Consider the following 184,558-nt stretch of genomic DNA (forward strand, 5'->3'; position numbering starts at 1 on the left):
TCGGTGCACTGAGCCGGACGTCGAGCGGGCCGGGTCGGGCCGGAGACGGTACGGCCGGGGACGGTTACCCGCCGGCGACCGAGCCGCGAGGTTCCCGGCTCGACCGTCCGGTGTCCGCGGTGCGGCTCGGATCGTTCGCACGGCCCGCGTCGTTCGAGCGGCGCACGCTCGACCACGGGCGCGGCCGCGTGCCGCCGCGGTAGGTGACCAACCGGCGGATGACCACGTCCGCCGGGATCCCCTCCAACCGCGGCTCCAGCAGCCCGCGGCGGTAGGTCTCGTCGACCACGCCGAGTTCCGCGAGGATCGTCGGGTCCAGCTGGTTGAGGCTCGCCTGGGTGATCATGACGTTGCCGTCGCCGCCGCACTCCATCGCCCGGGCCGCGACGGTCACATCGACGCCGAGCCAGTCCGAGCCGATCGGCAGCGGGGCGCCGGTGTGGATGCCCACGCGCATCCGCGGTCGGTGTCCGGCCACCTCGACCTCGGCCATCGCCGCGCGCGCCCGGTAGACGGCGCGAACCGCGGACTCCGGGTTCGGGAAGATCGCCATGACCCCGTCGCCGAGACGTTTGATCACCCGACCGGACTCGGCCAGGAAGGGCGGTTCGACCGCGACGGCCACCTGGCGCAGCAGTTCGAGGGTCGCCTCGTCCCCGACCTGAACCGACCAGGACGAGAAGCCGACCAGGTCGGTGAACACGATGGTGACCTCGTCACCCGCGGTGGGATTGTCGCCCCACGACACGGTGCGGCGGGCCGCCTCCCAGACCTGTACGGCGCCGAGGCCGATCTCGCGGGTGACCGTATGGCCTCGGATCTGCGACAGGTCGGCGAATCGGCCCACGACGGCCGCGGCGGGCGAGCCGCTGAGCGAGAGCGGATCGCCGATCGCATGATCGCCGGGCGCCACCGTACGCAGCCGGCGCACGAAGGCCACCAGCGACTCCGACCGATCGATCCGGCCGAACCAGTTCGATACCGCCGGAATCCCAGCAATCACAAATTGAGTGTAACGGCCGGTATCCGCTACGTCTTCCGGCCGTGCGGTCCGTGTGACCGGGTCGGCGGAACCGTCACTGGGTTGCGCGCGCCTCCACACGGGCGTCGCCCACGGGAACACCGTTGGGACCCTCGACGGAATGGGCAAACGCGCCCACCGAGAAGGCGGCGGCGCGGCTGTGTCGGAGGAGGGCGTCGCGGTCGATGTTCTCGAGCGTGTCCTGCGCCGTGTGGTAATTCGGATCGAACGGCTCATTTGCCTCGCCACCCCACAGTTCCGCCTGTACGTCGGTCTTTCGATCGTCCGCACCCGAGAAGACACCGCCCGCCGGGATTCCGGCCGACACGAACGGTGCGTAGTCGGAACGTCCGTCGAAATCCGTTCCGTTCGGGGAGACTCCGGCCTCCAACAGGCCGATCTCGGAGATGCGCTCGACGGCGGCGGACCCCTCCGGACCGGCCGGCGCGCCGACGCGATCGGAATCGTCGCCGTCGTAGGTGAGGTAGCCGGCGTTCGGGGAGCCGACCATGTCATAGTTGAGATAGAGCGCGATCTGCAGCAATTCGTCCTCGGAGAGGCTCTCGACGTACTTCTCCGAGCCGAACAGACCCAGCTCCTCCGCCCCCCAGAAGGCGAAGCGCACCGCATTGGTGACGTCGGGGTCCCCGCCGAGGCGGCGCGCGGTCTCGAGGACCGCCGCCACGCCCGAGCCGTTGTCGTTGATGCCCGCGCCCTCCGGCACCCCGTCGAGGTGGGCGCCGACAACCACGACGTTGTCGGTCGAACCGGTGGAGGTCTGGGCGATCACATTGCGCGACTGCGAGGTCGTGGTCTGCGTATCCAGGGTCAGGTCGACGCTACCGGGCACCTGCGCGCGCAGCTCGTTGCCGGACTCCCGGCTGATGCCGCCGACCGGGATCGGGCTGTTGTCCTTGCCGCCGAGGGTGCCGTCGACGATGCCGTCGTCGTTGTTGGCGATCAGCAGCGCCACCGCGCCGCGCTCGGCGGCGACCCGCGCCTTCTGACTGAACTCGCAGGTGCCGCGGGTGACCAGGGCGACCGCCCCGGTCAGGTCGGCGTCGCCCCACTCCTCGGCGGTGCAGCCGAGCGCATCGGGCGCGCCGACCACCAGCGGCGCGAGAAGGCCGCCGTCCGGGGTGGCGGGCGAGAATTGGAGGGCCTCGACCGGGATGTCGGTGCCGTCGGCGGACAGGGTCTGGTTACCCCAGATGAACTGGTCGAATTCGAACTCCGGCGTCTGGACGTCGAACCCGGCATCGGTCAGCATCCGCACCACGTAGTCGACGCTCGCGTCGTAGCCGGAGGTCCCCGAGGCGCGGTTGCCGTCGTTGTCGGCGGCGATCGCCTCCAGCTGCTCGAGATGCCCGATGAGCTGCTGCTGGTCGATCTGCGCGGCCAGCGCCGATCCCGCGGCCAGGGCCGAATCCGCCGACGATCCGGAATCGGAGGACGAGCAGCCGGCAACGGCGACCGTCAGCACCGATACCGCGCCGATGGCGGCCCACCCGATTCGTGTCATGACGGGCACACTATCGACAGTTCGGACCAATCGGGAGACCCGATGCGACTTACCGGACGTTTCCCGCTCAGGCGTCGCGACGCTCGACCAAGGCCGCCGCGGCCGCCCCGATCACCAGCACGACGGCGGCGAAGTAGAGCAGGCTGCCCCAGGGTCCCCAGTGGAACTCGATGGTCGAGGTCATGCCGAGGAAGTGATTGGCGTTGACGAACGGCAGGAACGGGGTGATCTCCCGGCCGACCGAGCCGAACAGCGGAACCAGCGACTCGACCAGCAGCGACCACAGCAACAGTACGGCGATCGCGGCGGCCGACTGGCGAAGCAGCGCACCGACTCCCACCGCGAGCACCACCGCCAGGAAGGCGACGATCGGCACCCCGTAGAGCTCGCGCCAGGCGCCCGGGGCATCGAAGCTCAGATCGGGGGCGAATTCCGATCCGGCGACCATCCGCGCGACCAGGATGGCCCCGCCCGCGGCGACGGCGCTGACGACCGCGCCGAAGAGCCCGTAAACCACCGCCTTGCCTATCAATACGGTCGTGCGGCGCGGAAGGGCCTGAAAGGTCGTGCGGATCAATCCGAACCGATATTCGCTGGTGATAGCCAGCGCGCCGAGGACCATAAGCACCATCGTGCCGAGCCCGCTGACGCCGCTGAGCGCATCCCCGATCCCGAAGGGGATCGTCTGGCCGCCGAATTGGTCGGCGTTGGCGCGGCTCGTCCGCGCGACCCAGCCGATCAGGCCGGCCATCGCGACACCGATCACCACCACCAGGATCGCGCACCAGATCGGCGATTTCACCGAGGTGAGCTTGATCCACTCCGCCCGCAGCACCTTCATCGGTCGGCTCCGTTCGCCGGATCGTCGCCGGTGTGGACGGTGTCGGGGATGCGGTGTGATGCGCCGGACGGCGGCGCGGCGGGTGGTGGTGCGGCGGGCGCCTCGGTGCGGTACTGCACCGAGCCCTCGGTCATGCGCATGAACGCGTCCTCCAGAGACGCCTGCAGCGGCGCCAATTCGAACAGGGGTATGCCGTACTCGGCGGCGACCGTGCCGATCGTGTCCGAGGGAACGTCGGTGACGATCAGCGCCCCGCGCTCCGGTTCGTCGCGCACCTGCATTCCGTGGGCGACCAATCGCTCACGCAGGGCGTCGAGGTGCGGGCTGCGCACCCGGACGGTCATCTCCGAGAAGCGGGCGACGAAGTCGGCGGTCGAACTGTCGGCGATCAGCCGGCCCTGTCCGATCACCACGAGGTGCTCTGCGGTTTGGGCCATCTCGGCCAGCAGGTGGCTCGAGACGAAGACCGTGCGGCCCTGCTTCGCCAGGGACTGCATGAACGTGCGGATCCAGTGGATGCCTTCGGGATCGAGCCCGTTGACCGGCTCGTCGAACAGCAGCACCGGCGGATCGCCGAGCATCGCCGCGGCCAGGCCCAACCGCTGGGACATCCCGAGCGAGAACTTGCCGGCCGGGCGACCGGCGACATCGGCCAAGCCGACCAGCTCGAGCACCTCGTCCACCCGACCGGCGGCGATGCCATTCGAGGCCGCCATCCAGCGCAGGTGCGCACGGGCGGATCGGTTGGGGTGCAGCCACTTCGCGTCGAGCAGCGCGCCGACGGTGCGCAGCGGGTCGGTCAGCTTCCCGTACGCGGAACCGTCGATGGTCGCGGTACCGGACGTCGGTCGGTCGAGTCCCAGGATCATGCGCATGGTGCTCGACTTGCCGGCTCCGTTGGGTCCGAGGAAGCCGGTGACCCGGCCCGGTTGGACCGTGAAGGTCAGGTCGTCGACGGCACGGGTGGAACCGAAATTCTTGGTCAGCGATCGCACCTCGATCATGCCCACACCCTGCCGGCCGACCGCTCCCCTGTCACATGCGCACCCCCCTCGCGGCGGACGCGCGCGGTCGCGGAGGGGTCAGCCGCCCTGAACGGCGGTGAGGATGTCCAGCTGCGCGCCGGCGGCGATCGGGGAATCCCAACGATCCTGTGCGGCAACGGCGTTGTCGACCGCGACGGCGACGCCGCAGTCCGGCAGATTCAACTGTTCGAGCACCTGACGGATCGTGGTACCGACGGCCAGCAGGCGATCCTCGCCGTTGATCGTCACACCGATCGACGCCTCGCCGATCGACGCCTCGCCGATCGAGTCCGTACCGATCGACTCCCGGCCGATCGACGTCGTGTCGACAGCTGCCGTCCGCTCGCTCATTTCACCCTCTCCGGCAGCGCTGCCGCCGCCTCCGTCAGCACGTGCCCGTCGAGCGCCGCGAGGACCGCATCCGCGGTCAGCGGCGCGAGCAGCACGCCATTGCGACCGTGCCCGCAGGCGACGATCGTGCCGGTATATCCGTCCTCGTCGAGGGTACCGATCAGCGGCAGATCATCGCGGGACATCGGTCGCAGACCGGCGGCCGACTCGAACAGCTCGTAGTCGCCGATCGCCGGGAACACCAGTTCCGCGTCCTGCAGCAGATCGCGCACCCCGGCGACGGTGACGGCGCGGTCGTCGCCGTGTTCGTACTGGGTGGCGCCGACGACGTAGCCGTCCGCGCGCGGCACCAGGTAGGCGGGCCGGCCGTGTACCGCGGCGCGGATGACGTGGCGGGGGCCGACCGCCGATCCGGGGCGCGTCCGTACCCGCAGGATTTCCCCCTTCGCCGGGTAGAGCATCGCGGCGAGCCGTTCGGGCAGCAGCGCGGCGGAGCGCCACCCGGCGGCGATCACCACTCGATCGTGCGGCAGGGTCGCCGTCTCGGTCACGGCGGTGCGGGTGTGCACCACCCCGGCCGCTGCTGCGGCAGCGCGCAGCGCGGCGAGCAGCTGCCGATTGTCGACGGACCCCTCGGTCGGGGCGAGCACGCCGCCGCGGATCGACGGTCCGAGCGTCGGCTCGAGGTCGCGCACCTCGCGGCGGGTCAGCGGGCGGATGTCGTGGCCCCGCTCGGCGACCCAGGCCGCCGCCTTGTGCCGGTCGGTGAGGTCGGCGCCGTCGAGGGCGACCGTCAGGGCTCCACGGGCGCTGGTCGGGTCGGTGCCCAGGTCGGCGATGAAGCCGGGCCACCGCTCCAGGGAGGCGGCCCCGAAGTCGAGGGCGGCCTCCTCGCCGGGCCGCGCCTCCGACAGCGGAGCGAGCATGCCGCCGGCGACCTGCGCCGCGGCCGAGCCGTCCGCCGGATCGAACAGTTCCACCCGGTGGCCGGCCGCGGCCGCCCGCCAGGCGATCGACAGTCCGATCACTCCGCCACCGATCACCGCGACCCGCGCGCCCGTCACCGCTGCTCCTCACCGAGACCCGACATCTCCGACCGGCCGCGAGGCTACTCCGGTACGGCCGGATAGGGTCGCCGGAGTGACCCTTGCCGACGCCGTCCTGCTGCTGGCCGCGGGATTCGGTTCCGGCCTGATCGGCTATCTGACCGGGCTCGCGTCGCTGGTCTCCTATCCCGCGCTGTTGGCGGTGGGTCTGCCGCCGGTGGCGGCCAATGTCACCAATACCGTCGCCCTGGTCGGTGTCGGGGTCGGCGCGACCACCAACTCGATCCGGGAGATCACCGGCGAGGGCCGACGGATCATTCCGCTGACGGTTGCCGCGGTGGTCGGCGGGCTGATCGGCGCGGTGCTGCTGCTGGCGGGCCCCGCGGAGACCTTCGAGGCGGTCGTCCCGTGGTTCGTGGCGCTGGCGGCGCTGGCGTTGTTGCTGCAGCCGTGGCTGCGGACGCTCGGTGGCGATATCGACCGGCCCCGCACGTACATCGCCGCGATGGTGGTGGTCGCGGTCTACGGCGGCTACTTCGGGGCCGGTGCGGGAGTGGCCTTCCTGGCGCTGACCCTGCTGTGCACGTCGGAGACGATCTGGCGGGCCCAACTGTTCAAGAGCTACTTCCTCGGGGTGGCGAATCTGGTCGCCGCGCTGTGGTTCATCGCGGTCGGCACCGTCGACTGGTGGGCGGCGGCGATCATGGCCGTCGGCATGTTCGTCGGCGGGTGGTGCGGTCCGCCGGTCTCGCGGCGGATACCGGCGTCGGTGCTGCGGATCGCGGTGGCCGCCGCGGGCTTCGGCCTTGCCGCCTTCCTCTGGGCCAACTGATCGCGCGGACGATGTCTGTCGGGGGTGGCGCCTAGCCTGGGGGCATGCTCCTGGAGAGGCTGGTCGAGGCGTCGACGGCGGTCGCGGGCACCCGGTCGCGGCTGGCCAAGACGGCGGCGATCGCCGAGGTGCTCACCGCCGCCGGGCCCGCCGAGGCGGGGCTCGCCGCCGCCTACCTGTCCGGCATCCTGCCGCAGCGCCGCGTCGGGGTGTCCTGGCGCGGCCTGCACGACCTTCCCGCCCCCGCCGACACCGCGACGGCGTCCCTCGGGGAGGTCGACGAACGGTTGACCGCGCTGGCGGACACCGTCGGCGCCGGCTCGCAGCGCGCCCGCGCGGCGATCATCGCGGACCTCTTCGGCCGGCTGACCCCCTCCGAGCAGGCATTTCTGCGGGATCTGATCACCGGCAACATGCGCCAGGGCGCCCAGGACGGCGTGATGCTCGCGGCGATCGCCTCGGCCGCGGGGGTGCCGGAAGCCGCGGTGCGCCGGGCGGTGATGCTGGCGGGATTCGCCGCTCCGGTCGCCGAGGCGGCGCTGGCCGGCGGCGAGGAGGCGCTGGCGGCGATCCGGCTCGAGGTCGGCCGTCCGCTGCGGCCGATGTTGGCGGGCAGCGGCAGCGACGCCGCCGAAGGGTTCGCGGCGATCGACGCGTCCGGCGGGGTCTTCGCCGACGGCAAGCTCGACGGCATCCGCATTCAGGCGCATCGCCGCGGCGACGAGATCCGACTGTTCACCCGCAGCCTCGACGACATCACCGCCCGGTTGCCGGAGGTTGTCGAGGCGGTCGCCGCCCTGCCGGTCGAGTCGGTGATCCTCGACGGGGAGGCGATCGCCCTCGACCCGGCCGGGCGGCCGCTGCCCTTCCAGGTGACCGCCTCGCGCACGATGAGCAGCGCCGATGTCGACCACCAACGGCGCACCGTCCCGGTGCACTCCTTCTTCTTCGACCTGTTGCACCTCGACGGCGAGGACCTGATCGACCTACCGGCGACCGACCGCTTCGCCCGGCTCTCCGCCCTGGTACCGGCCGACGATCTGGTGCCGCGGCGCGAGGTCGCCGACGTGGCGACCACCGAGCGGTACCTATCGGAGTTGTTGGCCGGCGGGCACGAGGGGATCGTGCTCAAGAGCGCGGCGGCGCCCTACGCCGCCGGTCGGCGCGGCGCGGGATGGGTGAAGGTCAAACCGCGGCTGACCCTCGACCTGGTGGTGCTCGCCGTCGAATGGGGCAGCGGCCGCCGCAGGGGCAAGCTGTCGAATATCCACCTCGGAGCCCGCGACGCCGACGGCGGCTTCGTGATGCTCGGCAAGACGTTCAAGGGCATGACCGACGCGATGCTCGCCTGGCAGACCGAACGCTTCGGGGAACTGGAGACCTCCCGGGACGAGTACACGGTGTACCTCAAGCCCGAGCAGGTCGTCGAGATCGCCTTCGACGGGTTGCAGCGTTCGACCCGCTACCCCGGCGGGCTCGCGCTGCGCTTCGCCCGGGTGCTGCGCTATCGGGACGACAAGACCGCCGAGGAAGCCGACACGATCGACACCGTGCGCGCCCTGGCGGGCGGGGTGTCCGACTGACCGGATCCGCCGGTCAGAGCGCGGTCGCGGGTCCCGGTCCGTCGGTCGGGGTCAGCAAGAACAGCGGGATGGTCCGCCCGGAGCGCTCCCGGTAGCCGTCGAACGCCGGCCAGACGGCGATCAGGCGCGCCCACATCCGCTCGCGTTCCTCGCCGTGCAGTTCGCGGGCGGTGACCGGTCGACGTCGCCCGCGTATCTGCACCGCGGGCCGCGGGTCGACGCGCAGATTGAGCACCCACGCCGGGTCGTCGGGCAGGCCCCAGTTGCTGCCGCAGACCACCCAGCCGCCATCGACCGCCCGGGCCTGCAGCGCAACCTCGCGCAGCCGGCCGGACCGTCGGCCGTGCACCAGCAGGACCAGGCCGGGCACCCGCCCGAGCCGCGCGAAGTCCACCCGCCCCCGGCTGAGCCGACGCAGCGACGCGTCCACCTGCGGTAGCAGCGTGGCGAACCGCGCCGGGTCCGCCTTTTCCCCGATCATCCGCGCAAGCGCGAACCGTACCCCCATACCGTTCGAGGGTAGGCCCGGCGGCCCCGTCCCACCTCCCGTGGTGTGTTCAACCATTCGCAGCACAGCGCCGCCGCGACAATTATTGTCGCGGCGGCGCTGTGCGGAAGATGGTTGAACAGCATCAGCGATGCATGTCGACGTCCTTGGTCTCCCGGCCCACCGCGAGGGCGGTCAGGGTGATCGCACCCATGACGGCGAGGTAGACACCCACCCAGAACGGGCTGCCCTCGCCGTAGGTCCACAGCGCAACCGCGATGAACGGCGCCACCGCCGCACCGAGGATCGACGAAACGTTGTACGAGATACCCGAACCGGTGTAGCGCACCGCCGTCGGGAACAGCTCCGGCAGCAGCGCTCCCATCGGACCGAAGGTCAGACCCATCAGGGTGAAGCCGATGATCAGCCACAGCTGCACCGACACCTGGCCACCGGACAGGAAGGGCACCCAGATCAGACCGAAGATGATGATCGCCGCGGTGACCACCAGCAGGAAGTAGCGGCGGCCGAAGCGGTCCGCCAGCGGGCCGGACACCATGGTGAAGATGCCGAAGAAGACCACGCCGACGATCATCATCATCACGAAGTGGGTGTACGAGTAGCCCAGTCCGGGCACCGCGGCGTCGGTCCGCGCGCGCCCGAAGCTCAGCGAGAACGTCGTCATCAGATAGAACAGCACGTAGGTCGCGAGCATGTAGAACGTGCCGAGGATCAGCTCGCGCCAGTTCTCGCGCACGACGGTCGCCAGCGGCAGCCGCTGGACGGTGCCCTTGGCCTGCGCCTGCTGGAACGGGGTCGACTCGACCAGGCGCAGCCGCACCCAGAGGCCGACGATCACCATGACGATCGAGAACAGGAACGGGATCCGCCAGCCCCAGGTGAGGAAGGCGTCCGACGGCCGCGACGGGTCGTCCGATGGCAGGATCGCCGCGATGATCAGGAACAGCCCGTTGGCCAGGATGAAGCCGAGCGGCGCACCCAACTGCGGGAACGTGCCGTACCAGGCGCGCTTGCCCTCGGGCGCGTTCTCCGTCGCCACCAGCGCCGCACCGCTCCACTCACCACCGAGCGCGAAGCCCTGGGCGAGGCGCAGGATCACCAGCAGGAGCGGCGCCACCCAGCCGACGGCCTGATAGGTCGGCAGCACACCGATGAGGATCGTCGCGATGCCCATGGTGAGCAGGGCACCGACCAGTGTCGCCTTGCGGCCGTAGCGGTCGCCGAGATGGCCGAAGACGATCGAGCCGACCGGGCGCGCGACCATCGCCGCGCCGAAGACGGCGAAGGAGGCCAGCAGCGCGGTTTGCTCATTGCCCTGCGGGAAGAACAGGTGGGGGAAGACCAATACGGCCGCCGTGGCGTAGACGTAGAAGTCGTAGAACTCGATGGTGGTACCGACCAGGCTGGCCGCCAGCACCCGCGAGGGCGGGTTGGCGATCTGCTTGTCGGTGGGTGTGGCTTCAGTGGACATGGGTCGCGGTCGCTTCCGGGGACATGACGGGGTGTTCCAACAATCTGGTGTGCGGACGGGCGCCCTGCTTCACCGGAGCGGGTGGTCGCGGCACGAGGTAGGACGAGGGGTGCGGGGCGGTAGCCCCAAGCGGGGAACTTTACGCCTGCGTAACACGTTCTTGGGAGCCGACCCCGAGGTGGGGTATGACACTGCACAGACGGCGGCCCCTGCCCGACGGCTGTTGGCTCAGCCCAACGGGCGTCGGCTCACCCCCGCCGGTGTCGGCTCAGCCCCGCGAGAGTTCCCAGCGGGCCAGTGCCACCGCGGCGGCGTTGGCGCCGCCCATGCCGTGGACCCCACCGCCCGGCGGGGTGGCCGAGGAACAGAGGTAGACGCCGGGTACGCCGGTGTCGTACGGGGTGCGCCCGCCGATCGGGAGGGTCGCACCGCCGGGGCGAAAGAGCAACCGCAGCCCGGCGTTCGACCCGACCGCGATGTCGCCGCCGACGTAGTTGGGGTTGTCCCGCTCGAGCGCCGCCGGGCCGCGGGTGCGGATATCGACGATGCGGTCCCGGAAGCCGGGCGCGAAGCGTTCGATCTGCCGCAACACCGGTTCGGGGTCCTCCCCCGGATATCCGTGCGGCACATGGGCATACGCCCAGATCGGGTGCACCCCGTCGACGGACCTGGAGCGATCGGCCAGATACTGCTGCCCGACGAGCACGAACGGTGCGGCGGCGAGGTGCCCGCGGACGGTGGCCGCCTCCGCGTCGGCGAGGTCGTCGAAGGTGCCGCCCAGGTGGACGGTGCCGGCGCGGGCGCAGAGCGGGTTGGCCCACGGGATCGGTCCGCGCACGGCGAGGTCGACCTTCAGCGCGCCGGGCCCGTAGCGGTACCGCCGGTAGGCCCGATTAGCGCGCGGTGGCTGCCGATCGCCGAGGATGGTCGCGGCGGCGCCGGGCGCGGTGTCGAGCAGCACGATGTCGGCGCCGTCCACCTGCGCGATCGAGGTGACCGGGGTGTCGGTCTCGACGGTGCCGCCGAGCGATTCGAGCATGCGGATCATCGCGGTCGCGATCGCCCGCGAGCCGCCCTCGGCGACCGGCCAGCCGTGGCGGTGTGCGGCGGCGATCAGGGTCAGCCCGACCGCGCTGCTCAGCGGGGCGCCCAGCGAGGTCACCGCGTGGGCGGCGGCCCCGCCGAAGAGCGCGCGGGTCCGCGGTTGGCGCCATTGCCGCACCAGCACCGATGCCGGCAGCAGCGCCGCCGGGCCGAAGCGGGCCAGCCGCATCGGATGGCGCGGCAGATGTGGCAGCGGGCGCAGGATGTCCTGCGCGAGGTCGTCGAATCCGGCGGACAGGGCGCCGAAGGTGTATCGCCAGGCGGGTCCGTCGCCACCCAGCTCGTCGACGGTGCGGTCGATATCGCGCCACACCGCCGCCGCGGTTCCGTCATCGAGCGGGTGCGCCATCTCGATGTCCTGGTGCCGCCACCGCAACCCGTACCGCTCGAGGCCGAGTTCCCGGAACAGCGGCGATGCCTGCGCCATCGGGTGGAACGCCGAGCAGTGGTCGTGGATCAGTCCGGGCAGGGTCAGCTGTGAGCTGCGGGTACCGCCGCCGGGTTCGGCGGCGGCCTCGAGGACCCGCACCCGCAGTCCGGCCCGGGCGAGCAGGATCGCTCCGGCCAGGCCATTGGGTCCGCTGCCCACCACGATCGCGCGTCCGTCACGGGTCACCGCGTCAGCATGCCCGCTGACGGACGCCGTCGGGTGTCACCAGTGGTTGATGTGCACGATCGCGTCGAAATCGGCCCGCGGACCCGGCTTGAAGTCGGTACCGATCGTGTAGGCGACCGGCAGCAGCACGCCCTGGCGCACATTGGCGGGTAGGCCCAGGATCTGCGCGACCTCCTTCTCGTACTTCAGATGCAGGGTCGTCCAGGTGGTGCCGAGTCCGCGGGCGCGCAGCGCCAGGGCGAAATTCCACGCCGCCGGGAGCAGCGACCCCCACAGGCCGGCCTGATTGCTCGCGGGCAGCTCGCCGCCCTCGTCGACGGTGATCGCGCCGATCACGAGCACCGGAACGTCGCCCATCACCCGAGCCAGATAGGAGGAGCTGTCCCGAATCCGCTCCCCGACGCTTGCCGGTTCGCCCCCGACGGCGGGTTCGGCCGGCGCGTCCGCGGCCACGCCGCTGTACGCCTCCCAGGAGCGGCGGTAGTAGGCGGCGATCTGCTGTTTGATGTCCGGATCGGTCACCACGATCCACTGCCAACCCTGCCGATTGCTGCCCGACGGCGCCTGCACGGCGATCTCGAGCGCCTCGTGGATCACCTCGAGGGGCACATCCCGTTCGAGGTCGAGGCGCTTGCGGACCGCGCGGGTGGTGGTGAGCAGTTCGTCGGGGGTCAGTGCGAGCAGTTCGGTCATGGCGCCATCGTGATCCCCGATCCGGCGCTCTGTCCACGGTTCCAACCGGCGAACTTTCCGGCCGCGAACCGACCCGGTTCCCGCCTGCGGAGATCACCACCACCCAGAAGTGAGAGCACCGCTCTTGCGAGATGTCGATCAACGCCGCATACTGGAACCACATCGAGAGCACTGCTCTCATACCGGCCGGATGCACAGGAGAGACCATGTCGACAACGCAGCACTATCGGGCACCGAAGGGCGCCGACGCCGTCTTCAACCGGGTGGTCCGCTGGCTGGCCGACCGCGGTGTCAATCTCGCCGGCGCCCACAACCTGACGGTGATCGGCCGGGTCAGCGGGCAACCGCAGACCGTTCCGGTCAATCCGGTCCGGATCGACGGGGCCGACTACCTGGTCGCGGTGCGCGGCGAGACCCAGTGGGTGCGCAATGCGCGGGCGGCCGGGCGGGCCGAACTGCGGGTGGGCCGTCGGGTGCGGCAGGTCGACCTGACCGAGGTGGAACTGGGGTTGCGGGGCCCGATCCTGCGGGAATACCTGCGCCGGTGGGGCTGGGAGGTCGGCCGCTTCCTGCCCGAGGGCATGTCGACCTCGCCGACCGATGCCGACCTCGAGAGATTCGCCCCGCTGCTGCCGGTCTTCGCGGTCACCCCGTAGCCGCAACCACACCGGCCCGCGGGTGCACACCATCCGCACTCGGGATCGGCGCAGGACCCGTCAGCGAAGCCGTGCGCGCAGCGTATCGACCCCCGCGCCGGTCAGCGCGTCGAGAGCGGCGGTGCGGCCGGCGACCGCGACCAGCAGCGCCGCCCCGGGGCCGGATACCTCGGGGCCGTCGCCGATCGCGATCCCGGAATCGTTGGCCCGCAACGCCAGTCCGGCCACCCGCTGTTTGCTGCCGCCCACCGATACCGACGTCTTCACCTGATACGCCAACGCCCGCTCGACCGCCTCGGCCGGATAGTCGCGGACGCATTCGAGGGGTCGGCGGATGTCCTCGCCGTGCACGATCTCCTCGACCAGGCGACTATCGAGCGGCGCGGGTGGGCCGGTGCGCCGATCCGCCACCGCCCGTAGCCGATCGAGCGTCTGCGCCGGCGTCGCTCCGCGCTCCCGGTCGACCCCCTGCTGGTTCTGCCGGTCGAAGTCGAAGCGGGCGCGGGCCATCGCCACGACGATCCCGAAACGGGTGACCTTGGCGTTGTCGACCAGGTGGGCGGCGACGTCGTGCACCGTCCACCCCGGGCACAGCGACGGAAGGTCCCACCGCTCGGCGTCGAGGGCGGCTAGGTCGTCGACCAGGGCGAGCCGCTCGGCGCGCACCAACTCCCAGACGTCGGTCACGACGCAGCTGCAAAGGTGAATCGTGTGCAGTCGGTGGGGAACTGGAACCAGGCGAGGACGCGGCGCGGGGTGATCACCCGCAGACCGCCACCGTCCGCGCCCGACCAGGAATCCGGGCCGGGCGCGTAACCGTCGTCGGCGTACTTGGCGAACGCGGCCGACAGCCGCACGCCGAGGTCGCCGTCGGCCCGGGTGGCCACCGAGGTGCCCTCGAGGATGACGGCTTGAGTCCCGGACTCCAGGGTGAGCGTCACCGCCGGGTTCTTCTCCGCATTGCGCGCGTGCCGGGTAGTGGGTGCGCCGTCGTACCAGAAGCGGCCGTCGAGCCAGACTCCCCAGCGCGGCACGGAATGCGGCGTGCCGTCCGGGCGCACCGAGGACAGCCAATAGTGCTTGGCCGCCACCAATCTGGGCTCGACCTGCGACCAGCTCAACTGTCCGTCGGCGGCCTCGGGAATCCCGTAGCCCTCCGGAAAGATCGGCCGATCGGTGGACGGTTCACCCGGCGCCGCGTCACTCATGCCCGTCACCCTAGAGCGGCCGTCCGACAGGATCGGTCATACCGGGTCAGCCGCCCAGATCTCGCCGGCCGACCAGCACCGCTCCGAACGTCGTCATCGCAACGGCGATCCCCACCAGCACGGCGATCGCCCCGAGGCCAGCATCCTCGATCGGTACCTGTCCGACCACCGCGAAGACCGACAGATCGCGCACCGGGTCCGGCAGCCGGAGCGCCTCGGCGAGGAAGGCGACCACCGCACCCCACGCGATCAGCAGCCACGGCGCCGCCGCCCACCCCGGCGCGCCCCCGCGCAGCCCGGCCGCGATCAGTACGACGACCACGACGGGGATCGCCAGGATCGCCAGCGCTTCGGCGATCGCGACCGCGCCGGTGGTTCGACCGGTCGACAGGGTCGAGGCGATTCCGAACAGCGCCACCTGCAACGCGGCCGTCACCAGCACCGATGCCACCACCAGTGCGGTCCAGGTCGCCCACATCCGGCGCCCGGTTACCGCCCCGGACAGGATCAGTCCCAGTCGTCCGGCGTCCTCCTCGGCGGCGAGCCGGCCGATCGCCTGCACCCCCATCGCGGCCAGGCCCAGGCAGGTCAGGGAGGCGGTCATCGCGACCACCGCGTCCTCGGGGCTGTCGAGTCCGAACAGCTCCACCAGCTGCGGATTTCCGCGCATGACCTCGGTCATCTCCCCCACCAGCAGGCCGATACCGATGCTCCACGCGCTCAGGCCGATCACCCAGCCGAGCACCGATCCGCGCGTCAGGCGCCACGCCCATCCGCCGGGGGTTCCGGCGCCGCGGCCGCCGCGCTCGGGGCCGGGGCGCGGGGCGATCAGACCGCCGTCGAGGTCGCGACGCGCGGCCACCACCGCGGCCGCGATGAACAGTCCCACCGCTGCCACGACGACCGCGAGATACGGCTCCCACCGCCATGATCCGAAGGGCGCCGCGGCCGGCAGCCAGCCCAGCGGGGAGAGCCATTCGGCGTCGGCACCGAGACCGTCGACGATCATGCGGACCAGGAAGCCGATCAACAGCGCCGCCAGGGCGATAGACGTGGCCGTCCGCACATCACGGGCGATCTGCGCTGCCAACAGGCCGACTCCGGTCCACAGGATCATCGACAACGACAGCAGCACCGCGTACCGGGCGGCGCCGGCGGGCGGCAGGTCCGCGGCCCACAGTCCGAGCGCCATGATCGCGGCCATCAGCACGGCGACCGCAACCGCCACCACACCGGCGGCGACCAGTGGGGCCAGTCGCCCGAGCCGACCGGCCGAGAGCAGATCGATCCTTCCGGTGTCCTCCTCCCGACGGGTCAGGCGTATCGCGAGCAGGATGCCGGCCAGGGGGAAGACCAACAGGCCGAGCAGTCCGACCTCGTTGGTGACGATGCCGCCGACGGTGTCGAGGTCGCGCCAGCGCCCGTTGATCGCGATGCTGCCGGGCGCGGCCGCCATGGTGCCGGCGTAGCCGAGACGGGTCAGCGCATCGGCGTAGAGCGCGGCGATCGAGTGGCCGGTCGCGACGACCACTCCCGCCGGAATCAGCAGCCAGGCGAGCAGCCACCAGCGGGCGGTGCGCAGATGCAGGCGGGTGAGCCGGGCCCATCCGGTGACTGCGGTGGCACTATCGCCGCCGAGTCGGGCGGCATCCGCGCGGCCGGCCTCGTCGGGGCGCGGCGGCGTGGCCACGCTCATCGGACCGGCTCCGGCTGCGGCTGCGACGTGGGCTGGGTGCGGTACTGCTCGAGGAACATCTCGTCCAGCGACGGCGGTCGGACGGTCAAGGCCCGGGGACGGTGTGCCCCGATCGCGGCGATCACGTCCGCGAGGGCGGTCGCCGCGCACCGCAGCCGGGTGTGCACGGCGCCGTCCGCGTCATCGGCGATCCGCTCGGTCAGGTCGGTGACCCCGGCGATCGCCGCGAGCCCCGCGATCGAACGGTCGGTGGTGACGGTGATGACCGTCTGGGTGTGGGCTCGCAGGTCGTCCAGAGTGCCGGTCGACACCGTTCGACCGCCGCGGATGATCGTCACCCGATCGCACAGCGCCTCGACCTCGTCGAGGATATGGCTGCTGAGCAGCACGGTTCGGCCCCGTTCGCGCAGCTGCCCGACCGTCTCCTGGAAGACCGCCTCCATCAGCGGATCGAGCCCGGAGGTCGGTTCGTCGAGTAGATACAGGTCGACGTCGGCGCTCAGGGCGGCGATCAGCGCGACCTTCTGCCGGTTGCCCTTGGAGTAGGTGCGCGCCCGCCGGGTCGGATCGAGCTCGAAGCGATCGATCAACTCGCCGCGGCGGCGTTGAAAGGCCGGGGTGTGGACGTCGCCGCGGAACCCGGCGATGACGTCGATGCATTCGCCGCCGGTCAGATGCGGCCACAGCGCGGTATCGCCGGCGACATAGGCCAGCCGGCGGTGGATCGTCGGGGCGTCGGCGCGCGGGTGCCCGCCGAGGACCGTCAGCTCGCCGGCGGTGAGTGCGAGTTGCCCCAGGATCGCTCGGATGACCGTCGACTTGCCGGCGCCGTTGGGCCCGAGGAAGCCGTGGACCTCCCCCGCCGAGACGGTCAGATCGAGACCGTCCAGGGCCCGGACCGGGCCGTAGTGCTTGTGCAATCCCCGTGCGCGAATCACAGATTCTGACAGTGACTGTCTCATGACAGTTACTTTACTCAATTCTGACAGTCACTATCAATAGTCTGCACCGACTTCGCAAAGGCGCAGTAGGCTGCGCTGGTGCCTCCCACGGAACCTCGGGCGGACGCCGTCGGACTGCCCCCGCAAACGCTGCGTCAACGCAAGAAGGCCGCCACCATGCGGCGCATCCAGCGCTGCGCGGTCGAACTGTTCGAGGCCGACGGCTTCGAGAAGGTGACGATCGAGCAGGTCGCCGAGGCGGCGGAGGTCTCCCCGAGCACGGTCTACCGGTACTTCGGCACCAAGGAACGGCTCGTTCTGCACGACGACCACGACGAGGTGCTGCTGCAATTGCTGCCCGGCCTGCTGACCAGCGGCGACCTGATGACCGCGGTCGAACGGGCGATCGATCTGATGACACCCGAACACACCATCGACCCGGACGGTATGACGACACGTCGGGTGCGGTTGTGGTTCGAGGTTCCGGAAATTCAGGCGGCGACGACCCTGATGGTCGACGACCTGGTCGACGCCGCGGCGGCCGCCGTCGCCGCGGACCCGTCGATGCACCTCACCGAACCCCAGGCCCGGGTGGTGATGGCGGGCATCGCGGGAGTGATCGTCGCGGCGATCCGCAATTGGCATGCCGCCGGCGCCGCCGAAGCCGACCTGCTGCCGCAGATTCGGGCCGGCCTCGAGGTGGCCCGGATAGCCTTCGGGGCCTGACCCACGCCGGATCCGGACAGGTTTTGGGATATGTCCCACATCACGCACATTCCGGCGCCGCCCGCCGGCTACCGTGACGTATGTGACTTCGACCTCCGCCGCCCTGCGTAAACGCCTCGCCGATGCGCGCGTCTACCTGTGCACCGATGCCCGGCGGGAAACCGACGACCTCGCCCGCTTCGCCGATGCGGCGTTGTCCGGTGGGGTCGACATCATCCAGTTGCGCGACAAGGATTCCGAGGGCGAGCGGACGTTCGGGCGCATCGAGCCGCGCGAGGAGTTGGCGGCGCTCGCGGTGCTGCGGACGGTCTGCGATCGGCACGGCGCGCTGCTGGCGGTCAACGATCGTGCGGATATCGCGCTCGCCGCGCAGTCCGACATCCTGCACCTGGGTCAGAACGATCTGCCCGTGGCAGTCGCCCGCCGGATCGTCGGCGACGGGATGCTGATCGGCCGCTCGACGCACAGCCGCGCGCAGGCGGGGTTGGCCGCGATCGAACCGGGCGTCGACTACTTCGCCTCCGGCCCGGTCTACCGCACCCCCACCAAGCCGAAGCGCCAACCGGCGGGGTTGGAGACGATCCGCGAGGTCGCCGCGGCCGACCCGAAGCTGCCGTGGTTCGCGATCGGTGGGATCGAGGACAACACCCTCGATGCGGTGCTCGACGCGGGCGCGCGTCGCGTCGTCGTCGTCCGGGCGATCACCCGCGCCGACGATCCGCGTCGCGCCGCCGCCGCCCTGGCCCGCCGCGTGCGCGAACGGGATTGAGAGAACCCGGAAAAATGTAAAGCCCGCAGCGGTTTCCCTCACCGTAGTGGGTACGCCGAACTCTGCGGGCCTGAGTATTTATGGTACATAGTCTCATCGATTTCGAACAGCCGGGTTTCGAACAGTCGGGAGGCAGCCGTGTCGATGTACTCCCCCATTCGGGACACGATGATCAGACTGTTGTCGACACCGCGCCTCCGGACGTACAGCAACGCGTGCAATAGCAGCATTCCGGACGGTCTCGAACTGTACCGATGGAACCTCGACGTTTCGATGGCCTTCTTCGAGAGCATCCACTATTTCGAGGTCGGCTTCCGCAACACGGTCGACACCGCCATGACCAAGTGGTTCGACGCCACGCACCCCACTCCGAACGGGGCGCTTCAGCCGCACTGGTTCGATCCCGACACAGTGCATGTCGCGGGTCGCACCCCGGGCCAACTGTCGGGCCTCAACAACAACTCACTGCAGAAGGTGCGTGACGCGACGCGCAACGCGGGCCGCCGGCACAGTTCCGTGAAGCCCGGCCACGTCGTCGCCGAATTGTCCTTGGGGTTCTGGCACTACCTGTTGAAACCGTCCGGCACGAACGCCATGTGGACCGATGCTTTGCGCCATGCATTCGTGCGTACCGCCCGCCAGCAACGCCTCGAAGCAAGCGTCGGACAGATCGTCGAGTTGCGGAATCGCATCGCGCATCACGAACCGATATTCGCGATCGATCTGCATCGGGAATACGAAAATCTGATTCGCAGCGCGGAGATCATCGAACCGGGTCTGGGCTGGTGGATCGACAGCACCAGCCGCGTGGACTCGGTCCTGCGACGCCGTCCCGCGGACTAGGCCGGCGGCACACCGGGCACCCAGCCGTAGCATTCCGCCAGGCGCACCAACCGCTGTCCCGCGTCGATGTCCACCGACTCGACCGCCACCTCCCGCACGCGCAGGGCGGGCCAGCTCGCGGCGAAACCCGGGTGCAGCGCGTAGGTCTCCACCTCGCGCTCGGGCACCCAACGCAGTTCGGCGCTCTCCCCGCTCGGCACGGTCGGCAGCGGCGCGGCCGTCTCGGCGAGCACGCTGGTGTAGGTCCACCGCCCGGAGTCGAGGTCGGCGGTCACCCGGGTATCGCGCACCACGAGGGCGGCCGGATCGATGCCGGCCTCCTCCCCGGCCTCACGGATCGCGGCGTCGGCGGCGCTCTCGTGGGAGTCGCGCGCGCCGCCGGGCACCCCCCAGGTGCCGCCGTGGTGGCTCCACCAGACCCGATGTTGCAGCAGCACCACCGGCGTCCCGTCGGCGGCGGGCGCCCGAACGACCAACCCCGCGGCGCCGAAACGCCCCCATCGTCGCGAACCGTCGGTACCGACGACCCATCCGTCCCCGTCGCCGCGCATGACCGCCACCCTAGTGCCGCCTGAAACGGACACCCGAATTTGTATGGTGATGATGCGATATATCCGTTGGGCGGCGACGATGGCTGTGACACCATTCAGTCGCTCGGGGCCGTTCCCCACCGGGGTCGCCGCCGATGTGGGCTACCGGGGAGGGGGCGAGACGATGACCGTTCGCACCTTCACCCTGCCCGAACCGCTGCCGCAGCCGAATCCGGCGCGCCGGCTGGGCTCGTCCACCCCGCTGCGACTGCTGGCGATCGCGGTCGGCTTGATCGCTGCGATCCTGCTGGCCGGCACGGTCACCGCCTTCACCGTCGGTGAGCGCCGGCAGGTGCTGTCCGATCTGTTGGCGCGCGCCGAGCCGTTGTCGGACTCGGTGCAGGAGCTGTACAGCGAGCTGTCGGTCGCGGACGCCGCCGCGTCGACGGGTTTCATCTACGGCGGCGTCGAGCCGGTCGAGGTGCGGGAACGGTATACGACCGCCCTGTCCGAGGCGTCCGCCGCCGCCGCCCTGGCCTCCAACGGGATGGAGGACGACGCCGGCCGCGAATCGCTGCTGCTGATCAGCCGCCAGCTTCCGGTGTACGCGGGGCTGATCGAGACCGCGCGGGCCAACAACCGTCTGGGCAACCCGGTCGGTTCGGCGTACCTGGCCGAGGCGTCCGCCCTGATGCAGAACACCCTGCTGCCCGCTGCGAACAGCCTCTACGAGGCGACCACCGAACGGGTCGGCAATGAGCAGCGCATGCACAGCGGCCGCCCCTGGCCGGCGATCATCGCGGTCCTGTTCGCGGTGGTGGTCTGTCTGGCGGCGGTGCCCTATCTGGCGCGGCTGACCGGCCGCAAGATCAACCTCGGGGTCGCGATCGCCGGCGGCACGATGGGTGTGGCGCTGTGCTGGCTGTTGGTGGCCGGGTTGATGTCCTCGATCGCCGCGACCCGGGCGGTCGAACGCGGCATCGACCCGCTCGACGCCCTGACCGACAGCCGCATTCTGGCCCAGACCGCCCGATCGAACGAGACGCTCGGCATGGTGCGCCGCTCCCCCGAGGAGGACGTACAGTTCGGCCCGCTGATCGACCAACTGCGCGAGCACCTGGACGGGATCGACCGCTCCGTCGTCCCCAACGAACAGTTGGACCAGGTCACCGCGGTGATCGACGAGTGGGTCGAATCGCACGAGCGGATCACCGAAGCCCTCCTGCACGGCGACTTCTCGGCGGCCTCCGGGATCGCGGTCGATCCGGGGATCGGCGGCTCGGCGGCCCTGTTCGATCGGTTGGACGGCGAACTTGTCGCGCTGATCGAGGACTCGCGCACCAACCTGCGGGACAACGTCGACCAGGCCACCCGGATCCTGCGCGGTATCACCCAGGGCGTGGTCCTGTTGTCGGCGATCGCGGTCCTGGCGGTGGCCTTCGGCATGCGCAACCGGTTGCGGGAGTACCAGTGAGCCGAACGGTCGGCGCGGCCGGAGCAGCGACGCGCACGGGACGGCGTCGGGTTCTCCCCGTGGTCGCGCTGCTCGCGGTGCTGATGATGCTCGCGGGTTGTGGCACGACGCCCGCCGAGCAAACCCCGGCCGCGGCGGCCAATACGGTCCCGCCGTTCCCGACGCCGTCCGAGGCCACCGAGCTGCCGCAGACATCGGCTACCGCGACCGCTCCACCGCCGGCGACCTGCGCCGATCCGACGGCGAGCCTGCGCCCGGTCACCACCGCCGCGGACGGCAGCCCGCTCCCGCAGCCGAACGTCGACGCGATTCGGGCGCGCGGGCGACTGATCGTCGGCCTCGATACCGGCAGCAACCCGTTCAGCTTCCGCGATCCCCGATCGAGCGAGCTGGTCGGTTTCGACGTCGACATCGCCTCCGAGATCGCCCGCCAACTCTTCGGCGACCCACGCCAACTGGAGTTCCGGATCGTCTCGTCGGCCGAACGGGAGCGGGCCCTGGTCGACGGGCTGGTAGATGTCGTGGTCAAGACGATGTCGATCACCTGCGAACGGCGCGACCAGGTCGACTTCTCCACCGTCTACTACCAAGCCCACCAGCGGGTTCTGGTCCGCAACGATTCGGGGGTGCGCGGCGGCGCCGACATCAACGGGATCGCCGACCTGCACGATCGCACCGTCTGCGTCGCGGGCGGGACCACCTCGTTGACCCGCATCCAACAGATCGTGCCCACCGCGCGGATCATGCGCGTCACCGAATGGGCCGACTGCCTGGTGATGATGCAGCAGAACCAGATCGACGCGGTCTCCACCGACGACACCCTGCTCGCCGGAATGGCCGCGCAGGACCCCTATCTGGCGATCGTCGGGGAGTCGCTGAGTGAGGAACCCTACGGCGTCGGCATACCGCCCGGTCACGACGACGTGGTGCGCCTGGTGAATGCGGCGCTCGAGCGCATACGCGAGGACGGAACCTGGAATCGGATCTACGATCGGTGGTTGACGGTACTGGGACCATCCCCGGGCCCGCCGACCCCGCGATACGTGGACTGACATGAATGGAGAATCGGCCGAACGGCCGGCGGGGTACCCGCGGCGGCCGGACAGGGTGACGGCCACGACAGGGACCGAAAACTATGGCCTACGACGACGCGACATCGTTCGAGAACGCGACAGCCGATGAGGCTGCCTCCGCGCCCGACGCCGTCGGTGGGCACCCGGTCGACGATCCGATGACCACGACCGACGACCTCGACGCCACCGGATCCCCGACGGTCGCGACCGCCGCCGCACGCCCCGAGTTCGATTCCCCGACGCACCCCTCGATGCCGACGGCGGCCCATCCCGCGCCGATGGACACCGAACCGCAGCATCGCTTCACCCCACCGCTCGAGCCGGACGAACCCGATAACGACGTCGCCCATCCGACCCGGTCGGTCACCCGCAAGGGCGCGCGGCGGCGGGCCGGGCGCAGTACGTCGGCGCGCCGCTACCGCCTCGGCGGCGGGCTGGTCGAGGTCCAACGCATCGAGGTCGGCAACCCGATCGACGCCGTCATGGCCGATCCGCGGGTGCCCGACCGCAAGCGGAACTGCCTGACCTGCGGCAAACCGGTGGGCCGCGGTCCGAACGGCGCCGACCGTGGCAGCTGCCCGAACTGCGGAACGTCCTACGACTTCACCTCCCTCGACCGCGGCACCCTGGTCGCCGGCCAATACGAGGTGCAGGGCTGCCTCGCGCACGGCGGGCTCGGCTGGATCTACCTCGCGATCGACAAGAACGTCAACGACCGCTGGGTGGTGCTCAAGGGGTTGCTGCACCCGGAGAACCAGGAGGCCCACGAGGTGGCTCTCGCCGAGCGGCAATTCCTCGCCGAGGTCAGCCATCCCAATATCGTCAAGATCTACAACTTCGTCGAGCATCCGCGGTGGGACGGCAAGCTGTCCGGGTACATCGTGATGGAGTACGTCGGCGGTCGCTCGCTGCGCCAGGTGAAGGTGGCGCAGGCCAAGACCCGGTCCGCGGCGGCCGCCTCCGGCACCCCGTCGACGGCGACCACCGTCGGCATCGCGCCGACCGCCCCCGCGACCACGCCCCCGAAGCGGCGGGCGAGCACCGCGATGCCGGTCGAGCAGGCGATCGCCTACGTCCTCGAGATCATGCCCGCGCTGTCCTATCTGCACTCGGTGGGTTTGGTCTACAACGACCTCAAACCCGAGAACATCATGGTCAACGACGTCCAGCTCAAGCTGATCGACCTCGGCGCGGTCTCCGCGATCGACGACTACGGCTACCTCTACGGCACCCCGGGGTTTCAGGCGCCGGAGATCATCGAGACCGGCCCCTCGGTCGCCTCTGATCTCTACACCGTCGGACGCACCCTGGCGGTGCTGACGCTCGACATGCCGACCAACGCCGGCCGCTATGTCGACGGGTTGCCACACGACGCCCCGGTCCTGACCGCCTACGACGACTACCGCCGGCTGCTCGAGCGGGCCACCGATCCCGATCCGAGTCACCGCTTCGCCTCCGCGGACGAGATGGCCTCCCAGATGAGCGGCGTACTGCGGCAGATCCTCGCGCAGAAGTCGTCGATCGACCTGCCGTGGACGTCGATCATGTTCGGCCCCCAGCCGATGACCTTCGGTACCGAGCAACTGGTCCGGTCGACCGACTTCTACACCGACGGTCTCGCCCACCCGATCGGGCTGCGCACCGACGAGGTCGCCGCCGCCCTTCCGCTGCCGACCTCCGACGCCGGCGATCCGCAGTCGGCGCTGGTCGCGACGCTGTCGGTGATCCCGGAACCGGCGCGCATCCTCGAACAGTTGCGGCGCGCCTCCGAACGCGACGGGCTGGTGCCGAGCGTCGAGATGATCCTGCTCGAGGCGCGCACCCATATCGACCTCGGCGACGGCGCCTCCGCCCGCCGCGCCCTCGACAAGCTGCACCCGGCCACCCCGGGGGTCGGCGCACCGGAGAACAACTGGCGGGTCGCCTGGTATCGCGGGGTGGCGTTGCTGCTGCTCGACGAGCTGATCGACGCGCACCGCAACTTCCAGACGGTGCTCTCGGCGATGCCGGGCGAGACCGCACCCAAGATCGCGGTCGCCGCCCTGTCGGAGTTGATCCTCGAACAGCACGACCCCGACGACACCTGGGATTGGGCCTCGCGCGCGGAGACGATGTACGCCTCGGTCTGGCGGACGGACCGCACCGCGATCAGCGCCGCCTTCGGCCTGGCACGGATGTTGTGGGTGCGCGGCGAACTGCTCGCCGCGATCGATGCCCTCGATGCGGTGCCCCCGTCGTCGCGGCACTTCGCGATGGCCCAGATGACCTCGATCCTGACCCTGGTGTCCGGGCCGATCGTGGAGATCGACGAGGCCGCTATCGAGGAGGCGGGCCGGCGGGTGGAGGCGCTGCCGCATCAGGAGCCGCGCGCGCCGCAGCTGCGGGTGGTGGTGCTCGGCAAGGCGCTCGAGTGGCTGGAGGCCGGGAAGGCCCCGAATCGGGTGCCCTTCCTGCTCGGCGCTCCGTTCACCGACAAGGGCCTGCGCGGCGAACTGGAGAACACCCTGCGCCGGCTGGCCCGCACGGTGCAGCGCCGCTCGCAGCGCTATGCCCTGGTCGACCTGGCCAATACGGTCCGTCCGCGCTCGTTGTTCTGAGCCCTACCGTAGTTATCGTAGGGTTCCCTACCCCTGCCCTCGGTGGACCGGATATTCTCGAACAACTATGTCCCGCAAGCTGAAGAAGAAATGCTGCGTCAAAAAGCCGCGGTGTAAGCGCTGTCCCATCCGAGCCCTGGCCGAGGGCACCCTCCCCGAGGGATACACCGTCAAGAGGCGCCGCCTGGTCAAGATCGAGGGAGGTAAGGCCGCCTGATTCGCCCGGTCAGGCCCCCGTCGCGACGGCCTTTCGCGGCGCCGGGTCCCCGGTCCGGACGTATCCGCGCTTGTCGAACCACCAGGTGACCAGCAGCCCGATCACCACCGCGATGATGGTCGCCCCGAACGACATCACCAGAGCCCTCCCCAGCCCGGAGGCGAAGGTGGCATCGAAGTAGAGGATCGACCGGGTCCCCAGGAAGACCTGACGCAGCGGGATGATCTCGGCGAACCATGTATAGATCGGCGGGCTCGCCTCCAGCGGGATCGTCGCGCCCGCCGAGGGCAGCCCGAGCGCGACGAACAGGATCAGGTTCACCAGCAGACCGGCGTTGCCGACGATCGCCAGGATCGACATCGAGGTCACGCCGACGGCGAAGATCGCTATCGAACCGAAGACCCACAGCTTGATCGCGTTCGGGGTGTTCATGCCCATCAGGTCCGCGATCAGCACGAACAGCCCCGACATCACCACCCCGTAGACCGCGACGATCGTCCACTTGATCAGCAGGGTCACCACCCGCGACGCCGGCTCGACGTGCTTGCGTATCTGGATCGGGCCGTACTCGATCGGGATGACACCGAGCCGCCCGTCGACCAGGGTGTGGATGACCATCGACCCGGTGAACCCGGCCAGCAGAAGCAGCAGCGCGACGTAGAACGCCGAGAGCCCGGCGCCGGACCCCTCGGGCAGCGTGAACCGCTCCGCGAAGACGATGTTGACCGGCTCCTGGAAGGCGATCATCGTGGCCCCGGTCAGCTGCTGACCGGGCTGCAGGGCGGCGTTGACGGTCTCGAGCAGCTGCTCGGAGATGCTCGCCTGCAGTCGTTCGTCGATGCGACCCGCGACCGTGGTGACAAATTGGGCGCTCGACGCCCCCATGCGCGGATTGGTGTAGACGGTGATGACCGGCTTCTCCAGGTCGCCGGGGACGATGCCGCCGGCACCGAAGTTGCGCAGGGTCTTGGTGAAGTCGCCGGAGATGACGATCATCCCGTAGATCTGCGCGGTGTCCATCAGGTGCTCGGCCTCGTCGATACCGACACGGCGCAGGTCGATCTGGTTCGGGTCGATACCCGCAGCGACCTGGTCGGCGATCTGATCGCCGATGTTCTGCACCGTGGTGACACCGTCGGTGGTCACCGGGTCACCGACGTCGTTGTTGACCAGCGCGATCGGGAAGTCGTGCAGTTCGCGCTGCGGGTTGGCTACGCCGCCGAAGTAGGACACCGCGAGCAGCGACAGCAGCGCGACGGCGGCGGCAAGCGGGGCCGCCCAGAACCGCGGGCTGCGCAGCAGATCCTGCAGGCTGCCCGCCACCGTCGGCCCGTGCGGATGCTCGGGCGGGACGCTGCCCGCCGGGTCACCGGACGAGGCGACCGAGTCGTCCGCGGGGGAATCCCCGCCATTCGGCGACGTCACAGCCCCGCCACCTCGGCGGCGATCAACTCCAGGTGGTCGAGATCGGCGAGGTCCAGGACCTGCAGGTATACCCGCTCCACCCCGGCCTCGGCCAGCACCGCGAGCTGTTCGCGGGCCTCGGCGACGGTGCCGGCGATGCCGTTGGTGCGCAGTTCGGCGGGTTCGCGACCGATCGCGGCGGCCCGTTTGTCGACCTCGGCCTCGTCGCTGCCGACGCAGACGACGCGGGCGGCGGAGTAGATCAGGTCGTCGGCGGGCCGGCCGATCCGTTCGCAGGCCTCACGGGTGCGCTGATGCGCGGCGATCGTGTCGGCGAGCGGGGCGAAGGGCACATTGTGTTCGGTGGCGAAGCGCGCCGCGAGATCCGGGGTGCGGGTGCGACCGACGCCGCCGATCACCAGCGGTATCCGCGCCTGCGCCGGTTTGGGCAGCGCCGGGGAGTCGGTCAGTGTGTAGTGCGTGCCCGCGTACGAGAACGTCGCGCCGACCGGGGTGGACCACAGGCCGGTGATCACCTCGAGCTGCTCTTCGAGGATCCCGAAGCGCCGCTCCGGGAAGGGGATGCCGTAGGCGGTGTGCTCCTCGGCGAACCACCCGGTGCCCAAACCGAACTCGATGCGCCCACCGGACATCTGGTCGGCCTGCGCGACCTGGATGGCCAGCAGGCCGGGCTGCCGGAAGGTCGCCGAGGTGACCAGGGTGCCGAGGCGGATGCGGTCGGTTTCGCGGCCCAGGGCGGCCAATGTCAGCCAGGCGTCGGTCGGCCCGGGCAGACCGTCCCCGCTCATCGCCAGCAAATGATCGGATCGGAAGAAGGCGTCGAACCCGAGCCGTTCGGCCGCCCTGGCGACCGCGAGCTGGTCGTCGTAGGAAGCGCCCTGCTGCGGCTCGACAAAGACACGGAAATCCATGGGTCAACCTTGGCACACTCGCTGCCGCCGGATCGAGGGCAACGCCCACCCGAATCGGACGACCCAGGCGAACGCCCCTCCCGATCGATCGACCGGCAGGCCCCACCGGTCGACCGGCAGGCCCTACTGAGTGACCGAGAGCGCCGCGCGGGCGATCAGCAACTCCTCGTCCGTCGGCACCACCAGGACCGTCACCCGCGAGGAGTCGGTCGAGATGATCCGGGGTTGCTTGGAGCGCAACGCATTGCGCTCCGGGTCGATCTCGATACCGAACCATTCCAGACCGGACAACGCATCGGCGCGCATCTTCGGCGCGTTCTCGCCGACACCGGCGGTGAAGGTGATCGTATCGGCGCCGCCGAGCAGCATCAGGTAGCCGCCGATATACATCCGCAGCCGGTGCAGATAGACCTCGTAGGCGAGGACCGCGTCGGGGTCGCCCGCCTCGACCAGATCGGTCAACTCGCGGAAGTCGTTGTGCCCGCACAGACCTCGCAGACCGGACTTGCGGTTGAGCAGATGGTCGAGGTCGGTCGCGTCCATCTCCGCGGCCCGCGAGAGGTAGGTCATCACACCGGGGTCGATGTCACCGCTGCGGGTGCCCATCACCAATCCCTGCATCGGGGTCATGCCCATGCTCGTGTCGACGGCCCGCCCCTCGGCGATCGCCGAGGCGGAGGCGCCGTTGCCCAGGTGGAGCACGATCTGCCGCAGGCTCTCGTAGGGGCGATCGAGGAACTCGGCGACCCGGTGCGAGACATAGTCGTGCGAGGTGCCGTGGAAACCGTAGCGGCGCACCCCGTATCGGGTGGCGACCTCACGATCGATCGCGTAGGTGCGGGACGGCTCCGGCAGATCCGCGAAGAAGGCGGTATCGAAGACCGCGACCTGCGGGATATCCGGGAGGGCGATGCGCACCGCGGCGATACCGTCCGCATTGGCCGGATTGTGCAGCGGCGCCAGGTAGGACAGCTCGCGGATCGCGTCGAGGACCTTGTCGGTCACCACGACCGGCTTGGTGAACAGGTCGCCGCCCATCACCACGCGGTGGCCGACGGTCACGATATTCGAGTGTCGCGGATCGTGTCCGGATTCCGACAGCAAGGCGAAGGCCGCGATGACGCCGGCCTTGTGGTCGGGGATGTCGGTGACGTGCTCGATCTCCTCGTCGTCGAAGAAGACCCGGATGCGCGAACCGCTCTCGCCGATGCGCTCGATGATCCCGTTGACCAGATAGGCAGGATCCTCGGGATCGAGCAGCCGGAACTTGACCGAGGACGACCCGGAGTTGAGAACCAGAACCCTCATCGCGCCGCCTCGCTCTCGTTCGCCGGGGTTTGCGCCTGAATCGCCGTGATGGCAACGGTATTGACGATGTCCTCCACCAGGGCGCCGCGTGAGAGGTCGTTGACCGGCTTGCGCAGTCCCTGCAGGACCGGTCCGATCGCGATCGCGCCGGCGCTGCGCTGGACCGCCTTGTAGGTGTTGTTGCCGGTGTTGAGGTCCGGGAAGATGAAGACGGTCGCGCGCCCGGCGACGTCCGAGTCGGGCAGCTTGGAGGCGGCCACCGACGGTTCGATCGCGGCGTCGTATTGAATCGGCCCCTCGATCGCCAGCTTCGGATCGCGTTCGCGCGCCAAAGCCGTTGCCTTGCGCACCTTGTCGACATCGGCACCCGATCCGGAGTCACCGGTGGAGTAGGACAGCATCGCCACCCGTGGCTCGATCCCGAAGCGGGCCGCCGTCGCCGCCGACGACAGCGCGATATCGGCGAGTTGGTCGGCGGTGGGGTCCGGCACGACCGCGCAGTCGCCGTAGGCGAGAACGCGGTCGACCAGACACATCAGGAAGATCGACGAGACGGTCGACACCCCCGGCACCGTCTTGATGATCTCGAACGACGGCCGGATCGTATGCGCGGTGGTATGCGCTGCGCCGGAGACCATTCCGTCGGCGAGACCGAGGTGGACCATCATCGTCGCGTAGTACGAGATATTGGTCATCGTCTCGCGGGCCCGCTCGAGGGTCATCCCCTTGTGCTTGCGCAGTTCGACGTAGACCTCGGCGAACCAGTCGAGATCGTCGCTCTCCTTCGGCGAGATGATCCGGGCGTCCCGAATGTCGACACCGAGTTCCGCGGCACGATTGCGGACCGCGGATTCGTCGCCCAGGATCGTCAGGTCGGCGATCTGTCGTTGGAGCACCCGACCCGCCGCACGCAGGATGCGATCGTCGCTGCCCTCGGGCAGCACGATCCGCTTGCGGTCGCTGCGCGCCTGGTGGATCAGTTGGTACTCGAACATCTGCGGGGTGACCACCTCGGTCACCGGCACCTCGAGCCGGCTGAGCAATTCCTCGGCGGGGATATACCGCTCGGTCAACGCCAACGCGGTGTGCACCTTGCGCTGGGAGCCGGCGAGCATCCTGCCGCGGGTGCTGGCGGCGGCGTGCGCGGTATCGAACGTCCCCATCGACGTCGCCAGGATCGGCAGCCGCGGCTGTAGGCCGCGGATCAGCCGCCCGATCGCAGCGTGCGGCTCGATACCGCCGTTCATGATGATGCCCGCGAGCGACGGAAAGCCTTCGGCCTCATGCGCATTGACCAGGGCGAGGAGGACGTCCGACCGGTCGCCGGGGACGATCACCACCATCGCCTCGCGCAGCCGCTCGAGGATGTGCTCGGCGGTCATGCCGCCGACCATCACGCTGAGCGCCTCGCGCTGCAGCAGATCCGGGTCGCCGCTGTACAGTTCGCCGCCGACCGCGTCGAGCAGCTCCGCCATGGTCGGGGCGGTCAGGACCGGCTCGTCCGGCAGACTCCACGCCGGTACGTCGAGGACCTGCAGCGCCTTGTCGATCTCTTCGAGGCGACCCGGCGCGCTGCGGTTGACCACCACCGCCGCCAAATGTGCGTGCTGTTCCTGGATTTGGCCCGCGCACATCTTGGCGAGCTGAACGATGTCGGCGTCGCTGCGCTCGTAGCCGGACAGCGCGAGCACCACTCGCGCGCCGAGGTTGACCGCGATCCGTCCGTTGAAGGCCAGTTCGCTGGGGTTGTGGATGTCGGTGTAGTCGCTGCCGACCACCACGATCGAGTCGCACCGGTCGATCACCTCGTGGAAGCGCGAGACGATCTCCGCCAGTGCGGCATCGGGATCGGCGTGTACCTGTTCATAGGTGACGCCGATCGCCTCGTGGTAGTCGATATCCGCGGTCGCGTGTTCGAGCAACAGCTCGAGGACATAGTCCGGTTCGCGGGTCGATCGTGCGATCGGGCGGAAGACGCCGACGCGCGCGCTGCGGGCGGCGAGCAACTGCAACAACCCGAGCGCGATGATCGATTTTCCGGTGGACCCCTCGGGAGACGCAACGTAGGCGATCGTTGGTTGTCCCGGCGTTTTACTCCCCTGTGCGGGCGCGTCGGCCATATTTCGGAGCCTACCGCGTCGGCAGGGACCCGACAGTAGTCGCGGTCACTGCCGACGCGGCGATGGCATCACGCCACGGTGGGGCCGAGGCGACGCAGTCGCGGCGCGAGGTCCGAGGCGAACAGGTCGAGGAATCGGCGCTGATCGTGGCCGGGTGCGTGGAAGACCAACTGGTTGAATCCGATGTTGACGTATTCGGCGATCTTCTCGACCGCCTCGTCCGGATCGGAGGCGACGATCCACCGCTTGGCGATCTGCTCGATCGGCAAGGCGTCGGCGGCCTTCTCCATCTCGATCGGGTCATCGATCGAGTGCTTCTGCTCGGCGGTCAACGACAGCGGCGCCCAGAAGCGGGTGTTCTCCAGGGCGGCGGTCGGGTCCGGGTCGTAGGACAGCTTGATCTCGATCATGCGGTCGATGGTCGCGGGGTCGCGCTCGGCCTTCTCGGCCCCCTCGACCACGGCGGGGACCAGCTTCTCGGTGTAGAGGTCCCAGCCCTTGCCGGAGGTGCAGATGAACCCGTCGCCGACCCGGCCGGCGTAGCGGGCGACCACCGGGCCGCCGGCGGCGACGTAGACCGGAATCCCGTCGGCCGGAACGTCGTAGATCGATGCGCCGACGGTGTGGTAATAATCGCCGTCGAAGTCGGTGCGCTCACCGGTCCACAGCTGCCGCATCAGGGCGACCGTCTCGCGCAGCCGCGCGAAACGTTCCTTGAAGTCCGGCCATTCGCCGCGATATCCGGTGGCGATCTCGTTGAGCGCCTCGCCGGTGCCGACGCCGAGGAAAATGCGGCCCGGGTAGAGGCAGCCCATCGTCGCGAAGGCCTGCGCGATCACGGCGGGGTTGTAGCGGAAGGTGGGGGTCAGCACCGAGGTGCCGAGGGTGATGCGGGTGGTGCGTTCACCGACGGCGGTCAGCCAGGACAGGGCGAAGGGGGCGTGCCCACCCTCGTGCCGCCAGGGCTGGAAGTGGTCACTGACCGTGGCGATGTCCATCCCGGCCGCCTCGGCCAGGACGCCGAGTTCCACAAGCTCACGGGGGCCGAACTGCTCCGCGGACGCCTTGTAACCGAGCTCGAGCGATCGTGCCACGTCGGATCTCCTGCCGTTGAGAGGCCGGCCCGGACCCGTGCCGGGCTGCGTTTCCTGTCTATCACTCGACCGGATGGCGGGGAAGGCTGCGCCGGCCTGTGCGCCTTCCGCGAACGGGCCGGGCGAGCTCTTCGGGCTCCCGACCGGCGCGAATGGCGGTTCGGGCGGCATACTGAATCGATGTCGGATATCAGCCTGCCAGGTAGCGCCGTGGTCGGATTCGATGCGGACGACACCCTCTGGCGCAGCGAGGACTTCTTCGAAGAAGCCCAGGACCGGTACGAGGACATCGTCGGGCGCTATATCGACCTGTCCGACTCGACCGCGCGGGAACAGTTGTACGGCATCGAAACCGCAAATCTGAAGGTCTTCGGATACGGCGTCAAGAGCATGACGCTCTCGATGATCGAGGCGGCGGTGCTGTTGACCGAGGGCCGGATCGACGGCGCCGATGTGCACCGCATCGTCCAGATCGGCAAGGACATGCTCGTGCACCCGGTGGAGCTGCTCGACGGGGTGACCGAGGCGGTCGAGGAGGTCGCCCGACGCTTCCCGGTTGTGCTGATCACCAAGGGCGACCTGATCCACCAGGAGTCGAAGGTCCGCGCCTCCGGCCTGTCGTCGACGTTCTCCCGGATCGAGATCGTCAGCGAGAAGGACCCGCAGACCTATACCCGGGTGCTGCGCGAGCTCGAGGTCGAGCCGGGCCAGTTCGTCATGGTCGGCAACTCGGTGCGCTCCGACATCACCCCGGTCCTGACGCTCGGCGGCTGGGGCGTGCACATTCCGTACCACCTGACCTGGCAACACGAGGTGCAGGCCGAGCCGCCGTCCGACGGCGACCTGCCCCGCATGCGCACGCTGGCCTCGATGCGCGAGCTGCCGGAGACCCTCACGGCGCTGACCGACAGCTCCCCCGCCTGACCGCCCGGTTCCCCCGCCCGACCGACCCGGCCGACCCGCCCACCGCTCAGGGCAGCCGGGCCGCGATGGCCTCGATCTCCCAGGCGCCGTCGGTCTCGATGGTCGCGACGTCGTGCCAGCCGGCCAACTCGGAGATCGCGCCGCCCTGGACGGCAAAGACCTTGCCGGTGATCGGGCACTTCTCGGTCGCCAGGTAGGCGACCAGCGGGGAGATATTCGCCGGGCTGAACGCGTCGAATTCCCCCTCCTCGACCTCGGCGGCGAAGAGCGCGCCCATGCCGGGGGTGGCGAGGGTCAGCCGGGTGCGGGCGATCGGCGCGATCGCGTTGACCCGGACGCCGTAGCGGTCCAGTTCCTCCGCGGCGACGAGGGTCAGCGCGGCGATACCCGCCTTGGCGGCACCGTAATTGCCCTGTCCGGCGTTGGGCAGGGTGGTGCCCGAGGCGGACGCGGTGTTGATCACCGCGGCGTTGGGTTGATCGCCGGACTTGCTGCGCGACTTCCAGTACGCCGCCGCGTGGTGCAGTACCGCCGCGTGCCCCTTGAGGTGCACCGCGATCACGGCATCCCACTGATCCTCGGTCATCCCGGCCACGAAGGCGTCCCGCAGAATTCCCGCATTGTTCACCACCACATCGAGGGTGCCGAACTCCGAAACCGCCTGTTCCACCAGCGACGCCGCGCCGGACCAGGTCGCGACATTGTCGGTATTGGCGATGGCTCGGCCGCCCGCGGCGACGATTTGCGCGGCCACCTCGGCGGCGGGGCCGGCGTCGGCGCCCTCGCCTGCGTTGTCGCCGCCGAGGTCGTTGACCACGACGGTCGCGCCCTCCCGGGCGAACAGCAGCGCGTGTTCACGGCCGATCCCGCGACCGGCGCCGGTGATCACCGCTACCCGTCCGTCCAATGCACCCATCGTGGGTCCTTTCGTCGAAGTGGCGCTGCCGGTGATGTCGGCGGCGGCGCCGATGATGCGGCCGGTCGGGCGGCCGGTGCGGCCGGTCAGGCGGGAGCGATGACGGCGAGACCGTCGGTGATCACCGGGGTTTCGGCGCGCACCGCGTCGAAGGCGTATCGGCGGGCGCCGTCGTCCTCGACCCCGGTCTCCCAGACGCGGGTGGTGATGTCGTCGTTCGGGAACGTCATCGCCGCGAACCGCACGGCGAAGCGGCGCAGCCGCCGGGTATCCGAGTCGCCGACGGTGGTCAGCACCGCCCAGGAGGTGAACGCCATCGTGCACAGGCCGTGCGCGATGATGCCCGGCAGCCCGGCGTCGCGGGCGACCTGTTCGTCGAGGTGGATCGGCATCGGATCCCCGGAGGCGGGCGCGTAGCGGTAGGTCTGGTCGGCATCGATATGGGCCGGCACGCTCGCCGTCGGCGGCTGATCGCGCAGCGCGGTGTCGAGGCGGTGTTCCGGAACTCGTTGCCCCACCGCATCACCCGCGTCGATACCGCGGAAGAAGGCGATCAGGTACTGGTCGTTGACCGGCTCGCCCACCCGGTCGACGGTCTCCAGGTGGATGCTCAGTCGGGCGCCGGACGCCACGGTGTCGTAGCCGATCGCCCGGGCCCGGGTGGACAGCACATCCCCCGGCACGATCGGCCGGTGGAAGTGGAAATCCTGCTCCCCGTGGACGACCTTGCCGAAGAACTGTGCGGGTACGACGTCGACCACCGGGACCAACAGCGAGTCGAAGGCCGGCACGATCGCGAAGACCGGCGGTGCGATGTCCCCGTTGCGGTGCGCCGGGACCGGGTCGTTGGTCGCTTCGGCGTAGGCGGCGATCCGCTCCCGGGTGACGGTGAAGGTCTCCGGGTCCGACCAGGTGTTCAGCTCGGCGTCATCGAACTGTGTTGCCGTTCGGGTCATCTCAGGACTTCGCGTTCGCCAGTTCGTCGAGCGCGTTGAGCGAGCTGTCCAGCTGTTTGACGCCGTCCTTCTCGATCGCCTTGGCCAGCGCGCCCTTGACCAGCGTGCCGGTGAAGTCACCGACCACCGTCAATTCGCTGCCCTCGGCGACCGGGGTGATCGTGAAGACGAAGGCGACCTTGACGTTGGCCATTCCCGTACCGTTGAGCGCGAGGCGGTTCGGCGGATCGAGTTCGGCGACGGTCCATTCCATCTTGTTGGCCATGCCGAGCATCACGATCTTGGCGACCAGCTTCGAGCCGACCTCCAACTGCGCCGGGGGCTGCTCCATCCACCGCTCGTGGATGCCGAACCATTTGTCCCAGTTCTCCAGATCGGCGACGACGCCCCATAGCGCCTCCGGACTCGCGGACAGCGTGCGGCGTGCTTCGATGTGACCCATGGCGGTCTCCCTCGGGTGTCGATGAGTGGTCGGCGGGTGGTGTCGCGAGATCAGCGGTCGGCGCGCTGGTAGGCGGTGACCACGGCGGCTCCGCCGAGGCCGATATTGTGCTGCAGGGCCGCGGTGACCCCGTCGACCTGGCGCGCGTCGGCGGTTCCCCGTAATTGCCAGGTCAATTCGGCACATTGGGCCAGGCCGGTCGCCCCGAGCGGATGGCCCTTGGAGATCAGCCCGCCGGAGGGGTTGACCACCCATCGGCCGCCGTAGGTGGTGTCGTCGGCGTCGATCAGGGCACCGCCGTCGCCCTCCGCGCAGAGGCCGAGCGCCTCGTAGAGCAGCAGTTCGTTGGCCGAGAAGCAGTCGTGAAGTTCGATGACCTGGAAGTCCTCCGGGCCGAGCCCGGCCTGGTCGTAGACCCGGCGCGACGCCTGCACGTTCATGTCGTAGCCGATGATGCCCTTGCAGGTGCCGTCGAAGGTCGACGCGAAGTCGGTGGTCATCGCCTGGCCGACGATTTCGACCGCCCGATCGGCGAGGCCGTGCCGGTCGACGAAATCCTCGGAGGCGAGGATCGCGGCGCCGGACCCGTCGGAGGTCGGCGAGCATTGCAGCTTGGTGAGCGGGTCGTAGATCATCCGCGACGCCCGGATGTCGTCGAGGGTGTATTCGTCCCGAAACTGGCTGTTGGGATTGTTGACCGAGTGTCGGTGGTTCTTCAGGCCGATCTTCGCGAAGTGTTCCGCGGTCGTCCCGAACTTCTGCATATGCTCGCGGGCGGCGGCGCCGAACATCCACGGCGCGGGCGGGAAGAGCACCTCGCTGATCTCCGCGAGCGCCAGAATGTGCTTGCCGAGCGGCTGCTCGCGGTCGTCCCACAGCGACGGCAGCGAGCCCGGCTGCATCTTCTCGAAGCCCAGGGCGATCGTACAGTCCGCCAGTCCGCCCCGAATCGCTTGTGCGGCAAGGTATAACGCCGCAGAACCGGTCGAGCAGTTGTTGTTGACGTTCACGACCGGAATGCCGGTCATGCCCAGTTCGTAGAGGGCACGCTGGCCGGAGGTCGACCCGCCGTAGACGTAGCCGACGTACCCCTGCTCGACCTGCTCGTAGCCGATGCCGGCGTCCGCGAGCGCCTTGGTGCCGGACTCGCGGGCCATATCCGGGTAGTCCCAGGCGCTGCCGTCGTCGTTGGTCCGGCTGCCGGGCTTCTCGAATTTGGTCATCCCGACACCGATCACGAACACCCTGTTCGCCATGGCGGCCTCCTCGCGGTGCGTTCCATCGCCGGTTACGAACATACATGCCTGTATGTAAGTGCACCAGGGGTTGCCTGGTCGAAATGACCTCGGGGGTCAGCGGTCGGCGCGCAGGTCGACGTCCGCGACGCGGCGCAGGTTCGCCACCGCCCGGTCCCAGCGGCGGCGGGCCCGCTCGTGATCGGCGTCGATGAAACTGGAGATCAGGATTCCGCGCAGGGCGTCCATCGCGGTGTAGAGGAAGTCGACCATCGAGCGCTGCGCCTCGGGCGGCACCGCATGTCCGACCGCGGCGACCAGCGCCCCGACCACCGTCGACTCGACGGCGGCCATCTCCCCCGCCAGGGCGCGATCGGTGCGGCCGGCCACCCACAGTTCGACGGTGGCGATGAACATCGGGCCTTCATGCAGGTCCCAGAGCAGATCGAGGACCGCTCCGACCGGATCGTCGGCGGCGGTGACCAGCCGCGCGCGGTCGAGACCCTGCTCGATGCGCCGCGCCGCGAGATGCCTGATCGCCGCGAGGACCAGGTCGTTCTTGGAGCCGAAGTGATGCACCTGGGCGCCGCGGGTGACGCCGGCCATCTCCGCGACGCGCGGGGTGGTCGTCCCGGCGTAGCCGTACTCGACCAGGCAGTCGATAGTCGCGTCGAGCAGGCGGGTGCGCATCTGCGCGCTCCGCTGTTCCTGCGTACGCCTGCCCGTTCCGGCTGCGGCCATCCCTGCATCCTAATGCGCACCGGCGGTCGTCAATACATTCCCGTCTGTATGTATATGGATCAGGAACGGACGGGCAGCCAATCGATCGACTCACCGTGCGGATCGGTGCGGGCCAGCGGGACCCCGTCGAGGCTCAGGACGAATCGTGCGCCGGCCGACCCGCCCGCGGGAGGAATCGGTAGCCCCAGCACCCCGGGTCCTTCGTTGGCGATCCATCGGCACGGCAGTTCGCGGATGACCCGGACGAATTCCGACCTCGCCGCCGCCGGCAGGTAGCTCAGCACGGCACTGTGAAAGACCACCACGGTTTCGGTGGTCTCGACCGCACCGCGGACCACCCGTTCGATCCGCTCGAGGAGGTCACCCGCGTGTATCACCGCCGGGGCGCGGCGGGCGATTCTCAGCGCGGCGCGCAACCGGTCCCGGCGTTCCGGCTGTCCGGGCCAGACGAGGGACTCGAGCCACCGCACGTCGTCATCGTCGGCGACATTCAAGGGATTCAGGTCGATGCCCGCTCGGACAGCGACGGCGGGTACGGCACTCGGGATCGGAACGTCGCCGGTGGTCCGGCAGGTGAGGAGGACCTCGGACGGGCCGTCGTCCGGGTCGATGCGTGGCCGGTCTTCGTAGCGGTAGCTGTACCGGTCCGGATACAGGCACAGTCCCGCCGAGGCGCCGACCTCGATCAACGCGAGGGGCTGCGGAAGCCCGGCAAGGATCGGCAGCAGCGTTGCCGTGCGCGCGGGTTCGTTGGTTTGAGTGCGGCGGGACCGGGCGAGCGCCTCGATCCGTGGCCACTGTCGGTGCAATTCGGCCACGAAGGCATCGGGATCGGCGGTGGACACGCCGAGGTAGCGGACCGCCGCGAGCACCAGGTTGGGTTGTCGACGTTCCTCGGGCAGGTGATCGATCAGGGCGAGCAATGCCGGATCGTCCGCGATGCGATGGCAGACGGTGTCGTACAGGTCGCACTTTCCCCGCGCCTCGACAGCTGCGAACGTGCGATAACGCGCGGCGGTGTCCACCCCGCCAGTATGTGGCAGGGGTGAACACCGGCCGCGACGCTCGACGCGGGGATGGTCAGACGCGGGCCGGGCGCACCACGACGTCGAGGATCCATCCGACGATCGAGATGACGATCGCTCCGAAGATGGCCGTCCAGAAGAAGCTGTCGACCGCGAGGCCCCAGCCGGTGGTGGTGCGGGTGATCCACGCGGTGATCTCCAGCATGAATGCGTTGATCACCACGTGAATCAGACCGAGGGTCAGGATGTACAGCGGAATCGAGAGCAGCTGCACGATCGGCTTGATGATCGCGTTCACGACACCGAAGATCAGCGCGACGACCAGAATGACGCCGATCTGCTCGGTCGGGGTGGAGCCGCCGACAAAATCGAGACCGGGGACGATGAGGGTGGCCACCCAGAGGGTGAAACCGGTAATGACGGTGTGAAACAGGAACGCCAACATGCCCGTAGTCTCCCGGGTCGAGCACCGGATGGGTAGGAATGGGGAAACGTTTCGCGCGGCGGACCCCAGTTGGTTCACTCGTAGGATGAACCGGGTGACCACGACTGCGATTTCCTACGCGGCCCACGCCGCCAAGGCTCCGCTGGAGCGGACCGAGATCAGCCGCCGCGACCCCGGCCCCACCGATGTGGCGATCGACATCGACTACAGCGGGATCTGTCATTCCGATATCCACACCGTGCGCGACGAATGGGGCGCCGCGACGTACCCGGTGGTGCCGGGCCACGAGATCATCGGCACGGTCACGGCGGTCGGCGGTGACGTCACCCGCTTCGCACCGGGCGACCGGGTCGGCGTCGGCGTGATCGTCGAATCCTGCCGAGCCTGCGAGTCCTGTCTGGCCGGCGAGGAAAACTATTGTGCCCGTGGACCGGTCGGCACCTACGGCGGCCTGCTCGCGAGCGGAGAGTTCACGCAGGGCGGCTACGCCACCAGCATCGTCACCGACGATCACTTCGTCTACCGCATCCCCGGTGCGCTCGACCCGGCCGCCGCGGCCCCGCTGCTCTGCGCCGGAATCACCACCTACTCGCCGCTCAGGCATTGGGAGGCCGGCCCCGGCACGCGGGTTGCCATCATCGGCTTGGGCGGTCTGGGCCACCTGGGCGTGAAGTTCGCCGCGGCCCTGGGCGCCGAGGTGACCGTGCTGAGCCAGAGCCTGTCGAAGCGGGATGCCGGGCTGGCGATGGGCGCCTCCGACTACTTCGCGACATCGGACCGCGAGACCTTCCGGAAGAACCGGCGGCGCTTCGATCTGGTGATCAACACCGTGTCGGCCAATCTCGATCTGAACGACTATCTGCGCATGGTCGCCAAGGACGGCACCTTCGTCGAGGTTGGGCTGCCGGAGCATCCGCTCTCGGTCACCGGGCAGTCTTTGGTCAACGGCCGCGTCTCGCTGAGCGGGTCGATGATCGGCGGGGTGCCGGAAACCCAGCAGATGCTCGACTTCGCCGGGGAGCACGGGATCACCGCCGATATCGAACTGATCCCCGCGTCCGAGATCAACACCGCCTTCGACCGTGTGGTAGCCAGCGATGTGCGCTTCCGCTTTGTCATCGACATGGCGTCGCTGCGATGAGCGACGACGCGGCGGCCGGTTCGGTGACCGACCGGGTGCGGGCCGGGGCGCAGGCGACGCTCGGCGCGACGTTGGTCGGCGCGGGCATCGGTCATCTGACGTTCGCGCGCGAGGAGTTTCGCAATCAGGTGCCGACGTGGGTGCCGCTCGACGAGGACCTGGTGGTGCTCGCCTCGGGGGTCGTCGAGATCGGCGTGGGCGCGTTCCTGTTGGCGTCCTGGCGACAGCCGCGGCGGGCGCTTGCCGGCGCGATCGCGGCGCTGCTGTTCATCGCGGTCTTCCCGGGCAATATCGCGCAGCTGACCGAGCGGCGGGATGCGTTCGGGCTCAACAGCGATGCGGCTCGGACCGTGCGGTTGGCCTTCCAGCCGTTGTTGGTGCTGTGGGCGCTGTGGTCGACCGACGCCTGGCGGTGGTGGCGCCGTCGGGGATAGCACCCGTCTCGGTCAGGCGTTCGGCGTGAGCGGGTCGGCTACCCAGTCGAGCGCGGTGTCGAGCCGTGCGAGCAGGTCGTCGGCCGTCGCCGACGGGGTTTGCATGCCGTAGAGGCTGATCCCGTCGAGGAGTTCGGCGAGCAGCTCCGCCCGGTTCTCCAGATCCGGATCGGCCAAGGGCTGCATATAGTTCCATTCGTGGTCGAGCCCGGCCATATCGGTGACGGCGAAGCGGGTCATCGACCGCATGCCGGTCACCAGCAGCGCGAGGTCCTCGCCGTACTCCGGCAGATCCCCGGCGCTGATGATGAACCGGTAGGCCACCTGCACCTCGAGCCGCCGACGCCGGTCGAGCGGCAACAGTTCCGCCAGCGACGCCCGGATCCGCGCGCGCCCGTATCGACCACGCCCCTCTACCCCTGCCCCGTCTTCCCCGGCCGACTGCGCCCCGGAATCCCGCCCCTCGGGATTCCCGTCCCGGGGCTCCCCGTCTCCGGGCCACTCGAGGATCGCGGCGATGCGGTCGCGGGCGTCCATCGCCGTCCGGATGGTCAGTGCGCGCTCCAGATCGACCTGCGTCGGGTAGTAGTGCCGCAGATATCCCGGCGTCACCCCCGCTTCCCTGGCCACCTGGCGGACCGATATCGCGGGCAGCCCTTCCTGCTCGAGCAGGCGCATCGCCGCGTCGGCCAATCCGGTCCGCACGGCGTCGTGATCAACGATCTTCGGCACGCCCTTTATCTTCGCACACTGTGCGGTATACACTCGACTCGTCTTTTATCGCACACTGTACGGAGAAACCCGATGGACCTGTCGCTCGCTGCTCAATTGGGAGTGCTCGCACTGGTGGACGCGACCAGCGCCGGCACACTGGCGATTCCGATCGCGCTGTTGCTCGCACCGCTGGTGCGACCGCGCACGCTGGTGATCTATCTGGCGACCGTCGCCGGGTTCTACTTCGTGTTGGGTCTCGCCCTGCTGGCGGGCGGGTCGGCGCTGCTGCCGTGGCTGTCCGGGCTCGCCGAGCAGCGCACCTTCGTGATGGTGCAGTTGGCGGTCGGCGTGGGCCTGTTCGCGGTGAGCTTCCTGTTCACCAAGGAACGCTCGGCGGCGCGGCGGAGGCGGCGCGAGGCGGATCCGGATTTCCGGCCCGGGCCGGTGGAGCGGATGCGCAGCGCCGTGACCGCGGAGCGGGCGCCGGCCGTCGCGGTGGCGGGGCTCGGTGTGACCGCGGCTCTGATCGAGGCGGCATCGATGGTGCCGTATCTGGCGGCGATCGGCCTGTTGACCAGCGCCGGCATCGCCACCACCGAACGGGTGACCATTCTGGCCGGCTATGTGCTGATCATGTGTCTGCCGGCGATCGTCCTCGGCTTCCTGCGGTTCACCGCCCGGGGTCTCATCGACCCGGTCCTGCAGCGGATCTCGAAGTGGTTCGAGCGCAATGGCAGCGAGATGCTCGGCTGGACGTTGGGCATCGTCGGGTTCCTGATCGCGCGTTCCGCGGCGGCGGAGTTGGGCTGGTTCGGTCAGGTCGTCGGCTGACCGGCCGGGCGTGTATGTGCGCCCGGCCGGTATTGCCGCAGGGGAACGGTCAGGCGGCGTTGATGATCGCGGTCAGCCCGGGGACCGGATCCTTGGCGCCGAGCAGCTGGATGGCGACGTGGTTGGCGCCCTCGGTGAGGTGGCGGTCCACGGCGGGGCGCACCTCCTGCGGTGTGCCGCGGTCGACAAGGGCGTCGATCAGCGCGTCGCTACCGCCGTCGGCGATATCCGCGTCGGTGAAGCCGAGGCGCTTGAGGTTGGAGACGTAGTTCTTCAGGTGCAGGTAGGGCTGGTCGACCTTGGGGCGGCCGACCGCGCGGGCTGCTTCCGGGTCGGTGTCGAGCACGACCTTCTGTTCCGGGGCGAGCAGCGGCGCGGGTCCGAGGACGTCGCGGGCGATGCGGGTGTGCTCCGGGGTGGTCAGGTAGGGGTGCGCGCCGAGGGACCGGTCGGCGGACAGGCGCAGCATCTTGGGGCCGAGCGCGGCGAGCAGGCGGCGGCGGACCGGGACGCCCTTGGTGTCGAGCACGTCGAGGTAGTGCGAGACCGCGTCGTAGGGGCGCTGATACTCGGCGGTGGCCTCCGGATGCCCGGCGCCGATGCCGAGGTAGAAGCGGCCGGGGAAATCGTTTTCGAGAGCGGCATATTCGTCGGCGATCGCGGCAGGGTCGGTATTCCAGATGTTCACGATGCCGGTGGCCACGGTGATCGCCTCGGTGGCCGCGAGGACCGCGCGTACCGAGTCGAGGGTCGCCGGGGATCCGCCGAGCCAGATCGTGCCGTAGCCGGCCTGTTCGATTCCACGAGCGACATCGTCGGGGAACTGTCCGAACCAGCCCCACACTCCGTGGGTGCCGAAGCGTTCGACGTGAGCGGCGATATCGTCGGTCTGCTCGAGTGACGTCATGGTTCGTACAACCCCGGTCGGCGGACCCTATTCCCCGGCCGGCACGGTAATCGATGTGCGAGCGGTGGTGCAGCGGGTGTCGGCGGCGTCGGTGACGGTCGACGGCGAGGTGGTGGGGTCCCTCGCGCTCGATTCCGGTGTGCAGGGGCTCGTCGCTCTGGTCGGCGTCACCCACTCCGATACGGCCGACCAGGCCGACGCGCTCGCCGACAAGATCTGGCGACTGCGCATCCTCGACGGCGCCGAACGCGAGGAATCGGCCGCCGACCAGGGCGCGCCCATCCTGGTGATCAGCCAGTTCACCCTGTACGCCACCACCAACAAGGGCCGCCGCCCGTCCTGGAACGCCGCCGCTCCCGGCGCGGTCGCCGAGCCGCTGGTCGACACGGTGGTCGATGCCCTGCGGGCGCGTGGCGCCGTGGTCGCGACCGGCCGATTCGGCGCGAACATGGCCGTATCACTGGTCAATGACGGCCCGGTCACACTGGTCCTCGATATCGACTGAGTGCCGGCTCGTTCGCTTCCGCCGACTCTCACGGCGGTTGGGCGCCATTGAATCCGCCCACCTGCTGCTCCGGGTGGTGGTAGCCGTTGGTTCGCGGTCGGCCGGACGGGTCGACGTGCTGCGGCGGTGACCACTGTGTGCGCCCGGCTCGATTCCTCGACGTCCGCCATCGAGGGCTGTCGGTGCCAATCATGCGGTGATGAGTGGGACAGACCAGAGTCAGATTGTCGGTATCGGTCGCTCCCCCATCGGCCCATTCACGCAGATGGTGGGTTTCGCAGATGTAGGCGCTCGACGGGCACCCGGGATGAGTGCAGCCGCGGTCGAGGGCGTGCAGGGCGAGCCGCTGGTCGGGACCGGCGAGGCGTTTGGCCCGTCCGAAGTAGAGCGGTCGCGCGCTGTGATCGTCGAAGACGCACAAGTACGGCATATTTCGGCCGGCCATCCGGATCAGATCCCGCATCGGGATCAGCGATCCGCCGCCCGTAGTGGCCACCCCGGCGTGGTCCTGCAGGTCCTGCAGCGTGACGGTCGCGATCACCGTGACCGGTAGCCCTCGATGCGACCCGAGCCGTTCGGATGCGACGGCGTCACGACAGATCGCGGACAGCGCATCGTGCCGCCGCTGCCCGGGTGAGCGGGTATCCCGCGACACAGCATCCGGATCGGGCACTCCGTCCACGGTCGGCTCGGGGTCCTCCGGATGGCACATTCCGGGGCTCGCAAGCTTCGCGAAGATCGCCTCCAGATAGGCACTCACCTCCGGTTCGAGGCAGAACGATCCCGTGCGCATCTTGTCCGCGCCCTGCGGATGCATCGTGAAGTGGCGCTTGCGGGCTCGATCCCGCTCGGTGAAGTGATCATCAGGATTCAGGTAGGCGGCGATGCGGTGGGCGCAGCGCCGCACCTCGTCGGGGCGCATCCGAGTCGACAGGTCGGCCAGGCGATTCTCGGCCGAGATTCGATCTTCCAGGGCGACCGCGGCGGGCAGATCACGCAGGAAGTCCCGAATGACCTTCACGTGGCCGGTCCCGATGTCCCCACGCCGTTCGGCCTCGGCGACCTGCGGTAACTGCGGAGGCAGCAGCTCGCCGGTCTCGAGCTGACGCGGCGCGAGATCGGCGGCCTCGTGCAGCCGCCGCCCTGCCTCCACTGGGGTGATGCGCAAGCGGTCGGCCAGGATCAGCCCGAGCCGTCCACCGCCGAAATCGACCGTTCCCAGTTCGGCGAGACGGGCCAACGGCCGACGGTCGGCGCCGGAGAGCGATCGGGCAAGCCGTTCATGGCGAGCTCGCCCCTCCAGTAGTTCATCGGCGGTCATCCGGTCGATCGGCAGGTCGGCGAGCGCCGCGACAGCCCGTTCGGCTGCCGCGTACGCCCGATCGATCTCCCCCGAATACATGACCCGAACGGTAGCCGAAACCACCGACAGGTTCTTCCGAATAGTTCTTTGCAGCAACGCAATTGACAGTCCACATGCACGATCACCAGCAACCGTCAACCCGGTTATCCACAGACCATCCGCGCCCGATCGGCTATCCACAGCACGATCGGGCGACGGTAAGGCCTGCAGCCGAACCCGGGCGGCCGATCGGCCTCAGGAGGGGCGGCGGATGGTGGCTCCGTAGATGTGTTCGACGGTGATGCGGATCAGGACGCGGCGGTCGGAGACCATCACGGACCGGTACTCGTCCCAGTCCGGATGCTCACCGGCGGCGCCGCGGTAGTAGTCGACCAGAGCCTCCACCTCGGGGCCGTTCGGATCGTCGGACGGCCCGATCAGGGTGACCGACCCCTCGGCGGTCGCCCAATCGCGGCCGTCGGAGCTCGATACCTCGAGGGCGGCGCGCGGATCACGACGCAGGTTGGACGTCTTCACGAGGCCCTCGCGGGTCGAAATCAGGATCGTTTCGTTCTCCCGGTCGAACCACGGCGTCACCGGAGACAGCTGCGGCATGCCGTTGGCCTTGATGGTGGCGAGGATTCCGAAGGAACTGTCGGCGAGCAGGGCTCGCGGATCGAAAGTCATGTCCTCATCGTGCCGCACCCGAAGCCGGTCGCGACAGCACTACGCGCATTCATATTCCACCCGGAAACGCAACCCGTTCATCCACAGGCCGGATCGTTTATCCCCGGGTTCACCGAGCCGATCGCCGGACCGTTGCGTGGCCACTACGGTCGATCCAGTGCGGCACGGGCCGGCTTCGATCCATGTGATCCTGTTCGATACCAAGGAGATTCGCGATGCTGATCGTTCATCCGCAGGCGCTGCGCGATGCGGCGGCCCGCGCCCGCTCGACGTGGGCCGACGCGCGAACCGTTCCGGTCAATACCGGCGCCGACATGCCGGACTCCGCGTCGGCCCGGCAGTGCGATCGCCTCGCCGCCGACATCACCGGAGCGGTCGACGACACGCGCCGACGTGTCGAGCGATGGGCGGATACGGTCGAGCGGACCGCGGAGTCCTACGAAGCAGCCGACGCCCGGGCGGGGGATCTCACCTCGGGCTCGGCCGGCTCGGGCCCGATCGACGCCGGCACCGCGGCGGTCGGATCGCAGGTCTCCGCCGACCCCGGGAACGAACTCCGATGAACCCGACGATCTCGCTCACCCGGTCGTGGCAGCCCGAGGCGCTGCTCGACCGCGCGGGCGGCTGGCGGACGCTCTCCGACGACCTGCACACCCGCACCGCGGACTATCGCAGCGCCGTCGGCGACGTGAGCGCCGCATGGGCCGGGGAAGCCTCCGAAGCCGCGCGGGTGATGGCCGGCGCGATCGTGCAACGAGTCGACGCGCTCGCAACGGGTCTCCGACAAGTTGCGGATGCGGCCGAGGATGCACACTTTCGGGTGGCGGCCGGACGGGGCGCAGTGCTCGACGCCGTCGCCACCGCCGAAGGCGACGGTTTCGAGATCTCCGAGTACGGAGCCGCCCAAGCCTCCGCAGCCCTGCGATCGATCGCGACGGCGTCGTCCGATCCGTCCGCGCTCGCCGTCCTCCACGAACGGGAGATGCGCTGGTCGACCGACATCGCCGCCGCATTGGCCCGACTGGCGAATATCGACCTGTCGGCCGCCGCCCTGCTGCGTCGCGCCGCCGACCTACTGCCCCTCCCGGCACCGATGCCACCGATCGGAGCGACACCGGAGGATCGGCGCCGCTGGTGGGAATCGCTGTCCACCGGACAGCAACACATGCTGCTCGGCGAGCACCCGGCGCTGATCGGTGGTCTCGACGGGCTACCCGCTCGGGTGCGGGACGAGGCCAACCGGGCGCGGCTCGACGATCTGCGGGCGCGGTGGGAATCGACCCTGGCCGCCCACCGGTCCACGCTGGCGCAACTCGACGCCCGCGATCCCGGTGGTGCCGAGGGGCCCGTCACCATGGCCGCGCGGCGGGAGGTGCTCGACCGGATCGCCGAGGCCCAGCTGCGGCTGTTGGATTTGGATGCGGTGCGCGCGAACCTCGCCGGCGACGATCGGCTGTTGCTGCTGCTCGACACCGACTCCGGCGCGCAGACCCGCGCGGCCATGGCGATCGGAGACCCCGACGCGGCCGACCACGTGTCGGTCACCACCGGTGGAATCACCACCACCGTGCGCGATTCGTTGAACGGCATGGTCTCCGAGGGTGAGCAACTGCGCGAGGAGGCGATCGCCCAGTTGCGGGCGGCCGACCGGGAGACGGAGAGCGTCGCGGTGATCGCGTGGCTCGGGTACGACGCCCCGCAGATCGCCGACGGTGGGCCCGGGGTGGTCGACATCCTGACCCGTGAGCACGCCGAGCGTGGCGCCGTCGACCTCAACGGCTTCTTCCGCGGGCTCGACGCCGCCAACGGCGAGCACGACGCGAATGTCAGCGCCTTCGGACACTCCTACGGATCGTTGACCACCAGCCTTGCTCTACAACACGATCCGAGTCATGGTGTCGACGCGGCAGTCTTCTACGGCTCTCCCGGGGTCGCAGCGGCGGCCGGCGAGACGATCACCGACCGGCTCGGCGTCGACGAGGTGCACGAGATGACCGCACACCGCGACCCTGTGGCCCATATCCCCTGGTTCGGCACCAACCCGTCCGATCTGCCCGGCGTCGAACGGCTCTCCACCGATCCGGTGGTCACCCCGGACGGGGTGGCCCGCGACGGCGCGGACGGCCACTCGGACTACGCCCGCCCGGGCAGCAACGGTGAGCTTCGGGTCACCGGCTACAACCTCGCGGCCGTTCTCGCCGACACCGGTAACGAAATCCCGCACCGCGCCCCGGGGTGGTGGTCGACGTGATCCCACCCCGGTGCAGCGGCGACTCAGGCGGAGCCGCGCACATCCAGGCAGGCCGCGACGATGCTGTCCGCGTCGATCCCGTGATAGCGGTAGACGTCCTCGAGCGAGCCGGCCTGCCCGAATCGGGTGACGCCCAACGGCTGCGCGGGCACCCGATTGATCGTCGACAGGAACGCCAGGCTGTGTGGGTGTCCGTCGAGGACCGTCACCATCGGCGCCGCCCGCTCGGCCGGGAAGACCTGATCGAGAATCCACGACGGGCCGTCGTCGAGACCGCGCCGCGCCTGCAGGGCCTGGAAGATCGCGCCGGGGCCGGTCACGCAGATCACCTCGGCGCGGATCTCCATGGTCGCCAACCGATCCGCGGCCGCCAGGGCCTCGGTGACCATGGCGCCCATCGCGACGATGCACACTTCCGGCGTCGATTCCGCGCGCAGCGTGTAGGCGCCGGCGATCACCTGCTTGCGGCGCCGTTCCCGGGCGGCGGGATCGGTGGGGATCGCGGCGAGGCCCTGTTGAACCGGCCGGGTCGACAGCCGCAGATAGGCCGAGCGTCCATCGGGACGGCCGAGTTGCCCCAGGCAGTGCAGCAGAATCCACTCGACCTCGGCGGCGAACGCCGGTTCGTAGGTATCGCAGCTCGGCTGTTCCAACCCGACCGATGGGGTGGTGATCGACTGGTGCGCACCACCTTCCGGCGCCAGGGTCACCCCGGAGGGAGTGCCGACGAGGATCGACTGGCCGCCGGCATACATGCCGAACGACCACGGTTCGAGGGCGCGCTCGACAAACGGGTCGTAGAGCACGCCGATCGGCAGCAGCGGCTGCCCCCAGCGGCTCCAGGTGGCGCCCAACTCACCGAGCAGCCCGACCAGGTTGGTTTCGGCGATGCCCAGTTCCATGTGCTGGCCGGTGGGGCGTTCGGACCAGTGCATGATCGTGTCGGAGTCGTCGGCGAACCAATCGCGCCGCTCGGTCGGCGACCACACCCCGGCCTTGTTGAGCCAGCCGGCCAGGTTGGTACTCGACGAGACGTCGGGAGAGACGGTGACAATGCGGCGGGCGACGTCGGGGGCGTCTCGGGTCAGGTCGAGCAGCACTCGACCCAACGCGGCCTGGGTCGACGACGTCGCCGAGGGCACCCGCCCGATGTCGGTGGGCACGGGCGGTGGGGTCATCGACGGAATGTCCTCGCGGCGCAACCGTTGGGCAGCGGCCCGGCAGATCTCGCCGGCAGCGCTGTCCGCATCGAAGCGCCGGAAGGGGTGGTCCGGGTCCTCACCGAGTTCGCCACCAAGCGAGCGGAACTGCTCGGTCGACAGCAGCGACGAGTGGTTCTGCGGGTGCCCCTCGGTGGGCAGACCGAAACCCTTGACGGTGTACGCGATAATCGCCGTGGGTCGGCTGTCGTCGATGCCGGCGTAGGCGGCGCGCAGCGCGGCCATGTCGTGGCCGCCGAGGTTACGGATCGCGCGCAGCAGGGTCGGATCGTCCAGGTCCGCGATCAGAGTGCGGATCGCATCGGCCCCGGCGCCGTCACCGGGGAGGCGGTCGCGCAGCTCGGTAGCCGAACAGCGCAGCAGCCGTTGATATTCCGGGTTGGACATCTCGACGATGCGGTCGCGCAGATGCGTGCCACCGGGGCGGGTGAACAATTCCTCGAGCAGGGTACCGAATTTGACGGTGATCACCTGCCACCCGGCCGCGGAGAACATCGTCTCGAGGCGGGTAGCCGCGAAGGTGGGCACCACCCGGTCGAGGGACTGCCGGTTGAGGTCGATGATCCACACGATTTCGCCCAGTTCGGGGACCGCCGGGTCGACCAGGGCTTCCCAGATCGCGCCCTCGTCGAGTTCGGCGTCGCCGACCAGGGAGTACTGCCGCCCGGTGCCGGCGCCACCGAAGGTCGCCTCGACGTAGCGGCGAGCGATCGCACCCCAGATGGGTGCGGTGGCACCGATGCCGACCGACCCGGTGGAGTAGTCGACGGGGTCGGGATCCTTGGAGCGGCTCGGATAGCTCTGCAGTCCACCGAATTCGCGCAGCGTGGTCAGGTACTTCTCGTCCAGGGAGCCCAGCAGATAGTTGATCGCGTGCAGCACCGGCGAGGCGTGCGGCTTGACCGATACCCGGTCCTGCGCTCGCAACTGCTCGAGGTAGAGGGAGACCATGATCGCGACGATCGACGCGCTGGACGCCTGATGTCCGCCGACCTTGAGGCCGCTGGTATTGGGGCGCACCCGGTTGGCGTGGTGAACGATCGCGGTAGAGAGCCAGAGCACCCGGCGGGCGATCTCATCCAAGGGATCCGGGGTGATGCCGCCCGGCACGGGCGCGGCGGGCTGCGCCGAGATGTCCGACATGGTCACGTCAACCTCCTCGCGCGACCTCGGGCGGGTCGCGTCGGCGGGTGCACTTCGTCCTTCCATCGGACCACTGGTCGATCAGTCGCACAAGATCGCGGCGCCGAATTGCGCAGAATGCCCAATCGGGCGCTGCGTGGGGGCGGTATGTTCGTCACTATGACCCCTCGCCGCACCTTCGACCGGGCGGATGCCAACCTGCTGTTGGCATTGACCGACAGCCCGCGCGCGACCACCGCCGGTCTGGCGGAGCGCACCGGGATCTCCCGCAATACCGTGCACGCGCGCCTCAATCGGTGGGACGAGGGCGGTGCGATCCGCGGCTTCGACCGCCGCATCGACCCCGCCTATCTCGGCTATCCGCTGCGTGCGTTTGTCTTCACCCGGGTGCAGCAGGTGCACCTCGACGCCGTCGCCGAGCACCTGCGGTCGATCGTCGAGGTGATCTCGGTGGACGGCATCAGTGGCGAGGACGACCTGCTCGTGCAGGTGGTGGCCCGCGACGCCGACGACATGTACCGGGTCGCCGGTCGCATCCTCGATATCGACGGGGTCGATCGGACGCGCACGTCTTTGGTGATGCGGGAGTTGGTCGAGTACCGGGTCACCCAGTTGATCGAGCCGGACCGCGCGGGTCCGACGCGCACGGACGACCGAACCTCGACCCGAACCGGCGGGCCGGACGGGGGTGCCTAGACATCACACAGGGACGATGGCGAACCAGATGGCGATGACAATTCCCGCCGCCAGCAGGGGCCCGTAGACCAGGGCGATGGACCAGGAGCGCAGGTCCGCGGCATCGGGCCAGTAGTTGACGGTCGAGCCGGCGGGTGCGGCGAGCGTCGAGTTCATCGAGAACGTCGGGATCGGACCGCCGCGTGCGACCTGGTCGTACAGGTGCCGGAAGGCGCGTTCCTGCTTGAGGTAGTTCGCGTCGAGGATCGCGAAGATCACGACGGCCAGGATGCCGAGCAGGGCGACACCCCAGGCGTCCTCGACGATCGCGTAGCCGTAGGTGGCGGTGACGATCGGCAGCGCCCACGTCTTGGCCGACGACGACGCCTGCGACATCCGGGTGATCGTGCTCTGGATGAAGTCCAGGTGCTGGCGGCGGTCTTCGGGAGACACGGGAGGGGCGCCGGCGGGCCCGGGCGGAGCATCGGCCGGCGCGGGCGGATTGCCGGCGGGCGCCGGCGGATCACCATTCTCGGGCACGGTCGGAAGGCTATCCCGGATCTCGGCCAAGGTGCGGTCCTGCGCGTCGCCGTCCTCGGCGGGACCGTCGGGCCAGTCGAGGATCATCCGGTCGCCGTGCCGGCGCGGGACGAGGTGCACGTGGAGGTGCGGGACGGTTTGGGTGGCGGCGGCGCCGTTGGACTGAATGATGTTCATGCCGTCCGGGTTCACCGCACCGCGCACCGCCTCGGCGATGCGGGTGGTCTCGCGGGCCAGGGCCTCCGCCTCGGCGGCTTCGAGGCCCCACACGGTCGGGACGTGGCGGGTGGGGACCACCAGGGTGTGGCCGCGGGTGGCGGGGTTCAGCGGCAGGAACGCGACCGTCGACGAGGTGCGGTCGACCACCCGCGCCGCGGGATCCTTGCCGCGCACGATGACGCAGAAGGGGCAGGTCGACGGGTCGCCCGGGTCGATCACATCCGCTGATCCCGTGTCCGCCACCGCCACCTCCCGATCGAGGAATCCGCCACGTCACATCGGGTCGCGGTCGTTTCCGCGGTCGTATCCGAAACCCTAGGACCTCAGCGGTCGTCCCGACCGAACCTACGACCTCAGCGGGTGTCCCGGCCGGAACCGGTCACCGCGTCGAGCATGCGCTGCAGGTGCCGGCGTTCGACGGCGTTGTCGCACACCTCGATCGCGCGGCGGTACTGGTCGGCGGCCGCGGCCGAATCCCCCACGCGCTCATACAGATCGGCGCGCACCGCATGCAGCCGGTGGTTGTCGGCCAAGGCGTCGTCCACACCGTTCAGGACCTCCAGGCCTGCCGCCGGCCCGACCGCGCGCGACACGGCGACCGCCCGATTGAGCCGCACCACCGGGCTCGGCGTGAGCCGTTCGAGCTGCCGGTACCACCGGTCGATCCGCGCCCAGTCGACATCCTCGGCACACGCGGCCACCGCGTGTTCGGCGGCGATCCGCCCCTGCAGGTACATCTGCGCCCCGAACCCGCCGAGGGTGCCGCGAACCCCGTCGAGCAGGGCGATCCCCTCGGCGATCTCGTCGTGATGCCAGCGGCGGCGATCCTGGTCGTCGAGCAACACCAATCCGCCGTCGGCGTCCACCCGCGCGTCACGCCGGGAATGCTGCAGCAGCATCACCGCCAACCCGGCGGCCGGCGCGGGGCGGTCGGGCAGCAGGTCGACCACCAGCCGGCCCAGTCGGATCGCCTCCCCCGACAACGCCGGCTCCAGCAGCCGATCCCCGGCCGGCGGGGCGTAGCCGGCGGTGAAACACAGGTAGACCACGCGGCAGACGTTGGTGATGCGCCCGTCGAGCGCCGCGCCCTCGGGCAACTCCAGCGGGATACCGGCCGCGATGATGCGCTTCTTCGCCCGGGTCAGCCGCGCCGCCATCGTCGCGGTCGGCACCAGGAACAGGTCGGCGATCGTCGCGGTCGGCAGCCCGAGCACCAGGCGCAGAGCCAGCGCCGCCGACGCCTCCGGTGCCAGGGCCGGGTGGGCGACCAGGAAGATCATCCGCAGTTGATCGTCGCGCAGCGGGGCGGGGTCGAGATCGTCGATCATCTCGCGCTCCGATCCGACTCGCTCGCGCCCCGCCGCGTCGACGATCAGCAACGGCCGGCGCCGCCGCGCGACCTCTTCTCGGCGCAACTGATCGACGGCAACCCGGTTCGCCGCGGTCATCAACCAGCCCGCCGGGTTGTCCGGAACCGCGCCCGGCCACACCCGCGCAGCGCTCGCGAACGCCTCGGCCAGCGCATCCTCCGCCAGATCGAGGCGCCGATACCGCGCCACCAGGACCGCCAGCAGCCGGCCCCAGTGGTCGCGGTGGGCGATCGCGACCGGGTTGGTCATTCCATCTCGTATTCCACCACCGGTCGCAACTCCATCGTGTACGGCGGCATCTTCTTGACCAGTTCCAACAGCGTGGACAGGTCGGGGACCTCCAGCACGTAGAAGCCGCCGATCGCCTCGGTCGCCTCGCTGAACGCCCCCGCGGTGATCACCGGATCGGCGTCGGCGTGGTTGATCACAACCGTCGCATCGCTGCCGTCGTCGTTCAGGGCCTCACCGGCGATGATCGCGCATCCGTCGGCGGCCTCGACCGCCGCGTCGAAGCCGGCGTGCGCCTCGAGGAACTCGGCCTGTTCGGCCTCGCTGCGCTCGTCCCAGCTGCGACCGTCGGCGTATCCGACCAGCAACACCACGTACTTCATCCTCGTCACCCTCCAGTGAGTTCGAGCGGGTCGTCCCGGACGGCCGCCTCGTGGGGCCGTCACCACCATGACGGGCGAATCGTCCGGATATCGACAGCCTCGCCGGAAAATGTCGTCAACGCCGGTTGTGGCGAAGAATTCACCTCCGGGACGGCAGGGAAATTGCTTGACTGGTGGGGTGAACCCCCAGGACGCGACGCAGCCGATCGAGCAGCCCCATCAGCCGCCCGAGGGCTGGAAGTACCTGATGGACATGGACGGCGTCCTCGTCCACGAGCAGCACCTGATCCCGGGCGCGGCGGAGTTCATCAAGGAACTGACCGAGGCGCGCACCCCGTTCATCGTGTTGACCAACAACTCGATGCGCACCCGCCGCGACCTGCACGCCCGCTTGCAGCGCAGCGGCCTCGACATCCCCGAGCGCGCCATCTGGACCTCCGCGTTGGCGACGGCGGACTTCCTCGACAGCCAGCGCCCGAACGGCACCGCCTACGTGCTCGGCGAGTCGGGGCTGACCACCGCGCTGCACGAGATCGGCTACGTCATCACCGATACCGACCCCGACTATGTGGTGCTCGGCGAGACGCGGACCTACTCGTTCGAGGCGATCACCACCGCGATCCGGTTGATCGACGGCGGCGCGCGGTTCATCGCGACCAACCCCGATCCGACCGGGCCATCACGGCAGGGGGTGGTCCCGGCGACCGGTTCGGTGGCCGCCCTGATCACCCGGGCGACCGGCAAGGAGCCGTACTACGTCGGCAAACCCAATCCGCTGATGATGCGCTCGGCGCTGCGGGCGATCGGCGCCCACTCGGAGCACACCCTGATGATCGGCGACCGGATGGACACCGACATCGTCTCCGGGCTCGAGGCCGGGCTGCGCACCATCCTGGTCCTGAGCGGGATCTCGACCGCCGACTCCGTCGAGCAGTACCCGTTCCGGCCGACGCTCGTCCTCGACTCGGTCGCCGACCTCGTCGGGTACACCACCGACCCCTTCCACTGACCGGACGCCGACCTGTCCGGGCCGCCCGTGCCACTCGCCCGAGGCGACATCCCGTCGGGTGAGCGCCCGTGCACCCTTCGAAAGGACGGCTCTACCACCGTGGAGTCCGATTCTTCGGAGGCCTTGTGACGGGTGCGACATACACTTCAGGAGTGCCCAAGGGCTCTCGAGGAGCCGGTTAAGGACCCGTGGGTCACAGTCGCGGGTCCGGCGGGTCGATATTCAGCTCACATCACCACCGGAGGCATTGTGACCGCACATCCATCCGCACCCGTCGAACCGCAGGGGGTCGACACCGCCGCGGGACACGCGCCGAGCGCCTCCTTCGAGCCGCTCAGCCCGCTCGGCTTTCTCGACCGGGCGCGCGACAGCTTCGCGGATCGGACCGCGGTGGTCGACGGTGACCGCAGCTTCACGTACGCCGAGCTGTACGACCGGGTGGCCCGCCTCGGCGGTGCGATCACCCGGATCGCGGACGGTCGCCCGGTGGCGGTCATCGCGCCGAACAGCCATGTCCTGCTCGAAGCGCACTTCGGTGTGCCGTGGGCGCGCGTCCCGCTGGTCGCGATCAACACCCGCCTGTCCGCCTTCGAGGTGGCCAACCTGGTGAAGCACAGCGAGTCGTCGGTGCTGATCTACGACCCGTCGTTCGCGGAGATCGCCGCCGAGGTCGCCAAGGAGCTGCCCGAGGTACAGCTGATCTCGTCGGAGGACGAGTACGAGGCGCTGCTGGCCTCGGCCGACCCGATCCCGCGCCCGATCGTCGACGAGCTGGACGTCCTGTCGATCAACTACACCTCCGGCACCACCGGCCGCCCGAAGGGCGTGATGTACCACCATCGCGGCGCCTTCCTGCAGGCGGTCGGGATGATGGCGCACCTGGGTATCGGACCGGACTCCGGCTACCTGTGGACGCTGCCGATGTTCCACTGCAACGGCTGGACCTTCCCCTGGGCGATCGTCGCGGCCGGCGGCACACAGATCTGCCTGCGCAAGGTCGACCCGTCGCTGATCTGGGAGCACCTGCGCAGCGGCGCGGTCACCCACATGTGCGGCGCCCCGACCGTGATGTCGATGATCGCCTTCGCCCGCGAGGCCGAGCCGATGGCGCACCCGGTCAAGCTGGCCACCGGCGGTGCCCCGCCGTCACCGGCGATCCTGCGGGATATGGACCGCCTCGGCTTCAACGTCATCCACGTCTACGGTCTGACCGAGGTCTACGGGCCGGCGGTGCTGTGCGTATGGCAGTCGAAGTGGGACGACCTGCCCGGCGACCAGCGGGCGAAGTTCAAGGCCCGGCAGGGTGTGTCGAACGTCGTGGGCACCACCGCCCGCATCGTCGACCTCGACGGCAACGATCTGCCGCGCGACGGCGAGTCGGTCGGCGAGATCCTGCTGCGCGGCAACAATGTGATGCTCGGCTACCTGCGCGACCCGGAGGCCACGGCCCAGGCGTTTGCCGGTGGCTGGTTCCACACCGGTGACCTCGGCGTCATGCACCCGGACGGCTACATCGAGCTGCGCGACCGCAGCAAGGACGTCATCATCTCCGGCGGCGAGAACATCACCTCGGTCGAGGTGGAGCAGGTCATCGCCGACCACCCGGCGGTGCTCGAGGTTGCCGTGGTCGCGATGCCGCACGAGAAGTGGGGCGAGGTGCCGGCGGCGTTCGTCACGCTCAAGGACGGCCAGGACGCCACCGAGTCCGAGATCGTCGACTTCGTGAAGTCCCGGCTGGCCCGCTACAAGGCGCCCGGCCGTGTCGTCTTCGGCCACCTGCCGAAGACCTCGACCGGCAAGATCCAGAAGTTCGTGCTGCGCGAGGAGATGTGGAAGGGCCGCGAGCGCCGCATCCAGTAGCAACCACCCCGACGGGTGTGCGTACATCTTCCTGACAGGGCCGCCGCGACAACTATCGTCGCGGCGGCCCTGTGTGGTGAACGGTTGCACACGTCCTAGCCGGTCGGCACCGCCGCGAGCAGATCGCGGGTATAGGGATGCTGCGGGTCGCCGAGCACGTCGGCCGCGGGCCCGGCCTCGACGATCCGGCCGGCACTGAGCACCGCCACGGCGTCGGCGATCCGGCGCACCACCCCGAGATCGTGTGTGACCAGCAAGTATCCCGGTCCGCGGCGCTCCTGCAGGTCGGCGAGCAGGTCGAGGATCTGCCAGGCCACCTTGGCGTCGAGGGCCGAGGTGGGTTCGTCGAGGACCAGCACGTCCGGCTCGCCGGCGAGGGCCCGGGCGATCGCCACCCGCTGCCGCTGACCGCCGGACAGCCGCGCCGGTTTGCGGTCGAGGAAGCGCTCGTCCAGGTCGACCGACGCCAACAGGTCGATCACCCGCTCCCGGCGATCCCGCCGGGCCACCCCGGACGCCGCCAACGGCTCGGCGACGATGTCCGCGACGGTCAGATGCGGGTCGAGCGAGGCGAAGGGGTTCTGGTAGACCACCCCGATCCGGCGCCGCCACCGCCGCAGCGCCCGACCGCGCAGCCCGGTGACGTCGGTGCCCTCGAAGCGCACCGTCCCGGCGTCGGGGGTCTCCAGGCGGGCGGCGATGCGTGCGGTGGTCGACTTGCCCGAGCCGCTCTCCCCCACCAGCGCCAGGGTGCGGCCGCGTTGCACGGTCAGGTCCACCCCCGCGACCGCCCGGATCGGGCCGAACGATTTACCCACGCCGGACAGCTCCAGGACCGGTGCGGCGGGCGGTCGTCGCGGCGCGTCGGGTACCGGGATGCGCAGTTCGCGGGCGATCACCGCCGCCTCGCCGTGCCGTTCGATACGGCCGTCGCGTAGCACCAGGATGCGGTCGGCGCGTTCGCCGGCGACGGCGAGGTCGTGGGTGATCAGCAGGACCGCGGTGCGTTCCCGGCGGATGCGGTCCTCGAGGTGGTCGAGGATGCGCCGGGCGACGGTGACGTCGAGGGCGCTGGTCGGTTCGTCGGCGATCACCAGCTGCGGATCGCAGGCCAGGGCGATCGCGATCAGGACGCGTTGGCGCTGACCGCCGGACAGTTGGTGCGGATACTGCGTGGCCCGCAGCTGCGGGGAGTCGATCCCGGCCGCCTCGAGCAGATCGATCGCCGCGGTGGCCGCCGCCCGCTTGTCGGCGATGCGGTGGATACGCAGCACCTCGGCGATCTGCTCGCCCACCCGGTGCACCGGGTTCAGGGCGGTGCCGGGGTCCTGCGGGACCAGCCCGATCCGCCGGCCGCGCAGCGCCTGCAGGGCCCGGCGCGGGGCGTTGTCCACCCGATCGCCGGCGAAGGTGATCCGGCCGCCGGTGATCTCGCCGCCGCGCGGCAGCAGGCCGAGGACCGCGTGGGCGGTGGTCGACTTCCCGGAGCCGGAGTCGCCGACCAGGGCGACCACCTCGCCGGGGTCGACGGTCAGCGAGACACCGCGCACGACCGGGGCGCCGTCGTAGGTGACCTCGAGGTCGGATACCTCGAGCAGGGGCTCGCTCATCGGCTTCTCCGATCGTCGAGGGCGTGGCCGAGGCGGTGGGCCGACAGGACGATCGCGATCATCGTCAGGCCCGGCATCGTGGTCATCCACCAGGCGACGCCGAGGAAGCCGCGGCCCTCGGAGACCAGCGAGCCCCATTCCGGGGTGGGCGGCACCGCACCGAAACCGAGGAAGCTCAGCGCCGAGACGGCGAGCACGGCCAGCCCGAACTGCACCGCCGCGAGCGACAGGACCGGCGCGTAGGAGTTCGGCAGGATGTGGCGCCACAGCACCCGCAGGGGGCTGCTGCCGCCGGCGGTGGCCGCTTCGACGTAGGCCGACGAGCGCACCCGCAGGACCTCGGCGCGCATCACCCGGGCGAAGGCGGCGATGAAGGTGACCCCGACCGCGATCGCGACGTTGACCGTGCCGAAGCCGAGGACGGTCACCAGCGCCAACGACGCCAGTAGCGTCGGGATCGACTGCAGCACCTCGACGAACCGCATGAAGACCGTGTCGATGACGCCGCCGAGGGCGCCGCTGACCAGGCCGAGCGTCGAGCCGATCACCACGGCGAGCCCGACGGCGAGCAGGGTGGAGCCCAGCGACAGGCCGGCGCCGTGCACCACCCGGGAGAAGACGTCGCGGCCGAGGTTGTCGGTACCGAACCAGTACGTCGCCGACGGCGGCAGCAGCTTGTCGGCCGGGGTGCCGATCAGCGGGTCGTAGCGGGCGAACAGATCGGGCAGGAACGCGAAGCCGACCGCGATCAGCAGGACGAGCGCCGCCAACCAGATCGACACCGACCGGCGGATTCGGCGCCAGGGCAGGGCCCGCCGGGTGGGGCGGGATTCGGCGGGCGGCTCGGGAGCGGCGGACCGGTCGGCGTCGGCGACCACGGCGATATCAGACATCGGAGCTCTCCCGGTCGGCCGTCGACACAGGGTTGGTCGGTGCGGCGCGCACGACCACGCGCGGGTCGATCAGCGGGTAGATCAGGTCGACCACCAGGTTGACCAGGACGAAGACCAGCGCGCTGAACAGCACCACCGCCAACACGACCGGGATGTCCTGGTTGAGCACCGCGGTCTGGGTCAGCCGGCCGAGCCCGTTGCGGGCGAAGACCGTCTCGACGACCACGGCGCCGGCGAGGATGTCGCCGACCAGCACGCCGGCGATCGTCAGCGCCGGGATCGACGACAGCCGCAGCAGGTGGTGGACGTGCACCCGCAGGTCGCTCGCCCCCTTGGCCCGGGCGGTGTCGACGAACGGTTGGCGCGCGGTACCGATCAGGCTGGTCGCCAGCACCTGCGCGATCATCGCGCCGGTCGGGATCGCCAGCGCGATCGCCGGCAGCACCAGGGAGGTGAACCCGGTGTCGCCGAACGCCGGGAAGATCGGCAACCGGAAGGAGAACAGGTCCAGCAGGATCAGACCGCTCCAGAACGTCGGCACCGCGACGCCGAGCGGCGGCAACGCCAGCAGCGCGGTGCGCAGCCAGGACGTGCGCAGATAAGTCGCCAGGATCGCCAACCCGCCGCCGAAGACCACCGCGAGCACCAGCGCCGCGAGAGCCAGTTGGATCGTGCTGGGCAGAGCCGCGGCGATCGCCTCGGTGACCGGTTGGCCGGTGCCGATCGACCGGCCGAAGTCGCCGGTGACCGCATTGCCCAGGCCGACGACGTATTGCTCGCCGACCGACTTGTCCAGTCCGTAGCGCTGCTGCATCTCGGCGATCGCCGCCGCGTCGACCGGGGTCCCCGAACCGGCCGCGCCGGCGGCGATGCTCACCGGATCGGACGGCAGGACGTAGAGCACCCCGAAGGCGACGGTGAACGCCGCCCAGATGACGGCGACCGCCCAGGCCAGCCGGTACGCCACGTAGCGGATCATCGGCCGGCGACGTCGGTATCGAAGAACAGCAGCCGGGCCGAGGCGTCGAAGCGGACGTTCTCCACGGTCGGGGCCGCGCCGATCACCTGGGACAGCTCGACGGTCGGGATCCACAGTCCGTTGTCGATGACCAACTGCTGGGCGCGGGCGATCAGCTCGGCGCGCTGGGTCGGGTCGATGGTCGTCAGCTGCTCGGCGAGCACCTCGTCGAGGTCGGGGATCGGGCCACGGTGGTTGAGGTTGCGCTGGTCGAGGGCGAAGGCGGTGCGCAGGATGTCGCCGTCGGCGCGGCTGGAGTTGTAGTAGATCGCGTCGTAGTCGCCGTCGTTGGAACGGGTGGTGTACTCGGCGTTCGAGATCAGGTCGATCTGCAGGTCGATGCCGACCGCGCGCAGCTGCTGCTGCACCAGCTCCAGGATCGCCTGGTTGCCGGCGAAGACCGAGGTGACCAGGACGGTGAACGACAGCGGCTGCCCGTCCTTGGTGCGGATGCCGTCGGCGCCCTCCTGCCAGCCGGCGTCGTCGAGGATCGTGCGGGCGCGAGCCTGATCGAAGGTGACCGTGTCGACCGGGACGTGACCGGGGGTCGCCGATGCCAGCGACGAGTCGGCCGGTCGGAACTGCGGGCCGAGCACGGTGTCGACCAGTTCCTGCCGGTCGATCGCGGCGATCAGCGCCTGGCGGACCGCGCCGTCGGCGAGCACCCCGCGGCTGACGTTGGGCTGGATGCCGAACGGGATGCCGGGGTTGCCTGCGGTCTCGATCCGGCCGCCCGAGCCCTCGATCTGCGGGGCGTCCTGCGGGAGCGCGTCGCTGATCAGGTCGAGCTGCCCGGAGGCCAACGATCCGGTGCGCACCCCCGATTCGGGGATGATCGAGAACTCGATGCGCCCGAGGTGCGCCGCACCCTGGTGCAGCGCGGCCTCGGACGCCCAGTCGTAGTCGTCCCGGCGGACGAGCGTCGCCGAGGAATCCTGCCGGTAGTCCTCGTAGGTGAACGGGCCGGAGGCGACGACGGCGTCGCCCGCACAGCGCTCCTCCGGGGACAGCGCCGTCGTCGAGGCGGCGACGATACCGAGCTGCGCGGTCGAGGACGCCTGCAGGAATTGCGAATTCGGGGCGGAGAACCGCACGATCGCGGTGCTCGGGTCGGGCACATCGGTGCCGACATATCCCGACAGATAGCTCGCCCCGAGTTGGGCCTTGGCCGAGGTCAGCGTATTGGCCACCGAGTCGAACGACGACTTCACCGACTCCCCGGTCAGCGCGGTGCCATCGGAGAAGGTGACCCCGTCGCGCAGATGGAAGGTGAATTCCGTTGCGTCCGGGTTGATCTCCCAGGACTGCGCCAGCCAGGGCACGATCTCACCGGTCTCGGGGTCCTGGTCGGTCAGCGAATCGACCACCTGACGGGCGACGTAGATCGTCTGATTGCTGGCCGACTGCGCCGGGTCCGCGCAGGTCGGCGCGCCGGACAGGCCGTAGCGCAGGGTCGCCGGGCCGGCGTCGTCGGCGGTGGTACCCGACCCCGAGGAGCAGGACGTGAGGGTGATCGCCGCAGCGGCTAGGAGGGCGGCGGCCGGAAACACACGGTTGCGGTCGGCACGGGTACGGACGGCGGCGAAGGCAGGCACGGGCTTCTTTCGATGCGGCGGAGATGCGGGCAGATGGGGGTGACGGCGGGCATGCGGACGAGGTGGGCATCGGGAGTACGGCGGGCATGCCGATGGCCGCGTCGACGAACGGACGCGCGGGGTGGTGACGGTCAGCGAACCGCGACGGGCCGGTTCGGTCGATCGGTCGGCTCGGCGGGTTCGGCCGCCGGGCCGCAGCAGCGGGTGATGACCGTCTCGACGGCCGGGCCCTCCGGAAACGTCGTCGCGCCGAACAGAAGATGACGCATATCCGCAGGTGATGGCGGCCACAGTTTCCACATGGGCTCCCCCTCCAGGACGGCACAGAGCCGTCAAGAATGAAGCCACACACCTATTCGAGGCACCATGGTTGTGTTCACAGTGATCGGAAAGCGATCGCCCGCCGAGGCGGTGGCGTTGCACTCGACGCAGACAACTGCTCGACTTCAGGACCGGATATCCGAACACGGGAGGCCACAGGTCGCATGCCGGACAAACAGATCCACCTCGCGGCGCATTTTCCGGGGGTCAACAACACCACGGTGTGGGCGGACCCACGCTCGCGCAGCCAGATCGAGCTCGCCTCTTTCGTCGAGCTCGCTCGCACCGCCGAGCGCGGTGGATTCGACTTCTTCTTCCTCGCCGAGGGACTGCGGCTGCGCGAATACAAGGGCCGCATCCACGACCTCGACGTCGTCGGACGCCCGGACAACCTCACGGTCCTGACCGCGCTGGCCGCGGTCACCACCCATCTGGGTCTCGCCGGCACCGTCAACTCGACGTTCAACGAACCGTTCGACATCGCCGGACGCCTCGCGACGCTCGACCACCTGTCCGGCGGCCGCGCCGCCTGGAACGTGGTGACCAGCTTCGACGAGTTCACCGGGGAGAACTTCCGGCGCGGCGGCTTCCTCGCCGAGGAGGACCGCTACAACCGCGCGATCGAATTCCTCGCCGCGGTGCGCGCCCTCTGGGACAGCCGCCCGGAGCACGATCTGCTCGTCGACCGCGAGGCGGGCATCTTCGCCGCCCCGCACGCCGGCGAGTTCCGCTTCCGCAGCCCCCAGTTCGACATCTCCGGGGTCTTCGACATCCCGCGCCCGCCGCAGGGCCACCCGGTGATCGTCCAGGCCGGCGACTCCCCGCAGGGCCGCGATTTTGCCGCCGCGGATGCCGACGTCATCTTCAGCCGGCACAGCCACATCGACGCCGCACGCACGTTCTACCGGGACGTCAAGGATCGCCTGCCGCGCTTCGGCCGCGGCGAGAACGACCTGAAGATCATGCCCGCGGTGACCTACGTACTCGGCGACACCGACGCCGAAGCCCTGGTCAAGGCCCGCGAGGTGCGCGCCGCGCAGGTCAGCCCGCAGACGGCGATCAGCCGGCTCGAGGCGGTCTGGGGTCGCGATCTGACCGGGCACGACCCGGACGGGCCGCTGCCGGCGTTCGAGCCGGAGGAGGACACGCTGCTGGCCAAGGGGCAGGCGCAGTTCCGCACCGGCCGCGGCGAGATGGCCCGGCAGTGGCGCGAGTTGGCCGAGGCCAAGGGACTGTCCTCGCGGGAGGTGGTCATCGAGGCGACGTCGCGGCAGACCTTCGTCGGCACCGCGCGGACGGTCGCCGATCAGATGAACGAATTTGTGCAGACCGACGGCGCGGACGGGTTCGTCTTCGTCCCGCACCTGACGCCGGGCGGCCTGGACGACCTGGTCGATCAGGTGATTCCGCTGCTGCGCGAACGCGGGGTCGTGCGCACCGAGTACACCGGCACCACCCTGCGCGAGCACCTGGGTCTCGGCCCGGCCCGCACCCCGTCCGCCTCGTCCACCACCGCAGAGATCAGGGACGCATCGTGAGCTATCTGCATCTGGCCGTCGCCCTCGACGGTGCCGGCTGGCATCCCGCCGCCTGGCGCGACCCGTCGAGCCGCGCCGAGGAGTTGTTCACCGGCCGCTACTGGGCCGACCTGGTCACCGAGGCCGAGCGCGGGCTGCTCGACTTCGTCACCTTCGAGGACGCTCTGGCTCCCGCCACCGGCGAGAGCCTCACCGGGGACCGGCGCGCCGGTATCGCGCGCGGTCGGCTCGACGCGATCCTGCTGGCCACCCGGGTCGCGCCGATCACCTCGCATATCGGGCTGGTCGCCGCGACCGATGTGACGCACAGCGAGCCGTTCCACATCTCGACCGGCATCGCCTCCCTCGACTTCGCCTCGCTCGGTCGGGCGGGGTGGCGGCCGCGGGTCTCGCCGCGCCCGGATCACGCGGCCCGCTTCGGCCGGCGCACCCTGCCCGGGCTGACCCGGGAGGACTTCCGGGACCTGGCGGCCTCCCCCGCCGCGGTGGAGCTGTTCGCCGAGGCGAGCGACGCGATCGAGGTGGTCCGCCGGCTGTGGGACAGCTGGGAGGACGACGCGGAGATCCGCGATGTCGCCACCAGCCGCTTCCTGGACCGGGACAAGCTGCACTACATCGACTTCGACGGTCCGCAGTTCTCGGTGCGCGGCCCGTCGATCACCCCGCGGCCGCCGCAGGGGCAACCCTTGGTGACCGTGCTCGCCCACGCGCACCTGCCGTACGAGCTGGCGGTGCGCGGCGCCGACATCGTCTACGTGACGCCCCGGTCGCGCTCGCACCTCGACGCTATCCTCACCGAGATCGCGACGATTCGGGAGGCCAACGGGCGCAACGGCCTCGAACCGATCCGGGTCTTCTCCGATCTGGTGGTCTTCCTCGACGACGAGCCGGGCGCGGCGGCGCAGCGCAAGACGCGGTTGGACGAGATCGACGGGACGCCGCTGTCCTCCGATGCCGCGGTCTTCGCGGGCACCCCGAGCGAACTGGCGGATCTGCTGGTCAACTGGCGGCTCGCCGGCCTCGACGGTTTCCGTCTGCGCCCCGGTCTGCTGCCCTACGATCTGACGACGATCACCACCGCGCTGGTCCCCGAACTGCAACGGCGCGGGGCGTTCCGGGAGAGCTACGAGGCCGACACGCTGCGCGGTCTGCTGCGGCTGCCACGGCCGGAGAACCGGTACGCGACAAACTGAACCATGCTCCCCGGTTCGACCCGTGCGACGGGCCGAACCGTGCGTCCCGGCTGAACCGTACGTCCGGGGCCGACCCGTGCGACGGGCCGAACCGTGCTCCCGGGGCCTACCGGTCGACGATCGGTTCCGGGAGCACCGGGTCGGCGTGGCCGGGGAAGCTGACGCCGATCCCCAACTTCCGCAGCAGATCCCGCGCCTCGGCCAGCGCGAGGACCAGCGCGTCGATCCCGTCGACGCCGTGCGCCGACCCGTCGATCGAGTCGGAACCCGCCGCGCCGATCCGGAAGTGGCAGCGGTAGCCGCCGTCGTCGGCGATCACCGGTCGGTACAGGTCCAGGGTCACCTCGCCCTGCGAACTGATCAGCGCGCGGTGGGCGATGACGTCGGCGGCCGGGCTCGGCGCGAGCGTGTTCGGCGCCGCCGCGACGGTGGCGGTCGGCGCGGAGACCGGTGCGCCGGCGGTCGGGGCGGTGGCTACCGAAGCGGGGCTCGTCGCGGCGGCTGGGGTCGGTGCGACGGCGGGGGTTGGGGCGGCGGCTGGGGTCGGTGCGACGGCGGGGGTTGGGGCGGCGGCGGTTTGTGCGGCGGGGGTCGGGGCGGGGTGCTCGTCGGTGGACGGTGCTCCGAGCAGGTGGATCCAGCGTCGATCCTGTTCGCGGGGCCGCAATTCCAATTCGCGCACCAGCGGCTGTTCCCCCTCGGCGAGGGCGCGCAGCACCGCGCTCACCTGCTCCCGGTCGGCGAAGCTGTGCAACCGATCGGTACGGGTCCGCAGCTCGCCGGGAGCCTGGGCGCCGCGCAGCAGCAGCACGGTCAGCAGGGCGCGTTCGGCGGCGTCCAGATCGAGGACCCGGTCGATCGCCTCCGCATATTTGACGGTGCGCGAGCCGCTCGGCCAGATCAGCCGGACCAATTCGCGCCGTTCCAACTCGCGCAGGCAGCGCTCGAGGTCGGCCTGGTCGTAGTCGACGACCGGGTCGCGGCTCGACGCCTGGTTGCAGGCGGTCCGCAGCGCCGTGATCGTCATCGGATAACTCGCGGGAACGGTCACCTGCTTCTCGAGCAGGGAGCCGAGGATCCGCTGTTCCATCGCGTCGAGCACCGGCAACGCCATGGGCCCAAACCTACCCGCGGGCACACCCACCCGAAAATGGAGTCCTACCCGCGGTGAGCACGGGTGGAATTCCCCGATCGGGGCGCGCTAGCGTGGGTGGATGCCGCAGTCCGAGGGTCCCGGCCATGGGTCCGATGCATTGCCCGGCCCGGGGTCGGAGGTATCGACGCTGGTCGAGGGGGTCACCCCGCTGAAGCGGCGCCGGGACGCGCGCACGCTGCTGGAGCTGTTCGGTCGCATCACCGGCCTGGAACCGACGCTGTGGGCGTCGATCATCGGCTACGGCAGCTACCACTACCGCTACGAGTCCGGCCGCGAAGGTGATGCTCCCGCAGCCGGATTCGCACCGCGCAAGGCGGCCACCGTGATCTACCTCGGCGACGGGATCGGCGCCCACGCCGATGACCTGGCCGTGCTCGGCCCGCATACCACCGGGGTGGGGTGCCTCTACCTGAAGGATCTCGCGGCGGTCGATCTCGACATGCTCGAGCGGATCGTTCGCACGTCCTACTCGGCGCTGTCCTCCGGGACATGGACGGCGCGGGCCCGGGAGGCGGGATCGTCCGAATGACCGACCCACGCAGCGCGATCCCCGAGGACCAGGGCTGGGCCTCGGCCTTCACCTTCGACCTGCGCGACGGCCGCGACGTTCTCGCCGTGCCGGACACGTATGCGCGCAACGCGACGATCGTCTACCGCGGGGTCGCCAATCTGAACTGGTCGCTCGACACCGCGCTCTACCGGCGGGTCTCCCGGTCGCGGCGGCAACCGGCCGGGGAGGCCGAGGTCGCCAGCGAGGAACGCGAACTGCTCGACGGCGCCCGGCGACTGCGCCTCGACCGGCGCGACGGCTTCGAGATGACCGACCTGGAATTGCTTGCGGTTCTGCAACATCAGGGCGCGGCGACCCGGCTGCTCGACGTGTCGTTCAACGCGATGATCTCGCTGTGGTTCGCCACCGAGGACCGCACCCAGGACGACTACGACGCGGGCCTGTTCGCCTTCGACGTCACCGGCCGCGAACTGCCCCCGGAGCGCGAGGACGACCCGATCGCGGATCTGATCGCCGAGCCGTCGTTCCACCTCTGGCGGCCGCCGCCGGTCGAGGTGCGCATCCGGGCGCAGCAGGGCGCCTTCATCTTCGGGCGGGTACCCGACCCGGTCCCGGCACAGACCTGCCTCGACCTCGGGATCGACCGGTGGCTCGACCCGGAGCCCGCCCCCTCCCCGAGCGCGACGAACCGCCCGCCCTTCGGGGTCTTCCGCATCCCGGCCGAGGCCAAGCCGCGGCTGCGGGAGTTCCTCGATCGGCTGCTCGGGTACAACGCCGAGACCCTCTACCCCGACCTCGCCGGGTACGCGCAGGCCCGCCGCGCCTGACCCCGCCGGGGGCCCGCAAACTCCGCGGCTCCGCTGCTCCGCGGGTCGACAGCTCAGCGTGTCCGCAGTACCGGGAGCAGCGACTATCCCTCGAGGAGGTCGGTGACCACCGCTTCGGCCTCCGAGACCGCGGCCGCCGATTCGGGGCGCATGGTCCCGGTCTCCATGAACCGCTCGTGCCAGGAGAACGCCTCGCCGAGCAGCTGCGGGGTATGCCGACCCCAGGCTCCGGCGGTCGCCCGCTCGAGATAGTCGTCGAGCATCGGGCGGAAGTCCGGGTGCGCACAGTTGTCGATGATGCGGCGGGCCCGCTTGCGCGGGGAGAGGCCGCGCAGGTCGGCGACGCCGTACTCGGTGATCAGCACGTCGGTGTCGTGTTCGGTGTGGTCGACGTGGGTGACCATCGGCACGATGCACGACAGGGCGCCGCCCTTGGCGGTCGACGGGGTGACGAAGGTGGCGAGGTAGCCGTTGCGGGCGAAGTCGCCGGAGCCGCCGATCCCGTTCTGGATCCGCGAGCCCATGACGTGGGTGCTGTTGACGTTGCCGTAGATATCGGCCTCGATCAGGCTGTTGTTCGCGATCACCCCGAGGCGGCGGATCACCTCGGGATGGTTCGAGATCTCCTGGGTGCGCAGGATGATCTTGTGCCGCAGATCGTCGATCTCGTCCAGCAGCGTCTTGGCGCCGTCCGGGCTCAACGAGAACGCGGTGGCGGAGGCGACGGTGATCGTGCCCGAGCGGATCAGGTCGAGCATGCCGTCCTGGATCACCTCGGTATAGGCGGTCAGGCCGTGCAGATCGCTCTCGCCGAGGGCGGCCATCACCGCGTTGGCGACGTTGCCGACGCCCGACTGCAGCGGCAGCAGGTTCTCGGGCAGGCGCCCGCGGCGCACCTCGTGCTGCAGGAAGTCGACGAAGTGGCCGGCGATCCCGCGCGAGACGTCGTCGAGCGGGCTGAACGCGGTATTGCGGTCCAGGTCGGAGGTGCGGACCACCGCGACCACCTTCTCCGGGTCGCAGCGGAACGTCGTCTGGCCGATCCGGTCGCCGGGGGCGTTGATCAGCACCGGTCGACGGTCCGGCGGCAGCGCCGTGCCGTAGTAGATGTCGTGCATGCCGAGCAGGCCCAGCGGCTGCGATTCGTTGACCTCGAGGATCACCCGGTCGGCGAGATCGAGCCAGGTCTTGTTGTTGCCGACCGACGTCGACGGGATCAGTTCGCCGTCGGCGGTGATCCCGACAACCTCGATCACCGCGACGTCGAGGCGCCCGAAGAAGCCCTGCCAGACCGACTGCGCGACGTGGCTGAGATGGATGTCGAGGTACTCCATCCGGCCGTCGTTGATCCGCCCGCGGGTGATCGGGTCCGACTGGTACGGGATGCGCAGTTCGATGCCGTCGGCCTCGGCCAGCGCACCGTCGAGTTCGGGGGCGGTCGACGCGCCGGTCCACACGCCGACGCGGAACTCGCGGCCGGTCTCCCGGGCCGCGGAAATCCGGCGGGCCAGCGCCGGCGGAACCGTCTTGGGGTGACCGGATCCGGTGAAGCCGCTCATGCCGACGTTGTCACCGGCATGGATGAAGCGCACGGCTTCATCCGCGGACATCACCTTCGACAGCAACTGAGGATGCGCAATGCGTTCGCTCACGTGTCATCGCCTCCTCAGGAGTTCGTTCGCCTGACCGACCACATATCAGCCTATGCTGCGGCGCGGTCTCCGGCCGTCCGGAAGAGCCGGTTCCCTCCAATGGGAGAGGTACCGGCGCGCGCACATCCAATCGGTCCCGGTCGCGCGCGGGCTGTGCGGCGACCGGTTCTCGGATGGTACAGACAAAACGGAAACCGAACGGTCTCGGGTAACGGCCGAGGGACCGGGTGGGTCAGTACAGCAGCTTGCGGTAGTTCGCTTCCGCGTAGCGCTCCTCGAGCATCGCCTGGTCGAGTTCGGGGAGCAGCCGTTTGGTGATCTGCGCCGTGGTGGGCAATACGTCGGGATTCCAGGTTTCCGGTTTCCATAATTCCGAACGCAGGAATGCCTTGGCGCAGTGGAAGAAGACCTCGTGAATGTCGATCTCCAAGGCCAGGATCGGCCGACGCCCCTTGACGGCGAGGTGGTCGAAGTAGTCCCCGTCGTCGACGATCCGAGCGGTGCCGTTTATCCGCAGGGTGTCGCCTCGGCCGGGGACGACCGAAATGGTGCCGACGGCCGGAATGTCGAGCACGTTGAGAAAGCCGTCGACGCGCCTGTTGCCCGGCCGCTCCGGGATCGCGATCGTCCGGGCATCTATGACGTGCACCACTTTTCCGGGCGGATCCCCCTTCGGGGAGACGTCCATGGACCCGTTCGCGTCGGTGGTGGCGACGAAGACCATCGGAGTCGCGGCCAGCCATTCCGCATGGACCGGCTCGAGAGCCGGCTTCACCTTCCTGGCCGCGATCTCCATGGGTTCCCCGACGATGCCGCGCAACTGCTCGACCGTGGTGATCCGCATGTCGCCCATGGTGTCACGCGGGTCAACCGGCCCGTGGTTTACGCGGTGCGCTCGACGACCGATGCGGGCGCCGGCTGTGGGAGGCCGAGCCGTTCGCGCAGGGTGTCGCCCTGGTATTCGGTCTGGAAGAGGCCGCGTTCCTGCAACAGCGGGACCAGTCCGTCGGTCAGGTAGTCGAAGCCCTCCGGGTAGAACGACGGCAACAGGATGAAACCGTCGGCGCCGCGCTGCTCGAACCGCTCGGTCAGCAGGTCGGCGATCTGCTCGATCGACCCGACCGGGACCCAGTGCCCGGCCGACGAGACCTCGGTCTCGATCAGCTGCCGGATGGTGAACTTCTCCTCGATCGCGAGTTGCTTGAACACCCCGTAGCGGGACTGCCTGCCCTGCACCGCGGCGATATCCGGCAGCCGCTCCGGCGGGATCGTCCCGTCGACGTCGAGGTCGGTCAGGTCGATATGCCCCAGCTGGCGGGACAGCCGGATCAGCCCGGTCTCGATGTCGATCAGGTTGACCAACTCGCGGTGCAGCTCGCGGGCCTGTTTCTCGGTGCGGCCGAGGATCGGCGAGACCCCGGGCAGGATCTTGACGTCCTCCGGATCGCGGCCGGCCGCGGCGACCCGCCCCTTGAGCGAGCGGTAGAACTCCTGCGATTCGCCGAGCGTCTGCTGCGCGGTGAAGACGATCTCCGCGTGCCGGGCAGCGAAGTTCTGCCCGTCGTCGGATGATCCGGCCTGCGCGATCACCGGCCGCCCCTGCGGCGAGCGGGCGACATTGAGCGGACCGGCGATCGAATACCGCTCGCCGACGAAGTCGATCGGGTGAATCTTGCTCGGATCGGCGTAGATCCCGCGCTCGCGGTCGAGGACGACCGCGTCGGTCTCCCAGCTGTCCCACAGCGCGAAGATCGCCTGCACGTACTCCTCGGCGATCCGGTAGCGCTCCGCGTGCGAGGGCAGCGGCTGCCCACCGAAGTTCACCTCACCCCAGGCGGAGGTGACGATATTCCACGCCGCCCGCCCCTTGGAGATGTGGTCGAGCGAGGCGAGCTGACGCGCGACGTTGTACGGCTCGGAGAAGGTGGTCGAGACGCTGGCGACGAAGCCGATCTTCTCGGTGATCGCCGCGAGCGCGGAGAACAGTGTGATCGGCTCGAGGTGGGCAAAGGGCTTGGTGCGGGCCTGATCCCGGTCCAGGGTCAGCCCGTCGGCGATGAACAGGGTGTGGATGCGGGCCCGCTCGGCGGCGCGGGCGATGTCGCCGAGCAGCGACAGGTCGTAGGTCTCCTCGGCCCGCGAGCCCGGTCGCCGCCACGCCCCCTGGTGGTTGCCCACCCCGCCGATCAGCATGCCCAGCACGAGTTGGCGTTTCTGGTCAGTCATGATGTGTCGCCTCCGCTGCGGAGTTGTCGAATGGTGCACTACCGGAGCCGGTTCGGGTCATCGCCGGGAGAAATCCTGCGCGATGAGCCAGTGCTCGGGCCGCGGCGTCCACTCCAGGTCCTTGTCGACGACGTAGGTCAACGGCTGGGGCCAGAGGAACAGCACGTGCGGGTTGTCCCGGAACAGCTCGGTGGCCTCGTTGAACAGTCGGACCCGCTCCTCGTCGTTCGGGGCGACGGTCAGCTCGTCGATCAGCCGGTCGTACTCCGGGTCCTCGAAGTGGCTCTGCGCGTAGTTCGAGGTGAAGATCCGCAGCCGTTCGACCGGGGACTTGTAGCCGCTGGTGTAGCCGATGTAGATCAGGTCGGCGACGTCGTCGGTGCGGCTGCGCTCCACCCACGCCGGGAACTGCGCGGTGGTGATCGACACGTCGACGCCGACCGCGGCGAGCTGGCTGGCGACCGCCTCGGCGATCTGGTCGGAGGCGATGTAGGTGCCGGTGCTCAGCTGCAGTTCGAGCGGCAGTCCGTCGGGGTAGCCGGCCTCGGCGAGCAGCTGACGGGCGCGGTCCGGATCGTAGGGGAAGGCTTCGAGCGCCGGGTTGGTCAGGTCATAGGGCTGCGATACCACCTGCCCCGCAAGCGGTTCGATGTCGTCGCCGAGCAGGCTGCTCACGATGGTCTGCTTGTCGACCGCGTAGTTGAGCGCCTGCCGCACCCGCACGTCCTCGAGCGGCGCCTTGGTCTCGTTGAAGCGGAGCGTCATATTCCAGGTGCTCCACTGGTTGCCGATGTCGTAGGTGTCGCTGTCCGCGAACTGCTGCAGGCTCGACGGCTCGAACTGGATCGCCGCGTCGACCTCGCCGGTCTGGACGGCGGCGACGCGGGCGGCCTCGGTGGCGAGCACGACGTACTCGACGCGGTCGAAATCGGGTTCGTCACCGAAGTATTCGGGGTTGCGCTCCAGGACCGCGCGGTTCTCCAGGTCGAGCGAGACCAGCCGGTAGGGGCCGGTGCCGAGCGGTTCGAGCTTCGGGTTGTGCGACTCGACCCAGGCCTGCTGGGTGAGGAAGAAGTTGGCGAGGCGGTCCGGCAGGTCGAGGTAGGGGCCCTGCGTGTTGATGATCAGGGTGGTGTCGTCCGGGGCCTCGACCGAGGCGATCACCGACTGCAGGGACGAGCCCTGGGAGAAGCCGGCCGGATCGCCGAGGACGCGCTCGAAGTTCCACGCCGCGTCGGTGGCGGTGAACGGGTCGCCGTTGGAGAAGCGGACCCCGTCGCGCAGGGTGAACACCCACCGGGTTTCGCCGTCCTGCTCCCAGGACTCGGCCAGATCGCCGACGAGTTCGGAGTCCGGGTCGACGCGGGTCAGGCCGTTGAAGATCGCCGCCTGCACGGTGGCGTCGCCGTCGAGCGAACCGCTCGCGCCCGGGTCCAGACCGGTCAGCTGCCGGGAGATGCCCAGGCTCAGGGTGTCGTCGGCGGAATCGTCGGAGCCGCCACCGCTGCTGTCGCCGATGACCCCGCACGAGGACACCACCGCCGCGATGGTCAGCGCGGCGAACGCGGTGGTGACATGTCGGATGGATCTCATCGGGTGTGCTCCTCGGCGGATGGGTTGGGGGTGTTATCGGTGGACGGGACGGTCGCCGCGCGGGTCGGTATCGCGGCGAGCAGTTCGCGGGTGTATTCGTGGGCCGGCGCGTCGAAGACCTCTTCGGCGTCGCCCTGTTCGACGACAACGCCGTTGCGTAGCACCACGATGCGGGCGCAGAGCGATTTGACGACGGCCAGGTCGTGGGAGATCAGCACCAGGCTCAGGCCGCGGCTGCGCTGCAGGCGGCGCAGCAGATCGATCACCGCGGCCTGCACCGTCAGGTCCAGCGCGGAGACCGGTTCGTCGGCGACCAGCACGCGCGGGTCGAGCGCGAGGGCGCGGGCGATCACCACCCGTTGCCGCTGGCCGCCCGAGAGGGTGCCGGGTCGTCGATCGGCGAGCGCCGGGTCGAGTTCGACCTCCCGCATCAGTGCGGTCACCCGCTCGTCGATCTGCGCCCGTTCGACGGGGGTGCCACTGATCTCGATCGGTTCGGCGATCGCCGCGCGCACGGTCAGGCGTGGGTCGATCGCACCATAGGGGTCCTGGAAGATGTACTGGACGTTGCGGCGCCATTCGCGGCGGCGGCCACCGGACAGTTCGTGGACCGGTGATCCGCCGTAGCGCACCTCACCGGTCGACCCGGTATCCAGTCCGACCAGCGCGCGGGCGAAGGTCGTTTTACCGGAACCGGATTCGCCGACGAGGCCGATGCTGTCGCCGTCGCGGATCGTCAGCGAGACCCCGTCGAGCGCGCGCCGGTAGCGACGGCGCCCGAGGCCGCGCGGCAGCGGGAAGTCGCGGCGCAGCTCACGCGCCTCGAGCACGATCTCGCTGTCGTCCCGGTCGGCGCGCAGCGCGGGCGCACGGACGTCGGGGGCGGCGGCGATCAGGTCGCGGGTGTACGCCTGCACCGGGTGGTCGAGCAGCTGTGCCGCGGGACCCTGCTCGACCGCCCGACCGGAGCGCATCACCAGGATCGCGTCGGCGCGTTCGGCGATCACCCCGATGTCGTGGCTGACCAGCAGCACCCCGATGCCGAGGTCGCGCTTGAGCCCGTCGATCAGGTCGAGGACGCGCGCCTGCACGCTGACGTCGAGGGCGGTGGTCGGCTCGTCGGCGATCAGCAGCACCGGGTTGCGGGCGATCGCGATCGCGATCACCACCCGCTGGTTGAGACCGCCGGACAGTTCGTGCGGATAGGCGTGCAGCCGTTCGGCGGCGGCCGGAATGCCGACCTGGTCCAGCAATTCGACCACCCGGGCCCAGCGTTCGCGCCGCCCGCGCAGCTCGCGCGGCAGCGCCTCGTGGACCTGGGCGCCGATCGTCAGCCGCGGGTTGAGCGCGGCGACCGGGTTCTGGAAGACCACGCCGATATGCCGGCGGATCCAGGCGCGACGCTCCCGGGCGGACAGGTCGGGGACCGACCGGCCGGCGAGTTCGAAGCTGTCGAGCCCGAAGTCGAGCGCGCCCGGCAGCAGATCGGCGATCGCGGAGGCGGTGATCGTCTTGCCGGAACCCGATTCACCGACGATGCCGAGGGTATGGCCGGGCCACACCTCCAGGTCGATCCCGCGGACGAGATCGGTGTGGGCGCCGTCGCGGCGAAAGACGCGAATTCCGCTCGCCCGCACGACCGGGCCGCCCGGGCGGGCGGTGTCGAGATGTACCGCTCCGGCGGTTGCGTCGTCGGGAAGCAGCGCGGTCACGACGCCCCCTCCTCGAGGGAGGTCACCGCGAAACGTACGGTCAGCCAATCGGATACCAGCTGGGTGCCGACCAACAGCGCCACCAGCAGTACACCGGGAGCGATCGACAGCCACCACTGGTCGGCGAGCTGCGCCTGTCCGGCGGCGACCAGCTGCCCCCAGTCCGGGGTCGGCGGGGCGACACCCAGGCCGATGAAGCCCAGCCCGGACAGCAGCAGCACCACCGACGCGAAATTCAGCGACGCCGCGACGACCACGAGCGGCAGAGTATTGGGCAGCACATGCCGCAGGATCACGTCGCGGGTGCCGCCGCCGGCGAGTCGGCAGGCGTCGATATACGGCCGGTGCAGCAGGGCGCGAGCCCGGTTGCGCACGATGCGGAAGGTCAGCACCCAGGAGCTGACCGCCAGGACCAGCAGCAGGGTCAGGGTGCTGGGGCCGAGCAGCGCCAGGACCACGATGCCGATCAGGATCGACGGAATCGCCAGCTGCACATCGGCGATGCGGTCGACGATCACCTCGACCGCCGGGCCGCTGAGCGCGGAGATCAACGCCAGCCCGACGCCGATGATCGTCGAGACGATCACCGCGATCGTCGACAGCCACAGCATCACCCGGCCGCCGTAGGCGAGGCGGGTCAGGTAATCGCGGCCGAGTTGATCGGTGCCCAGGGGATGTTCGCCGAACCAGGTCGGGGCGAGGGAGCGGCGCGCCAGATCCTGGACGTTGTAGCCGTCCGGGAAGAGCAGCGGAGCCGCCAACGACAGCCCGACGATCAGTACCAGCAGGACGCCGCCGATGATCGCGCCCGCCGAGGAGCCCCGCAACCGGCGCCGGCCGGTGGGCGTAGCGGTCACCGGTACAACGGAATCGAGGTCCGTGTGTACCGCGGCGGGCAGAGCGCCGGGCGCCGGGGTGGCGACGGCGGGGGTCGCGGTATCGGACGAGACGGCGGTCATCGGCTGCTCCCCGGGTCGAGCGCGGCACCGATCAGGTCCACGACGAGGTTGACAAGAATGAATCCGACGGCGATGAAGCCGATCGCCGCGATCACCACCGGGTAGTCGCGGTTGCTGATCGCGCTGATCGCGAACTGGCCGACACCCGGCCAGGAGAACAGCGACTCGGTGATGATCGCGCCGCCGAGCACGATGCCCGCCTGCACACCGACGACGTTGACCACCGGCCCGAGCGCGTTGGCGACGGTATGCCGCAACGCCAGTCGCACACCGCCGATCCCCTTCGAGCGGGCGAATCGCACGTGGTCGAGGTCGTGGGTGTCGATCAGGCTCGACCGGAAGACGCGGGCGACCGGGGCGGCGACCACCGGCGCGAGGGTCAGCGCCGGCAGCACCAGGCTGGCCAACGACGCGGAGCCGGACGCCGGCAGGACGCCGAGGACGACGGCGAAGACGTAGATCAGCAGCACGCCGAGGAAGAAGCTCGGGATCGAGTCGAGGGCGGCGAGCACGGTGATCGGCGCCTGCCGCGCCCCACCGCGCCGCGGGCGCGAGGCGAGGTAGCCGGCCGGAAGGCCGAGCAGCAGACCCAGGGTCAGGCCGGTGGCGCCGAGCAGCAAACTCGCGGGCAGCCGCTCGAGGACCAGCCCGAGGGCGGGCTCGCCGTAGCGGATCGAGTCGGGCAGGTCGCCGGTCAGGGCGCTGCCGATGAAGGACAGATACTGCTCGTACCAGGGTCGGTCGAAACCCATGTGGGCGGAGAGCCGTTCGATGTCCGCGGCGGTCGAGTCCGGCCCGACGAGCAGCTGTGCCGGGTTGCCGGTGGCGACCAGGCAGATGTAGACCAGCGAAATCACCGCCAGCACCGCGAGGGCCGCCACCACGAGGCGGCCGAGCAGATAGGTCGGCGACAGCGGCCAGCGGAAGCGCACCACCGAGATCGGCGCGGCAACGGAGGTGGCGGGGTTGGTCGCGGGTGTGGTCGAGGCGGGAGTCGTGGACGCCGCCGCCTCGGGCGGCGCGGTCACAGCTCGATATCCGGGTCCGCGGCGAGTACCCGGATCGCATCGTTCTCGAACTGGGCACGCGCCTTCGCCGGGGTGAGCGCCCACCCGGCGACGCTCTGCGGGTCGAGCTCGGGGGCGCCGCCGGCGGCGGCGAGCAGCAGCGCAGCATGCGCGGCGCGCTCACCGGCGATGAAGTAGAACGCCGCCTCCTCGAGGCTCTGTCCGATGGTCACCAGGCCGTGGGCCCGCTGCACCAGCACCCGCGCGTCGGCGCCGAGCGCCTCGGCGGCCGGCTGGTCGAAGCTTTCCCGCACGGCGACCAGACCGGTCAGCAGCGCGCCGTCGTGGTTGTGGATCGGCAATGTGCGACCGAGCGCCGACCAGGCGAAGGCGTGCGGCGAATGCGCGTGCACGACGGCGACCGCGTCGGGGCGGGCGCTGTGCAGGGCGAACTGGCTGCGGAAGCCGGGGATGGAGGTATCGCGGAAGCCCTCGACCACCTCGCCGTCGGCGTCGAGGCGGACCAGGTCCGAGACGCGGGTCTGCGCCCACGGGACGGCGAGCGGGTTGGCCCAGAAGGTCTCCCGGCTCGGGTCGGGATCGCGCACGGTGACATGGCCGTTGAAGCCGAACTCGTAGCCGTATTCGGCGAACAGCCGCAACACCACGGCGAGACCGCGCTTGCGTCGGGCGCGCTCGGTCGCGATATCGGAATGGTGGGCGTCGATCGGATGCAGCGTCGTAATCGACATCGGATCTCCTTTCGAGAGGGCGCGGGCCGACGGGCGGCGGTGATGGTCCGGGCGAACTCGCCGGTCGTCCGTACGTTCGGCAGGCCGGCCGAACTGCAAGCGGACGATCGCTCCGAAGGGGATATTCCGGAGAATCGGCACCCGACGGTAGGGCCGTCATCGGTCCGAATCCAGGGTTGTTCGCGCCCGAATCGATCGCTATTCGCGATCTACAACGATCACCCGTTTTGGCTCAGCGTGCGCGAAATTCTGCAGGTCACGAGGCTCGAGTCGCGGCTTTCGGCACCGGTTGTATTCGCGACGAATGCAACCCCGGGCAGGGCCGGGAAAACCGGACACAATCGGCGGGCGGCCGCATGCCGTTTCGACGACGGAGGTACCACGATCATGGCCGATCCCCTGGATTTGGTGCATTTGCGCACCCTGGTGGCGATCGCGGATACCGGCGGCTTCCGCCGCGCGGGCGATGCGCTGCACCTGAGCCAGCCGACGGTCAGTCAACACGTCCGGCTGCTGGAAAAGCGGTTGCGGCGCACCCTGATCGTCAAGGATCGGCGGGGTTCGCGGTTCACCGACGCGGGTGACGCGCTGGTCGCGGAGGCGCGCACGCTGCTCGCCGCGCACGAGGAGATGCTCGAACGGCTGCGCGCGAGCCGCCCGTCGCGGATCACCGTCGGATCGACCGAGCACGCCGCCGACCGGCTGCTGCCGGACATGCTGCGGGCGATCCGGGTCGGCTATCACGACGTCGAAATCCAGTTCCGCATCGACCGATCGACCGCGCTGACCGAGGCGGTCGACAAGGGCAGCCTCGACCTGGCGGTGGTGCTCGGCGGCAACCCCGGTCCGACCGGCTCCGAGGTCGGGCGCCTGGGTCTGCGGTGGGTCTGTTCGTCGCCGCGAGAGGTCCACGCCCCCAACGGCGCCACCCGGCTGGTGGCCTTCGAGGAGCCATGCGGGCTGCGCAGCCGGGCGCGGCGCGCCCTGGAGCAGGCCGGCCGCGAGGTGGTGGTGACGGCGGAGTCGACCAGTCTGGACGGGGTGCTGGCCGCCACCCGCGCCGGGCTCGGGGTCGCCCTGCTGCCGTTCTCGGGCGCCGTCCCCGACGGCTTGGTCGAACTGGACATCCTGCCGCCGCCGGGCACGATCGATGTGCGGCTGGTCGCCCGACGCGGCCTGTCCGCGGACGTCGAACGGGTGGCGGTCGACGCGGTATCCGAGCATCTCGCCGAGGTGGCCCGCAGCGTGCGGCCGCTGATCGCCGGCGTGGCCTGACCACACCTTCCCGAATATCGCTTTCCGAGAAAGGATGTCGACGCGCATGGTCGAGTTCATCAGCGCGAGCTATGTCAACGACAGCTCCGAACTGTTCCCCCGCCCGAACGCGGGGATCGATCCGAAGTTCCTGCGCCGCTACAGCAGCGAACTCGAGGCCGCCGGTTTCGACTACACCCTGCTGCCCTACGGCTCCAATGGGTACGACCCGTTCTCGGTCGCCGCCTATATCGCCTCGTTCACCGACCGGATCAAGCCGATCGTCGCGCTGCGCCCCAATACGCTGTATCCGACGGTCGCGGCGAAGGCGTTGGCGACGCTCGATCAGCTCAGCGGCGGCCGGGCGACCGTGCACATCATCTCCGGCGGCAGCACCGCCGACCAGGCGCGCGAGGGCGACCACCTCGACAAGGCGCAGCGCTACGCCCGGTCCGAGGAGTACATCCGCATCCTGCGCCGGGTCTGGGCGTCGGACGAGCCGTTCTCCCACCACGGAACCTATTACCAATTCGAGGATTTCCGCGCCGACTACCGCCCGGCGGCGGGCACGATCCCGCTGTCGGTCGGCGGTTCGTCGGATGCCGCCTACCGCATCGCCGGCGAGCTCGGCGACATCTTCGGCTTGTGGGGCGAACCGCTGCGCGAGACCGCGGAGAACATCGGGCGCATCGAGGAGTACAGCCGGGCCGCCGGTCGGCAACGGCGCCCGAAGATCTGGGTGACCTTCCGGCCGATCATCGCGCCCACCGAGGAACTCGCCTGGGAGCGCGCCCACCGGATCCTCGGCGCCCTGCAGCGCAACGACCGCGGCAACCTGCAGCCCGGCTTCCGCCGCGAACACGGTCTGCAGCCGGAGAACCTCGGGTCGCAGCGACTGTTGGACCTCGCCGAGCGCGGGGAACTGCATGACCGGGCCCTGTGGACGGCGACCGCCACCGCGACCAATGCGCGCGGCGCCAGCACCGCGCTGGTCGGCACCCCGGAGACCGTGGCCGCGGCGATCGTCGACTACGTCGACCTAGGCGCGGAGATCGTCTCGATCCGCGGCTACGACAACCTCAACGACGCGGTCGACTACGGGCGCTACGTGTTGCCGCTGGTCCGTCAGGAATTGGCACACCGGGAACGCAGCGCCGCGCAGGCCTGAGCGCGCCGCATCGGCTTTGCCGATGTATGACCATTTTTCGATCGGATCGATCCCAATACCACCGGCGGAGACCGTTTTTCCCGCCCCACACGTAGCGTCGGGTTCATCCCCAGAGAAGGAGAGCAACGGTGAGCAGATTTGTCATCGTCGGCGCCGGAGCGGTCGGCTCCGCCCTCGCCGCGGCCCTGACCGAGCAGGAGCAGTCGGACCGCCGGCAGACCCTGCTGATCGCCCGCGGGCGCGCCCTGGAGCACCTGCGGGAGAACCCGCTGCTGCTACGCACCGTCACCGGTGATCGCCGAATTCCCTTGCGGGTCGCCTCGATCGAGGATGCGACGCTGCGGGTGGGCGATGTGCTGGTGCTCGCGGTCAAGGCGCAGCACGTGGCGCAGGCGGCAAGCGACCTCGCCTGGCGTCCGGTCTTCGACGGCGACGCCGAGGTCGGCACCGCCGCCGAGGTGCTGCCGATCGTCACCACCCAGAACGGGATCGACGCCGAGGAGACCGTCGCCCGGTGGTTCGCGCACGTCGTCGCGACGACGGTGCTGATCGCGGCGCGCTATACCGAGGTCGGCGAGGTCCGCGTCGGCGGCCGCCCGTACCTGGGCTCCGCGCTGATCGGCGAGCCGTACGCGCCGACCCGCGTCACCCGCAATGCGGTCGACACCGTCGCGGCGGCATGGGTGGCGGCCGGCTTCGCGGTGCGCCGTACCGGCGAGATCGGCGCGGTGAAGGCGACCAAGCTGCTGCACAGCGTCAAGAACGGGCTCGAGGTGCTCGCCGGTGACGACGAGGCGAAGCGCCAGGTCGGCGAGGCGCTGGAGGCGGAGGCCCGCGCGGTGCTCGAGGCGGCCGGCCGGCCGATCGCCGATCGCGGTGTGCTGGTGATCGACCCGGATCAGCGCGGCGGCGACGCCGACCTCGGCGTCGGCCAGGGCACCCAGTCGACCTGGCAGAGCTTCGCGCGCGGCGCGGACTCCCACGAGATCGACCATCTCAACGGGGAGATCGCCCGCCTGGCGCGGCTGCACCGCGTCGAGGCTCCGGTGAACACCACCCTGCAGGCGCTGCTCGGCGCTGCCGGTCAGCGCGGCGGCGGCATCGACCTGCCCGGCCTCGACCGCCTGACCGCCCTGCTGCCCGCCGGCGTCGCGGGCTGATCGATACCCCGGCGCGCCGCTTCGGTGGAGCGGCACGCCGGGGGTGGCCGGCGCCCGGCATTGACGATCCGGGTCGTCGGGGAGCATAGTTATTCGAAAGTTCCGAAAGAACCTTCGATATGTTCTCGACGAGGTGATCATGACCGGCGCAGCCCTGGAATCGCAGACCTTCCTCCCGCGGGACGCGGCGGCCCTTGCCCCCGTCGCGAGCTTTCTGGCCGCACACCAGAAGCGCCGCGGATCCGACATCACACCGCGGTACGCGCTGGTCGGCATCGACGAGCACGACCGCGTCGAACTACCTCCGGCGGTGCATCACATCCTGTTGCAGGTGGTCACGGCGTTGGAAGCCGGCAAAGCGGTGACGGTGGCACCGCAGAATCTCACTCTGACGACGCAGGAGGCCGCCGATCTGCTCGGCGTCAGTCGACCTACGGTGGTGCGATTGATTCGGACCGGCGAGCTGGCCGCGGAGCGCATCGGCAATCGCCACCGCCTTCGACTCGATGACGTCTTGGCATACCGCGAGGTACGCCGACAGCGGCAATACGACTTCCTCTCGGAGACCTCCGTCGACATCACCGCCGACGACGACCCGGAGAGTGTGCGGCGGCACCTGCGGGAGGTCCGGCGAGCGGCGGGGGTTAGACGCCGCGCGGCCGAGTAGGCGGCCACAAACCGTCGGTGGCCGTTGCCAGAATCGGCGCATGTTCGCCGCCGTTCTGGATACGTGTGTGCTTTGGCCCAGCCTGCAACGCGACTTCCTGCTGTCGATGGCCGTCGAGAACCTCTATCGCCCGCTGTGGTCGTCGGCGATCCTCGCCGAATTGGAGGAGCACGAGGCGCGAAAGCTCAGGGAAAGGGGTGTCGAGACCGCTCCGGCCGCGCGGCGGGCCGGAGCCCTCGTCCGCGCGATGAACGCGGCTTTCGACGACGCACTGGTGGCCGGTTGGGAACCGCTGGAGGGCACCTTCGGTCTGCCGGACATCGACGACGAGCATGTGCTCGCCGCCGCGCGAGTCGGCGCGGCCGGCGCCATCGTCACGGACAATGTGCGCGACTTCCCGAACCGCTGCGTGCCGTCCGACATTCGAGTGCTGCCTGCCACGGACTTCGCAGCGGATACCGTTGTGGTCTCCCCCGAGCGCGCCCGACAGGCACTCGAGACCATGATCGGCCGCTACACCGCCCCCGCGGCGACCCTGACCGATGTCCTCCGGGTACTCGAAACCCGTTACGGGATGATCGAAGCCGTCGACATGTTGCGCAACACCTGATGCCTGGTCCGGTCCACCCGTGCACGGGCCGAGAGAGGCTAGCCTGCGCGCGCGGGCCGGCGGCGGGCCTGTCGGGCCTGTTCGCCGGCCAGGCGCGCGCGTTCGAGGTAGGGCACCTCTGACCGCACGATCGTCACCGGGTCGCCGACCGCGATCGTGCCGGAGTCGCGGGGGATCGCGTTGACGCCGAAGACGGCGATCGTGCCGCGGTCGAGGCGTGGGAGTTGTCGGTGGGCGCGCAGCCAGGTCAGCGGCTCGGTCCCGACGACCCCGCTGTCCTGGTCGACGGTGGTCACCGGACAACGGCCGCAGAGGGTGGCGATGTCGATCCGCAGCGACCGGATCATCAGGTGGTCGAATTCGTCCTCGGCCCACGGCTCCTCGAGGCCGCCGAGCACGATATTCGGCCGAAAGCGCTCCATCGCAAAATCGCCGCCGAGCGCGCGATTCAGTTCGGCCAGTGACCGTTCCGAAGTCACCAACAAGGGGTAGCCGTCGGCGAAGGCGGTGGTGCCACCACCGACGTCGGTATCGCGGCGCTGATCGTCGGGAAACCGCACCAGCCGCACCGGTTCTCCGCAAATATCGGTCAGATACCGTGCGGCGGCGTCACCCTGGTCGACCCCTTCACCACGCCACCGGTGCACGCGGACCTTCAGCCGCCGCTGCGCCGGCACCGCCCGTGCGAGGACCTCGGCCGGATCGACCAGGGCGAGCGCGGGAACGGTGCGCTGGCTGACGAAGACCCCGTCCGCGTCGACCACCATGTACTCGCGGTCGGCGACCAAACCGTTGGCGACGACATCGGATACCGCCACCTCGACGCGCCGGCAGGACTTCACCGGGTACCGGAACAGGCGCGTGACCTGCGCCGACAGGGTATCTGCATGCGGCACGCGAACCTCCGATCGTCTCCCGCGGGATGCTGACGACTGTACGCACGGGACACGCGATCGGCTCAGTCGACCGGCGGCGACCCCGCGGGCTCGGGCGCGTCGCCACCGACGGGCGGAGCCGCATTGGCCACCGCGAGAAGCTGTTCGAGTTGTTCGCGGGTCGCCGCACCCCCGCTCATGGCGATCGCCCGTTCCAGCGGAATGCTCGCCATCATCCGAGCCATGTCGACCCCCAGACCGTCGCCACCGTCCTCGGAGGTCGGCGGCGCCGGCAGCACCTGCCGAAGCACCGGCCCGGCGATCGGATGTGCCATCGCCTCACCGATCGTCGACTCGACAGTCAGCGGGACGGTGACGGTATCGCCGACGAGGTCGACCGTCGCCGAGGCCCGCAGGTCGCGGCTCGAAGCGCCGACGGAGATCTCGTAGGTGCCCGGCTCGAGGACGAACCGATCGACCCGAATATCCCAGTACTCGAGATCGCGGCGATCGACGACCACCTCGACGCGGCGTTGTTCGCTCGGCTCGAGTTCGACGGCGGCAAAGCCGACGAGCGCGCGGGGGACGCGCACCTGCGCGGAGCCGGGGACGGCGGCGTAGACCTGCACGATCTCGCGCCCGGCCCGCGACCCGGTATTGGTCACCCGGACCGCCACCCGGATGCTCTCCCCCTCGGCGCGCACCTCGAGGCCGTCGTAGCCGAAGGTGGTGTACGACAAGCCGTGCCCGAAGGGGAAGGTCACGTCGAGGCCGCGTGTGTCGTACCAGCGGTAGCCGACGAAGAGACCCTCGCCGTAGCGCACGTGCTGGTGCTCGCCCGGGAAGTCGAGGAAGGCCGGGGTCTCCTCGAGCCGCAGCGGCACCGTCTCGGTGAGCCGAGCCGACGGGTTGACCGCCCCGAACAGGACCCGGGCGATCGCCGCGCCGCCGCCCTGCCCGAGCAGCGCACCGTCGATCATCGCGGCGGCCACGGGGACCACCGGCGCGAGGCGGACCACTCCCCCGTGCTGCAGGACGACCACCACCCGCGGTTGGACCGCGGCGACGGCGGCGAGCAGGTCGAGCTGTTCGGCGGGAAGATCGATCGATTCGCGGTCGAAGCCCTCCGATTCCTGGCTCGCGTCGAGCCCGAGGAAGACGACGGCGACATCGGAGTCGGCGGCGATCGCGACGGCCTCGTCGACCAGCGCACCGTCGGGGCCCGAGCCGTCGACGGTGAATCCCGGCGCGAAGGTGATATCGGCTTCCGCTGCGGCGGAGCGTATTTCGTCGATCGGAATGTCCACGCGGGTCGCGTTGACGTGCGAGCTGCCGCCGCCCTGGTAGCGCGGGGTGCGGGCGAACTCGCCGATCACCGCGATCGATCCGGCGGGGGTGAGCGGGAGCAGATCACCGTCGTTGCGGATCAGCACGATCGACCGGGAGGCGGCCTCGCGGGCGAGTTCGTGGTGCGCATCGGCATCGACGGTGACATCGGACCGTTGTGCGGCGGTGGCTTTTTCGACCAGTGCGGTGACGCGCGCGGCGGCCCGCTCGACCGCGGCGGCGTCCAGTGCGCCGTTCTCGACGGCCGCGACGACGGCGGCGTCACCGGCGCCTCCGTCGTAGGGCATCTGCAGGTCGAGACCGGCGGCGACCGCCGCCACCCGATCGCGCACCGCACCCCAGTCGGAGACAACGACGCCCGCGAAACCCCATTCGTCGCGCAACACCCGGGTGAGCAGGAACGGGTCCTGCGAGACGTGCACCCCGTTGACACGGTTGTAGGAACACATCACCGTCCAGGGCTGCGCGTCCTGCACCACCCGGCGGAAGCCCCGTAGATAGACCTCGCGCAGCGGCCGCGGGTCGACGTCGGCGCTCACGCGCATCCGGTCGTCCTCCTGGTTGTTCAGCGCGTAGTGCTTCAGCGAGGTCCCGACGCCCTCGCCCTGCACCCCGCGCACCCAGGCGGCGCCGAGCACCCCGGAGATATGCGGGTCCTCGGAGAGGTATTCGAAGTTGCGGCCGCCCAAGGGAGATCGGCGGATGTTGATGCCCGGCCCCAGGAGGACCCGTACGTCCTGCTGTTGGCATTCGCGGCCGAGCGCGGCGCCGACGGCGGCGACGAGGTCGACATCCCAGCTCTGGCCGAGACCGGCGAGCGGCGGGAAGCAGGTGGCGGGAACGCTCGCCGCGAGGCCGAGGTGATCGACGCTGCCCTGCTGCTTGCGGACCCCGTGCGGCCCGTCGGTGAGCATGATCGGCGGCAGCCCGCCGACCGCCTTGGTGGTCCAGAACGAGCCACCGGATCCGAGGGAGGCGTCTGCTGTCAGGTCCGACTCGGGCACAGGAAGTCCTTTCACGGCGCATCCCCGTGGTGCGCCCGTCGCAGCTTCGACGGTACCCAATCGAACAGCGGCGAGACCGCGGACGAACGATCGGTCGCCGTGGACGATCGGTCGGGACACGGCCATCGGATCGGCGCACCGTGGTCGGGTGACCACAACCAACTCCTCGGAGCGCCCGGAGCACTCCACCCGAGCGGTCGGCTCCCCGTCGACCCAACCGTCCACCCGCTGGATGGCCCTCGTCGTGCTGCTGTGCACCAGCTTCGTGCTGGTCACCGCGGAATTCCTGCCCAGTGGTCTGCTGACGCCGATCGCCGACGACCTGGGGATCAGCCCGTCCGAGGCGGCACAGACGATCACCATCACCGCCCTGATCGGATTCCTGACCGCCCCGACGATCGCCTCGCTGGTCCCGCGGATGGACCGCCGCCGGCTGCTGACTCTCCTCGCCGCCGGCGGTTCGGTCTCCAGCCTGGTCGTCGCCCTCGCCCCGACATTCGAGCTGGTGATGCTCGCGCGGGTGCTGCTCGGGATCGCCCTGAGCGGCTTCTGGGCGATGTCGCTGGCGGTGGCCGTCGCGGTCACCCGGCCCGACCAGCTCGGGCGCGGGGTCATGATCGTCACCGCCGGCACCTCGGTGGCCACGGTCGCGGGCGTACCCGCCGCGGTCCTACTGGCCAATATCGCCGGCTGGCGTTCCGCGTTTCTGGTGATCGCGGCGGTCACCGCGCTGGTCGCGGTGCTGCTGGCGGTCCTGCTGCCGCCGATTCCGCCCGCCGCACCGGTACGGCCGATCGACGTGCTGCGCACGTTGCGCCTGCCGCCGGTGCGGCTCGGCCTGGCCGGCCACGTGGTCACCGTGCTGGGACATTTCACCGCGTACGCGTTCATCCGGGTCGCGCTCGAACGGGTCGACGGGATCGACGTGACCACGTTGACGATCCTGTTGGCGCTCTTCGGCATCGGCGGATTTGTCGGCAACGTGGTGACCGGCATGCTGGTCGACCGGCATCTGGTCGCGCTGGCCTACGCCGTGCCCGCGCTGACCGGCGTGGCGATCGTCGTCGTCGCCTTCGGTACGTCGTCGATCATCGTCTCCGCGATCGCGGTGCTGGTGTGGGGCAGCGCCTTCGGTGGTTGGCTGATCGTGGTCAACACCTGGACCAGCCGACAGTTGCCGGATCGTCTCGAGGCGGGCGGCGGGCTGGTGGTCGCCGGCTTCCAGTTGGCGATCATGCTGGGCGCGGCGGGCGGCGGATTGCTGCTCGGCACCACATCGATTCACACCCTGCTGCTCGTCGCGGCGGCGCTGTTGGTGATCGGCGCGATCACCTTCGGGACCGCGTGCCGCCACCTCGGTGCGCCGACGGCCGCCGGAATCGACACGGCGGCGGCCGAGCAGTCGCAGGATCGGCCGGTCAGCCCGCGTCCCGACGCCACGCTGCAGGCGTGCTGCCCACATGCCGGGTGAATGCCCGGCTGAACCCGATATCGGAGGCGTAGCCCAGCAGCCGCGAGGTCTCGGTGACGGACAATCCGTCCCGGCCGAGCATCTGCTGGGCGCGCGTCATCCGCACCCCGTTGAGGTAGGCGGCCGGCGAGACGCCCAACTCGCCGCGGAACCGCTGCGCGAACGCCGAGCGGGACATCGCCGCGGTCCGCGCCAGGTCGGCCACCGTCCAGCGGCGACCGGGATCGAGGTGGATCGCCTCGACCGCGCGGGCGAGGTAGGGGTCGCCGATCGGATCGAGCCATCCCTGCGGGGCGCAGCCGCGTTCCACCCAGGTGCGCAGCACCACCGCGACGATCGCGGTCGCTATCTTGCCGCAGACCGCGCTGACGTCCGCGGGCCCGGTGCAGCCGCCCAAGCCGGCGGCCAACCCCACGATGTCCGGGTCGCTGCGCTCGAGGTCGCCGAGCACGATCCAGTCCGGAAGCTCCGCCGCCGCACCGACTCCGCCGGGCGTCGGGCGCAGCCCCGCGACCGTCAACTCGGCCTCTCCGACCGCGACCAGCCGCACCGAGGGCCGCACGACCAGCAGGGCCCCCGTCTCGGCGCGGCCCGGCCGGCACACGGTGTCGATACCGGTGGGCAGCAGATCCACCGCACCACTTCGCACGTAGACGAGCAGCATTGCCGCACCGTCGGATCCGACAAATGCCCCATCTCCGAGTCGGGGGCGACATGCCGCGGCGACGGTCCACTCGACGTCGGTCAGCAATCGTTCCAGCAGCGCGCGATCGACCTGCATACCCGCTGCCAACGCCGGTATGTGCGAACCCTATTCCCACACCCCCGCGGGCCGCGCCCGGACGATCAGGCGCGCAGGGCGTTGTCCAGGTCGTTCAGCAGGTCCTCGGTATCCTCGAGGCCGATCGACACCCGCACCACACCGTCGGTGATGCCCACGGCGGCACGACCTTCCGGGCCCATCGCCCGGTGGGTGGTCGTCGCCGGATGGGTGACCAGCGTCTTGGCGTCGCCGAGGTTGTTCGAGATGTCGATGATGCGCAGCTTGTCGAGCACCTCGAAGGCCCGCTCCTTGCCGCGCCCCTCGGGGGCGTCGAGCTCGAAGGTGACCACCGTGCCGCCACCGGACATCTGCGCGGTCGCCAGCTCGTACTGCGGATGCGACTTCAGGTACGGGTACTTCACCCAGCGCACCGCCGGGTGCTCCTCGAGGAATTCGGCGATCGTCAGCGCGGAGGCCACCGAATGGCGGACCCGCAGCGGCATCGTCTCGAGGCCCTTGAGCAGGGTCCACGCGTTGAACGGGCTCAGCGCCGGGCCGGTATGGCGCATCAGTGTCTGCACCGGGCCGTCGATGTACTCGCGCGAGCCGAGCACCGCACCGCCGAGCACGCGGCCCTGGCCGTCGATGTGCTTGGTGCCGGAGTAGACGACGACGTCGGCGCCGAGGTCGAAACTGCGCTGCAACAGCGGGGTGGCAAAGACGTTGTCCAACACCACCTGTGCACCCGCGGCGTGCGCCAGCTCGGACACCTTGCGCACGTCGACCAGGGTCTGCATCGGGTTCGACGGGGTCTCGAAGAAGACCGCGGTCGTCGGCACCGACAGCGCTTCCTCCCACTGGGAGAGGTCCTCACCGTCGACGAAGACGGTCTCGACGCCCCAGCGCGGCAGGATCTCGTTACAGACGACGAAACAGGAGCCGAAGAGGCTGCGCGCGGCGACCAGGCGATCACCCGCGCCGAGCAGCGCGCCGAGCGCGACGAAGACCGCCGACATGCCCGACGCGGTGCCGAAGGCCGCTTCCGCGCCGTCGATCTGCCGCAGCCGCTCCTCGAACATCCGCACGGTCGGATTGCCGTAGCGGGAGTAGACGAAGTGGTCGACGTCGCCGGTGAACGCCTTTTCCGCGGCGCCGGCCGACTCGTAGACGAAGCCCGACGTCAGATAGAGCGCCTCGGAGGTCTCCTCGAACCCGGACCGGTTCAGACCCGCGCGGACCGCCCGGGTGCCGGGGCCGATGTCGTCCGGTAGCTGCCGCTCGAAACCGCCGCCGATCGGATCGCCGCTCATCCCTGCCTCCACGGCAGGCCCACGGCCCGCCAGCCGGTGGCGCCGCGGTGGCCGTCCGCGCCCAGTCCACCTTCGAAACCGTCGAGAATGTTGTAGGACGGGCCGATACCCGCCGCCGTCGCGGCCTCCGCCGCACCGATCGAGCGCTGCCCGCTGCGGCAGAGGAACAGCACCGGCCCGTCGCCGGTCACCCCCGCGTCACGCAACTCGTCGACGAACTGGGGATTGCGCCGCCCGCCGGGAAAGGAGTTCCACTCGACGAGCACGAGCTTCTTGCCGAGCTCGGACGGGTCGGGGACGCCGACGAACTGCCACTCCGCGGTGGTGCGCACATCCACCAGGACCGCGGTCGGGTCGTCGCGCAGAACCTCCCAGGCTTGTTCCGGGCTGATATCGCCTGCATAGGTCACCGAACCACGATCCCACAACCCCCACCGCTGTCCAGATATTGGCTCGAGGAATTACCTGACGTACCGATGCCTTGCAGGGTGCCCTTATCCTGGTAGCGACATCGGGGCATCAACGCTGCCCTGCACACGGTCACCACCGACGACGCGGACGATCTGTCGCCGGTCCGCACTGCAAGTCGGCGTGCGCACGTGACCGAATACACACCGGAAAGGCAGTCGAGAGCTCCCATGACCGCAGCGCCCGAAGCTACGAGTACGTCCCGCCCGATCCGCGTCGCCATCGTCGGCGCCGGTCCGGCCGGCATCTACGCGGCGGACGCGCTGATGAAGTCCGAGCACGCCAAGACCCCCGGCGTCAGCATCGACCTCTACGAGCGCATGCCCGCGCCGTTCGGCCTGATCCGTTACGGCGTCGCGCCCGACCACCCGCGCATCAAGGGCATCATCCAGGCGCTGCACAAGGTGCTCGACAAGCCGCAGGTGCGGCTGCTGGGCAACCTCGACTACGGCACCGACTTCACCCTCGAGGATCTGCGCCGCTTCTACGACGCGGTCATCTTCTCCACCGGAGCGAACGCCGACCGCGCGCTGAACATCCCCGGTGTCGAGCTCGAGGGCAGCTACGGCGCCGCCGACTTCGTCTCCTGGTACGACGGCCACCCGGACGTGCCGCGCACCTGGCCGCTCGAGGCGGAGAAGGTCGCCGTCCTCGGCGTCGGCAATGTCGCCCTCGACGTCGCGCGGGTGCTCGCCAAGACCGGCGACGAGCTGCTGCCCACCGAGATCCCGGCCAACGTCTACGAGGGCCTGCTCGCCAACAAGGCCACCGAGGTGCACGTCTTCGGCCGCCGCGGCCCGGCGCAGGCCAAGTTCACCCCGCTGGAGCTGCGCGAGCTCGATCACTCCCCCAACATCGAGGTGATCGTCGCCCCCGAGGACATCGACTACGACGAGGCCTCCGAGGTCGCGCGCCGCGAGTCCAAGCAGGTCGACATGGTCTCCAATACCCTGCAGGACTGGGCGATCCGCGACGTCGGCAACCGCCCGCACAAGCTGTTCCTGCACTTCTTCGAGTCGCCGCACGAGATCCTCGGCGAGGACGGCAAGGTCGTCGGTCTGCGCACCGAGCGCACCGAACTCGACGGCACCGGCAATGTGCGCGGCACCGGCGAGTTCAACGACTGGGAGGTGCAGGCGATCTACCGCGCCGTCGGCTACCTGTCGGAGAACATCGCCCAGCTGCCCTTCGACGAGCAGGCCGGCACCGTGCCGAACGAAGCGGGCCGCGTCCTCGACGACGACGGCACCCACCTGACGTCCACCTACGTCACCGGCTGGATCAAGCGCGGCCCGGTCGGCCTGATCGGCCACACCAAGGGTGACGCCAACGAGACGATCGCCTGCCTGCTCGCCGATTACGACGCCGGCGCCCTGACCGCCGCCGCGGAGGGCACCTCGGACGAGGTGATCGCCTTCCTCGAGGAGCGCGGTCTGCCGTACACCACATGGGAGGGCTGGTACCGGCTCGACGCCCACGAGCGTTCGCTCGGCGAGCCCCAGGGCCGCGAGCGGGTCAAGGTCGTCGAGCGCGACGACATGTTCCGCGCCTCGGAGCCCGACAAGGCCTGACCTCTTTCTCGACCACCGAACGCCGCGATCCTCCGGGGTCGCGGCGTTTGTGTGTGGTGGGGAAGGGCGACGTCCGGGGTGCTGTGCGATCGTCTTCCGCACAAGCCTGCCGCGACAACTATCTCCTCGGCGGCCCGCTGAGGAAGATGAACGCACACCGGACCGGGCGCGGGGGCGGTGCGCGGGACCCGGATCAGGTCAGGATGACCGCGCCCAACCAGATCCCGGCGGCCAGGAGGGCGCCGAGGAGCTCGAGCAGGGTCGACAGGGCGACGGCCTTCACCGCATGCCAGGTGGAGGTCCACGCTTCGGAGGGGCCGCGGCTGCGGCCGAGCTCGACGATGAAGACGCCGAGGACGAAGCCGATGAACAGGCCGAGGACCGGGATCACGAAGAAGCCGACGATGCCGAAGAGCGCGCCGACCACGATCGACATCGTCGGTACTCCGGCCTCGCGCATCTTCTGCCCCGGCCAGGTGTACTTGATGACCGCGGTGATCACCAGGATCGCCGCGGCAGCCGCGAAGACCAACCACGACGTGCTGGTCCCGACCAGCCAGGCCCATACTCCGATCGCGCCGAGGATCAGGATCGTCCCCGGCAGGATCGGCACGATGATGCCGAGAATCCCGATGACGATGCACAGCCCGACCAGCAGTTCCCCTTGTGCGCTCACGGCGCAAGTATGGGGCCGGCGCGCACCGGACGAAAAGGCACGGTTGTGCGTCGCCGCCGCACCGCCGCCGCGTACTGTGCGACGCGTTATGCACAGCCGAGGCAGGTAGGGGCGAGCAGCCAATGGGGAACATCTTCGTCGTCGAGCGGTCGACCGAAATCGCGGCCGCACCGGCGGCCCTGCACGCGCTGATCGTCAGCCTGCCCGAGTGGCAGAAGTGGTCGCCGTGGGAGGACATCGACCCGCACCTGGGTCGCACCTACACCGGCCCGACCTCGGGCGTCGGCTCGAGCTACGCCTGGGTGGGCAACCGCAAAGCCGGCGCGGGGACGATGAAGGTCACCGAGGCGACGGCCGAGCACATCGCCATCGACATCACCTTCACCCGCCCCTTCAAAGCCGCCAACACCGCGACGTTCACCCTGACTCCGCTCGAGAACGGGTCGACGCTGGTGGTGTGGCGGATGGCGGGCAAGCAACCGTTGATCATGCGCATCCTCGCCCCGGTGATCAACCAGGATCGGATGCTCGGCAAGGACTTCGAGAAGGGGCTCAGCCGACTCAAGACGGTCGCCGAGAATCACTGACGGCCCCGCACCAAAGCGGAATCCCCGTGACCACCGCTGTGAGCGGCGGGCACGGGGATCTCGTTCTTCGGGACGCGACCGGACGGAGTCGTCGCCGGCGGATATCGGCCGGGGCCTACGTACGGCAGGCCTACTTGCGGCCCGGGGTCCACTGCAGACCCCAGCCGTAGGTCTGGTCGAGGACGTCCTGGGCTCCGTTGATGTAGCGCACCTCGCGCTGCACGGTCAGGTCGCCGCCGTTGTTCTGCAGCAGGGCGATCGCGCAGATCGGCGCACCGTCGACCGGGTAGTCGAGCTTGACCTCGATCTGCGGGCCGTTCTGCGGGAAGAGGGTGACGACGCCGTCGACGGCCGCCCAGTTGCGGGCACCCTCGTAGATCAGCGCGAAGACCAGGATGCGGCGGATCGACGCGGTCTGGTCGAGGTTGATCAGCATGTTCTCGCCACCGGCGGCGGCGCCGCTGCGGTCATCGGCGTCGAGCTGAACGAACGGCGGCTGGTTGAACGAGCCGAAGGAGTTGCCGAGCGCCTGCACGATGCCCTTGCGGCCGTCGTTGAGCTCCCAGAGGCAGCCCAGGTCGAGGTCGATACCGCCGCCGCCGGCACCGCCGGCGAGGCGGGCGAGGAAGCCCTTCTTCTGCGGCTGCGCGGCGCCCTGCGACCAGTTGAGGTTCACCCGCATCGCGCCGCCCGCGCCGCCGGACTTGGTCAGGCTGATCGCCGGACGATCCTTGGACAGCGAGATCTTCGACGGTCCGGCCGGTGCCGAAGGCTGGCCTCCGGCGGGGGGACGCTTGTTGTAATCGATCGCCACGGAGCACTCCTGGGTCGGTTTCGTGGTGCCGATCGGAGCCCGTCCGAACCGGCGGTGGTCGCAGACCCATCATTGCATCGCGCTGATCCCGAACCCGGAGCGGCCGTACCGAGGTCCGGCACGGCCGCTCGGGCACGGGATCTGCGACGTCGGACGCTTCCCGAGCGTCGCAGCGGTCAGGAATCGGCCGCGCGGCACTCCACTCGGGAGGCGCATTCGACCGCGCGGGCCCGGGCGGTGTCGACGTCGTCCGCGGCGGCGACCGCGACCCCCATCCGACGGGTCACGAACGCCTCCGGCTTGCCGAACAGCCGCAGATCCGACTGCGGAACCGCCAGCGCCTCGGCCACTCCGGTGTAGACGACCTCCTGCGCGTCGACGCCGCCGTAGATCACCGCGGACGCGCCGGGGCTGCGCAGCGAGACGTCGACCGGCAGGCCGAGCACGGCGCGGGCGTGCAGTTCGAACTGCGACAGCCGCTGGGTGGCGAGGGTGACCAGGCCGGTGTCGTGCGGGCGGGGGCTGACCTCGGAAAAGTAGACCCGGTCGCCGGCGACGAAGAGTTCGACGCCGAAGACGCCACGGCCGCCGAGGGCTTCGGTGATCTTCTGCGAGATATCGCGCGCGGATTCGAGCGCGACGGCCGACATCGGTTGCGGCTGCCAGGATTCGACGTAGTCGCCGGCGCGCTGCAGATGGCCGATCGGCTCGCAGAACGAGGTGATCGTCGTGCCGTCGGGGCCGGCGGAGCGGACAGTCAATTGGGTGACCTCGTAGTCGAAGTCGACAAAACCTTCGACGATCACCCGCTTGGCGTTGACCCGGCCGCCGGACAGGGCGTACTCCCAGGCGGCCTCGACCTCACCCTCGCCGTAGACGACCGACTGCCCCTTGCCCGATGACGACATCACCGGCTTGATCACCGCCGGGAAGCCCACGCGGGCACAGGATTCGCGAAGCTCCTCCAGCGAATCCGCGAACTCGTACGGAGAGGTCGGTATGCCCAACTCCTCGGCGGCCAGACGCCGAATACCCTCGCGGTCCATCGTCAGCTTGGTCGCACGCGCCGTCGGCACCACCGTGGTGCCGGTGTTCTCGATGATGCCGAGCGTCTCGGTGGCGATCGCCTCGATCTCCGGAACGATGATGTGCGGGTCCTCGAGCTCGATCACCTCGAGCAATCGCCGCGGATCGGTCATGTCGAAGCTGTGGCTGCGGTGCGCCACCTGCGCTCCCGGGGCGCCGTCGTACCTGTCGACGGCGATCACCTCCACCCCGAGTCGCTGGAAGGCGATGATGACTTCCTTGCCCAGCTCACCGGCACCGAGCAACATCACTCGGGTGGCGGACGGGGTTCCGGGAGTACCGATAACTGCGGTTTCGGCGCCGATAACGTCGGTCATCGATTGAATGTAACTCCGATAGCGTAGCCGGCGCGGGACGAAGAGGTTCCGACGAGGTGACCGAAGGAGAATCGCGAGTGTCGACATCCACATCAGGACCCCTGGCGGGCACATCAGGACCCCTGGCGGGGGTTCGTGTCCTCGAACTGGCCGGACTCGGGCCGGCCCCGCACGCGGCGATCCTGCTGGCGGACCTGGGCGCCGACGTGGTGCGCGTCCAGCGCGCCGGGCAGGTCAACCCGGCCGACCCGATCCTGCGCGGCCGCACGATCGTCGAGGCGAACCTGAAGGATCCGGCCGACAAGGAGCGGGTGCTCGACCTGGTCGATCGCGCCGATGTGCTGATCGAGGGCTTCCGGCCGGGCGTCGCCGAGCGGCTCGGATTCGGGCCCGACGATCTGCTGGAACGCAATCCGCGCCTGGTCTACGGCCGGATGACCGGCTGGGGTCAGGACGGCCCGCTGGCCGACCGCGCCGGCCACGACATCAACTACATCGCACTGACCGGCGTCCTGCACGCGATCGGCCGGGCCGGCGAGCGGCCGGTTCCGCCGCTGAACATGGTGGGCGACTTCGGCGGCGGCTCGATGTTCCTGGTCACCGGCATCCTCGCGGCCCTGGTCGAGCGGTCGACCAGCGGCAAGGGCCAGGTGATCGACGCGGCGATGGTCGACGGCGCGATCGCGTTGTCGCACATGATCTGGGCCTTCCGCGGCCAGGGCCTGTGGACCGACGAGCAGGGCACCAACCTGCTCGACACCGGCGCACCGTTCTACGAGGTCTACGAGACCAGGGACGGCAAGTACATCGCGGTCGGCGCGATCGAGCCGCAGTTCTACGCGCAGTTCCTGGAGGGCATCGGGCTGGCGGACGACGACAGCCTGCCCCTGCAGCTCGATCGGCCGCAGTGGCCGACGCTCAAGAAGCGGTTCGCCGAGGTCTTCGCGACGCGCACCCGCGCGGAGTGGGAGGAGGTCTTCGACGGGACCGACGCCTGCGTGGCACCGGTGCTGACGATGACCGAGGCGCCCGAGCACCCGCACATCAAGGCGCGGCGGGCGATCGCCCCGCTCGCCGGGGTACCGCAGCACCGTCCGGCTCCGCGGTTCTCGCGGACGGCCAATCCGGAACCGACCCCGCCCCCGGCAACGGCGACCGACGCCGCCGACGTCTGGCGCTGATCGTCGACACCGGCCCGGGCGGATCGACGAGGGTCGGTTCGCCCGCGCCGCCGACGGCGGCCGTCACGCCCGGGCCGGCGGTGCGCGACCGTTAAGACCCGGCGCGCAACTGCTCCCCGATCCGCCGTCCGATGATGCGCAGCAGGTCGGCGCTGAGCGCCGGATCGCGCGAGGTGTCCCGATCGGTCTCCTCGGTCAGCGCCAGCACCCGGGTGAACCCGGCCGACGGCCACTTCTCCTCGGGAAGCTGATTGCGTCCGGCCACCGCGATCACCGGGGTCGGATGCGCCCGCCCGGCCAGCACGCCGAGCAGCTTGCCCTGTTCGGTCTGCGCGTCGATGCTGCCCTCACCGGTCAGCACCAGCGCCGCGGCGGCGCGGTGGCCGTCGAAGTCGAGCAGGTCGAGGAAGAATTCGGCGCCCGAGGTGATGCGGGCGCCCAGCAGCAGGGCGGCAAAGCCGATACCGCCCGCGGCGCCGGCCCCGGGGAGTTCGGCGAGCTGCGCCGCGGCGGGGAAGCCGGATCGGGCGACCACCTCGACCAGATGCGCCAGTCCGGCGTCCAGGTAGGCGACATCGTCCGGATCGGCGCCCTTCTGCGGGCCGTAGACCGCCGCGGCCCCGTCCGGGCCGGTCAGCGGGTTGGTGACGTCACCGGCGACCACGATCTCGATATCCGTGACGTCGACGGCGTCGCTGCGGTCGATCGTTGCGATCCGCTCGAGGCCGCGACCGCCGGGCGCGACCACCACGCCGTCGGCGTCGCGGAAAACCCAACCGAGCGCGGTCAGCAGCCCGGTGCCGCCGTCGGTGCTGGCGCTGCCCCCGAGGGCGAGGACCAGAGTGGCCGGACGGGCGGCGACCGCCGCCGCGACCGCCTGGCCGAATCCGAGGCTCGACGCGTCGAGCGCGGCGAGTTCGTCGGGCGGCAGCCCGGCCAGCCCGCAACTGTTCGCCACCTCGACGACCGCCGCCGCAGGCCGCTCGGCGCCGTCGTCGGCGTAGCCGAGCGCGATCGTCGTCGGGTGCGGCTGCCCGACCGCGTCGACGACCTCGACGGTCCGCTCGGTGAATCCGGCGGCCACCGCGGCGTCGACGCTGCCGTCACCCCCGTCGGCAAGCGGCAGCACCGTGCTGGTGACACCGACCGCGTGGAGCCCCTCGGCCAAGGCCGCGCCGACCTGCGGCGCGGACAGACTGCCCTTGAATTTGTCCGGTGCGATCAAGACATGTGCGCGAACGCCGTCATCGGACCCTCCGATTGCGTCGTCGGGGATATCGGAGTGTCCGGAAGTCATGCGGGACATGATCCTGCAGCCCTACCACGCCGGGCAACCGGTTCGGCCGGTTACGTGTAACCGCTCTTGGCAGTCGACTTACCGGCGGGTACACTAAAGCTAAGTTACCGGCGAGTAGCTTATGCTCGCCCCCGTACGCATCAGCCGAATCAGTACGCAGCAGCCAGTTCAGCGAACTCGACGCAGAGAGCGAAACGACCATGGGTCACTACAAGAGCAATATCCGCGACCTCGAATTCAATCTCTTCGAGGTCCTCGGACTCGACGCGGTCCTCGAGACCGGCGAATACGGTGATCTCGATGCCGACACCGTTCGCAGCATCCTCGACGAGATCAACCGCCTGGCCGAGGGCCCGATCGCCGAATCCTTCGCCGAGGCCGATCGCAATCCACCGACATTCGACCCGCAGACCCACTCGGTCACGCTTCCGGAGCCCTTCAAGAAGTCCTACCGGGCCTACGAAGCCGCCGGTTGGACCACGATCGGCGTCGGCGAGGAACTCGGCGGCACGCCGGTCCCCCGAACGGTCAACTGGGCCGCCGCCGAACTGATCCTGGGCGCGAACCCCGCCGTGCTGATGTACTCCGCGGGCGGCGTCTTCGCGAACATCCTCTACAACAACGGCACCGACGAGCAGAAGGAATGGGCCAAGCTCGCCGTCGAGCGCCAGTGGGGCTCGACGATGGTGCTGACCGAGCCGGACGCCGGCTCCGACGTCGGCGCCGGACGCACCAAGGCGATCAAGCAGGACGACGGCTCCTGGCACATCGAGGGCGTCAAGCGCTTCATCACCAGCGGCGACTCGGATGACCTCTTCGAGAACATCTTCCACCTCGTCCTCGCCCGCCCCGAGGGTGCCGGACCGGGCACCAAGGGACTGTCGCTCTTCTTCGTCCCCAAGTTCCACTTCGACGCGAAGACCGGCGCGCTCGGCGAGCGCAACGGCGTCTTCGTCACCAACGTCGAGCACAAGATGGGCCTGAAGGTCTCCGCCACCTGCGAGCTGACCTTCGGCGGACACGGCGTCCCCGCGCAGGGCTGGCTGGTCGGCGAGGTGCACAACGGCATCGCGCAGATGTTCGACGTCATCGAGCACGCCCGAATGATGGTGGGCACCAAGGCCATCTCGACGCTGTCGACCGGCTACCTGACCGCTCTGGACTACGCCAAGCAGCGCGTCCAGGGTGCCGACCTGACCCAGATGCTCGACAAGGCCGCGCCCCGCGTCACGATCACCCATCATCCGGATGTGCGTCGCTCGTTGATGACTCAGAAGGCGTACGCGGAAGGCCTTCGCGCGCTGTACCTCTACACCGCTTCCTTCCAGGACACGGTTTCGGCCAAGATGATTCACGACGCCGACCCGAACATCGCGCATCGCGTCAACGACCTGCTGCTGCCGATCGTCAAGGGCGTCGGCTCCGAGGTCGCCTACGAGCAGCTCACCCAGTCGCTGCAGACCCTGGGCGGCTCGGGCTACCTGCAGGACTACCCGATCGAGCAGTACATCCGCGACGCGAAGATCGACTCGCTCTACGAGGGCACCACCGCCATCCAGGCGCAGGACTTCTTCTTCCGCAAGATCGCCCGCGACCGCGGTACCGCGCTGGCGTTCGTCGCCGGCCAGATCCAGTCCTTCCTGGACAACGACGGCGGCAATGGTCGGCTCAAGGCCGAGCGGGCGCTGCTCAAGAGCTCCTTCGAGGACATCCAGGCGATCATCGCGAACCTGACCGGTCTGCTGATGTCCGCGCAGGAGCAGCCGCGCGAGCTGTACCGCATCGGCCTGGCGTCGGTGCCGTTCCTGCTGGCCTTCGGCGATCTGATCATCGGCTGGCTGCTGCTGCAGCAGGCCGCCGTGGCGATCGAGAAGCTCGACGGTGACGTCTCCGCCGCCGATCGCGCGTTCTACGAGGGCAAGATCGCGGCGGCCTCCTTCTTCGCGAAGAACCAGTTGCCGAAGATCGCCTCGGTTCGCCAGGTCCTGTCGGATATCGATCTCGACATCATGGATCTCGACGAAGCGGCGTTCTGACCCCGCAGCACCTGCTTCACACGCCCGAGGGCCGGCATCCGATCGGATGCCGGCCCTCGGCGTTTCGGGTCGATGGTCGGACCAACCGATGCCGGTAGCGGCAACCGTTTGTCGCTGTTACCGGCTGTCCCCGGCTACCGTTTGTCGCTGTTACCGGCTGTGCCCGGTTACCCTTTGTCGCGGTTAACCCGCCGTCGCTGTTACCCCGGGTTCTCGACCGGCGCGATCAGCCCTCGCCGTGGGATCAGCTCTCGCCGTCGTCCTCGGAATCGGCGGGCGCCGCATCGGCGGGCGCGGCGGCCGGCTCGGGTTCCGGCGAGATGCAGCGCACGATCGGCACCGGGTCGTAGGTGACCGTCCGCGTAGTGCGGGAGATCTCGGCACCGGTGTTCATATCGCTGATCACCTTGGTGTCGCTGGTGGTGAAGCCCTGCGCCCCGGAGGACGCCTGGCAGCCCGACCCGGCGGGCAGCGTGATCGTGCGCGGCGAGGTATAGCCGTACCGCTGACCGGTGTACGACTCGACGTCCACATGCTTGGTGCCCCAGAGCCGCACCGTCACCTGCGAGGAGTTCGCCCACGCCTCGACAACCACGGCGGTGTCGTAGGGGTTGCGGAACTTCAGGTCGATCGAGCCTTCGAAGACCGTCGCCTCGCGGGCCTCGGGGTACCGCGAGATGTAGTAGCTGTGCTCGGTGTGCTCGACGTCTTCCATACCGGCGAAGTAGGCCGCGTTGTAGGTGGTGGTCGCCAACTGGCTGACACCGCCACCGATTCCGCGGGCCGGCCGGCCGTTGTTGATGATGCCCGACTCGACGTAGCCCTGCGCGGCCCCGCGCGGCCCGGTCGCCTCGTTGAGCGAGAAGGTGCCGCCCGGTTCGACCAGGGTCTGGTTGATCGCCCGCGCACCGACGCCGATGTTCACCCCGGAGGCGTATTCGAAACCGCCGGTGGTGAATTCGCCGATCACCTCGGTGACGCCCAAGTTCTGGGCGGCCTCGGTGGTCAGTTCGGGCGGCTGGTGCTGATAGACCGCCGTGATCGTGCGCGCGTCCGGAGCGGCGAAGACCTGCGGCAGCCGCTCGAGGGTGACCCGCCAGTCGACGACATTGCCGTCCACCGCGGGCACGATCGTGACGCCGCCGTCGACCACGATCCGCGCGTCGATCGGCTGGACCTCGCTCGCGAGGAGCTGCGGGGCGAGCAGGGCCTGTGCGGCCTCGAGGTTGTAGTGCGCCTGCAGCGATCCGGCGTCGTCGGGAACGAAGGTGATCACCTCGCCGAGCCGGTCGACCGGCAGGGTGCCGACCACGCCGTCGTTGCCGGTGACCTGCACCGGGACCGAAGCGGCGGGAATCGCGATCTCGTTGAGCGCCCGCTGGACGGCGTTGGCGTCGACGGCGGAGGCCACCACGTCGGCGGGCAGGTCGATCGCCTCGCCGCGATACCAGTTGTCCAGGATCGCCTGCCGCGAGGCATCGACCTGGAGGGTCTGCCCGCTGACCGGCTCGATCGCGGTGGGAGTCGCCCCTTCGAAGACGACCGCGCCTTCGACCACCGGCCGATCGAGCGTCCCGGCGATGTCGGTGACCGTGCCGTCCAGGGCGGCGTCGTCGATGGTGACCACCGGTGCGATCTCGCGATCGGAGAAGAGCGAGACGAAGCGGGTGATCGGGTTGAGCGGCTGGGAACCGATGTGGTCGACCGTGGCATCCCAGTCGACGGCGATGCCGGCGTCGGCGGGCACCAGCGACGCGGTCGGCTCGTCGGTGGAGGCTGCGTCGGTGGAAGCCGGGTCGGCGTTGTCCCCGGTGGGCACCGCGCGGACCGCGATCTCCTCGGTCAGCCGCGGCTCGACGACCTCGCGCAGACGGGTGGCGGCGTCCTCGGGGGACAGCCCGGCGAGATCGACGCCGGCGACGTGGGCGCCGCGAGGAACCTGCCCGGAGGAGGCCAGCACGTCGACCAGGTAGACGCCGGAGAGCGCTACCAGGACACCCGCGGCGGCCAGGACGCCTCGGCGACGCCACCAGGGGCGACCGGCGGGACTCGAGTCGGCCTTGCGGGTGATCGGGGGCTCCTCGACGGGCGGCTGCCCGCCGCCGGATGCGGCGGCCGCCGGACGCGGTGCGTCATCGACGGTGGTCTCCGGGGCCTCGCCGGGTCCGAGCTCGCCCGGTTCGAGATCGCCCGGTTCCGGTGTGCCCCGATGGGTGGTGCCCGCAGCGGCGGCACCCGGCTCGGCGCGCACGGTGTCCGGGTGCCGGGTGTCCGGATGCGGGGGTTGCGGACGCGAACGCGGTGCCCGCCCGGCGGCGGCGACCGCGGACAGCGCGACGGTATCGGCGGTCGGGTCGACATCACCCGGCGCCACGACACTCGGGTCAACGGCACTCGGGTCAACGGCACCCGGATCGCTGCCGTCCGGATCGATCGGGGCCCGCGACACCGGCTCGATGCCTTCCACGGTGACCGCGTCGATCCCGTTCGGGTCCACCGCGGCCGTCCGGGGATCCAGCGGCTCGGCGGTCTCGTCCGGCGCCTCCGCGACCTCGGCGTGTTCGGCCTCGGGAGCCTCGAGGGTCGAATCCGGCGCACCGGGCCCGCCGTCGCGGCCGGCCTCGTCACCGACCGGCGCACCGGTGGCGTGAGCGATCGATGCCGCGGATCCGGCGTAGGGCGAATCCCGGTAGGGCGAGCCGGTCGGCACGGCCCGCGGATCGGCGTCGACCTGCGGGATCGCGGCGGTGACTCCGCCGAGCGTCGGCAGGGCTATCGGCACCCGCTGCGTGATCGCCTCCATCGCGGCACGATCCTCCGGCGCCGCGGCGCCGGCGTCGCCAACGGTGGCACGGTGATCGGCCCCGGCGGCGTCCGCGGCATCGAGCGGCACGTCCTGGTACACCGGCGCGTCGTATTCCGGCGCGTCGTACTCGGGAGCGTCGTGTGCGGGGGTGTCGTACTGCGGGGCGTCGTCTTCGGAGGAAGCGGCGGCAGGATCGGAAGATGCCGGATCGGTGGGAGTCGACTCGGCCGTATCGGACCCGGTCACATCGGACGCGGTCACATCGGACGCGGGCGCCTCGGGCGTTGCGGGCGCGGAGACTTCGGCGGCATCAGCATCGGCGTCGACGGGAGACTCACCATCGACCGAATCGGGCGCCTCGCCCTTCGGCACCACCGTTGATTCGCCGGCCCGACCGACGAGTTCTTCGGTGGACAGGACCTCGGTAGTCGGGTCATCGCCGAAAGACTCGTTGTTCTCGGGGCCCGTTCCCCCCCTCACGTAACTGCGACCCTTTCCGACGACATCCGCGTTCAAACGAACCGCGGCCCCCACCGAGATTAGCGGTTGTCCGCCGAATTGCTCGCCTCGAAGCGGTATCCAACCGGCAAACGGTCGGTCACGACCGGGACGAGGACACCTTCCCCGGAAAAGATAGCGGCCCCGTGCCGCTGCCGGGTCGGGGGTCAGGCAGCAGCACGAGGCCAAAAGAAATATTGGTAGACAGGGGCGTCGAACACAAGTCCGGGAGCCGATTATTTCCGAATTTCATCTGTTCGAATGACATTAATGAAACCGGTTGCGGCTATTTCGTTGGGAAACCGACCAGCACGTGAAACCCTGGTCTCGAATTCCCTCGCGGCGCAGTTTAACAGGACAACTCGACATCCATGGGCCGCCACGCCGACAATTCGGACCGATCGACCGCTATCGCGTCGCGATTCGGGGCGACACTTCGGCACAACCACCCCGACCGACGCTCCGATACCTCGGCCGCCGATCGAAGCCGAGCGACCCGGCCGACGCGTGGCGCCGACCGGGTCGAGCGGTGGGATCAGGCCTCGATGATCGCGGTGATGCCCTGACCACCGGCGGCGCAGATCGACACCAGACCGCGCCCCGAACCCTTCTGGTGAAGCATCTTGGCCAACGAGGCGACGATGCGGCCGCCGGTCGCGGCAAACGGATGCCCGGTGGCCAACGACGAACCGTTGACGTTGAGCTTGGAACGGTCGATCGAGCCGAGCGCCCCGTCGAGTCCCAGACGCTCCTTGCAGTAGGCATCGCTCTCGAACGCGGCCAAAGTGGCGAGCACCACCGAAGCGAAAGCCTCGTGGATCTCGTAGTAATCGAAATCCTGCAGCGTCAGACCATTCCGGGCCAACAAACGCGGAATCGCATAGGTCGGCGCCATCAACAGCCCGTCCTTGTACGAGCCATTGCCGTGGATGTAGTCGACCGCCGCGGTCTCGACGTCGACCAGGCGGGCCAGCACGGGCAGATTGTTCTGCGCCGCCCACTCCTCGCTCGACAGCAGCACCGCCGAGGCGCCGTCGGTCAGCGGCGTCGAGTTGCCCGCGGTCATCGTCGCGTCGCCCAGCGAGGTGCCGAAGACCGGCTCGAGCTTCGACAACTTCTCGACCGACGAGTCCGGCCGCAGGTTGTCGTCCCGGAACAGGCCCAGGTACGGGGTGACCAGATCGTCGAAGAAGCCGCGGTCGTAGGCGGCGGCGAGGTTGTGGTGGCTGGTCGCGGCCAGTTCGTCCTGGGCCTCGCGGGTGATCCCGAACTCCTTGGCGGTGATCGCCGCGTGCTCGCCCATCGACAGACCGGTGCGCGGCTCGCCGTTGCGTGGGATCTCGAGCCCCAGCATCGAGGGGCGGACGTTGCCGAGCAGCTTGATGCGGTCGCCGGTGCTGCGCGCCCGGTTGAGCGAGAGCAGGAATTCGCGCAGGTCGTCGTTGACGCCGATCGGCGCGTCCGAGGTGGTGTCGCTGCCGCCGGCGATGCCGACCTCGATGCGCCCGAGCGCGATCTGGTCGCCGACGATCGAGACGGTCTGCAGGCCGGTGGCGCAGGCCTGCTGGACGTCCATCGCCGAGGTGTACGGGCTCAGCGCGCTGCCGAGGACCGATTCGCGGGTGAGGTTGAAGTCGCGGCTGTGCTTGAGGACGGCGCCGGCGGCGACCGATCCCAACTGCCGGCCCTGCAGGCCGAAGCGGGCGACCAGTCCGTCGATCGCGGCGGTGAGCATGTCCTGGTTGCTCGCGCGGGCGTAGGCGCGGTCCGAGCGGGCGAAGGGGGTGCGGTTGCCGCCGAGGATGGCGACCGGCCGGCGCCCGGACGCCGCCGATCCGGCTCCGCCGGCGGACTGCGCGCTCGGCTTGCTTGTCGATGTTGTCTCGGCCACTGTCGGGTTCCTTCCGGAGCATCGCGTGAGGGTCTTGGACTTATTCTTACTCGCGGGTAAGTTGGATGTCGACCAGGGGTGCCGACGGCATCCCATCGACAGGGTGCCGAACGGCCACCCTCGTGGATCGATCCGGACGGAGACAGAGCACAGTGGCCACCCAGACCCAAGGCGCAGCGGACATCTACTCCCAGTTCCTCGCGACCGGCCCCGGAGCGTTCATCGCCAAGCAGGCGGGCCTCCCGACGCCGGAGCACCTGCGCAGATACCAGGCGGGCGAGCCGGCTCTGCCCGGTCCGCTGCTGATCGGCGGCGCCGGCCGACTGGTCGAGCCGCTGCGCACCCTGCTGTCCGACTACCCGGTGGCCGGCCCCGCCGACACCACCTACGGCGGCCTGGTCTTCGACGCGACCGGCATCACCGATATCCCCGGACTCGACGCGCTCTACGAGTTCTTCAACCCGATCATCCGCAACCTCGCTCCCAGCGCCCGCGTCGTCGTCCTCGGCACCACCCCGGACGCGACGGCGAGCCCGGACGAGCAGGTCGCCCAGCGCGCGCTCGAGGGCTTCACCCGCAGCCTCGCCAAGGAGGTCAAGCGCGGCGCCACCGTGCAGTTGGTCTACGTCGCGCCGGACGCCGCGGCGGATCTGTCCGGCGCCGAGTCGACGCTGCGCTTCCTGCTGTCGGCGAAGTCGGCCTTCGTCGACGGCCAGGTCGTGCGCATCGACGACAAGCCCGCCTCGGCCCCGCAGTCCTGGGACAAGCCGCTCGCCGGCAAGGTCGCCTTCGTCTCCGGCGCCGCCCGCGGTATCGGTGCGGTGATCGCCGAGGTCTTCGCCCGCGACGGTGCCACCGTGATCGTGGCGGACGTGCCGGCCGCCGGCGAGGCCCTGGCCGCCACCGCGAACAAGGTCGGCGCGGTCGCGCTGCCCCTGGACGTCACCGCGGACAACGCCGCCGACATCATCGCCGACCACGTCACCCAGCGGCACGGCGGAAAGCTCGACATCGTCGTGCACAACGCCGGCATCACCCGGGACAAGACCCTCGCCAATATGGACGAGGGCAAGTGGAAGTCCGTGCTCGCGGTCAACCTCGCCGCGCCGCACCGGATCAGCGCCGCCCTGGTGGAGAAGGGCATCCTGAGCGAGGGCGGCCGCATCGTGGACGTCTCCTCGATCGCCGGGATCGCCGGCAACCGCGGCCAGACCAACTACGCGACCACCAAGGCCGGCGTCATCGGCCTGGTCTCCGCGTACGCGCCGGTCTACGGCGCCAAGGGCATCACGATCAACGCGGTCGCCCCCGGCTTCATCGAGACCGCGATGACCGCGGCGATCCCGTTCGCCACCCGCGAGGGCGGCCGCCGACTGAGCTCGCTGCTGCAGGGTGGCCAGCCCGTCGACGTCGCCGAGACGATCGCCTGGTTCGCCTCGCCGGCCTCCGCCGCGGTGACCGGCCAGGTCGTGCGGGTCTGCGGCCAGGCCCTGATCGGAGCGTGACGATGACGACCACCCAGGTCACCACCCTCGACGGCTCCCCCAGCCTGCTCGGCGGGTACCTGAAGGCCTTCGTCGGGAGCCTGCCGGTGATCGGCACGCCCAAGGCCGACGTGTCGGCGGCCCTGCCGGCGCGCACGGTCGAGCTGGCCGGGCAACGGGTGGACCCGACCAACCTCGCCGAGTACACCTCGGTATGCGGGCTGCGGCTGAGCGAGTACCTGCCGGTCACCTACCCGTTCATCCTGAGCTTCCCGGTCGTGATGTCGCTGATGACCTCGCGCGACTTCCCGATCGCAGCGGTCGGGCTGGTGCACGCGACCAACGTGATCGAGCAGGTCCGGCCGATCGGCGTCGAGGAGCCGCTCGACATCGCGGTGCACGCGGAGAATCTGCGTGAACATCGCAAGGGGCTGCTGGTCGATCTGGTGACCGACGTCAACGTCGGGCGGCGGACCGTCTGGCGGCAGACCTCGACGTTCCTGCGGCAGCAGCGCACGTCGTTGTCCGATCAGCCGCGGCCCGAGCCGGCCGAAGAGGCGACGCCGGCTGTACCCACCACGACGTTGCGGGTCGACCAGAAGACGATCTCCCGCTACGCGGCGGTCTCCGGGGATCGCAATCCGATCCACATCACCAACCTCGGAGCCAAGGCCCTCGGTTTCCCGCGCACGATCGCGCACGGGATGTACACCTCCGCGGCGGTGCTCTCCGCGGTCGAGGGGAAGATCCCGGATCACGCCACCTACGCGGTGAAGTTCGGCAAGCCGATGTTGCTGCCCGGCAAGGGCATTCTCACGGCGACCCGCGCGGACGATGCGGTCGGGCCGGGTGCCTGGGATATCGAACTGACCCACCCGACCAAGGGCTATCCGTTCCTCACGGCCACGATTCGCTGATCGAACGGCGCTTCGGGGAGTTTCGCATCCACCCGGTGGATGAGGGACTCCCCGACGTCGTTTCGGGATGGGTAGGGCGGCGGATGTGGGGCGGGGCGCGGTTCCGGGCGGGCGGGGCTCGGGTAGTTCGGGGTGAGGGATCAGGCGGTGGGTTCGTGGGCCTCGGCGGGCTTGCGGCCGGCCAGTCCGTACCAGGCCATGTCCATCAGAACGTCGAGCGCATCGGCGACGTCGATCTCGCCGCCGGCGACCCGATCGGCGACCGCCTCGCCCGCTCCGACGAGCGCGACCGCGGTCAGATGCGCCTCACGATCGGTCATCGGCACCCGGGAGCCGGCGGCGAGCAGCGCCGCGGCCAAAGCGATCAACCGCTCGCGGGTGGTGCGCACCTCGGAGGCGAAGGCCTGCTGCCCGATCGCCTGCCGGTAGAGCACCATCCAGGACCGCCGGTGGGTATCGACGAAGGTCAGAAAGCCGACCAGGGCGGCCTGCACCTGCTCGCGCGGGGTCAGACCGGGATCGCCGGCCGGGGCGAGGGCCTCGGCGAACGCGCCCGCGTCCCGACGAATGCACGCGGCGAAGAGCTCTTCCTTCGAGTTGTAGTACAGGTAGAGCATCGGCTTGGAGATCTGCGCACGCGCCGCGATCGCATCCATCGAGGTGCCGTGATAGCCGTTGTCGGAGAAGACCTCGACCGCCGCGTCGAGCATCTGCTGTTCGCGCACGGCGCGCGGCAGCCGTTTCGATCCCGAGGCCATGACCCTTCCCTTCGAACGTTCCCCGATAAAGTTACCGCAAAGTAAGTTTGTCTCGCAGCCCCTTTGGGATCAGCAGGCCCCGACGCCCTTGGCGCGCGCGACCCGCGTCATCGATGCGTCGACCCGCTGCATCGACAGTTCACCCGAGGCGACGGCCTGTTCGAGCCGATCGAGCACCGCGGAGACCTCGGCGGTGGTGATCCACAGCGCGACGTCCGCGCCGGCGACCAGGGCCGCGGTCACCGCGTCGGGAACACTGAGCAGGTCGGTCATCGCCTGCATGCCGGACAGGTCATCGGTGAAGATCAGCCCGTCGAAGGGTGCGGCTCCGTAGCCGATGCCGTCGCGCAGCAGACTCATCGCCGCGGGGCTGATACTCGCCGGCTGACCGGCGCCGGTCAGACCCGGAACGTCGAGATGGCCGATCATCACCGCCTGCGCGGTCGGCACCATCGCCCGGTAGGGCACCAGGTCGACGGTCTGCATCTGGGCGAGCGGCGGGGTCGAGACCCCACCGAGGTGCGAGTCGCCCGAAGCGCTGCCGTGGCCGGGAAAATGCTTGAGGACCGGCATGATGCCGGCGTCGCGCAGACCGTTGGCGTACTGCGTGGCGTACTGGGTCACCACGTTCAGATCGGCGGAGAACGACCGGTCGCCGATCACGGTGTTGTCGGCCTGCGAGCTGACGTCGACGACGGGCGCGAAGTCGATCGTGATGCCGAGCTGCCGCATGGCGGTGCCCCGCTCGAAGGCCTGCTGGTAGACCTCCTCGGGCGTGAACTGCTGCGGCAGGACGCGCGCGGCGGGGGCGGTGCCGATGATGCTCGACAGCCGGCTGACCCGGCCACCCTCCTCGTCGACGGTCACGAAGGGGGCTATCGGCGCCGCTCCGACCACACCGGCGAGGGCGCCGTTGGTCAACATGCTCAGATCGGTCCAGCTGCCGACGAAGATGCCGCCGACCTGTTCACCGGACACCACCGAGCCGGCGTCGCTCGCGTCGGTGACCCCGACGGTCAACAGCTGGGCGAGCTTGCGGCGCAGGGGGAGGTTGCCGACGAATTGTTGGCAGGCGTTGAGCTGCTGGGCGACCGGGGTGACCGATCCGGCGGTGCCGGTCGCCGGCTGCTCGGCGGTCGTTGTCGTCTCCGTAGCGGCCGCCTCGGTGGTCGACGGATCCGAGGTCGATGCCGTCGATCCACAGCCGGCGATCGTCACCACCGCCACCAACCAGAGCGCTATCACGGATATCCGCATGGTGTGCGACGGTACCCGGCGGACCCGTCGATCGAGGTGATCGCGTCCGCCACGACCGCCCGAATGGTCCGATCCGACGCTCGCCCCGGCGAGCCGCTGCCGTATTCTGACCACACCGTATGTCCACCGTTCGAGGGGTGACGTCCATGGCCGACGATACGACTCTCATCGCCTACGACGGTTCCGACAACTCCCGCCGGGCGATCCGCCACGCGGGCCGTCATCTGGCCAATCGGCCCGCCCTGGTGCTCACCGCGTGGATCCCGCTCACCCGCGTCACCTCCCGCGCCACCGTGGTCGCCACCGGCGGCGGTTCGGACGAATGGGCGGTCCCGGAGCCACCGGAGGACCCGGAATCCGATATCGGCCTGCTCGACGCCCGGGTCACCAACGCCGAGGGTGTCGACCTCGCCCGCCAGGCGGGGATCATCGCCGAGGGCCGCTGTGTGCGGACCACCTCCACGATCTGGTCGGCGATCATCGAGGTGGCCGACGAGATCGACGCGGCGCTGATCATCACCGGTACCCGCGGGGCGACCGGGCTGCGATCGCTGCTGCACTCGTCGGTCGCCGAACACGTCCTCAAGCACGGACACCGTCCCGTTTTCATCGTTCCGCCCGGTCGGTAGCGCTCAACCGGGGCGGCGGGCGCGATCGACGCCGGCCGCTGGGTTAGGCTGTCCGCCGACCCGAGTCGTCTCGGCCCGGTGTCGATGATCGACAAGGATCGCCGGCCGTTGTCGCCGCCGGCCGGAGGAGCGCACATGAAGTTCGCGGTACCCGGGGCCATCAGTGCCGTCGTCGGTGCCCTGCTGGGTGTCGGCGTCGTCCTCGGCGGCACCGCGGTGGCCTCGCAGAACCAGCGCCCCGCGATCGACCGCAGCGGTCAGGCGGAGTCGTCGCTGCTCAACCAGGTGGAGTACGGAGCCCGCTGACGCCGGCTGCGCCGACCACCCACCGAACCGACGACTGACACCGCCGCGTCGACACCTCTGCCGGACACGGCCGAGGGTCGCTCCCATCCCGGCGTCGAGCCGGTACCGCGCCGCTGGTTGCTGATCGCCTCCGCGCTGATCACCCTGATCTGCTTCCTGCAGGTCCCCGGCCGCACCGTCGCCGACACCAAGCTCGACCTGACCGAGAACCCGATCGGGTTCCTCGCGCGCGCCGCCCACATGTGGAACGCGCAGATGCCGTTCGGCCAGGTCCAGAACCAGGCCTACGGCTACTTCTTCCCGCACGGCGCGGTCTTCGCGCTCGCCGAGGTGCTCTCGATCCCCGGCTGGGTCACCCAACGACTGTGGTGGTCGGCGCTGCTGATCGCCGGGTTCTGGGGCGTCGTACGGCTGGCGGAGGCCCTCGGGATCGGTTCGCGGCCGTCGCGGGTGATCGCCGCGGTTGCGTACATCACCGCGCCTCGGGTGCTCACGACGTTGACCGCGATCAGCTCCGAGACGCTGCCGGTGATGCTGGCCCCCTGGGTGCTGCTGCCGATCGTCACCTATCTCTCCGGTACCGGTCGGGACGGTCCGCGGCGGGCGGCGGCGCGCAGCGCGTTGGCGGTGGCGGCGATGGGTGCGGTCAACGCGGTCGCCACGATGGCCGCGACGCTGCCGGCGGTGCTGTGGGTACTGCTGCGGCGACCCGAGGCCCGGGTGCGCCGGGTGACCGGCTGGTGGATCGTGCTGACCGCGGCGGCCACCGCCTGGTGGATCGTGCCGCTGCTGCTGCTCGGCCGGGTCAGCCCACCGTTCCTCGACTTCATCGAGTCGTCGTCGACAACCACCCGCTGGACCTCCCTGGTCGAGGTGCTCCGCGGGACGACGAACTGGACGGCCTTCGTCTCACCGGAACGGATCGCCGGGACCGTGCTGGTGACCCAGCCGGAGATGATCGTCCTGTCCGGCGCGGTCGCCGCCGTCGGACTGGCGGGCCTGGCGATGCGCTCGATGCCGTCGCGCGGGAGTCTGCTGACCCTGCTGCTGTTCGGTCTGACGCTGATCGGCGCGGGCTATCTGGGTACGGGGCTGCTCGGTGGCCTGGGATCGCCGATCGCCGAACCGGTGCGGGTCTTCCTCGACGGGGTCGGGGCGCCGCTGCGCAATGTGCACAAATTCGAACCGCTGATCCGGTTGCCGCTGATCCTGGGCATCGCGCACGCGATCGGAAAGGTGTCGCTGCCGGGCGCGGTACCGCGCGAGCGGTGGCGGACGGTCGCCGCGCATCCGGAACGCGAACCGGCGTTCGCGGCGGCGGGGTTGGTGGTGGTGGCGATCCTGTTGGCCGGGTCGTTGGCCTGGACCGGCAAGCTCGCCCCCACCGGCGCCTACCAGTCGATCCCCGCGGCCTGGCAGGAGGCGTCGGATTGGCTGGCCGACAACGCCGGCAATACCCGCGCCCTCGTCGCCCCCGGCGCACCGGTCGCCTCGCAGGTATGGGGGCTGACCCGCGACGAGCCGCTGCAACCGTTGGCGCAGTCGCCGTGGGTGGTGCGCGATGCGGTCCCGCTGGTCACCCCCGGTGCGATCCGCGCCCTCGACTCCGTCCAGCGCCTCTTCGCCGACGGCAGACCATCGGCCGGTTTGGCCGACACGCTGCTCGGTCAGGGCATCGGCTTCGTGATCGTCCGCAACGACCTCGATATCGAGATGTCGCGGTCCACCCGCCCCCTGCTCGTCCATCAGACGCTGGCCGGCTCGCCCGGACTGACGCGGGTGGCGAGCTTCGGTGATCGGGTCGGGCCCGGCTCGGTCGACGGGGTGGTCACCGACGCCGACCTGCGGCCGACCTATCGGATGATCGAGATCTACCGGGTCGATTCGCCGCCGCCGGCCGGGTCGACCGAGGGCCCGGCGCCGCCGCTGGTCGGCCCCACCGATCCGTACGTCGTCGACGCCGATGCGCTGCCGCGCGTCCAGGGCGGCCCGGAGTCGCTGCAGCGGCTCAACGAACACCGCGGGCGCGGCGGCCTCGATCCGGTGCCGAACGGTCCGGTGCTGCTGGCCGCGGATGCGCTGCGTGCGGGGCTGCCGGTCGACGATGTGCTGGTCACCGATACGCCGACCGACCGCGAGACCGATTACGGCCAGGTCGACAACCACAGCTCCGCCCTGCGCGCCCCGGACGATCCGCGCCGGGTGCTCAACGAGGTGTCCGACTATCCGGTGGCCGACACCCCGCTCGTCGAGGGCCGCTGGGAGGGCGCCCGCATCACCGTGTCGAGCGCGGCGGCCGATGCCACCCAGCTCGGCGGTACCGCCCCCGGCTCGTCCGCGGCGGCGACCGTCGACGGCGACGCCGCCACCAGCTGGCTGAGCAATGGTCTCGAGGCGGCGGTCGGGCAGTGGCTGCGCATCGACCTCGACAAGCCGATCAGCAGCGGCCTGCTGCAGCTGCGGACCAGTGGCGCGGCGACCGGGTCACCGGTCAAATGGGTCGAGGTGGCCACCAATGCCGGCACGACCGCGGTGCGGATCGCGGAGCCCGGTGACCTGGAGACCGTCGCGCTGCCCGGCTCCGAGATCGAGTGGATCAGCGTCACCGCCAGACAGACCGAGGACGGCTCGGCCGGCGGCCAGTTCGGGATCAGCGAGCTGTCGGTCGACGACTACTCCGATCCGCGGAACCCGTTCCCGGTGCCGATCCGCTTCCACACCACGCTGCCGGAGACGGTGCCTGGCGCCCGGGTCACCGGATGGGACCTGTCCCAGGAGTTGCCGGGACGGGCCGGCTGCTTCGACGCCCCCGACCGGGTGCGCTGCGCCGCCGGGCTCGCCCTGGCACCGGAACAGCTCGGCCGCTTCGACCGGGAGCTGAGCGTGCCGATGGGCACCGCGGTGACCCCCCAGCTGTGGTTGCGCACCCGCCAGGGTCCGGAGCTCGAGACGCTGCTGACCGAACCGGATCGGCCGATCGGGCGCGGCAGCAGCGACGTCGGCGACCTGCGCGGTACCGCGTTCGCGTTGACCGATTCCGATCCGCGGACCTCGTGGACGGCGACCGAGCAGTCGACGCGGGATCGTTCGGGCGGCAAACCGACGGTGACGATCGAGCTGCCCCGCCCGACGCTGGTGACCGGGCTCGAGGTGCGCAACAGCCTCGGCCCGCTGCCGGCGCACACCACGCGGATCGCGGTCAACCTCGGCGACGGCACCCAGGTGCGCGACCTCGACGACAGGGTCTCGACGATCGACCTCCGGCCGACGGTCACCGACCGGATCGTGATCAGCCTGGTCGCCTGGGAGGAGGTGATCGACCGGACCGGTCTGGGCTTCACCCGCGATCAGCCCCCAGGTCTGGCCGAGGTCACCGTGCTGACGCCGGACGGCCCGCTCGCCCCGAACCCGCCGGATCCCGATCGGGTGATCACCCTCGACTGCGGCTTCGGCCCGACCATCGAGATCGCCGGGCAGCAGGTGCGCACGTCGGTCACCGCGTCGGTCCGCCAGCTGCGCGACAGCGAGCCGGTCGCCGCGACGATCTGCCAGGACAACGCGCCGGTCGACCCGCAGTCCGCCCCGCCGATCCCGCTGCCGGAGGGCCGCCAGGAGGTCTCGGTCTCCCCCAATCCGCTGTTCTTCACCGATCAGCTGCGCCTGATCGCCGCCCCGCGCCCGGCCGTGCCGCCGGTCGGACCGCGGCCGCTGCCGGTCACGACCGTGCAGTGGGAGTCGACGCACCGCGCGGTGGCCGTCGACGCCGCCGACCACGATCGGGTATTCGTCGTGCCGGAGTCGACCAACCCGGGCTGGCAGGCGTCGGTCGACGGCACCGAGCTGACCCCGGTGGTGATCAACGGCTGGCAACAGGGCTGGGTGATCCCGGCGGGGGTCCAGGGTCGGATCGATCTGACCTTCGGGCCGGACCGGTGGTACCGGTTGGGCCTCTTCGGCGGGCTCTTCCTACTCGCGATTCCGCTGCTGGCATCCGGTATGCCGGGTGAGGTGCTCCGCCGGGTGCGCGGACGGTTCGGCACGTCCACCGGCGAGCCGGAACCGCCCACCGGCGACGCCACTACCGAAGAGGCCGGCAACGCCGTGCACGCCATTGCGGGGGCGCCCGTCGATGTCGGCCCGCACCCCGCACCCGACGATCCGCCGGCCCGCGTCTACCGCGGATGGGTGATCGCCGCGCTGGGGTTGGTCGCGGCCGTGGGCATCCTGACCGGCCCGGTCGGCGCGGTCGTCGCGGTGATCGCCCTGATCGTCGCGGGACCGGTGCGCGGTCGGTTCGGCAGCGATCGGATCGCGCGGGGCTTCGTCCTGGTCGCCGGGACGTCGTATCTGTTGGCGGCGATCGCGTTGGCCGCGGCCGGCCCGTGGCGCGGACCGGACGGCTACGCCGGTACCTCGCCGGGGATTCAGTTCCTCGCGGTGGTCGCCGTGGTGGCGGCGGGAGCGTCGGCGATACCGGTGCCGGCCGGCCGGGGTCGGGGTCGGGGTCGGGGTCGGGCGAAGCGGCGCCGGACCGGTTCCTCGATCAGCGCATAGGACGCGGCGGCGACGACGATGCTGATCGCCGCCGTGGCGACCAGCACGATCAGGAACCGTCCGCTGAACGCGGGGATCCCGAAGATCGGGAAGACCGCGCCGAGCACCAGCAGGTGCCACAGGAAGATGCTGTACGACCACCGTCCCAGCGCCAGGGTGGCCGGATGGTCGAGCAGCAGGTGCCGGTCGGTGCGCAGGACCAGCGGGGCGACCAGACCGAAGCCGATCAGCGCGCCGAGGGCGATCTTGGCGCTGAACTGCCACGGCTCGGGCCGGATCAGCCCCTCGGGGCCCGCGAGATCGGTCGACGATGCGACAAATGCGATCGTCGCCAGGGCGGCCATCGACCACCGACGACGGCCGGCGGCCAGCACCCACCGCTCCGGGCCCGAGACCGCTCCCGCACCCCGCGCGGCGATCACCGCGGCCGCGGCGGCCGCCTCGGCGACGAGCATGCCGGCGACGAACCACGACAGGTAGCCGGGCATCCAGGTGTCGGTGTGCACCCCGTCGGGGGTGTCGATCGGCAGATACGCCCAGCACAGCGAGGCCACCGCGGCGATCAGCAGGACCGGCACCCGCCACGAGGTGCGCAGGCGCGCCAGGCCGACCGCGAAGAGCGGCAGGAGCAGATAGAAGACCATCTCGACCGAGAGGCTCCACATCTGGGTGAGCCCGCCGGTCAGCCCGTAGGGGGTGAAGACCTGGGTGAGCGTCAGGTTCGACAGCCACAGCTTCCACCCCGCCCCGGCCTCCGGGAGCAGCACGAGCACCGCGACGACGACGACCCAGTAGACCGGCAGGATGCGGACCACGCGCGAACGCAGGTAGACGCGCAGCTTCGGTTCCCGACCGAGCCCGCGGGCGGCCTCCGCGCGCGGGCGCCACAGCAGCGCACCCGAGAGCGCGAAGAAGACCGCGACCGCCATATCGAGTCGCCCCAGGCCGCGGCCCAGCACCGGCCAGGCGGTCGCCCCGGTCTGGAAGGCCACGTGGGTGACCAGGACGCCCAGGGCCGCGATCGCGCGCAGGCCCTCGAGCGCCGGGATGAACCCGTGCGGCGGCACCGCCGGCGGCTTGCCCGGTTCGTCCACACCCACCCCACTCGGTCGGCGGAACGAAGATCCGCCGGTCTGCTCGATCACAATCCGGCCGGTTCGGATTGTCACCTTCGGGTGCCGTCGCCGACACCACCGGTCCGCCCCGGGACTGGCATTCAGGGTAGATGCCCGCGCCGCGCCCGGAATCCGAGCATCCGACCAGGCCGGCCGCCGGGGCGGCGCCTGCTAGTGTGCCCTGGAATCGATGTGCGCGCCGGAGGCCCATGGCGCCGATGGTCGTTGGATACCGGCAGCCATCGGGTGAGCGGCGCGCCAACCTTCGCGTTGCGACGATCCAGGGAGAACATCCGAAGATGGCCGAACGATCGGGCCGACCCAATCCCGTGGCACTTGCCCTGATCGGGCTGGGCGCATTGCTGCTCGTCGCGGCGCTGCTGATCCCCACATACACGCTCGGACGGTTGGAGAAGATACCGCTCGATCTGGAGACGACCACGGTGTCCACCGGTGAGGGTCGCGTCCTCGACGCGGCCTCGCTGACCACGGGTACCGGGCCGGCGTTCACCGAGAACGTTCCGCTGATCTCGCAGCGCTTCCTGACCGTCGAGGAGCCCTCGAACGGCGACGTGGTGACGCTGCAGGCCGGTTCGACGCTGCGCCGCACCGATCGCCAGGGCGATTCCGGTCTGCTGACCGCGAGCGTCGACCGGGTGACCGTCGATCGCCACACCTCGATGCCGGTGGAGGATCCGGTCGGCACCATCCAGGTTGTCGCCGACCAGCCCGCCGAAGAGGTGCCGCATACCGGTTTGCAGTACAAGTTCCCGTTCAACGTCGAGCAAACGTCGTACCCCTTCTTCGACCTGCTCGCCCGCGAGAGCTTCCCGCTGGACTTCGTCGAGGAGACCGAGATCAACGGTCTGCCGGTGTACCACTTCCGCCAGGAGATCGGCCCGGTCGATCTGGCACAGGCCGTCCCCAGCGTCACCGCGAACAGCCTCGAGCTGCCCGCCGCCGCCTGGGGCCTCGAGGGCGACGCCCCGGTGCGGATGGACCGGTTCTACAGCAACGTTCGCGAGATCTGGGTCGAGCCGCGTTCCGGCACGATCGTGCGCGGCCAGGAACAGCCGTACCAGTACTACGCCCGCGATGCGGCCACCCCCGATGTCGACGTCCTGCGCGCGACGATCGCCTTCGACGAGAACACCGTCGAGCGACACGTACAGATCGCCTCGGACGCGAAGAACCTGATCAGCCTGGTCGGCCGGACCGTTCCGATCATCGCGGCGATCCTGGGTGTGCTGAGTCTGATCGGCGGCATCTTCCTGCTGCTGCGCAGCGGGCGCACGCCGAAGGAGGAGGCGCCGCAGGCGGCCGCCGCGACCGAGGGCTACGGCTTCGGGCGCTCGGGGTACGAGGACGAGACGGTCGCCGGACGCCACGGCTACGGCTCGAACGCCGAGTACGAGTCGGGCGACTTCGACTACACCCGCTCGGACGATCAGCCGTCTACGGCCGATTACTCCGACGATCTGACCGAGGAGATCCCGCGCACCCGCCTGCGCGGCGACCAGCAGGACTGATCGACAACGCCGACTCCGGCCGTCATACCTTCGGGTATGGCGGCCGGAGTCGTATATGCGGTGTCGTCAATACAGTCAATACAGAGGTATCGAGCGCCTGATCGGTAGCCGCCGTTCCGCGTGGGGATTTACCCACTCCGGCAAGTGTGGGAATATTGCCACACAGACGCATGTGGGGAATCACCCACATGCATGCACAGGAACGAGCGGTATGACCTCGCTGACCGTCCGAAAGCCCGCGGACCTCGCGGCCGTTATCCGCGCCGTACGGGAGGACGCCGGCCTGAGCCAGGCGGAACTTGCCGATCGCCTCGCATTCTCGCGGGACTACATGGTCGACCTGGAGTCCGGGAAGGCGAATCTGTACGCGACACGCTTGTTCCGCGTCCTGCACGAGCTGGGCATTACCCTCAGCGTCGATTTCGAGGACGACCGTGCCGACGCTTGATCTGTTCCTTCGGGATGTGCGCGTCGGTGTCGTGGAGCCTGTCGCCCGCGACCGGACCCGGGTGACGCTGACCGTCGCGGGAACGCAGATCGGCGAACTTCCGAGTTCGAAGCAGCTCTGATCACCGAAACGCCTCCGGACCGCCGGCCGCGAAGCCGATCAAGACGACCGAAGCGCGCCCCCACCCCGATCGTCCACTCGCGTTCCCGCGCCGAGGAGGGCGACCGTGGCGGTGATCGCGGCGGTGATGACCGCCGTGCCGGCCGCGATGGTGATCGTGCCGGTGGCGGTCTGCGCGAGCGTGGCGATCAGGGTCAGTTCGATGGCGGCGGCGCACCAGGCGACGGCGGCCAGGCGGGTGCGGCCGCGGGCGATCGCGGACAGCAGGGCGACCTGCAGGACCGCGAGCGCCGCACCCTGCAGGGCGAAGACCCACAGCAGCGGCTCGACCGGCTGATAGGCCGCCCCCACGACCACCGACGCGAGCGGAGCCGCGACCGCCGCGGCGGCGACGACCAACACCCCGATGCCGACCAGCCCGCCGAGCGCCGACCGCAGCGCGGCGCGGGCCTGCCCGGGATCGGCCAGCCGCGGGTAGGCGACCAGCCCGATCGCCTGTGGCAACCAGAACGCCACCTTGGCGGCGACCGCGCCGAGCGCGTAGAGCCCGGCCTGTTCACGGTCGACCACCGCGCGCACCACGACCAGATCGAGCGACGAGAGCGCGACGATCACCAGCTGCACCTGCGATGCCGCGAGAATCGCCCGCAGGGACCCCGTCGACCGCCCGGCCTCGACGTCCCGGTCGTGCCGAGCCCCCAGGTCGACCACCAAACGGGCGGCAGCCGTCGCGACCAACAACCCGGCGGCCGACCCGATCAGCGCCGGACCGGGGCTACCGCCGGCGGCGAGGACCACCACCGCGGGCACCACCTTCGCCAGCCCGGCGCCGGCGATCACCAGGGCCAGTTCCCCGAACCGCGATTGCCCCTGCAGGATGCCCTGCTCGGTGGCGAGCAGCACCAGCACCGGCGCCATCATCACCGAGGCGATCGCCGCCGTCGCGGAGGTGTGCAGCAGCACCGTCAGGATCGGCGCGCTGATCGCGGCGAGCACCGCGACGATCACGACGCATCGCAACCCGAGGGCCCGCTGCTGCGCACGGCTGCTGCCACGCACCATCTGTCGGGCAACCACCGATTGCAGGGCGAGGGCGGGCACGGCGAGGGCGAGTTGGGCGGCGAGCAGGCTCGCGAATTCGCCGTAGGCGGCCGGTCCGAGCCAGCGACCGGCGGGGATGTGCAGCAGGTAGGCGGCGATATTGGCGACCATCGAACCCGCGGTGACCGCGGAGATGCCGGTCAGCCAGCCGTGTGCGGCCGGGCGGCGCGTGGCGGTGGGGGCCGCTGCGGAAGAATCACCCGGATGGGCATCGGTCGGCTGCGGCACCGTCACATGATGGCATCGTCGCCGGCCGCACGGTCGCGGTGACCGCCCGGACGGCGACCGCCATCGCCGCCCTGTGGTCGACGGTCCTGGCGGCGGTGATCCTCGCGCCGCTGCTGCCGGGCGGCTATCTGCTGCTGCGCGACGCGGTGGCCACCCCGCGGTCGTATCTGACCGACTCGGCGTTGGGCGTCGGCGACGCGGCGCCGCGGGCGGTTCCCCAGGACGCGGCGATCGCGGCGGCCTCCCGCTTCGTCGACGGCGGTCTGCTGGTCACCGGCCTGGCCCTTGCCGGGTTGATCGCGGCGGGCCTCGGGGCGGCGCTGCTCGCGCGACGGATCCTGGCCGACGTGATCGCGGGGTCAGGGCTGCCGGCGATGCTGGTCGCCGCGACGGTCGCGGTGTGGAATCCGTACGTCGCCGAACGCCTCCTGCAGGGGCATTGGAGCCTGCTGGTCGGCTACGGGATGTTGCCGTGGACGGTGCTCGCGGTGATGGCGGCCGCGCAGGCCGGGTCGACGCGCGAGCGGGTCGGAGCGATCGCCGGAGTGGCGGCCTGCCTCGGGATCGCGGGGCTGACCCCGACCGGATGGGCGCTGGCGACGGTGATCGCCCTGGTGACCGCGGCGGCGGTGGGCCGCGCCGGGGAACGGCTCCGGTTGGCCGCCGTAATCGTGGTCCCGGCAGCGGTGACCGCAGCGCCGTGGGTGATCGCCGGGTTGGGCGCGCAGTCGTCCGCCGATCCGTCGGGTGCGGCGGCCTTTGCCGCCCGGGCCGAACCGTGGTTGGCGACGGTCGGCAGCCTCGCCGGGCTGGGCGGGATCTGGAATTCGGCGGCGGTACCCGGATCGCGCAGCACCGGGTGGGCGGCGGTCGCGACCGCGCTGCTGGTGCTGATCGTGGCGGCCGGGATGTGGCGGGCGTCGACCCGGCTGACCGGGCCCCACCGCCGCGCGGCGATCGCCCTGTTCGCTCTGGCGGCGACCGTTGTTGTGGTGATCGCGCTCGCCGCGACCGGCCCGGGGATTCGGCTGGTCGCGGCGCTGGGGGACACGGTTCCGGGCGCGGGGCTGTTGCGGGACGGCCAGAAGTGGATCGCGCTGGCGATGCCCGGTTACGCCGTCGCCGCGGCGGCCCTGGTGACGATGGCGCGGCGGACGGTGCTGGTCGGGGCGGCGGTGCTGGTGGCGGTGATCGCGCCGCTGCCGGATCTCGCCTTCGGTGTGGGCGGGCAGGTACGGGCGGTGCACTATCCGGACGACTGGGCGACGGTCGCCGCCGCGATCGACGGGCCGGGCGCGGTGGTGGTGCTGCCCGAGGGGATGTTCCGCCGGTTCCCCTATTCCGGGGAGGCGCCCGTCCTCGACCCGGCGCCGCGCATGCTGCCCAACGACGTCGTGCAGACCGGCGACCTGCCGGTCGGGGGGACCACCGTGCTCGGTGAGGGGGCTCGGGCTCGTGAGGTCTACGACGCGGCGGCAGCCGGGCAGTCCGCCGAGCTGGCCCGGTTGGGTGTCGGGTGGGTATTGATCGAGAACACCGCCGACCCGGGCGCCGCGCCGCTGCCCGCGTTCGACCCGCCGCTGACGACGGTCGTCGATACCCCGGAGTTGACCCTGCTGCGGGTGGACGACCCGGTGATCTTCCCCCGCCCCCGCACCACAGCGACTTTCGCCCATCTGATCTGGGCGGCGCTCACCGTCGGCGGGATCCTGGTCGCGCTCGGTGCCCGGCTGCTCCCGGTCGGCGCCGGCCGCCCCCGGCCGGTCCGACCATCGGAACCCGGGCGGTCCTAGCGTCGCCGGCAGTCCCGGTCGGTCCCGGGGTTGCCGGCAGTCCCGGTCGGGACCCGGCCGCCGGGTCAGGCGGACGCGCGCGGAGCGGCGTCGATCGATTCCGTCGGTTCCCGTTCGGAAGGCGTCCGCTCCGGGGGTACCAGCCCGCTGCGGTAGTCGGCGCCGGCGGCGACCGCAGTCAGCACGGCGGCCACCCCGTCGGCGCACTGCTCCCAGGAGAACTCCTCGGTCCGCGCGCGCGCCTTCTCCCCCAACTCGGCCCGACGACGCCGATCGGTCAGCAGGTCATGGGCGGCGCGGCCCATCCCCTCGACCGCGCCCGGCCGCGCGTCGTCGTCGTGGTAGCCGTCGACCAGCAGGCCGGTCACGCCATCGATGATCGAATCGGTCAGCCCCCGCGAGGTGCGATAGCCGACGGTCGGCACCCCGTGTTGGGCCGCCTCGACCACCGCCAGACCCCACCCCTCCTTGCGGGACGGCATCAGGTGGACCCACCAGCGGCCGATCAGCCGGTGCTTCGTCGGCTCGTCGACGTGGCCATGGAAGGTGACCGCTTCGGCGACGCCCTGCTCGGCGGCGTAATCGCGCAGGTTCTGTTCCCACCAGCCGCCGCCGACGATGTCGAGGCGCAGGTCGGGGATATGCGGGCGCAGCGCGACGAGCACGTCGATCGCGTCCTCGATCTGCTTGTGCGGCACCAGCCGCGACAGCACCCCGATCGTCGGGCCCGGCGCTCGCGTCTCGACGCCGCCGACCGGGATACCGACGGGGATCGGATCGACCCCGTTGCGGACCACCGCGATGCGCTCGGCGTCGACGCCGAGGCCGACCAATTCCTCCGCCGACGGCAACGACACGGTCAGGTACTGGTTGCGCCGGTGGACCAGCGGCGACAGGGTCGACTCGATCCACCACCCGAACCGGCCCATCAGCCGCCCGGCAACGGGCCACTGCTCGCGGTGGCCGTGGTGGACGAGCACGACCACGCGTTGGCCCAACAGCAGCCGCGCGAAGAAGGGGACGCCGTTCTGGGTGTCGATGATCGCGTCCGGCAGCTCGCCCGCGAGCGGTCCGAAGCCGAGACGCCCGGCCGCGATCGCGGTCAACGCCCGCGGGTAGACCGACAGCCGCCCGCCGCCGCGGCTGATCCGGATGCCGTCGCGATCCTCGTCCGCAGCCGCTCCCGGGTAGCCCGCCGTGCGCAGGGTGACATCGACGCCGCGCCGCGCCAGCTGGGTGCCGACCTGCTCGAGGTAGCGCTCGCTGCCGCCGCCCTGCGGGTGACCGGTATCGCGCCAGCACAAGAGCAGCACGCGGCGCAGATGCATGTCACCACCATTCGGACGAGGTCTTTCGAGGGCATATCGCCACCGATCGGCCGCATATTTCACCCGGCCGCGCTCGCCACACTGTATAGCCTGCCCGTTTCGGCACCGAAAACCGCGCTCAGCGCGGGTTGGGCTCCCCGATCGTCAGTGTTCGGGGAGGGCGACGAGGTTGCCGTCCTCGATGTCGAGGCGGACGCGTGAGCCGGGGGCGAGGTCTTCGGCGATGATCAGGCGCGAGAGCCGGCGGTCGACCTCGCGGGAGATGGTGCGCCGCAACGGGCGGGCACCGAGTTCCGGTTGGTGACCGCGCTCCACCAGCCAGTCCAGCGCGGCCGGGGTGACGGTCAGGCCGATCCCGCGGGCGGCGAGGCGCTCGACGGTGTCGCTCAGGAGCAGCGCGGCGATATCGCGCAGCCGCGCCCGGTCGAGGGCGTGGAAGAGCACGGTCTCGTCGATCCGCCCGAGGAATTCCGGCCGGAAGTGTAGCCGTACCAGCCCGAGCAGCCGATCGCGGATCTCCTCGACGTCGCGCCCGGCGGCCGCGGCGGCCAGCAACTCTCCGGCCCCGATATTGCTGGTCATGATGATGACCGTGTTGCTGAAGTCGACGGTGCGACCGTGCGAGTCGGTCAACCGGCCCGCATCGAGGACCTGCAACAACGTCGCGGTGACGTCGGAATGTGCCTTTTCGATCTCGTCGAGCAGCAACACCGCGTAGGGGGTGCGGCGCACCGCCTCGGTCAGCTGCCCGGCATCCTCGTAGCCGACGTGTCCGGGCGGGGCACCGGTCAGCCGCAGGGCGCTGCCCTTGTCGGCGTACTCGCTCATATCGAATCGCAGCAGCATGTCGGGGCTGTCGAAGAGGGTGTCGGCCAGGGCGCGGGCCAGTTCGGTCTTACCGACGCCGGTCGGCCCGAGGAATAGGAACGACCCGATCGGCCGGTTCGGGTGAGTCAGCCCGGCCCGCCCGGCGCGCACCGCGTCGGCGACCGCCTCGACCGCGTCGTCCTGGCCGATGACCCGGCGGTGCAGGTGTACTTCGAGGTCGAGCAGCCGGCTGCGTTCGTCGCGGGTCATCTTGGCGACCGGGATGCCGGTGGCTCGGGCGACGGCATCGGCGATATCGGCGGCGGTGATCCGGCGAGGCCCGACCTCGCGCGTCACCTCCGCGGTGGCCTCCCCCAACTTCACCTCGGTCGCCTCGAGGTCGTCGGTCAGCTCGCGGGCTCGTTCGAATTCCTCGGCGGCGACGGCGGCATCGCGTTCGCGGGTCAGCCGCTCGACCTCGCGCGCGAGGTCCTCGGCGACCCGACCGTCGTTCGCCCGGCCCGCGCCGAGCCGCGCCTTCGCCCCGGCACGGTCGATCAGGTCGACCGCCTTGTCCGGCAGGAAACGGTCGGTCATATACCGCGCGGACAGCTCGACGGCGGCGATGAGCGCCTCGTCGTCGATGCGCACGTTGTGGTGGGTCTCGTAGCGCACCCGCAGGCCGCGCAGGATCTCGATGGCCACCACCGGGGTCGGCTCGGCCACCCGGATCGGTTCGAAGCGCCGCTCGAGGGCGGGGTCGGATTCGATGCGCTTGCGGTACTCGCCGGCGGTGGTGGCGCCCATCATGTGCAGTTCGCCGCGGGCGAGGGCGGGTTTGAGGATGTTTCCCGCGTCCATCGGCGCGCCCTGCGCCGAGCCGGCGCCGACCAGGTTGTGGATCTCGTCGACGAAGAGCACCACCGGCGGCTCGGCGGCGGAGACCTCGCGGATGATCGCGGTCAGACGCTGCTCGAATTCGCCGCGGTATTTGGTGCCGGCGACCATTCCGGGGATGTCGAGGGCGACGACACGGGCGCCGCGCAAGGAATCGGGGACCTCGTCCGCGGCGATGCGTTGCGCGACCCCCTCGGCGATCGCGGTCTTGCCGACGCCGGGGTCCCCGATCAGCACCGGATTGTTCTTGGTGCGCCGGGCGAGGACCTCGAGGACCTGCTCGATCTCGGCGTCGCGGCCGATCACCGGGTCGAGTCCGCCGTGTTCGGCGTCGGCGGTCAGGTCCCGGCCGTACCGGTCGAGGCTCGGGGTGCGCGCGAAGGTCGGGCGTGGCCGGCGCGGGCCCTGTTGCCCGCTCCCGGTACCGCGTGACGGCTGCTGCTGCAGGCCGCCGATCAGGGCGTTGCCCAGTTCGTCGAGCAGATATTGCACGACACCTTCGAGCCCACCGTTCGGGCCGGGGCGGTCGGAACCGGGTTGCTGGCGATCGTCGGGCACGGCCCCTCCTCGGGTACGGGCGAATCTACGTCCGATGATCCCCGGCGCCGACGATTCGCGCTCGTAACGATCCGTCATCGCGCATCCGCACCACCACGCCGGTGCGCCGCAGGTGCAGGCCGACCAGCAGGCAGGCGGCCAGCGCGACGATCTGGCCGCCGAGGCCGGTGACGCCGGCGCTCACCAGCGCCAGGGCCACCCCGGCGAAGACGCCGAGCAACAGCAGCGGCTCGCGGCGTCGGTAGGCGAACAGGATCGCCACCAGCGCCAGGACCAGCCCGACCCGGGCGGGACTGCCGTATCCGGCGACGACGTGCGCATAGGGTCCGACGGTCCAGCCGGGTGTCCACGACATCCCGCTGCACTCGACGGTGCCGTCGGCCATCGACACGCAGAACCCCGGCGTGAACGAGCCCGGCACGTCGATCCCCACCCCGACGGCGCGCGACCACGGCAGCCCGAGGCTGATCAGCAGCAACGCCGCCGCGGCCACCAGCAACCCCGGCCCGATCGCCCGGCCGGTGTCGCGGAACCCGGAGGTCACGTCAGACCCGGCGCGGCGTCAGCCACAACGACGTCGCCGCGGCGCCGACCCCGAGGGTCTGCAGGAATCCGCCGTTGGAGGTGATCTCGGGGAGCACGATCAGCACCCAGTAGACCAACAGCGCGCCGGTGCACAGAGCCGCGACCGTCCAGGCCTGACTCGGTGAGGAGGTCGCGCTCTTGGTGATCGACGACAGCTGGCCGATCGCGGCGACGGCCGCGAAGACCGCCCAGAGCAGGTAGCGACTCCACCCGGTCTCGCCGCCCTCGGGCCAGCTCAACCCGATCAGCACCAGGATCGGGCAGGCGATCTGGGCGGCGCGCCGCAGCCCGTCCGGGGTGTACCGGTCGGCGAGCGATCCGCCGGGCGGCGTCCCGGCAAAGCCGACTCCGGGCGCACCCGGCGGCGGGCCGCCCGGTGGTGGAGCGGCCGGCTGGACCCGACCGTGGCCGGGTACGTAGCCGGGCGCCGGCACGGAACCCGGTTGACCCATTCCCGGTTGGCCCATTCCGGGTTGACCCATCCCCTGCCTGCCCATGCCCGGCTGGTCGGTACCGGGCGAGGCCGTACCGGGCGGGACGGTCGGCTGCGGTGGGAAGCCCGGTCCCGACGGCGGGACGCCGGGACCCTGCTGCGGGAACCCTGGCGCGGGTGGCATATCGAAACCCGACCACGACTCCGGTCCCGGACCACCGGGCCCGTCGGCCCCCGGCTGTGCGCCCGGGCCGGGTTGCCCCGATGCGGGTTCTCGTCGGGCGCCTCCCGACCACGGCGTGCTCATACGCAGGTGTTTAGCAGGTCGACCCACCAACAGGGGTGAAGCGAGCGGAGCCGACCGGCGTGTCCGCTTCTGCTGTGGTGCGGTCGACAACCGGCGACGGGTCGCCTTCGGATCGCTCCCCATCGGCGTCCTGTCGCTCACCGCGCTCGGCATCGACGGCGGCCCGCGGGGTGCGTGCGGCCCACAGCACCCCGACCACGACGATCACCCCGCCGACGAACTCCAACGGCGTCGGCCGCTGTCCGAGCGCCACCCAGGCCGCCCCGATCCCGGTGATCGGCACCAACATCGAGAACGGCGCGACGACGCTCGCCGGGTAGCGGGCCATCAACCACACCCAGATCCCGGACCCGACGATGGTGCCGAGCACGATTGTGTAGGCCAACCCGATCCACGCGGGCAGCGCGCCGATCGACCACGATCCGATCATCGCGTCGCGGATCCGCTCCGGCCCCTCGACCAGCAACGACAGCGCGAACATCGGCAGCGGCGGGACCACCGACATCCACAGGGTCAGCTGCATCGGGTTCGGCGCCTTCGCCTGCCGGCTGGCCAGATTGCCCAGCGCCCATCCGAAACCGCCCAGGATCACCAGCGCGAACGGCCACCAGGCCCCCGCCCCGGCCCGCGCGACGCCGACCACCCCGAGTCCGAAGACCGCCGCGGCGACGCCGACCATCGTGCGACCGGAGAGCCGCTCGCGCAGCAGGACCGCCCCGAGGATCACGGTGAACGGCGCCGACGACTGCAGCACCAACGACGCGAGCCCGGCCGGGAAGCCGGCCGCCATCCCCAGGTAGAGCCCGATGAACTGCAGGGTGCCGAAGCCGAGCCCGTAGCCGATCAGCCATCGGGCGGGCACCTGCGGGCGCGGGACGAGCAGCACGGTCGGGATCGCGATGATCAGGAAGCGCAACCCGACCAGGAACAACGGCGGGAACTGCTCGAGGGAGGCGTGGATCGCCAGGAAGTTGATCCCCCACAGGGTCGCAACCAGGACGGCGAGGCAGGCATGTTGGCGGGTCACGACACCGATCCTTCGCCCCGCTATTCATCAGGTCCAGCGAATCTTTATGAATCCAATATGTAGCCTTCCTACATGGATGTGCGTCATCTGGAGCTCTTGCGCGAGTTGTCGGTGCGCGGCACGCTCGCCGCGGTGGCCGCCGCCACCCACCGCACCCCGTCGGCGTTGTCCCAACAGTTGCGGACCGCGGAGCGCGACTTCGGGGTCGCGCTGATCGAGCCGCACGGCCGCGGGGTCCGCCTCACCGCCGCCGGCCGGCTGCTGGCCGACAGCGCGGACGAGGTCTGCGCGGCGATGGCGACCGTGCGAGCGCGCCTCGACGCGGCGACCGGGGCCCCGCGCGGACTGGTCACCATCGGCACCCTGCCGAGCGCCGGTGAAGCCCTGCTGCCCGAGCTGGTGACCGCGACGATGGGCAGCGGCATCACCCTGGACATCGAGGACTTCGATCTCGCGGAGGCCGACTACGCCACGCGCACCCTCGACGCGGATGTGGTGATCGCGCACAGCCTGACCGGCGACGTCCCGGCCGGCGCGCACGACCTGATCACCCGCGTCCTCGCCCGCGAACCGATCGATGTCGCCCTGCCCGCCGACCATCCGTTGACCGCGAAGGCCCGGCTGCGACCCACCGATCTGGTGACGTCGCGGTGGATCGGGGTACCGACGGGCTATCCCTTCGACGACATCCTGATCGCGGTCGAACGTCTCACCGGCACCCCGCTCGACCGGCGGGTCCGCCTGCGCGACAACCGGCTGGCCGAGTCGCTGGTCGCCACCGGCGCGGGCCTGGCCCTGTTGCCGCGCTTCACCACCCGCGAGCGGCCGGGCATGGTGATCCGTCCATTGGACGGTGTCCGATCGGCGCGCAGCATCGTGGCACTGAGCCGACCCGACCGGTACGCGCGGTTCGCGGTGCGCACCGTCGTCGACATGCTCGAGCGGATCGGCCGACGCCGGTCGGACGATCACCGACCGCCGGGCGGCCACAACCGGCCGGCCACCGACCGGGATCAGGATTTCGGGCCGATTCGATGACCATCAGCCCGTAATACGAGTTACCTACAACATGACTGCCCATATATTTCATGGATCCCGGACAACCGGACCGCACAAGAGAACTCAGCCTTATCACAGTTGAGGCCGAACCGATCCGATGAGACAAACTTCGCTAAGGTGAACGCCACACCCCGGGTCGGGTGTATCCGTTTCGGGAGGTCGGGCCCGAGCCCGGACCTGCCGGGGTGCCATGGACATGGCCTCGACCCGGAAGCGATCCATGACGACGACCCGCAGAATGGGAACGACCGCTCTGACGGCGATCCTGGCCGCCGCCACGGTGATCGGGCTGCCGCCGGCCGCCCTGGCGGTGCCGGGAGACCCTCCGCCACCGCTGTTCCTCGACGAGGTCGGGTCGGCGCGCACCCTGTCCTTTCCGGGGGCGACCGGCGAGATGAGCCTGTCCCTGCCGATCCCCGGCGACCTCGTACCCGTCGCGCTGCGAGGCGTCACCGAGTCACCGGCCTTCGTCGGCGGCGGCACCATCGACGTCGTACAGGGTGACCGCATCCTGTCCCGCACCCCGATCGATCCGGCACCGAACGCGCCGATCGAGTTACCCCTGAACGGTATCGAGACCGAAGGCGCCGCCGCCGACCTGCGCATCCTCACCCGCCTGAACGTCGACAACACCTGTGTGATCAATCCGGACAACGCCTTTCGCATCATCGACACCCAAGTGGAGTACGCGGGGCGCGAAGCGATCCCACAGACCGTCGCGGACTTCCTGCCGCCGGTCCTGCGTCAGCTGACCCTCTACATCCCCGACGACGTGCGACAGGAGGAGGGCGCCGCCGCGGTCTCGCTGGCCGCCGCGATCACCGCCCACTACGGCTCGGCCCACCCGCGGATCGTCACCGCGAGCCTGCCGCGCGCCTCGATGACCCCACCGACGGCGCCCGGCCCGCTCGAACGGCAGATCGTCATCAGCACCGATCGTCCGGCCGGGCTCGGTATCGGTCCGGGGCCCGAGGGCAGCACGTTCCTGACGATCGGCGGTGCGGCCGATCAACTCGCGACGCAGAGCACCCTGTTGGTCTCCGACCTCGCCCAGATCGCGGTGGCCTCGGCGGCGGTCGCCGGGCCGCAACCGGCCGTGGCCCAACTGGCGCCGACCGTACGGACCCTCTCGGACATCGGGGTGGGCGATACGACGGTGGTGTCGACCGGGTGGCCGGAGATCACCATCGGTATCGATCAGACGCGGTTGGGCCGCCCGGCGACCGGCGTGCGCGTCGAGTTGGCGGGTTCCTATACCCCGACCGGCTCGGGGGTGATCGCGGTGCGCGCGGGCGAACGGACGATCGCGACGATCCCCACCGACGACTCGGGCAGCTTCGACACCTTCGTCGACATTCCCGACGACGTGCTGCGCCGGTACACCGGTGTGACCGTCACCCTGGAGAACGCCGAGGCGCCCGCCGGCTGTCTCGACGGCCCCCGCAGCTCCCTGTCGCTGAGTTCGGCCGGCGAGATCGTCTCCACCACAGCCGATCCCCCGCCGGCCGGCTTCGTGTCGCTCCCGCAGGCGCTGTTGCCGTGGACCCAACTCGCCTGGACGACGGGCGATGTCGCCGATGTCGCCCGCGCGGTTTCGATCGTCACGGCGCTGCAACAGCTGTCGGCGATGCCGCTCGACATCTCGGTGGTCGACATGGCCACCGCGGCGAGTTCGGCGCTACCGGCGATCCTGATCGCCGCGGACGGTACCGGGCTGCCCGATCCGGCGCTGCCGGTCACCTCCGACGGCAGCACGATCACGGTGCGCGCGAGCGACGGCTCGGACCAGCAACTCTCGCTGACCCCGCAATTGTCGTACGGGGCCCTGCAGGTGATCCGCGACGGGGACCGCACGCTGCTGATCGCCGACTCGACCGGCAGCCCCGGCGATCTCGATCAGCTGCTGGCCCGGATGAGCGCCGATGGGCTGTGGTCGTCCGCCGACGGCGAGGCGGTCCTGCAGGTCGCCGGGCGCGAGCCGGTGGTGGTCGACGTCGATGTCGACGCCGCGGAGATCGCAATGACCGAGGAGTCGTCGACCGGGATCGGGCCGATCGTCGTCGGCGCTCTGGCGGCCGCAGGCCTGCTTCTCGTCGCCGCGCTGCTGTTCCTGCGCCGGCGACGACGCCCCACCGCCGACGCGACCCCCGCCACCGGCACTGGCACCGCCAGCAACACCACGGACACCGACACGACCGGCACCGACGAGACCACCACCGGGCCATGACCGCCGACACCACCGCCGAGCGGATCGACACACCGTCGCAGGCGCTCGGTACCGCTCGCACGATCGCGGTCCGCTGGGCGATTCTGCTGGCGCTGATCGTGCTGGCCTTCTGGCGCACCATCCGGGCGGTCGCCGAAGAGATGTTGGCGCACACGCTGATCAGTTACGTGCCGGTGCTGATCCTGTTGACGATCATCGCCGCGGCGGGAGTCTCCTGGCGGGGGCACCGCGAGCCGCCGATCCACGACCGGCAGACCGACGTCATCGTCGCGACGGTGATCCTGGTGCCGGCGTTGGCGCTGCAGGTGATGGTGACGCCCCGCTACGGCCAGGTATACCTGACCACCCACGTCGATCTGCTCGCCCTGTGGCTGTTCACCCTCGGCGGCGCGGTGGTGATGTTCGGGCTGCGCCCGGTGGTCCGCTATCGCTGGGTCTGGGTGATCTTCCTCGGGATCTTTCCGGTTCCGGTGCGGGTGGCGATCCTGTGGCTCGGCGGCGGGCCGCTGGTCGCCGGCGCGGTGGTGGTGGCGTTGGCGTCCGCGGCCACCGCGGTCGCCGCCGGGCGCACCCGTCGGCGCGCCCTCTTCGGTGCCGCGGTGTCGGCCGCGGTGGGCCTGGTGGGGTTGTTCGCCCTCAACTACGGCTGGATCGTGTTCGGCGGCAGCGTGCCGCCGCTGGCGGCGATGGTGTCGATTCCCCCGCTCGGCTGCGCGCTGGTCGCCTGCACGGTCACCTACATCGACCGCCGCCGCCGGCGGACCGGCTGGGGACCGCTGCTGGGCCGACCGGTCAGCCCGCCGGCGCTGCCGCGGGTGGGCCGGCCGTTCCTGCTGGTGGTCGTGGTCGCGGTGCTGCTCGCGTTCGTCCCGGTGCCCCCGGTGGGCACCTGGCCGAGCACCCGCATCCCCGAACTGCGTACGGACGAACCGCTGCCGGTGCCCGCGGGCTGGACGCAGGAATCGGTCGAGCGGTACGACTGGGTGTCCCGGCTCTACGGGCCCGGTTCGGTGTTGATCCGGCAGGTCCTCGTCCAGAATCGGGGCAGCACGCAGTACGACGACCTCGGACGTCCGCGCCGGGTGGTCGTCGACACCGTCGACAGCATTCGCCCGCTCGCGCTCGAGGTGTATCCGAATATCTTCCGCTACAACCTCGTCGGTAACCGGTTCAGTCCCTCGGTCGAGGTGCCGATGCCACACGGCGTGCGCGCGTGGATGTGGAATGTCGTCGACGACAGCCGCTATCTGACCTACGACGTGGTGTCCTGGTGGTGGAACAACGGCTACCGCACCCAGCAGGTGATGATCTGGGCGGTCGACAATCACGAGCCGGACGCCTACTTCCCGGAGCCGCGCATCACGATCGCGGAGAACCTCAATTCGCTGCTGACCGTCCTGTTCCGGGGGAACGCGGTCATCCAGGACGGCGACCCGCAGTACAAGGACCGCGATCTGGTGGTCCCGTTGGCGCGCGACATCGTCGAGGCGGTAGTGGCCGGCGGGGCCAACGATGACCAGTGAGCCGACCCCGGCCCGATCGACGGGTCGACATCGGGCCGCGCCGGTCGGCGGTACCGATCTCGATGCTCCCCACCATCCGTCGACCCGGCCGACCCGCCCCGTCGCGGATCTGTTGATCGACCCGGACCATCGCGCGATGGCGTTGTCGGCCGCCGTGGACGGCCTGCGGCTGCGCGATCCGGATCGGTCGGCGTCGGTGGCGTTCAACCGAACCCAGAAGGTGCTCGGCTTCGGTCTGCTCGGCGCGATCGTGGCGCTGGTCGTGGTGTGGCCGACGGCCACCCTCGCCACGTTGGTGTCGATCGCCACCATCGCCTACGTGGCGACCCTGGTCGACCGGCTGGTGATCTTCCGGCGCGGGTTGACCTCCGGCGCCCTGCGGGTGACCGACGAGCAGGCCCTGGCGATTCCGGAGGACGAGCTGCCGCCCTATACCGTGCTCGTTCCGGCCTACGGCGAGCCCGAGGTGGTCGGTGATCTGATCGCCGCGATCGAGACGATCGACTATCCGCTCGACCGCCTGCAGGTGCTGCTGTTGCTGGAGGAGGACGACGGTCCGACGATCGCCGCCGCCCGGGCGGTGGAGGCCGCGGGGCGGGTGACCGTCGTGCTGACCCCGCCGGCCCAGCCGCGCACCAAACCGAAGGCCTGCAACTACGGTTTACACTTCGCCACCGGCGATATCGTGACCATCTTCGACGCCGAGGATCAGCCGGATCCGCTGCAATTGCGGCGCGCGGTACACGTCCTGCGGAACTCGGACGAGTCCGTGGTCTGCGTACAGAGCAAACTCGGCTTCCACAACGCGGGTGACAATCTGCTCACCAAGTGGTTCACCGCCGACTACGGCATCTGGTTCGGCTTCCTGCTGCCCGGCCTGATGGCCAGCCGCGCGCCGATCCCCTTGGGCGGCACCTCGAACCACTTCCGCCGCGATGTCCTCGACGACCTCGGCGGTTGGGATCCGTTCAACGTCACCGAGGATGCCGACCTCGGGGTGCGCATCGCGGCGCGCGGCTACCGCACCGCGGTGCTCGACTCGGTCACCCTCGAGGAGGCCAATGTCGACGCGATCAACTGGGTGCGGCAGCGGTCCCGTTGGTACAAGGGCTATCTGCAGACCTGGTTGGTGCACATGCGTCATCCGGTGGCGCTGTGGCGGGTCCTGGGCACCGTCTCCTGGTGCCGGTTCACCCTGCTGATCGCCGGAACCCCGTTGATCGCCTGCGCGAACATGATCTTCTGGCTGATCCTCGCACTCTGGGTCGCGGGCCAGCCGACGATGATCTCGGCGCTCTTCCCCGGCCCGATCTACTATCTGGCGCTCGCCTCGCTGGTCGTGGGCAACGGCGCCGCGCTCTACATGAACCTGGTGGCGATCCGGGAGGACGACCGCAGCGACTTGCTGGTCGCCGCCCTGCTGATCCCGGCCTACTGGATGTTGATGAGCATCGCCGCGATCAAGGGGGTCTGGCAGGTCCTGGTCAACCCGTCCTACTGGGAGAAGACCTTCCACGGCCTGTCCACCAGCTCCGCATCCGCCGGGTCCACCGGGTCCACCGGCTCCGCCGGTTCCACCGGCTCCGCCGGTTCCGCCGGTTCCCAGACGGGCCGCGCCGGGAGCCGGGGATGACGCGGCGGCAGGCGGTCCTGCTCTTCGCCGCGGTCTGGCTGGGCTATCTGCTGATCGGCGTCTACCTGGCGGTCATCGTGGAGTTCCACTTCGGCGACGCCCTCTCGCGGGTGCAGTCGGCGCAGAGCGTGCTGTTCAGTCGCACACCGCATCTGTCGGCGATCGGCTTCGTCTTCAGCCCGTTGACCACGATCGTGCAGCTGCCGCTGACCGCGTTGAGCGTGTGGTGGCCGGCGCTGACCACCTCGGGGCTCTCCGCGGTGATCATGTCCTCCGGGTTCATGGCCGGTTCGGTGGTGCAGATCTCCGGCATTTCGCGCGACCGTGGCCTCGGCCGCGGGGTCACCACGCTGATCACGTTGTGCTACACCATCAATCCGATGATCGTGCTCTACGCCGCCAACGGGATGAGCGAGGCGCCCTATCTGTTCTTCCTGGCCTGGGCGATCCGCCGGTTGATCCGCTGGGTCGACACCGACGACGTCCACGAGCTGATCGTCGCCGGAATCGCGTTGGCCCTGGCCTATCTGACCCGCTACGACGGTGGCGCCGCGACCCTGGCCGCCGCCGCGGTGGTCGGCACGGTGACCTTCCGCCGCTCCGAACGGGAACGGCGCTGGTCGCGCACAGCCCTCGATATGGTGCTGGTCGCGGCGCCGGGCGCGCTGGCCTTCGTCGTCTGGGCGATCGCCGGCTGGCTGATCACCGGAGATGCCTTCGCCCAGTTCACCTCGGAATACGGCAACGCGGCGATCGTCGCGGCGACGGGGGCCGCCACCGCGAGCGGGGCGGCGGCGATGGTCTTTTCGTTCACCGAGCTGCTGATCCTCGCCCCGCTGCTGCCGGTGCTGCTGGTCACCGTGATCGTGATCCGCACCATGCGCCGCCGGCTGCTGCCGCTGTTGCCGCCGCTGCTGCTGATCGGCGCGGTCCTGGCCTTTCAGATCATCGGCTACGCCCGCGGGTCCACGTTCGGCTTCCTGCGCTTCTCGCTGACGGTGGTCGTGCTGTCCGCGACGATCGCCCTGCTCGCGGTACCGGCCCGCCGCAGTCCCCCGGTACGCCGGCCGGGCCCGCGCGCGGCGCTGCCGCCGGTGCGCCCGCATCCGTCGACCCGGCGGCGGTACGCGGTATCGGCGGTGATCGCGGTGGTCGTCCTGGCGGTCGGCCTGCCGGTCACCGCGGTCGGGATGACCTCGAAACGGTTCGCCCCACAGGAATACGCGATCCGGTCGATCGTCGATCCCCAACCCGATTCGGTCGACCCGCGGCGGCTCGACGAGCAGCGGGTCATCCGATCGTTCTCGACCGAACGGGCGATCGCCCAATTCCTCGACCGCCTCGACCTGCCGGACGGCAGCGTGCTGTGCGACACCGTCTTCGGGTTCGCGGTGGTCGTCCAGTCGACCCGGCCGCGTCAATTCGTCATCCCCTCGGACGCCGACTTCACCCGGGTGATCAACGAGCCCGCCGCCCACGGCGTGCAATATCTGCTGACCGTCCCGCCGAGCGGGCGCGGCGAGACCGACGCGCTCAACCGCCGCTATCCCACCGTCTACAACGACGGCGCCCGGATCGGGGTGCTGGCCCTGGAGGCCCCGAACGACGGCGCCGACCTGCCGGATTGGCGGATCTACCGGACGTTGCCGGCGACGACGTCGGCGACCGGGTCACCGTAGCCGACGTCGTAGGTGCAGGCATCGGTGCGCGGGTCGGGGACGAAGGCCCACACCAACATCCCGGCGACCCCGGCGGCGCGCACCTCGTCGTAGGCCTGCCCCAGCAGCTCGGCCCGCCGCTCGCTGGTGCGGCAGGACCCCGCCTCGAGCCCGATCTCGTTGACAACGAGGGGCTTGCGCAGATTGCGGGCCTGCTCGATGCGGCTGGGCAGGTCGGATCCCGCCGGATGCTCCATCCCGTTGTCGGGGTAGTCGTGGAAGTCGAGCACGTCGAGGTGCGCGGAGCCGGCGACCCGTTCGAGGTCGTCGCCGACCAGTCCGCACTGGTCGCCGCCGGTGAAGCCGGAGAAGATCGGTCGGCTGCCGTCGAGTTGGTGCAGGAGCCCACCCGCCTCGTCGAAGAAGGCGCGCAGCACGTCGGCGCCGCCGGCTGGGCAGGCCCGTTGGTACCACTGGCAGCCGGCGGGCCCGCAGGTGCTCGCCTCGGGTTCGCCGACCAGTTCCCAACCGGCGAGGGTAGGTTCACCGCGCCACCGTTCGACCGCGGTGGTCAGCCACCGTTCGTAGGTGAAGCCGCCCGGCGCGGGATCGGTGCGCCAGCCCTCGACGTACCAGTCCCGCTCCTTGAAGTGCTCGTTCTCGCAGTCGCCGGAGCTGCCGGCCAGGACGGGCAGGACCATCTGGTCGTGGCGGCGCGCCGCGGCGAAGACATTGTCGAGCGGGCCGAAGGACACCGCTCCGGTGGTCTTGTCCACCGCCAGTGCGGAATACAGGTTGAAGCGGGTGAGCGCGCGCGGTGGCAGCGATCCGAAGTAGTCGTCGAGATCCACCTGCGCACCGCAGCCGACGTTGATCGACCAGTCGGTGCCGAGCTGATAGGCGTTGTACCCGGCCGGCCACCACGGCGTCCCGTCGAGCCGCAGGCCGGTATCGGTGGTGTCGACCCGTCCGGAGAAGACCCCGTCGGCGGAGCGCTGCGAGGGTGTCGGGGCATCCGAGCAGGCGACGACGCCGAGCGCCGCGACCAGGCTCGCGGCGAGGAACCGAGCGGGCCGCGACACCACCGCAGCGTACGCCGCCACCGGGAGCCGGCGCAGCGGACGACGGCCATTCCGAGACCCCGCTACGACAAACCGTAGTTGCCTCCATATCAGCTTACCCGAAATGTTCTCTATATCCGAAAGATTCCCTTCGGATGCACGCGGGGCGATCCGATCGTAACGAACAAGAAATACCTCGAACGTACCTTCGAAGGCATTTCTTCCGTTCGGAACTACCTCATTCGTAGGGCCTGGAGGGCATGATGACCGCAGAACCCCAGCACCAGAACGCGGGCGCCGAGCCGCATGGCCCGGATCTCCATGGCGGGGATGCCGCCACTCGCGAAACACTCGAGGATTACACCCTGCGCTTCGCGCCGCGACATTACCGACGGTGGTCGACCGGCGTGGTCGCGGTCTCCGCCCTCGGCGGCATCGCCTATCTGGCCGACTTCGCGATCGGCGCGAATATCGGCATGGCCTACGGCACCGCCAACGCCCTGATGGGTATCGGCCTGTTCGCGGTGATCATCTTCATCACCGGTTTCCCGCTCGCCTATTACGCGGCCCGTTACAACCTCGACCTCGACCTGATCACCCGCGGCAGCGGTTTCGGTTATTACGGTTCGGTGGTCACCAACGTGATCTTCGCGTCGTTCACCTTCATCTTCTTCGCCCTCGAAGGCTCGATCATGGCCCAGGGCCTCGAACTCGGCCTGGGCATTCCGGTGTGGATCGGGTACGCCGCCTCGACGCTGATCATCTTCCCGTTGGTGATCTACGGCATGAAGGTCCTCTCGACCCTGCAGGTGTGGACGACGCCGTTGTGGCTGGTGTTGATGGTGATCCCGTTCATCTACCTCGTCGCCTCGCACCCCGATTCGGTCAACCAGTTCCTGACCTATCGCGGCGAGGACGACACCTCCCCGAATCTCGGCTCGACGCTGCTGGCCGCCGGCGTCTGCCTGAGCCTGATCGCGCAGATCGCCGAACAGATCGACTACCTGCGCTTCATGCCGCCGAAGACCCCGGAGAACTCCCGCCGCTGGTGGACCGCGATGGTGCTCGCCGGACCGGGCTGGGTGATCTTCGGCGCGCTCAAGCAGATCATCGGCCTCTTCCTGGCGGTCTACCTGATCGCCAATGTCGCCGACGGTGCGTCGTTCGCCAACGAGCCGGTCCACCAATTCCTGGAGATCTACGAGGGCTTCCTGCCCGGCTGGTTGGCGATGACGCTCGCGGTGGTGCTCGTGGTGATCAGCCAGATCAAGATCAACGTGACGAATGCCTATTCGGGGTCGCTGGCCTGGACCAATGCCTTCACCCGGGTGACCAAGCGCTATCCGGGCCGGTTGGTCTTTCTGGCGTTCAACCTGCTGATCGCGTTGATCCTGATGGAAGCGAATATGTTCGACTTCCTCAATGCGATCCTCGGCTTCTACGCCAACTGCGGTATGGCGTGGATCGTGGTGGTCGCCACCGACATCGTGGTCAACAAGCACATTCTGGGGTTGTCCCCGAAGGCGCCGGAATTCCGTCGCGGCATGTTGTACGCGATCAATCCGGTGGGCTTCGTATCGATGATCGTCGCCGCCGGCGTGTCGATCCTGGTCTTCTTCGGCGGCCTCGGCCAGACGATCCGGCCCTACTCCCCGCTGGTGGCGATCGGCCTGGCGGTGGTGCTGCCGCCGATCCTGGCGATCGTCACCCGCGGCAGGTACTACCTGCGCCGGGACGACGACGGCATCCCGCTGCCGATGTACGACGAGCACGGCAACCCCTCGGCCGAGGTTCTCGACTGCCACGTCTGCGCGCAGTCGTACGAGCGGCCGGACATGACCGCCTGCGTCGCGCACTCCGCCTATGTGTGCTCGCTGTGTCTGAGCACGGACACCACCGGAACGCATGTCCTACCGGAACCGGAGGATCCTGCCAGAATGACCGTGTGAACCTGACCCCCGGCGACGTCGAGAAGTTGCTCCTGGTGGTCGCGGGCAATCTCGCCCGCGATCGCCGGGAGCGCGGTGTGAAGCTCAATTACCCCGAAACCATTGCGCTGCTGACTACCTGGGTCCTCGAACGGGCCCGCGAGGGTGCTCGGGTGGCCGATCTGATGGTGGCCGGTCGTACGGTTCTGGGACCGGACGATGTGATGGACGGCGTCGCCGAGATGATTCACGACGTACAGGTCGAGGCCACCTTCCCGGACGGCCGCAAGCTGGTGACGGTGCACGATCCGATCGGTGCGCACGATCCGGAGGGCCCCGGCGCGGTACGCGTCGTACCGGGCACGGTCACCCTGAACGAGGGTCGCGAAACGCTGTCCCTGGTGGTCGAGAACACCGGTGATCGACCGGTGCAGATCGGTTCGCACCTGCACCTGCCGGACTCGAACGCGGCCTTGGCGTTCGATCGGGCGGCGGCGATCGGCTTCCACCTCGATATCCCCTCGGGGACGTCGATCCGGTTCGAACCGGGCGTGACCCGCGAGGTAACCGCGGTGCGATTGGCCGGCGCCGGACGGGTGCCGGGCCTGCAGATCAGGAACGACGGACAGCAGCTTCCGGAAGGGGCCAACTGATGGTGCGGATCGACCGCGAGAAGTACTCCGCCCTCTACGGCGGCACCACCGGCGACCAGATTCGGTTGGCGGATACCGACCTGTGGATCGAGATCGAGCAGGACCTGACCATCGGCGGCGACGAGGTGGTCTTCGGCGGCGGAAAGTCGGTGCGCGAGTCGATGGCCCAGGGCATCACCACCCGCGACGCCGGGGCGCTCGATACGGTGATCAGCAATGTGATCGTGCTCGACTGGTGGGGCATCGTGAAGGCGGACGTCGGGCTGCGCGACGGGCGCATCGTCGCCCTCGGCCGCGCCGGCAATCCGGACATCGCCGACGGGGTCACCCCGGGCATGGAGATCGGTCCGTCGACCGACGTCATCGCCGGCGAGGGCAAGATCCTCACCGCCGGGGCGATCGACTCGCATGTCCATCTGTTGTCGCCCAGTCAATTACACGAGGCGCTGGCCACCGGCATCACCACCGTCTACGGCGGCGGCACCGGCCCCTCCGAGGGGTCGAAGGCCACCACGGTCACCCCGGGCGCCTGGCATCTCGCGCAGATCCACCGCGCTCTGGACAATGTCCCGGTCAACGTTCTGCTGCTCGGCAAGGGCAATACCGTCTCCGCGGAGGGTCTGGCCGAACAGGCACTCGGCGGCGCCGGCGGCTACAAGGTGCACGAGGACTGGGGGTCGACCCCCGCCGCGATCGACACCGCCCTCACCGCGGCCGGCGAATGGGGCTTGCAGGTTGCGCTGCACTCGGATTCGTTGAACGAGGCCGGCTACGTCGACTCGACTCTGCGCGCGATCGGGGAACGATCGATCCACGCCTTCCACGTCGAGGGCGCCGGCGGCGGCCACGCCCCGGACATCCTGTCGATCGCGTCGAAGCCCTATGTGCTGCCCGGCTCGACCAATCCGACGCTGCCGCACACGATCAACACCGTCGCCGAGCACGTCGACATGCTGATGGTCTGCCACCACCTGTCGCCGAACGTCCCGGAGGACCTCGCCTTCGCCGAGTCCCGCATCCGCGCGACAACCATTGCGGCCGAAGACATCCTGCACGACATCGGCGCCCTGTCGATCACCTCCTCGGACGCCCAGGCGATGGGTCGTATCGGCGAGGTGATCACCCGTACCTGGCAGGTGGCGCACGTGATGAAGGCCCGCCGCGGGTCGTTGGGCGAGTCGCTGCCCGCCGACAACCAGCGCGCCCGCCGCTACGTCGCGAAGTACACGATCAACCCGGCGATCGCGCACGGCATCGACAGCGAGGTCGGCTCGGTCGAGGCCGGCAAGCTCGCGGATCTCGTTCTCTGGGAAGCGAAGTCATTCGGGTGGCGGCCCAGTGTCGTCATCAAGGGCGGCGTGCTCGCCTGGGCCGGACTCGGCGACCCCAATGCGTCGATCCCCACCCCGCAGCCGGTGTTGATGCGCCCATCGTTCGGCGACGCGATCGGCGCGGATCTGTCGGTGTCGTTTGTCGCGCCGGCCGCGATCGACGACGGTCTGGCCGATCGTCTCGACCTGCGCCGCCGGCTCTCCGCGGTCGCCGATACCCGCGGGGTCGGCAAGGCGCAGATGCGCAACAACGACACCCTGGTGCCGATCGAGATCAATCCGGAGACCTTCGATATCGCGATCGACGGCGAGCAGGTGCGGCCGGCCCCGGCGGAGCAACTGCCGCTCGCGCAGTTGCACGCCCTCTTCTGATGCCGGGCCACCGGTGACCGGAGAGACCTCCCCGCCGCGTACCGTCGCGTCACCGGAGTTGGTCGCGCTGATGTTGGCCGACGCGCGCCTGCCCACCGGCGGCCACACCCAGTCCGGCGGGCTCGAGCCGGCGGTGAAAGCCGGGCTCGCCGACGACGGGCGACGGCTGACCGATATCGCCGACTACGTGCGCGACCGGCTGCGCACGGTGGTGCGCACCGATGCGGCCACCGCGGTGGTCGCCCGGCATCTGACGCTGACCGGCGGCGATCCGTTGGCGGTCGAGGTGGAGTGGGCCGCGCGTACTCCCAGCCAGGCGCTGCGCGCCGCGTCCCGCCGCCAAGGTCGCGGCTACCTGCGATTGGCCGAGCGGGTATGGCCGGAGGTGCTCGAGCATCTGCCGCGCGACGGTTCGGTCGCCCGCGCGGTGGTGCTCGGGGTGATCGGCGCGGTCACCGGTATCGACGCCGCGCAGGTCGCTCGGCTGGCCGCCTACGACGACGCGCAGACCGTGGTGTCGGCGTCGCTGAAGCTGCTGCCGGTCGACCCGGCGGCCGCCGCGACCTGGCTCGCCTCGGTGCACCCCGATATCGAGGCGCTCGTCGCCGCGGTGTCCGATCTGACCGACCCCGCAACGATTCCGGCGCCGGGCGCGCCACTGATCGACCTCTTCGCCGAACGGCACGCCGTGGCCCGCATGCGGCTCTTCCACGCCTGACCGCCGGCCCACCCGGCACCTCCGCGCACAATGGACCCATGGGCGTCGACCTCGAGGAATTGCGCCGGCTGCGGCGGGCGCGCGACCGGATGGACCGCGAATACGCCCAACCCCTGGACGTTCCCGCGCTCGCCCGTACCGCGCTGATGTCGACCGCGCATTTCAGCCGACGGTTCCGCGACACCTACGGCGAAACTCCCCACCACTACCTGATGACCCGCCGCATCGAACGCGCCAAGACCCTGCTGCGCCGGGGCGATCTGTCGGTCACCGAGGTCTGCCATGCGGTCGGGTGTACGAGCCTCGGTTCGTTCTCGACCCGGTTCGCCGCCCTGGTCGGCGAGACGCCGTCGGCCTACCGGGCGCGCAGTCACAGCGATCTCGTGGGGTTGGCCTCCTGCCAGGCGATGGCGGCCACCCGACCGCGCCGGCCGACCCGGTCCGCCGCATCGAGCAGTTTCGAAGAAGCGTCCGCCGGCGCGCCTTCCTAAGGTCGTGGCATGACCGTTTCGCTCAGCACCGTCTTTGTTCTCGCCGACGACCCCGACGCCGCCGTCGCCTTCTACTCGGGGGTCCTCGGCCTCGAGGTCACCAATCGGGTGGAGAACGGGGGCTTCACGTGGGTCACCCTGGCGACCGTGTCGCAGCCCGGCCTGTCGATCGTGTTGACCCATCCGCGCGCGGGCCGCTCGGCCGAGGACGGCGAGGCGATCGCCGCGCTGCTGGCCAAGGGCGAACTCGGCGCGATCAACCTGTCCACCGACGATCTCGACAAGGTCTACGAGAAGATCGCATCGGCCGACGGGGTCGAGGTGCTGCAGGAGCCGATGGACCAGTTCTGGGGCGTTCGCGACGCCGCCTTCCGCGATCCGTCGGGCAACACGGTGCGCATCGCCCAGGCATGATGAGGCGATGAGCACCGCGCCCTCCCTCGAAGCAACCCCATCGTCCGCGACCCGCGCCCTCCGCCTGGGGGTCGCGGGCCCGGTGGGCACCGGCAAGTCGTCGTTGATCGCCACGATCTGTCGCACCCTGGCGAACGAGCTGCGCCTCGGCGTGGTCACCAACGACATCTACACCGACGAGGACGCCCGCTTCCTGCGCAGCGAGGGTGTGCTGCCGGACGATCGGATCGTCGGCGTCGAGACCGGCGCCTGCCCGCATACCGCGATCCGCGACGACGTCACCCCGAACCTGATCGCGGTGGAAACCCTCGAGGCCGAGCAGGGCCCGCTCGACATCGTGCTGGTCGAGTCCGGTGGTGACAACCTGACCGCCACCTTCTCCCCCGCGCTGGTCGACGCGCAGATCTTCGTGCTCGACGTCGCCGGTGGCGGGGACGTCGCCCGCAAGGGTGGGCCGGGTATCGCCCGCGCGGATCTGTTGGTGGTCAATAAGACCGACCTCTCCCCGTACGTCGGGGTCGACGTGCCGCAGATGGTGTCGGATGCGCGGGACGCGCGAGACGGCCGCCCGGTGCTGGCCCTGTCGCGTACCGATGCCGGATCGGTCGCGGCCCTGGGCGATTGGGTACGCGGCGTCCTGGCCGCGCACCGCGACGGCAGCCACGTGGCGATCGATCCCGGCCCGATGGCCCCGCATTCGCACGCCGGCGAGGAGCCGCATACCCACGCCGACGGGACCGTGCACACCCACGATCACGACCACGCCCATTCGCACTGATACGCCCGCCCGCACCGACGGCCCGAATCACGGCACTCCCCCGAGTCACGGCGCCGGCCCGAGTCACGGTGCCGCCCCGAGTCACGGTGCCGGCCCGGCGATCTCGGACGCGATGCCGGTGAACGCCACCGGCATCGACGTCCGCGTCGATACCGCCGGTCGGATCGCGGTCGATCTGCGGCACGGTCCGATGCAGGCGCGGCGGGTGCGCGCCTCCGGCGGGGTGGTGCGGGTGGCGCTGATCGCCGGGCAGGCCCTGCTGCTGGCCGGCGACGCGGTGCGGATCGAGGTGTCGGTGGTCGGACCGGTGACGGTCGAGATCATCGAACCGGCCGGCACGGTCGCCTACGACATGCGCGGCACCCCCGACCCGACCGCGCGCTGGGACGTGGCGGTGCGGGCCCGCGACGGTGCCCGGGTCATGTGGTTCAGCGAACCCTTCGTCGTGGCCGACGGCGCGGACGTCGGCCGCACCACCACGGTCGATGTCGACGCCACATCCGTTGTGGCGCTGCGGGAAACCCTGGTACTCGGCCGCACCGGCGAGCGGGGCGGGCGGCTGCGCACGCATACCCGGGCGGTTCGCGACGCGGTGCCCGCGCTGGTGGAGGACCTCGACCTCGATCCGGCGACCCGCGGCGGCTGGGCGGTCCTCGGCCCGAACCGCTGCCTCGACTCCTGGACCGTCATCGGCGAGCGCCTCCCCGACCGGCCGGACACGCTGCAGCTCGATCAACTCGGTTCGGTACAACGCTGGTTGGGCACCCGGGTCCACGCGAGCCCCTTGGACGCTCCCACCGCCGCGCCGGCGACTCACCGCGAGGCGCCGGCACCACACGCTCACCACAGCACCGTCGAGGACGATATGCACTCGCCGACGCTCTCCCGCACGTCTTCTGCACTGCCACCCCGGCCGGCACCTCGAATACCTCCGGCCGCCAGCACGCCTACGGCGTGACGATGTCGAACGACGGGTCCGGCCGATCCAGCACCCCGACCAGCGCGGCGAGCACGCCCGCGTCACCGGAGATCTCCAGCCCCGGCGAGGCGCTGTCCCCGGCCGCCAGCGCGATCAACCGCAGCTTGCTCGCCAGCCGGACGGTGACCTGCGCGGAGTCCTCGGCCGCGACCTTCCGATAGACCAGCACCCCGTTGCGCAGCGTCAGTCGGTAGTTGGTATCGATATCGAGGAAGGTGATGTCGATCGCGAGGTCGAGATCCCAGGCGCGCGGCCCGTTGACACTGATCGCCAGGACGTCGAACAGTTGCTCCGGGCTCAGCTGCGCCGCCAGGGCGCCCGAGGTCACCGTGGGGGTGCCGAAGGTGCCGTCCCGCAGTTCGGTTGCGCCGCTGAGGAAGAAGTTGCGCCAGGTCGCGGCTTCCGATCCGTACGCCAGCTGCTCGAGGGTGTCCGCGTAGAGCTCGCGGGCGCCGGCGTGATTCTCGTCGGTGAAGATCGCGTGGTCGAGAAGCGTGGCGGCCCAGCGCAGATCGCCGTCGTCGAAGGCCTGCCGGGCCAGTTCGACGACGCGGTCGATGCCACCGATCGCCGCGACGTAGCGCGGCCCGATCGCCTCCGGCGGATGCGCCCACAGCCGCGCCGGGTTCCCGTCGAACCAGCCCATATAGCGCTGGTAGATCGCCTTGACGTTGTGGCTGACCGACCCGTAGTAGCCGCGCGCGTGCCAGGCCCGCTCCAGGGCGGGCGGCATCTCGAAGGTCTCGGCGATCTCGATACCGGTCTGCCCCTGATTGAGCTGCCGCAACGTCTGGTCGTGCAGATACGCGTACAGATCCCGTTGCAGGGTAAGGAATTCGACGATGCGATCCCTACCCCAGGTGGGCCAGTGGTGCGAGGCGAAGACGACGTCGGCGCGCTCGCCGAAGGTGTCGATGGCCTCGGTCAGATAGCCGGCCCAGCCGTGCGGATCGCGGACCAGGGCGCCGCGCAGGGTCAGCAGATTGTGCAGGTTGTGGGTGGCGTTCTCGGCCATGCACAGCGCCCGGAAACCCGGGAAGTAGAAGTGCATCTCGGCGGGCGCCTCGGTGCCGGGCGCCATCTGGAACTCGATCTGCACCCCGTCGATGGTGTGGACCTCCCCGGTTTCGCGGACGTCGACGGTCGGCACGATGATCGCCACCTCGCCGGTCGACGGGGTCTGCCCCAGGCCGCAGCCGACCTGGCCCCGCGGTCCCCGTTCGAGCACCGTGCCGTACATGTACGCGGCGCGGCGGGCCATCGCCGTGCCCGCGTAGACGTTTTCCTGCACCGCGTGTTCGAGGAAGCCCTCCGGTGCCAGGACCGACACCCGGCCGGCGTCGACGTCGGCCTGCGTGGTCACGCCGAGCACACCGCCGAAGTGGTCGACATGGCTGTGGGTATAGATGACCGAGACGACCGCCCGATCACCCCGATGCTGCCGGTAGAGCGCCAGCGCGGCCGCGGCCACCTCGGTGGAGACCAGGGGATCGATGACGATGATGCCGGTGTCGCCCTCGACGAAGGTGATGTTGGACAGGTCGAAGCCGCGGACCTGGTAGATCCCTTCGACGACCTCGTAGAGCCCCTGCTTGGCCACCAGGGTCGACTGCCGCCACAGGCTCGGATGCACGCTCGCGGGCGCGTCCCCGGCGAGGAAGGCGTAGACGTCGTTGTCCCACACCACGCGACCATCGGCGGCGGTGATGACACACGGGCTCTGCGCGGCGATGAATCCGCGGGCGGCGTCGGCGAAATCTCGGGTGTCCTCGAACGGAAGCGTGGTCAGATGTGCGCCGTGCGCGGCCTCGACGGCGGGCGTGGGCGGCTTGCTCTGCATATCCGAACAGTAACGCCGGGTATGCGCCGCGCGGGGTGACAACGCGCACATATCCGACCGTCCGGATGGTATTTGTCTCCGCCAACCCCGGTGCCGTGTGCAACCGTCCGCCTCACAGCATCGCCGCGACAATAATCGTCACGGCGGCCCGGTGAGGAAGACCCCTGCACACCACCCCGGCGCGCTAGTGGCAGCAGCCCCCGGCCGGGTCCTCGAAGACCTCCAGCCGGCAGGCGCAGGAGGCGAGGACGGGGATATCGGCGCGCGCCCCGGCCAGTTCCAGTTGCCGGGCCACCAGCGCGGCTTCGGCGTCGCGGCCCAGCCGCTGCAGGCATTCGTGGTAGCCGTGCAGCGCCCACAGGTTGTTCGGGTGTTGGCAGGGTCGGCTCAACGTCGGGTCCAGGCCCAGGTCGGCGGCGTACACCTCGGCCGCTTCCGCGATCCGGCCCTGCTCGATCAGCAGCGCACCGTAGGCGTGCCGGGTGGGCTGCATCCAGCCCCACGGCTCGTCGTAGGGCAGCGCGTCGTCGAGCTCGATCGCCCGGCGCAGCGCCGCGAACGCGTCCTCGTGCCGGCCCTCGCGGTAGAGGATCTCGCCGTCGAGCATCGATGCGGCGACCGCCAGGATGTCGCGGCCGGTGTTGTTGAACAGGTATCGCGACTCGGGGACCGCCGCGTAGGCGGCGGTGAAGGCGTCCCGTTCGACCAGCGCCTCGGCGACCCGCCCGGTCGCGGCCAGCGCGACCCCGCGCCCGTAGTGCAGGGTCGCGACGGTGGTGGCGTAGAGCTCGCGGTCCTCCGGGAACGGCTCGGCGAGCAGATCGTCCCAGCGCCCGAAGCGGATCAGCACGTGCACCCGCAGCGGCACGAACGCCTCGAGCCAGTCGGCCATCGGCGGCGACTCGACGCGCAGCAGTTCCGGCGTCAGCTGCCCGGCCAGCTCCTCGGCGGCGGCCAGGGCGATCGCGGATTGACCGCTGAACATCGCCGAGTAGACGACGAAGTGCAGGTCGTGGGCGCGGTAGAGCGAGTAGAAATTGAATGGTCCGCGCTCGGCCACGAACCGCCGATCTGCTTCGACCGCACGCTGATTGGCGACCACCGAGGCGTGGTAGTCGCCGCAGAGCACGTCGATATGCGCGGGCATATGCCGCAGATGTCCGGCGTCGGGCACCAGGTCGCGCAGCAGATCGGCGGCGGGCAGCGCCTCCTCCGGGTGCGCGGACATCTCCATCAGGTGGATGTAGAAGTGCAGGGCGCCCGGGTGGCCGCGGCCGATATCGGTGGCCAGGACCGCCTCGAGCAGCGGCTTCGCCTCGAGCACCCGCGATCCGGGCGCGGGCTTGCCGGTGCGGGTATCCCACAACGCCCAGGCGCTGACGTTGACCAGCGCGTCGGCGGTCAGGGTGAGGATGTCGGGATCGTCCGGGAAACGCGCGGCCAGGGCGACCATCGCGTCCGCGTAGGCGCCGGTGCCCGCTTCGAGGGCCGCGGCATCGTCGGGGTCGTCGGCCGGGAAGCGGGCGGCGAGCGCCTCGATCAACCCGCGCTCGGCGTCGGAGGCGCGGCCGTCGGCGGCCAGGCGCAGCTCCGATCGGGCCCGGGCGAGGGACTCACCGAGGTCGGCCGGGTCGAACGCCTCCCACGCCTTGTTGTAGTTCGGCCCGATCGCGTAGGCGATGCCCCAGCGGGCGATCGCCAGGTCGGGGTCGTGCTCGAGGGCCCGCTCGAAGCAGCTGATCGCCTCGTCGTGGTTGAACGCGTAGGCCCAGATCAGGCCGCGGTCGAACCACTTCCGGGCGTCGGGCGAATCGGTGTCGACGGGGCGGGAGTAGTCGCCGAGGTCGTAATAGTCGCCGGCCGACGGACGTGACATGGGCTCAGCGTAGGCGCCTCGGGACGGGTCGGCGAGGATCGCGGGCGCGGTGATCGAAACCCGACGGCGGCGCCCGGACGGTCGGGGATAGCCGCTCGCGTAGCGTCGGGTGCTATGAGTCGCCTGTCGCTGGGTCGTTTGCGAGCGCGCACCCGCCGTCTCCTCGATCGTCCGGCCAGCATCGAACTGGCCCCGTACGAGAAGCTGCTGCCCCGCATCGCGGCGGCCGAGGACGAGATTCACGAGCTGTCCGCGGACGAACTGCGCGAGGCGGCGTTGGCTCTGCCCGAGGGCACCTGGAAGGACACCGAAAAGGTGCGCTTCGCCGCGCTGGCCCGCGAGGCCGCCCACCGCGCGCTCGACGAGCGCCCCTTCGACGTCCAGATCGTCGGCATGCTGGCGCTGCTCGACGGAAATGTTGTGCAGATGTCGACCGGCGAGGGCAAGACGCTGGTCGCGGCGATGGCGGCGGCCGGCTATGTGCGACAGGGCCGCCGGGTGCAGGTCGTATCGGTCAACGACTACCTCGCTGCCCGCGACGCCGACTGGATGGGGTCGCTCTACGAGTTGCTCGGTATCGAGGCCGGTTCGATCCGGACGGAGACCCCGGCCGACGATCGCCGCACCGCCTACGAGCGGCCGGTTCTGCACGCCGCGGTCCACGAGATCGGCTTCGACGTGCTGCGCGATCGGCAGGCCCGCACCCCGGCCGAGCAGGTCACCGCCGAGCCGGATGTGTTGATCATCGACGAGGCCGACTCGGTGCTGATCGACGAGGCCCGCATCCCGATGATCCTCGCCGGCTCCGCGGCCGCGCCGCAGACCGAGGATCTCGCCGATCTGATCCGCGAGCTGTCCCCGAGCGCCGACTACACCGTCTACGACGACGGCCGCAATGTCGGTCTGACCGATGCGGGGGTGGAGAAGGTCGAGAAGCGGCTGGGCGGCGTCGACCTCTACGCCCCGCAGAATCTGGCCCTGCACACCTCGGTCAACCTCGCCCTGCAGGCCCAGGTGCTGGTGCGCCGCGATATCGACTATCTGATCGAGGACAACAAGGTGCGCCTGGTCAGCGCCTCCCGCGGCCGGGTCGACCGGCTGCAGCGGTGGCCGGACGGGCTGCAGGCGGCGGTCGAGGCCAAGGAGGGCCTGCCGATCACCGACGCCGGTGAGGTGCTCGACTCGATCACCGTGCGCGCGTTGATCGCCCGCTATGCGACGGTCTGCGGGCTCACCGGTACCGCGGCGGCGGTCGCCGAGGAGCTCAACGAGCTGTACGGACTGCAGGTCGCGGTGGTCCGGACCAACGAGCCGGTGATCCGCGAGGACGAACCGGAACGCATCTACGCCACCCGGGAACAGCGCGACGCGGCGCTGATCGGCCGGATCGCCGAGGAGCACGCCGAAGGCCGGCCGATCCTGGTCGGCACCCTCGACGTCGCCGAGTCGGAGCGGTTGGCCGAGGCACTGGTCGCGCGGGACATCCCGGTGCAGGTGCTCAACGCCCGCAACGAGGACCGCGAGGCGGCGATCGTCGCCGAGGCCGGCGCACCGGGCACGGTGACGGTGTCCACCCAGATGGCCGGCCGCGGTGTCGATATCCGGCTGGGCGGCTCCGACGGGGCCGAACGCGAGAAGGTCGCCGGGCTCGGCGGTCTGCTGGTGTTGGCGGCCGGGCACTATTCGTCGATCCGCCTCGACGAGCAGCTGCGCGGGCGCGCCGGCCGGCAGGGCGACCCGGGAACCAGCGCGCTGTACGCGTCGGCGCAGGACGAGCTGGTCGAGCACTACCTCGACGAGGGCGACGTCGACTTCCCCGCGGACGACGATGGGCTGATCTCCGACCCGGAGGCGATCCACAAGATGGGTCACGCGCAACGGGTGGCCGCCGGCGTGATCCTCGAGATCGTGCGCAATACCTGGCGTTTCGAGAAGCTGACCGAACAGCAGCGCGCGGGTGTGGTCGAGCAGCGCGAGGCGGTCCTGCACGGCGAGGCGGGGGCGACCCTGATCTCCGATCGCAATCCCGACGGCTGGGAACTCGCCTGCGAGAAGCTGGGCGACGACGACGCCGAGGAGTTGGCCCGGCGGATCGTGCTGCACCGGATCGATCAGGAATGGATCGACTACCTGGCCTTTCTTGCCGAACTGCGCGAGGGGATCCACATGCGCGCGCTCGGCAAGCTCGATCCGATCGAGGAGTTCCAGCGCGAGTCGGGCACCGTCTTCGCGGAGTTGTCCGAACGCACGGTGACCGGTGTGGTCGACGCCTTCGACGAGGCGGTCGAGCAGTCGGACGGGTCGCTGCCGCCGGAGGATCGGGTGGCGCCGCGTCCGACCACCACGTGGACCTATGTGGTGCAGGAGAACCCGTACGGCTCGGAGTTCGACCGGGCGCTGAACTCGATCGCCGCGAAACTGCGCCGCCGGATCCGCTGAGGTAACCAACCAAAGGGTACCAAAAACGGACCAATACCCCGATCTACTCCCCGGGTACGAACCTTTTCCCTCTCAGCCGTAGCGTTGGCGACCGTTCGGAATGCACACTGGACGGGACGGGTTGTCGCGGCGGGGGTTCGACCGCGACGGACCGACACACGGCCGGGACCGAAGATGGCCCGGCCGAGCGGGACAATGGGGGTAGTTCATGGCATCACTGATTCCGTACCTGTGCGTGCACGACACCAGGGCGGCGATCCGCTGGTATCACGACGCGTTCGGCGCGACCGTGGTCGGCAATCCGATCGAGATGAGCGACGGGACGATCGGTTCGGCCGAGTTGGCCCTGTTCGGATCGCGTGTGGTGCTGTCCGATCCGTCCCCCGAGGCGTGGGCGGTGGCCGCCGATCCGGCGCGGCCGAGTTCGGTGAAGCTGCATCTGACCGTGCCGGACTGCGATGCCTGCGTCGCGCGCTGCCGTCGAGTCGGGGCGGTGGTCGAACGCGAGCCCACCGATTCCCGGTACGGGCGCGGGGCGGCGATCCTCGATCCGTTCGGTCACCGCTGGATGATCGTCGAGTCGGTCGCCCCGGCGGCCGCTGCGGCCGATGCCGAGCCGGCCGGTGCGCCGGTCCACCGATCCGGGCAGCCGGCGTCGGATCGGCAGTTCGCTCGTGCGCGGGACGGTCTGGGGGATCGTCCGCGGGACGGGCGGGATCGGGAGGGCGTGCCCGAGGGCGCCGGTTGGCGGGCGGCGGCGCCGATGCCGACGCCGTATCCCCTACCCGATTCTCCGGAGCCGCAGGAGGCGTCGGACGATCCGCGGCGCGATGTGGATGCGCAGTCGCAGCGTCCGGTGCGCGCGCCGCGTCCCGCCCACACCTGAGCTATCGGACCTTCCGCACCGATACGAGAGGGCCCGTCGTCGACGGGCCCTCTTCGCATCTTCGGGTTGCGCGTGGCTGAATCCCGCGCGGCCGGGTCAGCCGTCGGAGCGCGCCGATGGTGACGCCGAACCATCACGAAGCGCGATCACCTCGTAGACCGGGGCCGTTCCGGAGGGAGCGCCCCCGTCCTCGATCATCGGCGCCGAGGTGCGGCCGACCACGCGCTCGGAGCCGTTCGGGTCGAGGCGGGTGACCTTGTAAGTCGCGCCGGAGACGGGTTCCCAGGAGATGACGACGCTCGCGGCCCCGGGCCGCACAACCAGCCCTCGGGGTGCGGGCACCCCCGCCGGATCGACGACGTCGGCAACAGCGGCGGGCGGCACGGTGCCGGGCGGGGCGGTGCCGGGCGGGGCGGTGCCGGGCGGAGCGGTGCCGGGCGGGGCGGTGAGAGGCGGCGCGGTGGCGGGCGGGGCGACCGGGGCGGAGCCAGCATCGGAGCCGGCGGCTGGGCCGACAGCGGCGGCGGGGCCGGGCGAAGGCGGAGCGGTGGAACCGGCAACGGCGTCCACCTCCCCGACCGGCGGAGCGGAGGTCGCTTCGGGCGAGGTGCGCCCGGTGTGGTGGGCGGTGACCACGTACACCGGGATCGGATCATTCGGGGCGACCGCGCCGTCGATGATCGACGTGGCGGCGGTACGTCCGACCACGCGCTGCGTCCCGGCTGCGTCGACGCGCGCCACCCGATAGCGCACGTCCGCGGTCGTCGACGGCTCCCAGGTCACCTCGACCCCCGCCGGGATGCGGGCGGTGCGCACCGCACCCGGCGCTCCGACGGCGATAGATGCGAGCTGCGCCATCGCCTCGGGGTGTTCGGCGCATACCGCGACTGCTTCGAGAAGTCTTGCAGCCCTGTCAGATTCGGGCAACGCGATCGACTCGGCCACCAACCTGTCGGCGGTGGCCACCGCGGCGCGGGCGCTGTCGAGCAGGTCGTCGAGGTCGAACCGGCGATCGCCCGGGTAGGGCAGGTCGGAGGCGGCGCGTCGCAGGTGTTCGAGGTGGCCGAGCGCCTCGGCGTGCCGCCCCGCTTCGTGAGCGCTGACCGCCGCCCGCCAGCGCAGTCGCGCCGCCGCGATCACCTCGTCGATCTCGGCGGAGACCGCAGCAAAGGCCGGATCGGTGCGCGCCGCCATGCGGGCGCGGTCGACGGTGGCCTTGGCCTGCGCGCAGCGCCCCGCCCGCAGGGCCGCGCGGGCCGCGCGCATGGCGGTCTCGACCGGACCATGTTGCGCCTCAACGGGGTTCGTCGACGAGTCGGGGGTCCGCTGTCGCGACTCCCGTTGCCTCGACTCCACCGGCGGGGAGGCCGGGCTCGATGCGGTCGGCGGTACCGGCTGCACCGCGGGTATCGGTCCGGACGCCCTCGGTCGACCGGCGGCGGTCAACTCGGCGGCAAGCTCCGAGACGACCCGGGCGGCGCGGGCGTGGTCGAGGCCCAGCGCGATCGCCTCGTCGGTCAGATAGTGCCGGTCATCGGGCAGGAGCGCGTCCTCGACGAGGATCGCCGCCCGCATCCGGGGGCGCAGCCCGTCGCGCACCTGCTCCGCCACCGCGTCCAGGTAGCCGCCGCGCGGCGTCGGACCGGCCTCGAGCAGATGCTGGACGTGGACCAACAATTCGTCGATCACCGCGCGCGGTCGCCCGACCGGCATCTCCCGCGACCGCGCCCGCCACATCCGGGCGCGGTCCTCGATCTGCGCGGGTGCGGCGTCCGGTTCGAGATCGAGCAGATCGAACAGGGTGGTCGGCGGGGGGCTGTCGGCCTGGCGGCCGAGTTCGTCGAGCAGATCGCGCACCTGCCGGGCCCGCTCGGCGATCGCGGGATCGACCGCGACGGTCGGGAGCGGCCGATCGACCGTCGCAGGCGCGGCGGTCTCGGACCCGACCGCCGGCACCCGGCGATGCCGCCGCATCCGCTGCAGCGCCTCGTCGCGGCCGATATGGTCGGCGGCGGCCAGATCGCAGAGGCCCTCGACCTTGTCCTCGGGGATGCCGCGGTACCGCTCGACGAGCCGCCGGATCGCCGTATCGAGGGCTTCGAATCGGGTCTGGTCGCGGCTCTCGCGCTGCCGCCGGATCCGGTCGGCGAGGTGCACGCGCTGCGCCTGAACCCGCAGCGGCGCGGAGCGCTCCTCGTGTTCGGCGACCAACTGGGCGACCAGGACGCGGTACTTCGGCTGGTCGCGGTGTCGCTGCCAGAACCCCCACACCTCGTCGATGCGGTCGACGATCACCGGATCGGGCTGGTCGGCGGCTTCGAGCGGCAGCGCGTAGAGCTCGAAGGTGTCGCTGATCTGCGGGTCGCCGCCGCGCTTGACGATCGGCGCGAGCACCTGCTTGCGGTAGTCGTTGGCCACAAATGGCGCCAACCGCACGTCCTGCGACGTCACCGTCACCCTCCCCCGTGTCCCGGCGTGTACCCGCAGGAGCTTAGTGTCCGCCCGTACCGATCACGCCTGCCACAAACAACCCCGCTGGGGCGCCGCCGCGACAACCATCTCCTCGGTCCCCCCGCGGACGGCTACGTTGTGGCAGCGACTAGGCCGCGACCGGACGCAACCGCACCTCGACGTGCAGGGCGACCGCCAGGGCGAAGACCAGCATCCCCACCGCGGCACCGAAGTAGATCCGAAAATCGCGGGCGCGCAGGTGCGCCGCGACGGCGAGGATGAAGTAGGCCACCAGCGCCCATGCGGTCAGCCGGGCGATCCCGAAGTGCCGGGTGCCCACCACGAGGCCGACCGCCGAGGCGGCCTTGATCACCGGGAAGATGCCCCAATACCGTTCCGGGAAGCCCACTCCGGTCAGACAGTCCCGCACGAACGGCGCCGGCCCGATCGACAACCCGGCGTCGACGGCCTGCCCGGCGGCCGGCGCGAGCAGGGGCGAGTTGTCGCGTGTCAGTCCGAATACCGCCATGCGGTCAGGGTAGGTCGCCGCCGGGTCGAGCGGGGCGTCCGCCTCCTCGCCGCGCCCCTACTCGTCTCGTCGCCGGGACCGCTGGATCTGACGGCGTTCCCTGGCCACCTCGGCCTGCGAGAGCGTCGCCCCGGTCTCGGCGGTCAACGACAGCGGCAGGCCCGCACCGACGTGGAAGGCGGTGACGTGCAGGACCCCGTCGAAGCCCATCTCGAAGGTCACCTGCACCTCGGTGCCCGCCTCGTAGCCGGGCGGGATCGGCCCGATATGCCCGGCGACCAACAGCTTCGAGTCCTCCGGCCGCGGCGAGGCGTCCATCCCCTGCTGCTCGACGACGGCGAGGTTGATCTGGTCCTGGTCGGTGCGCATCGTGCCGAAGGACCGGCGCACCTTGATCGGCAGCCGGTCGTTGCGATGCACCAGCCAGCTGTTCTCCAGCGCACCGACCATGTCGTTGACCGCCAGGACCCCGAACCCGCGGGAGACGACGGTGTCCACCCGGATCTCGACCGACCGGCGCACCCGGTCGACGGTCATCCCGGTCGCGTCGGCGACGCGGCGGCAGGAGTCGGTCAGATCGCGGGTGTCGGCATCCTCGAGCGGAGCCCCGTCGCGCAGCCGCCCGCGGGTGATCAGGTCGTCGGTGACCAGCCGTTCGAGCTCGACCTTCGCCCCGTAGAGCGCGGCCCCGCGGGCGACGGCGAGGTCCGGATCGTGCAGGCGCGGAGCCAGGTCGAGCCGCTCGCGCAGGGCGCGGGCGACCATCGGCATCCGCGACGATCCGCCGACGAGCAGTACGTGGTCGACCGTCGAGACCCCGCGGCCGGCGGCGGCGTCCAGGCAGGCGGCGGTCAGCCGCAGGGTGCGTTCGAGCAGTCCGGAGGTCATGTCCTCGAACTGGGCGCGGGTGAGCGGGATCGAGGCGCGCACCCCGTCGTGGGCAACGACCACCGTGGTCGATTCGGCATCGGACAACTCCCGCTTGGCCCGCTCGGCCGCCAGGACCAGCGCCTGTGCGCCGACCGAATCGTCGAGGGGGTCCTCGGCGTCGGGGTTCTGGGCGCAGAATTCGCGGGCGAGGTGCAGCGCGATCCGCTCGTCGAAGTCCGCACCGCCGAGCTGGTGGTCCCCGTCGACGGCGAGCACGGTGATGCGCCGGTCGGCCAGTTCGATCACGGTCGCGTCGAAGGTGCCGCCGCCGAGGTCGTAGACCAGCACGGTCTCGTGGCCGTCGTTCTTGTTGATGTCGATCGCCCCGTCGAGCCGCCCGAAGCCGTAGGAGAGGGCGGCGGCGATCGGTTCGGAGAGCACGGCGCGCACGTCGAGGCCGGCGTAGACCCCGGCGAGGGTGGTCGCGCGGCGCTCCTCGTCGCCGAAGTAGGCGGGCACGGTGATCACCGCGCTGGTCACCGGCTCGCCGGTCGCAAACGCGGCGTCGGCGGTCAGGCCACCGAGGATCAGCGCGGATACCGCCGGCGCCGACCAGCTCTTGCCGTGTGCGAGGAAACGCCACTCGGAGTCGCCCATACGTCGCTTGACCAGGGTGCACACGTGATCGGGGTCGAGCCGGGCCTGGCGTCGCGCGCCCTCGCCGACGACGTGCTCGCCGGCGCCCGCGAACAGGACCACCGAGGGCACGATCTCGTCGCCGGTCATCCCGGCGAGTACCTCCGGTCGACCGTCGGGATCGGTGCGCGCGATGACCGAGTTCGTCGTCCCCAAATCGATGCCATGGACCGTCACGCCGGCAGTCTAGTGACGCCGCCGACCGGATAGTGCGCGCCGGCCGACCCGCGCGCTGCCGCTAGGATGGCGTCGTGCCCGAGTCGGTTGACCAGCCCGCCGCGACCGCGGTCGATGCGCCCGATTCCGGGATCGAATTGCCTTCACTTCCAGAAACTCTCGACGACATGACCCGTACGATCGCCCGCCAGCAGGCGACGATCGAGCGCCTGGTCGACGGGGTGCGGCGCGTCGAGGCGGCCGGCCGCGCCGGTGCGGACATCCCGCTGCTGGTCGAGCTGGCCGCGATCCACGCCGACGCGACCGATTGCGCGAGCACCGCCGAGTCGGATCGCGAGCGCACCGCCTTCGATGCCCTCGCCGGCGCGCTCGACCGGCTGATCGTCGGCCGCGGCGGCGCGGTGGTGACGCCCGCGGTCGACGCCGACTTCTCCGCCGCGACGATGGAGGCCGCCGAGATCATTCGTACGGATGATCCTGCGCTCGACCGCACCGTCGATAGGGTGGTTGTCGAGGGGTTGCGCCTGGCGGAGTCGGGTCGGTCGATTCGGCCGGCGTTGGTGGTTGTCCGCCGGTTCCGTGAGCCGGCGGTCCCGGAGCCGCCGGTCGATGAACCGACATAGCCGGCAACACAGTTCGAGTGTCGACGCGGTCGACGGGAGAGGAAGTGACGTAAGCGATGAGCGTCAGTTTGGCCAAGGGCGGCAACGTCTCGCTGTCGAAGCAGGCGACAACTCCACTGACCAGGGTGTCGGTCGGTCTGGGTTGGGATGTGCGGGCGACCACCGGTCAGGACTTCGATCTGGACGCGTCCGCCCTGATCTGCAATGCGACCGGTCGGGTGATCAGCGACAGCCATTTCGTCTTCTACAACAATCTGCGCAGCCCGGACGGCAGCGTCGAGCACACCGGCGACAACCTCACCGGTGAGGGCGACGGGGACGACGAATCGATCAACATCGACCTGTCCGCCCTCGGACCCGATGTCGACAAGATCGTCTTCCCGGTGTCGATCCACGATGCGGATGCCCGTCGGCAGAGCTTCGGGCAGGTGCTCAACGCGTTCATCCGCATCGTCAACCTCAACGACGATGCCGAGTTGGCCCGCTACGACCTGTCCGAGGACGCCTCGACCGAGACCGCGATGATCTTCGGCGAGGTCTACCGGCGCGACGGCGAGTGGAAGTTCCGCGCGGTCGGCCAGGGCTACGCCTCCGGTCTCGCCGGGATCGCCCGCGACTACGGCGTCAACGTCGGCTGATCCCCGGCCCGTGCCCCGACCGGCGGGTTCGGTCGGGGTACGGCGAGGTCGAGGAATCGGCCCGTGTAGTCGGGGGTTCCCGGACCGGTGAACACCACCTGTCCGAACAGCAGGACCGTCACCCCGGTCGACGGCACGATGTAGCCGGCGGTCCCGGAGCCGCCCATCCAGCCGTATCGGCCCGGCACATTCCACGAATCGATCGCCGCGATGTCCACGCTGCCGCCGTAGCCCCAGCCCTGGCCGTCCAGGAAGATCCCGGCGCTCGTGCGCTGGTCCGCGGTGGTGTGGTCGGTGGTCATCGCACTCACCGAGCGCTGCGACAGGATGGGCCTGCCGTCCGGGGCCACTCCGCCGGCGAGCAGCATGGCGGCAAAGGCCGCCCAGTCGGACACCGTCGAGACCAGGCCGCCGCTGCCGGAGGCGAACCGCGCGGGCTGCGTCCACGTCCCGGCCCCGGATTGCCGTACCCGCACCCCGTCGTCATCGACCTCCACCGATGACGGGACGCGGTGGGCGTCGGCCGGTGGAACGTGAAAGCCGGTGTCCACCATACCCAATGGGTCGAGCAGGCGTTCGGCGAGGGCCTCGCCGAGCGGGCGGTCCAGGACGCGGGAGACCAGCACACCCTGGATATCGGAGCAGGTGTTGTACAGCCACCCGTCGCCCGGTTGATGCAGGAGCGGCAGGGTCGCGAGCGCCTCGATCCAGTGGTCGGCGTCGGTCTCGAGCCGCGGCGCGGGGCCGCCCCCGGACAGTTCCAGCAGCCGCTCCACCCACGGCAAGGAGAAGTCGGTGGGGAAGCCATAGCCGGCGCGGAAGGTCAGCAGGTCCTCGACCAGGATCGGGCGCCGGGCGGCGACCACGTCGTCGAGGGCCGCGGTCGGGGTGCGCAGGACGCTCGGCGTCGCCAGTTCCGGCAGCCACCGCTCGACCGGATCGTCGAGGGCGAGCAGGCCCGCGTCGATCAGGGTCATCACCAGGGCGGCCATCACCGGTTTGGTCAGCGACGCCAGGCGGAAGACGGCGTCCGCCCGCATCGGTTCCGGCCGGCCCGGTTCCATGACGCCGGCGGTGACCACGGCTCGACCTTCCGGGCCGTCGATCAGGCCGACCAGCCCCGGCGCCCGCCCTTGTGCGACGGCGTCGTCGACCACATCCTGCGCGATGCTCTCCATCGGGATGCCCACCCCGACGAGGATACGGCGGCGGTACGACACATCCCGGTGGGCACGCGGCGGCGGGCCGGACGGTGTCAGGGCACGCCGAGCAGCCGCAGCCCCGCGGTGACGGCCCCGGCGGCGAGCACCACCGCCACAAAGGGCGCGCCCCGCCACGCCAGGATCCCGCCGGTCGCCACCCCCGCCACCCGCGACCACCCCGCGAAGGTATCCCCGTCGAGCACGGCGCCGGTCGCCATAAGCGCGGTCAACAGCACCGTCGCGACGACCGCCATCCACCGGCGCATCTCGTCGGTCAGTCGAAGACGTTGGTGGGCAAGCGGTCCGACCAATCGCAGCGCATAGGTGCCCAGGCCGAGCACCAGGATCGGCACCACCAGGCCCGCCCCGCTCATCGGGCCGCCTCCAGGTACTCGTCGCCGGATTCGTCGGAGCCACCGGAGCCACCTGAGCCACCGGTGACCGGCTTGCGCCCCAGCGCGGCCAACGGCACCGCCGCCGCGGCCAGCAGAATCGACAGCCCGGCGGGCACAAAAGGCGTGCACGCGACCGCGAGCGCCCCACCGACCACCGCGGCGAGCGCCACCGATGTGTCGCGCAGGCTCGGCAGTACCAGGGCGAGCACCACTGCGGGGAAGACCGCGTCGAGACCGAGCAGGTTCGGATCGGGGATCACCCCGGCCAACAGGGCCCCGGCGACCGTGCCGATATTCCAGAAGACGAACAGCCCGGCGCCGCAGGCGAGGTAGACCGCCCGCCTCGTGGCCGGATCACGTTGCGCCAGAGCGAAGGCCACCGACTCGTCGGTCATCGGGAAGCTGCCGAGCAGTCGGCTGCGCAGCGAGCCGCCGAGCGTATCGCCCAGCGCGAATCCGAACGGCACGTGGCGCAGGTTGACCAGCAAGCCCGCCGCGACCGCCGTCCAGGGGCCGCCCGCGGCGGCGAGGATGCCGACGAACATGAACTGGCAGCCGCCGGCAAAGACGACCACCGACATCAGCATCGGGATCCACACCGGCAGCCCCGCGCCCACGGCGATCGCCCCGAACGACGCGCCCACCAGACAGACCGCAACGCAGACCAGCAGCACCTCTCGACCGGTCTGCCGATCGATTGTTCGCCATATCGAACGCATGGCGATCATCATGAACCCGCATCGCAACGTTCGTCAAGATGAACGTGCGGTAGTGTTTGTCGAACGGCACGGCCGACGCCGCGACCGCCGCGCGACGACCACGAAGAGACCGATGACCGACCTGCCGACCGATCCGACCACCCCGCTGCATACGATCGCCGCCGCCCTGCAACGCGAGCGCCGGCGGGCGGGTATTTCCGCCGCGGAGCTGGCCCGACGCGCGCGGGTGGCCAAATCGACACTGTCCCAGCTGGAATCGGCGACCGGAAATCCCAGCGTGGAGACGCTGTGGGCGTTGAGCACCGCCCTGGGAGTGCCGTTCTCCCGGTTGGTCGACCCGACACCGGCGCCGGTGCGGTTGATCCGCGCCGGGGAGGGCCCGGCGGTGGTCAGCGAGCACACCGACTACGCCGCGACCCTGCTGACGACCTGCCCGCCGGGAGCGCGGCGCGATATCTACCTCATCCGCGCCGAACCCGGCGAGCCCCGCCTATCCGAACCGCATCAACTGGGCACGATCGAGCACGTCATCGTCACCGCCGGGCGAGCGCTCACCGGCCTGGCCGACGACCCGATCGAACTGCATCCGGGCGACTACCTGTCCTATCCCGGCGACCAGCCGCACATCTTCCGCGCGGAGGAAGCCGGCACCTGCGCCGTGCTGGTCTCGGAACACATCTGAGACTCCCGCCGGGGACCTGCGAGCCGGCGCCGTCAGCGCGCGTGCGCCGCACACCACTTGCGCGCCGAGGAATTCAGCAGCAGGCCGAGGGTCGACTCGAAGTCGGCCTCGATATCGCCGTAGGGGCGCACCAATTCGTGCAGCCCGCGATGGACCGACGCGGCGCGCGCGATGAACGCGGCCCCCGATTCCCCCGCCGACGGCTCCACCCGGGTGTTCAACCGCAGCAGATCGGCATCGCGCACGCGGTAGCGCTGCGCGACCACGCGGAACCCTCCGACGTCCATCGATCTCCAGGTGCGCGTCCGCACCGAGCCGAGGGCGACCAGCCGGTCGACCGCCACCCCGTGGGGGGCGCAGGTGACCATCAGGTGCCGTTGCGCGGCGTTGAGCGCCGCACCCGGATCACCTCCGGCGGCAACGGCTTCCGCGACGACGCCCGACTCGACCTTGCTGGTCGCCGATGCGACCAGGCCGCGCCGCGGACCGCACCACTCACCGGCGACCCGGTACTTGATCGATCGGCCGTCGAACGATTCCGCCCACTGGCCGGTCAGCCGACTACCCGAGCGGGGGCGCAGCATCACCGTTACGTCGGCCCGGGCGCATTCCCCCAGGTAGGCGATCGAGCCGGAGCGGGCCGCGCTGCGCATCCGCAGGACGATGCCGCCCGACAGCAACGACAGCCGGCCGCGTTCGAGTCCGGCGCACGCCTCCGCGTACCAGACATCGCGCACCGTCGACGCGGTGCCCGTGATCCGCAGGCGTCGCAGCGCGTCATCGATGTTGCCGGTGACCATCACACCGATGTCGATGGGAACCACCACCGTGAACCACCCTTCGGATGTCGAACGTGTCCGAACCGGAGCGACCTCCATCGATCGCATCCCCGAATCGGACGGGTCGTCGCTGGTCGGACGACCCGAGTGAACAGCGTCGCTCCGATCGGGTCCCCTCCGCACGCGTAGTGGACTACTCGAACTCCCGGTCGGATCCGCCGCACGGACTCTAACGACCGGGTGGTCCAACCCCCGTTATCGAAAAGACCGGTCCGCTCGATCCGGGCGAAGGCGACGTCCGATTCGAGTAGTCCACTACGCGTGTTGGTGGTCCACCCACCGGCCACACTGATGGCGTGAACCGATTTCCGCTCTCCCCGCCGGCTCTACTGGCGGCGGTGTCCACCGGGATCGATCGCACGATCGGATGGTCGCGGCTTCCGGTACCGCTGGCCCTTCCGGTCCTGGTCGGCCTGCGCGTCGCGCTCAGGGCGGCCAACCTCCACGCACTCGGCGGCGGGACGGTCACCGATCCGGCTGTCACGTCATATCCCGGAGCGCTCGACGCCCGCTGCCGGGTGCGCTCGGTCGACGGTTCCGGCAACGATCCGCAGGACCCGGCCATGGGCGCCGCCGGAGCGGTCTTCGGGCGCAATATCCCGCTCGCGGACGCGTTCCCCGAGGACGACCGGATGCTGCGCACTCCCAACCCGCGGTTGGTGAGTGAACGGCTGCTGGCGCGGCGCGAGTTCGAACCGGCGACCACGCTGAATCTCTTGGCCGGAGCGTGGATTCAGTTCGAGGTGCACGACTGGTTCGCCCACCGCACCACCGCGGCCGACCCGGTCGTATTGCCCGCTCCCAGCGGTTCGGTCCCCACCGGCCACGCCGGCTGCCCGATGGCACATACCGCGATGGCGGTCCGCCGCACCGAGCCGACCGACGACGCCGACCCCACCGATCCACCGGTCTATCCGAACGCGGAAAGCCACTGGTGGGACGGGTCGCAGATCTACGGCAGCACCCGCGACGTCGCGCACGCCCTGCGCAGCGGGATCGGCGGCAAGCTGCGCATCGACGCCGACGGCCTCGCGCCGGCCGATGTCGACGACCACCTCGACGCCGACGGGATCGCCGCCAATTTCTGGGTCGGCCTGGCCCTGTTGCACTCGCTGTTCATGCGCGAACACAACGCGATCTGCGACCGGCTCGCCGCGGCCTATCCGTCGATGGACGATCAGCAGCTCTACGACATCGCCCGACTGGTCAATACGGCGCTGATGGCCAAGATCCACACGGTCGACTGGACGCCGGCGATCATCGCGCACCCGACCACCGTCGCGGCGATGCGCGGCAACTGGTTCGGGATCCTCGGGGAGCGCTTCGGGCGCCTCTTCGGCCGCATCACCAGAGGTGAATTGCTGCAAGGCATTCCGGGTTCATCACCGACCGATCACCACGGGACGCCGTTCTCGCTGACCGAGGAGTTCGTCGCGGTCTACCGGATGCACCCGCTGATCCCCGATCGGGTCACCCTGCGCCGACTGGCCGACGACAGCGCCATCGCCGACGTCGAGTTGCCGGACCTGCTGCTCGACCGGGTGCGCGATCGGCTCGCCGAGGTGTCGATGGACGACCTGTTCTACTCCTTCGGCACCGGCTACGCGGGCGCGTTGACCCTGCACAACTACCCCCAACATCTGCGGCACCTCGGCCGGCGGGACGGCAACGAGATCGACCTCGCCGCGATCGACATCCTGCGGACCCGTGAACTCGGCGTGCCCCGCTACAACGAATTCCGGCGGCACTTCCGGATGAAGCCCGTCCGCTCGTTCGAGGAGCTCACCGGCGGCGATCACGCCCTGGCGGAGGAGATCCGACAGGTCTACGCCGACGACCTCGAGCAGGTCGATCTGATGGTCGGCCTCTTCGCCGAACCCAAGCCGAACGGATTCGGCTTCAGCGACACCGCATTCCGCGTCTTCATCCTGATGGCCTCGCGTCGGCTGTCGAGTGATCGATTCTTCACCACCGACTTCCGCTCCGAGGTATACACCGACGTCGGAATGTCCTGGGTGCGGAACAACTCGATGCGCTCGGTTCTGTTGCGCCACTTCCCGGCTCTCGCACCGGCCCTCGCCGGCGTCGACAACCCCTTCGCTCCGTGGCCCTCGACGGCCGCGGGTTCGACCTCCCCGAGCCGAAAGGACTCCGCGTGAAGGACCAGCCCCCGACCACCCAGCCCTCAACCGCGCAGCCGAGCACGTCGGAAACCATCGAGACGGAGGAGCCGGTGCCCACCGATCCGACCTATGTGCGCTACCACCCGGACATCGAACAGCTCGATCCCAAGGAGGAGGAACTGATCGATCGGATCGTCACAACCCTGAAGAGCAACAACGAGCGGGCCTACCGGACGTACCAGCACGGCCTGCGCGATGCGCACGCCAAGGGTCACGGGATCCTCGAGGGGTCGATCACCGTCTACCCGGATCTGCAGCCGGAGCTGGCGCAGGGCATGTTCGCCCAGCCGGGCAAGTACCCGGTGATCGCGCGCCTGTCGTCGACATCGGGCGCGATTCGACACGACCGCCTGCGCGGGGTGCGCGGTCTGGGGATCAAGGTCCTCGGCGTCGAGGGCGAACGGGCGATGGTCGACGACGAGGCGACCACCCAGGACTTCATCCTGGTCACCCACCGCGAATTCCTCTTCGCCGACGTCCGGGAGTACGCGACCCGCGGCATGGTCGTCGCCTGGCTGTTGGCGCGGGTACCCGATCTCCTGCTCGGCGCCGGCAGCGAACTGGCCGCGACCGTCGACCGCCTGTTGGTCCGATTCGGACGCCCGCTCCCCCCGACGTTGCAGGTCTTCATTCGACCGAATACCCACATTCTGGGCGACACCTTCTTCTCGTCCGCTCCGTTCCGCTGGGGTGACTACGTCGCGAAGTTCCTGATCGCTCCGCTATCGGACAACGTCCGCGCCCTCGAGAACGTACCGCTCGGCCAAAACCCGTCCGAGAACGCGAATCGGGAAATGATTGCCGAGTTCTTCGCGAATAACGGCGCCGATTACGAACTGCGCGTCCAGTTGTGCACCGATCTCGACACGATGCCGATCGAGAACGCGACCCTGCCCTGGTCGGAGGAGGCATCGCCGCATATCCCGGTCGCCAAGATCCACTTCCCCAAGCAGGATCCGGCCAGTCCGACCCGTCGGGCCTTCGGTGACGACGTGTTGTCGTTCAATTCCTGGCGTGGCCTCGAGGCACACCGACCGCTCGGGTCGATCAATCGTATGAAGCTTCGCGTGTACGAGGCGTCGAGCGACTTCCGGCACGAGAAAAACGGAATCGAACGGATGGAACCCGCGGATATCTCCGACCTTCCCGATTGACCGACAACCATTATGATTCCGGCCGGTTTGTTACTTTCGGGAACACGCGGCCCGCCGTTTATCACGAGAAGGAAACGGCGGGACATTGCCGACGGCCGACAACTACACTGTTCCGCCATGGGGGGTTCCTGGCACATACTCGAGCGCCCCGGAGAACAGGACGCCATTCGTTCGGCACTGGGTGACACGACGACGGCGGGTGTCGTTCTGGTCGGGCCCGCCGGGGTCGGCAAGACCACCCTGGCGCGGTGGGCCGCGTCCGAGGCGCCCGGCCCGGTGCACTGGGTGGCCTGCACCGAATCGTCGCGCGGCATTCCACTCGGCGCCTTCGCGCCCTGGGTGACCCCGCAGGCCAGTCGCGACCCGATCGCCCTGCTGACCTCGGTCCGCGAAGCCCTCGAATTGAGCCCCGCCGACGGTGCGACCGCCACGATCGGCGTAGACGACGCCCACCTGATGGACCAGCTGTCCGCGACATTGGTCCATCAGATCGCGCTGGAACGGTCGGCCCGGGTGATCGCGACCGTGCGCGACGGCGAGCCGGTGCCCGACGCGGTGATGTCGCTGTGGAAGGACAACTACCTGCGTCGGCTCGACCTGCATCCGCTCACGAAGAAGCAGTGCGTCACGTTGGTCGAAACGGTGCTCGGCGGCACCCTCGAGGAACTCAGCGCCGACGTGATGTGGGAGACCTCCGGGGGTAACCCGCTGTTCCTGCAGAGCATGGTCGAGGGCGCGCTCGAGTCCGGTGCGCTGAGCATGGTCGACGACGTCTGGCAGCTGCGCGGCCCCACCGCGGTGCCGGCCGGGTTGGCGTCGCTGCTCGACGCCCGCCTCGACCGGGCCGGCGAGGACGCGCTCGCGGCGCTGCGCATCCTGGCGCTCTACGAACCGATCGATCTCGACCAGCTGGTGCAATTGGCGGGCGAAACGGCCGTCGATTCCGCCGAGATGCACCACCTGATCCGACTGGTACACACCGACGCGGGGATCACCGCCCAGTTCAGCCATCCGTTGTTCGGCGAGGTCGTGCGCCGTCGCACCGGGACGGCGTCGGCCCGCAAGCTGCGCCGGCAATTGGCCGAGATGATGCAACCGCGGGATCTCCACTCGGCCACCGGCCGCATCCGTCTGGCGCAACTCGGTATCGACAGCGACGAGCCGGTCGATCTCGAACTGAACATCAAGGCCGCCAAGGACGCGATCTATCTGTCGAATCTGCCGCTCGGTGAACGGCTCGCGCGGGTGGCCTTCGACAACGGTGGTGGTTTGCGCGCCGCCGAACTGCTGTCGACCGCGCTGCTGTGGCAGGGCCATCCGCACGAGGCGGACAGCATCCTCGCGGGGTTCGACCCCGACCAACTCGACCAATTGCAGTTGGTCCACTGGGGCATTCCGCGCATGTCGATCCTGTTCTGGTCGATGGGTGATGTCGCGGGCAGCCACCGGATTCTGAGCCTGCTGCAGGAACGCGTCGATCACCCGATCCTGCGATTGGTCGTCGACGCGGCCGGCTCCGCCATGGCCATTCACGAGAACCGCATCGAGGTGGGGATCGCCGAGGCGTTGCGGATTCTGGCCGATCCGGCCGTGCCGCGGCAGGCTGTCGACTGGGCGGCGTTCGGTGCGGGGTTGGCGATGCCGGTCGCCGGGCGGGGGCTCGAATTCGGGCCGATCGCCGACCGCTGCCGCGCGGAGCAGAAATCGACCGACGGCATGATCCGGGTGATGGTCCGCTACTGCGACGTGCTGGCGCTGGTCTACACCGGCCAACTCGACCTCGCCGAACAGCGCGCCCGCGACTACGCGGACTTCTCCTCGTCCGGCCAATTTGTCGGCTGGGCGCTGGCCAAGATCATGGAGGGCCTGGTCGCGACGCATCGCGGGCGGTTCCGGACCACGATCACCACGATCGAGCAGGCGCTGGCGGCGCTCAACGCCGAGACCTCGCTGCCGTGGCGGCTGCCCGCCCGGCTGCTGTTGGTGCGGGCCTACGCCGCGCTCGGCGACATCGTCTCCGCCGAACGGGTATTGACCGAGGCGGGCGAGCACGCCGGTCCGCATCTGGCCCTGCACGATCCGTTGCTGATGATCGCGCGCGCCTGGTTGGCCGCCGCCTCCGGGGCCGATCACGACGCGATCGCTCTGGCCCATCAGGCTGCCGCGAGCGCGCGGGCGGGCGGGCAGCACGCCGCCGAGGCCGAGGCCCTGCACCACGCCGCTCGGTTCGGTGACCGGCGGGCGGCGGCCCGGTTGCAGCAGGTCGTCGACAAGGTCGCGGGCCCTCTCGGGCCGCTCTACGCCCGCCACGCCGCGGCGGTCGCCGATGCCGATCCGGTCGCGCTCGACGCGGTGAGCCTGGCGTTCGAGGAGGCGGGGCTGCTGTTGTCGGCGGCGGACGCCTCGGCCGCAGCGGTACCGCTGCACGATCGCGCGAGCGGGGCCGCCCGGGGCCGGCGCGCGGCGGCGGCCGCCTCCGATCGGGCATTGCGCCTGGCCGCCCGCTGCGACGGGGCGACCAGCCCGGCGCTGCGGCATGCCGCTCGACCGTTGCCGATCACCCCGCGCGAACGGGAGATCTCGGCCCTGGTGGCGCGCGGACTGTCCAACCGGGATATCGCCCAGCGGCTGACGGTCTCGGTCCGCACGGTCGAGGGACACATCTACCGGGCCTGCATCAAGCTCGACGTCGCCGACCGGGAAGCCCTGGCCCGGCTGGTGTGGAACGACCACGTACCACCGGAGGGCGAGGTCTCCTGACGAGCCGACCGGCTAAGGTACCCGGGTGCTCATCGGCCCCCGCCCGTCCGCTCGGCGGCTGCGTTTCGCCCGCCGCGCGTCCCTGCGCCGGGCGGCGTATCTGTTGGGCGAGTTCCGCTACGAGCAGCCGGACCCGGCCCGCTTCTACGGAGCGATAGCACGCGATACCGCGGATCTGGTGGTCGACGTCTGCGCCGACCTCGACATTCCGACCGACGGGGCGCTGCTGCTCGACGTCGGCGGCGGTCCCGGCTACTTCGCGGAAGCTCTTGCCGAGGTAGGGATTCGGTACATCAGCGTCGAGCCCGATCCGACCGAGATGCACGCGGCCGGGATCGACGCGCGCGGATCGATCCGCGGCAGCGGTACCGCCCTGCCGATCCGGTCGGGAGCGGTCGATATCTGCCTGTCCTCCAACGTCGCCGAGCATGTCGCCGACCCCTGGACGATGGCCGAGGAGATGCTGCGGGTGACCCGCCCCGGCGGGGTGGTCATCCTGTCGTACACGATGTTCTACGGCCCGTTCGGCGGTCACGAGACCGGACCGTGGCACTTCCTCGGCGGCGAGTACGCCGCGCGGCGGTATGCGCGCATCCACGGCCACGAGCCCAAGAACCGGTTCGGCCGTTCCCTCTTCCCGATCACCGCCACCGCGGGTTTGCGCTGGGCGGCCGGCACGGCAGCGGGTGAACCGGTGGCCGCCTTCCCGCGGTATCACCCCCGCTGGGCGTGGTGGATCGTGCGGGTGCCACTGCTGCGCGAGCTGTTGACCAGCAACCTGGTCCTGGTACTGCGCGCCCGCTGATTCCGCCCGTCCCCGACACCTCGGCGCCGGCACGGCACCCACCACAATCGGCGATCCACCGCGCCGGTCGACCGGTCCCGCTAGCGTCGCTGTCCATGACGCAGGCGAAAACCGGCGAACCCGCGGCTTCCACTGGTTTCGTGCGACTGGCTCTCGACATCGGCGGCACGAAACTCGCCGCGGCCGTCATCGAACCGGACGGCCGCCCCGCCGAGCCGATCCGGGTGCCGACTCCGCCGTCGGACGTCTGGGCGGCCTGCCGAGACCTGCTGACCGAGGTCGCCGCCGGGCAACCGGTGGACGCGGTGGGCATCTCCTCCGCCGGACCCGTCGATCTGCCCGCGGGCAGCGTGGCACCGATCAATATCCCGGAGTGGGCCGCCGACGGATTCCCCATCGTCGCCGCGATCGAGAACCACGTCCCCGGCGCACGCGTCCGGCTGGCCGGCGACGGTGTCTGCGCGGTCCTCGCCGAGCACCGTTTCGGCGCCGCCCGCGGGGAACCGAATTGCATCGGCATGGTCGTCTCCACCGGCATCGGTGGCGGCATCATCCTGAACGGTCGCCCGGTCACCGGCCGGACCGGCAACGCCGGGCACCTCGGGCACGTCGTGGTGGTCGACCCCGACGGCGATCCGTGCACCTGCGGCGGCCGCGGATGTGTGGAAACCGTTGCCTCCGGCCCCCATTCGGTGCGGTGGGCGCAAGCGCACGGCTGGACGGGCGCGGACGGCAAACAACTCGCCGAGGACGCCCGCACCGGTCACCCCGTGGCTCTCGCCGCGCTGGAGCGGGCGGGCCGGGCGGTCGGCAGCGTGCTGGCCTCGGTCGCCGCGACCGTCGATGCTCCCCTGGCGGTGGTCGGTGGCGGCTTCAGCCTGTCCGGGGCCCCGCTGTGGGATCCGCTGCTGGCGGCCGTCGCCGAACACGCCGGACTGTCGTTCCTGCACGGCTTCCGGGTCGTCCCGGCGGAGCTGGGCTCCGGATCGTCGTTGATCGGCGCGGCCTGCCTGGTCGACGACCCCACCGACTGACCTGACCCCGCACAACAGCCGCCGGGGCCGAGGATGCGTACGCGTCCTCGGCCCCGGCGGCCGTCAATGGTGGTGTCGAATCAGCTGTCGAAGCGCTGCTTCAGAGCGTCGAGCTCGTCGCGCAGGCCGCTCGGCAGGCGATCGCCGACGAACTCGAACCACTCGTCGATCGACTCGATCTCGGTCTTCCACTCCTCCGGCTTGACCGCGAGGGCGTCGGCGACATCCGCGATGTCGACGTCCAGGCCGGCCAGGTCGAGCTCCTCGGGCGCCGGAACCAGACCGATCGGGGTGTCGACGCCGGTCGCCTTGCCCTCGATCGAGTCGATGATCCACTCCAGCACGCGGGAGTTCTCACCGAATCCGGGCCACAGGAAGCGGCCGTCGTCGCCACGACGGAACCAGTTGACGTAGAAGATCTTCGGCAGCTTGGTCGCGTCGGCGTTCTTGCCGAGATCGATCCAGTGCTGGAAGTAGTCACCGACGTTGTAGCCCAGGAAGGGCAGCATCGCCATCGGGTCGCGGCGGACCGAGCCGACCTTGCCCTCGGCGGCGGCGGTCTGCTCCGAGCCGATGGTCGCGCCCATGAACACGCCGTGCTGCCAGTCGCGGGCACCGGTCACCAGCGGAACGGTGGTCTTGCGGCGGCCGCCGAAGAGGATCGCCGAGATCGGCACACCCTGCGGGTCGTCCCACTCGGGGGCGATCGACGGGCACTGCGCCATCGGGGTGCAATAGCGCGAGTTCGGGTGCGCGGCCGGGGTGCCGGACTCGGGGGTCCAGTCGTTGCCGAGCCAGTCGATCAGGTGCTCCGGCTCGCCCTCGAGACCCTCCCACCACACGTCGCCGTCGTCGGTCAGCGCGACGTTGGTGAAGACGGTGTTGCCGGCGTCGATGGTCTTCATCGCGTTCGGGTTCGACGACCAGTTGGTGCCGGGAGCAACGCCGAAGAAGCCGAACTCCGGGTTGACCGCGTACAGCCGGCCGTCGGCGCCGAAGCGCATCCAGGCGATGTCGTCACCGACGGTCTCGGCGCGCCAGCCGGGGATGGTCGGGCGGATCATCGCGAGGTTGGTCTTGCCACAGGCCGACGGGAACGCCGCGGCGATGTAGTAGGCCTTGTTCTCCGGCGAGATCAGCTTGACGATCAGCATGTGCTCGGCGAGCCAGCCCTCGTCGTGCGCCATCGCCGAGGCGATACGCAGCGAGTAGCACTTCTTGCCGAGCAGCGCGTTGCCGCCGTAGCCGGAGCCGAAGCTGATGATCTCGCGGGCCTCCGGGAAGTGGGTGATGTACTTGGTGTCATTGCACGGCCACGAGACGTCCTCCTGGCCCGGTTCCAGCGGGGCGCCGACCGAGTGCAGCGCCTTGACGAAGAACCCGTCGGTCCCCAGCTTGTCCAGGACGGCGCTTCCCACGCGGGTCATCACGCGCATCGACAGCACCACGTACTCGGAGTCGGTCAACTCCACGCCGAGCTTGGGGTCCTCGGCGTCGAGCGGGCCCATGCAGAACGGGACGATGAACATCGTGCGGCCGCGCATGCTGCCGTCGAAGAGACCGTTGAGGGTGGCCCGCATCTCGGCGGGGTCGGCCCAGTTGTTGGTCGGGCCCGCGTCCTCTTCCTTCTCGGAACAGATGTAGGTCCGGCCCTCGACACGCGCGACGTCCGACGGGTCGGAGTTGGTGGCGTAGGAGTTGGGCTTCTTTTCTTCGTTCAGCTTGATGAAGGTGCCGGCCTCGACGAGCTGGGCCGTCAGGCGATCCCATTCCTCATCGGATCCGTCGGCCACCACGATGCGGTCGGGCTTCGTCAGCTCGGCGACCTCTCGAACCCACTCGAGTAGGCCCTCGTGCTTCAGGAGGGGCTTCCCATCCTTACCGGTCAGTTGCTCGGTGACGGCTGCAGTCATGGAATCTCCTGGTTGATGGACACCCGGGAAAACCCACATCGCGACCGTAGTACGCGAGGGCGAGGGTGGTCCCGACACTGCCCGGTGGCTCGGTGCATCCGGTCGAACCATCGGTTTCACAGAGGAGATCTGGTCCACCCGTCGGTGGCGCGATGGCCGGCGGATTGCCTTTAACCCAGGTTAGCCCGGCGGGAACGTCCGATTAACGGTGCATGCTGTCCGATATCTCACTAAACCGATTCAGCAGGTTCAGTACGCGAACCTTTGCGCGGCTGGAACGGCATTTCCGAGGGGCCAACGCTACTCCTCGAGACGTCCGGATCGTCCGACTTCCCAGCGGTGCCCGGTCTCCTCCGACCGGTGGTGCACCTGCCACTGCCCCGTACCGTCGATCGTGGTCACGCTGTCGGCCCGCCCGTCACCGTCGATGTCGGTCGCGATCGCGATGCCGTCCCCCCAGTCGATACCGGCGGTATCGGCGATCCGGTCGCCGTCGCGGTCCAGATCCGGGGCGAATCCGCCCGGCTCGTCCAGACGCGAGAGCACGTCACTGATCGAGCCCGGTCCGGCGTCGAGAGGATCGGCGAGGAGCCCGGGATCGAGCGGCGGGTGGTCGGGGTCGAGCGGTACGGCTTCCCACATCGATCTCTCCTTGCCGTCGCCCGGCGCAGCTGTCGCCCGGCATGCAGTTTCGGGGCGCCGAGGTTGTCGGGCGCACGGTTCTAGGACGCACGCGCGCCGGTCGCGGTTCCGTCGCGGCCCCCGACCGCCGCCAGATCGCGTTCGAGTGCGGCAGCCTCCGCCCGCCCGCGGCGCAGGTGATCGTCGATGCGTCCGAGCAGGGCGTCGGCGGTGTCGAGGCGACCGCGCCGAAGCCGGTCGGAGTGCCCGAGGGCCCGGGTTTCGAGGGACAGCACCGTCTCGAGCAGTTGCCGCTCCCAGCCGGCGCGCACCTCCGCCACCGCAGCGGCACACCACCGCTCGAACCGAGCGCGTTCGAGAGGCCTCCGCCGCGCGCTCAGCGTGACCACCGCCATGCCCACCGCCCCGAGCACCATTGCGAGGATCGTGACCGGGTGCGCGTGGGCCAGCCCCAGGGTGGCGGCGGCCGCGCGGCCCAGTCCGACACCGACCGCCGCGCCGATCAGGGGCGCCGCCCGGTCGACGGCGATGGGGCCGGGCAGCGCCGGCAGCTGCGGCGCCTCCGGAGCGGAGGGCGGTTCGTCGGCCCCGGACGGACCGGGCAGGCGCGGGGCGACCAGTTCGACCGGAGCGACGCCCGGCTCGACGGCGTCGGGTATCCGCTCGGCCACGATCGCTCCGAATCGGGCCGCCGCGTCGGCGGTGGCCGCGCCGATCCGCTGCTCGACCGCGCGCCAGCATGCGGGGTCGAGTCGGCCGCGCCGGAACCGCGCCAGCTCGCGAACGTCGAGGTCCAGGGCACGGGCGCTGCTGCCGAGGGTGGCCACCAGGTGCACCCGCACGGCCTGCAGATGCCGCCGCGTCTCCTCGGCGCCGGCGGCGACCGCATGTCGGCGCGCGACCACCGCGGAGCGCTCGGCGGCCAATCGCCGCAGCCGCGCGTGTTCACGTTCGAGATCGGCGGCGATGCGTTCGCTCGCGAGGGCGCGCAGCACGTGCTGCCGTCGGGTAACCCTGTCGCCGGCGGCGGCGCGCAGCGCGGACACCACGGGATCGACGGAGTCGGAGGTCGCCAGGTCGATCAGGGTCACCACGCCGGGCGCGCTGCCGAGACCCGTGGAGGTTCGGCGCAGCGCGGCGATCGCCTGCTCGACCGGGGAATGCGGCTGGTCGGCGTCGGGGCCGCCGGTCACGACCACCACCGCCGGACCGGCCCAGTCGGCGACGGTATCGACCAGATACCTCCCCGGCGTGGTCCCGATGACGGCCAGCAGCACGTCGGCCGCATCGTCGGCGACCAGGGTTTCGGTGTGGTCGAGGCGCGCGCGTACCTCGGCGATCACCCGTTGCCCGGTCGGCGTCCCGTCCGAGCAGGTACGAATCCGCGTCGGCCCCTCCGCGACCGGAACTGTTCGTTCGAGTAGTCCCGGGCAGCGCCGCCGCAGGATCGGCTCGAGCTCGACCGTCGACGCCGGATCGCCGGACATGGGGGCCGACTCGGACGGATTCACCGCACCGCCGCCCGGACCACCGCGATGCGCTGCACCATCGCTTCGAGCCGGTCGCGGGCGAAGCGGTGGGTGATCGCCGCCTCGTCCACCTCATCGATCGCGCGGGAGTATCTGCGCTCGAGCGCCGCCGTCCGACCGGCCACCACGGCATCGGCCGACGTTCCGGCGGGGAAGACATGGATCGACAGACCCGGCGGACCGCTGCGCTCCCATCGCTCCCGGGCCGCCTGCACGTCGACCACGGTGGGCCCGATGACCACCACGGTTGTCGCCGGGTCACGCCCGCGGATCGCGGCGAGGTCGACCTCGTGCCACCCCTCCCCGATGACGTGCACCAGGATGTCGCGGTCGAGATCCGGGTCCGGATGGTCCGGAACATCGATCGCCGGCAGGTCGACCACCCGGAAGTCCGCCGGTTCGTCCCGATCACCGTCGTGGCTCGCGCCCACGCGGTCGGGCCCGTCCCGAGTCGGCTCGCCGGCACCCGGGCCGTCGGTCAACAGGGCCGCGACGGCGCTGCGGCCGACGCCGCGCCGTCCGGATACCGCCACCTCGAGCGGCTCGGCGAGCGCATCCGCGAGCCGTCGCAGCGTCCGTCCCGGTTCCCCGTCCGCGGGAAAGGCGCCCGCCACCTCCGCGATCACCCTCGCCACCGGATCGGCCCCCGCAGCGATCCGGCGCCCGGGAAAGCCGCCACCGGCACCCTCATCGGCATCGGCGCCGGCATCGGTCAGCGCATCCATCGACTCCCCCCTCGGTCGTCTCCGGAATTGTGTCACCCGTTGTGGCCTGCCGAGGGGCGGCAGCCGAGGACATCCCCCGGCGGCCCGGGTCGACGGTCCACGTTCGATATCCGAGCACCGAAACAACAAACCGACCAGGCACGTCACATTCCGCCATGGCTGTCTCCGCGGTTCTGTGCCACCATTCGAGGACGATCGAGGGCGGGGCGATCGAATTGTCGATGGCAGCGCCGCGATCGATGTTCACAGCTTTCTCATATGTCTCAATAGCAACACGGAATCGGATATGAGCCACAATGGCGAGGTGACCGACGTACGCGATACCGGTGTCGCCGGCCCACCCCAGGGCTCTCGGCTGCATCCCCGGGTAACCAGTTTTCGCTCCCGCAGCAGTGTCCTGACCCCTACTCAGCAGGGTGCGTGGGATCGACAGTGGGACCGCCTGGGTCGCAACGTCGCGGACGAACCGCTCGACGCCGAAGGCTGGTTCGGCCGATCGGCGCCCCTGATCATCGAAATCGGCAGCGGCACCGGCACGGCGACGGCCGCGATGGCGCAGCGCGAGCCCGACAAGGATCTACTGGCGGTCGAGGTCTACCGGCCCGGCATCGCGCAGTTGCTCGGTAGCCTCGAACGCGAGAACATTCCCAACGTTCGGACTCTTCGCGGCGACGCCGTGGATGTTTTCCAGAATATGATCGGACCGGCCTCGATCCTCGGCATTCGGGTGTTCTTCCCCGATCCGTGGCCCAAGTCGCGTCACCACAAGCGTCGCCTGCTGCAGCCGTCGGCTTTTGCGTTGTTCGCCGATCGACTGATCGACGGCGGAGTGATCCACGTCGCAACCGATCACGCGGAGTACGCCGAGTATGTCGCCGAATCCGGCGATGGCGAACCGCTACTGAGCCGGCTACCGGTCGGTACGCCGAACGAGGTACGCGAGGCAGCGGTGCCGAACTCGCCGATGAGGCACGATAGGCCGAGGACCAAGTTCGAAATGAAGGCCGAGGAACAGGGCAGAGCGGTCACCGAACTGCTCTGGAGGAGGAACAACCGATGAAGGTCGCGAACGACGCGACGGCAGCCGACGTCTTGGCGGCGGCTCCGTCGAACGATGACGCGACCTCGGTCGAGACTCGCAGCGACGCGTCCGCCTCCCGTGCGCGGGACACGGACCCCCACGATCCAGATCGTGCCCGACGCCGGGCGCTTTTGGTGTGGGACGCGCCGAATCTCGACATGGGACTCGGCGCAATTCTCGGTAGCCGTCCCACCGCTGCCTATCGCCCGCGTTTCGATGCGCTCGGTCGATGGCTGCTGCATCTGGCCGCGGACCTGTCGACCGAGCTCGGCGAGCCGATCGAAGCGGAAGCGACGGTCTTCACCAATATCGCCCCCGGCAGCGCCGAGGTGGTGCGCCCGTGGGTCGAGGCTCTGCGCAATGTCGGCTTCGCCGTCTTCGCCAAGCCGAAGATCGACGAGGACAGCGACGTCGACAGCGACATGCTCGAGCACATCCGGCTGCGGTCGGCCACCGACGGTCTGGCGGCCGTGCTGGTCGCCTCCGCGGACGGCCAGGCTTTCCGGCGCCCGCTCGAGACCCTGGCGGGCGAGGGTGTCGAGGCATCGGTCCTCGGTTTCCGGGAGCACGCCGGCTGGGCGCTGACCTCCGACCTGCTCGATTTTGTCGACCTCGAGGACATCCCGGGCGTCTTCCGGGAGCCGCTGCCGCGCGTGAGCCTCGACTCGCTGCCCGACGAGGGCGCCTGGCTGCAGCCGTTCCGTCCGCTGTCCTCGCTGTTGTCGGGGCGGCAGGGGGACCGCTGACGTGTTCGATCGCTGGGGCACTGTCGTCCACCGTTTTCGCTATACGGTCCTCGGGGTCGTGGTGGTCGCGCTGCTCGGAATGGCGGGCTTCGGGCTGTCGCTCAACGACCATCTGAGCCAGAGCGGCTGGGACGATCCGGGCTCGGCGTCGGTGATCGGCGCCCAGCTCGCGGACGACACCTTCGGTCGCGACACCAATTCCGACGTGCTGGTCATGTACACCGCGCCGCCCGGGACCACGATCACGGATCCGACGTTCCGCAGCCAGGTCAAGGCATCGCTCGACTCTCTGCCCGTCAACCATCCGGACCAGATCGAAAAGGTCAACGCCAGCTTCATCACCAGCGCGAGCCTCGCGTCCGCCGACGGGACGGTCGGTGTGGCATCGATCGCGATCCAGGGTGACGACGACACCGCCCGCGCCAACAACTTCCGCGACGTGCGGGACGTCTTCTATATCGACGGCGTCGACGTGCAGCTCGCCGGTCTCCTGCCGATCACCGGCGCGCTGAACGACACGATGGCGCAGGACATCAAGCGGATGGAGATCCTGGCCTTCCCCGCGGTCGGCATCCTGCTGTTCTTCGTCTTCGGTGGTGCGGTCGCCGCCGCCCTGCCCCTGATCGTCGGTGGCCTGACCGTCTTCGGCGCCAACGGCATCGTCCGGCTGATCACGGAATTCACCGAGGTCAACAACTTTGTCGCCTCGGTGGTCTCGCTGATCGGTTTCGGTCTGGCGATCGACTACGGCCTGTTCATGGTCAGCCGGTTCCGCGAGGAACTCGCCGACGGCAGATCCGTGCCCGATGCGGTGCGACGCACGGTCGCCACCGCCGGGCGCACGGTGGTCTTCTCGGCGACGATCATCATCGCCAGTCTCGGCGGCCTGATCCTGTTCCCGCAGGGCTTCCTCAAATCGGTCGCCTACGGGTCGATCGCGACGGTCGGGCTCGCGGCGTTCACCTCGATCACCGTGCTGCCCGCGATCCTGGGCATCCTCGGCCGGCGGGTAGACGCGCTGAGCTTCAAGGCGATCCGCCAGACCAAGACGTCCGAGGAGATCGAGAACGGTTTCTGGGGTCGGTTGACCCGATGGGTGATGAAGCACCCGGTCAAGGTGACCGTCCCGGTGGTCGCCGCCCTGCTGCTGCTGACGCTGCCCGCCGGGAACATCGCCTTCGGCGGCATCAACGAGGACTACCTGCCGCCGAACAACGTCACCCGCGAGGCGCAGGAACACTTCGACGAACTCTTCCCGGGCCTGCGCACCGAGCCGCTGAAGCTGGTGGTGCAGAACGCGCAGGGCCCGCAGATCGGCACCCTGATGGGCGAGGCGAGCAATGCTCCCGGCCTGGTCGAGACGTTCACGATCGAGAACATCGACAACAACGCGGGCGTCGCGGTGCTCAAGGCCGGCCTGGTCGACCGCAACGACTACAACGCGACGATCCAGTACCTGCGCTCGATGCCCGTTCCCGACGGGGTGAACGTCTACGTCGCCGGGACACCGGCGATCGAGCACGACTCGATCGCGGCGCTGCTCGACCGGCTGCCGCTGATGCTCTCGCTGATCGTTGTGGTCACGACGTTGCTGATGTTCCTGACGTTCGGCTCGCTGGTGCTGCCGATCAAGGCGATCCTGGCCACCGGGTTGAGCCTCGGCGCGACGATGGGCATCCTGACCTGGATCTTTGTCGACGGCCACGGCTCCGAGCTGTTGAACTTCACCCCCGGCGGCATCATGGCACCGGTCCTGGTGCTGATCGTGGCGATCATCTTCGGCCTGTCGACCGACTACGAGATATTCCTGGTCTCCCGGATCGTCGAGGCGCGCGCCCACGGGGCGAGTACCGCCGAGGCGGTGCGGATCGGCACCGCGCACACCGGACGCATCATCACCGCCGCGGCGCTGATCCTGATCGTGGTGACCGGCGCCTTCGCGTTCTCCGACCTGGTGATGATGAAGTACATCTCCTACGGCATGATCGCCGCGCTGATCATCGACGCGACCGTGATCCGCATGCTGTTCGTGCCGGCGACGATGAAGCTGCTCGGCGACGACTCCTGGTGGGCGCCGGCGTGGATGAAGCGCCTGCAGGAACGCATCGGGTTGGCCGAGCCGATCTCCGATGCCGACGCGATCCCCGCCAACGTTCCGCAGCTCGAGCCGGTGGGCGTGATCCCGCTGATGGAGGCGGGCGCCGAGGGCGGGGAGCCGATGACCGTGCCGATCCCGCGGATCGAGCCGCGGGGTATGCCGAGCCGACGGGCGCGGCGACGGATCGAGGAGCCGGCACCGACCGCGACCCACCGTCCGGCCGAGTTGGACATGGTCGGCGCCGACGGAGGTGGCCCCGGATCGGGTCCGGGACGGCGCGCGACCCCGCAGCGCGGACCGTTGCGGCCGCCGCCGAGCCAGCCGCCGAGCCAGCCGCGTCCCAACGACGACGAACCCCGCTACGCCCCGGCCCACTTCGCGCAGACCGCCCCCGCCGATCCGCGGGCCGCCGGCCCGGATGGTCCGCCCGAGCCGCGCTTCGACGCCGCGGGCAGCCGCCCCAACGGCGCCCCCGAGGCCAACCCGGCCGCGGGCCGTCCCGGCGCGGTCAACGGTGTCAACGGCGGTGTGAACGGCACGGACGCCGCACACGGCGCGTCCCCCCACGGCGCCGACGACGACGCCTATGCGGGTCCGCCGACGCAGCAGTACCCCGCCGGACTGATCCCGCCGCCCTATCTCGACGATGACGAATACGACGACGAGTACGGCAACGAACCGGCCGTGAACGGCGGCGCTCCCGGACATCCGGGGAGCCCGGCCCGCGACGGCGCTCCGGCGTCCGCGTCGCAGCAACGGCCGATCGAATCCTGGCTCGCCGAGCTGCGGTCCACCTCGACCGAAGCGGCACCCGAGGCCCCCGCACCGACCCACTCCCCGATCAACGGTGGGGCCGGCCGGCCGCCGTCGTCCGCCCCGGACTATCGTGCGGTTCCCGACCGGCGCAAACCGTCCGGTTCCCGGGCGGAGGACGACAACCGTTTCGGAGGCGAGTACGCTTCGTCGGACCCACTTTTCGACGGAGGGGCGGGACGGGGCGGCCGACACGACCGCGAGCATCCCGACGATGCATCCGGCTATTCACAGGTTGCGCCCGGTGCCGCCTACCCCGGGGAGGACGACTACATGACATCCGAGACCGATTCCGCCGGCAGTCGACGTATCGGCTCGCATCGCGCCCCCACCGGCGCGATCCCCGTGGTCCCCGTCCCCACCGATGGAAGCTACGGCGGGCGCCGCCATCGCCGTTCGGCCGAGGAAGCAGCCGCGGGTTCCGACGTCGAGCAGACGACATCCGCTCCGACCTCCCCTGCTCGGCAGGACGGCCGGTACCGCAACGAGGCCCCTGCGGCCCCGCGCAACGGCAACGGTCACCGCTACGGCGACGCCGAGCCCGAGCAGGACTCCGACGACTCCAACGGTCGGCACGCCGCCACTACCGGCGCGATCACGGTCAGCGAGTTGCTCGCCCGCCAGCGTCGGGACTGATCCCGGGGCCGGTTATCCGGGCCGGTCTTCCGGGGCCGAACTGCTCGGGCCGGTTCGACGCGGGCACCGATCACCAGCCGCGGCGGCCCCGCGAGTACCGCACGTTGACCGTGCCCATCCGGGTATGCCCGGACACGATCAGGTGCACGCTTCCCGCCCGGCCGCCCTCCGGAAGGTCACTCTTGACCGTTCCGGCCGATACCCGCAGGTTCCGGACGTCGGCGGTGGAACCGGGCGGCAGGATCAGGTGCACGGTGCTGCCGTAGTCGTCGATATCGACGTGAATGGCCGGCGGCAGCGCCGCGACCCGGGCGTAGTTGAGCTTGATGGTCGAGAACTTCGAGACGATCCGCATCCGCTCCGGCACCGGCCAGTCGCCCTTGCGAGTGACGGTCGACATCGTGTTGTGCAGCACCACCGGCTCGCCGTCGACCGCGTGCCAGTGCTGGTCGACAGCGGGCGCCGCGGCGGGCGGGGCGCTCGGCAACGGGGTTCCCCCGCGCAGTTCGAGACCGGGCAGGTCGATGATCACCGCGTTGAGTTCGCCGCGGGTCCGAGCGGCCAGGGCGGTGTCGACGCGTTCGGTGAATTCGCCGAGGGACAGCATGCCGCGGCCCACGGCCTTCTGGAGCAGACCGGCGACGTGTTCGCGTTCGGCGTCGCTGACACGCAGGTCGCGGGCGTCGACTCCGTACGGCGGCCGAGGTTCGTGGTCCATACCGACCAGCCTAGGTCCGCTCCGGTCACCGTGCGGGGCGCCACACGACCTGCGGACCGCACCTCGGCGGCCGGCTCCGGCGGCGCTCGGCACCCGCGGCGACACTCCGAGGAGACCGTCCAGTACCCGCTGTGACCACGGCGTTGATCCCCGGTCCCGGGGGCCCGTCTGCTCCCGGAAGGTTGCGCGGGTAAATTTTTCCTGTGCCCGTTTCCCGACGCGAGATGCGGTCGAGTCTGCGTTTCCGCTGGGTGATGTACATGGCGTCGATGCTGCTGGCGAACTTTCTCGGCGCGATTCTGGTTTTTGCCTTCATCCGGTACGGCCTGCCGATGCCGCTCGACCAGTTGACCGCCGATCAGCAGCTGCAGACGTCGAGCATCTTCGCCACGTATCTGGTCTTCGCGGCCGTCGTCAGCCTGGCTTTCGCGGCGCGCAACGTGCGGATCATCGAGCGGTGGCGCCGCCGCGGCGGCCCGCCGACCCGGGTGGAGCAGATGGCTGCGTTGCACGCACCGCTGCGGCAGGCGATCGTGCATCTGGGGCTGTGGGCTTTCGGCAGCATCCTGTTCCTGCTGCTGACGATCCGCACGATGCCGTCGCTGGCGCTGGCGATCGTCGCGACCGTATTGATGGCCGCGACCAGCACCTTCGGCTTCACCTACATGCTCGGCGAACGCATCCTGCGCCCGCTGGCGGCCCGCGCGCTGTCCCAGGGCCGATTCGACCGCACCTTGGCACCCGGCGTCGGCGCCCGCATGCTGATGACCTGGGGAATGGGCACCGCGGTGCCGGCGACGGGCATCGTGATGCTCGCCCTGGTCCCGTTGACCACCGATCTGCGCTTCGACACCCGGGCATTCGCCCTGGCCGTGTTGGCGCTGGCACTGCTGGCGATGTTCCAGGCGTTGGTGATGTCGCTGCTGACCACCGGGCATATCGCCGACCCGATCCGTCAGCTCGGCCAGGCGATCTCGATGGCCCAGAAGGGTGCGGACGACGTCAGCGTCGAGATCTTCGACGGCAGTGCGATCGGCCGCCTGCAGGTTGGCTTCAACCGGATGATGGAGGAGCTCGGCACCCGGCGGCAGCTGCGGGAGCTGTTCGGTCGGCACGTCGGCGAGGAGGTCGCCCGGCGGGCGCTGCAGTCCGGGACCGAACTCGGCGGTGAGACCCGCTTCGTCGCGGTGCTCTTCGTCGACATGATCGGCTCGACCGCTGCCGCCGCGGAGCGCCCGCCCAACGAGGTCGTCGACACGCTCAACGAGCTGTTCCGGGTGGTCGTCGACGTCGTCGACCGGCACAACGGATTCGTCAACAAGTTTGTGGGCGATGCCGCGTTGGCGATCTTCGGCGCCCCGCTCAACCAGCCGGACGCACCGACCGAGGCGCTGGCCGCGGCCCGGGAGCTGCGACGGGTGCTGATCGGCGTCAAGGACCTCGATGTCGGCATCGGCGTCTCCGCGGGCCTGGCGGTCGCCGGCAATATCGGGTCGGCGGAGCGGTTCGAGTACACCGTGATCGGCGACCCGGTCAACGAGGCGTCCCGGCTGACCGAACTGGCCAAGCTGCGCCCTGGCCGGGTGCTCGCCTCGTCGTCGGCGCTGTACTTCGCCGATGAGGAGGAGGCGGCGCACTGGACCACCGACGGGGAGAAGGTGCGGCTGCGCGGGCGCCGGCGGCCGACGTCGCTGGTCTGGCCGACCGACGTTCCCGAATCCCCGATCACCATGCCCGTCGAGGGCGGACACCGCGGCTGAGCCGTTGCCCGGGCCGTTCCTCGGCGGCGTTAGGCTGAACCCGTGCGACGAACGACGGCTCTGCTGGTCCTCGATGTGGTTCTCGTGGTCGCTTTTTGCGCGATCGGCCGACGCTCCCACGAGGAGGCGTCCTCGCTGACCGGACTGGCGAACACCGCGTGGCCCTTCCTCAGCGGCCTGGCCGCCGGTTGGCTGGTGGTGGCCGCCCGGCTGCGCGGACAGCTCGGCGGCTCGCCGGGCGCCGATCCGGCCGCGGTCCTCCCCTCCGGGGTGATCATCTGGGCCGCGACGCTGGTGATCGGCATGATCCTGCGCGTGGTGTCCGGTCAGGGGACCGCGGTGAGCTTCGTGATCGTGGCCGGCACCGTGCTGGCGATCTTCCTTTTGGGGCCGCGCGCCCTTCTGGCGGTCCGCCGCCGGCGTCTGACCGTCTGATCCGTCCGTCCGAAAAGCCCGTCCGAAAAGCCGGTCCGACGGCCCGTCCGACCGGGCCGACGCTACTCGCGCGGCGCGGCGACCCCGGTCAGGAATCGATCGAGCATGCGGTCGACGTGTTGGGGGCCCTCGGCGTCGTCGATGTAGACCGCGTACGCCAGGTCCTGGCCGATTCCGAAGATCCACCGATCGGTGCCCCCGGTGCCGCTGAGACCGCGCGGTCCCACGGCGGCGCGCAGTCGCTCGTAGACCGAGGCCGGCAGGTCGGGGATCTCCCCGTAGACGGTGGTCGGACGTTCGAAGACCACCGAGGGGCTCGGCACCGATCCACGGGCGATCGACGCCGCGAACATCGCCAGGCCGAAGGTGGTGACATCCATGTTCCCGCCCTGCGCGACCGCCCGGAACTGGGAGACCTCGAAGTTTCCGGTGTGGAACCGGGCGATGGCGGTGTCGAGACCGTCGATGCCGAATTGGGCGCCGGCGCCGAGCCCTCGGGCGACATCGGCAGGATCCAGATTGTCCGCGGTACCCGCCGCGGCCAGGGCGCCGGCGAGGTCGGCGACCGAGTGCATGTCGACGAATACCGAATCATCCGCGGCGTTGGAGTAGCTGTTCTGGGCGGCGGCGACGATCGCGCCGGTCGAGGGGCGGATCGCGACCAGGGCGGCCGGCGTGGTCGAGTCGACCACAGCCTCCTCTGCGGCGAGCTGGATGTGTGCGTCGAGGGTCGTCCGCAGGTTCGGCGGCGGCGGACCCTGATAGCCGGCCTGTCGCAGCGTGTCCTCGGGCGTCACCAGGTCGACCTCCCACCCGGCGGTAGCGTCGCGGTCGGCCTGCCAGATCCCGCGGTAGATGTCGAGCAGCGGTGAGGTGATCCGACGATCTCCCACGATCAGCGCGGGCTGCCCGACCACCCGCACCCCGGGAATCGCCCGAATGCGGTCCTCGAGCACGGCGAAGTCGTCATTGCGCAGCCGCACCACCTGAGTGGGGGCGCCACCCGAGGCGGCGAGGGCCTGCTGCATGACCTCCGGGGTCACCAGCGGAGCGACGACGTTGATCACGCCGGCCAGCGCGGTGGTCGACGCGACGGGATCGGGCATCGCCGCAGGATCGAGTTCGATCGCGTGCACGGTCTGTTCGTTCATCAGCACCGAACCGTCGGTGGTGAGCACCTGCGCCGGCGCCGCATCGGTTCGGCGATAGGTCAGCGAGCCGTCGGCGGTCAGCGACGACATCAATACCGCCGGGTCCCAGAGCACCCGCCACCCGACCGCCAGCTCGCGCACGGTGCCCTGGGAGGTCAGCTTCCAGGTGCGATCGTCGCGGGGGTCGGGTATCCGCTTGGCGTCGGGGAAGGTCCAGGTCGATTCGAGGGTGAAGAACGCGGAATTGCGGTCCAGGCCGATCAACTGCACCGCGGAACTGGAGAACTGCGCGTCGCCGGTCGGATCGAGATTTCCGAACATCGACGTGATCGCGGCGGATGCGGCGCTCGGATAGGAGGTGATGTCCGCGGCGCCGTCGATATCGCGCTCGTTGAGGGCGGTGACGAAGTCGTCGACCGCGCTGACGGCGGCGGGCGCCGGGGCGGTGCGGATGCGGTAGACCACGAAGCCGACGATCAGCAGGATGACAACCGCCAACGCGAGATACCGGTAGCGCCGCTTGGCGGCGATCCAGGTTCTCAACGGCGTCATACCTCAATAATCACACAAGTCACACCCGTAACGTTAGATCACGAGTGCCACGGCACGTCCTGATGTCGGCCGACCATCAGTGCACACAGCCCGGCAAACCGGACCGCCCTCGATGTACAGACTTACCCGAGTCGGGCAGCGCCTCAGCCGCGCCCGCGCATTACCAGAGTAGCGACAGAATCGGACTCCCGACACGGCCCGGTCGATGCAATCGGACATCACATATGTCCGACCGGACCGGCCGTGATCGGGGCTCAGCGCAGGAAGCTTCCGGCGGCCGCGAGGGCCGGCGCGCTCGAGCCACCCTGGGTCACCAGCACGGCAAAGGCCAGGTCGTCCTTGATGCCGATGAACCAGCCGTGGTCGGCGTTGCCGTCGGACTCCGCCGTCCCGGTCTTGCCGAGCAGATCGGGGATGTCGGCGAGCGAGGTGGCGGTGCCGGCGGTGACGGTCTCGCGCATCATCGTGCGCAGATCGGCGACGATCGCCGGGTCGATCGCGGTTGTGGTCTGATCGGCGGTGGCGGGTTGGCCGTTGATAATCATCGGCATCGGGGTGGTCCCGTGTGCGATCGAGGCGGCGACCACGGCCATCCCGAACGGTGACGCGGTGACCTGCCCCTGACCGATGCCGGCTTCGACGCGTTCGGCCGGGGTATTGGCGATCGGGACGGATCCGGTGACGGTGGTGAGGCCGGGTGTGACGTAGTCGACGCCGAGGCCGTAGGACAGGGCGGTATTGGCGAGGGCATCCGGAGGCAGGTCGACCGCCAACCGGCCCATGGTGGTGTTGCAGGAGCGGGCGAAGGCGGTGTGCAGCGGCACGGTGCCCAGGTCGAAGTTGTCGTCGTTCGGGATGGTCCGGCCTTCGATATTGGCTGTACCGGGGCAGGCGAGCATCGTGTCCGGGGTCAGGCTGCCGTTGCTTGCCGTCAGCGCCGCCGTGGCGGTGACGGTCTTGAACGTGGAGCCGGGCGGGTAGAGCCCCGTCAGGGCGATGGAACCGGCCGCGTCGCCGGCCGGACTTTGAGCGACGGCGACGATGCCACCGGTCGATGGCCGAATCGCCACGATAGCCGCGGGGGTGGACACCGAGGCGAGCGCATTCTCCGCGGCCAGCTGGGAAGTCAGATCGAGGGTGGTGCTGATATCGGCGAAGGTGCCGGGCGCCGCCTGCCAGAGGTTCGAGGTGACCGCACCGTTGGCGTCACGCAGGTCGACCGACCATCCGGAGGCTCGATCCTCCTGCTGGTTCCACTCGTCGGTCAGATCGGCAAGGGCGGGGGACGCCAGGGCCCGGTCCACGGTCAGCAACCGCAGCTGGTCGATCAGGGTCACGCCGGGCAGGGCTGCGAGCTGACTGCGGATGGGCGCGACATCCTCCTGGCGCAGCGACACCACTCCGGCAGAGTTGGGAGAGGCCGCGGCAACCGAGCTCGCGATCGAGTCCGCGGTGATCGTCGGGACCGGCCCGGAGAGCAGCGCGGCGACCGCTGCTGAATCGGCATCTGGCCCGACGTTGACGATCGTCACCAGCTGTCGGGTCATCAGTTCACGCCCGCTGCTGTCGAGAATGCGCCCGGAGGTGGTGGGGGCGACCGAGGAGAGCACGACGGAGGTGTCCGTGGTCAGTCCGGGGACCAGGACCGCGGGATCCCAGGTGATAACCCGGCCGCCGTCGGAGTCCTCGGTCGATCCGGTGGTGGTGTACGTCCAGTTGTCTCCGTTGCCGAGGTCCCACTGGGCCTGGAGGCTGAATCCAGCGTCGTTGTTGGTGTCGGTGATCGTGTACGTGACGGGGTGATCGGTGACGTCCATCCCGTTCCGCACTCCGTCGATGGCCGTGGCCGCCGCGGTGGGGTCGGAGGTGTCCTGTGCTGCGGTCGACGAGTCTCCCGCGTTGAGGGCATCGACGTATCGCTGGACAACCTCGCGAGTGGTATCGCTCACCGAGGTGCAGCCGGCCAGAAGCGCGGACGACAGCGCGAGGACCAGTAGCGGAATGACGACGCGGAAACGGCCGATGTCTCCCATTGGGCTGACTCTAACCCCGTAGGGGCCCAGTGTGGCGGCGGGCCCGCCGTGTATCCCAATAGACCGAGTTGGGCGAGCTACATGTCGCCGGTCGTAAGAGTCCTGACATACGAAAAGACCCCCAACATATCCGCATGGGATACGTTGGGGGTCTTCTC

General features: G+C 70.1%; 154 protein-coding genes and 1 pseudogene (1 of these 155 running past the window's edge). 70 read left to right on the plus strand and 85 right to left on the minus strand.

All coding sequences use genetic code 11. The features are described from left to right. Nucleotides 1-12, plus strand: the 3' portion of a protein-coding gene (gene thiD, locus MB1_RS13795) for a bifunctional hydroxymethylpyrimidine kinase/phosphomethylpyrimidine kinase (protein ID WP_245650188.1). It extends 843 nt beyond the left edge of the window; 12 of the gene's 855 nt are visible here — the last part of the coding sequence; the start codon falls outside the window, past its left edge; its stop codon occupies nt 10-12. A 52-nt stretch (nt 13-64) separates the two neighbouring features. Here thiD and MB1_RS13800 read toward each other — a convergent pair whose 3' ends face one another. From MB1_RS13800 to thiO, 6 genes are all read right to left on the minus strand, one after another. Next, a complete protein-coding gene (locus MB1_RS13800; protein WP_245650189.1) occupies nt 65-1,003 on the minus strand; it encodes an adenylate/guanylate cyclase domain-containing protein in 939 nt (312 codons plus the stop codon). 73 nt (nt 1,004-1,076) lie between these two features. Further along, nucleotides 1,077-2,543 carry a M28 family peptidase gene (locus tag MB1_RS13805; RefSeq protein ID WP_084351754.1) on the minus strand — a complete coding sequence of 489 codons (1,467 nt, stop codon included), beginning with the start codon at nt 2,541-2,543 and terminating at the stop codon, nt 1,077-1,079. Between the two features lie 67 nt (nt 2,544-2,610). Next, nucleotides 2,611-3,384 carry an ABC transporter permease gene (locus tag MB1_RS13810; protein WP_066908177.1) on the minus strand — a complete coding sequence of 258 codons (774 nt, stop codon included), beginning with the start codon at nt 3,382-3,384 and terminating at the stop codon, nt 2,611-2,613. Next, nucleotides 3,381-4,388, minus strand: a complete 1,008-nt coding sequence (locus tag MB1_RS13815) for an ABC transporter ATP-binding protein (protein WP_084351756.1) — start codon at nt 4,386-4,388, stop codon at nt 3,381-3,383. The genes MB1_RS13810 and MB1_RS13815 overlap by 4 nt, the downstream gene beginning before the upstream one ends. 78 nt (nt 4,389-4,466) lie before the next feature. Further along, entirely contained in the window at nt 4,467-4,760 is a 294-nt protein-coding gene (thiS, locus tag MB1_RS13820) for a sulfur carrier protein ThiS (RefSeq protein WP_174531961.1), read from the minus strand. After that, complete coding sequence (gene thiO, locus MB1_RS13825) at nt 4,757-5,824, minus strand: glycine oxidase ThiO (RefSeq protein ID WP_066908180.1); 1,068 nt, start codon at nt 5,822-5,824, stop codon at nt 4,757-4,759. The genes thiS and thiO overlap by 4 nt, the downstream gene beginning before the upstream one ends. A 76-nt stretch (nt 5,825-5,900) precedes the next feature. Between thiO and MB1_RS13830 the strand changes: the two genes are divergently transcribed. Together MB1_RS13830 and MB1_RS13835 are read left to right on the plus strand one after the other, a co-directional pair. Beyond that, nucleotides 5,901-6,638, plus strand: coding sequence for a sulfite exporter TauE/SafE family protein (locus MB1_RS13830; RefSeq protein ID WP_066908183.1), 738 nt, complete (start codon nt 5,901-5,903; stop codon nt 6,636-6,638). A gap of 44 nt (nt 6,639-6,682) precedes the next feature. After that, nucleotides 6,683-8,221 carry an ATP-dependent DNA ligase gene (locus tag MB1_RS13835; RefSeq protein ID WP_066908186.1) on the plus strand — a complete coding sequence of 513 codons (1,539 nt, stop codon included), beginning with the start codon at nt 6,683-6,685 and terminating at the stop codon, nt 8,219-8,221. A gap of 13 nt (nt 8,222-8,234) precedes the next feature. Here the strand turns inward: MB1_RS13835 and MB1_RS13840 are convergent, their stop codons facing one another. The 4 genes from MB1_RS13840 to MB1_RS13855 form a co-directional block, all read right to left on the minus strand. Further along, nucleotides 8,235-8,729, minus strand: a complete 495-nt coding sequence (locus MB1_RS13840) for a nitroreductase/quinone reductase family protein (protein ID WP_169801663.1) — start codon at nt 8,727-8,729, stop codon at nt 8,235-8,237. 124 nt (nt 8,730-8,853) lie between these two features. Next, on the minus strand, nt 8,854-10,200 hold the full coding sequence (locus MB1_RS13845; RefSeq protein WP_066908192.1) for an MFS transporter: 1,347 nt from the start codon (nt 10,198-10,200) through the stop codon (nt 8,854-8,856). 268 nt (nt 10,201-10,468) lie between these two features. Then, complete coding sequence (locus MB1_RS13850) at nt 10,469-11,920, minus strand: phytoene desaturase family protein (RefSeq protein WP_066908196.1); 1,452 nt, start codon at nt 11,918-11,920, stop codon at nt 10,469-10,471. Between the two features lie 36 nt (nt 11,921-11,956). Then, complete coding sequence (locus tag MB1_RS13855; RefSeq protein ID WP_066908199.1) at nt 11,957-12,613, minus strand: nitroreductase family protein; 657 nt, start codon at nt 12,611-12,613, stop codon at nt 11,957-11,959. Nucleotides 12,614-12,819: 206 nt separating this feature from the next. On the opposite strand from MB1_RS13855, the gene MB1_RS13860 reads away from it, so the two are divergent. Continuing rightward, nucleotides 12,820-13,269 (plus strand): nitroreductase/quinone reductase family protein, encoded by a 450-nt coding sequence (locus MB1_RS13860; protein ID WP_066908202.1) that lies wholly within the window; start codon nt 12,820-12,822, stop codon nt 13,267-13,269. 60 nt (nt 13,270-13,329) lie between these two features. Here MB1_RS13860 and MB1_RS13865 read toward each other — a convergent pair whose 3' ends face one another. The 4 genes from MB1_RS13865 to MB1_RS13880 are packed head-to-tail and all read right to left on the minus strand — an operon-like array spanning nt 13,330 to nt 17,111. Beyond that, complete coding sequence (locus tag MB1_RS13865) at nt 13,330-13,956, minus strand: maleylpyruvate isomerase family mycothiol-dependent enzyme (RefSeq protein WP_066908205.1); 627 nt, start codon at nt 13,954-13,956, stop codon at nt 13,330-13,332. Next, nucleotides 13,953-14,477, minus strand: a complete 525-nt coding sequence (locus MB1_RS13870) for a pyridoxamine 5'-phosphate oxidase family protein (protein ID WP_066908207.1) — start codon at nt 14,475-14,477, stop codon at nt 13,953-13,955. Before MB1_RS13870 ends, MB1_RS13865 begins: the two co-directional genes overlap by 4 nt. A 46-nt stretch (nt 14,478-14,523) precedes the next feature. Further along, the gene (locus MB1_RS13875; protein WP_157084071.1) at nt 14,524-16,173 is read right to left on the minus strand and encodes an ABC transporter permease; all 1,650 of its coding nucleotides are present in this window, start codon (nt 16,171-16,173) and stop codon (nt 14,524-14,526) included. Next, nucleotides 16,170-17,111, minus strand: a complete 942-nt coding sequence (locus MB1_RS13880; RefSeq protein ID WP_439646946.1) for an ABC transporter ATP-binding protein — start codon at nt 17,109-17,111, stop codon at nt 16,170-16,172. Before MB1_RS13880 ends, MB1_RS13875 begins: the two co-directional genes overlap by 4 nt. 102 nt (nt 17,112-17,213) lie before the next feature. On the opposite strand from MB1_RS13880, the gene MB1_RS13885 reads away from it, so the two are divergent. The 3 genes from MB1_RS13885 (at nt 17,214) to MB1_RS13900 (ending at nt 19,452) form a co-directional block, all read left to right on the plus strand. Continuing rightward, entirely contained in the window at nt 17,214-17,840 is a 627-nt protein-coding gene (locus MB1_RS13885) for a TetR/AcrR family transcriptional regulator (RefSeq protein ID WP_066908216.1), read from the plus strand. A gap of 82 nt (nt 17,841-17,922) precedes the next feature. Next, nucleotides 17,923-18,609, plus strand: coding sequence for a thiamine phosphate synthase (thiE, locus tag MB1_RS13890; RefSeq protein ID WP_245650190.1), 687 nt, complete (start codon nt 17,923-17,925; stop codon nt 18,607-18,609). A gap of 168 nt (nt 18,610-18,777) precedes the next feature. Then, on the plus strand, nt 18,778-19,452 hold the full coding sequence (locus MB1_RS13900; RefSeq protein WP_169801664.1) for an Abi family protein: 675 nt from the start codon (nt 18,778-18,780) through the stop codon (nt 19,450-19,452). Here MB1_RS13900 and MB1_RS13905 read toward each other — a convergent pair. Continuing rightward, the gene (locus MB1_RS13905; protein WP_066908526.1) at nt 19,449-20,003 is read right to left on the minus strand and encodes an NUDIX hydrolase; all 555 of its coding nucleotides are present in this window, start codon (nt 20,001-20,003) and stop codon (nt 19,449-19,451) included. The genes MB1_RS13900 and MB1_RS13905 overlap by 4 nt on opposite strands. Before the next feature lie 79 nt (nt 20,004-20,082). Between MB1_RS13905 and MB1_RS13910 the strand changes: the two genes are divergently transcribed. From MB1_RS13910 to MB1_RS13920, 3 genes are all read left to right on the plus strand, one after another. Continuing rightward, nucleotides 20,083-21,456: a GlnX family signal transduction membrane protein gene (locus tag MB1_RS13910; protein ID WP_157084072.1), complete on the plus strand. Its 1,374-nt coding sequence runs from the start codon at nt 20,083-20,085 to the stop codon at nt 21,454-21,456. An 83-nt stretch (nt 21,457-21,539) separates the two neighbouring features. Beyond that, entirely contained in the window at nt 21,540-22,508 is a 969-nt protein-coding gene (locus MB1_RS13915; RefSeq protein WP_066908529.1) for a glutamate ABC transporter substrate-binding protein, read from the plus strand. An 83-nt stretch (nt 22,509-22,591) separates the two neighbouring features. Beyond that, entirely contained in the window at nt 22,592-25,126 is a 2,535-nt protein-coding gene (locus MB1_RS13920; protein WP_084351762.1) for a serine/threonine-protein kinase, read from the plus strand. 226 nt (nt 25,127-25,352) lie between these two features. Here the strand turns inward: MB1_RS13920 and MB1_RS13925 are convergent, their stop codons facing one another. From MB1_RS13925 to fgd, 5 genes are all read right to left on the minus strand, one after another. After that, the gene (locus tag MB1_RS13925; protein ID WP_066908232.1) at nt 25,353-26,768 is read right to left on the minus strand and encodes an ABC transporter permease; all 1,416 of its coding nucleotides are present in this window, start codon (nt 26,766-26,768) and stop codon (nt 25,353-25,355) included. Further along, the gene (locus tag MB1_RS13930) at nt 26,765-27,679 is read right to left on the minus strand and encodes an LLM class F420-dependent oxidoreductase (RefSeq protein ID WP_066908236.1); all 915 of its coding nucleotides are present in this window, start codon (nt 27,677-27,679) and stop codon (nt 26,765-26,767) included. Before MB1_RS13930 ends, MB1_RS13925 begins: the two co-directional genes overlap by 4 nt. A gap of 123 nt (nt 27,680-27,802) precedes the next feature. Then, on the minus strand, nt 27,803-28,987 hold the full coding sequence (locus tag MB1_RS13935) for an acetate kinase (protein WP_066908239.1): 1,185 nt from the start codon (nt 28,985-28,987) through the stop codon (nt 27,803-27,805). Then, nucleotides 28,984-31,107: a phosphate acetyltransferase gene (gene pta / locus MB1_RS13940; RefSeq protein ID WP_066908242.1), complete on the minus strand. Its 2,124-nt coding sequence runs from the start codon at nt 31,105-31,107 to the stop codon at nt 28,984-28,986. The genes MB1_RS13935 and pta overlap by 4 nt, the downstream gene beginning before the upstream one ends. A gap of 68 nt (nt 31,108-31,175) precedes the next feature. Beyond that, on the minus strand, nt 31,176-32,201 hold the full coding sequence (gene fgd / locus MB1_RS13945) for a glucose-6-phosphate dehydrogenase (coenzyme-F420) (protein ID WP_066908245.1): 1,026 nt from the start codon (nt 32,199-32,201) through the stop codon (nt 31,176-31,178). 180 nt (nt 32,202-32,381) lie between these two features. Here fgd and MB1_RS13950 point away from each other — a divergent pair, with 180 nt between their 5' ends. Then, complete coding sequence (locus MB1_RS13950; protein ID WP_066908247.1) at nt 32,382-33,125, plus strand: HAD family hydrolase; 744 nt, start codon at nt 32,382-32,384, stop codon at nt 33,123-33,125. 46 nt (nt 33,126-33,171) lie between these two features. Here MB1_RS13950 and MB1_RS13955 read toward each other — a convergent pair whose 3' ends face one another. The 7 genes from MB1_RS13955 to MB1_RS13985 all read right to left on the minus strand — a co-directional run bounded on the left by MB1_RS13955 (nt 33,172) and on the right by MB1_RS13985 (nt 38,885). Continuing rightward, the gene (locus MB1_RS13955) at nt 33,172-34,041 is read right to left on the minus strand and encodes an SDR family oxidoreductase (protein ID WP_066908249.1); all 870 of its coding nucleotides are present in this window, start codon (nt 34,039-34,041) and stop codon (nt 33,172-33,174) included. An 86-nt stretch (nt 34,042-34,127) separates the two neighbouring features. Beyond that, nucleotides 34,128-34,997: a MaoC/PaaZ C-terminal domain-containing protein gene (locus MB1_RS13960; RefSeq protein ID WP_066908252.1), complete on the minus strand. Its 870-nt coding sequence runs from the start codon at nt 34,995-34,997 to the stop codon at nt 34,128-34,130. A 1-nt stretch (nt 34,998) separates the two neighbouring features. Continuing rightward, a complete protein-coding gene (locus MB1_RS13965; protein WP_066908255.1) occupies nt 34,999-35,439 on the minus strand; it encodes a type II toxin-antitoxin system Rv0910 family toxin in 441 nt (146 codons plus the stop codon). A gap of 50 nt (nt 35,440-35,489) precedes the next feature. Further along, entirely contained in the window at nt 35,490-36,695 is a 1,206-nt protein-coding gene (locus MB1_RS13970; protein ID WP_066908257.1) for a lipid-transfer protein, read from the minus strand. Nucleotides 36,696-36,791: 96 nt separating this feature from the next. Next, a complete protein-coding gene (locus MB1_RS13975; protein WP_066908260.1) occupies nt 36,792-37,415 on the minus strand; it encodes a TetR/AcrR family transcriptional regulator in 624 nt (207 codons plus the stop codon). A 59-nt stretch (nt 37,416-37,474) separates the two neighbouring features. Next, entirely contained in the window at nt 37,475-38,440 is a 966-nt protein-coding gene (locus MB1_RS13980) for a DUF2332 domain-containing protein (RefSeq protein ID WP_066908264.1), read from the minus strand. Nucleotides 38,441-38,495: 55 nt separating this feature from the next. After that, the gene (locus tag MB1_RS13985; protein ID WP_066908267.1) at nt 38,496-38,885 is read right to left on the minus strand and encodes a phage holin family protein; all 390 of its coding nucleotides are present in this window, start codon (nt 38,883-38,885) and stop codon (nt 38,496-38,498) included. A 94-nt stretch (nt 38,886-38,979) separates the two neighbouring features. On the opposite strand from MB1_RS13985, the gene MB1_RS13990 reads away from it, so the two are divergent. Both MB1_RS13990 and MB1_RS13995 read left to right on the plus strand, forming a co-directional pair. Next, entirely contained in the window at nt 38,980-40,026 is a 1,047-nt protein-coding gene (locus MB1_RS13990; RefSeq protein ID WP_066908535.1) for an NAD(P)-dependent alcohol dehydrogenase, read from the plus strand. Beyond that, nucleotides 40,023-40,460, plus strand: a complete 438-nt coding sequence (locus tag MB1_RS13995) for a DoxX family protein (RefSeq protein WP_066908270.1) — start codon at nt 40,023-40,025, stop codon at nt 40,458-40,460. The genes MB1_RS13990 and MB1_RS13995 overlap by 4 nt, the downstream gene beginning before the upstream one ends. Before the next feature lie 12 nt (nt 40,461-40,472). Here the strand turns inward: MB1_RS13995 and MB1_RS14000 are convergent, their stop codons facing one another. Beyond that, complete coding sequence (locus MB1_RS14000) at nt 40,473-41,192, minus strand: TetR family transcriptional regulator (protein WP_066908273.1); 720 nt, start codon at nt 41,190-41,192, stop codon at nt 40,473-40,475. A gap of 72 nt (nt 41,193-41,264) precedes the next feature. Here MB1_RS14000 and MB1_RS14005 point away from each other — a divergent pair, with 72 nt between their 5' ends. Beyond that, nucleotides 41,265-42,005 (plus strand): GAP family protein, encoded by a 741-nt coding sequence (locus MB1_RS14005; RefSeq protein WP_066908275.1) that lies wholly within the window; start codon nt 41,265-41,267, stop codon nt 42,003-42,005. Between the two features lie 49 nt (nt 42,006-42,054). Here the strand turns inward: MB1_RS14005 and MB1_RS14010 are convergent, their stop codons facing one another. Continuing rightward, nucleotides 42,055-42,912, minus strand: coding sequence for an LLM class F420-dependent oxidoreductase (locus MB1_RS14010; RefSeq protein ID WP_066908278.1), 858 nt, complete (start codon nt 42,910-42,912; stop codon nt 42,055-42,057). A 55-nt stretch (nt 42,913-42,967) separates the two neighbouring features. Here MB1_RS14010 and dtd point away from each other — a divergent pair, with 55 nt between their 5' ends. Next, entirely contained in the window at nt 42,968-43,417 is a 450-nt protein-coding gene (gene dtd, locus MB1_RS14015) for a D-aminoacyl-tRNA deacylase (RefSeq protein WP_066908538.1), read from the plus strand. 28 nt (nt 43,418-43,445) lie between these two features. Here dtd and MB1_RS14020 read toward each other — a convergent pair whose 3' ends face one another. Together MB1_RS14020 and MB1_RS14025 are read right to left on the minus strand one after the other, a co-directional pair. After that, a complete protein-coding gene (locus MB1_RS14020; RefSeq protein WP_066908281.1) occupies nt 43,446-44,819 on the minus strand; it encodes an HNH endonuclease signature motif containing protein in 1,374 nt (457 codons plus the stop codon). A 195-nt stretch (nt 44,820-45,014) separates the two neighbouring features. Next, the gene (locus MB1_RS14025) at nt 45,015-45,446 is read right to left on the minus strand and encodes a PPOX class F420-dependent oxidoreductase (protein ID WP_066908284.1); all 432 of its coding nucleotides are present in this window, start codon (nt 45,444-45,446) and stop codon (nt 45,015-45,017) included. A 215-nt stretch (nt 45,447-45,661) separates the two neighbouring features. On the opposite strand from MB1_RS14025, the gene MB1_RS26045 reads away from it, so the two are divergent. Together MB1_RS26045 and MB1_RS14035 are read left to right on the plus strand one after the other, a co-directional pair. Further along, a complete protein-coding gene (locus MB1_RS26045) occupies nt 45,662-46,009 on the plus strand; it encodes a hypothetical protein (RefSeq protein WP_066908287.1) in 348 nt (115 codons plus the stop codon). After that, nucleotides 46,006-47,697, plus strand: a complete 1,692-nt coding sequence (locus MB1_RS14035) for an alpha/beta hydrolase (protein ID WP_066908290.1) — start codon at nt 46,006-46,008, stop codon at nt 47,695-47,697. The genes MB1_RS26045 and MB1_RS14035 overlap by 4 nt, the downstream gene beginning before the upstream one ends. A gap of 23 nt (nt 47,698-47,720) precedes the next feature. On the opposite strand, the gene MB1_RS14040 is transcribed toward MB1_RS14035, so the two are convergent. Next, nucleotides 47,721-50,060 carry a thiamine pyrophosphate-binding protein gene (locus MB1_RS14040; RefSeq protein ID WP_066908541.1) on the minus strand — a complete coding sequence of 780 codons (2,340 nt, stop codon included), beginning with the start codon at nt 50,058-50,060 and terminating at the stop codon, nt 47,721-47,723. Between the two features lie 159 nt (nt 50,061-50,219). Here MB1_RS14040 and MB1_RS14045 point away from each other — a divergent pair, with 159 nt between their 5' ends. After that, a complete protein-coding gene (locus MB1_RS14045; protein WP_084351800.1) occupies nt 50,220-50,756 on the plus strand; it encodes an Lrp/AsnC family transcriptional regulator in 537 nt (178 codons plus the stop codon). Nucleotides 50,757-50,759: 3 nt separating this feature from the next. Here the strand turns inward: MB1_RS14045 and MB1_RS25130 are convergent, their stop codons facing one another. From MB1_RS25130 to MB1_RS14060, 3 genes are all read right to left on the minus strand, one after another. Further along, nucleotides 50,760-51,737, minus strand: a complete 978-nt coding sequence (locus MB1_RS25130; RefSeq protein ID WP_245650191.1) for an HIT family protein — start codon at nt 51,735-51,737, stop codon at nt 50,760-50,762. 110 nt (nt 51,738-51,847) lie between these two features. Then, on the minus strand, nt 51,848-53,113 hold the full coding sequence (locus MB1_RS14055) for an RNA polymerase sigma factor (RefSeq protein ID WP_066908293.1): 1,266 nt from the start codon (nt 53,111-53,113) through the stop codon (nt 51,848-51,850). Then, the gene (locus tag MB1_RS14060; RefSeq protein WP_066908296.1) at nt 53,110-53,475 is read right to left on the minus strand and encodes a YciI family protein; all 366 of its coding nucleotides are present in this window, start codon (nt 53,473-53,475) and stop codon (nt 53,110-53,112) included. Before MB1_RS14060 ends, MB1_RS14055 begins: the two co-directional genes overlap by 4 nt. Before the next feature lie 247 nt (nt 53,476-53,722). Between MB1_RS14060 and MB1_RS14065 the strand changes: the two genes are divergently transcribed. Together MB1_RS14065 and MB1_RS14070 are read left to right on the plus strand one after the other, a co-directional pair. Then, nucleotides 53,723-54,484 (plus strand): HAD-IIA family hydrolase, encoded by a 762-nt coding sequence (locus tag MB1_RS14065; RefSeq protein ID WP_066908544.1) that lies wholly within the window; start codon nt 53,723-53,725, stop codon nt 54,482-54,484. A gap of 249 nt (nt 54,485-54,733) precedes the next feature. Beyond that, nucleotides 54,734-56,344 carry an acyl--CoA ligase family protein gene (locus MB1_RS14070; protein WP_066908299.1) on the plus strand — a complete coding sequence of 537 codons (1,611 nt, stop codon included), beginning with the start codon at nt 54,734-54,736 and terminating at the stop codon, nt 56,342-56,344. Nucleotides 56,345-56,439: 95 nt separating this feature from the next. On the opposite strand, the gene nikE is transcribed toward MB1_RS14070, so the two are convergent. Genes nikE through MB1_RS14090 form a run of 4 tightly spaced genes read right to left on the minus strand, consistent with a single transcriptional unit; the run spans nt 56,440 to nt 61,460 of the window. Further along, nucleotides 56,440-57,954: a nickel ABC transporter ATP-binding protein NikE gene (gene nikE, locus MB1_RS14075; protein WP_066908302.1), complete on the minus strand. Its 1,515-nt coding sequence runs from the start codon at nt 57,952-57,954 to the stop codon at nt 56,440-56,442. Beyond that, nucleotides 57,951-58,847: an ABC transporter permease gene (locus tag MB1_RS14080; RefSeq protein ID WP_066908305.1), complete on the minus strand. Its 897-nt coding sequence runs from the start codon at nt 58,845-58,847 to the stop codon at nt 57,951-57,953. Before MB1_RS14080 ends, nikE begins: the two co-directional genes overlap by 4 nt. Then, on the minus strand, nt 58,840-59,826 hold the full coding sequence (locus tag MB1_RS14085) for an ABC transporter permease (RefSeq protein WP_066908308.1): 987 nt from the start codon (nt 59,824-59,826) through the stop codon (nt 58,840-58,842). The genes MB1_RS14080 and MB1_RS14085 overlap by 8 nt, the downstream gene beginning before the upstream one ends. Further along, entirely contained in the window at nt 59,823-61,460 is a 1,638-nt protein-coding gene (locus MB1_RS14090; RefSeq protein WP_439646947.1) for an ABC transporter substrate-binding protein, read from the minus strand. The genes MB1_RS14085 and MB1_RS14090 overlap by 4 nt, the downstream gene beginning before the upstream one ends. 485 nt (nt 61,461-61,945) lie before the next feature. On the opposite strand from MB1_RS14090, the gene MB1_RS14095 reads away from it, so the two are divergent. Together MB1_RS14095 and MB1_RS14100 are read left to right on the plus strand one after the other, a co-directional pair. Next, nucleotides 61,946-63,319: an NtaA/DmoA family FMN-dependent monooxygenase gene (locus MB1_RS14095; protein WP_066908311.1), complete on the plus strand. Its 1,374-nt coding sequence runs from the start codon at nt 61,946-61,948 to the stop codon at nt 63,317-63,319. After that, a complete protein-coding gene (locus MB1_RS14100) occupies nt 63,316-64,512 on the plus strand; it encodes an LLM class flavin-dependent oxidoreductase (RefSeq protein WP_066908314.1) in 1,197 nt (398 codons plus the stop codon). The genes MB1_RS14095 and MB1_RS14100 overlap by 4 nt, the downstream gene beginning before the upstream one ends. A gap of 106 nt (nt 64,513-64,618) precedes the next feature. Here MB1_RS14100 and MB1_RS14105 read toward each other — a convergent pair whose 3' ends face one another. Then, nucleotides 64,619-65,626, minus strand: a complete 1,008-nt coding sequence (locus tag MB1_RS14105) for a YceH family protein (protein WP_066908317.1) — start codon at nt 65,624-65,626, stop codon at nt 64,619-64,621. Nucleotides 65,627-65,726: 100 nt separating this feature from the next. Here MB1_RS14105 and MB1_RS14110 point away from each other — a divergent pair, with 100 nt between their 5' ends. Together MB1_RS14110 and MB1_RS14115 are read left to right on the plus strand one after the other, a co-directional pair. After that, nucleotides 65,727-66,197 carry a DUF1801 domain-containing protein gene (locus MB1_RS14110; RefSeq protein ID WP_066908319.1) on the plus strand — a complete coding sequence of 157 codons (471 nt, stop codon included), beginning with the start codon at nt 65,727-65,729 and terminating at the stop codon, nt 66,195-66,197. After that, nucleotides 66,194-67,006, plus strand: a complete 813-nt coding sequence (locus MB1_RS14115) for an FRG domain-containing protein (RefSeq protein ID WP_169801666.1) — start codon at nt 66,194-66,196, stop codon at nt 67,004-67,006. The genes MB1_RS14110 and MB1_RS14115 overlap by 4 nt, the downstream gene beginning before the upstream one ends. 83 nt (nt 67,007-67,089) lie before the next feature. Here MB1_RS14115 and scpC read toward each other — a convergent pair whose 3' ends face one another. From scpC to MB1_RS14155, 8 genes are all read right to left on the minus strand, one after another. Next, nucleotides 67,090-68,658, minus strand: a complete 1,569-nt coding sequence (gene scpC, locus MB1_RS14120; protein WP_066908327.1) for a succinyl-CoA:acetate CoA-transferase ScpC — start codon at nt 68,656-68,658, stop codon at nt 67,090-67,092. 232 nt (nt 68,659-68,890) lie between these two features. Then, a complete protein-coding gene (locus MB1_RS14125) occupies nt 68,891-69,502 on the minus strand; it encodes an MSMEG_1061 family FMN-dependent PPOX-type flavoprotein (RefSeq protein ID WP_066908550.1) in 612 nt (203 codons plus the stop codon). 38 nt (nt 69,503-69,540) lie between these two features. Beyond that, nucleotides 69,541-70,884, minus strand: coding sequence for an LLM class flavin-dependent oxidoreductase (locus MB1_RS14130; RefSeq protein ID WP_066908330.1), 1,344 nt, complete (start codon nt 70,882-70,884; stop codon nt 69,541-69,543). Between the two features lie 57 nt (nt 70,885-70,941). Further along, the gene (locus MB1_RS14135) at nt 70,942-72,477 is read right to left on the minus strand and encodes an ABC transporter substrate-binding protein (RefSeq protein WP_066908334.1); all 1,536 of its coding nucleotides are present in this window, start codon (nt 72,475-72,477) and stop codon (nt 70,942-70,944) included. Then, nucleotides 72,474-74,189: a dipeptide ABC transporter ATP-binding protein gene (locus tag MB1_RS14140; protein WP_066908337.1), complete on the minus strand. Its 1,716-nt coding sequence runs from the start codon at nt 74,187-74,189 to the stop codon at nt 72,474-72,476. The genes MB1_RS14135 and MB1_RS14140 overlap by 4 nt, the downstream gene beginning before the upstream one ends. After that, nucleotides 74,186-75,148, minus strand: a complete 963-nt coding sequence (locus tag MB1_RS14145; protein ID WP_066908340.1) for an ABC transporter permease — start codon at nt 75,146-75,148, stop codon at nt 74,186-74,188. The genes MB1_RS14140 and MB1_RS14145 overlap by 4 nt, the downstream gene beginning before the upstream one ends. Further along, on the minus strand, nt 75,145-76,176 hold the full coding sequence (locus tag MB1_RS14150; protein WP_066908343.1) for an ABC transporter permease: 1,032 nt from the start codon (nt 76,174-76,176) through the stop codon (nt 75,145-75,147). Before MB1_RS14150 ends, MB1_RS14145 begins: the two co-directional genes overlap by 4 nt. Then, nucleotides 76,173-76,907 carry a class II aldolase/adducin family protein gene (locus tag MB1_RS14155; protein WP_157084074.1) on the minus strand — a complete coding sequence of 245 codons (735 nt, stop codon included), beginning with the start codon at nt 76,905-76,907 and terminating at the stop codon, nt 76,173-76,175. Before MB1_RS14155 ends, MB1_RS14150 begins: the two co-directional genes overlap by 4 nt. 387 nt (nt 76,908-77,294) lie before the next feature. On the opposite strand from MB1_RS14155, the gene MB1_RS14160 reads away from it, so the two are divergent. The 5 genes from MB1_RS14160 (at nt 77,295) to MB1_RS14180 (ending at nt 81,766) form a co-directional block, all read left to right on the plus strand. Further along, nucleotides 77,295-78,182 carry a LysR family transcriptional regulator gene (locus MB1_RS14160; protein WP_066908348.1) on the plus strand — a complete coding sequence of 296 codons (888 nt, stop codon included), beginning with the start codon at nt 77,295-77,297 and terminating at the stop codon, nt 78,180-78,182. Between the two features lie 46 nt (nt 78,183-78,228). Then, nucleotides 78,229-79,329 (plus strand): LLM class flavin-dependent oxidoreductase, encoded by a 1,101-nt coding sequence (locus MB1_RS14165; RefSeq protein WP_066908353.1) that lies wholly within the window; start codon nt 78,229-78,231, stop codon nt 79,327-79,329. A 128-nt stretch (nt 79,330-79,457) separates the two neighbouring features. Beyond that, nucleotides 79,458-80,489 carry a ketopantoate reductase family protein gene (locus MB1_RS14170; RefSeq protein WP_066908356.1) on the plus strand — a complete coding sequence of 344 codons (1,032 nt, stop codon included), beginning with the start codon at nt 79,458-79,460 and terminating at the stop codon, nt 80,487-80,489. A gap of 139 nt (nt 80,490-80,628) precedes the next feature. Further along, nucleotides 80,629-81,156 carry a helix-turn-helix domain-containing protein gene (locus MB1_RS14175; RefSeq protein ID WP_066908553.1) on the plus strand — a complete coding sequence of 176 codons (528 nt, stop codon included), beginning with the start codon at nt 80,629-80,631 and terminating at the stop codon, nt 81,154-81,156. Between the two features lie 67 nt (nt 81,157-81,223). After that, entirely contained in the window at nt 81,224-81,766 is a 543-nt protein-coding gene (locus tag MB1_RS14180) for a PIN domain-containing protein (RefSeq protein WP_245650192.1), read from the plus strand. A 38-nt stretch (nt 81,767-81,804) separates the two neighbouring features. Here MB1_RS14180 and MB1_RS14185 read toward each other — a convergent pair whose 3' ends face one another. Continuing rightward, nucleotides 81,805-82,662 carry an MOSC domain-containing protein gene (locus tag MB1_RS14185; RefSeq protein ID WP_066908361.1) on the minus strand — a complete coding sequence of 286 codons (858 nt, stop codon included), beginning with the start codon at nt 82,660-82,662 and terminating at the stop codon, nt 81,805-81,807. 62 nt (nt 82,663-82,724) lie between these two features. Further along, the gene (locus tag MB1_RS14190) at nt 82,725-84,992 is read right to left on the minus strand and encodes a glycoside hydrolase family 3 C-terminal domain-containing protein (RefSeq protein ID WP_066908364.1); all 2,268 of its coding nucleotides are present in this window, start codon (nt 84,990-84,992) and stop codon (nt 82,725-82,727) included. Nucleotides 84,993-85,140: 148 nt separating this feature from the next. Between MB1_RS14190 and MB1_RS14195 the strand changes: the two genes are divergently transcribed. Continuing rightward, nucleotides 85,141-86,463, plus strand: coding sequence for an MFS transporter (locus MB1_RS14195; protein ID WP_218000245.1), 1,323 nt, complete (start codon nt 85,141-85,143; stop codon nt 86,461-86,463). Here MB1_RS14195 and MB1_RS14200 read toward each other — a convergent pair. From MB1_RS14200 to MB1_RS14210, 3 genes are all read right to left on the minus strand, one after another. Beyond that, nucleotides 86,411-87,244 (minus strand): helix-turn-helix transcriptional regulator, encoded by an 834-nt coding sequence (locus MB1_RS14200; protein WP_066908367.1) that lies wholly within the window; start codon nt 87,242-87,244, stop codon nt 86,411-86,413. The genes MB1_RS14195 and MB1_RS14200 overlap by 53 nt on opposite strands. Before the next feature lie 65 nt (nt 87,245-87,309). After that, nucleotides 87,310-88,536 (minus strand): O-succinylhomoserine sulfhydrylase, encoded by a 1,227-nt coding sequence (locus MB1_RS14205; RefSeq protein WP_066908370.1) that lies wholly within the window; start codon nt 88,534-88,536, stop codon nt 87,310-87,312. Next, nucleotides 88,533-88,946 (minus strand): rhodanese-like domain-containing protein, encoded by a 414-nt coding sequence (locus MB1_RS14210; protein ID WP_066908556.1) that lies wholly within the window; start codon nt 88,944-88,946, stop codon nt 88,533-88,535. Before MB1_RS14210 ends, MB1_RS14205 begins: the two co-directional genes overlap by 4 nt. A 228-nt stretch (nt 88,947-89,174) precedes the next feature. On the opposite strand from MB1_RS14210, the gene MB1_RS14215 reads away from it, so the two are divergent. Beyond that, nucleotides 89,175-90,575, plus strand: coding sequence for an FAD-dependent oxidoreductase (locus MB1_RS14215; protein ID WP_066908372.1), 1,401 nt, complete (start codon nt 89,175-89,177; stop codon nt 90,573-90,575). A 193-nt stretch (nt 90,576-90,768) separates the two neighbouring features. Here the strand turns inward: MB1_RS14215 and MB1_RS14220 are convergent, their stop codons facing one another. After that, nucleotides 90,769-91,251 carry a DUF456 domain-containing protein gene (locus MB1_RS14220; RefSeq protein WP_066908375.1) on the minus strand — a complete coding sequence of 161 codons (483 nt, stop codon included), beginning with the start codon at nt 91,249-91,251 and terminating at the stop codon, nt 90,769-90,771. Between the two features lie 122 nt (nt 91,252-91,373). Here MB1_RS14220 and MB1_RS14225 point away from each other — a divergent pair, with 122 nt between their 5' ends. Further along, entirely contained in the window at nt 91,374-91,838 is a 465-nt protein-coding gene (locus MB1_RS14225; protein WP_066908378.1) for an SRPBCC family protein, read from the plus strand. A gap of 130 nt (nt 91,839-91,968) precedes the next feature. On the opposite strand, the gene MB1_RS14230 is transcribed toward MB1_RS14225, so the two are convergent. After that, entirely contained in the window at nt 91,969-92,652 is a 684-nt protein-coding gene (locus MB1_RS14230; protein ID WP_066908381.1) for a TerD family protein, read from the minus strand. 176 nt (nt 92,653-92,828) lie between these two features. Next, entirely contained in the window at nt 92,829-94,055 is a 1,227-nt protein-coding gene (gene purT / locus MB1_RS14235) for a formate-dependent phosphoribosylglycinamide formyltransferase (RefSeq protein WP_066908384.1), read from the minus strand. A gap of 77 nt (nt 94,056-94,132) precedes the next feature. On the opposite strand from purT, the gene MB1_RS14240 reads away from it, so the two are divergent. Further along, nucleotides 94,133-95,236, plus strand: coding sequence for a CaiB/BaiF CoA transferase family protein (locus MB1_RS14240; protein WP_439646948.1), 1,104 nt, complete (start codon nt 94,133-94,135; stop codon nt 95,234-95,236). Between the two features lie 91 nt (nt 95,237-95,327). Here MB1_RS14240 and MB1_RS14245 read toward each other — a convergent pair whose 3' ends face one another. Then, on the minus strand, nt 95,328-96,533 hold the full coding sequence (locus tag MB1_RS14245) for a glycerate kinase (protein WP_084351807.1): 1,206 nt from the start codon (nt 96,531-96,533) through the stop codon (nt 95,328-95,330). A 200-nt stretch (nt 96,534-96,733) separates the two neighbouring features. Here MB1_RS14245 and MB1_RS14250 point away from each other — a divergent pair, with 200 nt between their 5' ends. Continuing rightward, nucleotides 96,734-98,569, plus strand: coding sequence for an acyl-CoA dehydrogenase (locus tag MB1_RS14250; RefSeq protein ID WP_066908387.1), 1,836 nt, complete (start codon nt 96,734-96,736; stop codon nt 98,567-98,569). Nucleotides 98,570-98,813: 244 nt separating this feature from the next. On the opposite strand, the gene MB1_RS14255 is transcribed toward MB1_RS14250, so the two are convergent. Together MB1_RS14255 and MB1_RS14265 are read right to left on the minus strand one after the other, a co-directional pair. Continuing rightward, complete coding sequence (locus MB1_RS14255; RefSeq protein ID WP_245650193.1) at nt 98,814-101,855, minus strand: VanW family protein; 3,042 nt, start codon at nt 101,853-101,855, stop codon at nt 98,814-98,816. A 553-nt stretch (nt 101,856-102,408) separates the two neighbouring features. Beyond that, nucleotides 102,409-103,764: an acetyl-CoA C-acetyltransferase gene (locus MB1_RS14265; protein ID WP_066908396.1), complete on the minus strand. Its 1,356-nt coding sequence runs from the start codon at nt 103,762-103,764 to the stop codon at nt 102,409-102,411. 152 nt (nt 103,765-103,916) lie between these two features. Between MB1_RS14265 and MB1_RS14270 the strand changes: the two genes are divergently transcribed. Together MB1_RS14270 and MB1_RS14275 are read left to right on the plus strand one after the other, a co-directional pair. Further along, nucleotides 103,917-105,269, plus strand: coding sequence for a 3-oxoacyl-ACP reductase (locus tag MB1_RS14270; RefSeq protein ID WP_066908399.1), 1,353 nt, complete (start codon nt 103,917-103,919; stop codon nt 105,267-105,269). A 2-nt stretch (nt 105,270-105,271) separates the two neighbouring features. Then, nucleotides 105,272-106,165 (plus strand): MaoC/PaaZ C-terminal domain-containing protein, encoded by an 894-nt coding sequence (locus MB1_RS14275; RefSeq protein ID WP_066908402.1) that lies wholly within the window; start codon nt 105,272-105,274, stop codon nt 106,163-106,165. A gap of 140 nt (nt 106,166-106,305) precedes the next feature. On the opposite strand, the gene MB1_RS14280 is transcribed toward MB1_RS14275, so the two are convergent. Continuing rightward, the gene (locus MB1_RS14280) at nt 106,306-106,923 is read right to left on the minus strand and encodes a TetR/AcrR family transcriptional regulator (RefSeq protein WP_066908405.1); all 618 of its coding nucleotides are present in this window, start codon (nt 106,921-106,923) and stop codon (nt 106,306-106,308) included. Between the two features lie 69 nt (nt 106,924-106,992). After that, on the minus strand, nt 106,993-108,180 hold the full coding sequence (locus MB1_RS14285) for a glycoside hydrolase family 3 N-terminal domain-containing protein (RefSeq protein WP_066908408.1): 1,188 nt from the start codon (nt 108,178-108,180) through the stop codon (nt 106,993-106,995). A 146-nt stretch (nt 108,181-108,326) separates the two neighbouring features. Here MB1_RS14285 and MB1_RS14290 point away from each other — a divergent pair, with 146 nt between their 5' ends. The 3 genes and pseudogenes from MB1_RS14290 to MB1_RS14300 form a co-directional block, all read left to right on the plus strand. Further along, nucleotides 108,327-108,809, plus strand: a complete 483-nt coding sequence (locus MB1_RS14290; RefSeq protein ID WP_066908411.1) for a universal stress protein — start codon at nt 108,327-108,329, stop codon at nt 108,807-108,809. Between the two features lie 135 nt (nt 108,810-108,944). Then, on the plus strand, nt 108,945-109,115 hold the full coding sequence (locus MB1_RS14295) for a DUF2613 domain-containing protein (RefSeq protein WP_084351810.1): 171 nt from the start codon (nt 108,945-108,947) through the stop codon (nt 109,113-109,115). Nucleotides 109,116-109,232: 117 nt separating this feature from the next. Next, nucleotides 109,233-113,114: pseudogene (locus MB1_RS14300) on the plus strand (DUF3367 domain-containing protein); the annotation flags it as partial. 425 nt (nt 113,115-113,539) lie between these two features. Here MB1_RS14300 and MB1_RS14305 read toward each other — a convergent pair. Next, entirely contained in the window at nt 113,540-114,769 is a 1,230-nt protein-coding gene (locus MB1_RS14305) for an acyltransferase family protein (protein WP_066908563.1), read from the minus strand. A gap of 314 nt (nt 114,770-115,083) precedes the next feature. Between MB1_RS14305 and pgfA the strand changes: the two genes are divergently transcribed. Further along, a complete protein-coding gene (pgfA, locus tag MB1_RS14310) occupies nt 115,084-116,313 on the plus strand; it encodes a cell envelope lipid trafficking protein PgfA (RefSeq protein ID WP_066908565.1) in 1,230 nt (409 codons plus the stop codon). A 211-nt stretch (nt 116,314-116,524) separates the two neighbouring features. Continuing rightward, the gene (locus MB1_RS26050; RefSeq protein ID WP_066908417.1) at nt 116,525-116,761 is read left to right on the plus strand and encodes a helix-turn-helix domain-containing protein; all 237 of its coding nucleotides are present in this window, start codon (nt 116,525-116,527) and stop codon (nt 116,759-116,761) included. Nucleotides 116,762-116,920: 159 nt separating this feature from the next. On the opposite strand, the gene MB1_RS14320 is transcribed toward MB1_RS26050, so the two are convergent. Next, nucleotides 116,921-118,093 carry a polysaccharide biosynthesis protein gene (locus MB1_RS14320; protein WP_245650202.1) on the minus strand — a complete coding sequence of 391 codons (1,173 nt, stop codon included), beginning with the start codon at nt 118,091-118,093 and terminating at the stop codon, nt 116,921-116,923. Nucleotides 118,094-118,248: 155 nt separating this feature from the next. On the opposite strand from MB1_RS14320, the gene MB1_RS14325 reads away from it, so the two are divergent. Next, entirely contained in the window at nt 118,249-120,003 is a 1,755-nt protein-coding gene (locus MB1_RS14325) for an MmpA family trehalose lipid delivery protein (protein WP_157084075.1), read from the plus strand. Between the two features lie 65 nt (nt 120,004-120,068). On the opposite strand, the gene MB1_RS14330 is transcribed toward MB1_RS14325, so the two are convergent. From MB1_RS14330 to MB1_RS14350, 5 genes are all read right to left on the minus strand, one after another. Further along, the gene (locus tag MB1_RS14330; RefSeq protein WP_084351813.1) at nt 120,069-121,325 is read right to left on the minus strand and encodes a glycosyltransferase family 4 protein; all 1,257 of its coding nucleotides are present in this window, start codon (nt 121,323-121,325) and stop codon (nt 120,069-120,071) included. A 150-nt stretch (nt 121,326-121,475) separates the two neighbouring features. Next, nucleotides 121,476-123,593 (minus strand): ATP-dependent Clp protease ATP-binding subunit, encoded by a 2,118-nt coding sequence (locus MB1_RS14335; RefSeq protein WP_066908420.1) that lies wholly within the window; start codon nt 123,591-123,593, stop codon nt 121,476-121,478. Between the two features lie 25 nt (nt 123,594-123,618). Further along, a complete protein-coding gene (locus MB1_RS14340; RefSeq protein WP_066908423.1) occupies nt 123,619-124,137 on the minus strand; it encodes a hypothetical protein in 519 nt (172 codons plus the stop codon). A gap of 1 nt (nt 124,138) precedes the next feature. Continuing rightward, a complete protein-coding gene (locus tag MB1_RS14345) occupies nt 124,139-124,795 on the minus strand; it encodes a hypothetical protein (RefSeq protein ID WP_157084076.1) in 657 nt (218 codons plus the stop codon). A gap of 133 nt (nt 124,796-124,928) precedes the next feature. Continuing rightward, nucleotides 124,929-125,945, minus strand: coding sequence for an EamA family transporter (locus MB1_RS14350; RefSeq protein WP_084351786.1), 1,017 nt, complete (start codon nt 125,943-125,945; stop codon nt 124,929-124,931). A gap of 72 nt (nt 125,946-126,017) precedes the next feature. On the opposite strand from MB1_RS14350, the gene MB1_RS14355 reads away from it, so the two are divergent. From MB1_RS14355 to MB1_RS14375, 5 genes are all read left to right on the plus strand, one after another. Then, a complete protein-coding gene (locus MB1_RS14355; RefSeq protein ID WP_084351788.1) occupies nt 126,018-126,983 on the plus strand; it encodes a LysR family transcriptional regulator in 966 nt (321 codons plus the stop codon). Between the two features lie 259 nt (nt 126,984-127,242). Next, the gene (locus MB1_RS14360) at nt 127,243-129,231 is read left to right on the plus strand and encodes a hypothetical protein (protein WP_245650194.1); all 1,989 of its coding nucleotides are present in this window, start codon (nt 127,243-127,245) and stop codon (nt 129,229-129,231) included. Then, nucleotides 129,228-130,754 carry a hypothetical protein gene (locus tag MB1_RS14365; RefSeq protein WP_084351789.1) on the plus strand — a complete coding sequence of 509 codons (1,527 nt, stop codon included), beginning with the start codon at nt 129,228-129,230 and terminating at the stop codon, nt 130,752-130,754. Before MB1_RS14360 ends, MB1_RS14365 begins: the two co-directional genes overlap by 4 nt. Next, a complete protein-coding gene (locus MB1_RS14370; protein ID WP_066908429.1) occupies nt 130,744-132,387 on the plus strand; it encodes a glycosyltransferase in 1,644 nt (547 codons plus the stop codon). The genes MB1_RS14365 and MB1_RS14370 overlap by 11 nt, the downstream gene beginning before the upstream one ends. Further along, nucleotides 132,384-134,066 (plus strand): glycosyltransferase family protein, encoded by a 1,683-nt coding sequence (locus tag MB1_RS14375; protein WP_066908432.1) that lies wholly within the window; start codon nt 132,384-132,386, stop codon nt 134,064-134,066. The genes MB1_RS14370 and MB1_RS14375 overlap by 4 nt, the downstream gene beginning before the upstream one ends. Here the strand turns inward: MB1_RS14375 and MB1_RS14380 are convergent. Further along, nucleotides 134,021-135,130 (minus strand): beta-mannosidase, encoded by a 1,110-nt coding sequence (locus tag MB1_RS14380; RefSeq protein WP_439646949.1) that lies wholly within the window; start codon nt 135,128-135,130, stop codon nt 134,021-134,023. The genes MB1_RS14375 and MB1_RS14380 overlap by 46 nt on opposite strands. A gap of 239 nt (nt 135,131-135,369) precedes the next feature. Here MB1_RS14380 and MB1_RS14385 point away from each other — a divergent pair, with 239 nt between their 5' ends. The 8 genes from MB1_RS14385 to MB1_RS14420 all read left to right on the plus strand — a co-directional run bounded on the left by MB1_RS14385 (nt 135,370) and on the right by MB1_RS14420 (nt 142,749). Next, a complete protein-coding gene (locus MB1_RS14385; protein ID WP_066908578.1) occupies nt 135,370-137,055 on the plus strand; it encodes a purine-cytosine permease family protein in 1,686 nt (561 codons plus the stop codon). Beyond that, nucleotides 137,052-137,687, plus strand: a complete 636-nt coding sequence (locus MB1_RS14390) for an urease subunit gamma (protein WP_066908435.1) — start codon at nt 137,052-137,054, stop codon at nt 137,685-137,687. Before MB1_RS14385 ends, MB1_RS14390 begins: the two co-directional genes overlap by 4 nt. After that, the gene (locus MB1_RS14395) at nt 137,687-139,390 is read left to right on the plus strand and encodes an urease subunit alpha (RefSeq protein ID WP_174531962.1); all 1,704 of its coding nucleotides are present in this window, start codon (nt 137,687-137,689) and stop codon (nt 139,388-139,390) included. Before MB1_RS14390 ends, MB1_RS14395 begins: the two co-directional genes overlap by 1 nt. Before the next feature lie 13 nt (nt 139,391-139,403). Continuing rightward, on the plus strand, nt 139,404-140,108 hold the full coding sequence (locus MB1_RS14400; protein ID WP_245650195.1) for an urease accessory protein UreF: 705 nt from the start codon (nt 139,404-139,406) through the stop codon (nt 140,106-140,108). 38 nt (nt 140,109-140,146) lie between these two features. Then, nucleotides 140,147-140,599 carry a helix-turn-helix transcriptional regulator gene (locus tag MB1_RS14405; protein WP_066908438.1) on the plus strand — a complete coding sequence of 151 codons (453 nt, stop codon included), beginning with the start codon at nt 140,147-140,149 and terminating at the stop codon, nt 140,597-140,599. Between the two features lie 9 nt (nt 140,600-140,608). Beyond that, nucleotides 140,609-141,013: a VOC family protein gene (locus MB1_RS14410; RefSeq protein ID WP_066908441.1), complete on the plus strand. Its 405-nt coding sequence runs from the start codon at nt 140,609-140,611 to the stop codon at nt 141,011-141,013. Nucleotides 141,014-141,020: 7 nt separating this feature from the next. Continuing rightward, nucleotides 141,021-141,791 (plus strand): urease accessory protein UreG, encoded by a 771-nt coding sequence (gene ureG, locus MB1_RS14415; RefSeq protein WP_066908444.1) that lies wholly within the window; start codon nt 141,021-141,023, stop codon nt 141,789-141,791. A 112-nt stretch (nt 141,792-141,903) separates the two neighbouring features. Next, nucleotides 141,904-142,749 carry an urease accessory protein UreD gene (locus MB1_RS14420; protein ID WP_066908447.1) on the plus strand — a complete coding sequence of 282 codons (846 nt, stop codon included), beginning with the start codon at nt 141,904-141,906 and terminating at the stop codon, nt 142,747-142,749. On the opposite strand, the gene MB1_RS14425 is transcribed toward MB1_RS14420, so the two are convergent. Both MB1_RS14425 and MB1_RS14430 read right to left on the minus strand, forming a co-directional pair. Then, nucleotides 142,739-144,610: an alkyl/aryl-sulfatase gene (locus MB1_RS14425; protein ID WP_066908449.1), complete on the minus strand. Its 1,872-nt coding sequence runs from the start codon at nt 144,608-144,610 to the stop codon at nt 142,739-142,741. The two genes, MB1_RS14420 and MB1_RS14425, sit on opposite strands and share 11 nt — an antisense overlap. 184 nt (nt 144,611-144,794) lie before the next feature. Further along, nucleotides 144,795-146,486 (minus strand): tetratricopeptide repeat protein, encoded by a 1,692-nt coding sequence (locus tag MB1_RS14430; RefSeq protein ID WP_066908452.1) that lies wholly within the window; start codon nt 146,484-146,486, stop codon nt 144,795-144,797. Nucleotides 146,487-146,600: 114 nt separating this feature from the next. On the opposite strand from MB1_RS14430, the gene secA2 reads away from it, so the two are divergent. Then, complete coding sequence (secA2, locus tag MB1_RS14435) at nt 146,601-148,925, plus strand: accessory Sec system translocase SecA2 (RefSeq protein ID WP_066908455.1); 2,325 nt, start codon at nt 146,601-146,603, stop codon at nt 148,923-148,925. A 208-nt stretch (nt 148,926-149,133) separates the two neighbouring features. Beyond that, nucleotides 149,134-149,811: a VOC family protein gene (locus MB1_RS14440; protein WP_066908458.1), complete on the plus strand. Its 678-nt coding sequence runs from the start codon at nt 149,134-149,136 to the stop codon at nt 149,809-149,811. A gap of 96 nt (nt 149,812-149,907) precedes the next feature. Here MB1_RS14440 and MB1_RS14445 read toward each other — a convergent pair whose 3' ends face one another. From MB1_RS14445 to MB1_RS14455, 3 genes are all read right to left on the minus strand, one after another. Further along, nucleotides 149,908-152,262 (minus strand): Ig-like domain repeat protein, encoded by a 2,355-nt coding sequence (locus tag MB1_RS14445; protein WP_157084077.1) that lies wholly within the window; start codon nt 152,260-152,262, stop codon nt 149,908-149,910. 148 nt (nt 152,263-152,410) lie between these two features. Continuing rightward, on the minus strand, nt 152,411-152,791 hold the full coding sequence (locus tag MB1_RS14450) for a DoxX family protein (protein ID WP_157084078.1): 381 nt from the start codon (nt 152,789-152,791) through the stop codon (nt 152,411-152,413). Between the two features lie 57 nt (nt 152,792-152,848). Next, nucleotides 152,849-154,534 (minus strand): Hsp70 family protein, encoded by a 1,686-nt coding sequence (locus tag MB1_RS14455; RefSeq protein ID WP_084351791.1) that lies wholly within the window; start codon nt 154,532-154,534, stop codon nt 152,849-152,851. 74 nt (nt 154,535-154,608) lie between these two features. Between MB1_RS14455 and MB1_RS14460 the strand changes: the two genes are divergently transcribed. Both MB1_RS14460 and MB1_RS14465 read left to right on the plus strand, forming a co-directional pair. Further along, nucleotides 154,609-155,157, plus strand: coding sequence for a hypothetical protein (locus tag MB1_RS14460; protein ID WP_066908464.1), 549 nt, complete (start codon nt 154,609-154,611; stop codon nt 155,155-155,157). A 56-nt stretch (nt 155,158-155,213) separates the two neighbouring features. Then, complete coding sequence (locus tag MB1_RS14465) at nt 155,214-155,795, plus strand: TerD family protein (RefSeq protein WP_066908467.1); 582 nt, start codon at nt 155,214-155,216, stop codon at nt 155,793-155,795. On the opposite strand, the gene MB1_RS14470 is transcribed toward MB1_RS14465, so the two are convergent. The 3 genes from MB1_RS14470 to MB1_RS14480 all read right to left on the minus strand — a co-directional run bounded on the left by MB1_RS14470 (nt 155,774) and on the right by MB1_RS14480 (nt 158,111). Further along, nucleotides 155,774-156,985: a serine hydrolase domain-containing protein gene (locus tag MB1_RS14470; protein ID WP_218000246.1), complete on the minus strand. Its 1,212-nt coding sequence runs from the start codon at nt 156,983-156,985 to the stop codon at nt 155,774-155,776. The two genes, MB1_RS14465 and MB1_RS14470, sit on opposite strands and share 22 nt — an antisense overlap. A gap of 65 nt (nt 156,986-157,050) precedes the next feature. Next, nucleotides 157,051-157,371 carry an AzlD domain-containing protein gene (locus MB1_RS14475; protein WP_066908593.1) on the minus strand — a complete coding sequence of 107 codons (321 nt, stop codon included), beginning with the start codon at nt 157,369-157,371 and terminating at the stop codon, nt 157,051-157,053. After that, complete coding sequence (locus tag MB1_RS14480) at nt 157,368-158,111, minus strand: AzlC family ABC transporter permease (RefSeq protein ID WP_084351793.1); 744 nt, start codon at nt 158,109-158,111, stop codon at nt 157,368-157,370. Before MB1_RS14480 ends, MB1_RS14475 begins: the two co-directional genes overlap by 4 nt. A gap of 112 nt (nt 158,112-158,223) precedes the next feature. On the opposite strand from MB1_RS14480, the gene MB1_RS14485 reads away from it, so the two are divergent. After that, complete coding sequence (locus MB1_RS14485) at nt 158,224-158,793, plus strand: helix-turn-helix domain-containing protein (RefSeq protein WP_066908596.1); 570 nt, start codon at nt 158,224-158,226, stop codon at nt 158,791-158,793. 32 nt (nt 158,794-158,825) lie between these two features. Here the strand turns inward: MB1_RS14485 and MB1_RS14490 are convergent, their stop codons facing one another. Next, nucleotides 158,826-159,620 (minus strand): hypothetical protein, encoded by a 795-nt coding sequence (locus tag MB1_RS14490; RefSeq protein ID WP_157084079.1) that lies wholly within the window; start codon nt 159,618-159,620, stop codon nt 158,826-158,828. A 308-nt stretch (nt 159,621-159,928) separates the two neighbouring features. Here MB1_RS14490 and MB1_RS14495 point away from each other — a divergent pair, with 308 nt between their 5' ends. The 5 genes from MB1_RS14495 to MB1_RS14515 all read left to right on the plus strand — a co-directional run bounded on the left by MB1_RS14495 (nt 159,929) and on the right by MB1_RS14515 (nt 167,568). Then, a complete protein-coding gene (locus MB1_RS14495) occupies nt 159,929-161,791 on the plus strand; it encodes a peroxidase family protein (protein ID WP_157084080.1) in 1,863 nt (620 codons plus the stop codon). Nucleotides 161,792-161,847: 56 nt separating this feature from the next. Further along, a complete protein-coding gene (locus tag MB1_RS14500; RefSeq protein ID WP_066908600.1) occupies nt 161,848-162,969 on the plus strand; it encodes a catalase family protein in 1,122 nt (373 codons plus the stop codon). 117 nt (nt 162,970-163,086) lie between these two features. Continuing rightward, nucleotides 163,087-165,729 (plus strand): helix-turn-helix transcriptional regulator, encoded by a 2,643-nt coding sequence (locus tag MB1_RS14505; RefSeq protein ID WP_066908475.1) that lies wholly within the window; start codon nt 163,087-163,089, stop codon nt 165,727-165,729. A 25-nt stretch (nt 165,730-165,754) separates the two neighbouring features. After that, on the plus strand, nt 165,755-166,534 hold the full coding sequence (locus MB1_RS14510; RefSeq protein WP_245650196.1) for a class I SAM-dependent methyltransferase: 780 nt from the start codon (nt 165,755-165,757) through the stop codon (nt 166,532-166,534). Between the two features lie 140 nt (nt 166,535-166,674). Continuing rightward, nucleotides 166,675-167,568, plus strand: coding sequence for an ROK family protein (locus tag MB1_RS14515; protein WP_245650197.1), 894 nt, complete (start codon nt 166,675-166,677; stop codon nt 167,566-167,568). An 80-nt stretch (nt 167,569-167,648) separates the two neighbouring features. Here MB1_RS14515 and MB1_RS14520 read toward each other — a convergent pair whose 3' ends face one another. The 4 genes from MB1_RS14520 to MB1_RS14535 all read right to left on the minus strand — a co-directional run bounded on the left by MB1_RS14520 (nt 167,649) and on the right by MB1_RS14535 (nt 172,377). Then, the gene (locus MB1_RS14520) at nt 167,649-169,481 is read right to left on the minus strand and encodes a phosphoenolpyruvate carboxykinase (GTP) (RefSeq protein WP_066908480.1); all 1,833 of its coding nucleotides are present in this window, start codon (nt 169,479-169,481) and stop codon (nt 167,649-167,651) included. Between the two features lie 300 nt (nt 169,482-169,781). Beyond that, complete coding sequence (locus MB1_RS14525) at nt 169,782-170,123, minus strand: DUF6802 family protein (RefSeq protein WP_066908482.1); 342 nt, start codon at nt 170,121-170,123, stop codon at nt 169,782-169,784. An 80-nt stretch (nt 170,124-170,203) separates the two neighbouring features. Continuing rightward, complete coding sequence (locus MB1_RS14530) at nt 170,204-171,610, minus strand: coiled-coil domain-containing protein (protein ID WP_066908485.1); 1,407 nt, start codon at nt 171,608-171,610, stop codon at nt 170,204-170,206. Nucleotides 171,611-171,630: 20 nt separating this feature from the next. Beyond that, a complete protein-coding gene (locus tag MB1_RS14535; RefSeq protein ID WP_066908488.1) occupies nt 171,631-172,377 on the minus strand; it encodes a hypothetical protein in 747 nt (248 codons plus the stop codon). 286 nt (nt 172,378-172,663) lie between these two features. Between MB1_RS14535 and trmB the strand changes: the two genes are divergently transcribed. The 3 genes from trmB to MB1_RS14550 are packed head-to-tail and all read left to right on the plus strand — an operon-like array spanning nt 172,664 to nt 177,751. Further along, the gene (gene trmB, locus MB1_RS14540; protein ID WP_066908491.1) at nt 172,664-173,437 is read left to right on the plus strand and encodes a tRNA (guanosine(46)-N7)-methyltransferase TrmB; all 774 of its coding nucleotides are present in this window, start codon (nt 172,664-172,666) and stop codon (nt 173,435-173,437) included. Then, entirely contained in the window at nt 173,434-174,204 is a 771-nt protein-coding gene (locus tag MB1_RS14545; RefSeq protein WP_066908494.1) for an NYN domain-containing protein, read from the plus strand. The genes trmB and MB1_RS14545 overlap by 4 nt, the downstream gene beginning before the upstream one ends. A 1-nt stretch (nt 174,205) precedes the next feature. Further along, the gene (locus tag MB1_RS14550) at nt 174,206-177,751 is read left to right on the plus strand and encodes an MMPL family transporter (protein ID WP_066908497.1); all 3,546 of its coding nucleotides are present in this window, start codon (nt 174,206-174,208) and stop codon (nt 177,749-177,751) included. Nucleotides 177,752-177,821: 70 nt separating this feature from the next. Here MB1_RS14550 and MB1_RS14555 read toward each other — a convergent pair whose 3' ends face one another. Then, entirely contained in the window at nt 177,822-178,469 is a 648-nt protein-coding gene (locus tag MB1_RS14555; protein WP_066908500.1) for a DUF1707 SHOCT-like domain-containing protein, read from the minus strand. Between the two features lie 260 nt (nt 178,470-178,729). Between MB1_RS14555 and MB1_RS14560 the strand changes: the two genes are divergently transcribed. After that, entirely contained in the window at nt 178,730-180,229 is a 1,500-nt protein-coding gene (locus MB1_RS14560; protein WP_066908606.1) for an adenylate/guanylate cyclase domain-containing protein, read from the plus strand. A gap of 42 nt (nt 180,230-180,271) precedes the next feature. After that, nucleotides 180,272-180,664, plus strand: a complete 393-nt coding sequence (locus MB1_RS14565) for a DUF3054 domain-containing protein (RefSeq protein WP_066908503.1) — start codon at nt 180,272-180,274, stop codon at nt 180,662-180,664. A gap of 62 nt (nt 180,665-180,726) precedes the next feature. On the opposite strand, the gene MB1_RS14570 is transcribed toward MB1_RS14565, so the two are convergent. After that, the gene (locus MB1_RS14570; RefSeq protein ID WP_066908505.1) at nt 180,727-182,367 is read right to left on the minus strand and encodes a penicillin-binding protein 2; all 1,641 of its coding nucleotides are present in this window, start codon (nt 182,365-182,367) and stop codon (nt 180,727-180,729) included. A gap of 254 nt (nt 182,368-182,621) precedes the next feature. After that, nucleotides 182,622-184,400 (minus strand): penicillin-binding transpeptidase domain-containing protein, encoded by a 1,779-nt coding sequence (locus MB1_RS14575; protein WP_066908508.1) that lies wholly within the window; start codon nt 184,398-184,400, stop codon nt 182,622-182,624. Between the last annotated feature and the right edge of the window lie 158 nt (nt 184,401-184,558).

Source organism: Millisia brevis NBRC 105863, from assembly GCF_001552615.1.
Classification (GTDB): Bacteria; Actinomycetota; Actinomycetes; order Mycobacteriales; family Mycobacteriaceae; genus Millisia; species Millisia brevis.

Bases quoted from the DNA above. Each gene is read 5' to 3' on its own strand.
- MB1_RS13805 (WP_084351754.1), bottom strand. From the start codon at position 2,543: ATGACACGAATCGGGTGGGCCGCCATCGGCGCGGTATCGGTGCTGACG.
- MB1_RS13810 (WP_066908177.1), bottom strand. From the start codon at position 3,384: ATGAAGGTGCTGCGGGCGGAGTGGATCAAGCTCACCTCGGTGAAATCG.
- MB1_RS13815 (WP_084351756.1), bottom strand. From the start codon at position 4,388: ATGATCGAGGTGCGATCGCTGACCAAGAATTTCGGTTCCACCCGTGCC.
- thiS (WP_174531961.1), bottom strand. From the start codon at position 4,760: ATGAGCGAGCGGACGGCAGCTGTCGACACGACGTCGATCGGCCGGGAG.
- MB1_RS13835 (WP_066908186.1), top strand. From the start codon at position 6,683: ATGCTCCTGGAGAGGCTGGTCGAGGCGTCGACGGCGGTCGCGGGCACC.
- MB1_RS13840 (WP_169801663.1), bottom strand. From the start codon at position 8,729: ATGGGGGTACGGTTCGCGCTTGCGCGGATGATCGGGGAAAAGGCGGAC.
- MB1_RS13845 (WP_066908192.1), bottom strand. From the start codon at position 10,200: ATGTCCACTGAAGCCACACCCACCGACAAGCAGATCGCCAACCCGCCC.
- MB1_RS13855 (WP_066908199.1), bottom strand. From the start codon at position 12,613: ATGACCGAACTGCTCGCACTGACCCCCGACGAACTGCTCACCACCACC.
- MB1_RS13860 (WP_066908202.1), top strand. From the start codon at position 12,820: ATGTCGACAACGCAGCACTATCGGGCACCGAAGGGCGCCGACGCCGTC.
- MB1_RS13870 (WP_066908207.1), bottom strand. From the start codon at position 14,477: ATGAGTGACGCGGCGCCGGGTGAACCGTCCACCGATCGGCCGATCTTT.
- MB1_RS13875 (WP_157084071.1), bottom strand. From the start codon at position 16,173: ATGAGCGTGGCCACGCCGCCGCGCCCCGACGAGGCCGGCCGCGCGGAT.
- MB1_RS13900 (WP_169801664.1), top strand. From the start codon at position 18,778: ATGATCAGACTGTTGTCGACACCGCGCCTCCGGACGTACAGCAACGCG.
- MB1_RS13905 (WP_066908526.1), bottom strand. From the start codon at position 20,003: ATGCGCGGCGACGGGGACGGATGGGTCGTCGGTACCGACGGTTCGCGA.
- MB1_RS13910 (WP_157084072.1), top strand. From the start codon at position 20,083: ATGGCTGTGACACCATTCAGTCGCTCGGGGCCGTTCCCCACCGGGGTC.
- MB1_RS13915 (WP_066908529.1), top strand. From the start codon at position 21,540: ATGATGCTCGCGGGTTGTGGCACGACGCCCGCCGAGCAAACCCCGGCC.
- MB1_RS13920 (WP_084351762.1), top strand. From the start codon at position 22,592: ATGGCCTACGACGACGCGACATCGTTCGAGAACGCGACAGCCGATGAG.
- MB1_RS13930 (WP_066908236.1), bottom strand. From the start codon at position 27,679: ATGGATTTCCGTGTCTTTGTCGAGCCGCAGCAGGGCGCTTCCTACGAC.
- MB1_RS13935 (WP_066908239.1), bottom strand. From the start codon at position 28,987: ATGAGGGTTCTGGTTCTCAACTCCGGGTCGTCCTCGGTCAAGTTCCGG.
- pta (WP_066908242.1), bottom strand. From the start codon at position 31,107: ATGGCCGACGCGCCCGCACAGGGGAGTAAAACGCCGGGACAACCAACG.
- MB1_RS13950 (WP_066908247.1), top strand. From the start codon at position 32,382: ATGTCGGATATCAGCCTGCCAGGTAGCGCCGTGGTCGGATTCGATGCG.
- MB1_RS13955 (WP_066908249.1), bottom strand. From the start codon at position 34,041: ATGGGTGCATTGGACGGACGGGTAGCGGTGATCACCGGCGCCGGTCGC.
- MB1_RS13960 (WP_066908252.1), bottom strand. From the start codon at position 34,997: ATGACCCGAACGGCAACACAGTTCGATGACGCCGAGCTGAACACCTGG.
- MB1_RS13965 (WP_066908255.1), bottom strand. From the start codon at position 35,439: ATGGGTCACATCGAAGCACGCCGCACGCTGTCCGCGAGTCCGGAGGCG.
- MB1_RS13970 (WP_066908257.1), bottom strand. From the start codon at position 36,695: ATGGCGAACAGGGTGTTCGTGATCGGTGTCGGGATGACCAAATTCGAG.
- MB1_RS13975 (WP_066908260.1), bottom strand. From the start codon at position 37,415: ATGGCCGCAGCCGGAACGGGCAGGCGTACGCAGGAACAGCGGAGCGCG.
- MB1_RS13985 (WP_066908267.1), bottom strand. From the start codon at position 38,885: ATGTTGGCGTTCCTGTTTCACACCGTCATTACCGGTTTCACCCTCTGG.
- MB1_RS13995 (WP_066908270.1), top strand. From the start codon at position 40,023: ATGAGCGACGACGCGGCGGCCGGTTCGGTGACCGACCGGGTGCGGGCC.
- MB1_RS14005 (WP_066908275.1), top strand. From the start codon at position 41,265: ATGGACCTGTCGCTCGCTGCTCAATTGGGAGTGCTCGCACTGGTGGAC.
- MB1_RS14010 (WP_066908278.1), bottom strand. From the start codon at position 42,912: ATGACGTCACTCGAGCAGACCGACGATATCGCCGCTCACGTCGAACGC.
- MB1_RS14020 (WP_066908281.1), bottom strand. From the start codon at position 44,819: ATGTATTCGGGGGAGATCGATCGGGCGTACGCGGCAGCCGAACGGGCT.
- MB1_RS14025 (WP_066908284.1), bottom strand. From the start codon at position 45,446: ATGACTTTCGATCCGCGAGCCCTGCTCGCCGACAGTTCCTTCGGAATC.
- MB1_RS26045 (WP_066908287.1), top strand. From the start codon at position 45,662: ATGCTGATCGTTCATCCGCAGGCGCTGCGCGATGCGGCGGCCCGCGCC.
- MB1_RS14035 (WP_066908290.1), top strand. From the start codon at position 46,006: ATGAACCCGACGATCTCGCTCACCCGGTCGTGGCAGCCCGAGGCGCTG.
- MB1_RS14040 (WP_066908541.1), bottom strand. From the start codon at position 50,060: ATGTCGGACATCTCGGCGCAGCCCGCCGCGCCCGTGCCGGGCGGCATC.
- MB1_RS14045 (WP_084351800.1), top strand. From the start codon at position 50,220: ATGACCCCTCGCCGCACCTTCGACCGGGCGGATGCCAACCTGCTGTTG.
- MB1_RS14055 (WP_066908293.1), bottom strand. From the start codon at position 53,113: ATGACCAACCCGGTCGCGATCGCCCACCGCGACCACTGGGGCCGGCTG.
- MB1_RS14060 (WP_066908296.1), bottom strand. From the start codon at position 53,475: ATGAAGTACGTGGTGTTGCTGGTCGGATACGCCGACGGTCGCAGCTGG.
- MB1_RS14065 (WP_066908544.1), top strand. From the start codon at position 53,723: ATGGACATGGACGGCGTCCTCGTCCACGAGCAGCACCTGATCCCGGGC.
- nikE (WP_066908302.1), bottom strand. From the start codon at position 57,954: ATGAGCGAGCCCCTGCTCGAGGTATCCGACCTCGAGGTCACCTACGAC.
- MB1_RS14080 (WP_066908305.1), bottom strand. From the start codon at position 58,847: ATGTCTGATATCGCCGTGGTCGCCGACGCCGACCGGTCCGCCGCTCCC.
- MB1_RS14085 (WP_066908308.1), bottom strand. From the start codon at position 59,826: ATGATCCGCTACGTGGCGTACCGGCTGGCCTGGGCGGTCGCCGTCATC.
- MB1_RS14095 (WP_066908311.1), top strand. From the start codon at position 61,946: ATGCCGGACAAACAGATCCACCTCGCGGCGCATTTTCCGGGGGTCAAC.
- MB1_RS14105 (WP_066908317.1), bottom strand. From the start codon at position 65,626: ATGGCGTTGCCGGTGCTCGACGCGATGGAACAGCGGATCCTCGGCTCC.
- MB1_RS14110 (WP_066908319.1), top strand. From the start codon at position 65,727: ATGCCGCAGTCCGAGGGTCCCGGCCATGGGTCCGATGCATTGCCCGGC.
- MB1_RS14115 (WP_169801666.1), top strand. From the start codon at position 66,194: ATGACCGACCCACGCAGCGCGATCCCCGAGGACCAGGGCTGGGCCTCG.
- MB1_RS14125 (WP_066908550.1), bottom strand. From the start codon at position 69,502: ATGCGGATCACCACGGTCGAGCAGTTGCGCGGCATCGTCGGGGAACCC.
- MB1_RS14130 (WP_066908330.1), bottom strand. From the start codon at position 70,884: ATGACTGACCAGAAACGCCAACTCGTGCTGGGCATGCTGATCGGCGGG.
- MB1_RS14135 (WP_066908334.1), bottom strand. From the start codon at position 72,477: ATGAGATCCATCCGACATGTCACCACCGCGTTCGCCGCGCTGACCATC.
- MB1_RS14145 (WP_066908340.1), bottom strand. From the start codon at position 75,148: ATGACCGCCGTCTCGTCCGATACCGCGACCCCCGCCGTCGCCACCCCG.
- MB1_RS14155 (WP_157084074.1), bottom strand. From the start codon at position 76,907: ATGTCGATTACGACGCTGCATCCGATCGACGCCCACCATTCCGATATC.
- MB1_RS14160 (WP_066908348.1), top strand. From the start codon at position 77,295: ATGGCCGATCCCCTGGATTTGGTGCATTTGCGCACCCTGGTGGCGATC.
- MB1_RS14165 (WP_066908353.1), top strand. From the start codon at position 78,229: ATGGTCGAGTTCATCAGCGCGAGCTATGTCAACGACAGCTCCGAACTG.
- MB1_RS14175 (WP_066908553.1), top strand. From the start codon at position 80,629: ATGACCGGCGCAGCCCTGGAATCGCAGACCTTCCTCCCGCGGGACGCG.
- MB1_RS14200 (WP_066908367.1), bottom strand. From the start codon at position 87,244: ATGCAGGTCGATCGCGCGCTGCTGGAACGATTGCTGACCGACGTCGAG.
- MB1_RS14205 (WP_066908370.1), bottom strand. From the start codon at position 88,536: ATGAGCGGCGATCCGATCGGCGGCGGTTTCGAGCGGCAGCTACCGGAC.
- MB1_RS14215 (WP_066908372.1), top strand. From the start codon at position 89,175: ATGACCGCAGCGCCCGAAGCTACGAGTACGTCCCGCCCGATCCGCGTC.
- MB1_RS14225 (WP_066908378.1), top strand. From the start codon at position 91,374: ATGGGGAACATCTTCGTCGTCGAGCGGTCGACCGAAATCGCGGCCGCA.
- purT (WP_066908384.1), bottom strand. From the start codon at position 94,055: ATGACCGACGTTATCGGCGCCGAAACCGCAGTTATCGGTACTCCCGGA.
- MB1_RS14245 (WP_084351807.1), bottom strand. From the start codon at position 96,533: ATGACTTCCGGACACTCCGATATCCCCGACGACGCAATCGGAGGGTCC.
- MB1_RS14250 (WP_066908387.1), top strand. From the start codon at position 96,734: ATGGGTCACTACAAGAGCAATATCCGCGACCTCGAATTCAATCTCTTC.
- MB1_RS14275 (WP_066908402.1), top strand. From the start codon at position 105,272: ATGACGACCACCCAGGTCACCACCCTCGACGGCTCCCCCAGCCTGCTC.
- MB1_RS14280 (WP_066908405.1), bottom strand. From the start codon at position 106,923: ATGGCCTCGGGATCGAAACGGCTGCCGCGCGCCGTGCGCGAACAGCAG.
- MB1_RS14285 (WP_066908408.1), bottom strand. From the start codon at position 108,180: ATGCGGATATCCGTGATAGCGCTCTGGTTGGTGGCGGTGGTGACGATC.
- MB1_RS14290 (WP_066908411.1), top strand. From the start codon at position 108,327: ATGGCCGACGATACGACTCTCATCGCCTACGACGGTTCCGACAACTCC.
- MB1_RS14295 (WP_084351810.1), top strand. From the start codon at position 108,945: ATGAAGTTCGCGGTACCCGGGGCCATCAGTGCCGTCGTCGGTGCCCTG.
- pgfA (WP_066908565.1), top strand. From the start codon at position 115,084: ATGGCCGAACGATCGGGCCGACCCAATCCCGTGGCACTTGCCCTGATC.
- MB1_RS26050 (WP_066908417.1), top strand. From the start codon at position 116,525: ATGACCTCGCTGACCGTCCGAAAGCCCGCGGACCTCGCGGCCGTTATC.
- MB1_RS14320 (WP_245650202.1), bottom strand. From the start codon at position 118,093: ATGGTCGCCAATATCGCCGCCTACCTGCTGCACATCCCCGCCGGTCGC.
- MB1_RS14345 (WP_157084076.1), bottom strand. From the start codon at position 124,795: ATGCCACCCGCGCCAGGGTTCCCGCAGCAGGGTCCCGGCGTCCCGCCG.
- MB1_RS14355 (WP_084351788.1), top strand. From the start codon at position 126,018: ATGGATGTGCGTCATCTGGAGCTCTTGCGCGAGTTGTCGGTGCGCGGC.
- MB1_RS14360 (WP_245650194.1), top strand. From the start codon at position 127,243: ATGGGAACGACCGCTCTGACGGCGATCCTGGCCGCCGCCACGGTGATC.
- MB1_RS14365 (WP_084351789.1), top strand. From the start codon at position 129,228: ATGACCGCCGACACCACCGCCGAGCGGATCGACACACCGTCGCAGGCG.
- MB1_RS14370 (WP_066908429.1), top strand. From the start codon at position 130,744: ATGACCAGTGAGCCGACCCCGGCCCGATCGACGGGTCGACATCGGGCC.
- MB1_RS14375 (WP_066908432.1), top strand. From the start codon at position 132,384: ATGACGCGGCGGCAGGCGGTCCTGCTCTTCGCCGCGGTCTGGCTGGGC.
- MB1_RS14385 (WP_066908578.1), top strand. From the start codon at position 135,370: ATGACCGCAGAACCCCAGCACCAGAACGCGGGCGCCGAGCCGCATGGC.
- MB1_RS14395 (WP_174531962.1), top strand. From the start codon at position 137,687: ATGGTGCGGATCGACCGCGAGAAGTACTCCGCCCTCTACGGCGGCACC.
- MB1_RS14405 (WP_066908438.1), top strand. From the start codon at position 140,147: ATGGGCGTCGACCTCGAGGAATTGCGCCGGCTGCGGCGGGCGCGCGAC.
- MB1_RS14410 (WP_066908441.1), top strand. From the start codon at position 140,609: ATGACCGTTTCGCTCAGCACCGTCTTTGTTCTCGCCGACGACCCCGAC.
- ureG (WP_066908444.1), top strand. From the start codon at position 141,021: ATGAGCACCGCGCCCTCCCTCGAAGCAACCCCATCGTCCGCGACCCGC.
- MB1_RS14420 (WP_066908447.1), top strand. From the start codon at position 141,904: ATGCCGGTGAACGCCACCGGCATCGACGTCCGCGTCGATACCGCCGGT.
- MB1_RS14425 (WP_066908449.1), bottom strand. From the start codon at position 144,610: ATGCAGAGCAAGCCGCCCACGCCCGCCGTCGAGGCCGCGCACGGCGCA.
- MB1_RS14430 (WP_066908452.1), bottom strand. From the start codon at position 146,486: ATGTCACGTCCGTCGGCCGGCGACTATTACGACCTCGGCGACTACTCC.
- secA2 (WP_066908455.1), top strand. From the start codon at position 146,601: ATGAGTCGCCTGTCGCTGGGTCGTTTGCGAGCGCGCACCCGCCGTCTC.
- MB1_RS14440 (WP_066908458.1), top strand. From the start codon at position 149,134: ATGGCATCACTGATTCCGTACCTGTGCGTGCACGACACCAGGGCGGCG.
- MB1_RS14450 (WP_157084078.1), bottom strand. From the start codon at position 152,791: ATGGCGGTATTCGGACTGACACGCGACAACTCGCCCCTGCTCGCGCCG.
- MB1_RS14465 (WP_066908467.1), top strand. From the start codon at position 155,214: ATGAGCGTCAGTTTGGCCAAGGGCGGCAACGTCTCGCTGTCGAAGCAG.
- MB1_RS14475 (WP_066908593.1), bottom strand. From the start codon at position 157,371: ATGAGCGGGGCGGGCCTGGTGGTGCCGATCCTGGTGCTCGGCCTGGGC.
- MB1_RS14480 (WP_084351793.1), bottom strand. From the start codon at position 158,111: ATGCGTTCGATATGGCGAACAATCGATCGGCAGACCGGTCGAGAGGTG.
- MB1_RS14485 (WP_066908596.1), top strand. From the start codon at position 158,224: ATGACCGACCTGCCGACCGATCCGACCACCCCGCTGCATACGATCGCC.
- MB1_RS14505 (WP_066908475.1), top strand. From the start codon at position 163,087: ATGGGGGGTTCCTGGCACATACTCGAGCGCCCCGGAGAACAGGACGCC.
- MB1_RS14520 (WP_066908480.1), bottom strand. From the start codon at position 169,481: ATGACTGCAGCCGTCACCGAGCAACTGACCGGTAAGGATGGGAAGCCC.
- MB1_RS14525 (WP_066908482.1), bottom strand. From the start codon at position 170,123: ATGTGGGAAGCCGTACCGCTCGACCCCGACCACCCGCCGCTCGATCCC.
- MB1_RS14530 (WP_066908485.1), bottom strand. From the start codon at position 171,610: ATGTCCGGCGATCCGGCGTCGACGGTCGAGCTCGAGCCGATCCTGCGG.
- MB1_RS14535 (WP_066908488.1), bottom strand. From the start codon at position 172,377: ATGGATGCGCTGACCGATGCCGGCGCCGATGCCGATGAGGGTGCCGGT.
- trmB (WP_066908491.1), top strand. From the start codon at position 172,664: ATGAGCCACAATGGCGAGGTGACCGACGTACGCGATACCGGTGTCGCC.
- MB1_RS14545 (WP_066908494.1), top strand. From the start codon at position 173,434: ATGAAGGTCGCGAACGACGCGACGGCAGCCGACGTCTTGGCGGCGGCT.
- MB1_RS14555 (WP_066908500.1), bottom strand. From the start codon at position 178,469: ATGGACCACGAACCTCGGCCGCCGTACGGAGTCGACGCCCGCGACCTG.
- MB1_RS14560 (WP_066908606.1), top strand. From the start codon at position 178,730: ATGGCGTCGATGCTGCTGGCGAACTTTCTCGGCGCGATTCTGGTTTTT.
- MB1_RS14570 (WP_066908505.1), bottom strand. From the start codon at position 182,367: ATGACGCCGTTGAGAACCTGGATCGCCGCCAAGCGGCGCTACCGGTAT.
- MB1_RS14575 (WP_066908508.1), bottom strand. From the start codon at position 184,400: ATGGGAGACATCGGCCGTTTCCGCGTCGTCATTCCGCTACTGGTCCTC.